General features: G+C 54.7%; 222 protein-coding genes, 3 pseudogenes and 2 riboswitches (2 of these 227 only partly in view). Of the genes and pseudogenes, 88 read left to right on the forward strand and 137 right to left on the reverse strand.

From position 1 onward, the window contains the following. Positions 1–1,112, forward strand: the 3' portion of a protein-coding gene (locus AC2CGP_RS01380; RefSeq protein WP_164513129.1) for a YbfB/YjiJ family MFS transporter. 55 nt of this gene lie to the left of the window's left edge; only the last 1,112 of its 1,167 coding nucleotides appear in the window; its start codon lies off the left edge, out of view; the stop codon is at positions 1,110–1,112. Here the strand turns inward: AC2CGP_RS01380 and AC2CGP_RS01385 are convergent. Then, positions 1,044–1,931 (reverse strand): LysR family transcriptional regulator, encoded by an 888-nt coding sequence (locus tag AC2CGP_RS01385; RefSeq protein WP_484502230.1) that lies wholly within the window; start codon positions 1,929–1,931, stop codon positions 1,044–1,046. The two genes, AC2CGP_RS01380 and AC2CGP_RS01385, sit on opposite strands and share 69 nt — an antisense overlap. A 91-nt stretch (positions 1,932–2,022) precedes the next feature. Here AC2CGP_RS01385 and AC2CGP_RS01390 point away from each other — a divergent pair, with 91 nt between their 5' ends. Then, positions 2,023–3,069 carry an NAD(P)H-dependent flavin oxidoreductase gene (locus AC2CGP_RS01390; RefSeq protein WP_484502231.1) on the forward strand — a complete coding sequence of 349 codons (1,047 nt, stop codon included), beginning with the start codon at positions 2,023–2,025 and terminating at the stop codon, positions 3,067–3,069. 18 nt (positions 3,070–3,087) lie between these two features. Here AC2CGP_RS01390 and AC2CGP_RS01395 read toward each other — a convergent pair whose 3' ends face one another. From AC2CGP_RS01395 to AC2CGP_RS01410, 4 genes are read right to left on the reverse strand one after another with little or no spacing between them, the layout of a single operon-like run. Then, positions 3,088–3,747, reverse strand: a complete 660-nt coding sequence (locus tag AC2CGP_RS01395) for a methionine ABC transporter permease (protein WP_161798788.1) — start codon at positions 3,745–3,747, stop codon at positions 3,088–3,090. Then, positions 3,744–4,535 carry a methionine ABC transporter ATP-binding protein gene (locus AC2CGP_RS01400; RefSeq protein ID WP_074163056.1) on the reverse strand — a complete coding sequence of 264 codons (792 nt, stop codon included), beginning with the start codon at positions 4,533–4,535 and terminating at the stop codon, positions 3,744–3,746. The genes AC2CGP_RS01395 and AC2CGP_RS01400 overlap by 4 nt, the downstream gene beginning before the upstream one ends. Then, a complete protein-coding gene (locus AC2CGP_RS01405; RefSeq protein WP_015366692.1) occupies positions 4,532–5,338 on the reverse strand; it encodes a MetQ/NlpA family ABC transporter substrate-binding protein in 807 nt (268 codons plus the stop codon). The genes AC2CGP_RS01400 and AC2CGP_RS01405 overlap by 4 nt, the downstream gene beginning before the upstream one ends. Positions 5,339–5,356: 18 nt before the next feature. After that, a complete protein-coding gene (locus AC2CGP_RS01410) occupies positions 5,357–6,385 on the reverse strand; it encodes an isopenicillin N synthase family dioxygenase (protein ID WP_015705347.1) in 1,029 nt (342 codons plus the stop codon). A gap of 296 nt (positions 6,386–6,681) precedes the next feature. On the opposite strand from AC2CGP_RS01410, the gene AC2CGP_RS01415 reads away from it, so the two are divergent. Next, complete coding sequence (locus AC2CGP_RS01415; protein ID WP_015366689.1) at positions 6,682–6,948, forward strand: VF530 family protein; 267 nt, start codon at positions 6,682–6,684, stop codon at positions 6,946–6,948. Between the two features lie 6 nt (positions 6,949–6,954). Here the strand turns inward: AC2CGP_RS01415 and AC2CGP_RS01420 are convergent, their stop codons facing one another. Further along, entirely contained in the window at positions 6,955–7,914 is a 960-nt protein-coding gene (locus AC2CGP_RS01420; RefSeq protein WP_015366688.1) for an AraC family transcriptional regulator, read from the reverse strand. Positions 7,915–8,018: 104 nt separating this feature from the next. On the opposite strand from AC2CGP_RS01420, the gene AC2CGP_RS01425 reads away from it, so the two are divergent. Next, entirely contained in the window at positions 8,019–9,218 is a 1,200-nt protein-coding gene (locus tag AC2CGP_RS01425) for an MFS transporter (protein WP_015705349.1), read from the forward strand. A 194-nt stretch (positions 9,219–9,412) separates the two neighbouring features. On the opposite strand, the gene AC2CGP_RS01430 is transcribed toward AC2CGP_RS01425, so the two are convergent. Together AC2CGP_RS01430 and AC2CGP_RS01435 are read right to left on the reverse strand one after the other, a co-directional pair. Then, entirely contained in the window at positions 9,413–9,661 is a 249-nt protein-coding gene (locus AC2CGP_RS01430) for a hypothetical protein (protein ID WP_015366686.1), read from the reverse strand. A gap of 276 nt (positions 9,662–9,937) precedes the next feature. Beyond that, entirely contained in the window at positions 9,938–10,921 is a 984-nt protein-coding gene (locus AC2CGP_RS01435) for a zinc-binding dehydrogenase (RefSeq protein WP_052765797.1), read from the reverse strand. 174 nt (positions 10,922–11,095) lie between these two features. On the opposite strand from AC2CGP_RS01435, the gene AC2CGP_RS01440 reads away from it, so the two are divergent. Further along, the gene (locus AC2CGP_RS01440) at positions 11,096–12,010 is read left to right on the forward strand and encodes a TIGR03571 family LLM class oxidoreductase (protein WP_047080486.1); all 915 of its coding nucleotides are present in this window, start codon (positions 11,096–11,098) and stop codon (positions 12,008–12,010) included. On the opposite strand, the gene AC2CGP_RS01445 is transcribed toward AC2CGP_RS01440, so the two are convergent. Continuing rightward, positions 12,007–12,891 carry an SDR family oxidoreductase gene (locus AC2CGP_RS01445; protein WP_015366683.1) on the reverse strand — a complete coding sequence of 295 codons (885 nt, stop codon included), beginning with the start codon at positions 12,889–12,891 and terminating at the stop codon, positions 12,007–12,009. The genes AC2CGP_RS01440 and AC2CGP_RS01445 overlap by 4 nt on opposite strands. 458 nt (positions 12,892–13,349) lie before the next feature. On the opposite strand from AC2CGP_RS01445, the gene AC2CGP_RS01450 reads away from it, so the two are divergent. The 8 genes from AC2CGP_RS01450 (at position 13,350) to AC2CGP_RS01485 (ending at position 19,364) form a co-directional block, all read left to right on the forward strand. Beyond that, a complete protein-coding gene (locus AC2CGP_RS01450) occupies positions 13,350–13,535 on the forward strand; it encodes a con-10 family general stress protein (protein WP_004143718.1) in 186 nt (61 codons plus the stop codon). Between the two features lie 88 nt (positions 13,536–13,623). After that, the gene (locus AC2CGP_RS01455) at positions 13,624–14,124 is read left to right on the forward strand and encodes a YciE/YciF ferroxidase family protein (protein ID WP_015366681.1); all 501 of its coding nucleotides are present in this window, start codon (positions 13,624–13,626) and stop codon (positions 14,122–14,124) included. A 26-nt stretch (positions 14,125–14,150) separates the two neighbouring features. Continuing rightward, positions 14,151–14,366 carry a hypothetical protein gene (locus AC2CGP_RS01460; protein ID WP_032705768.1) on the forward strand — a complete coding sequence of 72 codons (216 nt, stop codon included), beginning with the start codon at positions 14,151–14,153 and terminating at the stop codon, positions 14,364–14,366. Positions 14,367–14,390: 24 nt separating this feature from the next. Next, entirely contained in the window at positions 14,391–14,897 is a 507-nt protein-coding gene (locus AC2CGP_RS01465; RefSeq protein ID WP_015366679.1) for a ferritin-like domain-containing protein, read from the forward strand. Positions 14,898–15,184: 287 nt separating this feature from the next. Then, a complete protein-coding gene (locus tag AC2CGP_RS01470) occupies positions 15,185–16,588 on the forward strand; it encodes a cytochrome ubiquinol oxidase subunit I (RefSeq protein WP_045413899.1) in 1,404 nt (467 codons plus the stop codon). Continuing rightward, entirely contained in the window at positions 16,588–17,598 is a 1,011-nt protein-coding gene (gene cydB / locus AC2CGP_RS01475) for a cytochrome d ubiquinol oxidase subunit II (protein ID WP_045413903.1), read from the forward strand. The genes AC2CGP_RS01470 and cydB (AC2CGP_RS01475) overlap by 1 nt, the downstream gene beginning before the upstream one ends. After that, positions 17,598–17,723: a DUF2474 family protein gene (locus AC2CGP_RS01480; RefSeq protein WP_015366675.1), complete on the forward strand. Its 126-nt coding sequence runs from the start codon at positions 17,598–17,600 to the stop codon at positions 17,721–17,723. Before cydB (AC2CGP_RS01475) ends, AC2CGP_RS01480 begins: the two co-directional genes overlap by 1 nt. 15 nt (positions 17,724–17,738) lie before the next feature. Next, on the forward strand, positions 17,739–19,364 hold the full coding sequence (locus AC2CGP_RS01485) for an alpha-amylase family protein (RefSeq protein WP_154105097.1): 1,626 nt from the start codon (positions 17,739–17,741) through the stop codon (positions 19,362–19,364). Here the strand turns inward: AC2CGP_RS01485 and AC2CGP_RS01490 are convergent. The 3 genes from AC2CGP_RS01490 to AC2CGP_RS01500 all read right to left on the reverse strand — a co-directional run bounded on the left by AC2CGP_RS01490 (position 19,361) and on the right by AC2CGP_RS01500 (position 21,621). After that, a complete protein-coding gene (locus AC2CGP_RS01490; protein WP_227542167.1) occupies positions 19,361–20,380 on the reverse strand; it encodes an SDR family oxidoreductase in 1,020 nt (339 codons plus the stop codon). The two genes, AC2CGP_RS01485 and AC2CGP_RS01490, sit on opposite strands and share 4 nt — an antisense overlap. A 279-nt stretch (positions 20,381–20,659) precedes the next feature. Continuing rightward, complete coding sequence (locus AC2CGP_RS01495; RefSeq protein ID WP_015366672.1) at positions 20,660–21,106, reverse strand: DUF421 domain-containing protein; 447 nt, start codon at positions 21,104–21,106, stop codon at positions 20,660–20,662. Between the two features lie 11 nt (positions 21,107–21,117). Further along, positions 21,118–21,621 (reverse strand): hypothetical protein, encoded by a 504-nt coding sequence (locus AC2CGP_RS01500; RefSeq protein ID WP_032714460.1) that lies wholly within the window; start codon positions 21,619–21,621, stop codon positions 21,118–21,120. Positions 21,622–21,765: 144 nt separating this feature from the next. On the opposite strand from AC2CGP_RS01500, the gene AC2CGP_RS01505 reads away from it, so the two are divergent. Together AC2CGP_RS01505 and AC2CGP_RS01510 are read left to right on the forward strand one after the other, a co-directional pair. Next, positions 21,766–22,170 carry a YdeI family stress tolerance OB fold protein gene (locus AC2CGP_RS01505; RefSeq protein ID WP_015366670.1) on the forward strand — a complete coding sequence of 135 codons (405 nt, stop codon included), beginning with the start codon at positions 21,766–21,768 and terminating at the stop codon, positions 22,168–22,170. A gap of 15 nt (positions 22,171–22,185) precedes the next feature. Then, complete coding sequence (locus AC2CGP_RS01510) at positions 22,186–22,350, forward strand: hypothetical protein (RefSeq protein WP_015705356.1); 165 nt, start codon at positions 22,186–22,188, stop codon at positions 22,348–22,350. Between the two features lie 37 nt (positions 22,351–22,387). Here the strand turns inward: AC2CGP_RS01510 and AC2CGP_RS01515 are convergent, their stop codons facing one another. Then, the gene (locus AC2CGP_RS01515; protein ID WP_126026472.1) at positions 22,388–23,533 is read right to left on the reverse strand and encodes a trans-sulfuration enzyme family protein; all 1,146 of its coding nucleotides are present in this window, start codon (positions 23,531–23,533) and stop codon (positions 22,388–22,390) included. A 9-nt stretch (positions 23,534–23,542) separates the two neighbouring features. Further along, positions 23,543–24,919, reverse strand: coding sequence for a pyridoxal-phosphate dependent enzyme (locus AC2CGP_RS01520; protein ID WP_162184312.1), 1,377 nt, complete (start codon positions 24,917–24,919; stop codon positions 23,543–23,545). A gap of 95 nt (positions 24,920–25,014) precedes the next feature. Between AC2CGP_RS01520 and AC2CGP_RS01525 the strand changes: the two genes are divergently transcribed. Continuing rightward, on the forward strand, positions 25,015–25,188 hold the full coding sequence (locus AC2CGP_RS01525; RefSeq protein ID WP_020078890.1) for a hypothetical protein: 174 nt from the start codon (positions 25,015–25,017) through the stop codon (positions 25,186–25,188). 83 nt (positions 25,189–25,271) lie between these two features. After that, entirely contained in the window at positions 25,272–25,757 is a 486-nt protein-coding gene (locus tag AC2CGP_RS01530) for a lipoprotein (RefSeq protein WP_015366666.1), read from the forward strand. Positions 25,758–25,806: 49 nt separating this feature from the next. Here the strand turns inward: AC2CGP_RS01530 and AC2CGP_RS01535 are convergent, their stop codons facing one another. Both AC2CGP_RS01535 and uxuA read right to left on the reverse strand, forming a co-directional pair. Beyond that, the gene (locus AC2CGP_RS01535; RefSeq protein ID WP_032708012.1) at positions 25,807–27,141 is read right to left on the reverse strand and encodes a gluconate:H+ symporter; all 1,335 of its coding nucleotides are present in this window, start codon (positions 27,139–27,141) and stop codon (positions 25,807–25,809) included. 69 nt (positions 27,142–27,210) lie between these two features. Then, complete coding sequence (uxuA, locus tag AC2CGP_RS01540; RefSeq protein ID WP_045365882.1) at positions 27,211–28,281, reverse strand: mannonate dehydratase; 1,071 nt, start codon at positions 28,279–28,281, stop codon at positions 27,211–27,213. A gap of 260 nt (positions 28,282–28,541) precedes the next feature. Here uxuA and AC2CGP_RS01545 point away from each other — a divergent pair, with 260 nt between their 5' ends. Next, complete coding sequence (locus AC2CGP_RS01545) at positions 28,542–28,700, forward strand: YqaE/Pmp3 family membrane protein (protein ID WP_002903230.1); 159 nt, start codon at positions 28,542–28,544, stop codon at positions 28,698–28,700. Between the two features lie 56 nt (positions 28,701–28,756). Here AC2CGP_RS01545 and AC2CGP_RS01550 read toward each other — a convergent pair whose 3' ends face one another. The 4 genes from AC2CGP_RS01550 to AC2CGP_RS01565 form a co-directional block, all read right to left on the reverse strand. Then, positions 28,757–29,857 (reverse strand): NADH:flavin oxidoreductase/NADH oxidase, encoded by a 1,101-nt coding sequence (locus AC2CGP_RS01550; protein ID WP_045365887.1) that lies wholly within the window; start codon positions 29,855–29,857, stop codon positions 28,757–28,759. Positions 29,858–29,975: 118 nt separating this feature from the next. Next, positions 29,976–31,592, reverse strand: coding sequence for an FAD-NAD(P)-binding protein (locus AC2CGP_RS01555; protein ID WP_484502232.1), 1,617 nt, complete (start codon positions 31,590–31,592; stop codon positions 29,976–29,978). 71 nt (positions 31,593–31,663) lie between these two features. Then, entirely contained in the window at positions 31,664–32,149 is a 486-nt protein-coding gene (locus AC2CGP_RS01560) for a GNAT family N-acetyltransferase (protein WP_026612320.1), read from the reverse strand. Continuing rightward, complete coding sequence (locus AC2CGP_RS01565) at positions 32,137–32,403, reverse strand: type II toxin-antitoxin system TacA family antitoxin (RefSeq protein ID WP_015705366.1); 267 nt, start codon at positions 32,401–32,403, stop codon at positions 32,137–32,139. Before AC2CGP_RS01565 ends, AC2CGP_RS01560 begins: the two co-directional genes overlap by 13 nt. Positions 32,404–32,675: 272 nt before the next feature. Here AC2CGP_RS01565 and AC2CGP_RS01570 point away from each other — a divergent pair, with 272 nt between their 5' ends. After that, entirely contained in the window at positions 32,676–33,911 is a 1,236-nt protein-coding gene (locus tag AC2CGP_RS01570; protein ID WP_020078885.1) for an MFS transporter, read from the forward strand. Between the two features lie 43 nt (positions 33,912–33,954). Here the strand turns inward: AC2CGP_RS01570 and AC2CGP_RS01575 are convergent, their stop codons facing one another. The 5 genes from AC2CGP_RS01575 to surE form a co-directional block, all read right to left on the reverse strand. Then, entirely contained in the window at positions 33,955–34,452 is a 498-nt protein-coding gene (locus AC2CGP_RS01575; protein WP_015705368.1) for a GlcG/HbpS family heme-binding protein, read from the reverse strand. A 95-nt stretch (positions 34,453–34,547) separates the two neighbouring features. Further along, complete coding sequence (locus tag AC2CGP_RS01580; RefSeq protein WP_045360840.1) at positions 34,548–35,165, reverse strand: response regulator transcription factor; 618 nt, start codon at positions 35,163–35,165, stop codon at positions 34,548–34,550. Beyond that, positions 35,165–36,484, reverse strand: coding sequence for a sensor histidine kinase (locus AC2CGP_RS01585; RefSeq protein ID WP_086631049.1), 1,320 nt, complete (start codon positions 36,482–36,484; stop codon positions 35,165–35,167). The genes AC2CGP_RS01580 and AC2CGP_RS01585 overlap by 1 nt, the downstream gene beginning before the upstream one ends. Continuing rightward, entirely contained in the window at positions 36,481–37,068 is a 588-nt protein-coding gene (locus AC2CGP_RS01590) for a hypothetical protein (RefSeq protein ID WP_045365901.1), read from the reverse strand. Before AC2CGP_RS01590 ends, AC2CGP_RS01585 begins: the two co-directional genes overlap by 4 nt. Before the next feature lie 175 nt (positions 37,069–37,243). Continuing rightward, a complete protein-coding gene (surE, locus tag AC2CGP_RS01595) occupies positions 37,244–38,113 on the reverse strand; it encodes a 5'/3'-nucleotidase SurE (protein WP_020078881.1) in 870 nt (289 codons plus the stop codon). A 360-nt stretch (positions 38,114–38,473) separates the two neighbouring features. Between surE and AC2CGP_RS01600 the strand changes: the two genes are divergently transcribed. The 3 genes from AC2CGP_RS01600 to AC2CGP_RS01610 all read left to right on the forward strand — a co-directional run bounded on the left by AC2CGP_RS01600 (position 38,474) and on the right by AC2CGP_RS01610 (position 41,664). Further along, the gene (locus AC2CGP_RS01600; RefSeq protein ID WP_015366653.1) at positions 38,474–39,271 is read left to right on the forward strand and encodes a histidine phosphatase family protein; all 798 of its coding nucleotides are present in this window, start codon (positions 38,474–38,476) and stop codon (positions 39,269–39,271) included. Between the two features lie 61 nt (positions 39,272–39,332). Continuing rightward, positions 39,333–40,640, forward strand: a complete 1,308-nt coding sequence (locus tag AC2CGP_RS01605; protein WP_020078880.1) for an OprD family outer membrane porin — start codon at positions 39,333–39,335, stop codon at positions 40,638–40,640. 571 nt (positions 40,641–41,211) lie between these two features. Continuing rightward, positions 41,212–41,664: a nuclear transport factor 2 family protein gene (locus tag AC2CGP_RS01610; protein ID WP_047056813.1), complete on the forward strand. Its 453-nt coding sequence runs from the start codon at positions 41,212–41,214 to the stop codon at positions 41,662–41,664. 119 nt (positions 41,665–41,783) lie between these two features. Here AC2CGP_RS01610 and AC2CGP_RS01615 read toward each other — a convergent pair whose 3' ends face one another. Together AC2CGP_RS01615 and AC2CGP_RS01620 are read right to left on the reverse strand one after the other, a co-directional pair. Beyond that, on the reverse strand, positions 41,784–42,260 hold the full coding sequence (locus AC2CGP_RS01615; protein ID WP_047038576.1) for a hypothetical protein: 477 nt from the start codon (positions 42,258–42,260) through the stop codon (positions 41,784–41,786). Beyond that, positions 42,257–43,012 (reverse strand): winged helix-turn-helix domain-containing protein, encoded by a 756-nt coding sequence (locus AC2CGP_RS01620; protein WP_046884062.1) that lies wholly within the window; start codon positions 43,010–43,012, stop codon positions 42,257–42,259. The genes AC2CGP_RS01615 and AC2CGP_RS01620 overlap by 4 nt, the downstream gene beginning before the upstream one ends. Before the next feature lie 306 nt (positions 43,013–43,318). Between AC2CGP_RS01620 and AC2CGP_RS01625 the strand changes: the two genes are divergently transcribed. The 5 genes from AC2CGP_RS01625 to AC2CGP_RS01645 all read left to right on the forward strand — a co-directional run bounded on the left by AC2CGP_RS01625 (position 43,319) and on the right by AC2CGP_RS01645 (position 49,158). Further along, positions 43,319–44,062, forward strand: coding sequence for a fimbrial protein (locus AC2CGP_RS01625; protein ID WP_445468318.1), 744 nt, complete (start codon positions 43,319–43,321; stop codon positions 44,060–44,062). A 76-nt stretch (positions 44,063–44,138) separates the two neighbouring features. Then, a complete protein-coding gene (locus AC2CGP_RS01630) occupies positions 44,139–44,645 on the forward strand; it encodes a CS1 type fimbrial major subunit (RefSeq protein ID WP_015366620.1) in 507 nt (168 codons plus the stop codon). Positions 44,646–44,719: 74 nt separating this feature from the next. Further along, on the forward strand, positions 44,720–47,437 hold the full coding sequence (locus AC2CGP_RS01635) for a TcfC E-set like domain-containing protein (protein WP_484502233.1): 2,718 nt from the start codon (positions 44,720–44,722) through the stop codon (positions 47,435–47,437). A gap of 1 nt (position 47,438) precedes the next feature. Next, positions 47,439–48,596, forward strand: a complete 1,158-nt coding sequence (locus tag AC2CGP_RS01640; protein WP_213759270.1) for a CfaE/CblD family pilus tip adhesin — start codon at positions 47,439–47,441, stop codon at positions 48,594–48,596. A 10-nt stretch (positions 48,597–48,606) separates the two neighbouring features. Further along, complete coding sequence (locus AC2CGP_RS01645) at positions 48,607–49,158, forward strand: LuxR C-terminal-related transcriptional regulator (protein WP_045413941.1); 552 nt, start codon at positions 48,607–48,609, stop codon at positions 49,156–49,158. Here AC2CGP_RS01645 and AC2CGP_RS01650 read toward each other — a convergent pair. Beyond that, complete coding sequence (locus AC2CGP_RS01650; RefSeq protein WP_032714485.1) at positions 49,141–50,064, reverse strand: LysR family transcriptional regulator; 924 nt, start codon at positions 50,062–50,064, stop codon at positions 49,141–49,143. The two genes, AC2CGP_RS01645 and AC2CGP_RS01650, sit on opposite strands and share 18 nt — an antisense overlap. Positions 50,065–50,194: 130 nt before the next feature. On the opposite strand from AC2CGP_RS01650, the gene AC2CGP_RS01655 reads away from it, so the two are divergent. Further along, positions 50,195–51,583: an MFS transporter gene (locus AC2CGP_RS01655; RefSeq protein ID WP_015366615.1), complete on the forward strand. Its 1,389-nt coding sequence runs from the start codon at positions 50,195–50,197 to the stop codon at positions 51,581–51,583. Positions 51,584–51,626: 43 nt separating this feature from the next. Here the strand turns inward: AC2CGP_RS01655 and hpxK are convergent, their stop codons facing one another. The 7 genes from hpxK to hpxU all read right to left on the reverse strand — a co-directional run bounded on the left by hpxK (position 51,627) and on the right by hpxU (position 57,992). After that, the gene (gene hpxK, locus AC2CGP_RS01660; RefSeq protein WP_142962072.1) at positions 51,627–52,853 is read right to left on the reverse strand and encodes an allantoate amidohydrolase; all 1,227 of its coding nucleotides are present in this window, start codon (positions 52,851–52,853) and stop codon (positions 51,627–51,629) included. After that, positions 52,850–54,091 (reverse strand): pyridoxal-phosphate-dependent aminotransferase family protein, encoded by a 1,242-nt coding sequence (locus AC2CGP_RS01665; RefSeq protein ID WP_213759271.1) that lies wholly within the window; start codon positions 54,089–54,091, stop codon positions 52,850–52,852. Before AC2CGP_RS01665 ends, hpxK begins: the two co-directional genes overlap by 4 nt. Before the next feature lie 14 nt (positions 54,092–54,105). Next, positions 54,106–54,843, reverse strand: coding sequence for an amino acid ABC transporter ATP-binding protein (locus tag AC2CGP_RS01670; RefSeq protein ID WP_047042679.1), 738 nt, complete (start codon positions 54,841–54,843; stop codon positions 54,106–54,108). Further along, positions 54,824–55,480, reverse strand: coding sequence for an amino acid ABC transporter permease (locus AC2CGP_RS01675; protein ID WP_032715563.1), 657 nt, complete (start codon positions 55,478–55,480; stop codon positions 54,824–54,826). Before AC2CGP_RS01675 ends, AC2CGP_RS01670 begins: the two co-directional genes overlap by 20 nt. Then, positions 55,480–56,145: an amino acid ABC transporter permease gene (locus tag AC2CGP_RS01680; protein ID WP_045387878.1), complete on the reverse strand. Its 666-nt coding sequence runs from the start codon at positions 56,143–56,145 to the stop codon at positions 55,480–55,482. Before AC2CGP_RS01680 ends, AC2CGP_RS01675 begins: the two co-directional genes overlap by 1 nt. A 9-nt stretch (positions 56,146–56,154) precedes the next feature. After that, on the reverse strand, positions 56,155–56,940 hold the full coding sequence (locus tag AC2CGP_RS01685; protein ID WP_026612306.1) for a transporter substrate-binding domain-containing protein: 786 nt from the start codon (positions 56,938–56,940) through the stop codon (positions 56,155–56,157). 212 nt (positions 56,941–57,152) lie between these two features. Next, positions 57,153–57,992 (reverse strand): MurR/RpiR family transcriptional regulator HpxU, encoded by an 840-nt coding sequence (gene hpxU / locus AC2CGP_RS01690; protein WP_475702328.1) that lies wholly within the window; start codon positions 57,990–57,992, stop codon positions 57,153–57,155. A 178-nt stretch (positions 57,993–58,170) separates the two neighbouring features. Here hpxU and hpxW point away from each other — a divergent pair, with 178 nt between their 5' ends. Genes hpxW through hpxZ form a run of 4 tightly spaced genes read left to right on the forward strand, consistent with a single transcriptional unit; the run spans position 58,171 to position 61,733 of the window. Continuing rightward, on the forward strand, positions 58,171–59,754 hold the full coding sequence (hpxW, locus tag AC2CGP_RS01695) for an oxamate amidohydrolase (protein ID WP_126337935.1): 1,584 nt from the start codon (positions 58,171–58,173) through the stop codon (positions 59,752–59,754). Between the two features lie 10 nt (positions 59,755–59,764). Continuing rightward, a complete protein-coding gene (hpxX, locus tag AC2CGP_RS01700; protein ID WP_032708053.1) occupies positions 59,765–59,953 on the forward strand; it encodes an oxalurate catabolism protein HpxX in 189 nt (62 codons plus the stop codon). After that, complete coding sequence (locus tag AC2CGP_RS01705) at positions 59,950–61,347, forward strand: AtzE family amidohydrolase (protein WP_484502234.1); 1,398 nt, start codon at positions 59,950–59,952, stop codon at positions 61,345–61,347. Before hpxX ends, AC2CGP_RS01705 begins: the two co-directional genes overlap by 4 nt. Then, positions 61,344–61,733: an oxalurate catabolism protein HpxZ gene (hpxZ, locus tag AC2CGP_RS01710; protein WP_015705418.1), complete on the forward strand. Its 390-nt coding sequence runs from the start codon at positions 61,344–61,346 to the stop codon at positions 61,731–61,733. Before AC2CGP_RS01705 ends, hpxZ begins: the two co-directional genes overlap by 4 nt. A gap of 319 nt (positions 61,734–62,052) precedes the next feature. On the opposite strand, the gene puuE is transcribed toward hpxZ, so the two are convergent. Genes puuE through AC2CGP_RS01725 form a run of 3 tightly spaced genes read right to left on the reverse strand, consistent with a single transcriptional unit; the run spans position 62,053 to position 64,457 of the window. Further along, the gene (puuE, locus tag AC2CGP_RS01715) at positions 62,053–62,985 is read right to left on the reverse strand and encodes an allantoinase PuuE (RefSeq protein WP_032711639.1); all 933 of its coding nucleotides are present in this window, start codon (positions 62,983–62,985) and stop codon (positions 62,053–62,055) included. Positions 62,986–63,000: 15 nt separating this feature from the next. Continuing rightward, a complete protein-coding gene (hpxA, locus tag AC2CGP_RS01720) occupies positions 63,001–63,741 on the reverse strand; it encodes an allantoin racemase (protein WP_015705420.1) in 741 nt (246 codons plus the stop codon). Beyond that, positions 63,741–64,457 (reverse strand): GntR family transcriptional regulator, encoded by a 717-nt coding sequence (locus AC2CGP_RS01725; RefSeq protein WP_015705421.1) that lies wholly within the window; start codon positions 64,455–64,457, stop codon positions 63,741–63,743. Before AC2CGP_RS01725 ends, hpxA begins: the two co-directional genes overlap by 1 nt. A gap of 143 nt (positions 64,458–64,600) precedes the next feature. Between AC2CGP_RS01725 and AC2CGP_RS01730 the strand changes: the two genes are divergently transcribed. Together AC2CGP_RS01730 and guaD are read left to right on the forward strand one after the other, a co-directional pair. Next, on the forward strand, positions 64,601–66,097 hold the full coding sequence (locus AC2CGP_RS01730) for an NCS1 family nucleobase:cation symporter-1 (protein WP_015366599.1): 1,497 nt from the start codon (positions 64,601–64,603) through the stop codon (positions 66,095–66,097). Between the two features lie 94 nt (positions 66,098–66,191). Next, positions 66,192–67,505 (forward strand): guanine deaminase, encoded by a 1,314-nt coding sequence (guaD, locus tag AC2CGP_RS01735; protein ID WP_213759274.1) that lies wholly within the window; start codon positions 66,192–66,194, stop codon positions 67,503–67,505. A 43-nt stretch (positions 67,506–67,548) separates the two neighbouring features. On the opposite strand, the gene uraH is transcribed toward guaD, so the two are convergent. Genes uraH through AC2CGP_RS01750 form a run of 3 tightly spaced genes read right to left on the reverse strand, consistent with a single transcriptional unit; the run spans position 67,549 to position 69,732 of the window. Beyond that, the gene (uraH, locus tag AC2CGP_RS01740) at positions 67,549–67,875 is read right to left on the reverse strand and encodes a hydroxyisourate hydrolase (protein WP_042897437.1); all 327 of its coding nucleotides are present in this window, start codon (positions 67,873–67,875) and stop codon (positions 67,549–67,551) included. After that, entirely contained in the window at positions 67,872–68,372 is a 501-nt protein-coding gene (gene uraD, locus AC2CGP_RS01745) for a 2-oxo-4-hydroxy-4-carboxy-5-ureidoimidazoline decarboxylase (RefSeq protein WP_042897434.1), read from the reverse strand. Before uraD ends, uraH begins: the two co-directional genes overlap by 4 nt. Continuing rightward, positions 68,350–69,732, reverse strand: a complete 1,383-nt coding sequence (locus tag AC2CGP_RS01750; protein WP_020078777.1) for a nucleobase:cation symporter-2 family protein — start codon at positions 69,730–69,732, stop codon at positions 68,350–68,352. The genes uraD and AC2CGP_RS01750 overlap by 23 nt, the downstream gene beginning before the upstream one ends. 359 nt (positions 69,733–70,091) lie before the next feature. Here AC2CGP_RS01750 and hpxO point away from each other — a divergent pair, with 359 nt between their 5' ends. Further along, complete coding sequence (gene hpxO, locus AC2CGP_RS01755; protein WP_209162708.1) at positions 70,092–71,246, forward strand: FAD-dependent urate hydroxylase HpxO; 1,155 nt, start codon at positions 70,092–70,094, stop codon at positions 71,244–71,246. Here the strand turns inward: hpxO and hpxR are convergent. Continuing rightward, entirely contained in the window at positions 71,225–72,160 is a 936-nt protein-coding gene (hpxR, locus tag AC2CGP_RS01760; RefSeq protein WP_047038539.1) for a LysR family hpxDE operon transcriptional regulator HpxR, read from the reverse strand. The genes hpxO and hpxR overlap by 22 nt on opposite strands. Before the next feature lie 125 nt (positions 72,161–72,285). On the opposite strand from hpxR, the gene hpxD reads away from it, so the two are divergent. Beyond that, complete coding sequence (gene hpxD, locus AC2CGP_RS01765) at positions 72,286–73,323, forward strand: molybdenum cofactor-independent xanthine hydroxylase subunit HpxD (protein ID WP_032714508.1); 1,038 nt, start codon at positions 72,286–72,288, stop codon at positions 73,321–73,323. A 15-nt stretch (positions 73,324–73,338) separates the two neighbouring features. Further along, positions 73,339–74,307, forward strand: coding sequence for a PDR/VanB family oxidoreductase (locus AC2CGP_RS01770; protein WP_209162710.1), 969 nt, complete (start codon positions 73,339–73,341; stop codon positions 74,305–74,307). Between the two features lie 39 nt (positions 74,308–74,346). On the opposite strand, the gene AC2CGP_RS01775 is transcribed toward AC2CGP_RS01770, so the two are convergent. From AC2CGP_RS01775 to AC2CGP_RS01790, 4 genes are all read right to left on the reverse strand, one after another. Next, positions 74,347–74,949: a hypothetical protein gene (locus AC2CGP_RS01775; RefSeq protein WP_225623195.1), complete on the reverse strand. Its 603-nt coding sequence runs from the start codon at positions 74,947–74,949 to the stop codon at positions 74,347–74,349. An 8-nt stretch (positions 74,950–74,957) separates the two neighbouring features. Further along, entirely contained in the window at positions 74,958–75,932 is a 975-nt protein-coding gene (gene ssp4 / locus AC2CGP_RS01780) for an Ssp4 family T6SS effector (protein WP_015705429.1), read from the reverse strand. A gap of 103 nt (positions 75,933–76,035) precedes the next feature. Next, the gene (locus AC2CGP_RS01785) at positions 76,036–76,875 is read right to left on the reverse strand and encodes a GNAT family N-acetyltransferase (RefSeq protein WP_213759275.1); all 840 of its coding nucleotides are present in this window, start codon (positions 76,873–76,875) and stop codon (positions 76,036–76,038) included. A 7-nt stretch (positions 76,876–76,882) separates the two neighbouring features. Beyond that, on the reverse strand, positions 76,883–78,139 hold the full coding sequence (locus tag AC2CGP_RS01790) for a mechanosensitive ion channel family protein (RefSeq protein WP_015366587.1): 1,257 nt from the start codon (positions 78,137–78,139) through the stop codon (positions 76,883–76,885). A 224-nt stretch (positions 78,140–78,363) separates the two neighbouring features. Here AC2CGP_RS01790 and ivy point away from each other — a divergent pair, with 224 nt between their 5' ends. Next, positions 78,364–78,813 (forward strand): Ivy family C-type lysozyme inhibitor, encoded by a 450-nt coding sequence (ivy, locus tag AC2CGP_RS01795; RefSeq protein ID WP_047038528.1) that lies wholly within the window; start codon positions 78,364–78,366, stop codon positions 78,811–78,813. 57 nt (positions 78,814–78,870) lie between these two features. On the opposite strand, the gene AC2CGP_RS01800 is transcribed toward ivy, so the two are convergent. The 41 genes and pseudogenes from AC2CGP_RS01800 to AC2CGP_RS02000 all read right to left on the reverse strand — a co-directional run bounded on the left by AC2CGP_RS01800 (position 78,871) and on the right by AC2CGP_RS02000 (position 118,660). Further along, complete coding sequence (locus AC2CGP_RS01800; protein WP_047080796.1) at positions 78,871–79,458, reverse strand: hypothetical protein; 588 nt, start codon at positions 79,456–79,458, stop codon at positions 78,871–78,873. A 14-nt stretch (positions 79,459–79,472) separates the two neighbouring features. Continuing rightward, positions 79,473–79,865 carry a DUF4150 domain-containing protein gene (locus tag AC2CGP_RS01805; protein WP_015366584.1) on the reverse strand — a complete coding sequence of 131 codons (393 nt, stop codon included), beginning with the start codon at positions 79,863–79,865 and terminating at the stop codon, positions 79,473–79,475. Between the two features lie 10 nt (positions 79,866–79,875). Continuing rightward, positions 79,876–80,481, reverse strand: coding sequence for a DUF3540 domain-containing protein (locus AC2CGP_RS01810; protein WP_047038520.1), 606 nt, complete (start codon positions 80,479–80,481; stop codon positions 79,876–79,878). A gap of 11 nt (positions 80,482–80,492) precedes the next feature. After that, positions 80,493–81,563, reverse strand: coding sequence for a pentapeptide repeat-containing protein (locus tag AC2CGP_RS01815; RefSeq protein ID WP_475702537.1), 1,071 nt, complete (start codon positions 81,561–81,563; stop codon positions 80,493–80,495). Further along, positions 81,560–84,100, reverse strand: a complete 2,541-nt coding sequence (locus AC2CGP_RS01820) for a DUF2169 family type VI secretion system accessory protein (RefSeq protein WP_213759277.1) — start codon at positions 84,098–84,100, stop codon at positions 81,560–81,562. The genes AC2CGP_RS01815 and AC2CGP_RS01820 overlap by 4 nt, the downstream gene beginning before the upstream one ends. A 45-nt stretch (positions 84,101–84,145) precedes the next feature. Then, positions 84,146–84,517 (reverse strand): hypothetical protein, encoded by a 372-nt coding sequence (locus AC2CGP_RS01825; protein ID WP_484502235.1) that lies wholly within the window; start codon positions 84,515–84,517, stop codon positions 84,146–84,148. A 19-nt stretch (positions 84,518–84,536) separates the two neighbouring features. Beyond that, positions 84,537–84,917: a DUF3592 domain-containing protein gene (locus AC2CGP_RS01830; protein WP_032711652.1), complete on the reverse strand. Its 381-nt coding sequence runs from the start codon at positions 84,915–84,917 to the stop codon at positions 84,537–84,539. A 6-nt stretch (positions 84,918–84,923) separates the two neighbouring features. Beyond that, the gene (locus tag AC2CGP_RS01835; protein WP_228304105.1) at positions 84,924–85,106 is read right to left on the reverse strand and encodes a hypothetical protein; all 183 of its coding nucleotides are present in this window, start codon (positions 85,104–85,106) and stop codon (positions 84,924–84,926) included. A 1-nt stretch (position 85,107) separates the two neighbouring features. Further along, entirely contained in the window at positions 85,108–85,455 is a 348-nt protein-coding gene (locus AC2CGP_RS01840) for a DUF3592 domain-containing protein (RefSeq protein WP_015705439.1), read from the reverse strand. Between the two features lie 105 nt (positions 85,456–85,560). Then, entirely contained in the window at positions 85,561–85,950 is a 390-nt protein-coding gene (locus tag AC2CGP_RS01845; RefSeq protein WP_015705440.1) for a hypothetical protein, read from the reverse strand. Between the two features lie 40 nt (positions 85,951–85,990). Further along, the gene (locus tag AC2CGP_RS01850) at positions 85,991–86,278 is read right to left on the reverse strand and encodes a DUF3592 domain-containing protein (protein WP_228304107.1); all 288 of its coding nucleotides are present in this window, start codon (positions 86,276–86,278) and stop codon (positions 85,991–85,993) included. Positions 86,279–86,445: 167 nt separating this feature from the next. Next, positions 86,446–86,823: a hypothetical protein gene (locus AC2CGP_RS01855; RefSeq protein ID WP_213759278.1), complete on the reverse strand. Its 378-nt coding sequence runs from the start codon at positions 86,821–86,823 to the stop codon at positions 86,446–86,448. Between the two features lie 42 nt (positions 86,824–86,865). Then, entirely contained in the window at positions 86,866–87,213 is a 348-nt protein-coding gene (locus tag AC2CGP_RS01860) for a glycogen/starch/alpha-glucan phosphorylase (protein ID WP_228304108.1), read from the reverse strand. A 200-nt stretch (positions 87,214–87,413) separates the two neighbouring features. Further along, positions 87,414–87,788: a hypothetical protein gene (locus AC2CGP_RS01865; RefSeq protein WP_021469585.1), complete on the reverse strand. Its 375-nt coding sequence runs from the start codon at positions 87,786–87,788 to the stop codon at positions 87,414–87,416. A 32-nt stretch (positions 87,789–87,820) separates the two neighbouring features. Then, on the reverse strand, positions 87,821–88,219 hold the full coding sequence (locus AC2CGP_RS01870) for a hypothetical protein (protein WP_045360889.1): 399 nt from the start codon (positions 88,217–88,219) through the stop codon (positions 87,821–87,823). 12 nt (positions 88,220–88,231) lie between these two features. Continuing rightward, positions 88,232–90,490, reverse strand: a complete 2,259-nt coding sequence (locus AC2CGP_RS01875) for a type VI secretion system Vgr family protein (protein ID WP_064736558.1) — start codon at positions 90,488–90,490, stop codon at positions 88,232–88,234. 38 nt (positions 90,491–90,528) lie between these two features. After that, positions 90,529–90,903, reverse strand: coding sequence for a DUF3592 domain-containing protein (locus AC2CGP_RS01880; RefSeq protein WP_015366576.1), 375 nt, complete (start codon positions 90,901–90,903; stop codon positions 90,529–90,531). After that, positions 90,900–91,289 carry a hypothetical protein gene (locus AC2CGP_RS01885; RefSeq protein WP_015366575.1) on the reverse strand — a complete coding sequence of 130 codons (390 nt, stop codon included), beginning with the start codon at positions 91,287–91,289 and terminating at the stop codon, positions 90,900–90,902. The genes AC2CGP_RS01880 and AC2CGP_RS01885 overlap by 4 nt, the downstream gene beginning before the upstream one ends. Positions 91,290–91,382: 93 nt before the next feature. Continuing rightward, the gene (locus AC2CGP_RS01890) at positions 91,383–92,792 is read right to left on the reverse strand and encodes a serine/threonine protein kinase (protein WP_213759279.1); all 1,410 of its coding nucleotides are present in this window, start codon (positions 92,790–92,792) and stop codon (positions 91,383–91,385) included. 24 nt (positions 92,793–92,816) lie between these two features. Next, a complete protein-coding gene (tssH, locus tag AC2CGP_RS01895) occupies positions 92,817–95,429 on the reverse strand; it encodes a type VI secretion system ATPase TssH (protein ID WP_213759280.1) in 2,613 nt (870 codons plus the stop codon). A 49-nt stretch (positions 95,430–95,478) separates the two neighbouring features. After that, positions 95,479–96,522: a type VI secretion system baseplate subunit TssG gene (tssG, locus tag AC2CGP_RS01900; RefSeq protein WP_015705450.1), complete on the reverse strand. Its 1,044-nt coding sequence runs from the start codon at positions 96,520–96,522 to the stop codon at positions 95,479–95,481. Further along, positions 96,519–98,390: a type VI secretion system baseplate subunit TssF gene (gene tssF, locus AC2CGP_RS01905; protein WP_015705451.1), complete on the reverse strand. Its 1,872-nt coding sequence runs from the start codon at positions 98,388–98,390 to the stop codon at positions 96,519–96,521. Before tssF ends, tssG begins: the two co-directional genes overlap by 4 nt. A 2-nt stretch (positions 98,391–98,392) precedes the next feature. After that, entirely contained in the window at positions 98,393–98,956 is a 564-nt protein-coding gene (tssE, locus tag AC2CGP_RS01910; protein ID WP_015705452.1) for a type VI secretion system baseplate subunit TssE, read from the reverse strand. Beyond that, positions 98,953–99,747 (reverse strand): type VI secretion system accessory protein TagJ, encoded by a 795-nt coding sequence (locus tag AC2CGP_RS01915; RefSeq protein ID WP_049053508.1) that lies wholly within the window; start codon positions 99,745–99,747, stop codon positions 98,953–98,955. The genes tssE and AC2CGP_RS01915 overlap by 4 nt, the downstream gene beginning before the upstream one ends. Before the next feature lie 9 nt (positions 99,748–99,756). Then, a complete protein-coding gene (locus tag AC2CGP_RS01920) occupies positions 99,757–100,740 on the reverse strand; it encodes a hypothetical protein (RefSeq protein ID WP_032708086.1) in 984 nt (327 codons plus the stop codon). Between the two features lie 21 nt (positions 100,741–100,761). Next, a complete protein-coding gene (locus tag AC2CGP_RS01925) occupies positions 100,762–101,556 on the reverse strand; it encodes a PP2C family protein-serine/threonine phosphatase (RefSeq protein WP_213759281.1) in 795 nt (264 codons plus the stop codon). Continuing rightward, a complete protein-coding gene (gene tagH, locus AC2CGP_RS01930; RefSeq protein ID WP_020078755.1) occupies positions 101,556–103,283 on the reverse strand; it encodes a type VI secretion system-associated FHA domain protein TagH in 1,728 nt (575 codons plus the stop codon). The genes AC2CGP_RS01925 and tagH overlap by 1 nt, the downstream gene beginning before the upstream one ends. Positions 103,284–103,400: 117 nt before the next feature. Further along, positions 103,401–103,799, reverse strand: a complete 399-nt coding sequence (locus AC2CGP_RS01935) for a hypothetical protein (RefSeq protein WP_223683732.1) — start codon at positions 103,797–103,799, stop codon at positions 103,401–103,403. A 5-nt stretch (positions 103,800–103,804) separates the two neighbouring features. Further along, a complete protein-coding gene (locus AC2CGP_RS01940) occupies positions 103,805–104,209 on the reverse strand; it encodes a hypothetical protein (protein ID WP_020078753.1) in 405 nt (134 codons plus the stop codon). A gap of 551 nt (positions 104,210–104,760) precedes the next feature. Further along, a pseudogene (locus AC2CGP_RS01945) lies at positions 104,761–105,602 on the reverse strand (hypothetical protein). Positions 105,603–105,666: 64 nt separating this feature from the next. After that, on the reverse strand, positions 105,667–106,149 hold the full coding sequence (locus AC2CGP_RS01950) for an Hcp family type VI secretion system effector (protein ID WP_015366565.1): 483 nt from the start codon (positions 106,147–106,149) through the stop codon (positions 105,667–105,669). Positions 106,150–106,598: 449 nt separating this feature from the next. Further along, positions 106,599–108,098, reverse strand: a complete 1,500-nt coding sequence (tssC, locus tag AC2CGP_RS01955; protein WP_015705459.1) for a type VI secretion system contractile sheath large subunit — start codon at positions 108,096–108,098, stop codon at positions 106,599–106,601. Positions 108,099–108,101: 3 nt separating this feature from the next. Next, positions 108,102–108,626, reverse strand: a complete 525-nt coding sequence (gene tssB, locus AC2CGP_RS01960) for a type VI secretion system contractile sheath small subunit (protein ID WP_015366559.1) — start codon at positions 108,624–108,626, stop codon at positions 108,102–108,104. A 75-nt stretch (positions 108,627–108,701) separates the two neighbouring features. Further along, a complete protein-coding gene (tssA, locus tag AC2CGP_RS01965; protein ID WP_032711670.1) occupies positions 108,702–109,712 on the reverse strand; it encodes a type VI secretion system protein TssA in 1,011 nt (336 codons plus the stop codon). A gap of 11 nt (positions 109,713–109,723) precedes the next feature. Further along, on the reverse strand, positions 109,724–110,431 hold the full coding sequence (gene tagF, locus AC2CGP_RS01970; RefSeq protein ID WP_213193416.1) for a type VI secretion system-associated protein TagF: 708 nt from the start codon (positions 110,429–110,431) through the stop codon (positions 109,724–109,726). Positions 110,432–110,447: 16 nt separating this feature from the next. Continuing rightward, positions 110,448–114,059, reverse strand: coding sequence for a type VI secretion system membrane subunit TssM (tssM, locus tag AC2CGP_RS01975; protein WP_213759283.1), 3,612 nt, complete (start codon positions 114,057–114,059; stop codon positions 110,448–110,450). A 2-nt stretch (positions 114,060–114,061) separates the two neighbouring features. Then, positions 114,062–115,291, reverse strand: coding sequence for a DotU family type VI secretion system protein (locus tag AC2CGP_RS01980; protein ID WP_213759284.1), 1,230 nt, complete (start codon positions 115,289–115,291; stop codon positions 114,062–114,064). Between the two features lie 14 nt (positions 115,292–115,305). Next, positions 115,306–116,649 carry a type VI secretion system baseplate subunit TssK gene (tssK, locus tag AC2CGP_RS01985; RefSeq protein ID WP_015366554.1) on the reverse strand — a complete coding sequence of 448 codons (1,344 nt, stop codon included), beginning with the start codon at positions 116,647–116,649 and terminating at the stop codon, positions 115,306–115,308. A gap of 24 nt (positions 116,650–116,673) precedes the next feature. Next, a complete protein-coding gene (tssJ, locus tag AC2CGP_RS01990; protein ID WP_015366553.1) occupies positions 116,674–117,180 on the reverse strand; it encodes a type VI secretion system lipoprotein TssJ in 507 nt (168 codons plus the stop codon). Between the two features lie 24 nt (positions 117,181–117,204). After that, positions 117,205–117,699, reverse strand: coding sequence for a hypothetical protein (locus AC2CGP_RS01995; RefSeq protein WP_015366552.1), 495 nt, complete (start codon positions 117,697–117,699; stop codon positions 117,205–117,207). 646 nt (positions 117,700–118,345) lie between these two features. Next, a complete protein-coding gene (locus AC2CGP_RS02000) occupies positions 118,346–118,660 on the reverse strand; it encodes a DUF2502 domain-containing protein (protein WP_015705463.1) in 315 nt (104 codons plus the stop codon). Between the two features lie 280 nt (positions 118,661–118,940). Here AC2CGP_RS02000 and AC2CGP_RS02005 point away from each other — a divergent pair, with 280 nt between their 5' ends. Continuing rightward, the gene (locus AC2CGP_RS02005) at positions 118,941–120,224 is read left to right on the forward strand and encodes a glycoside hydrolase family 10-like protein (RefSeq protein WP_032712626.1); all 1,284 of its coding nucleotides are present in this window, start codon (positions 118,941–118,943) and stop codon (positions 120,222–120,224) included. A gap of 73 nt (positions 120,225–120,297) precedes the next feature. Here AC2CGP_RS02005 and AC2CGP_RS02010 read toward each other — a convergent pair whose 3' ends face one another. Further along, positions 120,298–121,275: an NAD(P)H-dependent flavin oxidoreductase gene (locus tag AC2CGP_RS02010; RefSeq protein WP_015705465.1), complete on the reverse strand. Its 978-nt coding sequence runs from the start codon at positions 121,273–121,275 to the stop codon at positions 120,298–120,300. Between the two features lie 162 nt (positions 121,276–121,437). On the opposite strand from AC2CGP_RS02010, the gene AC2CGP_RS02015 reads away from it, so the two are divergent. Continuing rightward, a complete protein-coding gene (locus AC2CGP_RS02015) occupies positions 121,438–122,322 on the forward strand; it encodes a LysR family transcriptional regulator (protein ID WP_015366548.1) in 885 nt (294 codons plus the stop codon). Positions 122,323–122,369: 47 nt separating this feature from the next. Here the strand turns inward: AC2CGP_RS02015 and AC2CGP_RS02020 are convergent, their stop codons facing one another. From AC2CGP_RS02020 to AC2CGP_RS02045, 6 genes are all read right to left on the reverse strand, one after another. Further along, positions 122,370–122,918 (reverse strand): RNA polymerase sigma factor, encoded by a 549-nt coding sequence (locus AC2CGP_RS02020; protein WP_015366547.1) that lies wholly within the window; start codon positions 122,916–122,918, stop codon positions 122,370–122,372. A 17-nt stretch (positions 122,919–122,935) separates the two neighbouring features. Next, positions 122,936–123,358 carry a hypothetical protein gene (locus AC2CGP_RS02025; RefSeq protein WP_026612304.1) on the reverse strand — a complete coding sequence of 141 codons (423 nt, stop codon included), beginning with the start codon at positions 123,356–123,358 and terminating at the stop codon, positions 122,936–122,938. A gap of 108 nt (positions 123,359–123,466) precedes the next feature. Then, on the reverse strand, positions 123,467–124,420 hold the full coding sequence (locus AC2CGP_RS02030) for a hypothetical protein (RefSeq protein WP_015705468.1): 954 nt from the start codon (positions 124,418–124,420) through the stop codon (positions 123,467–123,469). Between the two features lie 72 nt (positions 124,421–124,492). Further along, positions 124,493–125,599 (reverse strand): DUF4056 domain-containing protein, encoded by a 1,107-nt coding sequence (locus AC2CGP_RS02035; RefSeq protein ID WP_484502236.1) that lies wholly within the window; start codon positions 125,597–125,599, stop codon positions 124,493–124,495. Between the two features lie 66 nt (positions 125,600–125,665). After that, positions 125,666–126,619, reverse strand: coding sequence for a hypothetical protein (locus AC2CGP_RS02040; RefSeq protein ID WP_026612303.1), 954 nt, complete (start codon positions 126,617–126,619; stop codon positions 125,666–125,668). A 14-nt stretch (positions 126,620–126,633) separates the two neighbouring features. Beyond that, complete coding sequence (locus AC2CGP_RS02045; protein ID WP_032711675.1) at positions 126,634–127,758, reverse strand: BamA/TamA family outer membrane protein; 1,125 nt, start codon at positions 127,756–127,758, stop codon at positions 126,634–126,636. A gap of 257 nt (positions 127,759–128,015) precedes the next feature. Beyond that, a riboswitch (TPP riboswitch) is annotated at positions 128,016–128,119 on the forward strand. Positions 128,120–128,185: 66 nt separating this feature from the next. Between AC2CGP_RS02045 and tenA the strand changes: the two genes are divergently transcribed. The 6 genes from tenA (at position 128,186) to AC2CGP_RS02075 (ending at position 134,482) form a co-directional block, all read left to right on the forward strand. Next, positions 128,186–128,881, forward strand: a complete 696-nt coding sequence (gene tenA / locus AC2CGP_RS02050) for a thiaminase II (RefSeq protein WP_032708097.1) — start codon at positions 128,186–128,188, stop codon at positions 128,879–128,881. Continuing rightward, positions 128,878–129,603 (forward strand): ABC transporter ATP-binding protein, encoded by a 726-nt coding sequence (locus AC2CGP_RS02055; RefSeq protein ID WP_484502237.1) that lies wholly within the window; start codon positions 128,878–128,880, stop codon positions 129,601–129,603. The genes tenA and AC2CGP_RS02055 overlap by 4 nt, the downstream gene beginning before the upstream one ends. Then, positions 129,600–130,340: an ABC transporter permease gene (locus tag AC2CGP_RS02060; protein ID WP_032705808.1), complete on the forward strand. Its 741-nt coding sequence runs from the start codon at positions 129,600–129,602 to the stop codon at positions 130,338–130,340. The genes AC2CGP_RS02055 and AC2CGP_RS02060 overlap by 4 nt, the downstream gene beginning before the upstream one ends. Positions 130,341–130,368: 28 nt before the next feature. Further along, entirely contained in the window at positions 130,369–131,298 is a 930-nt protein-coding gene (locus AC2CGP_RS02065; RefSeq protein ID WP_484502238.1) for an ABC transporter substrate-binding protein, read from the forward strand. Positions 131,299–131,605: 307 nt separating this feature from the next. Next, the gene (locus tag AC2CGP_RS02070; protein ID WP_015366536.1) at positions 131,606–132,991 is read left to right on the forward strand and encodes a diaminobutyrate--2-oxoglutarate transaminase; all 1,386 of its coding nucleotides are present in this window, start codon (positions 131,606–131,608) and stop codon (positions 132,989–132,991) included. Between the two features lie 9 nt (positions 132,992–133,000). Beyond that, complete coding sequence (locus tag AC2CGP_RS02075) at positions 133,001–134,482, forward strand: pyridoxal phosphate-dependent decarboxylase family protein (protein ID WP_161798787.1); 1,482 nt, start codon at positions 133,001–133,003, stop codon at positions 134,480–134,482. A 67-nt stretch (positions 134,483–134,549) separates the two neighbouring features. Here the strand turns inward: AC2CGP_RS02075 and AC2CGP_RS02080 are convergent, their stop codons facing one another. The 4 genes from AC2CGP_RS02080 to AC2CGP_RS02095 form a co-directional block, all read right to left on the reverse strand. Beyond that, positions 134,550–135,740, reverse strand: coding sequence for a cytochrome c biogenesis protein DipZ (locus AC2CGP_RS02080; protein WP_047058731.1), 1,191 nt, complete (start codon positions 135,738–135,740; stop codon positions 134,550–134,552). Positions 135,741–135,828: 88 nt separating this feature from the next. Continuing rightward, complete coding sequence (locus AC2CGP_RS02085; protein WP_047058730.1) at positions 135,829–137,181, reverse strand: ATP-binding protein; 1,353 nt, start codon at positions 137,179–137,181, stop codon at positions 135,829–135,831. Then, a complete protein-coding gene (locus AC2CGP_RS02090; protein WP_045360924.1) occupies positions 137,181–137,918 on the reverse strand; it encodes a response regulator in 738 nt (245 codons plus the stop codon). The genes AC2CGP_RS02085 and AC2CGP_RS02090 overlap by 1 nt, the downstream gene beginning before the upstream one ends. 86 nt (positions 137,919–138,004) lie before the next feature. Next, entirely contained in the window at positions 138,005–138,997 is a 993-nt protein-coding gene (locus tag AC2CGP_RS02095) for an alpha/beta fold hydrolase (protein ID WP_045414028.1), read from the reverse strand. 247 nt (positions 138,998–139,244) lie between these two features. On the opposite strand from AC2CGP_RS02095, the gene AC2CGP_RS02100 reads away from it, so the two are divergent. The 7 genes from AC2CGP_RS02100 (at position 139,245) to pqqF (ending at position 145,911) form a co-directional block, all read left to right on the forward strand. Then, positions 139,245–140,264: a dipeptidase gene (locus AC2CGP_RS02100; RefSeq protein ID WP_047077559.1), complete on the forward strand. Its 1,020-nt coding sequence runs from the start codon at positions 139,245–139,247 to the stop codon at positions 140,262–140,264. Positions 140,265–140,402: 138 nt separating this feature from the next. Beyond that, positions 140,403–140,474, forward strand: a complete 72-nt coding sequence (gene pqqA, locus AC2CGP_RS02105) for a pyrroloquinoline quinone precursor peptide PqqA (protein ID WP_002905689.1) — start codon at positions 140,403–140,405, stop codon at positions 140,472–140,474. A 54-nt stretch (positions 140,475–140,528) separates the two neighbouring features. Further along, positions 140,529–141,446 carry a pyrroloquinoline quinone biosynthesis protein PqqB gene (gene pqqB, locus AC2CGP_RS02110; protein ID WP_042897361.1) on the forward strand — a complete coding sequence of 306 codons (918 nt, stop codon included), beginning with the start codon at positions 140,529–140,531 and terminating at the stop codon, positions 141,444–141,446. Between the two features lie 2 nt (positions 141,447–141,448). Next, positions 141,449–142,204 (forward strand): pyrroloquinoline-quinone synthase PqqC, encoded by a 756-nt coding sequence (pqqC, locus tag AC2CGP_RS02115; RefSeq protein WP_020078733.1) that lies wholly within the window; start codon positions 141,449–141,451, stop codon positions 142,202–142,204. A 2-nt stretch (positions 142,205–142,206) separates the two neighbouring features. Then, positions 142,207–142,485: a pyrroloquinoline quinone biosynthesis peptide chaperone PqqD gene (gene pqqD / locus AC2CGP_RS02120; protein ID WP_015366526.1), complete on the forward strand. Its 279-nt coding sequence runs from the start codon at positions 142,207–142,209 to the stop codon at positions 142,483–142,485. Next, positions 142,472–143,614 (forward strand): pyrroloquinoline quinone biosynthesis protein PqqE, encoded by a 1,143-nt coding sequence (gene pqqE / locus AC2CGP_RS02125; protein ID WP_020078732.1) that lies wholly within the window; start codon positions 142,472–142,474, stop codon positions 143,612–143,614. The genes pqqD and pqqE overlap by 14 nt, the downstream gene beginning before the upstream one ends. Next, positions 143,614–145,911: a pyrroloquinoline quinone biosynthesis protein PqqF gene (gene pqqF, locus AC2CGP_RS02130; RefSeq protein WP_484502239.1), complete on the forward strand. Its 2,298-nt coding sequence runs from the start codon at positions 143,614–143,616 to the stop codon at positions 145,909–145,911. The genes pqqE and pqqF overlap by 1 nt, the downstream gene beginning before the upstream one ends. A 5-nt stretch (positions 145,912–145,916) precedes the next feature. Here the strand turns inward: pqqF and mrdA are convergent, their stop codons facing one another. The 4 genes from mrdA to AC2CGP_RS02150 all read right to left on the reverse strand — a co-directional run bounded on the left by mrdA (position 145,917) and on the right by AC2CGP_RS02150 (position 149,709). Beyond that, the gene (gene mrdA, locus AC2CGP_RS02135) at positions 145,917–147,836 is read right to left on the reverse strand and encodes a penicillin-binding protein 2 (protein ID WP_484502240.1); all 1,920 of its coding nucleotides are present in this window, start codon (positions 147,834–147,836) and stop codon (positions 145,917–145,919) included. 186 nt (positions 147,837–148,022) lie between these two features. Continuing rightward, positions 148,023–148,655, reverse strand: coding sequence for a LysE family translocator (locus AC2CGP_RS02140; protein ID WP_015366522.1), 633 nt, complete (start codon positions 148,653–148,655; stop codon positions 148,023–148,025). Between the two features lie 17 nt (positions 148,656–148,672). Further along, a riboswitch (ZMP/ZTP riboswitch) is annotated at positions 148,673–148,752 on the reverse strand. 9 nt (positions 148,753–148,761) lie between these two features. Next, entirely contained in the window at positions 148,762–149,265 is a 504-nt protein-coding gene (locus tag AC2CGP_RS02145; protein WP_045366090.1) for a DMT family transporter, read from the reverse strand. A gap of 9 nt (positions 149,266–149,274) precedes the next feature. Then, complete coding sequence (locus AC2CGP_RS02150) at positions 149,275–149,709, reverse strand: DMT family transporter (RefSeq protein WP_015705485.1); 435 nt, start codon at positions 149,707–149,709, stop codon at positions 149,275–149,277. Positions 149,710–149,809: 100 nt separating this feature from the next. Here AC2CGP_RS02150 and AC2CGP_RS02155 point away from each other — a divergent pair, with 100 nt between their 5' ends. Both AC2CGP_RS02155 and katG read left to right on the forward strand, forming a co-directional pair. After that, positions 149,810–150,742, forward strand: a complete 933-nt coding sequence (locus AC2CGP_RS02155) for a LysR family transcriptional regulator (protein ID WP_015705486.1) — start codon at positions 149,810–149,812, stop codon at positions 150,740–150,742. A gap of 264 nt (positions 150,743–151,006) precedes the next feature. After that, positions 151,007–153,184 carry a catalase/peroxidase HPI gene (katG, locus tag AC2CGP_RS02160; RefSeq protein WP_015366518.1) on the forward strand — a complete coding sequence of 726 codons (2,178 nt, stop codon included), beginning with the start codon at positions 151,007–151,009 and terminating at the stop codon, positions 153,182–153,184. 75 nt (positions 153,185–153,259) lie between these two features. On the opposite strand, the gene zapE is transcribed toward katG, so the two are convergent. Beyond that, on the reverse strand, positions 153,260–154,282 hold the full coding sequence (gene zapE, locus AC2CGP_RS02165; protein ID WP_046883835.1) for a cell division protein ZapE: 1,023 nt from the start codon (positions 154,280–154,282) through the stop codon (positions 153,260–153,262). Further along, a complete protein-coding gene (locus AC2CGP_RS02170) occupies positions 154,266–154,874 on the reverse strand; it encodes a TetR/AcrR family transcriptional regulator (protein WP_015366516.1) in 609 nt (202 codons plus the stop codon). The genes zapE and AC2CGP_RS02170 overlap by 17 nt, the downstream gene beginning before the upstream one ends. A 169-nt stretch (positions 154,875–155,043) precedes the next feature. Between AC2CGP_RS02170 and AC2CGP_RS02175 the strand changes: the two genes are divergently transcribed. Next, a complete protein-coding gene (locus tag AC2CGP_RS02175; protein WP_015705488.1) occupies positions 155,044–155,913 on the forward strand; it encodes an arginase family protein in 870 nt (289 codons plus the stop codon). Positions 155,914–156,008: 95 nt separating this feature from the next. On the opposite strand, the gene mgtU is transcribed toward AC2CGP_RS02175, so the two are convergent. The 4 genes from mgtU to AC2CGP_RS02195 form a co-directional block, all read right to left on the reverse strand. Then, on the reverse strand, positions 156,009–156,095 hold the full coding sequence (gene mgtU / locus AC2CGP_RS02180; protein ID WP_251009860.1) for a magnesium transporter protection protein MgtU: 87 nt from the start codon (positions 156,093–156,095) through the stop codon (positions 156,009–156,011). 10 nt (positions 156,096–156,105) lie between these two features. After that, entirely contained in the window at positions 156,106–156,198 is a 93-nt protein-coding gene (gene mgtR, locus AC2CGP_RS02185; protein ID WP_020078726.1) for a protein MgtR, read from the reverse strand. Between the two features lie 20 nt (positions 156,199–156,218). Further along, complete coding sequence (mgtA, locus tag AC2CGP_RS02190) at positions 156,219–158,951, reverse strand: magnesium-translocating P-type ATPase (protein WP_484502241.1); 2,733 nt, start codon at positions 158,949–158,951, stop codon at positions 156,219–156,221. 494 nt (positions 158,952–159,445) lie between these two features. Beyond that, positions 159,446–159,934, reverse strand: coding sequence for an anti-virulence regulator CigR family protein (locus AC2CGP_RS02195; RefSeq protein WP_045414051.1), 489 nt, complete (start codon positions 159,932–159,934; stop codon positions 159,446–159,448). Between the two features lie 272 nt (positions 159,935–160,206). On the opposite strand from AC2CGP_RS02195, the gene AC2CGP_RS02200 reads away from it, so the two are divergent. After that, the gene (locus tag AC2CGP_RS02200) at positions 160,207–161,613 is read left to right on the forward strand and encodes an MFS transporter (RefSeq protein ID WP_325910700.1); all 1,407 of its coding nucleotides are present in this window, start codon (positions 160,207–160,209) and stop codon (positions 161,611–161,613) included. Here the strand turns inward: AC2CGP_RS02200 and AC2CGP_RS02205 are convergent. Then, complete coding sequence (locus tag AC2CGP_RS02205; RefSeq protein ID WP_484502242.1) at positions 161,610–162,800, reverse strand: MFS transporter; 1,191 nt, start codon at positions 162,798–162,800, stop codon at positions 161,610–161,612. The genes AC2CGP_RS02200 and AC2CGP_RS02205 overlap by 4 nt on opposite strands. A gap of 104 nt (positions 162,801–162,904) precedes the next feature. On the opposite strand from AC2CGP_RS02205, the gene AC2CGP_RS02210 reads away from it, so the two are divergent. Continuing rightward, the gene (locus AC2CGP_RS02210; RefSeq protein WP_308953328.1) at positions 162,905–163,807 is read left to right on the forward strand and encodes a LysR family transcriptional regulator; all 903 of its coding nucleotides are present in this window, start codon (positions 162,905–162,907) and stop codon (positions 163,805–163,807) included. Here AC2CGP_RS02210 and AC2CGP_RS02215 read toward each other — a convergent pair. Both AC2CGP_RS02215 and AC2CGP_RS02220 read right to left on the reverse strand, forming a co-directional pair. Beyond that, positions 163,804–164,700, reverse strand: a complete 897-nt coding sequence (locus tag AC2CGP_RS02215) for a LysR family transcriptional regulator (protein ID WP_045414061.1) — start codon at positions 164,698–164,700, stop codon at positions 163,804–163,806. The genes AC2CGP_RS02210 and AC2CGP_RS02215 overlap by 4 nt on opposite strands. 161 nt (positions 164,701–164,861) lie before the next feature. Continuing rightward, positions 164,862–167,162 carry an FdhF/YdeP family oxidoreductase gene (locus tag AC2CGP_RS02220; protein ID WP_047049135.1) on the reverse strand — a complete coding sequence of 767 codons (2,301 nt, stop codon included), beginning with the start codon at positions 167,160–167,162 and terminating at the stop codon, positions 164,862–164,864. A 453-nt stretch (positions 167,163–167,615) separates the two neighbouring features. On the opposite strand from AC2CGP_RS02220, the gene AC2CGP_RS02225 reads away from it, so the two are divergent. The 3 genes from AC2CGP_RS02225 to AC2CGP_RS02235 are packed head-to-tail and all read left to right on the forward strand — an operon-like array spanning position 167,616 to position 170,198. After that, entirely contained in the window at positions 167,616–169,025 is a 1,410-nt protein-coding gene (locus AC2CGP_RS02225; protein ID WP_015366505.1) for a cytochrome ubiquinol oxidase subunit I, read from the forward strand. Position 169,026: 1 nt separating this feature from the next. Next, positions 169,027–170,037 (forward strand): cytochrome d ubiquinol oxidase subunit II, encoded by a 1,011-nt coding sequence (gene cydB / locus AC2CGP_RS02230; protein WP_020078720.1) that lies wholly within the window; start codon positions 169,027–169,029, stop codon positions 170,035–170,037. Beyond that, positions 170,037–170,198, forward strand: a complete 162-nt coding sequence (locus tag AC2CGP_RS02235; protein ID WP_015366503.1) for a DUF2474 domain-containing protein — start codon at positions 170,037–170,039, stop codon at positions 170,196–170,198. Before cydB (AC2CGP_RS02230) ends, AC2CGP_RS02235 begins: the two co-directional genes overlap by 1 nt. 38 nt (positions 170,199–170,236) lie before the next feature. On the opposite strand, the gene AC2CGP_RS02240 is transcribed toward AC2CGP_RS02235, so the two are convergent. From AC2CGP_RS02240 to AC2CGP_RS02265, 6 genes are all read right to left on the reverse strand, one after another. Further along, on the reverse strand, positions 170,237–171,154 hold the full coding sequence (locus AC2CGP_RS02240) for a bestrophin family protein (RefSeq protein WP_015366502.1): 918 nt from the start codon (positions 171,152–171,154) through the stop codon (positions 170,237–170,239). A gap of 457 nt (positions 171,155–171,611) precedes the next feature. Continuing rightward, entirely contained in the window at positions 171,612–172,556 is a 945-nt protein-coding gene (locus AC2CGP_RS02245) for a Dyp-type peroxidase (RefSeq protein WP_015366501.1), read from the reverse strand. 69 nt (positions 172,557–172,625) lie between these two features. Continuing rightward, entirely contained in the window at positions 172,626–173,552 is a 927-nt protein-coding gene (locus tag AC2CGP_RS02250) for a cation diffusion facilitator family transporter (RefSeq protein WP_032712628.1), read from the reverse strand. 169 nt (positions 173,553–173,721) lie between these two features. Continuing rightward, positions 173,722–174,591 carry an oxygenase MpaB family protein gene (locus tag AC2CGP_RS02255; RefSeq protein ID WP_032708124.1) on the reverse strand — a complete coding sequence of 290 codons (870 nt, stop codon included), beginning with the start codon at positions 174,589–174,591 and terminating at the stop codon, positions 173,722–173,724. A gap of 117 nt (positions 174,592–174,708) precedes the next feature. Then, a complete protein-coding gene (locus tag AC2CGP_RS02260) occupies positions 174,709–175,140 on the reverse strand; it encodes an OsmC family protein (RefSeq protein ID WP_015366497.1) in 432 nt (143 codons plus the stop codon). 44 nt (positions 175,141–175,184) lie between these two features. Further along, a complete protein-coding gene (locus tag AC2CGP_RS02265; RefSeq protein WP_032711695.1) occupies positions 175,185–176,069 on the reverse strand; it encodes a LysR family transcriptional regulator in 885 nt (294 codons plus the stop codon). Positions 176,070–176,181: 112 nt separating this feature from the next. Between AC2CGP_RS02265 and AC2CGP_RS02270 the strand changes: the two genes are divergently transcribed. The 8 genes from AC2CGP_RS02270 (at position 176,182) to AC2CGP_RS02305 (ending at position 185,248) form a co-directional block, all read left to right on the forward strand. Then, positions 176,182–177,033, forward strand: coding sequence for a Vmh family MBL fold metallo-hydrolase (locus tag AC2CGP_RS02270; protein ID WP_087867692.1), 852 nt, complete (start codon positions 176,182–176,184; stop codon positions 177,031–177,033). 174 nt (positions 177,034–177,207) lie between these two features. Continuing rightward, positions 177,208–177,348 carry a stationary-phase-induced ribosome-associated protein gene (gene sra / locus AC2CGP_RS02275; protein WP_015366494.1) on the forward strand — a complete coding sequence of 47 codons (141 nt, stop codon included), beginning with the start codon at positions 177,208–177,210 and terminating at the stop codon, positions 177,346–177,348. A 185-nt stretch (positions 177,349–177,533) separates the two neighbouring features. Continuing rightward, positions 177,534–179,231 (forward strand): NAD-dependent malic enzyme, encoded by a 1,698-nt coding sequence (locus tag AC2CGP_RS02280; protein ID WP_015366493.1) that lies wholly within the window; start codon positions 177,534–177,536, stop codon positions 179,229–179,231. Between the two features lie 239 nt (positions 179,232–179,470). After that, positions 179,471–180,517 (forward strand): LacI family DNA-binding transcriptional regulator, encoded by a 1,047-nt coding sequence (locus AC2CGP_RS02285; protein ID WP_047077605.1) that lies wholly within the window; start codon positions 179,471–179,473, stop codon positions 180,515–180,517. Between the two features lie 144 nt (positions 180,518–180,661). After that, on the forward strand, positions 180,662–181,969 hold the full coding sequence (locus AC2CGP_RS02290) for an MFS transporter (protein WP_045366126.1): 1,308 nt from the start codon (positions 180,662–180,664) through the stop codon (positions 181,967–181,969). A 17-nt stretch (positions 181,970–181,986) separates the two neighbouring features. After that, positions 181,987–182,751, forward strand: a complete 765-nt coding sequence (locus AC2CGP_RS02295; RefSeq protein ID WP_015705502.1) for an SDR family NAD(P)-dependent oxidoreductase — start codon at positions 181,987–181,989, stop codon at positions 182,749–182,751. A gap of 45 nt (positions 182,752–182,796) precedes the next feature. Further along, the gene (locus AC2CGP_RS02300) at positions 182,797–183,210 is read left to right on the forward strand and encodes an RbsD/FucU domain-containing protein (RefSeq protein ID WP_407248884.1); all 414 of its coding nucleotides are present in this window, start codon (positions 182,797–182,799) and stop codon (positions 183,208–183,210) included. Positions 183,211–183,532: 322 nt separating this feature from the next. Further along, positions 183,533–185,248 (forward strand): ABC-F family ATP-binding cassette domain-containing protein, encoded by a 1,716-nt coding sequence (locus AC2CGP_RS02305; RefSeq protein WP_407248883.1) that lies wholly within the window; start codon positions 183,533–183,535, stop codon positions 185,246–185,248. A gap of 45 nt (positions 185,249–185,293) precedes the next feature. Here AC2CGP_RS02305 and AC2CGP_RS02310 read toward each other — a convergent pair whose 3' ends face one another. Then, on the reverse strand, positions 185,294–186,235 hold the full coding sequence (locus tag AC2CGP_RS02310; protein ID WP_026612297.1) for a bifunctional helix-turn-helix transcriptional regulator/GNAT family N-acetyltransferase: 942 nt from the start codon (positions 186,233–186,235) through the stop codon (positions 185,294–185,296). A 250-nt stretch (positions 186,236–186,485) separates the two neighbouring features. On the opposite strand from AC2CGP_RS02310, the gene adhP reads away from it, so the two are divergent. The 7 genes from adhP to AC2CGP_RS02345 all read left to right on the forward strand — a co-directional run bounded on the left by adhP (position 186,486) and on the right by AC2CGP_RS02345 (position 194,764). Next, entirely contained in the window at positions 186,486–187,496 is a 1,011-nt protein-coding gene (gene adhP / locus AC2CGP_RS02315; RefSeq protein ID WP_015366486.1) for an alcohol dehydrogenase AdhP, read from the forward strand. 158 nt (positions 187,497–187,654) lie between these two features. Continuing rightward, the gene (locus tag AC2CGP_RS02320; protein ID WP_086557377.1) at positions 187,655–189,277 is read left to right on the forward strand and encodes a TIGR04028 family ABC transporter substrate-binding protein; all 1,623 of its coding nucleotides are present in this window, start codon (positions 187,655–187,657) and stop codon (positions 189,275–189,277) included. A 9-nt stretch (positions 189,278–189,286) separates the two neighbouring features. After that, positions 189,287–190,231 carry an ABC transporter permease gene (locus AC2CGP_RS02325; RefSeq protein ID WP_032711700.1) on the forward strand — a complete coding sequence of 315 codons (945 nt, stop codon included), beginning with the start codon at positions 189,287–189,289 and terminating at the stop codon, positions 190,229–190,231. Further along, positions 190,228–191,079 (forward strand): ABC transporter permease, encoded by an 852-nt coding sequence (locus AC2CGP_RS02330; protein WP_015366483.1) that lies wholly within the window; start codon positions 190,228–190,230, stop codon positions 191,077–191,079. The genes AC2CGP_RS02325 and AC2CGP_RS02330 overlap by 4 nt, the downstream gene beginning before the upstream one ends. Continuing rightward, positions 191,076–192,677: a dipeptide ABC transporter ATP-binding protein gene (locus AC2CGP_RS02335; protein WP_058674235.1), complete on the forward strand. Its 1,602-nt coding sequence runs from the start codon at positions 191,076–191,078 to the stop codon at positions 192,675–192,677. The genes AC2CGP_RS02330 and AC2CGP_RS02335 overlap by 4 nt, the downstream gene beginning before the upstream one ends. Further along, positions 192,674–193,663: a putative FMN-dependent luciferase-like monooxygenase gene (locus AC2CGP_RS02340; protein ID WP_213706558.1), complete on the forward strand. Its 990-nt coding sequence runs from the start codon at positions 192,674–192,676 to the stop codon at positions 193,661–193,663. Before AC2CGP_RS02335 ends, AC2CGP_RS02340 begins: the two co-directional genes overlap by 4 nt. Before the next feature lie 9 nt (positions 193,664–193,672). After that, positions 193,673–194,764, forward strand: coding sequence for an alkylhydroperoxidase domain protein (locus AC2CGP_RS02345; RefSeq protein WP_484502243.1), 1,092 nt, complete (start codon positions 193,673–193,675; stop codon positions 194,762–194,764). Here AC2CGP_RS02345 and araJ read toward each other — a convergent pair whose 3' ends face one another. The 7 genes from araJ to AC2CGP_RS02380 form a co-directional block, all read right to left on the reverse strand. Then, a complete protein-coding gene (araJ, locus tag AC2CGP_RS02350; RefSeq protein WP_484502244.1) occupies positions 194,765–195,946 on the reverse strand; it encodes an MFS transporter AraJ in 1,182 nt (393 codons plus the stop codon). Positions 195,947–196,030: 84 nt separating this feature from the next. Then, entirely contained in the window at positions 196,031–196,747 is a 717-nt protein-coding gene (locus AC2CGP_RS02355; protein ID WP_213759303.1) for an ABC transporter ATP-binding protein, read from the reverse strand. Further along, positions 196,747–197,619, reverse strand: a complete 873-nt coding sequence (locus AC2CGP_RS02360; RefSeq protein ID WP_213759304.1) for an ABC transporter ATP-binding protein — start codon at positions 197,617–197,619, stop codon at positions 196,747–196,749. The genes AC2CGP_RS02355 and AC2CGP_RS02360 overlap by 1 nt, the downstream gene beginning before the upstream one ends. Beyond that, entirely contained in the window at positions 197,616–198,902 is a 1,287-nt protein-coding gene (gene livM, locus AC2CGP_RS02365) for a high-affinity branched-chain amino acid ABC transporter permease LivM (RefSeq protein WP_484502245.1), read from the reverse strand. The genes AC2CGP_RS02360 and livM overlap by 4 nt, the downstream gene beginning before the upstream one ends. A gap of 9 nt (positions 198,903–198,911) precedes the next feature. Continuing rightward, positions 198,912–199,826, reverse strand: coding sequence for an ABC transporter permease subunit (locus tag AC2CGP_RS02370; protein WP_015705514.1), 915 nt, complete (start codon positions 199,824–199,826; stop codon positions 198,912–198,914). A 111-nt stretch (positions 199,827–199,937) separates the two neighbouring features. Continuing rightward, positions 199,938–201,053, reverse strand: coding sequence for a branched-chain amino acid ABC transporter substrate-binding protein (locus AC2CGP_RS02375; protein WP_015366474.1), 1,116 nt, complete (start codon positions 201,051–201,053; stop codon positions 199,938–199,940). A gap of 153 nt (positions 201,054–201,206) precedes the next feature. Further along, a complete protein-coding gene (locus tag AC2CGP_RS02380) occupies positions 201,207–201,338 on the reverse strand; it encodes a hypothetical protein (protein WP_015366472.1) in 132 nt (43 codons plus the stop codon). A 276-nt stretch (positions 201,339–201,614) separates the two neighbouring features. Here AC2CGP_RS02380 and AC2CGP_RS02385 point away from each other — a divergent pair, with 276 nt between their 5' ends. Both AC2CGP_RS02385 and AC2CGP_RS02390 read left to right on the forward strand, forming a co-directional pair. Then, complete coding sequence (locus AC2CGP_RS02385) at positions 201,615–201,893, forward strand: hypothetical protein (protein ID WP_015705515.1); 279 nt, start codon at positions 201,615–201,617, stop codon at positions 201,891–201,893. A 53-nt stretch (positions 201,894–201,946) separates the two neighbouring features. Continuing rightward, positions 201,947–202,132 (forward strand): hypothetical protein, encoded by a 186-nt coding sequence (locus AC2CGP_RS02390; protein WP_015366470.1) that lies wholly within the window; start codon positions 201,947–201,949, stop codon positions 202,130–202,132. 13 nt (positions 202,133–202,145) lie between these two features. Here the strand turns inward: AC2CGP_RS02390 and AC2CGP_RS02395 are convergent, their stop codons facing one another. After that, positions 202,146–202,454 carry a monooxygenase gene (locus AC2CGP_RS02395; RefSeq protein ID WP_032708139.1) on the reverse strand — a complete coding sequence of 103 codons (309 nt, stop codon included), beginning with the start codon at positions 202,452–202,454 and terminating at the stop codon, positions 202,146–202,148. 194 nt (positions 202,455–202,648) lie between these two features. On the opposite strand from AC2CGP_RS02395, the gene ppk2 reads away from it, so the two are divergent. The 3 genes and pseudogenes from ppk2 to AC2CGP_RS02410 all read left to right on the forward strand — a co-directional run bounded on the left by ppk2 (position 202,649) and on the right by AC2CGP_RS02410 (position 204,163). Beyond that, positions 202,649–203,467: a polyphosphate kinase 2 gene (gene ppk2, locus AC2CGP_RS02400; protein WP_032711710.1), complete on the forward strand. Its 819-nt coding sequence runs from the start codon at positions 202,649–202,651 to the stop codon at positions 203,465–203,467. Between the two features lie 187 nt (positions 203,468–203,654). Beyond that, complete coding sequence (locus AC2CGP_RS02405) at positions 203,655–203,840, forward strand: hypothetical protein (RefSeq protein WP_015705518.1); 186 nt, start codon at positions 203,655–203,657, stop codon at positions 203,838–203,840. After that, a pseudogene (locus AC2CGP_RS02410) lies at positions 203,837–204,163 on the forward strand (CcdB family protein). The gene AC2CGP_RS02405 and the pseudogene AC2CGP_RS02410 overlap by 4 nt, the downstream one beginning before the upstream one ends. 51 nt (positions 204,164–204,214) lie before the next feature. On the opposite strand, the gene fdnI reads toward AC2CGP_RS02410, so the two are convergent. Genes fdnI through fdnG form a run of 3 tightly spaced genes read right to left on the reverse strand, consistent with a single transcriptional unit; the run spans position 204,215 to position 208,807 of the window. Next, on the reverse strand, positions 204,215–204,871 hold the full coding sequence (gene fdnI / locus AC2CGP_RS02415; RefSeq protein WP_015366464.1) for a formate dehydrogenase-N subunit gamma: 657 nt from the start codon (positions 204,869–204,871) through the stop codon (positions 204,215–204,217). Next, entirely contained in the window at positions 204,864–205,748 is an 885-nt protein-coding gene (gene fdxH / locus AC2CGP_RS02420) for a formate dehydrogenase subunit beta (RefSeq protein ID WP_063444924.1), read from the reverse strand. Before fdxH ends, fdnI begins: the two co-directional genes overlap by 8 nt. A gap of 11 nt (positions 205,749–205,759) precedes the next feature. Continuing rightward, positions 205,760–208,807 carry a formate dehydrogenase-N subunit alpha gene (gene fdnG, locus AC2CGP_RS02425; RefSeq protein ID WP_125995154.1) on the reverse strand — a complete coding sequence of 1,016 codons (3,048 nt, stop codon included), beginning with the start codon at positions 208,805–208,807 and terminating at the stop codon, positions 205,760–205,762. A 224-nt stretch (positions 208,808–209,031) separates the two neighbouring features. Here fdnG and yddG point away from each other — a divergent pair, with 224 nt between their 5' ends. Continuing rightward, positions 209,032–209,910 carry an aromatic amino acid DMT transporter YddG gene (gene yddG, locus AC2CGP_RS02430; RefSeq protein WP_015705524.1) on the forward strand — a complete coding sequence of 293 codons (879 nt, stop codon included), beginning with the start codon at positions 209,032–209,034 and terminating at the stop codon, positions 209,908–209,910. Here yddG and AC2CGP_RS02435 read toward each other — a convergent pair. The 7 genes and pseudogenes from AC2CGP_RS02435 to AC2CGP_RS02465 form a co-directional block, all read right to left on the reverse strand. After that, positions 209,907–210,680 carry a 1,6-dihydroxycyclohexa-2,4-diene-1-carboxylate dehydrogenase gene (locus AC2CGP_RS02435; RefSeq protein WP_047049186.1) on the reverse strand — a complete coding sequence of 258 codons (774 nt, stop codon included), beginning with the start codon at positions 210,678–210,680 and terminating at the stop codon, positions 209,907–209,909. The genes yddG and AC2CGP_RS02435 overlap by 4 nt on opposite strands. A gap of 9 nt (positions 210,681–210,689) precedes the next feature. Then, positions 210,690–211,706, reverse strand: coding sequence for a benzoate 1,2-dioxygenase electron transfer component BenC (benC, locus tag AC2CGP_RS02440; protein ID WP_349158895.1), 1,017 nt, complete (start codon positions 211,704–211,706; stop codon positions 210,690–210,692). A gap of 9 nt (positions 211,707–211,715) precedes the next feature. Further along, positions 211,716–212,201: a benzoate 1,2-dioxygenase small subunit gene (benB, locus tag AC2CGP_RS02445; RefSeq protein WP_020078694.1), complete on the reverse strand. Its 486-nt coding sequence runs from the start codon at positions 212,199–212,201 to the stop codon at positions 211,716–211,718. Beyond that, on the reverse strand, positions 212,201–213,583 hold the full coding sequence (locus AC2CGP_RS02450; protein WP_213759305.1) for a Rieske 2Fe-2S domain-containing protein: 1,383 nt from the start codon (positions 213,581–213,583) through the stop codon (positions 212,201–212,203). Before AC2CGP_RS02450 ends, benB begins: the two co-directional genes overlap by 1 nt. 111 nt (positions 213,584–213,694) lie before the next feature. Continuing rightward, the gene (catA, locus tag AC2CGP_RS02455; RefSeq protein WP_213759306.1) at positions 213,695–214,621 is read right to left on the reverse strand and encodes a catechol 1,2-dioxygenase; all 927 of its coding nucleotides are present in this window, start codon (positions 214,619–214,621) and stop codon (positions 213,695–213,697) included. Positions 214,622–214,689: 68 nt separating this feature from the next. Next, positions 214,690–214,980, reverse strand: coding sequence for a muconolactone Delta-isomerase (gene catC, locus AC2CGP_RS02460; protein WP_015366454.1), 291 nt, complete (start codon positions 214,978–214,980; stop codon positions 214,690–214,692). Between the two features lie 12 nt (positions 214,981–214,992). Then, positions 214,993–216,155: pseudogene (locus tag AC2CGP_RS02465) on the reverse strand (muconate cycloisomerase family protein). A 209-nt stretch (positions 216,156–216,364) separates the two neighbouring features. On the opposite strand from AC2CGP_RS02465, the gene AC2CGP_RS02470 reads away from it, so the two are divergent. Further along, the gene (locus AC2CGP_RS02470) at positions 216,365–217,162 is read left to right on the forward strand and encodes an IclR family transcriptional regulator domain-containing protein (protein WP_015705530.1); all 798 of its coding nucleotides are present in this window, start codon (positions 216,365–216,367) and stop codon (positions 217,160–217,162) included. A 2-nt stretch (positions 217,163–217,164) separates the two neighbouring features. Here the strand turns inward: AC2CGP_RS02470 and AC2CGP_RS02475 are convergent, their stop codons facing one another. Next, positions 217,165–218,655: an MFS transporter gene (locus tag AC2CGP_RS02475; RefSeq protein ID WP_213759308.1), complete on the reverse strand. Its 1,491-nt coding sequence runs from the start codon at positions 218,653–218,655 to the stop codon at positions 217,165–217,167. A gap of 121 nt (positions 218,656–218,776) precedes the next feature. Here AC2CGP_RS02475 and AC2CGP_RS02480 point away from each other — a divergent pair, with 121 nt between their 5' ends. From AC2CGP_RS02480 to narW, 5 genes are all read left to right on the forward strand, one after another. After that, positions 218,777–219,358 carry a TetR family transcriptional regulator gene (locus AC2CGP_RS02480; RefSeq protein WP_213759309.1) on the forward strand — a complete coding sequence of 194 codons (582 nt, stop codon included), beginning with the start codon at positions 218,777–218,779 and terminating at the stop codon, positions 219,356–219,358. A gap of 180 nt (positions 219,359–219,538) precedes the next feature. After that, positions 219,539–220,927, forward strand: a complete 1,389-nt coding sequence (locus AC2CGP_RS02485; RefSeq protein ID WP_015366449.1) for a NarK family nitrate/nitrite MFS transporter — start codon at positions 219,539–219,541, stop codon at positions 220,925–220,927. 55 nt (positions 220,928–220,982) lie between these two features. Then, the gene (locus AC2CGP_RS02490; protein ID WP_213759310.1) at positions 220,983–224,723 is read left to right on the forward strand and encodes a nitrate reductase subunit alpha; all 3,741 of its coding nucleotides are present in this window, start codon (positions 220,983–220,985) and stop codon (positions 224,721–224,723) included. After that, positions 224,720–226,264, forward strand: coding sequence for a nitrate reductase subunit beta (gene narH, locus AC2CGP_RS02495; protein ID WP_015366447.1), 1,545 nt, complete (start codon positions 224,720–224,722; stop codon positions 226,262–226,264). Before AC2CGP_RS02490 ends, narH begins: the two co-directional genes overlap by 4 nt. Continuing rightward, a protein-coding gene (gene narW / locus AC2CGP_RS02500; RefSeq protein ID WP_213759311.1) for a nitrate reductase molybdenum cofactor assembly chaperone crosses the window boundary here: on the forward strand, positions 226,264–226,617 show its 5' portion. The gene runs 342 nt beyond the window's last position; the window shows 354 of its 696 coding nt (coding positions 1–354); its start codon is at positions 226,264–226,266; its stop codon lies beyond the right edge, outside the window. Before narH ends, narW begins: the two co-directional genes overlap by 1 nt.

Consider the following 226,617-nt stretch of genomic DNA (forward strand, 5'->3'; position numbering starts at 1 on the left):
CGGTATTAATGATTGGTATGGGTTACGGCCGCTTCGCCTTCACCGGGATCCTGCCGGTGATGTTAAGCGATCAGATCCTGACGCTGCGTCAGGGGAATCTGGCCGCCTCCGCTAATTATGCCGGATACCTGCTGGGGGCATTGTTACTGGCGAAGGCAAAGCCGGAGCAGGCGACCAGAATGAATATTGTCTCGATCATTCTGACGCTAATTTGTCTGGCGCTACTGGCCTGGCTGCGTTCGCCGCTGGCTATCATCATCTTGCGCGGGTTGGCCGGGGTACTCAGCGCGGTAACGCTTATCTCCGCCTCGTTATGGCTACTGCAACATATGAAACATCATAACGGCGCGCCAGTGCTGTTTGCCGGGGTCGGAATGGGGATCTTTTTGTCGGCGGAGTTTATTGCCGCCGGTAAAGCGCTGGCGTTTAGCAGTCAGCAAATCTGGCTACTGTGCGCCATCACGGCGACGATACTGTTTTTATGCGCCTTGCGCGGATTATTAAGCCCGGCGGATTCGCTGCTGGCGTTAAACAGCGGGCCCGCAACAACGATGCCGAGCGACAATGGGCGCACGAGCGATGCGGTAAAATTGCTGCTGATTTATGGCCTCGCGGGCTTCGGCTACATCATCACCGCGACCTATTTGCCGCTGTTTTTGCACGGCGCGCTATCGGGTATCGACCCGGTGCACCTGTGGGCGGTATTTGGTCTCGCGGCGGTACCTTCCTGTTTTATCTGGCACCAACTCGTGCTGAAAATTGGCTATCCGCGGGCATTTTGTAGCAATCTCGTTATTCAAGCCTTCGGCGTGGCCTTACCGGCGTGGAGCCACTCATTCACCTTTTGTTTGTTGAGCGCGCTGCTGGTTGGAGCGACCTTCCTTGGGACGGTAACCATCGCCTTGTCAGAGGGCAAGCGGCTAAATCAGGCGGTAAAATTTAATATGATCGCCGCGCTAACGGCGACTTACGGCGTCGGACAGATAATCGGGCCGCTGGTCGCCGATGGGTTATACAGCCTGACGGGATCGTTTAACCCTTCACTATTGACGGCCAGCGGCGTGTTGCTGGGAGCCGCCGGGCTGGTTGCCTGCGGCCGGCGCCAGCAATAACTGGCGCAGGACGTCGAGAATCGGCGATACATACCCGCGGCGCCAGATAAGCTGGGTGGCGGCCTGGGTGACATAATGCGTCTGGCAGCCTGCGGGTAGCGTGAGCAGGGCCAGAACGCTTTCCGGGAGCAAACAGGCGTAGCGACCGGTGGCGACGTTGGCCATCATCGCGTGATAGGAGCTGACATCGACGATGTCCACGTGTGCTCCCGTCTGCTGCAGATACTCGATGCCTCGCTGGCGGTAGGAACATCCTGCCGGGAAGGCGGCAAAACGGTAGTTTCGCCCCTCGGCAGGGGCGATAAGGACCAGTTGTTCGATAAAAAGCGGGAGATATTCAAGCGTCTGTGGGCATTGAAGGCTGCCGTCCGGACCGGCCGGCAGTGAAACCAGCGCGCAGTCCAACGTGGAGTTTTCAACCAGTTCAGTCAGCTGACGGGTGGGCATGGTACGCAATGTCAGGTCGGCGTCCGGGCAGCGTTGCTGAAACAAAGGCAATACGGCAGGCAGACGGCTGGCGGCACAGGCTTCCATCGCGCCGAGCTTTAACGTTCCCGCGGGGCGCGCCGGGTGCAGCGCCAGTTTGGCTTCTTCGGCAAGGCTTAAAATTCGCCGCGCGTAGCTGAGGAAGTTTTGCCCGGCGGGAGAAAGCAGCATCTTCTTGTTTCCGCGTACGAAAAGCTCGGCTTCCAGCTCCTCTTCAAGCTGCTGAATGCGCGTGGTGATATTGGACTGCGCGCGACCAAGTTGTTTCGCCGCCTGAGTGACGCTTTGGGTTTCGGCCACCAGCTTAAAGATCAGTAATGTGGTGTGGTTCATATTTTTCTTCTCAATATGACAATATGGTTGATCTTAACATCTTAAAAAGAGATGGTTAATGCCTCACATCGCAAATTGCACAGGATCGCCAATGAATCAGCATTTACCGCGATTACTTAATATTCGTTACCCGATTATTCAGGCGCCGATGGCAGGGGTGTCGACACCGTCCCTGGCTGCAGCGGTAAGCAACGCCGGAGGATTGGGTTCGCTGGGGCTCGGCGCGTCGACGGTTACGCAGGCGCAGGCGCTTATTGAACAAACCCGGCAGCTCACCGATCGTCCCTTTAACGTCAACCTTTTCTGTCATACGCCGTCGCGCCGCGATGCCGTTCAGGAAGCGCAGTGGCTGGCGCGGTTGGCTCCGGCGTTTGCCCGTTATCACGGCACGCCGCCGAAACAGCTTAACGAGATTTATCAGACCTTCCATCAACATCAATCCATGCTCGATATGCTTCTTGAACAGAAGCCGGCGGTGGTGAGTTTTCATTTTGGCGTGCCGTCGTCAGAGGTCATTCGCCGCTTCCAGCAACAGGGAATGGTGACGATGGCGTCCGCCACCTGCGTCGACGAAGCGCGATTAATTGCGCAAGCGGGTATTGATGTCGTTATTGCGCAAGGGTATGAGGCCGGTGGTCATCGGGGGATTTTTGACCCACACGGCGACGATCGTCAAATGAGCACCTTCACTCTGCTTCAGGCTCTAAAGCAGGCTGTCGATTTACCCATTGTCGCCGCCGGCGGCATTATGCATGGGGCGGCGATAGCCAGCCTGATGCAGCTCGGCGCGTCGGGCGTTCAGCTGGGAACCGCATTTTTATTGTGCCCGGAAGCGGGTATAGATAGTGGATATCGACAGGCGCTCACGCAAAATAGTGACATTGTCACATTTTTGACAGCGGCTATTTCGGGTCGGCCAGCACGCTGCGTTAAAAATAGCTGGCACGAAATCGGCGAAGGAGAAATTCCCGCCTATCCGCTCGCTTATGACGCCGGAAAAGCGCTGGCGACGGCGGCAAAAGCGCAGGGCGATCATGGTTTCGGCGCGCACTGGGCGGGACAAGGGGTGGCGATGATCCGCGAAATGCCGGCGGCAGAGCTGGTCAGGGTTCTCGTGGAGGAAGGCGGCCTGCAGTAGCCGCCTGCGAATGAGAGCTTAGCGGCGATGGGCAAGCTGTCGTACCAACCTGTCGCCGATCATTTGTACGCCCTGGACCATCACCACCAGAATCAGCACCGTACCGACCATCACCTGATCGTTAAAACGCTGATAACCATAGCGAATCGCCAGGTCCCCAAGACCGCCGCCGCCAATGACGCCCGCCATCGATGAAAAGCCAATCAGCATCACGATAGTCAGGGTGATCCCGGCAAGCAGGGTCGGTAGCGCCTCCGGCAGCAGCGATTTAAAGATAACGTGCCACAGATTACCCCCCATCGACAGAATGGCTTCAATGCGTCCGTAATCCACTTCGTCGAGCGCGTTTTCGGTCAGTCGCGCGAAGAACGGAAAAGCGCCGATGGTAATCGGCACGACGGCGGCGGTGCTGCCTAAGGTGGTGCCGATAATCAAACGCGTGAAGGGGATCAGCGCAATGAGCAGTACAATAAACGGCAGCGAGCGGCCAAAATTAATAATCGCCCCCAGCAACGCATTCAGTTTCGGCATCGGCGCCAGGCCGTTGCGACGGGAGACAAACAGTAACACGCCGACCGGCAGGCCGATTAAAATGGTAAACAGCGCCGCCAGACCTACCATATAGAGGGTTTCCAGGCTGCCTTCCCACAATAAGGGCCATAAATCTTCCCAACTCATGCGACTACGCATAAAGGCCTCCCGTGAAAGCCGTGACGGGCAAGGAAATCCTGCTCCGCCTGCGGATTATGCAGTAACGACTGACGTAATCTGGACCACGGTGCCACCAGCAGGTCGGCGATTTTCCCGCTCTCGATGACTTCTCCATGCTCCAGCAACGCCGCGTGATCGCACAGCGTTTTGACGACTTCCAGCTCATGGGTAATAAGCACGATAGTCAGATTGAGCCGCTGATTGATATCGGCCAGTAACGCCAGCACCGAGGTGGTGGTTTCCGGATCGAGGGCGCTGGTTGCTTCATCGCATAGCAGCACATCCGGGCCGGCCGCCAGCGCGCGGGCGATGCCGACGCGCTGCTTTTGACCGCCGGAAAGCTGGGATGGAAAGGCGGTTGCTTTATCCGCCAGTCCCACTAACTCCAGCAACTCGAGCACGCGTTCGCGGCGCGCACGTTTGTCGACACCGGCGATTTCCAGCGGAACCGCGACGTTGTCAGCCACGTTGCGGGCATGCAGCAGGTTGAAGTGCTGGAAGATCATTCCGGTGCGCAGACGGTGCTGACGTAAACCGGCTTTGTCTAACTGAGTGATATCATGCCCGTTCACCACAATTCGGCCCGCAGAGGGCCGTTCGAGTAAATTGAGACAGCGGATCAGCGTGCTTTTTCCTGCGCCGCTGCGCCCGAGAATGCCATAAATCGCGCCTTTCGGGATCTGCAGCGACACGCCGTTTAACGCCGGTCGGCCTGTTCCGGCATAGGTTTTACTCAGCCCGACGACCTCAATCATGATTGCGGCGCAACCGGGATAACCGAGCCGTTATAGTTTTTGCGAATAAACTCGGCAACCTGCGGCGAGGTGAGATCTTTGGCCAGCGCTTTAATGCGTGGGTCATTAGCCAACTGCGGCGTCGTTACCAGGATATTGGCGTAAGGGTTGTTGTTCGCGCTCTCCAGTCCTAACGCATCTTTCGCCGGTACCAGTCCCGCCTCCAGCGCGTAGTTGCCGTTAATGACCGCTAAATCGACATCGTCTAAGGAACGCGGGATCTGCGGCGATTCAATTTCGAGGATCTTCAGATGTTTGGGATTTTCCACGATATCTTTCGGGGTGGCTAACGTGGTCGCCGGGTTGGTGAATTTAGCGCCGAGTTTGATTAATCCCTGGCTTTGTAGCAGGAACAAGGCGCGACTGAGATTGGTGGTGTTGTTCGGCACCGCGACGGTCCCGTTTTCCGGGACGGAATTAAAGTCTTTGTGCTTACGGGAATAAATACCCAGCGGTTCAATATGCACCGTAGCGGCGACGGCAAAGGTCTTACCCAGCGCTTTTTCCTGATCCTTCAGATACGGAACGTGCTGGAAGTAGTTGGCATCAACGTCGCCATTCGCCAGCAGCTCGTTGGCGTTAACGCCGCTGGTGAGTTCGACCACTTTGATATCGAGGCTGGGATCGATTTTTTTGATGTAATTGAGGATCTCAGCGTGTGGTACCGGGTCAGCGGCAACGCGCAGCGCGGCAGCCTGGGCGGATGTCCATGCCAGAGAAAGAGATAAAGCGACCCCTGCCAGTTTGAATGCGGCATATTTCATCTTGTTATCCTTATTAAATTAAACGATCAGTTGCTCAGTACGTTCGCGAAAAACATCCTGGTAATAACGTTCGGCGACATCCGGGTGGGAACGCAGCCGCCCTTTGAGGTAATTCCAGCCAACATCCCGCAGCAGCGGATTTTGCGGATCGCTATCCGGGCCGAGCGCTTCCTGCGCCAGATGGGCGGGCAGGCGGTACACCGGCACCACGGCATCGAGCTGCGCGCCAAGAAAGAAGGCGATTGAGAGGCGTTCCTGTTCTGCCGGCGGCGAGACCACGCGATGAACGGTGGCGCGCAGGTAACCGTTAGTCGCCAGCTCAAGTAGCTCACCGATATTCACCACAAAGCTGCCCGCCAGCGGCGTGGCGTCGATCCAGTGCTCCGGCGCGACTTCCACCTGCAGTCCTTTTTGCTCGTCCTGTAACAGGAAGCTTAAGAATCCAGAATCTTTATGCGCCCCAACGCCTTGTGCGCTTTTGGTTTCACGCTGACCGGGGTAGCGAATCAGTTTGATATGTTCATTCGGCTTCTCGCCATACAGCGCGTCAAAGGCGTCGGCAGGTAACTGTAGCGCTTCGGCAAACGCGCGCAGCAAGGTGATCCCAACGCCGGTCATCGCCTGCTGCCAGCCCAGTAGGGTCGGTTTCAGCGACGGTAGCGCGGCGGGCCATAAGTTCGGTCCCTGCAGACGCTGCCAGCGTGGCGCGTTTTCGGCGAGAGTTAAAGCCGGGCGTTCGGCGCCGATGTCAAACTGTTCGCGCCAGTCTGGCTGGCCGCGAGTGAGCTCGGAAGCCGCGCGGTTATAGCCGCGAAAGTGCGGGGAATGAATCATCGCCACCTGCTGCTTTTCGCTATCATCAAGAGCAAAAAAGCGTCGCGCCTGGCGTTGAACTTCGGTTTGCAATCCGGCGTCCACGCCGTGATTAATAAGATAAAAGAAACCAATATCGCGAGCGGCATGGCGGAGGTCGGCAAGAAAACCGCTCTTTTCAGCAGGGTTGGTATAGCGGGCCAGATCGAGAATCGGCAAAGTCGTGGCGTTCATTGTGTTCTCCGAGAACGGGGTACGGGTCATTGGCTATGAAGTGATTCTGGGTTCGGCAACAACAACGGCGCATGATGATTTCCTCTGTCGGGTAGATGCGCTCAGCTTGCCTTAGCGCAATTTTTTCGACCAATAACGTTCTTTTCTAATTTATGACCGCGGTGGGTTCAGTGCTTTTGCGAAAAACAGATAAGGAGTGGGGAAACCGCGTGGGTGTGATGTAAAAAAGTGGCGGGATGTTGCATGATGCCGCCGCGGTCCGTATGGTGGGCGAAATTTTTCATGCAGGAAAAACAATGCACACGTCAAAAGATCCGCTTCACGGCGTGACGCTCGAAGCGTTACTCACTGACCTTGTGGCCAGATATGGCTGGGATGAACTGGCCCGACATATCAAAATCAACTGTTTCAAAAGCGATCCGAGCATTAAGTCGAGCCTGAAATTTCTGCGCCGCACGCCGTGGGCGCGTAAAGAAGTCGAAAACTTTTATCTCGATTCTCTGGAAGGGCTCATCGACAAACCCGCCGACGCTGGCCCGTGGGCCAACTGGCAGAAGAAATAACGCTTATCAGGTTACCGCTTGTTCATTGACCCCATTGCGTAGCGCTCCCGGCGCTTTGCCGGTAATGCGTTTAAAGGCGCGGCTAAAGGCGGCGAGCGAGTTGTAGCCGAGGCGGAAGGCGACTTTTTCCAGCGCTTCGCCTTCATGGCTGATGTATTGTACCGCCAGGCGCATGCGTAATTCTGTCAGGTAGCGGGCCGGCGTGGTACCGGTGGCGGTGAGAAAACGTTCGGCGAACACCGAACGCGACAGGCCGGATTCGCGGGCCAAGTCTTCTACCTTCCAGTTGACGCCGGGCTGCTGATGCATAGCATATATCGCGCGCGATAGCTTCGGGTCGCGCAGTACCTGTACCCAGCCGGTAGCGTTACCGCAGCCGCATTCCACCCAGGCGCGGACGATCAGCGCCGCGACGACGTCGGCGAGACGTGCCAGAATGCCGGCATAGCCCACCTGACGCGTCAGGGATTCACGCTCCATTGCCGCCAGCAGCGGCTGGATTTCCGGGCGGGCGCTTAACAGGCTACTCACCAGCATTACCTCCGGCATGGCCCGAACCAGCGGCTGCATTCCGCCTAATTCAAAATCCATACAGGCGCTGAAGATAACCGCATTCTCTTCGGTATTAACGCAGCCCGCGTTTTTGATGCAGGAAACCGTCCCGCAGACCGGTTTGCTGTCGAGCTCCATCACATTCACCCGCGCGGCTTTGCTATCTGAGAGCAGGGCGTGCGCATCGCTATTGGGAATAAACACCGCATCGCCGCTCTCAAGCGAGAACTGTTTACCGTTGCTCATTTGTAGCAGCAGCGGGCCGCGGCTGACAAAATGAAACTGCGCTTTGCCAGGAACCGAATTAAACTCCACGCCGAAAGGACGCGAGGTTTCAATCCGTCGGTATTTCACTCCCGACAGTCGCATGCCCTGTAACAGCTCGCTGGTCAGATCTAAGGTTTGCTGGCTCATCGTTTTTCCGGACGAATAATCAATAATTGCAGAGTATGTATCATATATCGTCTTAACGGAAGCCACTAAGCTTGGCGAATGTTAATGATTCTGGAGAGATGTATATGAGTTCTTGCATTGTCGCTGAAGAGAGCGCGATTAACGCCCGCCCGGCGTGGCGCGCCGTGTATGCGCTGGCGTTGGGGGTCTTTGGCCTGATCGTCGCTGAATTTCTACCGGCCAGTTTACTGACGCCGATGGCCAGCAGCCTGGGCGTAAGTGAGGGGATGGCCGGACAGGCGGTGACCGCCACGGCGTTAATCGCTCTGGTGACGGGGTTATTGATTACCTCTGCTACCCGCAATATCGACCGTCGCTGGGTGCTGATGTTCTTTTCCGTATTGCAAATCATCTCCAGTCTGATCGTGGCCTTTGCCGGTTCACTGGAGTTCCTGCTGCTGGGACGCTTGCTGCTTGGTATCGCTATCGGCGGCTTCTGGGCGATGTCGACGGCGACGGCGATGCGGCTGGTTCCGGCGGCGATGGTGCCGAAAGCGCTGGCGATTATCTTCTCGGCGGTGTCGATTGCCACCGTAGTGGCGGCACCGCTGGGTAGCTATCTTGGCGCGCTCATTGGCTGGCGTAACGTCTTTATCATCTGCGCCGTACCGAGCCTGGTTGCGCTACTGTGGCAGCTATGGGTACTGCCGTCGATGCGCCCGGAGAGTGCTGGCAGCTTTAGTACGCTCTTTAAGGTACTGCGGCGGCCGGGAATGGTTGGCGGCCTGCTGGCTTCGATTTTGATTTTTGGCGGACACTTCGCTTTCTTTACCTATCTGCGGCCGTTTCTCGAAACCGTGGCGCTGGCAAGTGTAGAAGGGGTGTCGTTGATTTTGCTGGGGTTCGGCGTGGCCAACTTTATTGGCACCTCGCTTGCCGGGCATCTGCTGGCGCGCAGTTTGCGTTTGACGCTGGCGCTGGTGCCACTGGCGATGAGCTTGCTGGCGCTGATGATGGTGCTGTATGGTCATATTGCGCTACTGGATGGCCTGTTGGTCGCCCTGTGGGGATTTGCATTCGGCCTGGTGCCGGTGGCCTGGTCAACCTGGCTTGCCACTACGGTACCGGATGAAGCGGAAAGCGCAGGGGGATTATTAGTCGCGGCGATCCAGCTGGCCATTAGCGCCGGGGCTGCCGGCGGTGGGGCAATATTTGATATCAGCGGCGCCAGCGGCGTATTTACCGGCAGCGGGCTGTTATTATTAAGCGCCATGCTGATTGTCTTTATTGGCGTCAGGGTGACGCCGCCGGTCAGAAACAATTAATGATTAAACGCGCCGACTGGCGCGTTTATTTTTCTTAAGGCGCAGCGAGTACTCATTTTATTATTATAAAACGAGCGACTAATTGATGAGTTGAAAAACTTCTTACGCTTTCCCGCGTGAATGCGGTTGCTGGCCTCAGCGTTTTGTCAGGTGGTTTCCATCACAGATTGGGCGCTATGTTATTAATTATTCTATTAAATAGCGTCTGTCAGTTGGTCAACGATAACTTTACCGCTGTTATCAAATTGGGTAATACGAAAATTAACGTTCCACGAGCGGCGAGTATTAAATTTATCAAACAGGGAGACGCGGCCTTTTTTCTTACCCTCTTTATTGAGGATCACCCACTCAGTCACTTCGGTATACTGCTGGCTAGGTTGATGACCGCTTTGTTGTTCAACTAATTGGTCTTCAGAATCCAGTTTTAAATAATCGCGTAACATTTTGCACCTCTTTGTTAATGTTTTTTTAACGTTACTCCTTTTTTTGATTCTTTCAATCTGAGTTTTTAATCGATGTGTGTGACTATTAGTTGGCGATCTAGCTGTTATATTTTTGCTAATCACTCTGCTGAATCCCAGGCTATTGTAACCATTCAGCACTAGACCGACCTACGGAAGCGAAGCGATGAATGCCTCATCCAGCGGAAAGAGGCCCGTTGGATGTGGCATTGATTACCCGGTTTTTGGGATTGAGGTTATTCATCGTGCTGATGAATATTACAGCACCGCTACGTACTTAATACCGTTATTGTTCTGTTTTAGCCTTTCCAGCGCCTGTGGGATCTCGTCGAAACTGACGCTTTCTATCGGCGGCATCATCAGTTCGCCGCGGCCAATTTGCTGCAGCATGTTTTCCCCGGCCTGACGTAATCGACTCCACTGCCTCTGGGTACCGTAAGGATGGATTGCCGCCAGCGCGACCTCATGCAATGAGATACTGGTAGTAAACGCCGGTAGCGGCGCGTGCTCGAGCCGGTCTTGTATACAGACCAGATGGCCGTAGTAGCCGAGCAACCCGGCAAGCGAAAGGGCATTTTGCTGATTTACGGTATCGAAAGCGGCATACAGCGATTTACCCGCCAGCGCGCGTTTTAGCTCCTGCGGCCAGGAAGTATGGTGATAATCAAAGGCCTGAATCACCCCACGAGCCAGTAGTTTCGGGTGATGCGTGGCGCTGGCCGTGACGTAGACGTTAGCGCCGCTCTCAATCAGTAATTGGCTTAGCAGACTGCCGGCAGCGCCGCCGGCGCCGCTGACCAACACATTCTCGCCAGCCGGAAGGGGGATCTTTTGCGCTGCCTGCCACGCTGTCAGACCAGGGCACGGCAGCGCCGCAGCGGTAAGGTCGCTAATGTGGTCGGGAACCGCAATCACCGCCTGGGCGCTGACTAACGTATGGCGGGCAAAGCTACCGTCAAAACGCAGGTCGGTGTGATACATCACACGCGTGCCGGGACGAAGGTGGCGGGCGTTGCGGCCAACGGCGGTAATCACCCCCATACCGTCGACGCCGGGGATCTGATCCTCCTGCCAGGCGTCGGAGAGACCGGCCATCAGCTTCCAGTCGACCGGATTAAGGCCAATGGCGCGGTTCTCGATCAGCACCTGATCGTCAGCGGGCGTGACTAATGTTTTCTCATGGCGTTCAAGCAGAAGCGGGGAGGCGTGCTTTTTCCACAGCCAGGCGTCGGTTTTTATCATTGTTTCTTCCTCTGGTGTTGGTGAGCTATCCATTTAAACAAAATCAGAACTCAAGATAATTCCATAAATAGCAATTATCTATTGCGATTAGTGCTGTTTATCGCAATAGCATTCCATGAAACACTTTGCTCATATTTTCAACGTGATACCGCACGGCGGTTGACGGAGTGACCCATGAGCATCGAAAAATTAACCCAGCAGCCGCTAACGATTGGCGTGGAACTGCCGCTGGACAATGACTGGTCGACAAGCGGACAGCTAAAACGGCAGCGCGACGGGCGACCGTTTGGCGTGCCGGATATGAGCGAGCACGCGGAGCGCATTAAACTGGCGGAAACGCTCGGTTTTCGCGCCGCCTGGATCCGCGATGTTCCGCTGTACGATCCGCAGTTTGGCGATGCGGCTAACGTCTTTGAAGCCTTTACCTACCTCGGTTATTTATCGAGTCTGACGCAAAATATTTTGCTGGGCACGGCGGCGGTTGTGCTGCCGCTACGTCAGCCATGGCTGGTACGTAAAGCCGCCGCCACGGTGCAGGCGCTCAGCGGCGACCGGCTGCTATTGGGCATCGCCAGCGGCGACAGGCCGGTCGAATACCCGCTATTTGGTGAAGACTACGCCAGCCGCGGCGAGCGTTTCCGTCACGGCGTGAGCGTGCTGAAGGGCGAGACCGATCGTCAGCTGGAGCCGGGCCTGGAGTTGCTGCCAGCCAAACCGACCCCGCCGCTGCTGGTTGCTGGTTTGGCGCAACAAACGGCGCAATGGGTAGGCAGTAATATGGATGGCTGGCTTGCCTATCCTGGCCAGCCTGACGAGCACGTTAGCCGCGTCAAGCTGTGGCGTCGGGTAGCGGGCGAGAAACCCTATATCAGCTTTATCCATCTGGATCTGCAAGATGACGCCAATGCGCCGATTCAGCGCCATCGTTTCGGCATCAGCAGCGGCCGCCATGGTCTCATTCAGGAATTAAATGCGATGCGCGATGCCGGCGTGAACCATATCGGCCTACATTTTCGTCGCAACCAGCGTCCGTTGGCCGAGACGATGCAGGAGATTGGCGAACTGGTGCTGCCGGCATTCCATTATTAAAGTACGCCGTCACCGCCGTCTGAACACCAGACCTGGCCGGAGGCATACGAGCAGGCATCAGAGGCGAGAGTCACATACAGCGGGGCGATCTCAACGGGTTGCCCTGGCCGCCCCAGCGGCGTATCGCCGCCAAAGTTTTGCACTTTTTCCGCCGGCTGTCCGCCGCTTGACTGTAGTACCGTCCAGTACGGGCCGGGAGCGACCGCATTGACCCGGATCCCACGCGGCCCTAACTGCTTGGCCAGCGATTTGGTGAAGGCCACCAGGCAGGCTTTGGTCTGGGCATAATCCAGCAAAATAGGGCTCGGTTTAAAAGCCTGTACCGAAGAGGTGTTGATAATCACGCTTTGGGCTTTGAGGTGCGGCAGCGCGGCTTTGGTTATCCAGAACGGCGCATAAACGTTGGTTTTGAAGGTAGCATCGAAATCGGCGGTGGTAAGTTGCTCAATTTTTTCGCAGTATTGCTGACGACCTGCATTGTTCACAACAATATCCAAACCGCCAAGACCGCTTACCGCTTTTTCCACCAGCGTTTCACAGAAGGATTCCACGCGAATATCGCCCGGTATCGCCACCGCTGTACGGCCTTCCGCTTTGATAAGCGCGATGACGGCGTCCGCATCGCTCTGTTCTTCCGGAAGATAGTTAATGGCAACATCCGCGCCTTCGCGGGCAAAGGCGATAGCCACGGCGCGACCAATACCGGAGTCTCCGCCGGTAATCAGCGCTTTCTTACCCTGTAGCCGTCCTGACCCGCTGTAGCTGACTTCACCATGATCCGGTGTGGGTTCCATTTCGGCGGCCAGGCCGGGAGGCGTTTGCGGTTGATCGGGGAAAGGGGGTTGTGGCCAATGGTTGGTACGCAGTTTGTCATTATCCATAGCAATCTCCTTCACAGAAAAGAGTAATGATAGAAGGTATGCGGACGCTACGATAAATGTAAATCCCTGCCCAATGGACATATTCCCGCTTTTCCTTAGCCAACTTACTGATATAAGGCGATTTATATATAATCTTTCGCTGGGTTATTTTTCAGATTATTCAACTAAATATTTTAAAATAGAATATTTAATCTTATTTACAGTTCTATTTTCTCATGCTCAATTCGTGGTGATTTTTGGTCTCGCCGTCGCGTTTATTTCTTCTGGTTAATATGATCTTAGCGATGGTCTGGTTATTTTTACCGCTCCGCTATTTATTTTTTAATTAATTTCATAGCAACTGTTAATATATTTTATTTAATTTGCATTTTTCACTTATTGCTCCAGACTTAATTCTCGACGGCGATGATTTAGAGCGTTAAATCATCTTTTACTAACCAAGCTAAAAGGTAAACGTTATGGCAGAACACAGAGGTGGTTCAGGTAATTTTGCAGAAGACCGGGAAAAAGCATCTGAAGCCGGACGTAAAGGCGGACAGCACAGCGGCGGGAATTTTAAAAATGACCCGGAACGTGCATCCGAAGCCGGTAAAAAAGGCGGTAAAAACAGCCATGGCGGCGGCCGTAAATCCGGTGATAGCTAGCTTGTGAATATAAGTGATTTGATCTGGTAACTGCTGTTAAAAATACCCTGCGGGTCATCCGACCCGCAGTTTTTAAAAGGTGTGACTTATGAAAATACAAACCATTGAAGATATTTTTATTCATTTATTATCGGATACCTACAGCGCGGAAAAACAGTTAACCCGCGCGCTGGCTAAACTATCCCGCGCCAGCGCATGTGAAGAGCTACAAACGGCATTCAGCGCTCACCTTGAGGAAACACAGGGCCATATAGAACGTATTGATAAGCTCCTTGAACAAAATGATCAAATTCGCCTGAAACGGATGAAGTGTGTGGCGATGGAAGGGCTTATCGAAGAGGCCAACGAAGTGATCGAAGCGACGGAAAAGAACGAGATCCGCGATGCTGCGCTGATAGCCGCCGCGCAGAAAGTTGAACACTATGAAATTGCGGCCTACGGTACGCTGTGTACGCTGGCAGAGCAGCTCGGCTATAAAGCCGCGGTGAAATTGCTGGCGGAAACGCTGGAAGAAGAAAAAGACGCTGATATGAAATTAACGGACATCGCCGTTGGACACGTCAATCAGGATGCCCAACAGTCCGCTTAATCCTATCTAAGGCATCAGGCAAAAAAATGAGTCTTAGTCCGGTTGTAATAAAAAGGTGTCATCTCGTCGCGGCGATAATGTGGTTTGTACTGGCTATACCGTCGGTAATATGGTGGAAAGACAGTGTCCTGTGGGTCATCATTATTAGTATTTATGCAAATATTGTCGGCCACTTATCAGGGTATAGCGCAGCACGAGCCGACCAGGCCGCAGAAGAAAATGAAGATAAGGCTGAAGAGTAATTATCTTTTTATAAAGAGGTTGTTATGACTGATATTGAAAACTATCACGATTGGTTGCGTGACGCGCACGCTATGGAAAAGCAGGCCGAATCGATGCTTGAATCGATGGTCAAACGCATCGACAGCTACCCGGAATTATGCACCCGCCTTGAGCAGCATCTTTTTGAAACCCGTCGGCAAATTACCGTACTGGATGATATTATTGCGCGCAATAATATTTCCCGCTCGGTTCTTAAAGACTCAATGAGTAAAATCGCCGCGATGGGACAATCTATTGGTGGAATGTTTCCACAAGATGAAGTAGTCAAAGGTGTGATCAGCGGTTACGTTTTCGAGCAGTTTGAGGTCGCCTGTTATACCTCCTTATTAACCGCCGCGCAAAAGGTCAACGATCATGATTCGATTGCGGATTTAGAAAGTATTTTGGCGGAAGAGAGAGGTATGGCCGAATGGTTGCTGCAACATATTCCGGATATTACGGAGCAATATATTATCCGCTCTGAAACGCCGGGTTTTGATGCTAAGCGTTAGCGGTAAAAGGTCTGTAAATGATTCGTCTCCTTGCTATCTTGTCGCGTATTAACGATAGCGCGCCGCCGCTAACGGCAGCAGGGCGGAATATTACGTTAGAGATAAATTTTGACGCGCACTGTCAGTGTCCGTCGTTGACCCCGAGGCAGCAAATTCTGGTAGATAAACTGGCCAGACGCAGTACGCCTGCACGGGATAAAAGTCATCCGTCAAAGAAAGGGTAGCCGCTGGCGGTTACCCTTTCTTTGGTCAATCAGTCTGACTATCTTGTCAATAAGGGGAACCTGATGGCTGAGTTTGATGCATTTCATCTCGCGAGGATCCAGTTCGCCTTCACTATCTCTTTTCATATTATTTTTCCGGCATTAACCATTGGCCTTGCCAGCTATCTGGTGGTACTGGAAGGCATGTGGTTAAAAACACGGCGCCTGCTCTGGCGCCAGCTTTATCATTTCTGGCTAAATATTTTTGCGATTAATTTTGGTATGGGGGTGGTATCCGGCCTGGTCATGGCCTACCAATTTGGCACTAACTGGAGCGGTTTTTCCCAGTTTGCAGGCAGCATTACCGGGCCTTTACTGACATATGAAGTTTTAACCGCTTTTTTCCTCGAAGCGGGATTTCTTGGCGTGATGCTATTTGGCTGGAACCGGGTCGGGCCGGGATTACATTTCTTTTCCACCTGTATGGTGGCCATGGGAACCCTGGCCTCAACGTTCTGGATCCTGGCTTCCAATAGCTGGATGCAGACGCCTCAGGGCTTTCATATTGAACAAGGGCAGGTGATACCAGATAGTTGGTTGGCGATAATCTTCAATCCCTCGTTTCCCTGGCGCTTACTTCATATGACTATCGCCGCCTTTCTGAGTACCGCGCTGTTCGTTGGCGCTTCGGCGGCCTGGCACTTATTACGTGATAACGATACGCCAGCCATTCGAACAATGTTCTCAATGGCATTGTGGATGGCGTTAATTGTCGCCCCCATTCAGGCCGTAGTCGGCGATATGCATGGGCTGAACACGCTCAAGCACCAGCCGGCAAAAATTGCCGCTATCGAAGGTCATTGGGAAAATAAACCCGGCGAAGCTACGCCGCTGCTGCTGTTCGGTCTGCCGGATATGGCAGAAGAGCGCACACGATATCCGCTGGCTATCCCCGCCCTGGGCAGTTTGATCCTCACCCATAGCCGTAGCGCCCAGGTTCCAGCACTGAAGGATTTTCCCGCCAACGAACGGCCTAATTCGACGATTGTTTTCTGGTCGTTTCGTTTTATGGTCGGAGCCGGTTTTTTGATGATCGCGCTTGGCGTCATTGGCTGGTATTTACGTCGCCATAAACGTTTATGCGACTCGCGACCTTTTTTGTGGTTTGCGTTAGCGATGGGACCTGTCGGTTTACTGACCATTCTGGCCGGCTGGATCACGACGGAAGTCGGACGCCAGCCCTGGGTGGTGTACGGTCTGTTGCGCACGCGGGACGCCGTCTCAGCGCATAGTACGCTGCAGATGAGCGTCAGCCTGACCGCCTTTGTGGTGGTCTATTTTGCGGTGTTTGGCGTGGGATATCTCTATCTTATTCGTCTACTCAAACTGGGGCCTCAGCCTGAATCGGAATTAGCGCTTAATTCCTCCGGAACGCCAGCGCGTCCTTTATCGGCGCCGGATAAATTACCGAGTGAGGAGAAATTCTGATGGGAGTGGATCTGGCAGTCATCTGGTTTGCGATAATCATCTTCGCCACGCTGATGTATATCGTTATGGATGGTTTCGATCTCGGCATCGGCGCGCTATTTTTATTTACCCGCGATAAGGCGCACCGCGACACCATGGTCAATAGCGTGGCGCCCGTGTGGGATGGAAATGAGACCTGGTTGGTATTAGGCGGCGCCGGGTTATTTGGCGCTTTTCCGCTGGCCTACGCGGTGATCGTTGACGCCCTGACCATCCCGCTTACCGCGATGCTTATTGGCCTGATATTCCGCGGCGTGGCGTTTGAATTTCGTTTTAAAGCCGCGGAATCCCATCGCCGGTTTTGGGATAGCGCGTTTATGTGGGGGTCATTATTAGCCATCTTCAGCCAGGGGATCATCGTCGGCGCCATTCTGCATGGTTTTCCGTTGCATGGGCGGCAATTCGCTGGTTCGCCGCTTGACTGGTTGACGCCATTTAATTTGTTCTGTGGATTAGCGTTAATTGCCACTTATGCCTTACTGGGGGCGACCTGGCTTATTTTAAAAAGTGACGGGGCGTTGTTACGCTTGATGCGTCGGTTAACACGCACACTGCTGCTGCTTTTTCTAATTGCCATGGCTGTCATTAGTTTATGGACGCCGCTTACCCTCGAACGAATTGCTGAACGCTGGTTTTCGCTCCCCAATGTCTTCTATTTTCTACCGGTGCCGCTACTGGTCCTTACCCTCAGCCTCTGGTTATGGCGGCTGAGTCAACGCGCCGACAGCCACGCCGCGCCTTTTATTCTTACGCTTGGGTTGCTGTTCCTTGGTTTTAGCGGTTTGGGGATAAGTATCTGGCCCTGGATCATCCCACCGAATGTGACGCTCTGGCAGGCAGCGGCGCCAGTGGCCAGCCAGTTGTTCATGTTGGTCGGCACGCTGCTGATTGTTCCGGTTATCCTGGCCTATACCGCCTGGAGTTACTGGGTCTTTCGCGGCAAGGTGCGGGCAGATGAGGGCTATCACTAATGTGCAAGCGTATCGCCAAAAGGCTGGGCTGGCTGCTGTTGATCTGGTGCTGCGGCGTTCTGGTGGTGTTAATCATCAGTACGCTGGTGCGCGGTTTTATGACGCTGGCGGGGCTGCATGTCTAAAACGAGGGGACGAAGATGGCAGAGCAACCGTGGTTTCAAAACGCTGTAATTTATCAGGTTGATACCTCGCTGTTTTATGATGCCAATGGTGATGGCTGTGGCGATCTGGCCGGAATAAGGCAAAAACTCTATTACTTACGTAGCTTTGGGGTGACGGTATTGTGGTTAACCCCCTTTTATCTGACGCCATTTCTCGATGACGGTTACGACGTGCAGGATCATCTGCAGCCCGATCCGCGTTTTGGGCAAATCCGTGACGTTATTCAACTGATTGATGACGCGCGGGAACTGGGGATACGCGTAATCATCGAGTTGGTTATCCAGCATACCTCTTCGCAACACCCCTGGTTTCTGGAGGCGCGTAAAAACAGACATTCTCCTTTCCGGCCATATTATCTCTGGGCCGATTCGCCGCCCGAAAAGGACGATCCGCCAATGTTTCCCGGTGTCGAAAAGAGCGTCTGGCGCTGGGATCAACAGGCGGGACAGTATTATCGTCACATGTTCTATCGCCACGAGCCGGATCTCAATCTGGTGCACCCTCCGGTGATAGACGAAATTGACAATATTGTGCGTTTTTGGCTACGCGTTGGGGTGAGCGGTTTTCGGCTAGACGCCGCCTCGCACCTGGTTAAACAAGCCGGAAATGGAGACGAAGAGCAGGGGTACTGGATATTGGCCCATCTTCGGCAACTGGTTGAACAGACAAATCCTGAAGCCATTCTGCTCGGTGAAGTTGACGTGGCAGTGAACGATTACCGTCACTATTTCGGCCACAGCGATCGCCTGCAACTGGTGCTTAATTTCTGGCTGAACAAATTTTTTTACGTCAGCCTCGCCCGGCAGAGTGCGAAGCCGCTCGTTAGCGCGCTGCAAGCGATGATTAAGCCGCCGCCCGGTTGCTGTTTTGCTAACTGGCTACGTAATCACGATGAGCTCGACCTGGAGGGTATTGAGGACGCAGACCGGCAGTTTGTGCTGCGCTGTTTCGCCCCCAAGAAGTCGATGTCAGTCTATCAACGTGGCATTCGCCGCCGCCTGGCGCCGATGCTGGAGGGCAATATCCGTCGGCTGGCGCTTAGCCATGCGGTGTTACTGTCGCTGCCTGGCGTGCCTGTGATGCGCTATGGCGATGAAATCGGTATGGGCGAGGATCTGTCGCTGAAAGAGCGTTATGCCGTGAGGACGCCCATGCAGTGGTCAGCCGGGGTGAATGGGGGCTTTTCCACCGCCGCGGCGGAAAAATTACTCGTCAGGCCGGTTGCCAGCGGTCCCTGGCGATATCAGCAGGTCAACGTCGAACTGGCGTTGCGTCAACGCCACTCGTTGCTGCAGCGAGTGCGGCAGATGGTTCAACTGCGCGCCGAATATCATGAGCCTGGCACCACCCCCTTTGAGCTAGTATCCGGCTTGCCGCCATCGGTGTTAGCGCTGCGCTACCGCAGTCAATCTCGCGATCTGCTGATGTTGGCGAACTTCAGCGAACGCCCGGTAGAGGTACGATTGCCGCGTCAGGAGACAGGTTACTGGTCCTGCGTGCTGGAGGACCGCCGTTATCGCGATAGCCTTACCGGCGGCAAGGTCTGCCGGTTACAGCTTGCCGATTATGGTTATCGCTGGTTTAGCCGCCAGCACGATTAACGGCGCTTGCGCGGGCGGCGTAGTAGTCCGCGTAATATCATCAGTCCAAATGCGATCCCAACGCCGGAGGCGACTTTACCAGGCAAATCGGCGCTGACGTTAAATGAGCGCTGGCGAGCGCCAGCGCTAAATGTCCCGCGGGTGCTGTGCTCGCCCCGCACGGCAGAATAGAGATCGTCTGGCTTTTCGCTACGTTTCGCTTGCGCTGTCAGCTGACCTTCCCAGGCTTTGTTAACCATCAGGCGGTCAAGTAGTGAAGGGAAGAAAAATTGGCCAACGATGGATTGAATGGTGCTTTTACCCACCCACAATTCACGAACGGGGCGCTGAACGACGCTGAAAATCGCCTCTGCCGCCACCTCCGGCTGATAAACCGGGGGGACGGGCTGCATCTCTTTATCCATTTTATTTCTTGCCCAACCAAACTGCGTCGTATTCATTCCCGGCAGTTGGACCATGGTTAATTGGATCCGGCTGCGTTGATGCATCAGTTCGGTTCGCACAGCATCGGTAAATCCGCGAATCGCCGCCTTCGCGCCGCAATACGCCGATTGCAACGGGATGGAACGCCAGGCAAGCGCGGAGCCCACCTGGATTATTATCCCGCGGTTTCTGGGGCTCATCACTTCCAACGCGGCGCGTGTGCCGTTGACATAACCTAAATAGGTCACCTCCGTCACGCGGCGAAATTCCTCATCACTCATCAAATGGAAGGGCGCTAACACCGTGGTCATGGCATTATTGATCCACACTTCAATGGCGCCGAGCTGGGTTTCGATTTCCGCCGCGGCCTGCCGCAGCGAACGGGCATCAGCGACGTCAGCGCTGATAACCTGCGTCCGGACGCCGTACTGTCGACATGCGTTTTCGGCCTCCTGTAGCCCACTTTCATCGCGCGCAATAATCGCCACATCATAGCCTGCCTTAGCAAAACATAGCGCCGTCGCTTTACCGGCGCCCGCACTGCCGCCGGTGATAACCATTACCGCCATAGTCGCCTCAATTGGTCTGAACATGGCATTTCGCCATGGTGTATTGGTCACTGAGTACTTGAGTATTATTGATTCATTGCTGGCCGGTGGTCGGAAATATCCGAGAGTACTTATTATGGCTAACAGACGACATTATTTATTATGGCAATGGCCAAATTTCATGATAACGCTACAATTTATAATTCAATGCCGCAAAGTTGGAGGTGGTATGTATATTAATCATGTTACTGAAAAAGAAGAGGACGACCCGACACGGGCTCCTGAGTCAGGCGATAAACAACCGGAACGCGATAAGTAACGTCTCTACGCTTCGGTCGGAATAATTGAAATCTGGCCATTACGTTCGAGGATCGCAAATTTAATCTTCTCAAGTTGATATATACCATGGTGCTGTCGCGCGGCGAGCAATATGTCATCCACAGAGATATTGACCATTTTCATTTTATCGTCAGCGACAACACCATTTTCTACGACGATCGTCGGCGAACCATCAAGATAATTCTCAGCCTGCGAAAAGCGCTTCTTTATATAGCCAAATAAAATATCCACGCTGACCAGCGTGACAATAGTCAGCATTGAACCGGTAACAGAATAGTCGGTGCTGAGCATGGCCTGCTGGGTGGCCTCACTGATAATCAACAGTAAAATCAGATCAAAACTGGTGAGTTGCATAAGCGTTCTTCTACCAGCAACTTTAAATATAATCAATAAGATAAGATAGATTGCGACGGCTCTGAGCACCATTTCCATCGTTGTGACTCCTAAGGAAAGACAAATTGGCTAAAGGTGACGGCAGGTTGCCGGTACGCCTGTAGTGTCGTGGAAAGTTTGCCAAATGTTTTTGGCGTGATAGATAACCACAGCGAAAGCGGCGCGCCACTGCTATTTTCATTGTAAACCAGTATCAGATGACCGTTAGCGCTGTACATTTTATCGGGCTGTGGTCGAATATCACCAATTTGGTAATGGCTTAATAACGTGGGTGAAAAATCCACTGAGGTATGAGCGAGGCCACTGTTTTTTATCTGAACATTGACTTCGGTTTCGCTCATTAGCCTGGCAAAACGGTCATAGTCTACCGTTAACGATGAAGCGGAATTCTCATGATGGGCGGAGCTCAGGAAGCCAGATGAAAATAAACCGCATAATGCAGCAATGATAATAATGGCGAGAAAAACCACCCCATAGCGCCGGAAGTTATACTCGAAGCGTAACGCCTGTAGATTCTCGTTTATCTCTGGCGGATCCTGTTGATTATTGTCCATCTTTCGGCTCCAGCATGATGTTTATATTTAACGATACGATAGCGACGTTGTTATTTTAGCTGATATCAGAATTATTGACGTTGTTAAAATCGCTATCCGCGGCCAGACTTTAATAACAGTCATGCTGACATGAAAGGTGAAATAATGAGGAAAAAGCTAATCGCGACACTCTGTTTGTTACTCACCGCTGGCGTCTGGGCTGAAGAAAAGGGCGGTTTTAAAAACGATGCCGCGCCGCCGCCGCCGCACCAGCTGGACGACGGCTATCGCGGTATGGAGGATGGCCGGATTATGACCATTGAGCAGGCGAAAACCATGCACGACGGCGCGACTATTTCCCTGCGCGGCAATGTGATTAAGCATGAAGGCGACGACCGTTATCTGTTCCGTGATAAAACTGGCACCATTGCGGCCATTATTCCGGCAGCCGTTTTTGATGGTCAGGACATCAAGCCAGACAAACTGGTGAGCATCAACGGAAGCCTGGATAGTAAAATGACGCCGCCGCTGGTGCGGGTTGATAAGCTGCGCAAACAAGCGCCCAATTAACCGGAGAGCCTGAGTATGAGCAGAGCGCATCACCATGAACTCGATAAACGCGGTAAACACCCGGCGCGAGAAGAGCCGGGTAAACACGGTGAGATCCCGCGGAAACGGGATGATAGCGACGATCACCGAAGCGATCCCTATCATCCGACGGAAAACGCCAAAGCGGTATGTTTCTGCTGAGGGTAATGAAACCCCGCGCCGCGCGCGGGGTTAGCGTTTACTCACGTAGCGCGTTTCGCCAGTCAGCGATCAGGTCTTGCGGATCTTCAATACCTACCGAGAGTCGAATCAACTGCGGCGTTATGCCATTCGCCAGCCGCTGTTCCAGCGGAATGGAGGCGTGCGTCATGCTGAATGGCTGGCTCACCAGGCTTTCCACACCCCCCAGGCTTTCCGCCAGGGTAAATAACCGTAGTTTTTTGATGATGCGCCCGGCGTAGTCATCATCTCCTTTGACCACAACGGAAATCATACCGCCTGGCAGGGCCATCTGTCGGCGAGCCAGATCGTGATGAGGATGGCTGGCGAGCCAGGGGAACCACACTTTCTCGACCTGCGGTTGCTGCTCCAGCCATTCCGCCAGCAGCAGAGCGTTGCTGCTATGACGTTCCACCCGTAGAGCCAGGGTGCGAATGCCGCGCAGCGTCAGGAAGCTGCTGAATGGGTCAAGTACGCCGCCGACGGCGTTTTGCAGATAGCCCAACTTCTCGGCCAGCGTCGGATTGTCGCCAACCACCGCCAACCCGGCGACGACATCCGAATGACCGTTGAGATATTTGGTCGCTGAATGCACCACGATATCAAAGCCCAGTTCGATAGGGCGATGGATGATCGGTGAGGCAAAGGTATTATCGGTGACGCTGATAATGTTATGTCGACGGGCAATCTCGGCAATGGCCGCAAGATCCGCCAGCTTGAGTAACGGATTGGTCGGCGTTTCCACCCAAATCATCCGCGTATCAGGGCGGATCTCGGCTTCGATGCCTGCCAGATCGTCAGGTTTGACCCAGGTCACTTGCAGACCGGCGCTACGACGGCGAACATTTTCAATCAGCCGGTATGTGCCGCCATAGACATCATCTACCGCCACCAGATGGCTATCCTTATCCAGCAGTTCCAGTACCGTGGAAATGGCCGCGAGGCCTGAAGCAAAAGCAAAACCCCGGCTACCGCTTTCCAGCTCTGCAATGGCCGTTTCCAGCGCGTGGCGGGTCGGATTGCCGCTACGCGAATATTCATAGCCGGTATGCTGGCCCGGCGCGGGCTGGGCAAAGGTAGAGGTGGCGTAAATTGGTGGCATCACCGCGCCATGCTGGTCGTTAAAAATGCCGCTATGGACGCTGAGCGTCTGTAAATTTTTCATGTTCGTTCCTTATTGTTCCAGTCGGTTACGCCAGGTGGTCAGGACGTCGCTACGGGTAATCAGGCCGATAAACCGATCGTTATCGGTAACGACCACGACATGTCCACGGTCGAAGATATCTTTAAGCGCGCTTTCCGGGGCGTGCTTATCCAGGGTTTCGACATGGCGGGTCATCGCCTCTCTGACCGGTAGCGCGAAACGCCGGCTGTCGCCCTGGACGTGGCTTATCAGATCCCATTCATCGACGATGCCAACCACGCGGCCGTTTTCCAGCACCGGCAGCTGGGAGAAATCGTACAGGCGCATACGAGCAAGGACGGCAGCCAGCGTATCGTCGGGCGCGGCGGTGACGGTTGCGCCTTCATCATGACGCAGGGCGATAAAATCGCTAAGATCGCCGCGCGTCGGGCGGCTTAGCAGACCTTGCTGGCGCATCCAGTCGTCGTTGAACATTTTCGACAGGTACTTGTTACCGCTATCGCAGGCGAAGGTTACCACCCGCTTAGCGGTGGACTGCGACCGGCAGTAGCGCAGAGCTGCTGTCAGCAGGGTGCCCGTTGACGAGCCGGCGAGGATACCTTCCACTTGCAGCAGCTGCCGGGCGGTGGCGAACGCTTCACGATCGGTCACGCGCCACGCTTTGCGCACCTTCTCCAGATGGGCGAGCGGGGGAATAAAATCTTCGCCGATCCCCTCCACCAGCCAGGAGCCGGTTTCGCCGTATTGCCCGGTCTCTACCTGATCCGCCAGAATCGAGCCCGCAGGATCGGCAAGAATAAATTCGGTTTTCGGCGAGTGTTGCGCAAACCATGCCTGCAAACCGCCCAGGGTACCGCCTGAGCCGACACCAACCACCACGGCGTCAATGTCGCCATCGAGTTGCTCAAACAGCTCCGGCGCGGTAGTGGTGGCATGAGCCAACGGGTTGGCTTCATTATTGAACTGGTCAATATAAAACGCGCCCGGCGTTTCATCCGCCAGACGGCGGGCGTAGTCCTGATAATAGGCGGGATGACCTTTGTTGACGTCCGAGCGGGTTAACTGCACGGTGGCGCCCAGCGCACGCAGATGGAAAATTTTCTCGCGGCTCATTTTGTCCGGCACCACCAGGATCAGTTTGTAGCCTTTCTGCGCGGCAATCAGCGCCAGCCCCAACCCGGTATTACCGGCGGTGGCTTCAATGATGGTGCCGCCGGGGCGCAGTTTTCCCTGGCGCTCGGCTTCATTAATCATCGACAACGCCACGCGATCCTTTATCGAACCGCCGGGGTTTTGGTTTTCCAGTTTCAGGAACAGGCTGCACGGGCCGGTATCCAGTTTATGCAGCTGTAACAGTGGGGTATGACCAATCAGGTCGCTTACAGAGTGAAAGAGTGACATAACCATTTACCCATTCGTATCGAGATAGCTGAATGGTAGAACTGTAAAAACGGCATTTTAAAGAACATAAATCTGCCTTTTAGCGCAAAATGGAATATAAGATGCTTTTTAGCCATCCAGAAGGAAAGCAGGTTATCCGCCCGGGCGTATCGATTGCTGGAATAACGGTTTTTTGTCTTGTTTTTAAGCAAATTAGCCGCTGGCGTTGGCTGGTCTATGCATTTTCCGGCAAAGCATTACTGAAAATTATCGATAGCTTGACTCTCCAGGCATAGCGATTATAAATAAATTGACTCTGCCGATACGGCAAGGCTATGACCGTCACTGGCTTACCACCTGGACCGATAAGGGAATACTGATGAAACTGTGGAATAAAACGCTGATTACCTCTGCATTATGCCTGGCGTTGTTTGGCTGCGATGACTCATCGAAAGTCGACAATAAACTGGATCAGGCCAAAGATAACGCGGAACAAATTAAAGATGCGGCTGCCGATAAAGCGCGGGCCATTAAGCAAGAAGCGGATAAGCAGATCGACGACATCAAAACGCAGGCCAATAATGAAGCGGATAGCCTGAAAACCCAGGCCAGCAGTATTAAATCTGAAGCCGACAAGAAGGCCGACGCGATTGCCCAGGATGCGAAAAATAAAGCGGATGCGGTAAAACAGGATGCGCAGCAAAAAAGCGATGCGATCATGAAAGAGGCGGGAAAAATTAAAGATAACGCTATCGTTGAAGCCAACCAGCTTTCCGCCGATGCCGCCAATAAAACCAAAGAAATAAAAGAGAGTATCGCGCCGGAGCAAGCGCCAGCACAGCAGGCGCCGGCCGGCCAACAGTAAATATTTGAGTGCTTACCGCGGCGGTATTGTCGCCGCCGCGATGCGTTTCTCAGGAAATAAACAGACTCAGTAATAACACCATCAACAGACCCACCACCGAGTTGATGAGCTCCAGTAAGCCCCAGGTCTTAAAGGTATCGCGCATCGAGATACCAAACGTTTCCTTAAAGAGTAAAAAGCCGCCGTCATACATCAAAGTAATGGTATTACTACCACAGGCCACCGCCAGGCACATCAGCGCTGGATTAAGATGAAATGCGGTAACCATTGGCGAAACAATCCCGGCTGAAGTAATTGCCGCAACGGCGCCCTGGCCGGTAAGAATACGAATAATAGCGGTAATCAGCCAGGCGATAATAAACGGCGACAGCGGGACGTGGCTCATCATCGTAACGATATGGTCGCCGACGCCGGAATCGATAATAACCTGTTTGAGAATGCCGCCGGCGCTGATGACGAACAGGACGTTGGCAATTCTGGCGACCGAGTCCGTGACGCAGTGGTTAACCTGAACGGCGTTCATACCGCGGCGGCAGCCGAGCAGCCAGATTGCGGCGCCGGTCGCCAACAGCATGCTAATTTCCGCGCTACCGAGGAACTGGAAGAATTTTGCCGCAGAAGAGGCCGCGCCAAACAGCGACTGAATCAGCGAAGACGCAATCATTAATATCGCGGGGATCAGCGGAATGGCAATGCTGACCGCAAACGACGGCAGCGCCTCGGCAGGTTTCTCCTCCTGCGGTTTAATCATGGCATTCAGCTTCATCTCGCGGATACCTGGAAGCCAGGCGGGTAACAGGATCCCCGCACAGAACAGCGCCGGGATGATCACGATAATGCCATACAGATAAACCTGAACAATATCCGCCTGGAAGGCGCTGACTAATGCAACCGGCCCCGGTTGTGGCGGAAATAAACTATGGCCCATGGTGGCGCCGACGACCGTCGGTATAACCAGTTTCATCCACGGGATATTGGCTTTGCTGGCGATGTTGAGAACCAGCGGCATGGCAATCAAAAACGCCACTTCATAAAACATGGCGATGCCGAAGATAACGCCGATAAACATCAAGCCGACCGCCAGATAACGGGTACCGCAACGCCTGATGACCGTATCGGCGATCTGCTGGCTGGCGCCGGATTCGGTCATAAATTTGCCGATGATAGCGCCGAATATAATGATCAGCGCCAGGTGTCCCATTATTCCGCCCAGTCCTTGCTGAACCATCGAGACGATTTTATCGAGGGGCACGCCCTCCATAATGGCGACAAACAGACCGGCAATTAACAAGGCGAAAATATTGTGGACTTTGTATTTCAGATTCATGATGACCAGTAGCGCAATACCGACCACCACCCATAGCAGAGCCAGGGCTGGAGACATGGCATCCTCCCAACAGAGATTTTATTATTTTCAGTGCCGGAGAACTCCGGCACCTGAGTGAAGAGCGGATCAGGCGTGCTGGTTTTCCAGCGCTTCCCATAATCCCAGCAGGTAAGTGGCGCCGAGCGCGCGATCGTACAGGCCGTATCCCGGGCGGCCGGTTTCTCCCCAGATAAAACGGCCATGATCGGGGCGAATATAGCCGTCGAAGCCGTTGTCGTGCAGCGCCTGCATCACCCGGTACATATCGAGCGAGCCGTAGCGGGTAGGGTGCGCCGATTCGTAGAAATCTTTGTCTTTTATGATTTTAATATTTCTGACATGAGCGAAATGAATGCGCCCGCGCTGGCTGAATTCCGCGAGGATTTGATAAACATTATTTTGCGGCTCCTCGGCAATAGAGCCGGTACATAAGGTAATCCCGTTTGCCGGTGAATCCACCGCGCGACACAACCAGTCGAGATCGTCGCGGTTTTTAATAATGCGCGGCAGACCAAAAATAGAGTACGGCGGATCGTCAGGATGAATGGCCATTTTCACGCCGACCTCTTCGCAGACCGGGATAATTTTCTCCAGGAAATAGACCAGATTTTCTCGCAGTTTGTCATCATCGACCGCTTTATAGCTGTCGAATAACGTCTGTACCTGCGCTAAACGTTCGGGCTCCCAGCCCGGCAGGGCATAGCCGTTGGCGTTGCTGAGCACTTCCGCAACGACCTGTTCCAGCGTTTTATCGATGCCGGCTTTTTCAAAAGCCATCGTTAGCGAACCGTCCGCCAGCCGGTAGTTCATGTCGGTTTTCATCCAGTCGAAAACCGGCATAAAGTTGTAGCAGATGACCTTAACGCCAAAGGCGGCGAGGTTACGGATAGTTTGCTGATAGTTGGCGATATAGCGATCGCGCTCCGGTAGCCCGATTTTAATCGCGTCGTGAATATTCACGCTTTCGATAACTTCCATCGTCAGACCGTTAGCGTGGGCCTGCTCGACTAACGCCTTAATTTTCTCCCGTGGCCAGACTTCGCCAACCGGTACGTCGTACAGCGCGCCGACCACACCTTCCACTCCAGGAACCTGACGGATCTGCTCAAGAGTGACTTTATCTTCGTCTGGCCCAAACCAGCGCATCGTCATTTGCATGAAAACTTTTCCTTACCGCGTTGTTTATAGTCTACTACCATACAAGTTAGATTAAGGATAACGACAATGCGGAGAGGGGGACATGATCGAACTCACAAAACCATACATCGGATGAATTGCACACGCTGACGTAATGCTCATTACAAGATGCGTAAAATCGGGTAAAGGGGGCGGTTAACGTGGCGGCATCAGGTAGAATTACTATGCTTAGAGACGAAGTCTCTTTTTTAAGTCGTTAATTTTGTTTGTATGGAGAGTGTATGGGTTTCTGGAGAATCGTATTTACTATCATCCTGCCGCCGCTGGGCGTACTGCTGGGTAAGGGCTTCGGCTGGGCATTCATTCTGAATATAATTCTGACCTTGCTGGGCTATATTCCTGGCCTTATTCACGCCTTCTGGGTACAAACCCGCGATTAATTACTGTCAATAATTTAGCGGCGCATTCGCGCCGCTATCGTTCATAGCGTGAAGCTTCAGCGATTAGATTTTAGCGTGCCTTTCAGCCCATGCGGTTCTGAACGCAGGTATTGCGGCGGTACGCTAACCTGGGCCCCCAGAGCCGCCGCAGCCTGCCACGGCCAGTGTGGGTTGTAGAGCGCTGCGCGGGCGATGGCAATCAGATCGGCGTCGCCGTTTTGCAGTGCATCTTCAGCCTGCTGCGGTTCGGTAATTAACCCTACGCCAATGACCGGAACGTTGATCTGCTGGCGGATTTCATGGGCGAACGGTAACTGATAGCCAGGACCGACCTGAATCGCCTGCTGCGGCGACAACCCGCCGCTGGAGACGTGAATATAGTCGCAACCCAGCGCTTCAAGCTGCTGGCTAAAGACGATGGATTGCGCCGTATCCCAACAGCCTTCTACCCAGTCTGTCGCCGAAAGCCGAACGCCGACGGCGATATTTTCGCTGACCGCCTCCCGTATTGCCTGGAAAACCTCCAGCGGGAAACGTAAGCGGTTTTCCAGCGAACCGCCATATTCATCTGTTCGCTGGTTGCTCAGCGGCGAGAGGAATTGGTGCAACAGATAGCCGTGCGCGGCATGCAGCTCTATCAGTTCAATTCCCAGGCGTTCAGCGCGCCGCGCGCTATCAACAAAGGCTTGTTTAAGCCGCGCCAGATCGTCATGGCTCAGCGCTTTCGGCGCCCGGTCGCCGTCATGAAATGCCAGCGCGGATGGAGCGACGGTTTGCCAGCCGCCGTTATCCAGCGCCAACTGACCGCCGCCAAGCCAGGGGGCAGCGACGGAGGCTTTGCGCCCGGCATGCCCCAGTTGGATACCGATGCGGGTTGTTGAATAGGCGCGAACATCTTCCAGTACCCGGTACAGGGCGGCTTCGGTTTCATCATCCCACAGGCCGACGTCCGCCGGGGAGATGCGACCCGCGGGCTCAACGGCGCTGGCTTCAATAATCACCAAACCGGCGCCGGAAAAAGCCAGCTGTCCAAGATGAATGCGGTGCCAGGCGGTTGCCTTGCCGTTTTCGGCGGAGTACTGACACATCGGGGCGATGACAATCCGGTTTTCCAGCGCCAGTTTACCAATTCGCGCAGGGCTAAATAGTTGACTCATATGTACCTCGTAAGCGTTGTGCTACCTGATAACCTGTAGTTGTAACATGCCTGGATGGCGGTCTCTTTTCCGTTGTTGCGCTTAAGACGCGGTTAGTCGTTATTCGCATGCTGATGGATCACCACTCTTCATGACTGAACCACAGCTTGCGCCGGCGGCCGCTGGCCTGCTGTGAAACCGATCTCGCCATCGCGGCGCCGATTTCCGCGCTGGCGACGAGGCCCTGAACGAAAGGGCGGTCATGCATCAACCACGGCAGCGCGCCGAAGGCAATGCGGCCGCGAGCGCACGCCGGCGCCTGCAGGGTGTAATCATCACCGATATCCGGGATCTCATCACCGCAGGAGAGAAGTTGCTGGCGCAGCGTCGGGAAAGGGATGTCTTTACTCTTCAGCGCCTTTTGGCCTCTGGCGTCAATAAAGACGTCAAATTCGCTGCGTTGGTTGTGATGGTGAATGACCGTCCGTTGTGGTTGAACTTCCAGTTGATAATCGGCCCCGAGCGGCAAAATACTAATCACCCCGGCCTCACGCAGCGCCAGCAGGCGGCGAATCGATTCCGATGGAATGGCCGCGTAATTATCGATAAATACCCGGGCGAGCCCTGTGTTAAAGCGTTCGTGGTCGCGTTCGTTAAGATGCGGCGTAATCATCTCAATCACTTCATGCAATCGCAGAATGGTATACCGCCACGGCACGGTATGCTGTTGCTGTTTGTTGCGTTCCACTTCCTGCAAATTGGCTTGCGCCCAGGCAAAGGGATCGTGTCGTTTTCTGTCGATAAACCAGGCGTCGCTGAACGTATCCGCGGTGAGCTGGCGTAAGCTTATCTGCTTACACCAGTGCGGCGCGGCGAGTTCCAGCTCCCTGACGATAAGTTTGAATACGCGATCCAGCAATCCCTCACTACCCTCAGCGATGGCCGTTTCCAGCCTCTGATGGGTGACAATTTCCAGCGGTTCATAGGGGATGGGACAGTAGAAATCGGCCTCGGGCAGGATGCCGTTACGTGACATCAGGGTGATATGGAGTTTATGACTCGCGTCATTAAGCCGAAAATGGACGCTCTCATCGGCGTCAGTCGTAAAATGGCCATGCTGAATGACGACCGCGACGGCAGCATCAATGCCGCTGAGTGAAGTCCCCATGATACCGACCCGGCAGGGGGCTATCTGCGCCTGCATCAAACCGCTCCAGGGGCTGGGATAATATTCGCGGGGGGAATCATCGTCCTGCGGCCAGAGATGTCCGGTGGCGATAACGGCAAAATCCGCGCGTTCCGCTGTGGGCGCATGATTAACCCACAGTTTGACGCCATCCTGTTCCGCCTTGAGATCGGTAACCTCGCAGGATTCGCGCACGCTAACTTTGAAACCCGCTAACCTGGCTTTCTCCAACACCGCCAGGAACCGATCGCGATAATAGTCGCCGAGGATCACGCGTGGTAAAAATTGCCGCTCATGTAAGGCCTCACGCTCAATGCCATGCCGGCTGAGCCAGTCTTCGCTCTGATTTTGTAGCCACGTCAGATAGGTAATATAGATGGGGGGGATTTCGATACTGGCGATATTCGCCAGCATTTGCGCTGAGTTATGCTCATCGTTATAAGGCATGCCGACGCCAGCTTCTTCACCCTGCTCGTAGAGCACTATCTCCAGCGGCTCACCCCGTTCAACCAGGGAATGAAAAGTATAGATCCCGGTCGGCCCGACGCCGACAATCGCCACTTTCTTCATCGTTATCCTTCCTTTGGTGTGGTTCCCGAACTGAAAGATAAGTGTGGTAGAGAAAATGACGAAAGGTGGAGTTATTTAGGCAACGCGAGGAAAAGTGTGCGTTCCTGGGTGGTGGAGGCTTTGAATCCGTGGTGTAAATAGAATCGCTTCGCGCTATCGGTCAGGGCATGGACCATCAGGGCACGTACGCCAACATTTTCGGCAACGCGATAACTGCGTAAGAGCGCATCATGGAGTAAATCAGCTCCCAGCCCCTGTCCGTGAAACGCGCAGTCGATCGCCAGGCGGGCGAGAATGATGACCGGGATAGGATCGGGCATATTGCGCCGCAGGCCGCCAGTGGCTTCCGTGTGATTAACGCTGCCGGTTGCTAACGAATAAAATCCCACCACCTGATGGCTATCTTCCTTGCAGACCACAAAGGTTCTCGCGGCACCCTGAGCCTGGTTTTTCATTCCTCGTTGTTTTAGCCATTGATCGAGAACCGTTTCTCCACAACAAAACTCCGCAATCTGATGGTGTGAAGATAGCGGTGCAGGCGCACTTATTTTTCCCATTGCGGTTTTCTCGCCAGCAATTTATCGAGAGCGGGGTTAGCTTCAACCGGCGCATCCAGCATGTCGATAAATTCGGCGTATTGCTCATCGCTTAAGTTAAACACCCGCCGGTCGAGAATGACGTTTTCTGCCGCCTGGCAGGCCATCTCAAGAATAAAGTCGGTCCGTGATTTGTGCAGAATTTCGGCAGCCGCATCAATCAGCGCCCGCTGGGACTCCTTCGCCCGGATGTTGAGTTGGATATCTGATTTCATCTTCTTTTCCCGTATAGCAATTGGTATACAGCTCATTGTAGAACAGGTGTATAGCAAATGCTATACATTCTGTCTGCACGGTCTATCAGGGGACATATACTTAATTTGAAACAAATTAGCATGCTAATTAACTTGCAGCCATACGATTATTGGGTGTATTTAACATATGGGTAACTTAAGAAACTTTACATTTACATATGCAGTTGGCCCTGCATGTTCTTTCGGCTAGCTGCTACATCTCCAGGCCGCTGTGCCAGGATAGGGATAACACGATGTTAGGCTGGACTTCACTACAGCGCAATGCCGCCATTGCCAGCTTCTTAAGCTGGACACTTGATGCCTTCGATTTTTTCCTCCTCGTCTTCTTACTGAGTGACATTGCCCAGACGTTTCATGTTGGGCTGGAAAAGGTCACGCTGGCGATACTACTGACGCTTGCCGTACGGCCTATCGGCGCGCTCATTTTTGGCCGGCTCGCCGAGAAATATGGCCGTAAGCCGATCCTGATGTTGAATATCATCTTCTTTTCGATTTTCGAGTTGCTGTCTGCTGCGGCGCCGTCATTAACGATTTTTCTGGTCTTAAGAGTGCTATATGGCGTGGCGATGGGCGGTATTTGGGGCGTGGCGTCGTCGCTGTCAATGGAAACCATTCCGGACCGTTCCCGTGGACTAATGTCGGGAATTTTCCAGGCCGGTTATCCGTTTGGCTATCTGATTGCCGCTGTCGCTTATGGGCTGCTATTTGAATTACTCGGCTGGCGCGGGATGTTTGTCATCGGCGCTGCGCCTATTTTGCTGCTGCCGTTTATCTGGTTCTGCGTGCAGGAGTCACCGGTATGGCTGGCGTCACGAGAGAGAAAGGAAAGCACGGCGCTGCTGCCGGTACTGAAAACGCACTGGAAACTATGCTGCTATCTGGTGGTACTGATGGCGGCGTTTAACTTCTTCTCCCACGGCACCCAGGACCTGTATCCGGTATTTTTAAAAGTGCAGCACGGCTTTGATCCGAAAACGATCAGTATTATCGCTGTCACTTACAATATTGCGTCGATCATCGGCGGGGTGCTGTTCGGTTCGCTTTCCGAGAAGATTGGTCGTAAAAAGGCCATTATAACCGCCTCGCTGCTGGCGCTACCGGTTATCCCGCTGTGGGCATTCGCTAGCGGTTCACTGATGTTGGGAATCGGCGCATTCCTGATGCAGTTCATGGTTCAGGGCGCCTGGGGCGTGGTCCCGACCTATCTGAATGAACTGGTTCCAGCGAATACCCGGGCGGTGCTGCCGGGCTTTGTGTATCAACTGGGTAATCTTATTGCTTCGGTTAATGCGACGTTACAGGCCACGATCGCGGAACATCATGGTCAGAACTATGGGCTGGCCATGGCAATCGTTGCCGGTACGGTGGCGATCATTATCGCGATCCTGACCTTCTTTGGTCAAGAAAGTCGGGCGAAGAAGATAAGCGGGGCGGTTGAGCAAAACGCCATGCAGCATGTGAGTCGGTAACCCGTTATGACGATGCGGGTAGCAATAGTCTACCCGCGTTGGATTAGCCCTGGTTAAGCTCGCCTTCGATAGATTGCAACCCGGCAATCGCACAGGCTTCGTCAAAATTTCCCCCCGGCGCGCCGCCGACGCCAACCGCGCCAATGACCTGATTGCCCATCTTAACCGGCACTCCGCCAGCTAATAGCAGAAAACCGGGTATATCGCGCAGGTTCGCGGCTCCGGCGTTGGACTGAGAACCTTTCATGACATTGCTGGTGGCATTTTTAGTGGTTAGCGCGGTGAATGCTTTCATGCGGCTGGCTTCGACGGTGTGTGGGCCAGCATTATCCATTCTCTTCATTAATAGCGGCGTACCGGAACGGTCGACCAGCGTGACGGCGACGTTATAGCCGTCTTTGGCGCAGGCCTGTAGCGTACTTTGCGCGATTTTATCCGCGAGCTCCACTGACAAATTTTTCTGGCTGAGAACGCCCGTTGCGGCGCTGGCGGTCGTGACCAGGCTGCCGAGCAGGATGGCGCTAAGAAGGATACGTTTCATGGTGATGCTCCGTCGTATTGAGTGGCGATAGGCCAATACTAGGGGGTAGGGAGCATGGCGACTATTGCCGCGAATACCGAACGTACCAGGTATTTTTACTTAGAACCACTGGCGATATCAGCATAAACCTTCAACAATTTGGGCAGCGAGTTAACTTCAAGTTTGCTAAAAATATTGGCGCGATGCGCTTCGACGGTACGCGGCGATAGCGAGCATAAACGGGCGATTTCCTTACTGGAGTAGCCCTGGAGCAGCTGCTGGAGCATTTCATGCTCACGGGCGGTAAGGGTGGCGAGTTTTTCCTGCAGCGGCAGTAATATTTGTTGTCGTTCAAGATGCGCTTTTTGCTGCGCCATCGCTTCGCCGACCACTTCGAATAACAGGTCGGCATCAATGGGTTTGGTTAAAAATTCAAAGGCGCCATTTTTGAAGGCGCGACGACATAAATCAATATTACCGTGCCCGGTCATAATAATAACCGGCAAGGTTAGACCTAGCTGGCGCCACTCATCGAGCAGCGTCAGCCCGGTTTTCCCCGGCATGCGGATATCCAGCAGCATACAGCCGGTTAATTCGGCTAGATTCCCTGCCTGATGTTGAAAAGCGTGTGCGCTATCAAACGCCTGCGTCTGCCAGCCAACGGTTGAGAGCAGCAGACTTAATGAATCGCGTATTGCCGCATCGTCATCAATTAACCAGATGTACTGCTCCATTACTTCTCCTCATTGCGCAGCGGAAACCATAACCGGAAGCAAGCGCCTTGTCCGGTGATATTGCTCGCTTCTATCTTGCCATTAAGACGCTGAACAAGGGTATCCGCAAGGGCCATGCCGAGTCCCACACCATCAGTACGGGTGGTATAAAACGGTATAAAAACCTGCTCCAGCGCTTCAGATGATAACCCTGGTCCGCCATCAGTAAGAGTTAAAGCGATACCGTTATTTACCCGCACGGCTTGCAGATGAATCCACGCGCTACCTGGAGCATTTGTGCTTTGTGCCTGAATGGCATTGCTAACGATATTATGCAGTATTTGCTCTACCCACAGCGGCGGCGCAGGAAGCGCGGGTAGGTCCGGCGGAAAATGGCTGGAGATACGAACTTTACCGGCGCGGATCTCATTATCCAGTAATTCGCACACGCGTAGCCACAGCGACGGAAGGTCCACCGGCTGATATTCGGCGCGCTTGCTGGTTAGCTTGAGACGAAACTGGCTGAGCAGGGCGTCAATGCGTTTTATCTGCAACACTGAGGCCTCAAGCAGTTCGGGGATCTTTACGGGATCGTTTTTTTTAATCAGGCGCACTGCCGCCTGGTTATAGCTCATAATGGCGGTTAAAGGTTGATTAAGCTCATGCACGATACCAGCGGCCAGCTCGCCCATGGTGTTAAGGCGAGTCAGTTCGCCATAGCGGGTGCGTAGATCGGCGATATCCCGTCGGCGTTTATTGGTTCGATACTGATTAACAAGATAGATAATCACCGCCCAGAACAGTGCCGGTGAAAGTATCAGCCACCACGGCAGTTGATGCCATTGCGGGTTATCACCTGCGCTAATGAGCAGAGGTTGTGTTGGGCTGGCGACAGTTTTCTCCCAGCGCCACCAGGTGTTGGCAGATGCGGCACCGTCCTCAAACAACGTGGTACCGTCCCAACGAATGGCAAGATGTTTGAATGTCTTTTTCTCATTGAGACTGTTAAGTAGGGTGTTCAAATCAATCAGCAGGGAGATGCCCGGAAGATTCAGCCAGTAGCGTGCGGGGCTTTGCGCGACGATGGGGCGTCGCGGCTCCAGGGAATCATAGCGCCGCCATTGCACGATCTGCGGCAGGATCTGCTGGACTTCGGCGGCATTTTGACCGGACGGAAGCAGGGGGATGATGGCATCGTGCTGCGACACCTTTACCGTGATTTCGCGATACAGGATGCGGAAGTCGGCGGAGCGCGCGTCATATTGCTGTTGAAGAAACCAGGCGCCAAGCCCCGTTGCGCTTAGCAGTGTGAGTATGAGCCAGCAGAGGATTTTTATCATACTGTATTTTTTACATGATGTTTTAATTGCCAGCGCCAAATTCGATTATGCAAATAAAATGCTGAGGTTTTTACAAACATAGCACTGTTAACGAGTTTGATGCTGCCAGCGCTAAATAATACACCAACTAAAGCGCCTATAAGCAAACCGGTATGCTCGCTAAATATGAATACCGAAGTGAATGCGTAAATAAGATTTCCCGCGGCTAGCGCGGCGGTCAGGAAAATTAGACCCAGATAAAACTTAAGCGCAGCCAGAAAACCTCGAGAGAACAGCGTCATCGACGGGAAGATCAGCAGACAGTAGAGTAAACCTGTGGGGATGATACCAGCAAAAACAGCATGCGCGGGCCAGGAAAACCATTGAAAGATGGCCCCCCAAAGCGTTAGCTGCGGCATAGCGAAACTTACCACGCTTAACAACGCGCTTGAGATAAAAGGCACACCTGCGGTATGCAAACCGACAGACGTTCCCATACACTCCATCAAGTCCATTTTCGCGGACTCTAGCTGCTTAAGATCCCGCTCCTTTATTCTTTGCTCAACGATGGTACCCAGTTTGAGGCTGTCATTAATATATTTCATTACGCCGTGCATTAGCGTCCTAATGGTTTATCTGATACGCATAGTACAACTTAGAGGTAGGCTTTAACAATATTATTGTGTGGCGATAAAAATGAAAACGTCGCCTGCCAGCGATTAAGTGTGACGCTGGCAGGCATGAAGATGATAGTGCAAGGTTGTGAGTTAGTCTGGCGAATTATTTACTCAACAGTTCTTCATATTGCGCCTGGAATTGCGGGGCGTTCATTGCCCCATCAAAGAGGCTATAGGTGATATAACCTTTATTAAGCCAGCCGGAATCGGTATCGTTCTCTACTGTCTTTAACGATTCCGGATTGATGGTTTGTTTAGCGCGTCCATCAGGCAAAATATCATAACCAATCTGTGGGGTAGGGAACATCTCATTTTCAACATAGTGCACACCTTTAATTTTTGATTTTGGCAGCGGCGGATAGTTAATGCTTAAGCCCGACCCTTTAGGCAATAAAGGTGTTCCAGAAACCTGTTTATGATTCAGCGTTTCAACAACATCAACCACATAATCCACCGCATCAGGCCAATATTTATGTGTACTTGGCCATTTATTCTTCATTTCATCTTCGGTAAAGATATACCCAATGCTGGCCGCAATCGCCGGGAAACCATAACGTACAGCCCTGGCTGCCGCACTTACCGTCCCTGAATTGACCTGAGCCATTCCGGTATTCGGGCCATCGTTGACGCCAGAGATAACCAGATCCGGCGGATTATTAATGAGTATTCCCCGTAAGCCAAAATCAACCGCATCGGCGGGTGTTCCCGGGAAGCAGTAGCGTTTATCAGCAGCCTTCTTTACATCAAAGATTTTACCCGTTTTGAAGGTAATGGCTGAACCGATGCCGCTCTGATTGGTGGCTGGAGCAACCATCCACACATCAAAACCTTTTTGCGTGAGTTTTTCCTGAAGCGAAATACTGCCCGTGGATTCGCAACCATCGTCGTTGACAATCAAAATTTTTAGCGGTGCGGCGCTTGCGGTAAAAGCGAATGCAGAGATCAGCGCAGCGGCAATACATGACTTGTTCATCGTAACTCCTGTTATTCATGAGGGTAACTAAAATGCAAAAAAAAACCTAAGGCCGCTCCTGCAACGAGTACAGAAACGGCCTTAGGTTTTGCCTGAAACAGTAACAATCCCAAGAGAGTTTAAAATACGTACTGCAGATATTAACGTCCAGATGGGAATACGGTTGATATGAGGAGGATCACAATTACATAAATCATCTCTATAGATTAGGTGCAATTCAAAAACATTAGTGATAGGGTCGACAGTAGCTGGATTGTTACTGTTTCAACAGGCAAAACCTACGTTTTCTTCTCCACCTCAATACCAGGGGGCTGAAGAGTACGTAGGTTTTTTTTTGGCTATGAAAAAGGATTCTTTAAAATGAAAAAATTATTTCTGGGTGTCTTAATGGCAGTTACTGCCATTACCAGTCCACTGCTGATGGCGAACACGAATGATAAAAATGACCAGCAGGAGGTCATCAATATTTATTTTGCGCGCCATGGGAAAACGCTGCTTAATTCGTTTGATCGCGTGCAAGGTTGGATTGATTCCCCATTGACGAAGGATGGGGTTCAGGTTGCTCAATATTTAGGTGAGGGACTCAAAGGGATAAAATTTGATCGTTTTTATTCCAGTGATGCGGGACGGCAGCGCGAAACCATGGCAGTGATTCTTAAACAGGCTGGCGTAACGGATTATCATTTAACAGAAATGACAGGCCTGCGAGAGGCGTTTTTTGGTGGTTTTGAAGGCGGTTATAATGTCGATATGGCCAATGCAGGCGCACACGCACTAGGAATGACGGACAGTAAAGCCCTTTTTAAAGCGATGAAAGCAGGCACGCTCTCGGTAAAGGAAAGCCAGAACGCGCTGGCCAAGTCCGATCCAAAACAGCTAGCTGAAGACTATGAGCAGGTAAAAGTGCGGACACAAGCTGCGCTGGCAACTATTGTAGAAAATGCTCAAAAAGAGGGTGATAACAATATTCTGGCCATTTCTTCAGGCACGGCGATTCAGATAATGATTTCCGATCTGACGGATGACCCGGCCAAAAATTTGCCATTATCGAATGCTGCAGTGGTGAAAATCACGTATCACGATGGTAAATACAGCGTGCCAGAAATTGGCACCATGAAATACGTTGAAGCAGGCAAGAATTCATTAAATCACAAATAATATTACAGTTTAATTTTCCGCCATAAATAAGCTATGGCGGATCTTTTCTCAGGAAATAAAAATGTTTAAGAACATAACTTCCGCGTTAATAGCGTGCGGGCTGGTTACGCCTGTATGGGCCGCTACAGACGCTATTTTTGATGATCCTTTTTTTACTGACTCACAGCTCACTGTCTCTGCAAAGAATTACTGGAAATATCTTAAGGAGGAAAATGCCAATCCTAAACATGTACACAACGCCTGGGGGCAGGGATTTTCAGCAGAATACCAGTCTGGTTATTTTGCAGATATTATCGGCTTCGATGTGTCGTATTATAGTGCGATAAAGTTGGGCGCCAGCGACTATTTCAACTCCCGCGGCGTGCTTTATAATAATGGTACAGGTAACAAAAAAAGCAACGCCGAAGGGTATTCCAAGTTCGGCCAACGTAACGTGAAGCTTAACTATACGCTTTCTGGGGCTCAGTTAAACGCGCGCTGGGGATGGCAGATGCTGAAAAATTATGGCGTTATTTCAACGTCAAACCGGCTTTCTCCAACAACATATTCCGGCGTAAGCAGTGCTGTAAGCTACGGCCCATTTACCATAAGAGGGGCGTGGCTTGAAAATTCCATGGACAGAAACTCACCAGATAAAAAGCAATTTCAAACCAATACCGGTAAATATATTAGCCACCTGGCAAGCGGAGAAGTTCTCTGGCGGGGAGAGAAATTTGATGCACAGTATGCTTATGGTGAGAGTAAAAACTACCTGCAACGGCACCTGCTGTTTACTCAGTTTCGGGCGGATTCGCAGATAACGATTGGAACGCAAGTCTACGGCACCCACGCGATGGAAAGTTACCGCGCAATGCCTGCGAGCAAACGGGATTTTGACAATAACGCCTGGCATTTTGCGCTGGACGCGACCTGGAAAGGTGAACGCTGGAATAGCAAAATGGGCATTGGCTACACCAATGCTAAAAAAGCAGGTGAAGTCGGGTTTTATCCACGCCACATGAGTAAAAATTCCCGTGGAACGTTTATTTCTATGGCCTACGCTGGCGATGATTACATGCGGGATGGGGAACTGGTGCTGGCGAACATCACCGAATATCGATTAACGCCAGAATTAGCCGTTGGCCTGGCGGGAAACATCGGGCAATTTAACTATAAAGGAAATCATGTCCGTACCGGAGAAATCAACGCCTTTAGCCGTTGGGTTCCAACGCAGTCCATGTTTAAAAACTTCACCTTTTGGGCGATGTTCGGGCCGGGATGGTCATATAAGACGCAAGGTAAAACGCCAGTCCTTACGGACGGTCATTATACACGTACAAACACGCTGTCGTCGGAAGTGATCATGGAATATCGATTTAAGGTGTTCTGATCGAGATGACATGCCGCTCGAAAGCGATGGCGAACGATGAGCGGTTAAGCCACCATGTTGATAACGATGTTTTAAGCGCGGGCAGCAAAAGTTGTTGTCCGCGATTAATCTGACAACTGGAGATTACCGTTGGCCAGTAGCCATGGGAAAAAGCGACATGTCAGAGTGAGGATATCATGAGTCTGGAAGTCATTCGAAACAGGAAGAACGACGATAGATGACTGTCAGTACGAGATTGGAATCAGCGTAGGCCAGCAATAACCAAAGCAAATCCACACGGCAAACGCCGTTATCGGACACAATCCACATTGGTGCGCATAATGTATATTATGTTAAATTCATCCAATCACACGTACCGATGTCCTCATCAGCCAATGACCTAACGATTTGAACCACCCCTTCTTAATTGAACAAGCAACTTGATCAAAACGAGTCGATGCAACAAATTCAAGATACTATTTGGTTCAGAGAGAATCACCTCAATCAACCGCCATCCCAACTGGCTGTTAAGTTCATTGGGAGTCACCTGACAGAGCTGGTAACTGACATCAAAACCATCTCAGGAGGATGTATGTTTAAAAAATCTATCGGTGCCCTTTCATTGTTTTTCGTTCTGACCCCCGCCGTTTTTGCGGGCAATAGTGAAAGCGAACTGTTGAATAAAAAGAATGTCATTGATTTTTATAATAAAGCTTTGAACGATAAAGACTTCTCCGCCGCCAGGCCATATCTCGGGGATCGCTATGTACAGCATAACCCGATGGCAAAAGATGGCGTGGAAGGCTTCGAGCAGTTTATCGCTTTTCTGAAGAGTAAATATCCCGACTCGCATAGTGAAATTAAGCAGGCGTTTGTCGACGGAAATAATGTGATTCTCCACGTTGAAGTGACCGGTCGTGAGCCTGGCGTTACGCGGGCTATCGTGGATATCTTCCGCCTCAACGAACAGCACAAAATCGTTGAACATTGGGATGTTACCCAAAACGTCCCGCCAAAAACCGCCAGCGGTAACGGCATGTTTTAAAATCCGGGCGGGATCCTTCTGCTAACGCTCTCGCTTTCCCTTATTCTCGCCCTTCCCTTGTAGGCAGATTCTCTAAGCGTAAAAGGAGAATACCGTCGGTATTCTCCTTCGCTTATGCGTTAATCACCCCGACATATATAGGTGGGATAATGTCGGTCCTGGATCAGCCACACCGATGGCGAAACCTCGGAGATGGTCAGATAGTAACGGGCGGTTGGATTGGCGAAGCTTCCCCATTGCTCATCGGGCGTGTTGTCATTGTGCCTGCGCCAGGTTTTGGTGTAGCTCAATACCACCACTTTATCATCCTCACGCCGCGACCAGATAAAATCGACGTCTCTGTCGACGATCATGCTCTGGCCATTTGCCCAGGCGGCCCCTTTATAGGCTGTCAGACCAGTGCCGTCGCGGTGAAAATAGAACTGAGCAACGGTATTAACCCGCACTTCACTGGCCTTACCTTCGTTGCGTATAAAATTAAATATGGTACTGCAGGCTAGTACATCCCGTTTACCAACCCCGTCAGAGCAATAATAAAATACCATTGCGCCACCTAATAGAAAAAGGCTGAGGCCGCCGATAAGTTTAATTTTCATTTTTCAGCCCCACTTTTATAGCGAATGGTTTTACACAAGCTGTCTTTATTGACCGGGCATGCGCCGATAAACACTTCATCCGCCGCGACAAGGGAAAAACGAGCGCTGAAATAATAGACACTGTACGCCTCTCGCTGGCACGCCACGCCGTTTTTATCCAGCAGCTCGGCTAATTTCGATAACACCAGCGGTCGCCCATGATCGTTAATAAGCCAGACGCTACATTTAGCTATTTTTTGCTCAATCGGCTTTAGCCTTACCGGCGTTGTTATATTCTGCTGTTGGCGAATAATTATGCCAATACCGAATACCGACGCTAATAATGCCGTGAATATCAGCCACCATTTCAGACGTGGTGGTTGCTTCCTCTTTTCAGCTTTTTGAAGCTGGGGTTGAGGTGCGCTGGTGTCAATGTTTTGCGCAGGTTGAAAAATAACATCCGCATCAAACCGAAAACCATATCGCGGTATGGTTACAATCAACTCATGATGTTCTCCCAACGCCTGGAAACTTTTGCGTAACTCACTTATCGCTTTGTTGAGATTATTTCCCGAAGGCGTAAAACCAAATTCCTGCCATACGCGGGTAATCAACTCCTCACGGCTAAGTTCGCTTCCTTTATGACGAATAAATTCCTGTAACAAACGCACGGCCGGTGCCGAAAGCGTTAATACGGATTCAGGTTGTCCAACAACACTAACTGTGTGAGCTTCAGGATCAAATAACAACGAATTGTTGCATATAAAAAACATATTTCACTCTCATCTGTTGCCGCTTGCTTTTAATCCTTGTAACAGCAGGCAAGAAAGCCCTTCTGAATTAGCTTATTTTTTCATCAGTGGGAATTTTCTTAAGCCCCTTAGGATTTGGCATTTTCTTTTAACTATACAACTTTAAAGCCTGGAATGCAGGATAAAGAACTGTATTTTTTGAGTTAACTAATACAAATTTTCACAACCCGCTGTTCCGGTTAAAGTTTCCCTGTCCTGAAGCGATACGAAAGCAGACGGTGTCGTGGTGTTAAAGTCGTACATGAACTCAGAGCAGGCAGAATGAATGTGAAAGTAAAAAACAGAGCAAACAAGTCCACTGCGCTTTATCTCGCTGCCCTGTCGATGTCATTTTTCGCAGAAATGACACAGGCCAATATGAGCGTTTACCCGATGGAACTTAACGTCGACAGTTCCGGGACGGCCCAAATCAGAGTGGCCTCTAAAAGCGATGATATTCAGTTCATTCGGGTGAGGCAAAAGAAAATTCTTAATCCGGGTACGCCACAGGAAAAAGAAGTTGAGATGGCAGCGTGGAAAGACGGAGGCGTGGTCGTTACCCCTGAAAAATTCGCTTTAGCGGCAGGCGCTTTACGTATTGTAAGGCTCGTTTCTCTGACGCCGCCAGAAAAAGAGAGTACCTGGCGCGTTTATTTTGAAGGTGTAAAACAGCCGGATAGCATTCTGCCAGTACAATCTTCGGGGACGCCGGCGTCGGCTAAACTCGGTGTTAACGTTATCTGGGGAGCATTGGTTCATTTGGCGCCGGAAAAGCCGGTGGTTTCTCTGCGAATAAATCCCGCGTCAGGAACTTTAAAAAATGATGGCACGTTGCGAGTACCGCTGAAAGAAATTGGCGTATGCGATACAAGCGATAAATGCCGATGGATTAGAGAAGATGCAACTATTTATCCGGATACTGAGCGAAAATTAAAATCACTCACTCAGAATCACGGCCAGAAATATAAATTCCGCTATTTCAACTGGATTAATAAAACAGCTGAAGAAGCAGACTTGCCCGTCGTGCAATAACACGACATCACTGTCAAAACCACATGTGGTTTGTTTAAAGAGCTAATGGAGCTCGTTTATAAATATGGAGATATCAATGAAGAAGTATATTAAACCTCTGATGATCGTTGCTGCGATGTCTACTGCGTTCAGCGCAATGGCTATTCAGAAGGATATTACGGTTAATGCCAACGTCGATTCCCAGTTGGATATGACCCAGGCCGATAATACGCCGTTACCTGCCAGCATCGATATGCAATATCTGCCGGGTCGTGGGCTGGAAAGCTACCGTCTCAATACCAAAATCTGGTCGAACTCAGCCACCAGCAACGTCAAAGTCCGTCTGGTTAGCGCAGCGAATCTGACCAATGAAGATGGCGCCGAGACGGTACCGATGACCGTAAAACTGGGCGATAAAACCCTGAACACTACCGATGCAGAATTTACCGGCAGCGAGCTGTTCCCGGGCAGCGTTGAAAACGGTTCTGCGGTCCTGCCGCTGACCATCTCTCAGACCACAAAAGGCATTCTGAAAACCGGTCAGTACAGCGGCGTGGTGAGTCTGATGCTGACTCAGGCGACCACCGCGGAAGGCGGCGCGTAACCCCACAATACGTATAAGGAAGTACATCAGAGGGCGCCTGCCCTCTGATGTCAGGATGACGTCGAGGCTCGTTCATGGCTTTTCACAGAAATGCTCTTCTTTTTGTCGTTTTGTTACCTGCTTCCGTTCAATTAGCCAGCGCCACTATCGTCGTACCTGCGGGTTTTGAAGATCTGGCGAAAACGCAGCGCCTGTGGACAGAAGTCAGTCTGTATGGCGCGTCGCTTGGCCTGTTTGAAGCCGATATCACGCTTGAAACGGTAACCTTTGTGGCGCCGGAAACGCTCATCGCGGCAATTAAGCGTCAGTTCAACGATGATCCTGCCTTGATCGCCTCTGTGACCGCCGCCCTTTCCTCTCCGCTTGCGCGTAACGGCAATCTCGCCTGCAGCAGCAATGGTTCCGCGGCGGGTTGCGATTTTATCGACACCAAAAGCGTGGCCCTGATTTATGACGAGAATAACGCCCGTATTAACCTGTTTTTCGACAGGCGGTATCTACCGAAACAAACGGCGGAAAATCAGTGGTATCAGCCTACGCGCAATACTGAGAACGCGCTGATCCACCAGCAAAATATCAACTTCGTGGCCGATGAAGACTATCAGTCGATGACCGTGCAGGGAAACGGCGCGCTGGCCATGACTGAGAATGGGTATTTTAACCTCGACTGGACCTGGCTTGGGCAGCGCTCTCGCCATCAACAGCAGCAGGAGATCACGGTCAATAATGCCTGGTTCCGTCAGGATCTGTGGCATGAATATTACGTTCAGTTAGGTGAAATGGATACGCGCGATCTCTTCAGCGCGGCCGGCGGCAATATCAACCTCAGCCAGCTACCGCTTGGAAAAATTCGCGGTCTGCGTACCGGCTCGACGCGAGCGTGGATCAACCCAGTTCAGCAGTCCAGTGGAACGCCCATTACCGTGCTGCTTTCCCATGACGCGCGTATCGATGCGCGCCGAGGCAATCAGCTGCTGGCCAGTTTTTATCTTAATGCCGGGGCGCACACCCTGGATACCCGTTCGTTTCCGGACGGGAGCTATACCGTGACGCTGGCGATTTATGAAAACAACCGCCTGACCCGTACCGAGCAGGTTCCGTTTACCCGCACCGGCATCACGCCATTCGACCGCGTCGAGTGGTTTATGCAGGCCGGTGAAACCGATAACGACGATATGAGCGACGCACGCAGCGCCGTGGCGCAAGCGGGCATTCGCCTGCCTGTAACTTCTACGCTGGCGATCACCAGCGGCGCAACGGTGAAAAAGAACCAGCGTTTTGTGGAGAGCGCGGTCGACTGGAGTCGCGGTTTCAATACCGGCCCCATTGATGGGGTACTCAGCACACGCTTTAGCTACCTTTATGGCAGCCAGGGCCAACGCGGCAATATCCAGCAAATCAGCTATAACGATGGCTTTTCACTGAGCTTCTATCGTAACGCCTTATCGGCTGATAACTGTGATTCCAGCAGTACAGGCTTTGACGCGGTGAATGGTTGCTACAGAAGTCTCTCGGTGATGTTCTCCGTTCCGGTCGGCTCGTGGTATGCCAACCTCGGTTATTCCGATAACCGCAATGAAGGCCGTTATGTCTCGCGGCGTGAATTACCAAATAGTGACGATCGGCACGACAATGGTTTGCCCTGGGAATCGGTGTACATGACCCGCTCCCGTTCGCAGGCGTGGCAGGCCGGACTGAGCAACGCGTTCAGCACCCGCGGGTTGAATATCAACAGCAGCATAAACCTGTTTATGCGTAACGATCATTCTGGAGATGGCAAGGATAAAGGCGGCTTCCTCAGCGTAAGCCTCTCGCTGGCTCATAACCGTCAGGGCGATGCCGCCAGCTACACCTCCGTGGGGGCCACGTGGCAACAGCAGAAGCATGAAAAAAATCAGCTCAACTATAACCTCGCGCATAACTGGTACACCGATGCGCGCGGTGAAAACGAATATGGTCTTAACGCATCCGGGATTAATAGCGACTCGCTAAATACTTCGGCCTATACCCGTCAGGGCGGCCGATTTGGTAATGGAAGTTTGACCGTCAGCGATTCGTGGGATCGCCAGGATCATCGCCACCGGTTCAGCAGCAGCGGTAACTACAGTTCTACGCTGGCGCTATCTCGTTCTGGCCTGTGGTTTGGCCGCTGGGGTGACGGACGCCCGGCGTCAGCCATTGCGGTCAACGTCGCAACGCCGGAAGCGTCACCTGATTCCCGCATTGCCGTTTCGCTTGATAACAGCGGTAGCGCCGATATCCCGGCAAACGCCCGCGCGTTGTTCGCCCTGCCCGGCTATCAGCAAACCACGCTGACTATTAATGAGTCGACGGACATTTCCCACGGCGCCAACAGTGAAATTACGCAGGGGTCGGGAAGCAGAACGGTATTTATGGTGCCTGGAAAAATGCTGCACAGAGAGGTGCAAACCACCACGCGCTACACCTGGCTTGGCCAGTTGACCGATGAACAACATACGCCGTTTATCGGCGGCATGCCGCTTAACGTCAGCGGCTGGAGCGATTTAGGTAATGGCGGCTTTAGTGCGGAAAGCGACAGCCTGATCCAGTCGCTCTACCTGGTGAAACAACAGCAGTTTTACCAGTGCGCGCTGAAGGTGAGGACCATGCGAGACGTCGTGCGCTATGTCGGCACGGTGACCTGCGAAGAACTGACTTATTCCGCGTTACCGGAAACCGTGCAGCAGCAGGCGCAACTGTTGCTGGCTGGCCGTACGCCGGCGGTCAGCCCAACGGCGATGAATAACTCTACTCTCTCTACAGGAAAATGATGTGATAACGCGTCTTTTGATTTTACTGCTTGCCTGCATCTGTTTTACCGAGGCTCAGGCCGCTAGTCCTGCCGGCAGAAATACCAGCGTGACGTTCGCCTTCGATCGCCAGTCTCCCCCTGCCCGCCTGGATATCTGGCTACACGAGTCCGGCGGTTATGATACGAGCGATCCGCAAAAATGGGGACGAAATACCCTGACCTGCAAATCGCGTACCGATACAACCTATGGCGCCTGCATGACCGCACCGGTATGGTTTTCGGCGAACCCGGCCGCGCCCTATCCGATAAACCTGCGTTTTACCCACGCAATAACCAACAAAACGGTGGACGTAAAAGTCTATGGCGAACACCGTATGTTTATCAATAACAAAACCTTTGTTTTCGCTAGCTACGTGAGTGGAGGGACAGAAAATCTGCCCGCATGGAACAGTGCGCCCTATTTTGATTTTTACATCGTCCGTAGCGAATTAAACAAACTCGATCAGGCCGGGATCTGGACGGCAACGCTGAGACAGGATTTGCGCGAATGGGGCACCGCCAACTGCGGCGGCGACTTTAATAACGTCAATATTGGCTGCCCAGGCTACCTCACCATCGCTAACTGGCAGGCTAACCTGCGTATTGAGGTGGTTGACCCGGGCAACCAGCAGATTTATTTACCGGCATTTCCGCACTCCACGCCGGTGGTGAACCTCAACCTCACCAATTTCCCGGGCAGACCCGGCGGCAGTAAAATTAAGGGCGAAAACTCGCTGGATATGTGCCTCTATGATGGCAATAACAGCACCAGTACGCGGGCATTTCTACGCTTTGAAGACGATGGGCTTGACGCGACCGGGCGTGCCGAAGGGGCGTTTTCTATCCGGCGACGGGGAGGCAGCCAGACGGACCCAAGAGATCGTCTCGATTATCAGGTGCTGGTGACCAACCCGACCACCGGCGCAACTGAAGTTGCCGCTAACGGCAAAACGTTGACCTGGGAGGGTACCAACAATCGCCGCTATTTGCGTCAGGTTGTACTGCCGGGCGGCCGCGAAAGCGTGTTATGCATCCCGGCCCCCATTACCCTGAAAACGCCCGCCTTTGCCGCCAGCAGCAAAAACGCGGGTGACTATACCGGTACGTTACGCGTTATCTATACCCCCAGTACGTTATAAAGAGGCCACTGTGAGTTACGTTGTTCTTGATAATAATCGCTTTTATGCGGAGGGGCTGCGCTACGCCCTTCTCCGTCGTGACGTTATGATGGAAGTGCATAGCGGCACGGTGCAGTGGCAGCCCTTACTGTTAGAGAGCACGACGCTGGTTATTCGCTGCCGTTTCTCTATCACCGGCACGCATCAGTCGCTGGTTGATATTTTGCTTTCCCTGGAAGCCCATTGCTGGCGAGGAACGGGCTATCTGGTGTGTAATGAAAAAAGCTGGGGGCTGGCCACCTATCTACGCAAGCGTTTTGAAACCTTAACGTTGCATATCATCGATGACCGGATTTCCGTGGCGGATGCCGCCTGGCTGTTATCTAAAGAGCCAAGGCGGATCCGCACCCTGCGCTGCTGCCTGACCGAGATGGAATTTAACGTCCTCGACAGGCTGGTTAAGGGGCAGTCGGTAAGATATGTCGCGCACATGACGAAGATGAGTGAAAAACAGGTCTCGACCTATAAATGTAACGCCCTGAAGAAACTCAATGCCAATAATCTTCTACAGCTTCTGGTGTAACGACTTGTCCACGCGGCATATCGCCACAATTTTCTCTCTGAGCCAGCGGTGAGCGGGATCGCGTTCCATTCTCGGATGCCACATTTGCGAGACGGTAATCCGCCGGCTTTTAAACGGCAGCTCAAAAAGATGTACCTGCTCCATGAACTGATGATTAACTAAATAGAGAGCGGGGATCATGGCGATAAGATCCGATTGCAGCGCCACGGACAGGGCGGTCGGAAATCCGGGGACGACGCTGGCGATTTTGCGTTTCATGCCGAGCTCGGCCAGCACATCATCGACGGACCCGTGCAGCGTACCTTCTGGTGAGGCCACCACATGACCCCAGGCGACATAATCCGCCACGGTTATCTCTCTCAGTGCGGCCAGTGGGTGCCCCTTACGCACCACCCCCACAAACCGATCTTCAAAGAGCCGTTGCAGTCGTATTTCAGGCCCCATATTGCTCTGGACGCCAATCTCCAGATCGACCAGCCCTTCCCGTAGATAGCGTGACGTTTTTTCGGGCTTAGGCGCAAAGCGTAGACAGACATTGGGCGCGGCTTCGGCTACTGCCGCAATGAGCGAAGGGCCAAACGCCACCACAAAACCATCGTTTGCCCTGATGGTGAAAAGACGCTCCAGATTTTGTACGTTGAGCGCTTCGGCCGCTGGCTGCAGCACCGCCTTCGCCTCGAAGACCGCGCGACGGGCACGATCGCGGGTCGCCTCCGCCCACGGCGTCAGCACCATGTTACGCCCGGCGCGAACCAATATCTGATCCCCGGTGACGTCGCGTAACCGGCTTAGCGTGCGGCTCATGGCTGACGTACTGAGATTCAAACGACGTGCCGCGCCCGCCACGCTGGCTTCGTTCAGTAATACATCGAGTGCAATCAATAAATTAAAATCGGGGTCTGACATGACCACAACTCCTGGAACATTCAGATAAGGCGTTTCATGCAACTATAGAATGTAAATGGTGCGCCTTCCGCCCGGTAAAAGCCATCTTTATAGTTTCGTCATCCAGATATCCTCTGCAGGAGACAACACGATGACACTTTTTTCCAGCCAACCTGGTGACGACGGGCTGCCAGGCCCGGCGCGAGCGCGGGTTATGGCCGCGGTAATGACCACCACCTTAATGGGCGTCTTTGATGGCACCATGGTAAACATTGCCCTGCCATCGATGGCGCAGGAACTACAGGCCTCAGACAGTACCGCCGTCTGGTTCGCCAACGGGTATCTGCTGGCGGCGGCGATGACGCTGGCGATATTCGCCGCTCTGGCTGCGCGCTTCGGCTACCGCCCGGTGTTTCTGGCCGGACTGACGGCATTTATTCTGGCATCAGCAGGTTGCGCGCTGGCGACGACGCCTGAGCTGCTCATCGGCATGCGGGTGCTGCAGGGGATCGGCGGTGCGGCAACGCTCAGTATCGCACCCGCCATATTGCGCTCCGTTTTTCCGGCGCGACTGCTGGGGCGTATTCTCGGGATACACGCTCTGCTTATCGCTTCAAGCTCCGCCATCGGGCCGGTACTGGGCGGCACGATCCTGCATACTTTGAGCTGGCAATGGCTGTTTGCAATAAACGTGCTCCCCGGTACCGTCGCCTTAGTACTGGCGGTCAGAGCGCTCCCGCGACCGACAGTTGACAGGCAAGCCGCTTTCGATACTCCCGGAGCGATATTGTCGGCGCTGCTATTGGGTTCAACGATCATGGCGGCGAATAGCATGCAGAGCGCTTCGCAGCATATCGATAGTCTGTACTGGACGTTGCTCGCAGCGATAAGCGGCACCGCCTTTATCTGGCGCATCCGGCAGACGGACAACCCGCTGCTGCCGCCTGCGATGTTTAAAAATGAACGCTTTACCCTTTCGGCCTTTACGTCGCTGATCGCCTTCGTAAGCCAGGGGATCACTTTTATTGCCCTGCCGTTCCTGTTCCAGAACGAGTATGGCTATAGTCCGGTGCTCTCGGCGCTGCTGTTTACTCCGTGGCCATTAGGGATAGTGCTGATCGCGCCGCACGCCGGCCGCTGGGCGGACTCAATCTCCGCTCCGCTCATCTCGACGCTGGGACTGATGATTTTTGTCGCGGGTTTAATCCTTCTGGCGATGCTGCCCGCTACGCCCGCCGCGTGGGATATCTGCCTGCGGAGCCTGGTATGCGGTATTGGCTTTGGCTGCTTCCAGAGCCCGAATAACCGGGAAATGCTGTCAAACGTGAGTCGCGAACAGGCGAGCTATGCCTCGGGCGTTTTATCCATCATGCGCACGTTCGGGCAGTGTCTGGGAGCCGCCGTGATGGGCGTACTGTTGGCAAAAGACGAAAGCGCCGTTCATCTTGCGCTGTGGATCGCCGCCGCGGCCTCGGCGTTGTCGGTGGCCGTTAGCGCCAGCCGACTGCGGAGAATAGCTTTTCCTGCGGGAGCGGAATAAGTTTGCGGCGCATCCCCGAAAAGAGGATGCGCCCGTTAGTGATTTACCCGGCAAGTTTTATCACCGCCCGGCTGAAGGCATCAATTGCCAGTTCGACATCGGCTTTGCTGACCGATTCCGCCGGATGGTGACTAATTCCCCCTTTGCAGCGCACAAACAGCATCCCCACCGGCCAGCGCTCCGCGATAGCAATCGCGTCATGTCCGGCGCCGCTTGGCAGCGTCAACGCCGTGCCCTGTACCTCGCATAGCGCTTCGGCAATCACCGACTGTAATCGCGGATCGCAGGCGGTTGCCGCAATGCGGTAGAACTCCTCAGCGGCAAACTGCAGGCCGCGACGCCCGGCAATCTCTGCGGCTGCCGCCAGCAATGAACCCAGTAATGCATCCAGCGGCTGATCCTGCGGACCGCGGATATCCAGAGTCAACGCGACTTCGCCGGGGATCACATTGACCGCTGCCGGCGAGCAGCGCAATGTCCCGACGGTGGCGACCAGGTTGCCTCCCTGCTGGCGCGTCGTGCTCTCAATATACAGCATCCACTCCGCGGCGGCGGCAAGCGCGTCCCGGCGCTGGTCCATCGGCACCGTGCCGGCATGACCCGCCTCGCCGGTAAAACAGCAATTGAGGCGCCGCGCGCCGTTGATCGCCTCGACCACGCCGAGTGCCGAACCGGCCTGTTCCAGCCTCGGCCCCTGCTCGATATGCAGTTCGAGATAGGCGGTAAAATCTTCCGCCGGGCGCGAGGCTGAATGGACGCGTGATGGATCCAATCCGGCGTTGACCATCGCCTGCGCCAGGCTAATGCCTTCGGCATCGCGCTGGGCCAGCCAGGTTTGCGGCCAGCTTCCCGTCAGCCCCTTGCTGCCCAATAGCGTGATACCAAAGCGTGTTCCTTCTTCATCGCAGAAGCCGACGATTTCGATGGCCTGCGCCAGGCGGCGCGCCTGATTATGTAAGCTCTGCACCACTTCGATGGCGGCTAACACCCCCAACATGCCATCATATCGCCCGGCGTTGCGTACCGTATCGAGATGCGATCCGAGCAAAATCGCCGGCGCCCCTTCTTCACGGCCTTCATAACGCCCGCAAATATTACCGACGCTGTCCTGCCAGACAATCATGCCTGCCTGGCGCATCCAGTGGGCAACCTGCTGATTAGCGTCGAGATGCTGTGGCGAAAGGTAAACCCGCGTCAGGCCTTCCGGCGTTTCGCTTATCGCCGCTAATCTCTCAGCCCGCGCCATCACTCGCGCTGCGGCCAGGTTCATAGCGGTTTCTCGCTGCGATAATGATCCCACGCCGCCTGCATGGCTGCCCCCTGCGTGGTGGGGAATTTCAGGTAATTGAGTACCGACTCCAGCGCGCTGAGGGTGGTCATGACGCAATCTTTGCGTGCGTTGTAACCCATCGTGCCTATACGCCACACTTTGCCGTGCAGCGGGCCGAATGAGGTGCCAATCTCAATGGCGAAATCTTGCAGCATCAGTTGGCGTACCTGGTCGCCATTAATGCCCTGTGGGATGATCACGCCCAGTACGTTATTCATTTTGTGTTGCAGGTCGCCAAAGATTTCCAGACCCATCGCCTGAATACCTTTCACCAGCGCGTCGCCGTGCAGTTTGTGGCGGGCAATACCGTTATCAAGCCCTTCCTCAAGAATCAGACGCGCGCATTCGCGGGCGGCGAACAGCGCGGATGTCGCTTCCGTATGATGGTTAAGCCGTTCTGGCCCCCAGTAATCCATCACCATCCCGAGATCGAAATAGTTGGAGTAAACCATCTCATCGACGCCATCAAGGTGTTCGGCGGTACGGATCCCCTGCTCAACGCATTTACGTCGACGGATAGCCTCTTCCATCCGCGGGCTCAGGGTAATGGGCGAGGTGCCGGAGGGGCCGCCGAGGCACTTTTGCATCCCCGCCGATACCGCATCCAGCCCCCAGGCATCGGTCTCCAGCGCATTGCCGCCCAATGAGGCGGTGGCGTCGGTATAAAACAGCACATCATAACGACGGCAGATCTCGCCCAGCTCCGCCAGCGGCTGCAGCATGGTGGTCGAGGTGTCTCCCTGCACCGTCAGCAGCATACGTGGACGCACCCGTCTGATCGCATCTTCAATCTGCTCGGGAGAGAACACTTCACCCCACGGCACCTCAATGGTATGCACTTCCGCCCGGCAGCGGCGGGCGATTTCACATAACAGATGGCCAAAGCGGCCAAATACCGGCACCAGCACTTTGTCGCCGGGGCGGATCGCGGAGATCAGAATGGCTTCAATCCCCGCCCGTGAGGTGCCATCCACCAGCATGGTCCAGCGGTTGCTGGTGCGGAATACCCCGCGGTATAACGCCATGACTTCGTTCATATAGTGCGTCATAGCCGGATCGTATTGGCCGATAAGCTGGCTGGACATGGCGCGCAGGACGCGCGGGTCGGCGTTGATCGGCCCCGGCCCCATCAGCAGGCGATGCGGAGGATTGATTGGTGAAAATTGAGCGATATCCATCGTAGATTCCTTTATTAATTCAGTCCGCGCACGGAGGAGATAAATTGTTTGAGTTCATTGGTTTGCGGCTGGCTGAACAGCGTTTTGCTGTCGCCCTGCTCCCAGACTCGACCCTGGTGCATAAACACCACCCGGTCGCCGACTTCACGGGCAAAATTCATTTCATGGGTAACCAGAATCAGCGTCATTCCTTCCGCGGCCAGCTGTTCCAGCACTTTGAGCACCTCGCCCACCAGTTCCGGATCCAGCGCGGAGGTGATTTCGTCACAGAGTAAAACTTTTGGCGACATCGCCAGCGCGCGGGCGATAGCGACCCGCTGCTGTTGACCGCCGGAAAGGCTGGAGGGATAGAAATCCAGCCGATCGCCAAGCCCGACTTTAACCAGCATTTGCTGCGCCAGTTCGCGGCACTCGGCGGGCTTTTTTTTCAATACCCGCCGCGGCGCCAGCATCACGTTTTCCAGCGCCGTCATATGCGGGAATAAATTGAAGTTCTGGAATACCATGCCAACGGAGCGGCTAATCTCCCGCGCCTGCGAATCGCTGTCGGTAATGGTCATGCCGCCGAGCTTAATACTGCCTTCCTGGTACCCCTCCAGCCCGTTAATGCAGCGCAATAAGGTGCTTTTCCCCGAGCCGCTTCGGCCGATGATGGAAATCACTTCGCCCATATTGATATCGAGATCGACCCCCTTCAGCACGTGGTTCTCGCCGTAGAATTTCTGCACCTGATTAATGGTGATGAGCGGCATTGAATTTATTCTCCAGATAGCGGCTGTAACGGGACAGCGGATAACACAAGATGAAGTAGCCCAACGCGACCAGCGCGAAAACCTTAAACGGCTGATACGTCACGTTGGTGAGCATGGTGCCAGCCTTGGTGAGCTCGACGAAACCGATAATCGACGCCAGCGCGGTGCCCTTTATTACCTGTACGGCGAAACCCACGGTGGGAGCGATGGCGATACGCACCGCCTGCGGCGCCACCACGCGACATAACGTCTGGGTGAAATTTAATCCCAGGCAACGCGATGCCTCCCACTGTCCTTTCGGCAAGGCCCGAATACTGCCGTACCAGATATCCAGCAAAAAGGCGCTAGTATAGAGGGTCAGCGCCAGCGCGGCGGCGGTCCATGGCGACACATCGATCCCGAATAACGCCACGCCGAAAAAGGCGAGAAACAGCTGCATCAGCAATGGCGTCCCCTGAAATAGCTCGATATAGCCGCGAATGAGGCGCTGCACCCACAATTTACCCCGCAGGCGCAGCAGCAACAGCGGTAATGTCACCAGCGCGCCGCCAATAAAGGCCGTCAGCGATAGCAGCACGGTCCAGCGTCCGGCCAGCAGCAGGTTGCGTACGATGTCCCAGTCGGTAAAGGTTGTTATCATGCCTGTACCCTCAGCCATCTACGTCCAGCCGCCATTAGCAGCTGGCGCATCGCTATCGATAACGCTAAATAGAGACCGGTCGTCACCAGATACACCTCGAAGCTCAAAAACGTTCGCGACTGAATTAAGTTGGCGGCAAAGGTCAGCTCTTCATAAGAGACCTGCGATACCACCGACGATCCGAGCATTACGATAATGCACTGGCTCACCAGCGCCGGGTAAATACGCTGCAACGCCGGCGGTAAAACTACCTGAATAAAGGTCTGACTCCGGCTGAGCCCCAGTACCCGGCCGGCCTCCCACTGCCCTTTTGGCGTCACCTGGATCCCGGCGCGGACGATCTCCGTACTGTAAGCGCCCAGGTTGACGATCATCGCCAGCAGAGCCGCTTCGCCCGCCGTCATCTTCAACCCCAGATTCGGCAGGCCAAACACAATAAAGAACAGTTGAACCACGAACGGCGTATTGCGGATAACCTCAACGTAAGCCCCCCATATCCGACTCAGCCAGCTTGCACGCCCGCTACGCAGAGCCGCGCCGAGAATCCCGATGGCCAGGCCGCCGAGTGTGGCGAGTACAGTGAGTTGGATAGTGACCCAGAGTCCCGCCACGAGCTCCGGCCAATAAGGCCAGAGCGCGGAAAAATGTAATTGCTCCGTCATCGCCGTACCTTAAGCGGCAAAGTCGCTGGGCAACGGCGCTTTCAGCCACTGCTGTGATAACGTATTGAGGGTGCCGTCCTTAATGCCCTGCGCGATTAAGGCGTTCACCTTTTCCTTCAGCGCCGGTTCATTTTTTTTCAGGCCAATCACGCACGGTGAATCCTTAAGCATAAAGTTGGCGACCGGGGCTTTCGCCGGGTTTTGCCGTGAGATAGCCGCCACCACCAGATTACCCGTCGCCACGTATTGCACCTGACCAGAAAGCCAGGCCGACAGCGTGGTGTTGTTATCTTCGTAACGCTTAATCTGCGCCGCTTTCGGCGCAATGCTGGTCAGCACCATATCTTCCACCGCGCCGCGGGTCACGCCGATGCTCTTACCGCTCAGTTCGGCGGCGTCTTTCAGGGCAGCGCCCTGTGGGCCGAAGACGCCAAGGAAAAACGGCGCGTAGGGTTGGCTGAAATCAATGACCTTTTCACGCTCGGCGTTCTTACCCAGGCTTGAGATCACCAGATCCACTTTATCGGTCTGCAGATACGGTACCCGGTTGGCGCTGCTCACCGGAACCAGCTGCAGTTTTAGCTTCATCTGCTTTGCCAGATAGCGTGCCATATCAATGTCATACCCCTGTGGCTGGAGATCGGTGCCGACAGAACCAAACGGCGGGAAATCCTGGGGAACGGCGACGCGGATCACGCCGCGTTTTTCAATATCCTGGAGTTGGTCCGCGTGTGCGGCGGTGATTTGTGTCAACAGACAAGCGGCCCCGGTCAGCGCAATCAGCAGTTTTTTCATCATCATTACCCGTTACGTTAGTATGAAACAAAAGATTCTTTAAATAAACTTCTGCAACTAATGTGCCAGATACGGACAAAAGAAATTTGCGCTGCCTAATCGGCTTCTAGCGAGAAATGACGCGAATATTAACCATGGCGGTAAGAAGAGTCGCCCTTCTCCTTACCGTACTTTGGCACCAAAAAGGTGCAAAGCACCAGACTGGCTCCCCATTATCGTTGTTCAAGCTCATCCAACTGCTGGTATAACGTGGCGATGTCATGAATGCGCGGGCGACCGCTATCGAGAATTTCATGTAGCAAGGCGTTAGCCAGCAGGTTGATAAGACTATTGGCCGACGCGTAGCTGTCGAAAGCCGAAACGCTATCCAGCGGAGCGCTGAGCCGCCAGCACGCCAGCGGAAACAGGCTATGCGCCTGCGGCTCGCAAATTAGCAGCTGCGGAACTCCCCGCTGTTGCAGTTGCTGCATCAGGGGACGAATAATCCGCGGCCGACGGCGAAACGCCATCACCACCACGATATCTTCTTCGCACAAATCGACCAGCTCTTCACTTAGGCTTTGCCCCGGTTGCGGCAGCACCACCACTTGCCCACGCGCCTGAAGCAACTGCTGGCGCAAATGCAGCGCCAGCGGCCAGGAGTTTCGCATGCCAATAATGACGACGCGCCTGGCCTTGACCAGCGCGTTAATGGCTTCGGCAAACTGCCGGGCATCCAGCGCGTTTACCCACTGCGTCAGGTTTGCCATCTCCTGTTTATAATGCCGCGCCAGCAGCGTATTACCCTGCACCGCCTCGCGATGATCGGTCAACGGCATCCCGCTCTGGCGTAACGTGCGCAGCTCATCACGCATATCGCGATACTTTTCATATCCCAGCCGTTTAAACAGACGGCTTACTGTCGCTTTTGATACCCCGCTCAGTTGGGCCAGCTCGGCGCTGTTGTAGCTAATCAGGTCATTAAAGTGGTCGACAATGAAATCCGCCACCCGCTGCTCCTGGGGTGACAACGACGCATATTGCGCCTTCAGCCGTTCATCGAGTTGTTCCATAGCGCCTCTGTAACTTTTGTTTCACTGAACTATACCGCTAACACCCTTCACAATGCATGCCACAATGAGAAAAGACAAACGGCCGCCGCATCATTGAAACTTTCTTTTCAAAGTGGAACAGCTTTTGCACGGACAGTATTTGCAGCAGTGGCTGTACGATTCGTTACGAGGATAAGTTATGCAGAGTCATTTCTCGACCCAGGGGATGGCGGTCGCCCCCCATCATCTGGCTAGCCAAAGCGCGCTGTCCGTGCTGCGCGAAGGCGGAAGCGCAATAGAAGCGATGGTCGCCGCTGCCGCGACCATCGCGGTGGTCTATCCGCATATGAATGGTATTGGCGGCGATGGGTTCTGGCTGATCGTGCCGCCGCAGGGCGATCCGATCGCCATTGACGCCAGCGGCGCCGCTGGTTCACTGGCGACACCGGAAGCCTATGCCGGGCTAACGCACATCCCGCATCGCGGCCCGCGATCCGCCCTGACCGTCGCCGGCACCGTCAGCGGCTGGGATGAGGCGCTGCAAGTTTCATACTCGCTGACCGGTAAATCACTACCGCTTTCGCGCCTGTTACAGGACGCGATTGGCTATGCCGATAACGGTATTCCGGTGACCGCCTCGCAAGCCAGCGCCACCGCTGGAAAGTTAGATGAACTTCAGCGCCAGCCGGGCTTCGCTGAGACCTTTCTGGTCAATGGCCGCCCTCCGCAAAGCGGCAGCCGCTTTTGTCAGCCTGCGCTGGCCTCCACGCTAAAACGGCTGGTTGCGGAAGGGCTTGATAGTTTCTATCGCGGCTCTCTCGCGGAACAACTGGCGGCTGGCATGGCCCGTTACGGCCTGCCTATTACGCTTGACGATCTGCGCCAGCATCGTGCGCGTCGCCCGCAACCACTGCGGTTACAGCATCAACACGGTGAGTTATGGAACCTGGCGCCGCCGACGCAGGGGCTGGTATCGCTGGCCATTCTCGGCATCACTGACCGGCTGGCGATGGAGCAGGCCGACGATGCGCAGACCATCCACCGTATCGTGGAAGCGACAAAACTGGCCTTCAGCCTGCGAGATAAACATATTACCGACCCGCTGCACCTGGATGTGGATATTCAAAGTTTGCTGTCCCCGCAGGCGTTACAACCGCTGGCGGAGAAGATCGACGACCAGCGCGCCGCGCCATGGGGCGCAGGCAAAGGCCCCGGCGATACCGTCTGGATGGGCGTGATGGACAGTAGCGGGCTGGCGGTCTCCTTTATCCAGAGTCTCTACCATGAGTTTGGCAGCGGTGTGGTGCTTCCGGACAGCGGTATTGTCTGGCAAAACCGCGGCGCGTCGTTCAGCCTCGACCCGGCGCATTTGCTGGCGCTGGCGCCGGGCAAGCAACCCTTCCATACCCTTAATCCCGCCGCCGCACGCCTGAACGATGGGCGGGTGATGGTTTATGGATCAATGGGCGGCGACGGCCAGCCGCAAACCCAGGCGGCGCTGTTCACCCGTTATATCCTGCAGAACGTCCCGCTTCAGGAGAGTATTTCTCGTCCGCGTTGGCTGCTTGGGCGCACCTGGGGACAGACTTCGGACTCACTAAAAGTAGAAGGCCGCTTTGCGCCGCAAACCCTCGCCCGGCTCAGGGAACTGGGGCATGAGGTTGAGGTACTGGCCGACTTCAGCGAGGCCATGGGACATGCCGGCGCCATTGTCCGCCATCCTGACGGCCTGTTTGAAGGCGCGTCTGACCCGCGCAGTAACGGCGCCGCCGCTGGCTATTAGGGGGAGAAGCATGAAACAAACCGAAAAAGAGTGGCGCGACTGGCTTCGACAGATGGAGCAGATCCTTGCCCTGGAACTGGATGAATCGCGCCGCGCTGAGCTGCTGGCGCAATTTCGCCGCATTGCCGATATGGCTGAACCGCTGATGGCCTATCCGCTCGATCAGCGCCTGGAAATCGCCGGAGTGTATAAAGCATGAAGCTACATCAGATGACCATTGCCGGGATCCAGCAGTCGCTGAGTCGCGGTGAATTTAGCGCCAAAGAGCTGGCTCGCCAGACGCTTGATGATATTGCGCAAAGTAACCCACTGCTCAATGCCTGGACGACTGTCACCGGGAAACGGATGCTCGACGAAGCGGACGCCATTGATGCCCTACGGCGCACGAATCAGCCGCTGCCTGCGCTGGCAGGCATTCCCTACGCGGTCAAAAATCTGTTTGATGTCGCGGGAGAAACCACCCTCGCCGGCGCCCAACTGTTCAGCAATAACCCGCCTGCCCGCGTCGATAGCTGGGCGGTAAGTCAAATCCAAAGCGCAGGCGGCCTGCTCAGCGGGATGCTGAATATGGACGCCTATGCTTACGGTTTTACCACGGAAAACAGCCACTATGGCGCGACGCGTAATCCGCACGATCTTAACCGCATTGCTGGCGGATCCTCCGGCGGCTCAGCGGCGGCGGTCGCCGCCGGGCTGGTTACTTTCTCGCTCGGTAGCGACACCAATGGTTCAATCCGCGTTCCGGCATCCCTGAGCGGGATTTTTGGTCTCAAGCCAACTTTCGGCCGTCTGTCGCGTACCGGCAGCCACCCTTTTGTTCCCAGCCTCGATCATATTGGTCCGTTTGCCCGAACGGTAGAGGATCTAGCCACAGTCTACGATGTTCTGCAGGGGCGAGACGTCAACGACGGGTTTCAGGCCGAACGCGGCGTCGCCCCCGCCACGCCGCATGTGCGATATGGCCTCCAGGGGCTGCGTTGCGCGGTTTTAGGCGGCTATTTCAGCCGCTGGTGCGATGACGATGCCCGCGCGGCGGTGGCTCGGGTCGCCCGCTATCTCGAAGCCTCTGAAGAGTTTCTCTTCCCCGAGGCGGAGCTGGCGCGCGCTTCTGCTTTTATCATTAGCGCTTCTGAAGGCGGAAACCAGTACCTGCCAGCCTTACGGCGTGAGCCGGAGCGCTTTGAACCGCACTCGCGCGAACGTCTGCTGGCGGGAGCGATGATCCCTTCAGCCTGGTACCTGCAGGCGCAGCGCTTTCGTCGCCACGCTCAGCAGCAAGTCGCGTCGCTATTCACCCATGCCGACGTGCTCATCGCCCCGGCAACACCGTGCAGCGCCACGCTTATTGGCGAGCAGACGATGGAGATCAACGGCGAGTCTTTACCGATACGCGCCAGCATGGGCATGCTTACTCAACCAATCTCCTTTATCGGTCTGCCGGTGGTGACCGTCCCGCTACGTACCGCGACGGGGCTGCCTGTCGGGGTGCAGTTAATTGCCGCGCCGTTTAATGAACAGGCTTGTCTGCGCGCCGCCTATGCGCTGGAAGCGATGGGAATGACCGATTCCCGCCCGGTGGAGGTAGCCGCATGATCGCGTCGCAAGAAATCAACCTTCCGCAAGTGGTCGCCGAAGTTACGGCGGCCTTTTATCGCTATGAACAGGCGCTGGTGAGTAACGATATCGCAGTGCTGGATGCGTTGTTCTGGCACGATACGCGCACGGTTCGCCTCGGCGCAGGGGAGAATCTTTATGGTATTGATGAGATACGCGCCTTCCGCGCCGCGCGCCCCGCCGCAGGGCTTGCACGGGAATTACGCCATACGGTGATCACCACCTATGGGGAGGATTATGCGGTATGCAGTACCGAGTTCACCCGTGAAGGCAGCGAACGTATCGGCCGTCAGCAACAAACCTGGGTTCGGTTTGCCTGTGGCTGGCGTATCGTTGCCGCACAGGTTAGTTTGATGGGACATTGATGCCGTTGTTTGTCGTCCCCTGCTTGCGCTGCGCTTAGCAGGGCTACCAACTCACAACGGCACGGACCGTAGATACTGTTATCGATTTGCAACTTTTTTAAGAGGTTTTCCCGGACGCGGCGCGTTGCGCCTTCTCCGGGCTACCAAATCGCATTGTGCTGTAGCCCCGGTAAGCGGCAGCGCCACCGGGGATTTTGAGATCGCTAGCACCAGTAGTGTCAGTCATCATGGTGAATAAATTAAAGGCAGGCCGCACGGACCGTAGGTCGGGTAAGGCGTTAGCCGCCACCCGACAAATAACGGCGCAATGGACCTGCCGCTATGGCTGGTACGGATGCACCTGCCGCCAGTGGTCGGCAATCTGCTGGCGTGTACAAATCCACACGCGCTCATGCTGCTGCACGTAATCAAGAAAACGTTGCAGAGCGCGAAAGCGTCCAGGGCGGCCCAGCAACCGGCAGTGCATGCCGATAGACATCATTTTCGGCGACGTTTCACCTTCCGCGTACAGCACATCAAAGCTGTCTTTCAGATAGGTATAAAACTGTTCAGCGGTATTAAACCCCTGAGCGGTGGCAAAGCGCATATCGTTAGCATCGAGCGTGTAAGGCACGATGAGATGCGGTTTACGCTGCCCGTCGGCGCAAGGCACTTCCGTCCAGAACGGCAAATCATCGCCATAATAGTCACTGTCGTAATCAAACCCGCCATGTTCCACCACCAGTTGCCGGGTGTTAGGGCTATCGCGCCCGGTATACCAGCCGGTGGGCGGTTTGCCAAACAGGTCGGTCAGCACCTGCACCGCTTTATGCAGATGGTCACGCTCCTGTTCAATCGCCATATGCTGATAGTGGATCCAACGCCACCCGTGGCTGACCACATCGTAGTTGGCCGCTTTGATCGCCGCGACGATATCCGGATGACGCGCCAACGCCATCGCCACGCCAAATACCGTCAGCGGTAACCCCCGCTCCTGAAAGGCATGATGGATACGCCAGAAACCCGCGCGGCTGCCATATTCATACAATGAGTCCATCGACATATGACGATCGGGATAGCTGGCAGCGCCAATGATATCGGAGAGAAACTGTTCGGAACCCGCATCGCCGTGCAGGACGTGATTCTCGGCGCCTTCTTCGTAATTAAGCACAAACTGCACCGCGATACGCGCCTGGTCTGGCCACTGCGCGTGCGGCGGTTTTCCCGCGTAGCCGCGCAAATCGCGCGGATATAATTCTGCTGCAGGTATCATCTCCCACCCCTTCATTTAATCATTAAACACGGCAAATTTACCGCTAAGCGTTTTACGTTCCGGATAAGCTAAATCGCCGTGCTTGCTGGTTGTCAGGCCTAGCGACACCAGAGATTCGACCATCTTCACCGCCGCGCTGACGCCATCAATAACGGGTACCTGAAGTTCCCGGGTCAGTTGCTGCGCCAGGGTCGCCATGCCGCCGCAGCCCAGCACGATAGCGCCGCAGCCATCCTCCTGTAGCGCCTGAATACAGCGGGCGCGTACTTTTTCCTGCGCCACGCCGCTGCCATCTTCCAGCGCCAACACCGGTAGATCGATCGCATGCAGACCGGCGCAATGCTCATGGAAACCATACTGATGTAGCAGATGGCGAGCGATAATCAGCGTGCGCGGCAAGGTAGTGACCACCGAGAAGCGGGTAGCGACCAGCGTCGCCATATGCATCGCCGCTTCAGCAATACCAATAACCGGCCCCTGGGCCAGTTCACGGGCGGCAAGTAACCCCGGATCGCCAAAACAGGCGATAACGTGCCCGGAAACGCCCTGCTGCCGCCCGGCTTTTATTTGCTCCAGCACGCCGACGGCGGCGATGGCTTCGTCAAAATGCCCTTCAATCGACGGCACGCCGTCTGGTGGACAGACCGCGACAATATCGGTTCCTGGCGACGCCGCGGCGCGGGCCGCCTCGGCGATAGTTTGCGTCATACCGGGATCGGTATTGGGATTGATGACTTGTATACAGATGGTGGACATTACCGCTCCTTATAGCCGGCAAACAGCCGGGCGAAATCGGGGACTGACTCCCCCGTGCGGGAAAAGCATAAACTGGCGACGATGTGTTCAAAGTGATGGTTGAGCGCCTCGGTCAGCGCGGTCAGCGCTTTTTCGCGTAACAGGCCGACAAGGCGCTCGTGGTCATCGCAGCGGCACCCTTGCCGCCACGGCGCGCCCCAGGCGGCAATCACCAGCGATGAGCGTTGACTGAGCCGGGTGACCATCTCCGTTAGCACCTGGTTGCCGGAAATGGCCTGTAACTGAATATGAAAATTAGCGGAATGGCGGATAGCGGCCGGGCCATCATAGGCCTCATGCGCCAGTTGCTCCTGCTGAATAATGGCTTCCAGCGCCGCAAGATGCGGAGGCTGGCAGCGTTGAAGTACATCCGGCAGATTCGCTACTTCCAGTAGCGCACGGGTGCGGAATATTTCCCGTGCCTCGTCAACCGTCGGACTGGCGACCTGTGCACCACGTTTGGGCGTTAATGTCACCATTTGCACAGCGGCGAGTCGTTGCAGCGCTTTACGTACCCCCGTGCGGCTGACGCCAAACACCTCCGCCAGTGCCTCTTCCGGCAATTTGCTGCCAGGCAGTAGCTGTTGCTCGACAATCGCGGTCAGCAAGGCCTCGTAGATAGACTCATCCTTGTCATGCAGTCCGGCTGCGGCCTGCAGCGGATTTTCATTGCCCATTGGTCTACTCCACTTCCCATTTTGATATCAAATCGTATACATAAAATAAATATTTTGTATACAAGATTAACCATTCTGGCCTGAATCCTGCAACGCCTTCCGCTATCAACGGCACAACGTTTGTCTTCAGAGGAGCAGGATCCATGCCAAATACACAAAACACGCATCAGCTCAACGCCGGAGACCCGGCATCAGGCTACAGCCCGCGTCTTTGCAACGAGGATCTGGCGCCGACGCGCGAGCAAAACTGGAACTGGTACAACATTTTTTCTTTCTGGATGTCGGACGTGCATAGCATGGGCGGCTATGTGGTGGCGGCGAGTTTCTTTACGCTGGGTCTGGCGAGCTGGCAGGTACTTATCTGCCTGTTAGCCGGAATTGTTATCGTCCAGCTTTGCGCCAATCTGGTGGCCAAACCCAGCCAGATTGCCGGCGTGCCCTATGCGGTCATCTGCCGTCAGGCGTTCGGCGTCTTCGGCGCCAATATTCCAGCGGTGATACGCGGGCTGATTGCTTTCGCCTGGTACGGGATCCAAACTTATCTGGCTGCGAACGCCTTAATGCTGGTGCTGCTGAAGTTCTGGCCCTCGCTGGCGGCAATGACGCAAACGTCATTGCTGGGTCTTTCATCGCTTGGCTGGATCTGTTTCGCCACCATGTGGCTGTTGCAGGCGATGGTGTTCTGGCACGGCATGAGCGCGATTAAGCGCTTTATTGATATCGCCGGCCCGGCGGTATATGTGGTGATGCTGGCGCTGGCGGGCTGGATTGTATACAAGACAGGCCTCGACGGTATCTCCTTTACCCTCGCCAGTAAGACGCTGACCGCCGGTGAGCAAAGCTGGCAGATGATCACCGCCACCGCGCTGGTGGTCTCCTACTTCTCCGGTCCGCTGCTTAATTTTGGCGATTTCTCCCGTTATGCCAGAAGCATGGGCGAAATTCGCCGCGGCAACCGCTGGGGGCTGCCGTTTAACTTCCTGCTGTTCTCGGTAGTGACCGTAGTAATCGTCTCCGGGACGCAATCTTTATTTGGCCGGATGATCACCGACCCGATTGAAACGGTGAGCCATGTGGGTAACGATCTGGCGGTGGCCATCGGCCTGCTGACCATGATCACCGCCACTATCGGCATCAATATTGTCGCCAACTTCGTCTCGCCGGCATTTGATTTTTCCAACTGCGCGCCGCAAAAAATCAGCTTCCGCACCGGCGGGATGATTGCCGCCGTCGGCTCGATACTGCTCACCCCGTGGAATCTGTTTAACTCCCCAGAACTTATCCACTACACCCTGGATGTATTGGGAGCGTTTATCGGGCCGTTGTTCGGCATTCTGCTGGTTGATTTCTATTTGATTAAACGCGGACAGGTATCGATCGACGATCTTTTCGATGATACCCCTAAAGGCAAATACTGGTACCGCAACGGCTTTAACCCGAAGGCCATCGCCGCGCTGCTGCCCTCGGTGGCGGTCGGCCTGATTATCAGCTTTATTCCCGCTCTGCATGAGGTGGCCAATTTTAGCTGGTTCATCGGCGTGCTACTTAGCGGCAGCCTGTATCGCTGGATTGCCCGCGACGAGCGGCAGGCCGCTTCCTCCGCCCGCTTTACCCCCGGCGCGCTGGCGCAGAAAGAATAATCCCGCCCGGCCGCGGAGCCTTCCGCGGCCTCCTGGCATTAAATTTGCACATATTTGCGCAATAGCTATCACCCTACTTATATAAGGCGGCAACATGCTGGAATACCACACCGCGTTACGCGGTGCGTTTTTTGATATTAGCCAACCCGCCGCCAGCGCTGACGATATCGCCCGCTACGCGCGATATATTGATGATGGCGTGCTGTTTATTTACGCCGGGAAGATTCAGGCGCTACTGCCATGGCAGGAAGCCGAAGCATTACTCGATCCACATAAAGGCTATCGCGATCTGCGGGGTAAACTGCTGCTGCCGGGGTTTGTCGACGCCCATATTCATTATCCTCAAACCGAAATGATCGGCGCCTTTGGCGAACAGCTGCTGGAATGGCTGACCACTTATACCTTCCCGGTGGAAAGCCAGTTTGCCGATGAACGGTACGCGGCAGATATCGCCCGTTTTTTTGTCAACCAGTTGCTCAGCCATGGCACCACCACCGCGCTGGTGTTTTGTACGCTTCATCCGGCGTCCGTGGAGGCCTTGTTTACCGAGGCGTTGCGCCTGAACATGCGCCTGCTGGCCGGTAAGGTGATGATGGATCGCCATACGCCGGAGTATTTAACCGAAACCGCCGAACAAAGCTATCGCCAGACCCGCGAACTGATCCAGCGCTGGCACCAGCGCGGCCGTCTGGGCTACGCTATTACGCCGCGTTTCGCCCCCACCTCCACACCGGAGCTGCTACAAGCTGTTCAGCGGCTGCGGGAGGAGTTTCCTGATACCTGGCTGCATACCCATCTGAGTGAAAACCTTAATGAAGTCTCGTGGGTAAAGCAGTTATGGCCGGAGCATCAGCACTATCTTGATGTTTATCATCACTATCAATTGACCGGAGCGCGCAGCGTCTTCGCCCACGGGATACATCTGGCGGAGAAAGAGTGGCGGTGTCTGCATGAGACCGGTTCGGCAATCGCCTTTTGTCCTACGTCAAACCTGTTTTTAGGTAGCGGGCTATTTCGCCTGCCCGCCAGCTGGCAACATCAGGTCCGGATCGGCATCGGCAGCGATGTGGGCGCCGGGACCACCTTCAGCCTGCTGCGCACCCTCGGCGAGGCCTATAAAGTGGCGCAGCTACAGAGCTATCGCCTGCGCGCCAGCGAAGCGTTTTATCATGCGACGTTGGGCGGCGCGCACGCGTTACGCCTGGATGACAAAATTGGTAATTTCCAGTCGGGAAAAGAGGCCGATTTGGTGGTTATCGACCCGGCGGTGACGCCGCTACAAAAGCTGCGCGGCGCACGCTGTCATGATGTCTATGAGCAGCTGTTCGTATTGATGACCTTAGGCGATGAACGAAACATTAGTGAGACCTGGGTCAATGGCCAACAGGTATGGTGTAACGAAGGCTGAACCGCTGCCCGGCACTTTATTCTGACCGGGCAGCGGACTCAACTTAACTTCCGCGATAGGTCGACCAGCCGCCGGGGGCAATTAAAAACGGCAGATGAAAATGGTCTTTGTCCTCGGCGGTGATCATAAAATCGATCTGCGCCTGCCGGTACAGGGTCTGACGACCATCGCGCGCAAACCACGATTGCAGTTCGGCCACCAGCTGATAGTTGCCGGGACGCAGTTGTCCCGTCGCCAGCTCGCCCAGGCGGCCATGGCTGTCCGTCACGCCTGACGCCAGGCTGCGCCCTTCGCATAACAGGGTGACCGCCACGCCTTGTGCAGGCTTGCCGGTAGAAATATCAAGAATATGGGTGCTCAGGGTGATCATTCGCTAATAACTCCCGCCAGTCTGAGTAAGGTGATTTCACGTAATTGTTCCAGTGCCGCTTCAATTTCCTGCGCGTCATTATTCGTCAGCCGTTGGGTCAGCGCCTGCAGGATCTCGGCGGCGCTGCGTCCTTTGGCGCGGATCAGAAACACGCGGTCAAAGCGGGCTTCGTAACGGGCGTTCCCTTCTTTCAGCGCCCGGGCGATATCGGCATCGTCGGCATTAACCTCCGCCTGCTCCTGGCGAGACAGCGCGGCATGCGCTTCCCCGCCCGTCGGCTTTTCCCCGATCCGCGGGTGGGCGCAGAGCGCCCGCGCCAGATCTGCCTCTCCCCAGTGCTGCATCAGTTGTTGTGCGCGATCCGTTAAGGCCGTCAGTGTGGCATAGGGCCGCTCCAGCGCCAGCGCTTCGCGCCAGGCGGGGAGCGCCACGCAGGGTTCAAGCTGGCGAATGGCTTCCGCCTGCGGCAACTGATTAAAGTGGTTGAGTGTTATCATCATTGCTCCTTGCCGCTGCCGTCATGGCGGCTTTCTCTTGCGGAATAATCAGATTCAGTACAATCGCCACCAGCCCGCCGCTGGTGGCCGCAGATCCAAACAGGTTACCGATGATGGGCGGGAAATGGGCAAGGAATGCGGGAACCGCCTCGATGCCGAGGCCAAAACCAAATGCCAGGCCAACAATCAGCATATCGCGGCGCGTTAGCGGGTTCTGGGTGATAATGCGGATCCCGGCCGCCACGACACAGCCAAACATGACCATCGTCGCGCCGCCTAACACCGGCGTGGGGATCTGGCGTAGGATCTCGCCGAATGGTGGAAACAGCCCAAGCAGAATCAGCAATACGCCAATATAACGCCCGACATAGCGGCTGGCGACGCCGGTCATCTGGATGACGCCGTTATTCTGTGCGAAGGTGGTATTGGGAAACGCGCAGATCGCCGCGGCGATCAGGCAGCTAATGCCATCCGCGAGGATCCCGCCTTTCAGGCGCGAACGAAACGCGCCGTCATCGATGGCCTGTTTTGAGATCAGGCAGTTGGCGGTTAAATCGCCGACGGCTTCAAGAATGCAAACCAGCGATACCAGCGCGACCGGTAAAAATATGGCGCTATTAAACTGAAAGCCAAAAGGAAATATCGCCGGCAGACGAAACCAGCTATCGCCGATCGGCGCCAGATGAAATTTTCCGCTTAGCGCGGCAGCGATACAGCCCACCGCCATACCGATGACCACCGACGATAAACGCAGCCAGCGGTTTTTCGCGCAGCTCAGCACCACGATAATCCCTAACGTTATGCCGCCCAATGCGATATTGCCCGGGCTGGCGAAATCCTTCGCGTGCTCGCCGCCGCTCCAGTTAATAATACTGACCTTTATCAGGCTAATGCCGATCAGCGCAATGACGCTGCCGGTAATAATCGGGGTAAAAAGTTTTTTCAGCGGTTCGATAAAGCGGCTGACGACGACCGGTACCAGCGCGGCAACAACGTTGACGCCAAACAGCATGGCCATAATGTCCTGCGGGCCGCCTCCCTGCGCTTTCACCCACATGCCGCCGGCAATCGCTACGCCGAGAAAGGCGAAGCTGGTGCCCTGCATACAGATCATCCCCGCACCGATCCCCCAGACGCGGTTAGCCTGCAGAAAGGTGCCAATCCCGGAAGCCATTAGCGACATACTAATTAAATATGGCAGCCATTCGCCAAGCCCCAGCGCGGCGCCAATAATCAGCGGCGGCGTAATAATGCCGACCAGCCCTGCCAGCACGTGCTGTAAGGCGCTAAAAAAAGCCGGCAGCGGCGGGATGCGCTGCTCCAGGCCATAAAGCAGGTTGCTGTTCTTTTCATCAGACATGGGGTCACCGTCTCGTCGTGGATAAGCGTTCACGATGTAGTGCACAAAGCAGGCCACATTGCTTATTCCCTCTATCTTTATCCACGTAACAATCACTTTATCTTTTATTTTTCAGCGAAATAGCTAAATTAAAGAGCGGGTATTCTGTAACGATCGTTGGCGCGGGGCGCTGAAACTTTTGATTCCTTAATTCATCAAAAGAAATCTTTGATTCATAAAAAGGCAACATAATCGCAACTTTGCCCTCCTTTGGTGCATCTCCCCGCCATCACCCGTCCGTTTTCCGCTGATTTCGCAGGTTCTGCTACCTGGTATGCAAATTGCTGAACCCCTTAAACAACACACCTAAGGGGAAGACAATGAAAGCAATCGTGATTGGCGCGGGAATCGGCGGGTTGAGCGCCGCGGTGGCGCTACGTAATGCAGGCATCGCTTGCGAAGTGTTCGAAGCGGTAAAAGAGATTAAGCCGGTTGGCGCCGCGATCTCTATCTGGCCCAACGGCGTCAAGTGTATGAACCGCCTGGGGATGGGCGAGATCATCGACGCTTATGGCGGCCCGATGCATTATCTGGCGTATAAGGGGTATCAACACGGGGAAACGCTCACACGGTTCAGTCTCGCGCCGCTGGTTGAACGTACGCAGGGACGCCCTTCGCCAGTGTCGCGAACGGAACTTCAGCGTGAGATGCTTGATTTCTGGGGGCGTGAGCAGGTGCAGTTCGGCAAGCGGGTCACCCGCGTGGAAGAGCATACCGACGGCGTCACCGTCTGGTTTACCGATGGTAGCGAGGCGCACGGCGATATGGTCATCGCCGCCGACGGCAGCCATTCGGCACTGCGGCCATATGTGCTCGGCTATACGCCGGAACGCAGCTATGCTGGTTACGTCAACTGGAATGGTCTGGTCGACATTGATGAGTCCATTGCCCCCGCCGATCAGTGGACGACGTTTGTCGGCGAAGGCAAACGCGTGTCGCTGATGCCGGTGGCGGGCGGACGCTTCTACTTCTTCTTCGATGTGCCGTTACCGGCCGGGTTAGCGGAAGATCGCCTCACCCTGCGCGACGATTTAACCCGCTACTTCGCCGGCTGGGCGCCGCCGGTGCAAAAGCTTATCGCCGTACTCGACCCGCAGACTACCAACCGGATAGAAATTCACGATATTGAACCTTTTGATAAGCTGGTGCGTGGCAAGGTGGCGCTACTGGGCGATGCCGGGCATAGCACCACGCCGGATATCGGCCAGGGCGGCTGCGCGGCGATGGAGGACGCGGTCGTGCTGGGTAATGTACTGCGCGACAATAGCGATATTGTCACCGCGCTGCGCCAGTACGAAGCATTGCGTTGTGAACGGGTGCGTGACCTGGTGCTCAAAGCGCGTAAACGCTGTGATATCACCCACGGTAAGGATATGGCGTTAACCAAAGCCTGGTATCAGGAACTGAAAACGGAAACCGGCGAGCGTATTATCAACGGCTTGTGCGAAACCATTCAGGGCGGGCCATTAGGCTGAGAGTGAGCGGCGCTACGCATCTCCTCCATCACCAGCGTTAGTTTTTGAATCGCCATTTGCGCCGGACGAGATAGCTGGCGCGATGGCGCGGTGCATAGCGCCAGAGTCAAAGGTCGTAGCAGCTTATTACGTAGCGGCACAAACGCCAGCGAACCGTTGTTTACCTCGTCCTGCACGTCCAGCAGGCTCAGGACCGTCACCCCGCCGCCTTTAAGCACCAGCGATTTAATCAGACGAATATCATTGCAGCTAACGGTGTTGGGCGGCGAAAAATCATAATGGCGATAGAGCATTGCCACCCGGTCATGCACTATTAACGGCGCGCCGGGAATAATATGCCGTTCATCGCTAAGTTCCCCCAGCGAGATCGCGGGCGCGGCGGCAAAAGGATGGTGCGGATGCAGTACCACCCCGACTTCCATTTCAATAAACGCCAGTACGTTGAGACCCGCCTGACCTTCAGGATCGAGGATCAGACCAAAATCGACATCGGACTGACGCACTCTATCGCTGATGCTCTGGCTATCGGCGACCTGCAACATCAGTTCCAGCCACTCGCACTGGTTGATAATCTCTGCCAGCGCCGCGGCAAAACTCCCTTCGGCCAGCGCCTGCACCATACCGACATTCACCGTTCCGCGTTTTAGCCCCTGCAGTTCATCAAATTTCTGTTGGGTCACGCGAAACTCTTTTTGCCAGCGCAGCAGATTGTCATACAACAGCTCTCCTGCGGTGGTCATCCGCAAACCTTCCGGCAGCCGTTCAAACAGCGGCGTGCCGAAGGACGCTTCAGCCTGCAGTATCTGGCGGTTAATCGCCGAAGCCGAAATATGCAGTTTTTCCGCCGCCCGGCGCAGGCTGCCGCTGCGGGCCACTTCCATAAAATAATGCGCAAAGCGCGAGAAAGGACTCATCGGTTACCTGTACTGATTTTTGCAACGGATAGCTGAATTAATGCTGATGGATGTCAACACCCTACTATGGCAACAATAAACTCACAACAATTAAACAATCAACTTAGCCATCAGGAAGCAAGACGATGAACAGACAACCGCTCACGCCCCCCGCGCATTGCACCTTTGAACCCCAGGACTGGCTGCGGCTGGCAAAATGCTGGCATCCGGTGGCGCGCAGCGCTGATATCGGCCCGCAACCGGTGAAAGCCACCCTGCTGGATGAAAAACTGGTTATCTATCGCCTGCACGAACGAGTCGTAGTCGCCCGCGATGTCTGTCCCCACCGCGGGGTACCATTGACGTTAGGTTTTCATGACGCAGAAGGCATTATTTGCCCTTATCACGGCTTGCGCTTTGGGGAAGATGGCCGCTGTAACCGAATCCCCTCCAGCCCAAATCAGCCGATACCGGCGAAATTAAATCTGACCTGCTACGCGGCGGAAGAACACTATGGTCTGGTGTGGGTGTGTCTCGATTATGATGCTGACAATCCCCCGCGGTTACCGACCATGCCGCACTGGGCAGACGACGGATTCCAGCAACTGACCTGCCCGGCGTTTGAGGTCAATGGCTTTGCAGGCCGTCAGGTTGAAGGGTTTCTTGATGTGGCGCATTTTGCGTGGATCCATACCGACACCTTCGCCGATGCGGAGAATCAACAGGTTCCTGACTACCTGCCTGAGGAAACGGAAAACGGGTTTGTCGTCGACTACTGGAGCACGGTCGGCAATTATCCGGCAAGCGCCGGCTACCGCGCTCCGGAGGGATTTCAATGGCTGCGTCGCTTTGAGATGCATTTGCCCTTTACCGCCACCCTGACGATTCATTTTCCCGGTGAGGCCCGACTGGTTATTATGAATGCCGCCTCGCCCGTCTCATCACGGGTCACGCGGATGTTTGCTCCAATCGCCCGCAATTTCGATCTGCATGTGCCGGTGGAGGAGGTCTACGCCTTCAACCTTCGCGTTTTTGAAGAAGACCGGCTGATGGTCGAGAACCAGCGCCCGGAGACGCTACCTCTGGATCTTACCCTGGAAGCACATATTCCAGCCGACCGTAGCTCAATTGCCTACCGTCGCGGCTTGAAGCGGCTGGGTTTCGGTGAGTTTTTCCTGGTCTGAGCAAGGAGTTATACGATGAGTACTCTAATTGAGGTGGTTGTCGATGGTCTCTGGCGTGAAGGAGAACATAATCTGGCGGTCAGGCTGGTGACGCCCGACGGCGACCCATTACCCGCATGGCAGCCCGGCGCCCATATCGATCTGCACCTGGCGAACGGCGTGACCCGTCAGTACTCACTCACCGGGAGCCATCGCAGGCTGGAACGTTATCTGATTTGCGTGGCGAGAGCGGCAGAATCGCGCGGCGGTTCGCGCTACATCCATGAGACGCTGCGACCGGGTCAGAGGCTGATGATTTCGCTACCACGAAACCAGTTTGCCCTGCAGACGGCGCGACACGTCACCCTGCTGGCCGCCGGGATTGGCATTACGCCGCTGTATAGCATGGCGCGGGCGTTAGCGGCGCAAGGAAAGCCATTTACCTTACAGTATTACCTCAACCGACGAGAAAACGGCGCCCTGGTAGCCGCGATTGCCCGCAAGCTGGCACCTGAAAACGTGAGGATTTATAGCTCAGCTGAAGGCGAGAGTCCGCGAGAAAATCTGGCTGGCAGATTGCGCGTTCCTCACCGTGAGGATCGGCTTTACCTGTGTGGTCCGGCGGGATTTATGGCCGCCGCGCGCCAGGCGGCGGCCCTACAAGGCTGGCAGGCCGAGCAGATCCATGAGGAGGCGTTTCAGGCGTCAATGCCCGCCAACGACATTCGGCAGGAAGAGACGTTTACGGTGACGCTCGCCTCTTCTGGCCAGTGCTGGCCTGTCGCCGCCAATCAAACCATCGCGCAGGTATTGCAGGAAAATGGTGTGGCAGTGCCGCTCTCCTGTGAGATGGGGATTTGCGGCGCCTGTCTGACCAGGGTGGTTGAGGGAGAGGTGGATCATCGTGATACGGTGCAGTCAGCAGCAGAAAAATGCGCCATCGTGCAGCATGTCGCGCTGTGCTGCTCCCGCAGCCGCAGCACGAATCTGCTTATTGATTTATAAAATAAGGCCAGGCTAAAACTGGCCTGTTGCCGCCCTTTTCTAACGTGAAGCGCGGCGCAGCGTCTGGCGCTGAATATTAAGCTGTTTTCGCCAGACCCTGTTATGTAGATAAAGGGCGTTTGCACGGTAAAAAGTCTGGCTATTAATGCATCGGATACCGCCTAAAATGAATACTAGCCCCAGCACGGCGCTAATGAGAAATCCTGGTTTTAGTCCGGCGCCGAATAATGCCCCCAGGCAAACAGAAAGAAAATAAACAATCGCAACCAGACCGCTAAAAGCCATCAAAGCCAGTGATAATTTAAGCGCCAGAAAATTGCCTCTGGCAACGAAGTACATCGTCAGTACCATTATCAGACTATAAATTAGCGATACAGGCACACTCGCCGCCATCACGGCATACTGCGGCAGCCCAAATAGCTCGAACACCGCCAACCAGAGATAAGGTTGAGCCAGGGCAAAAGCGAACATGCTCAGAATCATAGCCCCTACCAGCGGTATTCCTGACATATGCCAGCCGACCGGTATACCCATCCGGTCTTTTAATCTGTCTTTAAGCTTTTCAAGCTGCTGCGGATCGTTAGTGTCCATTTTTCGAGAAACAACGGCACTTAAAATAAGGTTTCTGGTAATATATTTCATGATTATTATTAATGAGTTCCCAACAAGGAGAATGACTGAATAAGGCCAATGGCATATTGTGTTGAGGCCCTCATATTTTGCGGATTACGGATTGTTCCAGTCATGGCGCTACCCGCAAATGCGGAGGTATTCACTACCGCCGTGGTTAATTCACGTTGTAAGCTTCTCTGTAAGGCATCAGAAGGAAAGCGTTTGGGATAAAACCCTGCACGCATAGCGGCTTTAATTCCTGTATTCGATATTCCAGGGTTTTGCGCACGAATAATTTCTTCCGTAATTCGGCGACGTTCCGCACGGTTTAGCCCTTTAAGCCAGGTTATCACATTCGTTGAAGTGCTAGCTTTCATCATCTTATATGTTTCTATCGTGCTTCTCAGCCCAGCTCCGGCACCCGCAAGCGAAACAATATCTAATGCGGTACTTGTTGCCACATACCATGATTCGCTGTCGAGCCATGTGACTACATCATCATGATCTGTTGCAATCAGGGTAATACGACCTAAACCAATAAAACATTGCGCGACTGTAGCTACCGTTCCCGCAGTAATAATCGCAGCAACAACACCGGATGCCCCTGCGGTTATTGGAACGGCGGCACCTGCGCCGACAGCCAAAACTCCCGTTACGACAGCCGCACCGCATGAAATAGCCGTTGAGGTGATCTCGTTTGCCAGGGATGGCGTCTGAATCGTATGATTTAGTGCTTTGGTGGCATTATATGCCGAAGGTTGAGCATTGATTCGGGTAACGATAACGTGGGTGACGGTGCTTTTATTTTCCTGAGCAATATTTCTGGACGGTCTAACAAGCCACTGCTGGCTACCGTCAGAATAAATAATACCTGCATGGTTAAAATCTCGGGAACAATCCAATTGATTGGCCAGAGCCTTAAAATCAAAATCATTGCCTGAGGTCAGTCCCAGACTCCTTGCAAATCCATAATCGGGTAAATTGTTTTTTGCAAACTCTCCAGGCATTGTCATTGATTCTCTCCATGCATATGGGCATCTATTTTATGCCCTAAAGGTTAATTGCTATAGAAATATAAAAATTCAGGATTATTCCGAATGGCCGTTGTTACTCCACTTACCCCATCGCCTGGGACATCAGGCTAAAAAGACGTACATCATAGCTGTGGCGGCAAATATCCCCCTTCACCATTGCCAACGGCCGATCCGCCAGCGTGAACCCGTTTTGCCCAAGCCAGTGGGTAAACGATTCATGTTGGCCTTCCGGGCAATCGAGGCGCACAAACTCGCCGGCAAGCGTCGTCAGAAAACTAGCGCATAACGCCTGCGCATGATCGCTTCGGCTGGCCACCACCGGCCCGATTACATAGCCTCGGCCCATGCGGCGACAGGCGGCCCAGGCGCAAATCTGCTCCTGGCTATTGCGGACAACGGCAAGGTGCGCGTTGGCCAGCAGCCAGCGGATAAGACGCTCCCGTTGGGCGCCCCAGGCCTTGCCATCCAACAGAGCTAGCTGTGATATATCGGCGACCGTCGCGGCAGAGATGCCGATGCCCGAAGAAGCAACGGCAGGTAATGCGTGGGCGTGCCATTGCTGGAGAAATCCTGCCGGACGGAAACCAAACTTACGATATAACGGTTCTCCGGCAGGCGTGGCGTGCAGTTGGATAGTGCGGCTGCCCAGCCTCTCTAATTGAGCGGCAAAGAGCTTCTTGCCAAGCCCTTTACCCTGCAGCTGTTTAGCCACCAGCACCAGGCCGATAGTGGCGTGATGTTGACCCCAGCGCCAGCATAGCGTCGTGCCACAGAGTTCGCCTTCTACTTCCGCCACAATACCCTCACCTAGCGTGAAGGCGCACAGCCAGTCTTCACGACGATGCGGCCAACCCATCTGCTGGCTAAGCATCAGGCCACCGCTAATATCGGAGGCCCGCATTTTTCTCAACACGATTGCCATCTCCCGGTCACCCCTCAGTTGGCGGCGGTGAACTGGCGCGGCTGGCGTTTTCCTGCGATAAGCGCCAGAAATCATGCCCGGCGGGATACTGGTAAAGACGCAGTGAAAACTGCCCGGCCACGGCGGTAATGTATTCAAAAATAGCAGACTGGGTGTTCTCGTAATCCATCCACAGCGTCGAGGAGGTAAAGCAGTAGATTTCCAGCGGCAGCCCGGACGGCGACGGTTTTAACGTTCGCGCCACAATGTACATATCTTTAATGATATCCGGCCGTTCGGCGAGATAGCTCATCAGGTAATGGCGAAACAGCGTCAGGTTAGTCAACCCGTTATCAATAAACCAGCGATCCGCGACGCCGCCCGGATCCCGGCCATCCAGTAATTTACTGAGCGGCTCACTCACCCCACGGATTGCCAGCATCGGGGTTAACATCTCCTGATTCAGGAAGGTTACCGAGTGCTGATCGATATTAATACTGCGCATGATCCTTCGTGCGCCGGACGAGAACATCGCCTGCCAGTTGGTATACGTTTCTGTAAGGAAATTCTTGGTCGGAATACGCGAAATGGTGTTGTCCCAGTTACGGATAGTAATGGTATGCAGCGCGATATCCGTCACTTCCCCGCTCAGGTTCTTGTCTGGCATTTCGATCCAGTCGCCCAGTTGCAGGACATCGTTGGACGATAGCTGGACGTTGGCCACCAGCGACAGCAAGGTATGTTGAAACACTAACATCAGCACCGCCGCGACGGCGCCGAGGCTGGAAATGATAATCACCGGTGATTTATTCGACATCACGGCGAGGATCATAATCGCGGCCAGAATGTGAACTAAGATTTTGCCTATCTGGATATAGCCTTTGATGGAGTGGTTTTTGCGCTTGGTCTTACGCAGATAAGAGCTATTGACGATATCCAGCATTTCGTTGAAGAAGATCGACAGAAAAATAAAAAACAAAATTCCGCAGATGGTATTAATCGCCGTTACCAGCGATGCCGGCATATTGGGCATAAACTGCAGAACATAGTAGACGATAATAACCGGAATGAAGTTTGACAGTTTCTCGGCGATACGGCGGTCTTTTTCCAGCGGTACGTCCTGTTTATGGCTGGCGAAGAACACCTTGCGTATCACTTTAATCAGCAAAAACTTGCACAAAAGATGGGCAAAGATGCCGGAGACGACCAGCAGAATAAGGTTAAAGCCGATCGCTAATGCCGGATTACTTTCAATAAACGTCAACAGATGATTCAAATACGCCATGCGTTATCGCCTGAATAAATATGCCCTTTTGTATTAGCCCTTCACTCTCGGCTATTAATACAAAAATTTAACCAATGTGCATCATGACATGTCAAAGCCGGATAAGTCCACGCTTTGCGCGGGTGATCACATTCATTGTATAAATATGTTCATTTGCATTAATGATGCTCTGCGCCCACTATTAAGGGGCCCGAAATGAGGACATATCAACTCCAGGAGGAAACATGTTCAAAGCACTTGCCGCCATCGTCGCACTCACTGCATCCGCCAGCGTTATGGCGCAAAGCGATGTTACGCTGACTTCACTTGCCAAAGATAATGCGACCAAAGCGTCGTTCAGCCAGATGGTAAAAGACCATAAGCTCCCGGCTTGGGTTAACAGCGGTGGTACCGGATCCCCGGCACAAACCGTGAAACTGGGATCTGAATCCTGGCAGGTATTAAGCGCCTGTAAACCACACGATTGTGGAAGCGAACGTATCGCCGTGATCTGGTCTGAAAAATCCAAACAGATGGCGGGCGTCTTCTCAGTGGTTGATGAGAAAACATCGCAAGAAAAACTGACCTGGCTTAACGTCAGCGATGCGCTGTCGATTGATGGTAAAACCGTGTTGTTTGCCGCGCTGAGCGGCAGCCTTGAAAACCATCCTGACGCGTTTAATTACCCGCAATAAACAAAATCCCTGGCTATCCGTTGATAGTCAGGGGTTGCTCACCGCCTTTACCACTCCCTATTTGCGCTGCCGGCGTAGTTTGCCCGCGAGAAGAGCCAACCGCTGGCTACGACAATAAATCGTGAACAGCACGAATCCCTGGCGGTTAAATATTAGCCGGCAACATAGTAATGCCAGCGCGGCGAACGCCAGCGGCCAGAGACTTTCACCTGCGCTGACCATCGCTCTCAACGCTTGCGCCGCCGTTGACGCTGAGAGGAGAAGAAATAGCGCCAGAAATCCCTTCAGCCCGAGGGTATAACCGCGAGCCAGCAACACGCCGCTGGTCAACAGAAAAATAACCACCACTAGCGCTGGTACAAAGAAACTCGCTACCCGTATCGGCGCAGAGAATGGCGGGAGCGTCTGCAAAAATGGTAGCAGATTGAATGCAAAAGCCACTAAGAACAGTGGGAATAGCGCGGCGACCGGAAATGGGTTTTGCCGGGGACGTTCGCCAGGTGGACGCGAAAAGTAGCGTTCAAGTTCTGGCGTGGAGTGATTCAGTGAGGTGCCGTCCCGGCGCGCAATAGCGCGGTCTATCTCCCGGCCATGCTGCAGGAGATCGTAAAAAGGCTTCCCGAGAATGATGTTCAGGTATGGCATCTGGAACGTGTTTCCTACGGCGCCAGCATCAATACCTTGAACTGGCTGGGGACGATGCGCATACCGACCGCATTTGTCGAATTTTGCAGGCTAACGCTGGTTAGACGCGTCGCCGGCGTGCCTTTTAGCAGCACGGTAAATGCGCCGGTCAGATGACGCGACGGCCCCATCACCGTACCTGACGCTACACCGGTCGCCACGCCGGGGTTATCGCCGTTGGTGAGCGGCGTCACCGTCGCCATATTGTGCGCGGGCATGCCCATAAACAGAATATTGAGCGCGTTAGGGATCGCCGTCGGTCCCAGCGCGATGTCCGGATAGGGAATCGGCGTCGGCGCCGGCATCGGGGTCAGACAGACGTCGGGGAAGGCTAAATCGACACCGAATAGCTGGCAGTTAGCAAACATGATTAGCTCCTTAACCCATGTGGATCTGTTCTGAATCGACTTTGGTGATCGCTTTTGAGGTGATAACCGTATTGTGCGCATGCAGGCGGGCGTAATCTTCCGCTTTCATATCCAGCTGCCCGGCGCGCACCTGCTCGGTCTGCCGGGTAGTGCGCAGCAGATTGTGGCTAATTTGCGTCACCGTTTGCCAGACCGATTCGGCGCGCTTGCCGACGATACGTGACAGTGTCACCCATGCCGAGAACTTATCGCCGCTGTAGTTCATCTCGCTGATATGGCAGTCCCCCTGCGCGGCATTGACGCACAGGCGCTGACCGCTGAGGCTGAGTTCTCCCTGACTTTGAATATGCAGGTCACCCGGTACGCTGAGTTCCGCCTGGCGGCTTTCATCACGCTCCAGCACCGCTAACAGCCAGATCTGGCTGTCCACGCTGCTGATGAGTACGCGATCCCCAGCCTGCGGCGCGATCAGACAGCTGACCGCTCGCCGACAGTGCCAGCCGCGCCCTTCGCTCTCGACGGTCACGCTACCGTCGGCAAAGCAATGGGTCACCGTGCCGGAAGCCTGCGCCGGCGGCATCACCGCCTGGGCCAGTTTGTGATTAATGGTTGTCATCTGTTGTCTCCTTAACAACGGCTGTGGCGCTGGGCGCTCCACGCCTCAGCGGCTAATAACTCTTCATCGTATTCCAGGATCCCCTGGCGGCCGGTAAACAGCGCTTCGTCCTGGCGGGCGCGATGCAGTCGGGTGCGGGAAAAGGTCGCACCGCGCAGATCCGCCTGGCGCAGGTCGGCGGCGGAAAAATCGCTCCACGTCAGATCGCAGAGCGCGAATCGCGCCCCGGCGGCCTGAACCCGCTGTAAAACGCTCTGGAACAACCTGCTCTGGCTAAAGTCGGCCTGCTCCAGTATCGCGCCGACAAATATCGCCTGGTCGAACAGGCTGCCGCGACACTGGGCGCCGCGCAGATCGGCCTCCATAAACAGCGCCTGGCTGGCGTTCACCTGATTGAGTTCTGCTTCACGCAATGACGCGCCTTTGAAATTGCACTGGGTTAGCTGGGCGCCGTTAAACTTCGCGCCGTCCAGCGGACAATCGGTGAACTGGCAACCGGTAAAACCCTGCCTTGAATAGTCTTTGCCGCGCTGATCGCACTGGAAAAACACCAGCCGGTCGCACTGGATTCCGTCAAGCGCGGTGTCCCGCAAATCGATATGGTAAAAGGTGGTCAACAGACCGCGGCTTTGCGCAAAGCTGGCGTGAGTCAGGTCAGCCTCATAAAACACGCTACGTTCCAGCGTTGAACCGCTAAAACGGCTCCTGCTCATCTGGCAACGCATAAACTGGCTGCTTTGCAGCGCCGTCGCCGAGAAATCGCTCTCTTGCAGGTCGCACTGATTAAACACGCAACTATCAAGCGCGGTTTCGGCGGCCTGAAGATGGGCCATTTCACACTGATTGAAGGTCGTCTGCTTAAGTTGGGCGCCTTGCAGCTGCAGGTTCTGCAGCTGGCACTCGGTAAACAGGGCTTCATGCAGATTGGCATTTTGCAGATTAGCGCCGCGTAGCGACACCTCCTGAAACAGACCGCCGGAGAGATCGCAGCCCTGCAGGTTGATACCATCCAGCGATATTTCATTGAGTGGCTCGCCGTTTTTGATGCGCTGAACGAGCTCCTCCGGGCTCAGTATCGTCATATCACTTCTCCATCGCGCTTCGGCAGGGTTTTAATGCGTTTGGTCCATGCGCCATCCAGCCGCGTGGTTTTACTGGTAAAGGATTGTGAAAGATCGGCGCGGAACAGATTGGCGCCTTCGAAATTGGCCCCGGCCAGTTGGCTTTTTTGCAGCAGCGCGCCCATCAGGTTGGCGTCGGTAAAATCGGCCTCGCGAAAATCGGTGCGAACAAACAGACTGCCGACCAGATTCGCGCGCACAAAGCTGGCATCACGGCAATCGGCCTCACTCAGATCGCTGTTTTCGATTTTTGCCAGCGCAAAGCGCGCGCCCTGTAATGGCGTCTGGCGCAAATTGCTCTGCTGCAGCGTAGCGTGGCTGAAGTCGGCGCCAATAAGTGAACTTTCCGACACTGCAGCGCTGGCTAGCCATGTTGCAGCGCTAAAATCAGCGCGCTCCGCTATGGTCTGCACCAGCGAACAGCTTTCCAGCGTCGCCTGATGGAAAATGGCATGCTCCAGTTCAGATTGTAAAAACGAGCATTTGTGCAGCCGCGCGTGGCTGAAATCAGGTTGTGCCAGCGTCAGTTCCATAAAGACGCAGCCATCCAACTCGGCGCGATGAAAACGGCAGTCAATCAGGCTGATTTCCCGAAAGATCAGCGTTTTTAGCGTCGTATTATCGAAAATACATTGCGCAAACAGCGCGTTCTGTAGCTGACTATCTTCAAAGCGAGCGCCGGTGAAGTCGCTTTGATGGCACTCCGCCAGTACCAGGCTGGCGCCGCTAAAATCACAGTTACGCAGCGACGAATGCTGTAGCTCCGTTCTGGCCAGCACGGCCCCCTGAAAAGAGGCGTTATCCAGCTGACAGTGGCTGAGGTCCGCGCATTCCAGTAACGCCTTTTCAAAATTGGCGCCGCGAAAATCCATGCCGGAAAAATCAACGCCGGTCAGATCCATCCCGCTAAAATTGCCGCCCTGCGCCATGGTACGCTCGGCGCGTTGGCGCAGGATCATCGCCAGATCGCCCTTCAGCCGGACCGCCGGCGGCTGATGCTGCACCGCGGCCAGGTACATCTGGTGTAGCGCCTCGCGCGTTTGCGCGCGCTTTTTCTCGCTCAGTTCGTCCTGGTGCTGATGCAGCATCTCCTGCATTCGGTGCATGGATTCGGGGCCGCGCGGTTGGTTTTCATCGTTATTCAACTGCGGATAGTGCGCCTCCATCTCACGCTTGCGCTGTTGTGCATCATTCTCCATTTCCTGCGCCTGACGCTCCATGTCGGCGATAAACTCCGGCAGGTCTTCAAGCTTAGGCAACGTGGGTTCGTCGATATCCGCCAACAGGCTATCGATATCACCGCCGCTGGCTTCAATGGCGGCGCGGTGCTGTTCACGCAGCAGACGAGCGCGGTTTTTCATATTCTCCTGCTGCGGACTCGGCGACTGTTCAATTTCATTGTCGATCCACGGACCGATGGTCTCTTCCGGTATGAGATCCTTTTCGCGGAAGGAGAAGAGCGCGCCCTTCTCTTTATCCATTCGCTGGGCCAGTACCTTGCGATAGTGATTAAGCGAACGGGCGGCACCCTCTTTTTCCAGCGCCGGGATCAGCTGCAGGACGTCGGCGGCATCGTCTTCATTGATACGAATGAGCCCCTGCCAGATAAGCATCATCTGTTCCCGATGGGGAAAGAACCATACCGTGGTGGCGCGTAAGGCAATTTCTTCAAATAGCGTTTCATCCGCGCGCTGGCGATGAATAAAACAGCGAGCCTGCCACGGCGGCAACTGGCCCTCCTGCATTGGTTTCTCAGGATGCATATTCCAGATCCGCCATTTCGCCCCTGGCGGCAAGGTATCCCGATCCTCCCACCATTGGTCCGGACTGGCGGCGTTAAAGACTTTCCAGTCAATATCGCGGGCAAAACCGGGAAACTCCTGTTGTAGCCAACTGGCATCATATTTTTTGCCCATTCGGCTAAACCGCCGCGGCCACTGAATATCCAACGGGCCAAAACTTGCCGGCTGCGGTTTCTGCTGCGGCGAGCTTACTCTTCCCTCCAGCGGTTCAATATTCGGCAGAGGATGACGCTCGCGCCCCTGCTGTTTTACCGGCGCGATACCAAGACCGTGCGGGTTGTCGGCATAATCACCGCCGCCAAAGGCGCGGCTCCAGTCCAGGCGCATTTCGCTAAACGGCTGCGGTCGGGTCATACGTTGCCCCGTCCACTCGCGATCGCCGAACACCACCAACGACTTACTCAGTTTGTCGATATCGATGCGCGCCACGCAGGCGCTTTTTTCCTGCTGATGATGGGTATAGGCAAAACCGGTGGCAAGAAATTCGGCGCGGACTTTAGGGATGGCCATATCCACCACGCCGCCGCTGGTTTGCAGTTCGTCGGCGGCAAGCTGCCACAGTTCCATCTCGGGGCGCAGCTGCGGGTTTGGCCCCATATCCGCCAACGCCAGCACCGAAACGCCAAGATAATTTTTGCCCTGCCAGCGGAATGGCCGGTTCAGTACGCTCAGGCGTAAGGGTTTAATGATTTTCATATAGCCCTAATGCGATAGGTTCTTAAGGGGAATTGATGCTTAGCATCAGACATTACGATAATCGAGGTAGTAGAAATGTTGTGGGTCGTCATGGTGAACGCGAATATTGATTAATTGATTCACCTGAACCTCAGATTGGTCTTGCGCGGGGAATATAACGCCGCGGATGCCCTGCAGTTCTTGCTCATGCCAATGATAACGAAGGGTCAAAATGGCTAAGTAGTGATTATTAATTCGCTGGTCGCGATCGTATTTGATCTGCAGGATGGTGGCCTTAACATTGACACCATTCATTTTCGTTTTTTTATCTTGTCGCGCAGAGCGTATATTCTGCATCGCAACCCAGGCCACAAAGAGCAATACTACCAGCGGAATGGCCCATGCCATGGTTAGCATTATGGTAGAGACGATTTCCATGTTATCTCCTGATTAGTTGTCACAAAAAAAGCGGCCTGTCGTATAGCGCAATTCTCTGCGGGTTCGCCGGATCGTATTTAATCGTTGTGCCATTACCCGGCTTAAAACGCTCAATGTCGCTGAAATTCAGGGTGTAATTCAGGCTAGCTTGAACTTCAACCTGCTCGCGGGTCTTAAACTTAAAGGTGATACGATAGATCGGTTTACTTCCGCTCCAGGCGCTGGTCTGGTGTGCGGCAATGATATCTGCGTTGACCGCAATCCCGGATTGCAGGACCTCACTGTGGGTGAAACTATCCTTTAAATACGGGTAAACATCCTGATAAATAAAACGGGCCATGGGATAGATACCAAACACCAGTGCAATCAACCCCATGACGACAAAAAAGAGTATATCCATAGTGAATTAACCCACATCACCGATTTGCATAATAGCAATCTTATTGCCGCGTCCTTTCTTAACGACAATGGACAGCCCTTTACGTAATAGATGTATTTGTGCTGGTGCAATCAGCGCCTTGGCGCAAAATAATTGAGGCATTTCATCGATGCGAAAATATATATCGAAAAATAGATTATTACCGAGCATTTCACTCCATCTCCCAGGGTGTTGGTAATAACTCTTTGGGATTATCAGGCATGTAGTAGATGTAAATAGTATTGTTTCTCATGATTTTTACCATATTTTGCGGGGAAATATACTGTTTAGCCGTTGCCGTCACCAGACCTGAGTCAGTATTGAAAGATAATTCCATTTTAAGTTTAGTGCTCCCTCCGCCACTCGCGCCAATTTTTTCCATGCTTAATATTTTAGCCTCGGTACGAATGCCATTTGCCTTAAACTTATCATAATTGGAGCCTGAACGATAACAATATAAGAACAAACCAAACAAAATTAAAACGGCTAATATTAATGTTCCCCACATAGAGTCAAACATAATGATCCATTAATGATGAAGTTCACCACATATTAGAAATTCTGTGAGTGTTTTTAAGTGGCCACCTAAATGGCCACGAGCATAGAAGTCTAATGGATACCCTGTTTATTCATAATCCACATCCATAACAGCCATTCGTTTTGGCGGAACGCCCTCATGCTTTATAGTTAATTGAAGCCCCGGTTTTAATTTTGGGATTTCTGAAGCACGTACCACGGCGGCAGCATTATACTGTTTTGTCGTACCCTCAATGTTCGCCTCAAAGGTAAATACAAAATAATAATCGAAATTATTGGTCGCGTTAGTTTGACGCCAACTTACCAGAGATGCGTTTTTTATCTCACCGGGCCAGCGCTCACGGCTTAGCCAGTTTTTTATTTCAGTAAGGTCCCCGCCCTGTCCTTTGAGACTTCGCAGCGAACCGAACAATAGAAAAAAGCTAAATGCAACCGATGCAATAACAATTAACAAAGAGTGTTGATAAATAAAGTTCATTGTTAGCTCTTTTAGGTTTTAAATATAAATAATTGTCACATTATAAAAATAATGGTCTGTCATAAATTGCGATTCGTTTAGGATTTTTAGCGTCGTATTTTATTGTTGTCCCATTGCCGGGTTTAAATCTCTCAATTTCTTCAAAGCTTAGCCCCATATCAACACTCGCTTCGGTTTCAACACCTTCAAGAGTTTTAAATTTTAAGGTCAAATGGTATATTGGCTTATTTCCACCCCACATACTAGTTTGATGAGATGCAATAATATCGACATTTACTGCGATTCCTGTTTTAAGAACAGCGCTTTCAATAAACCCAGCCTTGATCATAGGGATAACGGAACTACGAAAATTCCGCCCAATAATATAGAGTGCTATAAGGCATGCCACAAGCAGAATATAAAACCATTTTGTATTTAGAAAATCTATTTAATCAATTCCAGGTCGTGATTTTATAGGTAGAATGAAATATCAAATATTACTGCACCATTACACATTTAATAATTAACGGAAGTAACCGCTATCTTTAGAGGCGTGTTATTACTGTACTTTACTGATAATAACATTCCTTTCTTTAATTTATGAATATCATCGGGTCTTACAATGCCTTTCGCAATGTATTTTTTTACAGAACCGTTTATATTTGCATTAAAATAGAAATCATAAATATAATCATTGCCGTACTTTGTTTCTGTCTGACGCCATGATTCTACCGGAACCTGGATTGTTTTACCGGACCACTTATCTCTCGATAACCAGTTTTTAATTGCTGAGACTTCAGATTTATTCGGTTTGAAGGCAGCGAATGATATACCTATTGCTATGATTGTCACCACAATGCCAAAGATAAAAGATGATTCCGTGATGACATTCATAGGGTTGCATCCGTGCTATTAACAAAAACCATCATCGATTGCTTACTCCATATCCCCAGGAACAAGGTAGACTTTTTCAGAGGTACCTGGGAGGTAATATAAACAAACTGTATTTTTCCTACCAATTTTAACCATTTCTTCCGGAGTTATAAAACGACGAGCATGTGTGACGACAACTCCATCGGGAGTCATAAATTCCAATTCAAAATCAAATTTCATATTCCCGGTGCCAGAGGTACTTATATGTTGCTTACTAATAATTTTAGCTTCAACTTTAAGGCCTTCCTTACGAAACTTCTCATCATTATTTCCTGACTTCATTATACTGTATAAGAACCACCCCAAAACTAAAATGGTTATAAAGATAGACCACATTGTTGAATTTGACATCGTAAAATCTTACATTAAGTGAACCATTGATGGCTGTCTTATTTTAAATGCAAAAAATTGAGAAATCGTTAGGTTCTGGATTGATTATTTATTACCAGCTAAAACCAATGGAAAGGAAACGCAGCATTTGGAGGCCGTTTCTATGCCATGTTCCCTATCAAAGGGTAAAGCAGCAATTATATGTCGTGCATCGACTAGTATTAGCCTACGCTCATGACTGCTGTTTTTTTTGGGGGTACTCCCTGGTATTTGAACATTACAGGCATATCCTTTTTTAATTTAATGACTTCAGAGGTCTTTAACACAGTTGCTGCTTTATATGTTTGAGCTTCACCACTCAAATTAGACTCGATAGTAAAAATATAGAAATGGTCAAAATTATTGGTAGTTGATGTTTGTTTCCATTCTTTTAATTTCCCTGTTGCTAATTCGCCGTTCCAGTTGTCTCTTGCAACCCAATTTCTTATTTCACTAAAATCTTCCTTCTGTCCCTTTAATCCTCTGAGACAGATGAAGATGAATATCAACATTACACCTAACGCAATAGGGCCTGAGTGTTCAGAAAGAAAATTCATACCTGCACCTGGCATGTTAAAACGCGTCGTTTCTAACGAGGCACATTAGAAATTGCCAAAGGTTTCCCATTGGAAGGGTCTGTAACAAAAACAATGGATTTAGTTTTACTATCTAGTTTAGCTCTATAAATAGAACCAACCTGGTAAGCATCAAGAGCTATTAATTGTATGGTTTCATCATGTTTTTCGAGTAGCCATGTTTTGTTATCAGCAGCATTTGCCACCCTCAAGTCCATTGTTACTACAGGATTGTTGTTTATGAAAACTCCGCTTTGCTTCATTGATAAAATTGTAACATAAACATCATCTCCCTGTTCCATTATACTGTGCTCTCTCTGTTGTGAATTTTTCACTATTCTATTTGCGAAATAAAAACACACAAAAATAATTAAAAACGTCAATACTGCATTTATAACCCAAGAGATAGACATATAATCCTCTGACTACATTAACATATGAAGTGCAAATAATGCGGTTCTTAGACTGCCGCTGTCAACCCGAGCCCCTTCGACTCGTTGAGCATTGATAACGGTACGACCAAATGTCATTCCTTGATGTGAAATATTTATTCCTGTTGCTGCATAGCTAACACCCTTAAAGGCGACACTTCCTGTTGAAATTGTAACATATTGGCCGATGAAATCCATTGCATTTTGGGCAAAGCTTTTCTTTTCTACATCGTTATGTTCAAAAACGGGAGAGTCAATAAAAACTTTTGTTTTGCTTTTTATTACTATTTCTTCTGGTGATTCAATCTTCACTTTTCCTGTAACGGTTTGCATCCAGGCGCCATCTATATCTACATTAACTTTCCCCTGAATATTTTGTTTTTGCCCTCCAGATTTTATAGTGAATACATCTCCGTTACCAATTGTCGTTTCTTTTTTCCCATTGATATGAATGGTTTCATTGGCGAGAACTTCCTCATTGTTATTCCCATCCAGAGTTAGCTCGCGATCACCTTTAATTTTTCGGATGTCACCTCCATTTTGTATATCTGTTTTTCGACCGTTTTTAATTATAGTTTCTTCACCATTATTATATTCTTGCAGCTCTAGATCTTCTACCTTAGTTGTTCTTTTCTTCTGATAATGAAAGGATGAATCACCAACGACAGTATCACTTTGCTCTTTTCCTATTGTGGTAGTACGGCAACCATCAATAGTTACATGTTTATCATTCTCTACCGAGATCTTCATATCTTTCTCTGAATGCATCTCGACGGATTCATTGCCCGGATTATCTTCGAAGAACAAGAAACTGCTGTTATCAATATTCCCATCCTTACTCCGCGTCATAAAGCCCATCCGGGTGGCGTCGCCGGGGAGATCCCATGGCGGCATGCTGGCTTCATTATACACACGTCCGGTGACGATCGGGCGGTCAGGATCGCCGTTGATAAAATCAATGACCACTTCATCGCCGACGCGGGGAATTTGCACGCCGCCAAAGCCCTGGCCTGCCCAGGCGCTCGACACGCGAACCCAGCAGGAGCTGGTGTCATCGCCTTTGGCGTGGCGGTCCCAGTGAAACTTCACTTTGATGCGGCCATACCTGTCGGTCCAGATGCTTTCCCCTTCAGGCCCGACAACTTTCGCCGTCTGCGGGCCATAGGTGCGCGGCCAGTCGGTTACCTGCGCCGGGCGATAGACTACCGAAGAGGGGATCACTCTAAAATGGATTTGGTGCGAGATATCGCTATTGCCGCCGCTGGCGTAGCTGTTCTCTTCAAACAAGTAATCTGCGGCGGTCGTCAAATATTCGCCGTTATCGCTAAAGAATGGCGCATTAGTTAGAGTAAACGTTGCGCCGGGAGCGATGCCTACCGCGGTGGCGGACGCCTGGATCTGCTGATGTTCAACCTGCCAGCGCTCCTGGCGGATACGCGCGTAGAATTCACCGTGTCCGTGATCGACAAATCGCCCCGGCCAGTCGTACACGTCGATACTGCCCGGCGAGGGCGATGCCGGGTTCTGCCGCGCCTGAAACAGCCAGGCGTTAGGTTTACGGAAATCATAGTCATCGAGGCTGTAAATCCCCGGCGTCACGCTATCTTCCAGCGCCCACTGGCCGATCCCCTCTTCAGTGGTAATACCGCCCGATGCCGTCTGGTGGTAGGGAATGGTTTCATAGCCGCTTACCGGTTGATGCTGGGTGGCTGAATCGGTCAGCACCATCGTATGTTTACCCGCCTCGTGGCGGAAATGGTAGGCAATCCCCTCCAGCTCCATCAGGCGGCTGATAAAGGCGAAACTACTTTCCTGATACTGGACGCAGTAATCCCAGACGCGGTAACTGCCGTTCAGCTTATCCTCAACGTTGACCTGGTATTCACTCAGCAACGTATTGATGATCTGCGGTACCGTCTGCCCCTGGAATATACGCAGGTTGCGGTCGCGTTTCATCGGCCATAAGTCGGGTTCAACGATCAGTTGGTAAGCGGCGTAGCGGATACCGCTCAGTTCAACGGCGCTCACCGCCACGCGGGTAATTTTACCGTTGAAATAACGCGAACTCAGCGCGTTTTGCGTCGGAATGGTCACGGTGACCGGCTGGCCAAGCAGCTTGCTGCGATCCAGACGCGCATCGCTGCCAAGCAGCGTTAAGCTGAGCTCAAACATTTCCGACATGGCTTCATGTCCGCTGAGTTTCCAGAAAAGCAGCCCCTCAACGGGGAGCTGAACGGTGATCCTGTTAGACATAATATTATTCCATTCAGGGGGATACAGTTTGTGCAGCGCTAGCTGCGCGTTAACAGTGGGTTCGGCAGATCGACCAGCACCTGTTGCGGGTCAAGGCGCAAGTAGCGTAACGGAATCGGCTTTCCCGGTTGAAAGTTTTGGATACGCGTAATATCAATAACGATATCCCGCTGACCGGTCAGCAATTCACCTTTTTCGTTAACGTAATTAAAATCGACGCTAATATTAATAAACCCGGAATTACCGCCCGAGCGGCTTCTCACATTTGTGATGGTGCCAGATACCGCAACGCCATCATTGTGGATAGCCGCTTTGAGTTTTTTATTTTTCGCATCGCGAATCAGTAATGACGCAAAAATATAAATAAACAGTAGGACCACGGCCAGAACGATTACGTTAGTAAAAACACTCATTTTCCACTCGTCAGTTTTGGCTTATCGTTAATATCTCTTACAAACACAATGGCGTTATCTTTTGGATCTAGTTTTGCCTCATAAGTCACTCCGACCTGCCAGGCATCGAGGGTAATGAGCAAAACCGTTTCCTGGTGCTTTTCCACAAGCCACGTTTTTCCATTATTTAAATCCTGTACCCGCAGATCCATATCAATGACAGGATTGTTGTTGATAAATAATCCGGTTTGCCGCATTGCGAGTATCGTAACCTGGATATCGTTCCCGTTTTCGATAATCCGCTGCTCCCGCCGTTGCGAGTTTTTTACTATGCGGTTGGCAAGGTAAAAGCTGATGAAAATAATAACCAGCGTCAATACTGCGTTGATAATCCAGCCTGGCGTCATTAAACACTCCTTGTTGACCAGTGATATCTTGCTAAATGATTAGCCCCCCGCCGTGCATTGCCGGCGGAGGGATTTCGCTCTCAATTGCGCCATCTAGCTTGATGGATTAATAAGCCAGGTTCCCGGTTTGGCGATATCCAGCGTCTGCTCGCGGGTTTGTCCATTACCCTGTAGGGTAATTTCATAATGTCCCGGCGCCAGTTTCAGCGAGGCGAAGCCGTTTGTGGCCGGTTGCGTATTATGTGGTTCGCCATTGAGTTTGAGCTTTTCCCCTTCCCTCATGCGCACGTAAACCTGAGCAACAGGCGCCGCCGCGGCGGCAGGTTTGCTCTCTTTAACGGCAACGGGCGGAGCGGTCTGCGTTGTTACCGGCGGCGTAACCGCCGCTGGCGGCTGGGTGCTGGCGCTCTGTGCTGGTTGCGCCTCGCTGCCGCCGCCGCTGAACAGCATACCGCCGGCAATAATGCCGACCAGTACGCCTGCGGCGACCATCCCCGGAACCTTATAGCGCCGCCAGTCTGTCGCGGCCGGCGCCTGTTCTTCCTCTTCGACCAGCGCCAGCATGGTGCCGGTTTTTTTGACCGACAAGACGTCATCGATACTGGACACCGGCATTTCAATCAGCTCGGCAAACGCGTCGATTGACTGGGGACGGTCTTCCACCCGCAGCGCCAGAGCTTTATCGACCGCCTGTAGCAGCGGCAGCGAGTAACCCGCCGGCTTCAGTTCCGCCAGCGGCTGATAGTTGTCCTGAATACTCCGCACCACGCTCACCGGCGGCGGTGAGCCCACGATCAGCGTATGCAGCACCGCGCCGACGGCATAAATATCGGTCCAGGCGCCCTGTTCGCTGTCATTATCGTCGGTATACTGCTCGATAGGCGCATAACCCGGGCGCAGCATAGTTTCGGTTTCGTCGGAGAGATTACCGATGGTCCGGCGCGCCGAACCGAAATCGAGTAGCACCGGCAGGCCGTTATCCTGGATCTGGATATTTTCCGGTGAGATATCACGGTGCAAATAGCCGGCGTCGTGAATGGTTTTAATGGCGCCGAATAGCATCGGCAGCATCCGACGGATCCATGCCTCATCGATGAGGTTTGGCTGCTGCTCGCGCAGGCGGCTCAAGGTGGTGCCGCTATAAAACAGCGTGCCCATATAGGCGGTGTCGTTCTGAACCCAAAAGCGCAGCACGTGCAGCAAGTTGGGATGATTAAAGCGCGCCAGCAGCCGCGCCTCCTGGATAAAGCTGTTTAATCCGGCGGAGAACGCTTTGCTGAAGCGCTCGCTACGCAGTACCAGGGTCATATCTTCGTTACGTACCGCCAGCGACGAAGGCATAAACTCTTTTATCGCGATGGTACGTTCCAGCTGATGGTCCCAGGCGCGATACACAATGCCGAAACCGCCGCCGCCAATCACTTCCTTTATTTCAAATTCGTTAAAACGATACCCGACCGGCAGCGCGTTCAGGACAGTCCGATTGTTTTCGTGATCCGTCATCTTAAGACTCACTTTCTGATGGTGTTACGCGGCAAACTGACAATGAAACTCGCCTTGCGCATAGCTGATGCGCAGTTGCGTAAACTGCTCATCGTTACGGTTGGCGGTTAACAGAATTTGGCTCATCTGCGGCAGCAGCGTGTTGGTCAGAATCGCATCGACCATACGCCCGCCGGATTCCACTTCGGTACAACGCTGAACCACCTGCTCGACGACGCTGTCGTCAATCTCACAGACAATGTTGTGATTGTCCTGCAGACGGCGCTGAATACGCGCCAGCTGCAGACGCACGATTTGCCCCAGCATCGCATCGCTCAGCGGGTAGTACGGCACCACCAACAGGCGGCCAAGCAGCGCTGGCGGGAAGACCTGTAACAGCGGCTGACGCAGCGCGCCGCTCAGCGCTTCCGGCTCGGGCATCAGATCCGGATCGGCGCACATTGCGCTAATCAGCTCGGTACCGACGTTAGACGTTAAGATAATGATTGTGTTGCGGAAATCGATATGGCGGCCTTCACCGTCTTCCATCCAGCCTTTATCAAACACCTGGAAGAAAATTTCGTGCACGTCCGGATGCGCCTTCTCGATTTCATCCAGCAGCACCACGCTATACGGGCGGCGGCGTACCGCTTCAGTCAGCACCCCGCCTTCGCCGTAACCCACGTAACCCGGCGGCGCGCCCTTCAGGGTCGAGACGGTATGCGCCTCCTGGAACTCACTCATGTTGATGGTGATAACGTTCTGTTCGCCGCCGTACAGCGCTTCTGCCAGCGCCAGCGCGGTTTCGGTCTTACCTACGCCGGATGGCCCGCAAAGCATAAAGACCCCGACCGGCTTATTGGGATCGTCGAGCCGCGCGCGTGAAGTGCGCACACGTTTGGCGATCAGATCCAGCCCGTGGCGTTGGCCAATCACTCGCTGGTTGAGCGTGTCGGCCAGGCTCAGTACGGCGTCAATTTCATTTTTGACCATCCGCCCCAGCGGAATGCCGGTCCAGTCAGCGACCACCGCCGCCACTACGTTCTCATCTACCGCCGCGAACAGCAGCGGCATCTCACACTGCAGGGTTTTTAGCGCCAGCTGTTTTTCATTAAGCGTCTGGCGCAGCGCCGGCTCGGCGTCGTCATCAGCCTCCTGCAATTGCGCGCGCAACGCGATGACTTCATCAACCAACGCGCGTTCCTGCTCCCAGCGACGACTCAAGGTATCGCGTTCGGTTTCCTGCTGCTGACGCGCCTGCTTGAGTTGCTCAATGCGCTGAGCATCGCCAATCGCCACCCGGTTCTCGCGTTGGGCAATCTCCAGTTCCACATCCAGGGCGGCAATGCGCTGCAGGCAATCTTCCAACTGCGGCGGCGGCGCGCTTTGGCTGACGGCGACGCGGGCGCAGGCGGTATCCAGCAACGCGACCGCTTTATCCGGCAACTGCCGCGCGGGAATATAACGATGCGACAGCTTCACCGCCGCGTTAACCGCTTCATCAAGCAGCAGCACCCGATGGTGTTTCTCCAGCGGCGATACAGTACTGCGCAGCATCAGCAACGCTTTCTCTTCATCCGGCTCGTGGATTTGTACCGTCTGGAAACGGCGGGTCAGCGCCGGATCTTTTTCAATATATTTTTTGTACTCCGCCCAGGTGGTCGCGCCGATGGTGCGTAACTGTCCGCGCGCCAGCGCCGGTTTCAGCAGGTTCGCCGCATCGCCGGTGCCCTGCTGGCCGCCTGCGCCAATCAGGGTGTGGATCTCGTCGATAAACAGCACGATCGGCGTCGGGCTGGATTGCACTTCGTTAATTAACGCCTGAAGACGGGCTTCAAATTCGCCTTTCATGCCCGCACCGGCCTGCAGCATGCCGATGTCCAGCAGCCACAGCTCAATATTACGCAACGGCTGCGGGACATCGCCTGCGGCGATCCGCCGCGCCAGCCCTTCCACCACCGCGGTTTTGCCGACGCCGGCTTCCCCAGTCAGCAGCGGGTTGTTCTGCCTGCGCCGCATCAGGATATCCACCATCTGGCGGATCTCTTCATCGCGGCCAACCACCGGATCGATTTTGCCCTCCTGCGCCCGCAGCGTCAGGTTCTGTCCGTACTGGGCCAGTGTACCCTGCGCCGTCGGCGTCGCGCCAGTGTTGGCCGTCTCCACCACAGCCTGCTGGCTCTCTTTACTGGCGGCCAGCAACGTCTCAAAGCTCTCGCTCAAGGCATCGACATTGATTTTGCTAAACTGCGGCGAAATGCCTTTCAGAACGTTAGCCAGATTCCAGGTTTTCAGCAGCCCTATTAACAAATGGCCGCCGCGGATGCGGTTGACGCCATATTTCAGCGAGCCATAAACCCACGCGCGTTCGACGGCGCTATCGATATGCTCAGAAAGGTCGGAGACCGAGCTGGCGCCGCGCGGCAGCGCATCCAGGGCCGCGATGATATCGCGGGTCAGCGCCTGCTCATCAAGGGCGAAATGGCGGATAATGTGTTGCAGATCGCCGTCCTGCTGCTGCATCAGTTGATGCAGCCAGTGCACCAGCTCAACGTAAGGGTTGCCGCGCAGTTTACAAAAGGCGGTTGCGCTTTCCAGCGAGGTAAACAACAGCGTATCCAGTTTGCCGAAGAGTACGGCACGGCTGATTTCTGACATGTTCGGTTCCATTGATAACATTAATAAAGGTGTCAGAGAGCAGACGACATCAAGCGTCGCTCTGCTCCACGCTAAACACTAAATCGCCACGCGGCGCGGGGGCTGGCTGGTGGCCAAGCCAGGTGCTGTAACCCAGTTTGCCGTCGCCGCTGAGGACCGTACCGGGTATTTCATCGCCGCGGATAAGCACCCTGACATCCCATGCATATTCGATCCCAAGATACTGGCGGATCCAGTCGCGTAATTCGTTTACCGCATTTTCGCCCGGCAGAAAACGGGCGTATTCGGCGGCGCTAAGCGGGCCGATTTCAAGGCGGAATTTATGCTGAACATCGCGTACCGCGACGCCGAGAAACGCCGAGACGCCCAGGCGAGGTAAACGCCTTCCCGCCCCCAGTTGCGCTTGTTCTCGCGAGGTCAGCGGCATCCATTGCGGCACGTTGCTGATAATGTTGACCGGGACTTTGAAGTAATTTCGCAGGATCTTCTCCAGCCCTTCCGGATCCCGACCATGGCGGCTGAGATGGCCTGCGTGGGTGAAACGCGCATGCGGGCTCAGGTCGCCCTTCTCCAGTTGCCCCGGCTGACCCATGCCGATGAGTGAGGCGAGATAGCGCTCAAAGCGGCGGTTGTCCGCACGGTCTAACGATACCGTTGGCTGCGCGTCGGCCCAGGCGCGGTAGAACAGTAGCGTCAGGCGGTGATGAAAGAGATCGGCAAAAGCGCTCAGGCTGTCATCCTGATGATGATGAATACGCTCACGGGCGTATTCGGTCATATGAACCGGCAGCGGGCCATTGGGGCCGAACAGACCGAAGCTGAGAATCGATATCTCATGCACCGCGCTATTTGCCCGTTTTTGCGCGCTGGCTAGCGTTGCTGGCGCAAACCCCATTGATGGCGTTTGCCCGATGCGCAGCGATTCAAATTTCGGCAGCGGCGCGCGCCCAAGCGGATAACGTTCGCCCCCTTGTGCGTCAATGCGGCGCAGCAGATGAAAAAGATCGTAGCGCCAGGGCGCGGCGGTAACCTCGCGCCAGAAAACGTCCGCCAGCGGCGTCAGGCGATGAATGGTAGCCAACGTGTCACTCATATCAGCGCCCTTTTACCCATTCGCGGCGCCCAGTAACCGATTTCGCCGCGCTGCTGGCTACATAAGGTGAATTCGGTAAAGCTGTTGAGCGACACCAGCCGGGCAAAGACCCGTTCCAGTACGCTGCCAAACAGCCACGGGCTGGCGCCGGAAAAAGCGCGCTCGTCAACGGTCAAGGTAATGCCGATACCGCGGGCGAAGACGATCGGCCCCGGCTCCGGCACCCGGCGATGAACCGGCTCCAGCACGCAGTGGCGTACCCCTTCGATTTGGCGGGCCACGGCGGTCTCCGCCAGCCCGGCATACAGCCCAAGCAACTGGCGCAGCGCTGCTGCGCCTTCGCCATTTTCACCGTCCATCAGGCTGAGATAGTTCATCTGCAGCTGGCTTATCAGCCGCCAGGTGCTGAGCCCTTCCGCCAGCGCCGGTCGCGGCGGCGTCGGGCCGCTACGCATTTTCAATGTTTTTACCGGTAGCGAATCCGCCAGCACGAATTGCCCCAGCTCCTGTTGTAGCATCAACGGTAGGTCGCGGCTGGTGCACAGCACCTCGGCGGTGATGTAACGCAGATCTTCCTGCCACGGCGCATGCTGCTCATCGACCAGTGAGACAAAGGTCTCAGAGCCGGTATAGCCGGTACGCGTGCCATAGCGCAGCGCGTGTTCGGAAAGCACCCGCTGTTCGCGGCGCAGTGAAAAATAAGCGCCGTAATCTCCGGCATCCTTGCTCCATGAACTCCAGAATGGACGGAACTCGCGATCGTCGCGGTGGCCATCAGCGCTGCCGTGAATTTTACTCACCGAATAGATTTCGTAGTCCAGCGGGCGGATGTTATCGACCACCAGATGGTATTCATGTTGGCTGTCGCTCAACGACTGGCGGGCGGCGATTTTCGGAAACAGGTTAATCACCGGCGTGCAGTGCAACGCGAAGTGGTTAGCTTCCACCACTTGTTCCAGCCGGTCGTCGGTTTTATCCAGCAGAATAATGATATCGAAGGATTTTTCTTCCTTGCACTGGCCGATTAACTTGCTGAGGCCGTTAATACTGATAAAGCGGAAGCGCGCCGGGAAGGCAAAGTATTCGTGCAGCAACCGGTAGCCGTCAAAATTGCGAAGATCTTCCGGTAGCAGCGCCTGATTGGCGGCGAAACCCTCTTGTTGGATAGCCTCTTCGCTCAGCGAAAAACGCAGCGGATCGCGCCCGGTGGTCTGGCACACCACGCCGACCTGGTGGGCAAGAATCAGCTCCAGCAGGCGCAGCGCCTCAATATCCGGGCCGCTTAAGAAAAACGCCAGCCGGTCAAAGGTCAGATGGCCAAGATGTTGAGCCCCTTCACAGCTTATACGCAGGCGCAAAGCGCTGACGGCGCCGCGCTGGCTGAGCCCAAGCGCGGCCAGCGGCACATCGGCGGGGATCCCGCCAAGTTCGGCTTTCTCAATACGCAGCGGCAACAGCGTGACATCGTGCGCGGTAGTGTAACTACAGGTGACGCCATTTTTCTTCAATACCTGGCTGTCCATCATCGTACCGCGCGGCACCACGAAACCTTTACTCAGATCGCCTTTATTGATGTCCGGCTGCAGTTCGGCTATCGCCATCGACGGCGTAGGCGCCAGATAATTGGGCGCGATCATCTCCAGCAGACGTTGTGAAAAGCGCGGGAATTCGGCGTCCATTTTTAGCTGCACGCGGGAAGTCAGAAAGGCGAACCCCTCCATCATCCGCTCAACGTAAGGATCGGCGACCTCAATACCGCGCATGCCCAACCTGCCGGCAACCTTCGGATAGCGTTCGGCGAATTCAGCGCCCATCTCACGCAGATAGGCCAGCTCGCGGTTGTAATATTCAAGCAGTTTGCCTTCCATTGTTACCCCGCGTCTTTCAATTCAAAGTGGCCATTTTCGAGATCCACATCGGTACGGAACAGAAACTCTAATGGATACGGTACGCACCACAGCCGCCCTTTGATTTCAATCGACAGGACGTTATGTAAATCCAGTGACTGGGTATCAGAAATACAGCGGACCTGCAGCCCCTGCGGCAGAATGCGCGGCTCGAAGCTGATAATCGCCTCGGTAAGTTTGCGCTGAATATCCTGCCACTCAATATCCGACATCCGTTTCCCGGCCAGCGGCGCGACGCCGAAATTAACCACCGAACGGCGCACGTGCGCCAGCGCGGCCAACGCCTGCGGATCGTCATGATTGATGGTATTAAACAGCCACTGCAGATCGCGCAGCACGTGACGGCGCAGCGTACTGTGGGTGATCAGGTTGCTGTTAAGCGGCTCTGATTTTTTCTGCGGCTGATTATCGGTCAGGCGGTCGAGCAGCGACGGCTGCATCTTATCGCGGGCTCCAATGGTCTCTTGTTTGCTACGCGCCTGCCAGCCGCTGCGCAGCGCGTCACCGTCGCGTACCGGTTTGTTCATGCAAAACTCACCACGTCGAGAGAGAGAATCGGGAATTCATCGCTATCGTTAAGCCACACTTTCTGTCCGTGGCCCTGATAGAGCGATCCTTCGTCGTCCAGCGGCTGCCACTCGGTGGCGCGGCCCAACTGGAAGCGGGTTTCCGCCTGCGGCGTGACAGGGTAACGCGCGGGGATCTGACACACCTGCTCGCTTCCATCGGTCAGGCGCACCAGAGCGTGGCGCCACACCAGATCGGTGACGCTCGCCGGGGCCTGAAAACGAATTTCGGCGATAGCGGCGAACGGCAGCCAGCAATACCGGCCATTGACGATAAGTTCGCAAACCGGGCCCAGACGCGCGTCGCCGTCCATCAACCAGTGAAAAGCGACCGCGGGGGTATCCGTCTGATTGAGATTACCAGGATTAAGGGGCGCCTGTTCAAAGGCGGCCAGCCGCTGTCGCTGGGCGGTTTCTGAATCGGAACAAAGCGCGGAGGTAAGCACAGACAGCCACGGCCACTGGCTGTCCGGCATCTGCGGGCGGGCGCTGCCGGCAAATACCGCATCGCGCTGCTGCTCGCCCTGAATGCTCTGTTCCAGCAGGGTGACCGTTGGCTGGGCCTGCGGCTTCAGCGCCAGCCAGCTTTTTAGCTGCGCCAACGCGCGCGTCCAGTTACCGCTCAGACATAGAAACTGGACGAACGCCGCACGTAAATCGGCATCGGCGGGACGGCTTTTGATCTCGCTTTCCAGGCGCTGCAGCGCCGCGCCGACGCTTTCGCCAGCCAGCTGTTGATATAGCGTGTTCATCGTCGCTCCTTAGTTTGCCGCGCGCCATGCGCCGGCCGCCGGGTTACGCAGCAGCGGGTGCAGGCCATCGATAAGCACAACGTTGAGTTTAATATCCGGCGCCAGCCACGGCGTCCAGACGCTACGCGCCGCCTCTATCCGCGCCTGTAGACGCGACGGATCGTTGGCCAGTTCCTGGGACATTTCGATAGCCAGCGTGCCGGTCATCTGCCAACCGTTTTGCCCGGCGACATAGGGCAGGATCATCCAGCTTTGTTGAGCGTTTTCATTGCTGACTACCATGCGTTGATTATTGACCGCGGTGATCAGAAGTTTATTGGGGTCAGCGGCGGCATTGAGACCCAGGACCGGGAAACCATGTACGAAGGTCACGGTGCTCTGCTTTTCTTTACCGTTAACGGATTGAGTGATGACGGTGCGACCGCTCAGCCAGCCGCCCTTTTCGCAACTACCGGATTCAACGGCGGGGATGAATAAGGCGGCGGCGTTTTCCTGCCAGAAGGTGCGCAGTCGACAGCCGCCCTGCAATGTGAACTCCTGCCACGGCGTGCGGTCGGCGGCGGGAGACAGTTTTTCCGCCTTCTCTTCCGGCGGCAGCCAGGCTGGCGCGACGGGTTTTTCCGCCGCCGCGGCGGTCTCGGCGGGCGCGACTTTTACCGCCCATTTTTTGTTTTTCGCCGCGCTCCCCTGGGCGATATGCCCATTGTTAGCGTCAACCAGCGTCCAGTTCAGCTGCTGCAAACGCGAACACTGATGCTCCATTAATGCGCCGACGCGCGGCAGGAAGTTATCCAGTATCTTAACGTTCTTGTTACCGTTGGCGACGATGCGTAGCGCCACTTCATTAGCGCACCAGCTCTGCGCGGTATTGCCCTTGATGTTATCGATCCAGACATCCAGTTTTTGCGAAGGCGATTGCACGATACGGTAGTTTTCCGCCTGCGCGACGCCGGTGGCGGCAAATAGTGCCGCACCCAATATCCAATGTTTCATAAAAATCCTTCTTAGCCTGTCTCAATCCCGCAGGGGGAAAAATTGCGCGGCGTCGGCCAGCGAGTGCAGCAGCGTCGCCTCTTCCGGACTGCCCATCCATACCGCGACGGCGCTGTAGTTGTCCTGCGAGGCCTGGTCGCCGTCATTGTTTCTCTGAAGATACTGATTCATCAGGGTTAACCACTCCTGCGGGGTGTTGACCATCTGCAGGGAGGATTTCATCTGCTCTTCGCCGACGCCGTGCCAGAAACCGTCGGTACAGAGCAAAAAGGCATCGCCATCTTCTACCGGCACCACATCGCTATAGCTGGCTTCCGCACCGTCGCTGGCCATGCCTAACGCCCGGTACAGCAGGTTGCTGTTAATATCGTCGGTCTGATGTCCGGCATCTTTCATCTGTTGGACCAGACTGTGGTCAGTGGTGACGTGGTACAGCCAGCCGCGGCGAAACAGGTATAACCGGCTATCACCGGCGTGGGCCCAATAGGCCAGCTTATAATCGCGATCGATAAACAGGCTCACCAGCGTGGTGCCCATTCGCCGATAATCCGGCGTCGCCTGCTGTTGCTGGAGAATGGCGCCGTTGGCCTGCTGTACATACTGGCGAATGTTCTGGGCGTTCAGATGATTATCGCCGTCAAACCGATCCAGAATCGCGTTGCGCGCCAGTTCCGCCGCCACCTCGCCGCCGGGCAACCCGGCAATGCCGTCGCAGACCACAAAGCAGGCGGAGCGCTCACCCACGCATTCGCCGGTCTGATCCTGATTGCTGGCGCGCGTTCCCTGGCGGGAAAGAGAAGCCGTGGTAATGTCCATTATTCTTCCGATCCGCTCTGTGAGTCTTTGTACTGATTCACTTCCATGTCATAGGCATAGAGGAACGCTTCGCCAAACAGGGTGTGGAAATCGTCTTCAATTTCCCCGGCGGTTTCGCCGTAGGTACGGACAAAATAGTCCCATAACGCCGCTTTGCGGCTGGCCGGAAGCGCCAGGCGCGAAGTATGGCCATCGCGCTTAGCCTCTTCTTCCAGCTGCTCGGGATTAAAGGACTGCAGCATCGCGGCAATAATGGCGCGGATCCCCGAGATCATCCCTAACTGATGGGCCTGCAGGTCAATCAACGCATCGCGTACCGATTTTTTCGGTGGCATAAAGCCCGGCATCCGCGCGCCGAACATCTGCATCAGCACGGTTTTCCCGGAAGGCAACAGCTTGAACGGGTTATTGGCGTCGTCCAGTACCATGGTCATATCGGCTTTGACGCCGCGTTTGAGGATCGAACGCGAAGAGAGCAGCGCGACGGTTCCCTGCGAGAACATGCTCAGCATTTGACCAAGCTGCCGCATATTCTCTTTGTCGAACTGCGGCACCGGCTGCATATCGCCGAGCCCCATGCCTTCCAGTAAGGCTTCCAGTAGCTCTCCCTGCAGCACTTCGCCGTTACCCGGCTGCGGCGTGCTGGTCGCCTGATGTTCATGACGTACGGGATCGATACGCAAGCGCCCTTTTGGCGTTTGGGCGGCTTGCCGCGCCACGGCCTGCGGCGTCGGTAAGGTTATTTCCGGCGCTTCTTCACGCGCTGCAGCGGGCGGCTCCTGCGGCGGCTGGGCCATCAATAATGGCGAATCAAAAGCGGCATCAGGCTCGTCGGCAACCGTTTTAGCAGGCTCTTCGTTGCTGAAGGCATCTACCGATGTCAGCGGCGCGCCGCCCATTAGCCCCAGCGGATCGTCATGACGCGCGGTTTTGGCGCTGGCGTCGCCGCCAAAGAGCGCCAGCGGATCCAATTCTGCCTGCGGCTCATCGGCGACAGGCTGAGCCGGTTTTTCAACTGGCGGCACCAGCGTCGTTGGCGTAACGTCGGCAAAAATACTGTCGCGATCAAATGGGGTGTCATCGGCAAACAGGTCGTCCGTCGCCACCGGCGGGCGCTCAAACAGAGGTTCACTATCAGCGAACATCGCCAGCGGATCTTCCGGATTACGTTCAGCAGGCTTCGGCTCAGCGAAGGGATTCGGCGCATTATCGGCCTGCGGCTTAGCCCGGCTGCTGGAGATGCTGTCGGCAATCGAGAATTCCTGCATCAGGCTATCCCAGATTTCTGACGGTACCGCGGTTGGCGCGGCTTCCGCCACGGTGGGCGCTGCGGATGGCGCTGGTGTCGACGGTTTCGTAGTGACAGGCGGCTGACCGCTCGCCGCCATTCGGCTTATCGGTTGGCTATCCTGCAGCAGATCGCTGACTTCGATGCGATAGTCGTCAATGGCGAGGATATCGCCATCCTGGAGTTCAACCTGACGCCCCCGCTCCAGCGGGATCTCGTTGAGTACCACCCGCGTCACGTTGCCGCGATTGGTAATTTTGCACTCGCCGTCTGCCGCCACGTGAACGATGGCCTGTAGGCGAGAAATGGCGCGGTCGTCATCCGGCAGCACCAGGTTATTGTCCGTGCCGCGCCCAATGGTACCGCCCGGCGCGTAAAAGTCACAGCTGCCCTGTGGGGGCTGATGACCGGCTTTGGTCGAAATAATCGTGAATCGCATAGCCTATTCCTGCTGATATGATTGGCGCACAAACGCTGCCGCTCTCGAAATAAGAACGGCGGCGTTTGCGGGCGAGTTATTGAGTCATTTAGAAAAAAGAGAAGTAAATTTAGTGAACTAATTATCGCCCAGCAAGGCCAGGACGAACATCACCGCAAATAAAAATAACATTAACCAAGTCAGGCGCTGAAAATTCTGTAGCCAGGAAATGTCATAGTATTCTCTGACTAGCTGACTCGCCCCAGGCTTAAGCCAACCGCCCCCTTTTCTTTTTATCTTTTTCTCCTTAAGAATTGCGGCCATTAATGATGCTCGAAAACCGAAACCGGGTAACCCCAGCTTTTCATATAAATAATAATCCTGGTAATCAAGAAAACCGTTCCGCCGTAATAATTCGAAAGCGCCAGCTAACTCCTGATCGTGTTTTTTATAATAACCATGATAGATAATCAACGTTACAAATACTGCAACAAACAAAACTGAAGAAATGATGAGGTGATAACTAACAATAGACATTTTAGTTAACGCATAAGCGTCCATACCAGAAGCACTAAGAACTCAATAGCCATTATAGTAACGCATTTATAATAATTACGAATCCAGTCGAGTTCGAAGTTTGCGATGCAACGCTGACCTTCCCTGGCATCCAATATTTTGGCATTACTCAATTTAACTGGCTTGCCATTATGAATTCGTGAAACCATTGCCACGCGAAAACTAAACCCCCAGAATCCTAACCGCTGCCAAAACTCATAATCCTGAGCACTAAGCACTCCCGCTTTCGCGAGTAATAGGCACATTGCTTCCACTTGCTTCGTGTGGCGGCGATAAAATAAAAAAGAAAAAATAATAGAGATAAAAAACACAAACAAGAAGAGTATGTAAATCATATCCATAATATAGCTTAGGGCTTTATCTGTAAACATATACCCACACTATGTGAAGCTTTGTATTTCAGTATGTGAAATTAACACTCATCAAGTGGAAATGACTAACCCGACACTAAAGCGAATTGAGAAAAACTATTCAATATAACTTATAAAAATTAGACCAATCACAATCCATAAAGTGAAAACACATGCCTGAATTATATAATACCGATGTAATTTCAACATCCAGTCAAACTCGCCATCTGGCAAATTTCGTATATATTCATAAGCTTCACTTTGCACATAACGCACATTGGTGAATTTCATTTTTACGCCTTTACGAAGACGAATAAACCAAATTATTTTTTGATAGTTTGCGAATGAACCAAAAAATGATGCGTAATTTGTCACGAGGTCAAGGTCGTATCTTTTTCGTCGATATTCAGAAAGAAGATGATTGTAATCATTCTCATGTTTTTTAAAAAACCGTGAGCTAAGTAGATCCATTACCACAACAATGAGAAATAATATTACAACAAGAGTTAACAATAATAGTTCTAAATTCACAGTAATTTATCCATGATATATTCGGTAGCCCCATCAGTAATTTAACCACCAATATAACCACCTGCTGCGGCCCCAGCAATAGAGCATGCGAGTAACCCGAGACCACCAGTAGCAATGCCGAAGGTCACACATACACCAGCTCCAGCCAATGCTCCATATTTACCTCCATAAATGCCACCAGCAAGACTTGCACTAAATTGGCTATATTTTTTTACAGCTATTTTAGAGCAGCTTTTGCAGCATTATTAACATATGTCGAATAACCACGAATAGAACCAACCCCTACCGTACTCCATTCATGGACAATGGCTTTACTTGATAAACCAAGTGCATGTCTTAGATCATTGTATGGCTTTATTTTTAGCGTTAACCTGGATAACTTGTTTAATAGTATGTTTAGCTCTGAGAAAAGTCTATATCGTTCAATGAAAAATTGCTGTCCGATTAAAACCCCTTGGGTTCTATATTGCCTTTGATAAGCCAGTTCTATTTCTTTTAATTTTCTCTCTATTTCCGTGAAATACCTTTCACCAGCATCAGAAACAATTCCAGGAGATTTATCCATAACATTAGTTAATGCCGCTATAGTACCAAAGTGCTGATTCAAAAAACTCGCTTCATCTGAGTTCAACCCAGCCATAACACCATTAACATTACACTTTGCAAGTTTTAAAGCCTGTAATTGCAATGCATTTTGATTACTCGGGTCATTAATGACCATTATTTACCCAGGCTTTAACCACTGCGTATCACTATTAAGCTGCATAAAGTAACGGGCGGATTCACAATTAATATTATTGAATAATAAGCGAGCTTGAAAATCCAATGTTCCCGGCTGCTGTACAATACAGTAACCTGGTAATAAGTTTGATTGTCCCTTCATTTTCTTAGTCCCTGGTGAATTAAACCGAACCAGAGAGTCCCCCGGTTCGGTTAAAGCAATATAATTATGCTTCTTTATTTTCTTTGATATTCCAGCCGGCGCTGCTTTCTGCCCCTTTACCGCCAGCGGAAGTCTGCTCCCAGTACTGCTGTTTCACTTTCGCCGCCTGGAAGGCATAGGTTACGCCAACGGTGTCGCCGTTATCGGCGCCGGTGTACTGCACAGAAGTCACCAGTACATCTTCGAGGGTGATTCGCGCATATTCAACCTGCTGACCACCGGCTTTGCAGACCGAAAGTTCAACTTTGGTCAGGTGCTTGCCGCTGGAGCAGTGCTTCAGAATCGCGGTGGTGGATTTGTCGATCAGCGCATTTACGTGCAGGTCGTTGAAATTCACTTTACCCGCACCGCCACCGCCGCCCACGCTCATATTACCCGGCTGGGATGCGCCCCAGGAAAAAGAGGTAATATCAGTCCAACCGGTGTGATTAGAATCTTTTGATTCACCGGTTACACCCTCGACCTTCAGAAACATATCAATAGCCATAATATCTACTCTTCGTTAATGAAAATTATTGCTTTCGAAAAAGCACTTATACCCTAAATAATTCGAGTTGCAGGAAGGCGGCGACACAGCGAATCCCCAGGAGCTTACTCCAGTAAGTGACTGGGGTGAGCGAGGAAAGCCAACGCACATGCAACTTGAAGTATGACGGGTATATATGGCAAACAGAAAAGCATGGGGCTGAATAAAACCATCCATATTTTACCTCTGCCTCAGAGCAACAGGCTTAAGCCCATTGCTGGTCTTAACACTCATGCTGTGAAATAGCAGGAATGCAAAGTTGAAATTAATGCGGGTTATCCTGACTCCAGGTTTTATTAGGATCACCGATGATTATCTGGGAAGTTAATTTCCCAAAACCATATTTCTTTGCAGTCGGTGTAGTTCCATGGCGTTGTACCTGCCGGGAGTCGCCTCCCGGCGTCATCATATTACGCTTCCTTGGTTTTCAGCGACGGCAGCTTGGAAACCAGACGCAGCGACACGGTAAGCCCTTCCAGCTGGTAGTGCGGACGCAGGAAGAACTTCGCGGTGTAGTAACCCGGGTTGTCTTCGATCTCCGCAACCTGCACTTCAGCGGCCGCCAGCGGTTTGCGCGCTTTGGTCTCCTGCGACGAGTTAGCCGGATCGCCATCGACATAGTTCATCACCCAGTCGTTCAGCCAGCGTTCCATGTCATCGCGCTCGCGGAAGGAGCCGATTTTGTCGCGCACAATGCACTTCAGGTAGTGAGCAAAACGGCAGCAGGCGAACAAGTACGGCAGACGCGCAGCCAGACGGGCGTTAGCCGTGGCGTCGGCATCATGATATTCCGCCGGTTTCTGCAACGACTGCGCGCCGATAAAGGCGGCAAAGTCGGAGTTTTTGCGATGGATCAGCGGCATAAAGCCGTTTTTCGCCAGCTCCGCTTCGCGGCGATCGCTGATGGCGATCTCGGTCGGGCACTTCATGTCCACGCCGCCATCGTCGCTCGGGAAGGTGTGGCAAGGCAGATTTTCCACCGCGCCGCCGGATTCCACGCCGCGAATGGAGGTGCACCAGCCAAACTCTTTGAACGAGCGGTTAATGTTCGCCGCCATCGCATACGCCGAGTTGGCCCACGCGTAATTGTTGTGATCCGCGCCGTCGGTCTGCTCTTCAAAATCAAAACTGTCCACCGGGTTGGTTCGAATCCCGTAAGGCAGGCGCGACAGGAAGCGCGGCATCACCAGCCCCAGATAACGCGCGTCTTCCGACTCGCGCAGCGAACGCCAGGCGGCGTATTCGGTATTCTGGAAGATTTTGGTGAGGTCGCGCGGGTTCGCCAGCTCCTGCCAGGACTCCATCTGCATCACTTCCGGTGCGGTACCGGTAATAAACGGACAATGCGCAGCCGATCCGATTCGCGCCATTTCGCCCAGTAATTCCACATCCTGCGGACTATGGTCGAAATAGTAATCGCCAACGATGCAGCCGAATGGCTCGCCGCCAAACTGGCCGTACTCCTGTTCATAAATTTTCTTAAAGATCGGGCTCTGGTCCCAGCCCACCCCTTTGTAACGTTTCAGAGTGCGCCCCAGCTCCTGCTTGGAGATGCTCATAAAGCGGATTTTCAGCATCTCGTCGGTTTCGCTGTTGTTGACCAGGTAGCTCAGGCCGCGCCATGCGCTTTCCAGTTTCTGGAATTCGTCATGATGCAGGATCTGATTCACCTGGCGCGACAGCTGTTCATCGATACCGGCAATCAGGTTCTGGATGGTGCGATAGGTGTCGTTGGAAAACGTGACGGTATTTTCCAGCGCCTGCTGCGCGAGGGTTTTTACCGCGCTCTCAACGGCGGAACGCGCCTGGTCGGTTTTCGGGCGAAACTCTTTGTTCAGCAGCGCGCTGAATTCATCCTGGCTAAAGGCCTGGCTGGACTGCTGCTCATGTTGTTGAGTCGGGTTGCTCATCGATTACTCCTCGCTACCTTTCGCACTGTCATCTTGTTTCGGCATCTGGCTCAACGATTTGAGCAGCGTCGGATCCTGCAAAATTTTGGCAATAAGCTCTTCCGCGCCGTTTTTGCCGTCCATATAGGTGAGCAGATTCGAAAGCTGGGTACGGGCTTCCAGCAGTTTGTTCAGCGGCTCCACTTTGCGGGCCACGGCATCCGGCAGGAAGTCGTCCATGCTGTCGAAGGTTAAGTCGACGTTCAGTTTGCCTTCGTTGGTCAGCGTATTGTCGACCTGGAAAGCGACGCGCGGTTTCAGCGCTTTCATACGTTCGTCGAAGTTATCAATGTCGATATCGAGGAACTTACGTTCATCGACCGCGGGTTGGTTGTCGACCGGTTTACCCACCAGATCCGCCATTACCCCCATTACAAACGGAAGCTGGATTTTGCGTTCCGCACCATAAATCTCTACGTCGTACTCGATCTGTACGCGGGGCGCACGGTTGCGTGCGATAAATTTCTGCCCACTTTTACTTATTGCCATGATGTTCTCCATCGAAGATGCGCGGTAAAGGTTGAGCGCCAGACCTTATGCCTGTCGCCATAATGTCCGGACGCGTCAGTCGCGACGTCCAAAAATGTTTTCCAGTTGATGAACGCCGTCCGGCGCTAAATCGCGGATGATGTCCATAAAATCCAGCTCAATCAGCCGCTGTACCCGTTCAATCATCAGCGGCGCGGGGTGACTCGGTTCGTGCTGGGCGAAGTACTGTTTTACTTTTTCCAGCATTTGCTGCGCCTCGGCGCGGCTGCTGATTTGCGCGCTGCGCCAGTCAACGGCAGACGGCGCAAGCGCGTCGGGAATCGCTTGATGTTCACTCACGGCACTCTCCTCGCGGGACGCGTGAAAGGACGAAATATCGGTGATCTGGCAGGCGCCGGCGACAATACCGACGGTCTTCTGCAGTTGTTCCATTTCCGGCACGCCGCTTTCACCCAGACAATCGCTTAATATTTCGCGGATGGTCTGCAAGCGCTGGTGAATGGCGAGGATGGCGTCTATCCCCGGCTGTCCGCCGCGGGCCAGTTCATCAATCAATCGCGAACGGCCGCCGGGATAATCCGCGCATTCGGTTTTACTGCCATCGAGCAGCGCCTGCGCATCGCGCAATAGCAGTTCATCGCCATTACTGCGTAACAGCACGGCATTGCGTAACGCGCTGGTCAGTGCTGATTTATCGCTTAGCCCCGCGAGCGCATTGATGCGGTAAAACGGATCAGTTTCGCCATACTCTTCCAGCAGCGGATAGATAGGCTGCCAGTAAAGCGACAGCGCCTGTTGCACCAGCAGCAGGCCATCCGCGTAACCACTCAGGCCGCGGCGTTTTGTCCACGCCTGAGTCAGCGCCAGCATGACGCGCAAATCTTTGGTGCGGCTAAGTAGCCCAGCCGCCAGCTTTTCTACCGTCGTCCAGTCAGCGGGTTCCGCCGGGATAATGGTGTCGCCAAACTGCTGCTCGGCTTTACCCTGCATCGCTTGTTCCATTGCCTGGAAATCGGCGTCATATTCGAGGTTTTCACCGCAGGGCTGCTCCGCGCTAACCGGAGCAAGGAATTCATCAATATTCATGGCCTACCTGCTTATTCAAACATCGGCGGATACAGACCGTGACGGCCCGGTCTCGCGCCCCCGGCGGGATCAAACAGCAGCGTGAACAGCTGGCCGGTCAAATTACCGCTATGCACGTGGGTATAGAGCGGATAACCATCGGCGCGGTTGGTCCACCAAAAACTGGTCTGACGCTGCGGATCAAAACAGTCCGCCGCCTGCTGCCAACCAAGGGAGCTTTGCCCATCTTGCTGATAGCCAATCACGTCGAGTATTTCCGAACGCTTTTCCGCCTCTACCAGCTTTGGCGCCGGAATGGCGAGTAGCGCCTGGTCAAGTTGTTCAGCGGAAAAGCCATTACGTACCGCATGCAGCAGCGTTCTGCCCACCTGCTGATACCACTCTCCGGCTTGAGTGAAGATTGAAGGTGACCACTCCAGCGGGTTGAAGGCCATTTGCGCGCAGATGGGATACTGGCGGCCTACCCGATCGCGTCCGGGGATCAGACACCCCATCTGTACCATCTGGCCGCTCAACATCGGCGGGACGATAAAATTCCACACCGGCGCGTTGCTGAACTGGCGTTCGCCGCTACGCTGTTGCTCCTGTTGCCAGGCCAACAGCCCCACCTGAAACCATTGCGACCACTGGCGAACCAGCATGTCCGGAAATCGACGTTGTAAAAAATCGCCGGTACTGGGGAGTTTCCCGTACCAGCTCATCGCAGGGGCGTGAGTCATTCGGCTTTCCTTGCGGTTATGGACATGAGAAACGGGGAAGCTGGAACGGATTGCGAATACTGTTCGGCGCAAACTCCAGCGTGACCTGATAACCATCGACGTTAAACGTTGCCTGACGGCTCAAACTGCTGCTGCCGGGGGCGGTGCGCGCTTTATCAAAGAAGCGGTTCAGCGCCCATGAGCCGCTGGTCACCAGCGTCGAGGTGGTACCATCGGCCAGACCGAGTTGCATACGCACCTGATTGGTGCCGCCCGGCCCTGGCCAGCTCATCATTTGCACCGCCTGCGGACCGTGGCTGTAGCGCAACTGCTGGCCATCAACATCCAGCGTCAGGTTGAGGATCCGGTTGTCCATGCTGATGGTGCGCACCGTCACTTTAAATGACGGCGTGGTCGCGCCATTGGCAAAGAACGCGTCGCGGATCGATTGCGCCTGCTGGAAAGGCCTTAATAACCCTTCACTACCCGGCAACGTTTTGCCATCGATGCCGGGCATAAAACGCCAGCTTGATTGCGTGGTATCGACTTTATTGGTCAGGTTGTCACGGAAGAAGGTATCCATCATGCCGGTACCCGGCGCGAACATACGCGCCAGATCGTCCGGCGTGACTTCGCTTCTGGCGCTGCGAACCAGCGGATAGCGCCCGGCGATAGCCTGGCGGCAGAATCCGCCGACTTCCACGTTAATCCGTTTACGTACGTTATCGAGATCGCGGCGCTGGGTATCACTGCTGGCGCCGACCGCCATTTTGCTGAACATGGTTTGCAGGCCGCCCGGTAAGCGCCCGGCGCTGGCCTGCAGACGGCTAATCGCATCGCCGCCCGGCGGTTGCATACCGCTGTTGGCGGCATCCTGTACCGCGGTCAAGTAGCGATAAAGTTCGTCGATCTGTTTGAGGAAGTCGTCAAACACAATCGTTTTGCCGCCCTTTTCCAACGGCTGCGCCAGCTCGATCAGCGGCGCGTAGTGTTCGGTTACCAGCTGTTCCGGCGTCTGGCTAAGCGCCGCGCCCTGGGTTGCGCCGCCCTCATCATGGCGAAAAAGCGCTTCCAGCGTTCGGGTCGCACGGTTGCCCTGCTCGGCTGAACTTTCGCTTTTAACCGTATCCGGCTCAGCGCGCGCCAGGTTCAGCACCTGGCTCAGGCTGATAACCAGCCGGCGCAGCGGCGAGTTACTGGCGGAAAGCAGGCGCGCGGTGTTGATCCGCGATGACAGATCGGCGCTATTGTTGAGCTGAATATCGGCGAGGAAGCGATCCCAGTTGGCGATAAAATCACGCATATAGAGCTGGCGGACGGCGTTATCGGTTTGCTGCTTATCTTCCGACGCGCTGGCGGCGCCCAGCACCCAAATATCATCTTCATGCAGCGCGCTGGTCACGTTATCGATCTGTTTATTGAACACCTGCCAGTAGCCATCTGGCGTGTACAGCCCTGGCACGCCTTCTGCGATCGGTGTACCGCTTTTACGCGAGAACACCAGTTCGCTCTGCGGCCCGCCAAGCGTCGCCAGCGAGACCGCTTTCAGATTGTCGTCATGCTCAAGCAGACGTTTCAGCCGACCATACACTCTTGAGGAGAGCGGTTGCTGGTTAATCAACGCCCGTTCGCGGGCGATCAGCGCATCGTCTTTGGCATACGGCGAGGACTGGATTTGCGGTTCCAGTAGCTGGACCAGATGCCCTTCCAGCTGTCGTAGCTGCGCCTGCGTCACGTTTTGCGGCAGGTTACGCTGCAGGTTAAGCATCACCCAGGAGAGTAAAAACTTGCCGTCATACTGCTTGGGCTGATAGAGCATTTGATAGGCTTTCAACGCCTCGTAGCTATATTCGGCGTCACTGCCGTTGTCGTTGCGTAACCAGGTAGTGATACGCATGGCGACATCCGGTAGCAGCATTTGCTGCAGCGCTTTTTGATACAGCGTCTGCGAGGCGTCGCTGACATCATTTCCGCGGTAGAGCCCCATCCGGCGGCTGACCGGCGGGTTGTTGACGTCAAAATCGGCGCTCTTCGGCAATTCCAGCAGGCCGTTGAGTAGCGGCAGCATGGCGAACAGATCGCGCTGCTCGGGGTTTTGCAGCGCTTTGCTCTGCTGCTCAACCTGCGGCACCTTCGCCGAGACTTCTTGCAGGTAGGCCTTGTTTTTGCCGTAGCTGGTCAGCCACAGTACGCATGAAATGATTAACAGCGCCGCGAGCGCCGCATAGCCTGACCAGATCGCCGCGCGGTTACGCAGTTCCCACCAGCGGTTCTGCCCGGCGATGCCGGCTTCCTGGAAAATCACGTTTTGCAGCAGGTTTTTAATGAAATAACTCTGGCCCTTGGCGCCGGGGATCGGCGCTTCTTTACTGACCGAGTCCCAGTTGTCGTTTTCATTTCCCTGCGGCAAAGACAGCGCGCGATTGAGTTCGCCCATCACGCGGTCGAACGGTAACCCTTCCTGGGTGCCGCTGGCGAAATAAATGCCGCGCGGTGAAAACTCGGTTTCAAAGTTAGAGCGGGCAAAAACGGTACTAAGATAGTCCGCTAACAGCGGTCGCAACGCCGCAAACTCTTGCGGGAACAGCCAGGCTTCGGCGCGGGTTTTGGCATCATGCTCTTGCAGCATCGTATCCGGCAGCCCGGCTTCAAGCCGTTGTTGCAGCAGCGCAAACTCCTGGGTAAAACGGCCCATCAGATCGAAGTCGGCAAGGCTTGCCTGCTCCCACGGGAAAGTGAAGCCCCAAATTTGATCGCGCTGCGCCTTGTCGTAACCGGCAAACCAGGCGCGGAAGCCTTTAAGCAGATCGGCCTTCGTCACCAGTACGTATACCGGGAAACGAATACCCAATTGTTCATGTAGTTCAGAGAGACGCTGGCGCAGATTAACCGCCTGCTGCCGCGAGGCCTCCGTCGATTGCGTTAACAGATCGGAGATACTTACCGTGACGATAACGCCGTTAATCGGCTGGCGGCGGCGGTATTTCCGCAATAACCCCATAAACTTCAGCCACTCGCTGGCGTCCTGCGCCTGCTCGCTCTCCTGGGTGGTATAGCGCCCGGCGGTGTCCAGCAGCACGGCTTCGTTGGTAAACCACCAGTCACAGTTGCGCGTGCCGCCGATACCGCGTAACGCCGTTTTACCGAAGCGGTCGGCTAGCGGAAACTGCAGCCCGGAGTTGGCTAAAGCGGTGGTTTTACCGGAGCCAGATGCGCCAATAATCACATACCACGGCAGCTGATACAGATAGTGGGTGCTAAAGCGCTGGGTCCACTGACCATTACCGGTTTTACTGAAGTGCGCTTTTTTCAACATTTGCGCGGCTTCATCAAAGCGATCGGCGAGGATCTGGTCTTCGCTATTGAGGCGCTGCTGCGGATCGTTGCCCTTCGGCGTGTCTTCCTTCAGGTTATCCATCAGCTTGCGGTTGAGCCAGGCGTTGTACAGGCGCGGCAGAATGTGGCTTTGCGCCCAGATGAGGTAGACCAGCGCAATAGATATAACGCGGTTTTGTTCCGATTCCAGCGGCCGGGTATCGACAATCGACAATAGCGGGCCAATCATCCAGATGACGGCCGCCACCGCCGTAGCGCCGAGAAAACCCCACAGCAGCCGGTTGGTCAGTATGGAAAGCAGAAGTGTCAGCATCCTTAATTTCCTTGGGGCAATCCGTTCAGCTCAGCCCGTGTATTATCGGGCGACACCAGCAGAGTAATTTCCACACGGCGGTTACGGGCACGGTTCTCAGGAGTGGTATTCGGCGCGATGGGGTTCATTTCCCCTCGCCCTTCGGCTTTTACGCGTTCGGGCTGCGTCAGATGATTTTGCAGTTGTTTTTGTACCGAACGCGCGCGTTCCAGGGACAGCTCGTAGTTCGAGGCAAAGCGCGCGCTGCGGATAGGCACGTTATCGCTATAGCCGACCACCAGAATGCGGCCACTGACGTTGTTCATCGCTTGCGCAATACGGTCAATGACCGGGTCGTAGCGATCGCGCACCACCGTTGAGGCCGAAGCAAAGAGCCCGTCGCCTTTGAGGATCACCACGCTGCGGTCCGCTTCGTCACGGACCGCAACCAGCCCTTCGGCAATTTCCGGGCGCAGAAAACCTCGCAGGTTAAGTACCGCCGGCAATTTTTCCGCCGGCTGAGCAATCGACGCTTCCGGCAACGGCGTCTGGTAAATTTTCGCCAACACCGGGTTGGTGGCATCGCCAAGCCGCCAGTTAAGAATGATATAGAACAGACAGGCGGCGAACCCCGCCAGCGCGACGCAGGCCCACAGCGGCACCACCGGACGCCACAGTTTACGCAGCACCGGGCGATCCTCGCCGTGAACCGATAACGGCGGCGCGTAGCCGCCGCGTACGCCGCAAATCATCTGCCACAGGCGCTGTTTGATAGTTTCCAACTGCGTGCGGCCGTTATCCATTACCCGGTAACGCCCTTCAAAGCCGAGCAATAAGCAGTAGTTGATCAGTTCCAACAGATTGATATGTTCGCGCGGATTCTGCGACAGGCGTGCAAGCAGCTGGAAAAACTTCTCCCCGCCCCAGGTTTCATTGTGAAAGGTCACTAAAAGACCGCTGCCCGACCAGACGCCGCTACTCCCCCATGGCGTCAAGGCCGCAGCCTCGTCCAGTGCGGTACACAGGCAGTAACGGGCGCCGACTATTACTTCGTAGGGTAACCCCGCCTGCTGACCGCGCACTTCAAAACGGCGGATTTCATCAATCAAACGCTGGCGCAAACCGGCCTGGTCATCGTGCGATACCGAATGACGGAGCTGGGGAATCGCATTAAGTAATGGGTTGGCGGCCGTCACCAGGGGATTATTGCCGCTCACGCCATGGTTGGCATCGGCCTGTTGTTCCTGCATCATCAACGCTCGCTTTCTTATTCCGACGGGCTACGGATAGCCCAAAATTCCATATCCAGGCCGGGGAACTCGCCTGCCAGATGCAGGGCGAAGGCGCCAGATTTCTCCATGTCGTTCCACAGCTCGCCGCCCTTCTCGACTGCAAAGTAGTTGTAACCGGCATGCCACGGAATTTGCGGCGGCGCGGCGGGCATAGCGCGCAGAATTAAACCCGGAAGCTGTAGTTGCACCAGATCGCGAATTTTGCTCACCGGCGCGACTTTCATCTGCGCCGGGAAGTGCGTTTGCAGAACATCACCTGGTACGCTGGCTTTAACTGCCAATACGAATCCGAAATCACGCACCATGCTGCTCTCGGGTACCGTTGCGATGTTCAACCCATGCGATCGTTCTATCAGCGGCAGTTGGATGGCATTGTCTTCCATTACCTGTGATAACCCCTGACGCAGCAACAGCATCAGTTTGCCGAAGCAGCTCGCGAGATCGTCATGGTCATAAATCGGCAACGCAGCATCCGGACCGCGCTGCGCCATCCAGGTCGTCAGCTCGGCGGCGAACGGCAGCCAGCTATTCCACAATGACTCGGGATGAACTAACGGCAGCGTTTTGAGATGTGAGAGATGGCCGAGATGGCGATTGACCAACGCAAGTAGAGTGAACTCAATTAATTCGGAAGTATTAAAACGCCCCGGCTGTCGGAGCCGGCTGCCGATTTGCTGGCTACGCTGCGCCAGCAGACCATGCAAGTCGTTGATCATCGCGTAAATCAAAGGATGATTGATGCCGTTAAGCATCGGCGGGATATAGCCATTATCGAGTTTTACGGCGTTATCGTTGCGCTTTTCGGCGATGAACGCCACGCCGATGGCCGTCCACTCGGCGGTTAAATCCTTTTCCAGCATCAGGGTGAGCCGCGGGCGGGCAAACTGCACGGTGGCATCGCCAACCGACAGCGCATTGTCATCTTCCACATCCTGTTCAAACGCGGTAAATCGCGCCAGCGAGTCTTTTTCCTCGCTGAAGATAACCTCTTCCCGACCGCCGCGGCGTACCGGCAAGGCCAATACGACTTTTTCGCCCGTGACGTTATCCGGGATTTGCAACGGCGCCGGGCCCTGACGAGCATCGCGAAACTGGAAGAACGTCCCATCCGGCAGCAGGCCGCTGGCATAGCTCAGGGCAATGCACCCCTGACGCAGCATCGCATCATCAAGTTCAATCTCAAGAAAACCCCACAGCCAGGAGCGCTGTAATCCGCCCCATTCGCGAATTTGCGTTTGCAGGTAGCTTTCTGCCCGCTGAAAGTGATGCGGACGCAAAAACATGCCTTCGGTCCAGACCACCTTTTCTGCTTTATTCATACAAATTTCCTGTTAGGGCTCGCGCTATTGCTGCACGACGCGGATCCCGTTAACGTCAAGATATAAATTGGCTTGCAGTTGATCTGCCGACAGTTTCCAGAACTGCCAGAAAGGGGTTTCGCCAGGCGTTGGCAGAGGAAGAGAAATGCGCCACTTTTTACCATCCAGAGATTGGTATTCCGCCATCACTCCGATATAACGCGCCTCCGGCGAGCTTTGCCCGCTGAGTTTTTTTGCCAGTTGCCCCGGCATCAGGAAAAATTCATCGCTGTTCAGCAAGTTGCCGGCGAGAACTTTTTGCGCGTTATTTTGTAAGGAGTAGAAATCGGCGGACATGAATTCCGCATCGGATTTCAGCACTAACACTCTGACCTTTAATGGCGCAGAACGGTTAATTTGCGGGTGGGCCTGGAACTGAAGATTGTATCGGGCAGGGTCGCTGTGTGAAGACGAACCACATCCACTAACCAACGTAAAAAGAAACAAATAAAACGCCAGCATGACCTGGCGTAAAAGAGAGTTATTATTCATACGGTGTCGCTCGTAAAGGCGGGATTAATCCAGAATCCAGGTACCGTTATTGCCGTTTTTGCAGGCTTTGGTATTTCCGTCGACGCTCACGCAGGTCGCTTTCTTACGCGCCTTCGGGCGCTTCGACTGTTCGCGAACCGTTTTATCATACAGCTCACTTTTGACAACGGCATTGGCCGGAGCATAGCCAATTAAATTTTCCTGACCTTCATTGGCTAACGCTATCCAGCCGTCCTGGGCCTGTCCCAATGCAATATAATTAGCACCTGGAACTAATTGCACAATCACTTTGCCGCCATACCCGGCCTGGCTCATTACCGCGGCGGAATACAGCGCGCGATATTCTGCGTTAATCGGGGTAAATTCCGTTGGAGGAACAACAATATGGCGATGGGTCAAATTGACGCCGTTAACCTGCGTGGTTTCAATGGTGTCATCGGTAATTTGCGGCTTCGGCGGCGCTTCGCACCCTGCCAGTGAAACCGCAATCATAGCGGCTAAAAACACTCGCGTTTTCATATGCTTTTCCATTGCAATGCTATTATTTTCTTAAGGGTTATCCCTGCTTGAATAACAAGTCTGAATATCCTTAATCACTGTGCGTAAAAGGGTTCCAGCTGTGATATGGCCATAGCTACCGCACGAATCTTCACCGCAGTGGATCCCTTTATTACATTTCATTAACTATCACCACACAATTTTACAGATCGATCGAGTCAATTCAACACGCAATTTCGCCTCGTAGTTATGGGTGGTTAGCGTATTTAAATTTTTAGGATTAATCTCACTCACGCATTTAGCGCTGAAAGACGAACAATCGCCAAAAAAGTGTAATCCCAAAAACCATACAAAATAAAGTGTAATTTAACCATGTGATTTAAAAGATATATTTAATTATTTTGCAAATCGGATTTTTCATTCGCTGTGAATATGGAATAGTCTTAAAAAATATTTGGCGGCAGAATTGCCCACCAATCTTGGTAGGCTATTTTTATTGTCATCAGGTAATGCTTACACTGTAAAAACTCAAAGCGATATTTGACATTATTGCGGTGGGCTTCTAAAGGCAGATTACGCGAAGCAACTACAACAGCGAATAATGAGTTGAATCTTAGGAGGATGAAATGCAGGAACTAAAACGGAGCCTGATGGCCCCGTTGTTGTTTTAGTGATGATGATTCTTGTGGTGTTTATAGTATTCTTTCTCACGCTTCTTCGCGTCTTTACGACCGTCGTGATAGCCCTTCTCGTAGGCTTTACGCTGTTTTTTCTCTAGCTTTCGCCAGTGCTTGTCACGATATTCATAATGACGATGCCAGTAGTCTTTGTCACGCCAACGGCCGCCATCCCAGTAATGACCGTAGGAATCCCGGTCGCCTATCTGCAGTTTAATAGCCGGTAAAAGCGTAATCTCCTCGGCCTGGGTGACGATCGGTGCGGATGCCAGCAAAACTGCGGCCAGCAATAATATTTTTCGCATCGGATTCTCCTTAGCTGTGCGTCTCGTAATATGTTGTAACACAACTGACCAGCTAATTATCCAGGTTAATTCTGCTTTTTCAGCTACCTGCTGAGAAAGGTTGTCGTTAGTTCTGCACGTTACGCGTACGGATAATAGATAAAATGCGTTTTATTTTTCTTTGCATCGGAGCGCGGCTTGCCCTGGTGGGGGAATCATAAGACAATGTGATTTTTCAAGCGTCTACATGCCTACGGGAGTAATGATTATCGCTTCTCGTCGCCTCCTCTCCGTCACCTGCATGACCCGGCTCGGCGCAGTTGCTGCCGCCGTATTGCTGCTCGTGACTTGCACCAGTAAAGCGCCAAAATCGCTGGTGACCGCCAGCAATCCGCCCGTTACGCAAAAATCGGCAAAAAATCAGCAGCCAGTACGCGGCGTTTGGATCACCACGGTCTCCCGTCTCGACTGGCCCCCGGTGGGTTCAATTATCGCCAGTAGCCCGGAAAGCCGCATCAGCCAGCAGAAGCTGGCGCTGATCGCCAAACTCGACAATCTGCAACGCCTGGGCATCAATACCATCTTCTTCCAGGTCAAACCGGACGGCACCGCGCTGTGGGATTCCCACATCTTGCCGTGGTCAGACATGCTGACCGGCAAAATTGGCGAAAATCCCGGCTACGATCCGCTGCAGTTTATGCTCGATGAAGCGCATAAACGCGGGATGAAAGTTCACGCGTGGTTCAACCCGTATCGGGTATCGGTTAATACCAAACCCGCTACCATCGCCGAGCTTAACCACACCCTGACTCAGGTCCCCGCCAGCGTATTTGTCCTCCACCGCAACTGGATACGCACCGCCAGCGATCGCTTTGTGCTCGACCCTGGGATCCCGGAAGTCCGTGACTGGATCACCAGTATCGTGGCGGAGGTGGTGCAAAACTATCCCATCGACGGCGTGCAGTTTGATGACTATTTCTATACTGAGACGCCGGGATCGACGCTGAACGATAATCAAACCTATCAGCGATATGGCCAGGGTTATGCCTCGAAAGCCGACTGGCGGCGTCACAACACCCAACAGTTGATAGCGCAGGTCTCACAGACCATCAAGAAACTCAATCCGCAGGTTGAGTTTGGTGTCAGCCCGGCGGGGGTATGGCGCAACCGCTCCCACGATCCGGCCGGTTCTGACACCCGCGGCGCGGCGGCCTATGACGAGTCCTATGCCGATACCCGCAGTTGGGTACAACAAGGGCTGTTGGATTATATCGCGCCGCAGTTGTACTGGCCGTTCGCCCGCGACGCCGCGCGCTATGATGTGCTGGCTAAGTGGTGGGCCGATGTCGTGAAACCCACTCACACCCGGCTCTATATCGGCGTGGCGCTGTATAAAGTCGGCGAACCGTCAAAAAATGAACCAGACTGGATGGTCGACGGCGGCGTGCCGGAGCTGAAAAAACAGATCGACCTCAATGAAACCACACCGGGTATTCAGGGGACGATTCTGTTTCGTGAAAACAACCTTAACCAGCCGCAAACCCAGCAGGCGGTTCAGTATCTGCAGCAGCGCTGGGGTAGCTAATTCCGGCTAATCACCCTCCCCGTTGTCGCAACGGGGAGTTTCTGTTTTCCGCATGAGAACGCGGGAAGGCAGATTAAACCGTCAGTTCCTCCACCACTTCCGCTACGCTCTTGATCCGCTGAATACTGCCGATGCCGGTTCCCAGTGAAATGTAGCCTTCGTCAGTGTTGCCCTCCAGCATACCAATTCGCAGGCCGCGTAAACCGCCCATTTCCGCGGCTATGGTTTCATTACTGGCGCCGGATTTATCTAACGCCACCAGCCTGGCGGCTAATTTACCCGGCAGCGAACGATAGTAATCTGGCAATGTGCGAAATAGCTGCAAATCCAGACCGTTAGCTTGCACGATCATCTCTTTCACCGATGGCGGCACGCGGCTCTCGGTGGTGCTGATAAACACGGAGCCGGCAAATACCCCCTGCGCGCCCAGCGCGTGGGCGGCCCTGGCGGTGCGCCGGTCGGTAATCCCGCCAGCCGCCAGCACCGGCACACGCTTCACCGCATCAACAATCAATGGCACGATGGAAAACGTCCCTAGCGCCGTTCCCGGAAGCGTTCCGCCTTCGTCGAAGCCGGTGGCGACAATAACATCAGCGCCCATCTCCTCGGCCTCGCGGCTGTTTTCCGGCGTCGGGTTAATATCACGATAAATAATGCTGATCCCGGCCTGCTTAAGCGTGGCAAACAGCGAGGGAATGATAGCTCCTTGACCATAGCCGGTATAAACCACCGCTTTAACCCCCTCTTCCTTGACTACCTCTACAATCGGCGGCGTCCAGATATCGTTTTCAACCGTCGGAATGAGATTTACAGCGAAAGGTTTCTCGGTGAGTCGTTTCGTTTTACGGATCTCTTCACGCATCTTTTCTGCCGTTTCCTGCGGCGTCGAGACAGCGGTTTGTGCGGTTAAACCTGCGTTCGGCCCTAATACGCCCAGCCCGCCGGCATTACTGACTGCGGCGACTAACCGGGCGTCGGTTAGCCAGGATAGCGGCCCCTGAATGACAGGTTTTTCAATACCGAGAATATGGCTAACAGAATGGTTTTGCATGATGCGGCTTCCTTAGTGTGTTTTCTGGCGCTTAGCGCTGGGATGACGCCACTGTAGGCCGCTTTATTGTTGGGAAAAATAGTAAAAGTTATCCTTCACTGTTATTAAATAAGTAATAATCAAAGTGAAATACGATGTTGTCATCGGAGCACATTGGTACAAATGAACTTAAATTTGTTTGAATCTATTAAGATTTTTATCGAGATTATCGAGTCTGGCAGCTTTACGCGCGCCGCCGAGAATCTACAGATCCATCGCCCGGCGGTCACGAAAGCGCTACAGCAGCTTGAGCAGCACTGCGGCGTTCGGCTTCTGCAGCGAACCACCCGACAGATCCACCTCACCCCTGATGGCGAGGCGTTTTATCGTCGTAGTAAACCCCTGCTGGCGCAGGCCGATGATCTTATGGAATCTTTCGCCCCGCAGCGTCCGCTACGTGGTCAACTGCGCATAGATATGCCTATCTCCCTGGCGAAGTTAGTGGTCGTGCCGAATCTCCCCGCCTTTTATCAGCAACATCCGGAGATTGAAATTGTGCTGAGCAGCTCCGACCGGCGGCGGGATATGCTTCGCGAGGGCCTCGATTGCGTCCTGCGCATTGGCGAACTTGAAGACGGTGACTATATCGCACGTCATCTCGGTACCGTCGGTATGAAAACCTGCGCCAGCCCGGCCTATCTGGCGAAATACGGCGTTCCCGCAACCCTTGACGACCTGCGGCATCATCAGGCGATCAACTGGCTGAATAACAGTAATCATCAGACCATGCGCTGGGTGTTTCAAACTGACGCCGGGCAGCAGAACATTTCGCTAGCGGGTAAACTGGTGGTGGATAATTCAGAGACTTACATCGCCGCTGGCCTTGCTGGACTCGGCATTATGCAGGGTCTGGATCTTTTCCTTCACCCCTGGTTGAAAAGCGGCGAGCTGGTTGAAGTCCTGCCGAATAATCCGGTTCCCTCCAGGAAGTTATCGCTTATTTATCCCCATCGTCATGTTTCGCGCAAGGTGCGCGTCTTCGCCGAGTGGCTGGCGACAATGTTATAGAAATACAGATAAAATAAAGCCCGGCGCTATCTGCCGCCGGGCATGAATTAAGGTGCGGTAAGTTCATCGTAGAGCGTTCGCAAACGGCTGCGAAGAAACAGCACCGCTTTGTGTTTACGCGACAGCCACGCCTGCTCGCTAGCGCCGCTCTCTGCCGCCAGCTCCCTGTAGCTATAGCCCTGCAGCTCGGTTTTCTCGAAGGCTTCACGCTGCAGCGGCGGCAGCTCCGCCAGCGCCTCGGTTAAAGCCTCCCACAGCAGTTCTTTAAGATAGGCTTCCTCCGGCGTCTGCGCGACGCCAAACAGCGTTTCCGCCAGCTCATCCTCGGCAAAGCCGCCATCGCCATCTTCATCAGTATCGAATGTTAATGGCAACTCGCGCTTCTTACGCGACCGGTCGGTCATTTCATTACGCGCCGCCCGGAATAACCATGCCGCCACGTTCTCCACCGGTTGCTCGACCTTCATCAGTTGCAGGGTGACTTCCTGCAGGATGTCATCGGCATCGTCACGTACGGCGGTTCTACCGCGAATAAACGCGCTTAAACGCGCACGACAGGCGGCAAGCGCAGACAGCAGCCGTGATTCCCCCGCCATCGCATTGTTTACCTCGTTCACTCGGCATCCGGCGCTTTCGCCGATGGGTTATCGTCAGTCGGTTGCCCACCGCGACGTTCATGCCAGCCGCAACGGCCGCGATGTCCGTGGCGGCCGAAACGTTGGGCAAACTCCTCTCGCTGCTCCGGGGTCATGGTCATCCAGCGTTCATGCATGCGTCGACGCGCCTGCGCCATACCAAACATACCGCGATGAAAACCTAAACCGCCAAACAAGATACGGCACAGCGCCAGTAATCCCAAAGCCTGCCAGAAACCGATGCTTTTCACCCCGAAGATAGCTGGCAGCAATGCGTTCCATAGCGACATCACGACCAGACTCAGCACCACAACAATCACCGCGCCGATAATCAGCGGCCGCGCCATTCTGTGACGTCCAAAACCCTGGTGATGATGCCCGTGTCGTTCAAAATCTCTCATCGTCAATTACCTCATAAAAATGTATGTATCGAGGTAGACGAATCAGCGAAGAAAATATTGCCAATAAAAATGAAAAAAATAGCGCAATCATGAAAACGGGTAAATGACTCAGAAACTCATCGCTAAACCGAGGCCATACCCTTCGGTGTTATTACCGAACATATAGCGGGCCACCAGTCGGGTACGGGTGATAAATACCGGATACTGGCTGCTGTCGAGTTCCAGACCAATGCCGAGCGAACTCAGGCTATCAAAGCCGAGTTCACCGCGCTGGTCGCCAAGATAGATAGTATGAGCGCCTTCCAGCACGTAGCGCACCGGGCTTTTCAGCAGCGTCCAGTCGGCTATCGGCGCGCGTCGACGAAGGTAGATACCCAGATTTTCGGCGCTGGCCTGCCCCTGGACCGCTTCTGATGTGCTACCGAAGGTTTGCAAATTCATCGCGGAATAGCGCGCTTCTATGTCAATATCCTGCGTTTTGGAAAACAGTTCATAATCAAGCATTAACGAACCGCCCAACCCATAAGCGTTCAGTCGCCCACCATCGAGGAAGCGAATATCAACCTCCGTTTTACGTTCGAGCGCCCAGCGACCGAGGCGTGCATCGCTGGCCATGGTGCCCAGCATCATATTGAAGATAGGCCGTAGCACCAGTTTTCCGCCCCATCGGTCCTGATACAATGGAAAGTCCCAGCCGACGCCGCCGGTAGCGGTCAGACTGTTCCATTTGGTGGGAATGGTACGGCTCTGGGCACCATCGCTGACCACAAATTGCGGATCGTAGCGACTGTAACCGAGGGTGCCTTCCAGATAGAGCGGAAAATCCTCACTCAAGGTGGCGCCGCCGCCAAATTGCGTGAGGGTTAGTTCGTTTTTCTCATTCGCGCCGGAGCCAATATTCAGATCGCTGGCGGTAACGTCAGGTACCACGGTGTAACTCATTAAGGTGAGCACCGCGTCCGCGCGCTGCTTTAGCCGACTGCCGTCCAGGGCATAGCTTTCCTGACTAACTAAAAGCACCGTCAGTAGCAGCCAGCACGCACGCGGAACACCAAATACCATAGCCTGATGCTACCTCATCAATAACGGGGGAATTCGTTTGATTGAGTATAGCCAGCAGCGTCCAAACGTTAGTTATTTTTCAATACGCTGCAGCTGAATGGCATCCGCCTGCTGCGCTTTATCAGCGAGCTCCTGGAACTGCTGCGGAGAATAAAAATTATGCGGCGCTGGCAGCGACTGCATATCCTGCCCCGGATGGATTTGCAGTTGACCCAGTTCCGCGAGCGTAAACCCGGCAACTTCCTTTGGCATCGTCAGGCGATACGGCGGCGTGCGTTCAAAAGGAACCGGCGTTGGCAGGCGATTTTCGCTGAGATCGTAATTCCGCTTCAGCACCAGAAATTTATCCGGCACTCGCCGTTTACTGTTCCACCAGTCGCCGTCGACTTCACGGAACATCCTCTCGGTCTCACTTTGCGGCGCGACCAACAGTTTGACCAGCGCCTGTTTTAACGCCGCTTCCATCGCCCGGTTATAAGCATCGACTGAACCCGCTTGCCCTTGCAAAATAACGTTAATCGCCAGACGCGCGCCAAGCAGATTGGAATAGAGGTCCTCCGGCGAAAAGGCGGAAATTTCTTCTGAAAAACCCGGAACCGACTGGAAACCATACCATTGGGCGATCTCATGCCATTGCGCAATTTCGAAGGCCAGATGGCCGGCAAGCCAGGCGGCAATCGTATATCGCTGCGGCATTGAAGCCGGCGGCGTAAAGGCATTTAACTGGACGCGGCGTACGCCCAGTTCCTCGCTATAAAAGATGCGTCCTGGCTGCCCTAGCGTCGGGTAAATTCGGCTGAATAAATAAAAGGTGTAATCAGCGGTATCACGAACATGGGCGATATCAATAAAACCGCCGCGGCGGGTATAAATAAGGCCCTTGTGCTCATCGCTTAAGCCAACCAGATTTTTGACCGCGCCGAGCGCGCTATCGTTGTAATGATGTTCACCTAAGGTATCGAGCGTCAGCACATTACCAATCTGATAAACCGGGATTGGCACGCCAATGGCGCGCACCCGCAGATCGAAACCGAAGGCGCAGCATGGGCGCAGCGATTCCGGCGGCGATAGTTCACCCACTACCGGGCTGACATGGTTAATGGGAATCGTCGGTAATACCGGGTCCTGGGCAAATACCGAAAAAGCAGCCGCCAATAACCACCACAAACTCTTACGCATCAAAAGCGTTCTCCATGACACAAAAACAGCGCGCATCATACTCGCCGATGGCTACACGCCGTTAAGTCAAAAACGGTATTCACCGGCGACAAAGAAACTATTGCGATCGTTAAAGCCAAATTCGGTCAGAACGTTGAAGTTACGCGTGATTTCGTACTGGGCGCCGATCAGCATATTCCATGGTGAAGTGAGTTTCTGTTTGACATCAAACTTGCCGTCGCCGTCTTTATTGACCGCGGCAATCAATGGCTGCAGCTGTGGCGGCATATGCAAATCGGCCAGGTTGCCTTTAAATTCCTGCTGCACATCCTGATACATACTGCCGACCCACACGCTGAGATGCGATGGGCCGGAAATCCCCTGAAGGTTGAAGCGATAGCCAACACGAGGTGACACTGTCACGGCAGAAATACTGCCGTCGAGAATATCGAAATCGGTGCGGGTGTAGTTTGTATCGACGAGGGCAAACCAGTTCTCATAGCCGCCAGCCAGCGTGAACCCGCCTCCCCAGGTGGTACCTTTAAAATCGAGAACAAAATCGATATTTTGCAACTCGCCACTTTGATTAAGGTTATGCACTGCGCCGGCGATGATGCGATCCAGACCGCGGTATTGCGTTGGGTCGGCATCGACCGACACATTCGACACCGACGAACCGCGGGTGTGGCCTAAAATCCCGTAGACATTAAGGAAGGGAAACACCCACATATCGAGACGAAGATTCTCGGTTTTGCTCTTCTCCCGCGTGTGCCCGGCATCGATGGCGAACATGTCGCTGGGGATCGGATGGTTACCCAGCTTCAGTCCGGAAAAGGTGATGCTGTCGACCATAATATCCTGGCGCATATTCATATAGCTGAGATTGACGCCAAACGGCAGCGGGATGGAATAACCGCGGGCGCGGGCTTCGTCTCCCCAGATGGGAAAGTAGCTATCACTGTCGTCACTTTCCGCCGCACAGGCATTCCACACGGCGCCAGAGGTCAACAGCAGCGTCATGACGGTTATTTTCCATCTCATTTTTATTCGTACCTTTACAGTCCGGAACCCACGTTAAAATAGACCGCCTGTTCGTGTTCGCTAAATGCGACATCGACGCCGGTAAATAAACCATACTGACGGGCGACCAGATAACGAAACCCGGAGCCCCACGCCACTTCGGTTTGCTGCCACAGCGACCCCGCCTCATCGCTCGCGCTGCCGATACCGACAAAACCTTGCAGGATCCAGCGCGGCGCAAATTGCCAGGCCAGTTGCGTCTGGGCGACAGCGACATAATCGCCCTGATAGCGAAAACGCGAGATGCCGCGCAGTTCGATGTAAGGCCGGGCCATTGGCGTTAGATGCTTGTCATGATGAGTCAGCGACTGATAATTTGCCGCCAGCGCCAGGGTTAAGGTCGGCGCCAGCGGTAGAAAGTATTTACCATCCAGCGACAACTGATTGTAATGATAGTCGCCGCCGAGAAGAGCGCGGTAAAAACGGTACTCGCCCTGCAGTGATAACCCTTTCTTAGGGTAGAAAAAATTATCAGTGGTGTCATATTCCGCCACCACGCCCAAGGCCGAAGAGGTGCTGTTTTCCCCCAGCACCCGCTGCCACACCTTGTTAATCAGCTGATTGTCCGCGGTTACATCGGTGTGCGCATAGAATTGCGAGGCGCCGAGAAAAACCGGTGAGTCCCCCACGCGGAACAACAGCTTTTGCAGACCGCCAAAGCCTTTGGTATGGGTTTGCACCGCCACATTTTTGTTAAACCCGGCAATGTCACCCGAATAGATATCGAGATTGACATTGGCGTAGCCCGCGCCAACCAGATAACGAATACTGTCATGATTCCAGGTATGACGATGCGCGGCGCCGATGAACCATGTACCATTTTGCGTCCCACCACCGCCGAACCCGGTCAGCGCCGGTGGAATAAAACGATCGCCCTCGCGGGAGCCTTTACCATGCAGAAATAAACCAAACAGACCGCCGCCGTAGCCAATAGCCGGTTCGGTAATCATCACCGGCACCGGCAAAAAACCGTACGGGTTATCCTGCAAATACTGGCTCATATCGAGCATGCCATCTTCAGGGTCGAACAATTGGGCGGCACGAGACGCGCCAGGCGCGAGAGCAAGCATCAGTAAAAGAGTAAGGCCTGCCAGCTTCATGCGGTCTCCAGCACTGACGCATTCATAAGGGAATATTGAGGGAATGAGCTAAAAATATATCGTAAGTCCTTGTTCTTCGCCAACTTACCCTCGCCTTACTTTGCTTATTTTTGGATAAAAAAGCGTGGTTAATCACACAAATTGATAAATGTTATTTATCGTTCTGACGCATGACCATTAGTAAGTGACAGTGTCACCATGTGCGATGGTTTTTAGTTCGCCGCCGTTGTAATCAAAAAGTGAATGACGTATAACATGTCGCAACCGAGGGGTGTCCCGTGAGGGCTGAGATGGCGTAAAAGCCGAACCCTTTGAACCTGATCTGGGTCATGCCAGCGAAGGGACGGGTCGGCATGTTCGCCAGTTTTCAGTTTTGCCTGTTCACACTTCTGCACGCCCGGATCTCCCCCTATTTTCAGGAGGTCCCATGATGATTCCCGCTTTTACCCAAGGTCTTTACGGTCGACTGCGCGAGCAGGCCGGTGGCGAATGGCAACGCTACGTGTCGCACCCTTTCCTCCAGCAATTAGCCGCGGGTACGCTGCCGCAGGCAGCCTTTCGTCATTATTTAACCCAGGATTATCTGTTCCTAATCCATTTCGCCCGCAGCTATGCCCTGCTGGTCAGCAAACTTCGCACGTTGCCGGAGATGCGCGCCGCCGCCGCCTCGATGAATGCCATCCTTGCTGAGCTACCGCTACATGTAGGCTATTGCGAGCAATGGGGGTTGAGTGAAGACGCTATGGCCCTGCAAAGCGAAGCGATGGAAACCATCAACTACACCCGCTACGTACTGGATATCGGCCACTCCGGCGACGCGTTGGATCTACTGGCGGCGCTGCTGCCCTGCGTCGCGGGCTATGCGGAGATCGGGCTTGGTCTGCTGCACAACCCACAAACCAACTTGCACGATAACCCCTACGCGCCGTGGATCCGCAATTACGGCGACGAGAGCTATCTTCACGGCGTCAACGCGGCGATCGACCTGCTGGAAACGCTCTGGCAACAGCGCGGCGCGGAATCCCGGTTAGCCGGACTGAGCGACATATTCACTACCGCTACCCGGCTGGAAGGTAATTTCTGGCAGATGGGACTGAACGCCGCCGGGCAGGACCAGGGGTGATGGCGCCAGGTATTCACATTCGCGATTTATGTCTGCGCTTTGGCACCCGGACCCTCTTTCGCGATCTCTCCTTTGATATTGCCGCCGGGCAATGGGTATCGCTGCTGGGGGCCAGCGGCGCGGGCAAAACCAGCCTGTTGCGTACTATCGCCGGGCTGGCGGCGCCAACCCGCGGAACCGTCGTCGCCAGCGATGGCCTTCCTGTTACCACGCGATTGGCGTGGATGGGGCAAAAAGATCTGCTCTATCCGTGGCTTAACGTGCGGGAAAATGTCGCCCTCGGCGCCAGGCTGCGCGGTGAAAAGGCCGATAACGCGCGGGTAAACGAGCTTCTTGAGCTGGTCGGGCTCGCCTCCTGCGCTGATGAACGCCCGGCCGCGCTGTCCGGTGGGATGCGCCAGCGCGCGGCGTTGGCACGCACCCTCTATGAGGATCGCCCCATTGTGCTGATGGATGAACCGTTTTCCGCCCTCGATACGCTTACCCGAACGCGGATACAGACCCTTGCCGCGCGCTTGCTCACCGGGCGTACCGTAGTGCTCATTACCCACGACCCGATGGAAGCCTGCCGCCTCAGCCATCGGCTGCTGGTGCTTTCGCCGACGGGCAGGATTGATGATAGTCATCATTTAAGCGGAATCCCGCCTCGCGCCCCGGATGATCCCGCGCTGCTGGCAAGCCAGGCGCAGCTGCTGCAGCAATTGATGAGGGCGAACGGATGAGGGGCAAGTTACTGCGCGGGTGCAGCGTATTTTGTGGCCTACTGTTGCTCTGGCAGCTGGCGAGCTACAGCGGCATTCCCACTTTTTTGTTGCCTTCTCCTGCGGCGGTCGCTGAAGCGCTGTGGAATAACCGTAGCTATCTGGCCAGCCATACCCTTGTCACCCTGAGCGAAATTCTCAGCGGAATGGCGCTCGGCGTCGCGCTCGGTATGGTGCTGGCGCTTTGTATGACCATGTCGCCGCGATTACAGCGGTGGGTAATGCCGCTGGTACTGACCAGCCAGGCCATTCCGGTCTTCGCCCTCGCGCCGCTACTGGTGCTGTGGTTTGGTTTTGGTATGAGCGCCAAGGTTATGATGGCGGTGCTGGTTATCTTCTTCCCCGTTACCTCGGCTTTCTTTGACGGTCTGCAACGGGTCAATCGCGACTATCTCGATCTGGCTCGTACCATGGGCGCCTCCTTTGGTGCTCAATTGCGCCATGTCCGACTCATGGCGGCGCTACCCGCGCTCGGTTCCGGCCTGCGGATGGCCGCCGCCGTCGCCCCCATTGGCGCGATTATTGGCGAATGGGTCGGCTCCGCCGAGGGGCTTGGCTACGTAATGCTGAATGCCAATGCTCGCCTGCAAACCGATATCTGCTTCGCCGCATTGTTTATTTTAGTGCTGCTGACCATCGCGCTGTGGTTGGCGGTAGACGCCTTTTTGCACCGGCTGATCAATTGGTCGCCGGAATAACTTATCAAGAGACAAATAAGGAAGAGATATGCGTATACCTCTGTTGGCCAGCCTCACTCTGCTGGTCTGCGGCCAGGCATCGGCAAATGAAAAGTTGACCCTGGTGCTGGACTGGTACATCAACCCGGATCATGCGCCCATTATGGTGGCGGAACAGATTGGCGCCTTTCGGGATGCCGGACTGGATGTCAATATCATTCCCCCTTCCGATCCGGCGCTCCCTCCGCGTCTGGTTGCCGCACGCCAGGCGGATTTAGCGATCACCTATCAACCACAGGTCCACTTCTTCGCCGATGAAGGGCTGCCGCTGGTTCGCGTCGGTACTTTGATCCACTCACCGTTGAATACCGTGATTGCGCTGGATCCGCGCATCAAATCTCCGGCCGATCTACAAGGGAAAAAAGTGGGATATTCGGTGAGCGGTATTGAACAGGCGACGCTGGCCACCATGGCGCAGCACGCCAACATCGCCCCTGACAGCATCAAACTAATCAACGTTAATTTCCAGCTTACCAGCGCACTGCTGGCCGGTCAGGTCGATGCCGTTATCGGCGGTTATCGCAATATCGAAGCGCTGGAACTCAAACTGCAGGGCAAAAAACCGGTGGTCATGAATGTGGAAGACTATGGCGTGCCCGCTTACGACGAACTGGTGATCGTGGCAAACAAAGCCGAGGTCAACGCCCCTAAAATCAAAAAATTCCTCGACGCATTACAGCAGGGAGTGAGCTATTTGCGTGCGCATCCGCAGCAAACCTGGCAGCGGTTTGCCAAAGAGCATCCGGAACTCAATACCGAACTAAACCAGCAGGCGTGGTTACAGAGCGTGCCGCTGTTCGCCACCGATCCGGCAGCGTTAGATAAGCCGCGTTATGACGCGTATGAACAATTTTTATATAACAATAAGTTGGTGAAAAAAGTAACACCTTTAGCAAATTATGCGATCGAACTGCGTTAAGTAACCATAAAACTGACGGAAGTATTTCCGTCAGTCATTCAGCGAAGCGGTAATAAAAATATATAGACTTTCTCACTAATAATTACACTTTCCATGGTTTTAAAAACAATCGAAATTTAGTTTTAAAATCAGCCAATTATATTGACATTCCTGTATGTAATAATCGCGTCAAAATAGCGCCTTAAATTAAAGATTGAATGCGGATTTAAAAAGCCATATATTGTGCGCGCTTTATGAATGCCGATTCAATTTTCTAAACCTTTTTATTCAACCAGAGTTCAAACGTAACGCTGGTTGTGGGAGTGATATGATGACGGATAAAGTCCGTATTGATACTTTAAGTGCAGATTTATTGGACGCGAACAACGAAACCTTTTTGGCTCGTCAGGCTGAGTTCGAATCGAATGTCAGGAGTTACCCTCGCAAGTTACCGCTCGCTATCACCAAAGCCGAAGGCGTTTGGCTGACCGATGCGGATAACAAACAGTACCTGGACTGCCTCGCCGGCGCCGGGACCCTCGCTCTGGGCCATAACCATCCTGAAGTACTGCAGAGCATCCAAAGTGTCATTACCAGCGGCTTGCCGTTACATACCCTCGATCTGACAACACCGTTAAAAGATCGCTTCTCTGAATACCTGCTCTCTTGCCTGCCGGGCGAAGGGAAAGAGTATTGCCTGCAATTCACCGGTCCTTCCGGCGCTGACGCCGTTGAAGCCGCGCTGAAACTGGCGAAAAAATACACTGGCCGTACGGCGGTGATCAGCTTCTCCGGCGGTTATCACGGGATGACCCACGGCGCGCTGTCCGTGACCGGCAATCTGTCGCCAAAAGCGGCGGTCAACGGCATGATGCCGGAAGTCCAGTTTATGCCTTATCCGCACCTTTACCGTTGCCCGCTGGGTATCGGCGGCGAAGCGGGCGTCAAGGCATTGACCTACTACTTCGAAAATCTGATCAACGACGTGGAAAGCGGCGTTCGCAAACCTGCAGCGGTTATCCTTGAAGCCGTACAGGGCGAAGGCGGCGTGAACCCGGCGCCGGTTGAGTGGCTGCAGCGCATCCGCAAAGTCACCAAAGAGCACGGCATTCTGCTGATCATCGATGAAGTTCAGGCAGGCTTTGCTCGTACCGGTAAATTCTTCGCCTTCGAACATGCCGGCATCGAGCCGGACATCATCGTGATGTCGAAAGCCGTTGGCGGCGGTCTGCCAATGGCGGTTCTGGGCATTAAGAAAGAGTTCGATGCCTGGGAACCTGGCCATCATACCGGTACTTTCCGCGGCAACCAGCTGGCGATGGCCACCGGTCTGACCACCCTGCGCCATCTGCGTGATAACAAGATTGCCGACAAAGTCGCCGCCCAGGGCGAATGGCTGAAAGGCAAACTGGCGGAAATGCAAAAACGCTATCCGGTTATCGGTCACGTACGCGGTCTCGGTCTGATGATCGGTATCGAAATCGTGAAGCCGAACGAGGCGCAGGATCATATGGGCTGCTACCCGGCTGACGGCGAACTCTCCGCACTGCTGCAGAAGAAATGCTTCGAAGCTGGCCTGATCCTGGAACGCGGTGGCCGTCACGGTTGCGTACTGCGTCTGCTGCCGTCCCTGCTGATTAGCGACGCGGAGCTGGAAGTGTTCCTCGATAAGTTTGAACAGGCCCTGCTGGCCGCCGGCGTAAAACCGGTCTGAGTGGAGTAAGTGACCGCAATGTCCAAATTGAATCCGATTCTGGCTGGGTCCGCGGCAAGCATTGACGCTTACCAGCAGGTCATTTCCCAGGCCAGCCAGGCGGTTGCGCAGTGGCTGCAACAACCTGAAATGTATCAGGGGAAAAGCGTTGATGAACTCCGTGAGCGCATCACCCTTGATTTTAACGAACAGGGTCTGGGCAACCAGGCGGCGATTGAACGTGCGATCGAGTACTTCCTGAAAGACAGCCTGTCGGTGCACCATCCGCAGTGCGTGGCGCACCTGCACTGCCCAAGCCTGGTTATCAGCCAGGCGGCGGAAGTGCTGATCAACGCCACCAACCAGAGCATGGACTCCTGGGATCAGAGCCCTTCAGCCACCATCATTGAGATGAAGCTGATCGAGTGGTTACGTGCGCAGGTCGGTTATCCGGCTGGCGATGCCGGCGTCTTCACCAGCGGCGGCACCCAGAGCAATCTGATGGGCCTGATGCTGGCACGCGACGCCTTCTTCGCTCGTCAGGGGCATTCCATCCAACAGGATGGTATTCCGGGCGACATTCGTCAGTACAAAGTGCTGTGCTCGGAAAACGCCCACTTCTCGGTGCAGAAGAACATGGCGCTGATGGGGCTTGGCTACCGCTCGGTCACGCTGGTGAAAACCGATGAATTCGCCCGTATGGACGTCACCGACCTGAAGGCCAAGATTGCGCAAGCGCAGGCCAACGGCGAGCAGATCATGGCCATCGTCGCCACCGCTGGTACCACCGACGCGGGCGCGATTGACCCGCTGCGTGATATCGCCGGTATCGCGGCGGAGCACCAGATCTGGCTGCACGTTGATGCCGCGTGGGGCGGCGCGCTGCTGCTCTCCGAGCAGTATCGCGATTACCTCGATGGCCTGGAGTTAGTGGATTCCGTTACCCTGGACTTCCATAAGCAGTTCTTCCAGACCATTAGCTGCGGCGCCTTCCTGCTGAAAGATGCTCGCCACTACGAGCTGATGCGCTATCAGGCGGCCTATCTGAACTCCGAGTTTGATGAAGAACACGGCGTTCCGAACCTGGTCTCCAAATCGCTGCAGACCACCCGCCGCTTCGACGCGCTGAAGCTGTGGATGGGGCTTGAGGCACTGGGCAAGAAACAATACGCTTCAATCATCGATCATGGCGTGACGATGGCGAAAAACGTCGCGGAATTTGTGAAATCTCAGCCAACGCTGGAGCTGGTCATGCAGCCGCAGCTGGCAAGCGTGCTGTTCCGCTCACGTCCGGCGCAAATGGCTGGTAGTGATAGCGCCGCGATCGCCCTGCTCAACCAGCGCGTGGGCGACGCCCTGCTGGAATCCGGCCGCGCCAACGTCGGCGTGACCGAGCATAACGGCGTAACCTGCCTGAAGCTGACGCTGCTCAACCCGGTGGTGACGCTGGACGATGTGAAGGTCTTGCTGAGCCTCGTTGAACGCACCGCCCAGGAACTGCTGGCGAAATAAGACACTGCCGATTAGCAAGTGTCCTGCAAAGCCGATAACTGCTGTTATCGGCTTTTTTATTTCCCTCTCACGTCCGCGCTTCGCGCAGCAGTTGTTGGATCACCTGCTCCTGACGGGCATAATCGCCTTCGCCAAAGGCGGTATAACGCAGTTGCCCCCGCGCGTCGAAGAAATAATGCGCCGGCCAGTACTGATTACCAAACGCATTCCAGATGGCGTAGTTGTTATCTGCGACAACCGGATAGTTTAGCTGCCGCTGGCTGACCGCTTCACGAAGCTGCGGCAACGACCGTTCCCACGGATATTCCGGCGTATGTACGCCAATCACCACCAGCCCCGCATCGCGATACTTATTGGCCCACGTCCGTACATAAGGCAGCGTATGCTGACAGTTGATGCAATCGCGGGTCCAAAAATCAATCAGCACCACCTTGCCCTTTAACGCCGCATTGGTAAGGGGCGGGCTATTAATCCATGCGGTACCGCCTTGCAATTCCGGCATAGCGCTGGTTGGCCGCGGCGCAACGATCGGCTCCAGACGAACTCGTTGTTGATCCTGGGGCATAAACGCGCTGAGCCGCTGCTCCAGACGATGGGTTAAACCGCTGGCGCCCTGCAGATAACGATCGCTACCGCTGGCGATTAATGCCACTGCGGCCAACATTGCCACGCCAGCCAGTTGGCGTAACCGCCCACTTATCACCTGACCACCGCGCAAACGGGAAATCAGCCGCGCGCCGAACCACCCCAATAGCAGCAACATCAGCGCGCATCCGCTGGCATAGGAAAGCAGCAAGATGCCGGTAGTCACTGAATTTCCTTGCAACAACGCCAGGCTAAATATCGCCCCCAGCACCGGTCCCGCGCACGGCGCCCAAAGTAGTCCAATCGCCAGTCCGGCGAATACTGAAGCGAGCCCACTGCCATAACGATAGCTCTGTTGGTTAAGTTGATTACCCAACGCAACCGCTGGCGATCCGAGCCAGCCTGCAACGCGTGTTGACAGCAAACTGATAGCCACAACGACCAAAAAGCCCAGCGCCAGCCAACGCCCGACGATAGTCAGATTGACTAACCATCCCCCTGCCGCCGTGGCCAGCAACGATACAGCGGTAAACATCAACCCCATACCGAACAACAACAGGATGAGTTGTCCCTTACGCCCGCTTACGCTGGCAAACACCAGCGGGATCACCGGTAAGGTGCAGGGGCTGAGCAGTGTCAACATACCGGCCAAAAATGCAATCACAACAGCCATGATCATTCTCCTTTGCAACGTTGCCGAAGTGGCAACGTCAGCATTACAACAGGCGACTGTATGGCGGATATGTCCGTGAAACGGCGGTTTAGTATATGGATTTATCTGCAGTTGGAATGGATACAGAAGGATACAAAACGGCGGCATTGAGACGTACCCGCGCCTCAAGACCGCCCTGTTGCAGATTGTGCAGGGTCAAACTTCCCTGCATCTGCCCGGCGAGCTGGGCGGCGATTGCCAGCCCCAAACCGGTACCGCCGGTATCGCGATTACGTGACAGCTCGAGGCGATAGAACGGCTGCAGTACGGCGGTGAGCTCTCCTTCCGGGATGCCGGGGCCGTCATCAACAACGTGAATGATAACATCGCCATTCGGCGGGTAACTCAGGCTGATTTCCACCTTTTCGGCGTATTTCAGCCCATTATCGATTAAGTTACTCATGATCCGCCGCAGCGCCTGCGGCTGAAGCGTCATGACGTCCGCCCCTTTACCGCCACGAAAACTGACCGCTTTACCGATATCGGCATAATCACAGGCGATGCTATCCAGTAACGCATTGAGACTCATCCGCTGCGGCGCTTCTGCCAGCGGTTCGGCCGATCGTGCCAGCGCGATGCCTTCGCGAACCAGTCGGGTCATGCTATCGAGATCCTGTAACAGCTTATCGCGGAGTGCCGGTTGGTCGGCCATCTCTACTCTTAGCTTCATACGGGTAATCGGCGTCTGCAAATCGTGGGAGATCGCCGCCAGGATCCGCGCGCGCTCCTGCAAATGGTCCTGTATTCGCTTTTGCATCGCGTTGAAGGCGCGCGCCGCGCGCTGCACCTCTTGTGGTCCCTTCTCGGCCAGCGGCCCTGCAGCCGGAGTAGCCGGTTGCAGCGTATCAATGGCGCGGGTAAAGCGGGTCATCGGCGCGACCACCTGGCGGACGGCGTACCAGGCGCAAAATAGCAGTAACAGAAACTGCGCGACCAGCACCAGCGGTAGCCAACGTGCGATGGCCGGCAGCTTTGGCCACAGGTCAATGCTTAACGGCGCGCCGTCGCGCAGGGTCACGTGGGCCTGAATATGTTCGCGCGGTCCAGGGACGGCGATAATACTCACAGGATAGCGACCGCTCAGGGCTTCCTGTAACGAGCGTACCGCATCACGGGTACGCCAGCTGGTGGGATAATCGCCAGTTTGTCCGGCAGAAAGCTGATAGCGGTAGTTACCGCGCGCCAGACGCGCCAACCAATGCGGCCGTTCTTGCGCAGGAAGACGATCAAGGATAGCCACGCTGGTGGCGACATCGTATTCAAGGTTGCCCAGCATGACGCTACGGGCACTGCTCATGCGCTCGTAGAGCAGAAGCGATAGCGTCAGGGCATTAGCGAGCAGCAGAGCGAGAAAAATCATTATCATTAAGCGCGACTGCAATGACGCCGGCCACACTTTCATTATCGCGCCTCGCGGATCGACACCGGCACTGACAGCACATAACCCTCGCTGCGCACGGTTTTGATATAGGCGGGCTCACGCGCGTCCTCCCGCAGGCGCTGACGCAGGCGGCTCACCAACAGATCGATAGACCGTTCAAACAGTTCGGCATCACGCCCCTGGGTAAGATTCAATAACTGATCGCGGTTGAGCACCCGTTGAGGATGATCAAGAAACACCCGCAGCAGGCGATATTCCGCCCCGCTTAGCGCCACAATTGCGCCACTCTTGTCCATCAAATGCCGCGCCGAGGTATCGAGCAGCCAGTCGCCAAAGGCGATAAGCCTGCCGGCTTCGCTGATTTTTAAATTGGGGGGAAGCGCGCGGGCGCGGCGTAAGATGGCTTTGATCCGCGCCAGTAGCTCACGCGCTACGAACGGTTTCACCAGATAATCGTCGGCCCCCATTTCGAGACCAAGTATACGGTCGCTATCTTCGCTACGCGCGGTCAGCATCAACACCGGGATATCCTGTTGGCCATCATTGCGCAACTGGCGACAAAGGGTTAAACCATCATCGCCGGGCAGCATGATATCGAGGACAATCAAATCGATTTGATGGTTTTTAAGTACAGACCACATCGCTTTGCCATTAGCTGCGCCGCTGGCGCGATAGCCTGATTTCTCCAGATACCCAACGATCAGTTCGCGGATATCGCGATCGTCATCGACAACCAGGATGTGGTCAATACGTTCCAAAGGCGGCTCCTGCGGAAAAATAAGCTCATGAAAAGCATATGCGGCTTTTCCGCAAGCGCAACTCTGCGCTTGCGGCGTGGTGAGGCTTATAAGCGATCGGCATCAATAACCGCCTGAACAAATTCCGCTGGCGCCTCCTGCGGCGGGTTATGTCCCACTGCGCCTTTGAAATCCCGATGCTCATATTTACCGGTGAATTTCGCCCGATAGCTATCCGGCGCTGGATGCGGCGCGCCATTGTTTTCCCCCTCGATGGTAATCGTGGGTACGCTAATCGCCGGCAGTTTCGCGAGTCGCTGTTCGTAGGCCGCATATTTCGCTTCGCCCTGCTCCAACCCCAGGCGCCAGCGGTAGTTGCTGATGGTGACGGCAACGTGATCCGGGTTATCCAGCGCTTTCGCGCTATTAGCGAACGTGGCATCCGTGAATGTCCACCGCGGCGAAGCCTGATGCCAGATAAATTTGGCAAAGTCATGGGTATTTTGCCGGTAGCCCGCCTCGCCGCGCGGGGTGGCAAAGTAGAATTGATACCACCACGACAGTTCCGCCTGCGGCGGTAACGGCTTCTCGCCAATTTGCTGGCTGCTAATCAGATATCCGCTCACCGATACCAGCGACTTAACCCGCTGCGGCCAGAGCGCCGCGACGATATCCGCTGTACGCGCGCCCCAGTCAAAGCCGGCGAAATCCGCTTGCTTAATATTTAGCGCATCCATTAGATGCACAATATCCGCCGCCATCGCCGATGGCTGACCGTTACGCGGCGTTTTAGCCGACAGGAAACGGGTGGAGCCGTAGCCGCGCAGATACGGCACGATGACCCGGTAACCCTTCTGCGCCAACGCCGGGGCCACCTGCGCGTAGCTTTGAATATCATACGGCCAGCCGTGCAGCAAAATTACCGCCTGGCCATCGCGTGGCCCCATATCGACATAACCGATATTCAAATCGCCGGCGTTGATTTGTTGCACCTTGTCGAAAGCGCCTGCGTCTTCAGCAGCGCACACGCTGGCGGACCACAGCGTGGAGAGACACAGCGCCGCCGCGCTGACATGACGGATTGCGGATAATCTGTTCATCCTCATTTCACCTTTTATCTGGAAGCGTTAAGCAAGTACGTGAACAGTTAATCAGGCCTGTGTATCCAGCATGTGTGGGATTTATCGTGTTTTTGCATCGCCATGTATGAGGTTTGCCGATTGATACAGTGTGATACAAACGCCAGATTTGGCGATTGTTGCTAAGTTGTGAATTTCCACTTGCCGCCGCGAACAAATCAGTTACCGTGTCAGGCATTTCCAGTACAACCACCAGATGGAGCGCGCTATGGCGATTTTTGATGGTCACAATGACCTGCTGCTCAATTTATGGCTTCACCATCGCGATGATCCTTCAACCGCTTTCTTTGCCGGGATTGAGAACGGTCATCTCGACTATCCGCGCATGCTGCAAGGCGGATTTGCCGGCGGGCTATTCGCGCTATTCGTGCCACCGCAGGAATATATTGCCCGTATGGCGCCGCAATACGCCAGCCAACGATGGGATCCGATCGATATCCTCTGGCAGCAACTGGCCATCCTGAAGCAACTTGTCGCGCACTCCGCTGGACGCTTGCGATTATGTCTGAGCGCGGCGGATATCGAACGCTGCCGCCAGGATAAGGTACTGGCGATGGTGGCGCATATTGAGGGCGCCGGAGGTTTTGATGGCGAGGGCCGCGACCTGCAGGCCTTTTATGCCGCCGGGGTCCGCAGCATTGGTCCGTTCTGGAACATTGCGAACCGCTTCGGCAGCGGCGTTAACGGTTCCTTTCCCGGTAGCCCGGACACTGGGCCTGGACTGACAGCGGCAGGTATCGATCTGATTAAGCAGGCCAATGCCTTGAAGATGCAGATTGACGTGTCTCATATGAATGAAAAAGCGTTCTGGGATACCGCCCAACACTCGACGTCACCGCTGGCCGCCACCCACTCTAATGCCCACGCGCTATGCCCGCAGCCGCGTAATCTCACCGATGAACAACTGCGGGCGATTCGCGACAGCGGCGGCGTGGTCGGCGTCAATTTCGGCAACGCTTTCCTGCGCGCCGACGGCAAACGCGACAGCGACACCCCATTAGCTACCATCGTTCACCATATCGACTATCTTATTAACATTATGGGCGACGATCACGTGGCGCTGGGGTCCGATTTTGACGGCATCACCCTGCCGGACGAATTGGGCGACGTGAGCGGTTTACCACGGCTAATCAACGCGTTGCGCCATAGCGGTTATGAACAATTGGTGCTGGATAAACTGCTTTGGGGCAACTGGCAAAAGGTATTAAAAAATGTTTGGCAACAATAGGTTATATTGTAAACATAAGGTTAAATGCTTACATGTTGCCGGTTGACCTTTGTCTCCCTGAGGGGCAATATTTGATGGCCATCACAAAACCGACACAACCGAAGACGTTGATGTCGCATTTTTATAGAGGAAAAAACGATGTGGAAGAAACCTGCTTTTATTGATTTACGTCTGGGTCTGGAAGTGACGCTGTACATTTCCAACCGCTAATCGCTCCGCCCGCCGTCCGTGCGGGCATTTTGTTTTTTTATCTGGTCCGTCTTCATGTTTATAAAAGTCCTCGGTTCCGCCGCTGGCGGAGGTTTTCCGCAGTGGAATTGTAACTGCGCCAACTGTCAGGGGCTGCGCAATGGCACAATTCAGGCCACCGCCCGCACCCAGTCTTCCATTATCGTTAGCGATAACGGCAAAGAGTGGGTGCTGTGTAACGCCTCTCCGGATATCAGCCAGCAAATTGCCCACACGCCAGAGTTAAACAAACAAGGCGTGCTGCGCGGCACGCATATTGGCGGCATTATCCTTACCGATAGCCAGATTGACCATACAACCGGGCTGCTGAGCCTGCGCGAAGGGTGTCCCCATCAGGTCTGGTGCACGCCGGAGGTACATGAGGATCTCAGCACGGGTTTTCCCATTTTTACTATGTTACGGCACTGGAACGGCGGCCTGATTCACCATCCTGTCACCCCGCTGGATAGTTTTACCGTTGACGCCTGTCCCGACCTGCAGTTTACCGCCGTCCCCATCGCCAGCAATGCGCCGCCCTACTCGCCGTTTCGCGATCGCCCGCTGCCGGGCCATAACGTGGCGCTGTTTATCGAAAACCGCCGTAACGGCCAGACGCTGTTCTATGCGCCAGGGCTTGGCGAACCGGATGAAGCGCTCCTGCCGTGGCTGAAAAAAGCGGACTGCCTGCTAATTGACGGTACCGTCTGGCAGGATGATGAACTACAGGCTGCCGGCGTCGGGCGCAATACCGGTCGTGATATGGGCCACCTGGCGCTTGGCGATGAACACGGCATGATGGCGTTGCTGGCCTCACTCCCGGCAAAGCGCAAAATTCTGATTCATATCAATAACACGAATCCTATCCTTAACGAGCAATCGCCGCAGCGCAAGGCCCTGACGCAACAGGGAATTGAAGTGAGCTGGGACGGGATGCCTATCACGCTTCAGGACTAACTATGCAGATACGCGAAACCCTATCGCCACAAGCGTTTGAACAAGCGCTACGGGAAAAAGGCGCCTACTACCATATCCATCATCCGTACCATATTGCGATGCATAACGGCGAGGCCAGCCGCGAACAAATCCAGGGCTGGGTGGCGAACCGTTTTTACTACCAGACCAATATCCCACTAAAAGACGCGGCGATTATGGCAAACTGCCCCGATCCACACACCCGACGCAAATGGGTGCAGCGGATCCTCGACCACGATGGCAGTAACGGCCAGGAAGGCGGTATTGAAGCCTGGCTGCAGTTGGGTGAAGCCGTGGGGCTAAGCCGTGATGAGTTACTCAGCGAGCGCCACGTGCTGCCCGGGGTGCGTTTTGCCGTCGACGCCTACGTCAATTTTGCCCGCAGGGCCAACTGGCAGGAAGCGGCGTGCAGTTCGCTGACCGAACTGTTTGCCCCGCAAATTCATCAGTCGCGCCTCGACAGCTGGCCGCAGCACTATCCATGGATCAAAGAAGAAGGCTATTTCTACTTCCGCAGCCGCTTAAGCCAGGCCAATCGCGACGTCGAACATGGGCTGGAGCTGGCGAAGATCTACTGCGATAGCGCGGAAAAGCAGAACCGGATGCTGGAGATCCTGCAGTTTAAGCTCGACATTCTGTGGTCGATGCTGGATGCCATGACCATGGCCTACGCGTTGCAGCGCCCGCCCTATCATACGGTCACCGACAAGGCGGCCTGGCACACGACCCGACTGGTATAACTATGCAAAAAAGCGCAATCATCGCCTTTCGTCGCGGCTACCGCCTGCAGTGGGAAGCTGCTCAGGATAGCCACGTGATCCTCTATCCGGAAGGAATGGCGAAACTGAATGAGACCGCCGCCGCGATCCTCGAACTGGTCGATGGTCAACGCGACGCGGCAAAAATAATCGCCGAACTCAACGCCCGTTTCCCGGAAGCCGGCGGCGTCGATGACGACGTCATCGAATTCCTGCAGATAGCTTACCAACAGAAGTGGATTATCTTCCGTGAGCCAGAATAAACCCGCCGTTAATCCGCCGCTGTGGCTACTGGCGGAGCTGACCTATCGCTGTCCGTTGCAGTGCCCCTACTGCTCTAACCCGCTGGACTTTGCTCAGCAGGAGAAAGAACTCACCACCGAACAGTGGATTGAGGTCTTTCGCCAGGCGCGGGCCATGGGTAGCGTGCAGATGGGTTTCTCCGGCGGCGAACCGCTGACGCGCAAAGATCTGCCGGAGCTTATCCGCGCCGCGCGCGACCTCGGTTTTTACACCAATCTGATTACGTCAGGCATTGGGCTCACCGAGAGCAAACTCGACGCCTTCAGCGAGGCCGGGCTGGATCATATCCAGATTAGCTTCCAGGCCAGCGATGAAGTGCTTAACGCGGCGCTGGCGGGCAACAAAAAAGCGTTCCAGCAGAAGCTGGCGATGGCGAAAGCGGTAAAAGCACGCGACTACCCGATGGTGCTGAACTTTGTCCTCCATCGCCACAATATCGACCAGATCGATAAAATCATTGAGCTGTGTATCGAGCTGGAAGCGGATGATGTTGAGCTCGCCACCTGCCAGTTTTACGGCTGGGCGTTCCTCAATCGTCAGGGGTTACTGCCGACCCGCGAACAGATCGCCCGAGCTGAACAGGTCGTTGCTGATTACCGCCATAAAATGGCGGCTAACGGTAATCTGACCAATCTGCTCTTTGTCACCCCGGACTACTACGAAGAACGCCCTAAAGGCTGTATGGGCGGCTGGGGCTCAATATTCCTCAGCGTGACCCCGGAAGGCACCGCGCTGCCGTGTCACAGCGCGCGCCAGTTACCGGTCGAGTTCCCGTCGGTGCTGGAGCAGAGCCTGGAATCGATCTGGTATGACTCGTTTGGCTTCAACCGCTACCGCGGCTTCGACTGGATGCCGGAGCCGTGCCGTTCCTGTGATGAAAAAGAGAAAGATTTCGGCGGCTGCCGCTGTCAGGCCTTTATGCTGACCGGCAATGCCGATAACGCTGACCCGGTGTGCAGCAAATCGCCGCACCACCATAAAATCCTTGAAGCGCGGCGCGAAGCGGCCTGTAGCGACATCAAAATCAGCCAGCTGCAGTTCCGTAACCGCACCCGTTCACAGCTGATTTATAAAACCCGGGAATTGTGATGACCACCGCCACCCGCATCGTGGAACTGGCAGGCGGGATTCGCGCAACGCTGGTTCATCAGCCGCAGGCGACGCGTGCTGCGGCGTTGGTTAAGGTGGGTGCCGGAAGCCATCACGAAACCGATGCCCTGCCGGGGCTGGCCCATTTACTGGAACATTTGCTGTTTCGCGGCAGCCAGCGCTATCACGCAGACGAGCGATTAATGGCGTGGATCCAACGCCAGGGCGGCAGCGTCAACGCCACCACCCTTGCCCGCCACAGCGCCTATTTCTTCGAGGTCGCCGCCAGTAGTCTGGCCGAGGGCATCACTCGTCTACGGGATACGCTCCAGGCGCCGCTGCTGTCGCCTGAAGATATCCGTCAGGAACTGGCGGTCATCGATGCGGAAAACCGGCTTATCCAGCAGCACGATCCCTCCCGCCGTGAAGCCGCAGCCCGTCACGCGATAGCGGCGCCCGCGGCTTTTCGCCGTTTTCAGGTCGGCAGCATGGATTCGCTGGGCGGAAACTTGCCTGCGCTGCAGGTTGCGCTCGGCGAGTTTCATCAGCGCTATTATGTCGCCAGCCATCTGCAGCTATGGCTTCAGGGGCCGCTGTCGCTTGATGAATTAGCCGCATTGGCCCATTTTTTTGCCGCGGGATTCCCTGGCGGCCTGCCGCCGGAAAGCCCGCCGTCTGCGTATTTTAGCAACAATGTGGATCTTCAACTGGCCGTTGAAGACCAACCGGCGGTATGGCGTTGTCCGCTCATTGCAGTAAGTGACAACGTCACTACTTTTCGTGAATTCTTACTGGATGAAGCGCCCGGCAGCCTGCTGGCCGGGCTACGTGAATGCGGGCTCGCGGACGATGTCGCGCTGAACTGGCTTTACCAGGATGAACGTGTCGGCTGGCTGGCGCTGGTATTCAGCAGCGACCATCCCGACGCCATCCAGCAGCATCTCGAGCGATGGCTGCAGGCATTGCGCCACACCTCGCCTGAACAGCAGTTGCACTATTACAGGCTGGCGCAGCGGCGTTTTAACGCACTCACCCCGCTCGAACAGTTACGTCAGCGGGCATTGGGTTTTGCGCCCGATTCCCCGCCCATCGACTTTGCCCGTTTCTGCGCCAGCTTGCTGACGGCGCCAGCCTCTTCGCTGGTGTGCCGCAAAATAGCGGCTGGCGATGGCGTGGCAACCCAGGGCTTTACCTTGCCGCTCGGCCGCAGGCAGCCACGGACAGTCGTGATTGATCCGCTGGCATTTAGCTTCTATCCGCAGGCGGCGACCGCGGCAGCGCCTGACCTGCCGCCAACGACCAGCCCGCTGCTGCATGTCATTGCAGATAATCAAACGCCAACGCTGATCGTTCGCAAGCCATTCTATAGCGTGCTTAGTCAGGCGCAGGGGATGGCGATAAGCCAGCAGCTCCGTCCCTTGCTCGCGCAACTTCGCCATGCTGGCGGCAGCGGCGAGTGGCAAACGGTGGACGGCAACTGGCAGCTTACCCTACAGCTACCGGAATCCGGCGGCGTAGCGGAGCGCGTCGTCACCGCACTTATGCGCCGATTAGCCCAACCCGCTCCGGGGACGACGTTCGCGTCTGAAACCATTGCGATTCGCCAGCTTCTGCAACAATTACCTGAACATCTGACTATCGCCCCGGCGCAAGAGGGTTGGCTGGCGGCGATGGTGGGCGGCAGCGGTAATCTGGCGCAGCAGGTTGCCCGTCAATTGACGCTGCTCAATACCCCGGTCAACGCCGAACTTCACTCTTCGGTGGGCTGTCGCCGCGGTATTCAGCGTATTCCTCACGCCAGCTCGGATAACGCGCTACTGGTTTTTATTCCATTGCCTGAAGGCGCGTCGCTGGCCGCGCTGCAACTGCTGGCGCTACTTTGCGAGCCGCAATTCTTCCAGCGTCTGCGGGTCGAACAGCAGATTGGCTACGTGGTGAGCTGCCGTTATCAGCGGATCGCCGATCGCAATGGCCTGCTGCTGGCGCTGCAATCGCCAGATCGTTCCATCAGTAACCTGCTACGCTGCTGTAAAACCTTTCTCCGCCAGTTAACGCTGTGTGGGCAAGCTGAGTTCAGCCAGTTACAACAACAGTTGGCTGAGCAGAACGGTCAGGCGCAGGACGCCAGCGCCACCGCACTCTCCGCCCTGCGCCAGCGCTATCATCTACCGGTAGCCACGCCGCAGAACGTTAACGACCTACAGCTGGACGAGGTCATCGCGCTATGGCGTGAGATAACTCGCCGTCGCCGCAGCTGGCGAATCCTGTATAGCGCGCCGACGACGTCCGCCACTTAAAGTGGTTACTGCGCATCGGCGCTTTCGACCTGCGGAACGTTACTTTGCGCGCTATCCGCAGCCGGCGCATTCGCCGGGTCGAAGATATGGTCGAGAATCGCTCGCGCCGTCGGGCCGGCGACAACGCCATCGCCGCCGCCATTTTCGAGAATGAGCGCCATCGCCACTTTCGGATGCTGATACGGCGCAAACAGGGTATAAAAAATGTGGTCGCGCAGACGTACCGGGATCATTTTGGCATTGTAGGTCTGGTTCTCCTTCAGGCTAAACACCTGCGAGGTGCCGGACTTCGCCGCAATCTGGTACGGCGCGGTATGAAACAGCTTATATCCCGTACCGTTCGGCAGGTTCGCCATGCCATACATACCATTGCGAACAACCCCCCAGTATGGCGATTTCGGATCGCCGACCTGCGGTAAATTGGCTGGCTGCTGGTACCGTACGACCTTATTCCCCTGCTTCATTGAGTACAAAAGATGGGGGTTTTGTACTTTGCCGTTGTTGATTAAAGTGGTCAGCGCTTTCACCATCTGGATTGGCGTCGCGATCCAGTACCCCTGGCCGATACCGACGGAAATCGTATCGCCCTGATACCACGGTTTTTTATGTACCCGCTGTTTCCATTCGCGGCTCGGCAAAACCCCGGCGTATTCTTCATTGAGATCGATGCCGGTCGATTGTCCGTAACCAAACTTGCTCAACCACTCGTGTATACGGTCGATGCCCATCTCAAAAGCGACCTGGTAGAAGAAGGTATCCGCCGACTCTTCAATCGCTTTGGTCACATTCAACATACCATGTCCCGTTTTTAACCAGTCGCGATAGCGGCGCTGAGTACCGGGTAGCGTCCAGGTCGGCGCGCCGAAGAAGGTGGTATTTGGCGTAATCACCCCGGCGGAAAGGGCTGAGAGCGCCATATACGGCTTGACCGTGGAAGCCGGGGGATACAAGCCCTGAGTGACGCGGTTAATCAGCGGGCGATCCTGGTTATCGAGCAGCGATTTGTAAGCCTGGTAGCCAATCCCCTTAACGAAGGGGTTGGGGTCATAGCTGGGGCTGGAGACCATTGCCAGTACGCCGCCGTCGCGCGGGTCGACGGCCACGACCGCGGCGCGCTGGCCCTTCAGGACCGACTCGATGTACTGCTGCAAATGCAGGTCTAGCGTCAGATAGATATTTTTGCCGGCGACCGGCGGGACTTCTTTCAACAGGCGAACGACGCGACCGTGGTTGTCTACCTCGACTTCCTGATAACCGGTGGTGCCATGCAGCTCTTTCTCGTAATAGCCTTCAATCCCCTGTTTACCGATATTGCGATCGGCCGCGTAGTTTTCTGCTTCGCCGTTTTTCGCCAGCCGTTGTAAATCGTTATCGTTAATTTTCGAAACGTAACCGACAACGTGCGCCAGTTCCGCGCCATAGGGATAACTTCGCTGCTGGTAGCTCTCGACGGTGACGCCGGGAAAACGGAATTCGTTGACCGCGAATCGCGCCACTTCCACATCGGTAAGATCGGATTTCAGCGTCACTTCTTTATAGCGGCTATTGTGGTGCATATCGTCGCGGAAACTGGCGATATCATCCGCCGTCAGGTCGACAATCGGGCTTAACGCCTGCAGCAGCGCCGACATATCGGCAATCTTGCTGGGGATCACCTGCAGGCGATACAGGGTGATATTTTGTACCAGCGGAATACCGTTGCGGTCGAAAATCAGCCCCCGGCTTGGCGCGATCGGCAACATTTTAATGTCGTTTTGATTGGAGCGGGTCTGATAAAAGTCGTGCTGCTCTACCTGGAGATGGTAGAGATTGAAAATCAACACCCCAAAGCAGACCACCACCAACAGGAAAGCAATAACGGCGCGGCGGATAAACAGCATCTCTTCTGCCGAGTGGTCGCGGATCTCATCTCTCAATAGGGTCATTGGCGGCAATTTACCTGCGTCACTGGAAAGCACAAAAACTAAAGGCGGGGAAGAATAGCTTTATTGACGCATTAGCCCTACTGAAAGGTTGCTAATGAACTGGCAGAAATGTATCAGTATGTTAGAACGTGAGTTGCCTTTCTCAACGAGAGAAAGGCATAAGAACGCGTTGTCAGGCGGTAACGATTATTTTCTGGCCTCAAAAGCGATCTTTACCGCCATTCCGGCAAGTACCGTCGCCATCAGCCAACGCTGAAAGTGTTGCCAGCCCGGTCGCCGCCCAAGAAACAGCGCCACCTGCCCGGCCAGCATAATAATAAGCCCGTTAACCGCCACGCTTATTAGCGCCTGGGTACAGCCTAGTATTAGGGACTGACTCAGCACGCTACCGAGTCCGGGGGTGATAAACTGCGGCAGCAAAGACAAATACAAGATAGCCACTTTAGGATTCGCCAGGCTGGTAAGAAAGCCCATCAGAAACAGCTTACGCCCGCTATCAGCCGGTAAGTCGCGCACCGCGAAAATCGGCCGCCCACCGGGTTTAATCGCCTGCCACGCTAAATAGAGTAAATAAGCCACTCCGCAAATTCGCAACGCATCGTAGGCATAGGGTACGGCGAAAACCAGCGCGGTTATGCCAAAAGCCGCACACAGCATATAAAAGAAAAACCCCACCGCAACGCCAGCAAGGGATATAAAGCCGGCGCGTTTTCCCTGGCAAATCGACCGTGAAGTGAGGTACATCATGTTGGGGCCAGGCGTTAACACCAACCCCAACGCCACCGCGGCAAAAGCCGATAATGAAGCTAATTCAGGCATAACTTATCTCCAGATAGGGGTAATGCCCAGGCGCGCGGCGTACTTGACCATGCTCCCCAACAGTATTCTGTCTTTAGCGCCAGTCACATGGTGTCTAAGTATTAGCTTATTCCCGTTCGGTCGACAACCATTTCGCCTTTCCCGGCCGTTTAGGAGGTGCAACTGCTCCTGATACGCCAGAGGCGTATATAAAGTACAGTGCTAACGCCAAACACAGCACCGCTGCCAGGCGTTGTGGCGAAAAGGCAATAGCGCTATTTCCCAACCACCCGAAATTATCAATCAGCAAGCTCATCGCGAGTTGACCAAATATTACCGCCACCGTCGCCGTTGCCGTGCCGATTCGCTGTACTGCCAGCACCATGATGACAATATAGGGTACCCCGCAGAACGCCCCAAGCAGTTGCCACTTTGGCACATCCAGCAGCGTCATCGACTGCTGCGGAGCAAAGAAAACGATGAATAAACCGGTCACCAACGCGCCAATGGAAAAGGTCAAAAAGGCGCTACGCAATATTCCGACTTGCGCGCCAAGACGGCCATTCACCGCAGCCTGTACGCTTAGCAATGCACCGCCAATCAGCGACAAAATAATCATCAGCATATTCATATCAGCACCTCAATCAACGGCAATCAGCACTAATGCCGCCACAATGAACAACAGAGCAATAACTCGGCGGCGATCTATTTTTCGCCGCGGGCTACCAAACCAGCCAAAATGATCGATTAACAGACTCTTACATACTTGACCGGCGAGAACACCGGTAATCGTCATTGCGATACCGATCGTCGGAGTAACAATCGTTAATATCAGCACATAACCTGGCCCCAATAGACCACCGGTTAATTGCCAACCGGGGAGCGAAAAAAAAGAGGGACTTTGTCGCGGGCTAAAAAAAAGCATCAGTAAAAACGTTAATGCCGCGCCAATGGCGAAAATACTCATTGTTGCCCATAAATCACCGACCTGACCCGCCAGCGGCCCCAATAGACCTGCCTCTACGGACAGCCCCATTCCGCCGGCAATCACTAAAAAAATCAGCACACGCTGCATGTTAAATACTCTTCAGTTGTTAAGAGCGGAAGAGAATAGAACGGCGCGCTAATGCAAAAAATAGTATAGTTTTGCAAACACCTTTGCAGGATTTGCATTAATGGCCGACGTAGGTAACATCAATCTCCGCGCCCTCCAGCTGTTTATCGCCGTGTATGACAGCCATAGTTTTTCCGTTGTCGCGCGCCGTGAAGGCGTGTCCCCTTCTCTTATCTCACGGGTCATCCAGCAACTTGAGGATGCGCTAGGCCAGCAGCTGTTCTACCGCAATACCCGTGCGGTCGTTCCAACGGAGGCCGGAAACCTGTTTGCTGACTATGCCCGCGGGATGACCGAGCAATTCGCTCACGCGCAACGCGAATTACAGGATCGCGCCCAACAACCTGGCGGACTCGTGCGCATCAACGCCCCGGTCTACTTTGGCCAACGGCATATCGCGCCATGGTTAGCGGGACTGGCCGATCGTTATCCCGAGCTGGAGTACGAATTAATCCTGACCGATGACTTTGTCGATCCTCATCGCCAGGCGACTGATATCATTTTTCGTATCAGCGCCCTGCCTGACGCCAGCTATCACGCAAAGGTTTTTGGCGCCCAGCGCTATTACCTCGCCGCAGCGCCTGGTTACCTTTCCCGTTTCGGCGCGCCGCAATCGCCTTCTGAGCTTAATCAACACCGCACGCTGGTGTATCGCGGTTCACAGGGCGCTAACCGTTGGCTTTTTCGCCAGAGGGAAGAAGAGTGGACCCATTACCCGCAAACACCGCGGCTAATCTCAAACAACGCCGATGCCCTTCTCACTTCAGCGATTGGCGGAATGGGCATTGTTTTGTTTCCGGACTGGATGGTGAGCGACGCGCTGGCGCAGGGAACATTAGTAGCGCTGATGAATGACTACAGCGTTGGCATTAACCATTTGCCCTCTTACATTGCCGCGATTTATCCGCATGCTCGTCATCCGTCGCTCAATGTACGCACCGTTATTGATTATTTTACCGACGTTTTCGGCACGCCGCTTTACTGGCAACGCTAATCCTTTCATCGCAGTAAAATTGTCATATCTCAAACAATTAGCGATCCGTTGCGGGTAACGCATCATAACGTTTCCTTTACCGCTGCGTTACGACTATGTTTAAAGGTGTGGTTTTGAATTTCGCCGAGTAAACACACTAACACACTGGTTTTAATTATGTTTGTTGAACGGTAAAAGCTATTAAATCCGTAGACTCATTCAAATATCGCTTATTGGTAGCAGTGTATATCGTAATGGCATTCACAAAAGCAAACGGAGCCTGATATGAGCACGTCAAATGATCCCACTAACAACCCATCCGCAGGGAAATGCCCTTTCCACGCCGGGACGCCGAAGCAAAGCGCCGGCAGCGGTACCGCCAACCGTGACTGGTGGCCCAACCAACTTCGTGTTGACCTGCTGAATCAGCACTCCAATCGTTCTAACCCATTGGGTGAAAACTTCAACTATCGGGAAGAGTTCAAAAAGCTCGACTACTCCGCATTGAAAGCCGACCTTCGCGCGCTGCTGACCGACTCTCAGGAGTGGTGGCCTGCCGATTGGGGCAGCTACATTGGCCTGTTTATTCGTATGGCGTGGCACGGCGCGGGGACTTACCGTACCGTCGATGGCCGCGGCGGCGCCGGTCGCGGGCAGCAGCGCTTCGCCCCGCTTAACTCCTGGCCGGATAACGTCAGCCTTGATAAAGCCCGTCGTCTGCTGTGGCCGGTGAAACAAAAATATGGTCAGAAAATCTCCTGGGCAGACCTGTATATGCTGGCGGGTAACGTGGCATTAGAAAACGCCGGCTTCCGTACCTTCGGTTTCGGCGCAGGGCGTGAAGACGTGTGGGAACCGGACCTCGATGTTGACTGGGGCGATGAAAAAGAGTGGCTGAAACATCGCCACCCGGAAAGCCTGGAAAAACAGGCGCTGGGCGCCACAGAAATGGGTCTCATCTATGTCAACCCGGAAGGCCCTAACGCCAGCGGCGATCCGCTTTCCGCCGCGGCAGCCATTCGTGCGACCTTCGGCAATATGGCGATGGACGATGAAGAAATCGTCGCGCTGATCGCCGGCGGCCATACGCTGGGTAAAACGCACGGCGCCGCACCGGCAAGCCACGTTGGCCCGGAACCGGAAGCCGCCCCGCTGGAATCTCAGGGTCTTGGCTGGAGCAGTACTTACGGCAGCGGTGTAGGCGCGGACGCCATCACCTCGGGTCTGGAAGTCGTATGGACGCAAACCCCGACCCAATGGAGCAACTACTTCTTCGAGAACCTGTTCAAATACGAATGGGTACAGACGCGCAGCCCGGCGGGCGCTATTCAGTTTGAAGCGAAAGATGCGCCGGAGATTATTCCCGACCCGTTTGATCCGAATAAAAAACGCAAGCCGACCATGCTGGTAACGGACCTGACGCTGCGCTTCGACCCGGAATTCGGCAAAATCTCGCGCCGTTTCCTGAACGATCCGCAGGCCTTTAACGAAGCCTTCGCCCGCGCCTGGTTTAAACTGATTCACCGCGATATGGGGCCAAAATCCCGTTATCTCGGTCCGGAAGTGCCAAAAGAAGATCTGATTTGGCAGGATCCATTACCGGCTCCGACGCATAACCCGACCGCCTCCGACATCGCTACGCTGAAAACGGCCATTGCGGATTCAGGCCTGTCGGTCAGCGAACTGGTCTCCGTTGCCTGGGCTTCCGCCTCAACCTTCCGCGGCGGTGATAAGCGCGGCGGCGCTAACGGCGCGCGTCTGGCCCTGCTGCCACAGAGAGAATGGCCGGTCAACGCCATTGCCAGCAAAGTGCTGCCAACGCTACAGGCCATCCAGAAAGCATCGGGTAAAGCGTCGCTGGCGGATATCATTGTTCTGGCAGGCGTCGTGGGGGTTGAGCAGGCCGCAGCGGCTGCCGGCGTTCAAGTAAACGTGCCGTTTGCGCCGGGTCGCGTTGATGCGCGCCAGGATCAGACCGATGTTGAAGCAATGGATCTGCTACAGCCGCTGGCCGACGGTTTCCGTAATTACCGTCGCATCGAAGGCGGCGTGTCAACGGAAACCCTGCTTATCGATAAAGCGCAGCAGCTAACCCTGACGGCGCCGGAAATGACGGCACTGGTCGGCGGCCTGCGCGTGCTGGGCGCTAACTTCGATGGCAGCCAACATGGCGTCTTCACCGATCGCGTCGGCGTCCTCAGCACTGACTTCTTCGTCAACCTGCTGGATATGGGCACCGTATGGAAAGCCGCGGATGAACAGGCTGAGCTGTTTACCGGTCACGACCGTAAGAGCGGCGAAGAGAAATATACCGCCACTCGCGTCGATCTGGTGTTCGGTTCTAACTCGGTCCTGCGCGCGCTGGCCGAAGTCTATGCCTGTGCCGATGCGCAACAGAAATTCGTTACTGATTTCGTTGCCGCATGGACCAAGGTAATGAATCTGGATCGTTTCGATCTGTAATTCCCCTGCCCGCCGGTGAATAACCGGCGGCAGGTTACTCTGTTAAAGCGCCGCTCATTATCGAGTGGCGCTTTTTTATGCTTCCCGAGCGAGCTGCTGTAACCGACTGTAGGTGCGTTGAATATCATCCAGCTCCACATCCGCCACCAGTGTTTCCAGCCCGCAATCGGTAATTAAAATTAAGCGGCACTGTTTTTCATACAAAATATCCACCACGTTGATAAAGCGCTGCTGTGCCGCAGGGCTAACTCGCGCCAACGGTGGAACCTTCTCGACGAGCCAGTTCTGGTGTTGCTCACATAGCGTCAGGTAATCCATAACCGAGGTAGGCGCAAGGCAGAGCTGGTCGAAAGTGAAATGCAGAAAAGCACCTTGCCGAGATGCCGTCTGCAGGGTGCGATAACCTACTTGCAGAGCCTGCGCCTGCAGGGCAATATCCGGCAAACCGAGCGTCGCGCGAGTACTGGGGGTTGGCTGCACCAACAGTTTTCCCTGGCAGAAATCATTCTCCAGCGAGGCATGTCGCTCGCGGTAATCCTGTTCGCCGTTGAGCGCCGTTACCGTCATATGATGTTTAATGAGGTTAATGGAAGGCAAAAAACGTTCGTGATAGAGCGGATTCGCCAGCAAACGGTCGGGGGGATAATTGGAGGTCGCTAATAAGACGATATTTCGCGCGAACAAATGCTCCAGTAGCACCTTTATCAACATCGCATCAGCCGGGTCATGAAGATGAAACTCATCAAAACAGAGCAGACGACAGTTGTCGGTCATGTGCGCGACGACCTCTTGCAACCGCGGCGCCGAAGGGGCGTTCAGCCGCTGATGGAGCTCGCGGAAAAAGTGATGAAAATGCACCCGCCGCTTTTCACGCAGCGGCAAGCTGGAAAAGAAGCTATCGAGAATAAAGCTCTTCCCGCGCCCGGTTCGCCCCCAGACGTACAATCCTTGTATTGCCGTTTGCTGCCGGAATAACTGCTGGCTCAGCATTTGCAAGTTGGCGACCAACGCGAGCTGGTCGGCATCAAGGGTGAGATTTTCTTTTGCCGCCCGTTGAGCCATCACGGCGCTAAAACAGAAATCAGCGTACTGTTGCATGGGATTCACTAGCGCTATTTTTATTGAGAATGGTCGCCATGACGTTGTCAAAATGCGGCAGATCCTTAGCCACGGTAAATGCGGGATTCATCGCTTTACGGCCAATCAGACCATCGATGAATGCAAAGATGGTGAGCGTTGCTTCTTCGACGTTAACGTGTGGGCTGAGCTCGCCAGCGGCAATTCCTTGAGCAATAATCTGTGCCATTCCGTCGCGCATGATCCTGTCGCTATTGACGAAAATCTGCCGCAGCGCCGGCTTTCTTGCCGATTCCGCAATAATTTCCACCCACAGCTGGTGCGAAGAGGGATACCCCACTTCTTCTATACAGGAAACGGCTAAGGCGCAAATCTGCGCAAAATGGGAACCTTCGAAGCGCTCCTGATGCTTAGCTAATGCCGATTTTTGCTCTTCAAGGATAATCGCCTCAATGAGTTCATCTTTGCCTTTAAAGTAGGTGTACATCGCGCCGAGGCTAATACCTGCGCGCAGTGCAATTTCGCGCACGCTGGTTCCATTAAATCCTTTTTCGGCAAAGCACGCCGCCGCGGCGACAATCAGCTTATGGTACGTTTCTGAATTATTTAACATTTCAACTACCTCCGGCGATGGGCAATTCTACCTGCTTCAAGCGCTTTTTGGCTAGCAGCCTAATGTTAGGGTAAATAACCCGTTTTTACTTGCCATCACCGACAGTGCGCCTCATTATTAATGAATGAACGTTCGTTCATTTGTGATGATAAATATGAGGAGAACCATGATGCCAAATACCCAATCCAGTCTGCGTTTGCTTTTTCCGCAATGGCAAGGCGGCAACAATCCGCCCTACTTCTTCGGCTCCCGGATGCTGTCCTGGCTGGCGCCGCCTGCGCAAGGCGTTGTCGAGGAGGTCTGTGTCCCCGAACCAGGACACGCTCAACTGGCAAATGAAGATGGAATTGTCGGCCGCCGGGCGATCGTTGAACAGTTGCTTGATGCACAAGACAAAATCACTCGAAATCAGCCAGAGACCATTGTCACCTTAGGGGGCGATTGCCTGGTCTCCCTGGCTCCTTTCGCCTGGCTTGTGGAAAAATATGGCGATAAATTGGGGGTATTATGGATTGATTCTCACCCGGACGTTATGACGCCAGAGCAGTTCCCACATGCCCATGCCCACGTTCTTGGGGCGTTAATGGGCAATGGCGACGCGGAATTAACCCAGGTGGTCAGAAAGCCATTATCACCAGGCAAAGCGCTCATTGCCGGGATCCATAGCCCGCTCGATGTCGAAAAACAGTTTATTAGTGAACGCGGCATCGCCACCTTAAGCCCATCAGAGCTGCGTCAGAATCCACAGGCGATTGACGAGTGGATAGCGCGTGAACGTATTGAGTACCTGGCCATCCATCTCGATCTTGATGTCCTCGACCCGGCCCTGTTTCGAGCAGTGCTATTTGCTCGTCCGGGGCGCGGCGTACACGATTTTGGCGATGTCGCCGAAGGGAAACTGACGATTGCCGAAGTGGTTAATCTTATCAATCAAGCCGCCGCTCAGGCCAAACCGGTCGGACTCACCGTCGCCGAACACCTGCCCTGGGATACCTTAAACCTGAAGAATATGCTCGAAGCTCTACCATTATTGAGTTAATCGACGTGTTCCCCGTGGTGGAAAGTACCATTTGCCATGTTGCAGGAATACCGCAGGGACTTTAGGCCCGAAGCGATAACGCCCCGGGCCTTAAACTACCTAATCCAGACGGTGAGTAAGACTATCACCACCATCATCAACACGGCCTGGAGAAAGATTGGGTCTAACGACGTTTTGCGCATAGTCCCCCCGCTATTCAAAGATTTGCCGTATCGCCAGCGCCAGGACCAGCAAACCGGCCAGTAAAAACATCCAGGCGATGAGATCCTCCGGTGAACGATTCATCGTCATCCTCCTTTTTGTCATCAGAACCACTGGCCAAAGCGCTTGATATAGAAACGTTTCATACCCTGCGCCACCAGGCAGTAGCTCAGCAACGTGGCAACGAGCCACGGGAAATAACTCAGCGGCAGCGGCTCAAGCCCCACCATGGCGCCAAGCGGCGAGAACGGGATATAGATGCCGATGGCCATAATGGCGGCGGTGGTGAGCAAAACCGGCAGCGTCGCGCGGCTCTGGATGAACGGAATTTTCTGCGTTCTCAACATATGTACCACCAACGTCTGCGACAGCAGCCCTTCGATAAACCAGCCGGACTGGAACAAGGCCTGCGCTTCCACATGATTGGCGGCGAAGACGTACCACATCAGAGCAAAGGTGGTGATATCGAATATCGACGACGTGGGGCCAATCCACAGCATAAAGCGGCCAATGTTCTTCGCATCCCACTTGCGCGGCTTACGCAAAAACTCCTTATCCATTTTGTCCCACGGCAGCGACAGCTGTGAGATGTCGTACATCAGATTCTGAATCAACAGATGAATCGCCAGCATCGGCAGGAACGGGATAAAGGCGCTGGCGACCAGCACCGAAAACACGTTGCCGAAGTTGGAGCTGGCGGTCATGTTCAGATACTTAATAATGTTGCCAAAGGTCTCGCGTCCTTTAATAACCCCCTCTTCCAGCACCATCAGGTCTTTTTCCAGCAGAATAATATCCGAGGACTCCTTCGCGATATCCGCCGCGCTATCGACAGAAATACCCACATCGGCATCGCGCAGCGCCGGGGCGTCGTTAATGCCATCGCCCAGAAAACCAACGGTATGGCCATTTTTCTGTAGCATCTGCAGAATGCGCGACTTCTGCAGCGGCGTCAGTTTGGCGAACACCGCGCGTTTCTCGACCTCCTGCTGAAGCTGGCGGTCAGTCATTGACTCAACCTGTTGGCCGGTGAGTATGTCGTGCGCATCAATGCCCACTTCAAGACAAATCCGCGCCGTTACAACCGGGTTATCACCGGTAAGTACCTTGACCGCAACACCGTTATCACGCAGTGCGGTAATGGCTTTGCCCGCGCTTTCCTTCGGCGGGTCGAGGAACGTCAACATGCCCTCAACGGTGAGCCCCTGTTCATCAGCGGCGGTGAGCGGCACATTTAGCGCGGTATCATCCAGCTTGCGGGTAGCGACCAGCAATACCCGAAAACCCTGAGCGTTATAATCTTCGGTTTTCGTCAGCAATAGTTCCCGGCGCAGCTCGTCCAGTTCAACGATCTTGTCGCCCTCACGAATATGGGTCGCGGCTTCGAGCATCTCTTCAACCGCCCCTTTACAAATCAGGCTTTTATCGCCATAGCGGCTGTCTTCCACCGAGACCGATACGCGGCGGCGTACAAAATCGAACGGCAATTCATCGAGCTTCACGAAACGCTCTTTTTCCGCCGGCGCCAGCCGCCCTTCCCCATAGCGCAACACGGCTCTGTCCATCAGATTACGCGCTCCGCTTTGGCTGCTGCTATTCAGCCACGCCAGCATTAATACTCGATTGCTTTCCGCGCCGCCAACGTCGAGATGATGCTCAAGGATGATATTGTCCTGGGTCAGGGTGCCTGTTTTATCCGTACACAGCACATCCATTGCGCCAAAGTTTTGAATGGCATTGAGACGCTTAACGATCACCTTACGCCGCGACATGGCAATCGCGCCCTTCGCGAGGTTCGAACTGACGATCATGGGTAACATCTCCGGCGTTAAACCGACCGCCACCGCCAGGGCGAAAAGCGAGGCTTCTACCCAATCGCCTTTACTGAAACCGTTAATCAACAACACGATCGGTACCATGATCAGCATGAAGCGGATTAACAACCAGCTCACGCTATTCACCCCGCGATCGAAGGCGGTTTGCGTGCGGGTGCCGACGATCGATTTTGCCAGCGAGCCAAACCAGGTCCGGTCGCCGGTCGCCACCACCACCGCCCGCGCCCTGCCGCTGGTGACGTTCGTCCCCATCAGACAGATATTGCCCATCTCTAACAGACTTTTATTTTTATCCGGCGTCGGTAGACGGTCGCTGCATTTTCCCGACACGCTGGCCATCAGATCATATTTTTCTACCGGTAGTGATTCACCGCTAAGAATGGACTGACTGACAAAGAGGTCCCGTGATTCCAGCAGACGAACATCTGCCGGCACCAGATCGCCTGCGGCAAGGAAAATAATATCGCCCGGCACCAGCTCTTCAATGGGTATTTCCTCCTGGCAGGAGCCAATATTGCCCGGCCCGCGGCGCAGTACCGTTGCGGTGGTACGGACCATGGATTTCAGCGCCTGCGCGGCTTTATTGGTCCTGAACTCCTGCCAGAAGCGTAATAGACCACTCAGGCTCACCATCGTCAGGATAATAATAACGCCGGTGAGGTCTGTCTCTTCACCGTTTCGCAGCGGTAGCCAGTAATCGGTAATAAAACTGACTGCCGCCAGCGCCATCAGTACGTAAATAAACGGGTTATTAAATGCCTGCAGTAATTGAATATAAAACGGCGGCACACTTTCGCGTGCCACTTCGTTGCGACCATAGTCGTCCAGCCGTTCCAGTGCATCGGCGGTCGTTAGTCCCTGCCGACTGCTATTTAAACGTGCCAACGTATGGTCCGGACTATTAAAGGCCTCCGTTTCAATCGCAAAGCTCTTTTTATGCTGCTTATCATTTTCTGACGCAGACCGGTTGGTATTCCGGTTTTCTACTTTCATGTCAGTCATGATTCATCCCCAAATTTAGATGTGGTAATCCCTGCATAAATAAATCATGCATAGTTAGATGTTATTTTTTTACACTCACAAATTGCGCGTAGTAGATATTCCTGCGTAGATTGCTTAACCGCAGTGAGATAGCTTTAATGGCCTGTGTGAGCGTGTGTTACCGCGTAAAAGGCGGAGGGAACAGGGCGTAGAAAAATAATAACATGATGAATTACCTCGCAAAAAAGCGAATTCCAGTTATCAGGAGGCAATCAGGATTGGGAAAGGATTGCTGCCTGCCGGTTGGCAAACAGCGCAGAATAGATAGCGTCAGTTTGCCTTGATGTTTAAATAAGGGTGACTGTCCAACATATCTCTCCTGTATAAAGTTGTGCTTAGTATAGCCCGCCAATAATAGCTGTAAAGTTTAAAACTCTCCCCGGTGAGGATTGGTTTAAGAAAGAGATCAAATGTTATTAGAAAAGCAAAGCCCCGTTTATCACGGGGCCTCTATGTTAATCAAAGACGCTATTAATGATCGCGGTGACCACGGCGGTACTGAGCGCAATCAGTACCAGATCGTTGCCAACGACCCGCCACTCATAGCCAGGATAATAAGGTAATTGGTTGAGCATCGAGGCAGGCACCGTTTTTTTGGCAATGCCCGGAGGTAATGGTTTTCCACGCGCGAGATTTTTCGCAATCCCCGGAGGCAGCGCTTTATAGCCGGTCAAGCCGTAGTTTACTGCCAGCGCGCGAGCGGTGGTATAGCTGATATCCCTATCGACGTGATCCGGTTTGCCGTAATTCTTACGCTGTCCCTTGCCAGCGGCGTTATCGCTATGGCCATGATTACCTTTATTGCCATGATAGATGTTTTTACCGCTATTGCCATGTTCACCATTGCCATTACCGTTCCCGGGATTAGCAAGCGCCGGTGCCGCGGCCATCGTTACCGACATCACCATTGCCAACGCCGTTTTTATTGCCTGACGCTTTAACATATTCTTTTCCCTGGTAGACATAGATACACACTGCAAATGTAGGTGATTTTCACCGAAGTCACCATTTCTCTTAGTCTGATTGATCGCTGCTGGTCGTTTACTTCAATTCTGCCGTCTGTGCTGACAAAAAAGCAGCATATTTATCATCTATCAGCGTATTAAACATGATTTCCGACTGTTAAATCGCCACACCGCTCACAATTAAAAATTTAAAACCATTAACAACCAATTAACATTAGCAGGCAAACATTTCTCCTGAGGAAAATAATAATATGTCTACTACCCAGGTTCTCGGCGACGCCTCCTTTAGCCCGCCAGGACAACATCCCGATAGCTTAACCGCGCGTATCGACGCTCTGCCCTCCTCCCCCGGTCTTTGGTCCTTTATCACCCTACTGGCATTAGGCGGCTTTTTCGAACTCTACGACCTGTTCCAGACCGGTTATATCAGCACCGGCCTGCTCGCCGAGGGTATTTTCCATACCGGGAAAGATGGGGTATTTGGTATTGCCGATCAGGCAGCCTTCGCTTCCTCGACCTTTATGGGGCTGTTTATCGGCGCCAGTCTGCTCGCGCCGCTGGCGGACAGACTTGGACGCCGCCTGACCTTTATGTTCGCGCTGGCGTGGTATGGCATCTTTTCGCTGATTATGGCGCTGCAAAATAGCGCTGAAGGGGTTATTTTCTTTCGTTTCCTGGTGGGGATCGGCCTGGGAATTGAACTGGTGACTATCGATACTTATCTCAGTGAATGGATGCCGACGCATTTACGTAATAAAGCCTTCGCTTACGCCTTCTTTATTCAGTTTCTCTCGGTACCGACGGTGGCGCTGATGTCCTGGCTACTGGTGCCAATGACCATTCTCGGCCTGAGCGGCTGGCGTTGGGTGATTATTCTCGGCGCACTGTGTTCACTGGTCATTTGGGTTATCCGCAAAAAACTGCCGGAATCCGCCCGCTGGCTGGAAAGCAAAGGTCGCCACGATGACGCGCACCGGGTTATGGGTGAAATGGAACAACGCTGCGGTTTATCGCCTTCCCGGCGCCATGCCAGTCCGGCGGTAGCGGTGCCGCAACGCAGCAATTTTAAAGAGATTTGGGCGCCGCAGTACCGTCAACGCACCCTCATGTTAATGGTGATGAATTTTTTCCAGGCTATCGGCTTCTTTGGTTTCGGTAACTGGCTGCCCGCGCTGCTCTCCGGCCAGGGCGCCAGTATTACCCATAGCCTGCTGTACGCCTTCTTTATCACCCTTGCCTACCCGCTTGGCTGCCTGTTCTGTACTCGCTTTGTCCATCGTTTTGAAAACAAATGGCAAATTGTTCTGTCAGCGCTGATGACGGTGATCTTCGGCACACTGTTCTCTTTACAAAATAGTCCGGTACTGCTGGTTATCTGCGGCTTTATGATCACCTGGTCCAATGCCTGGCTCACCATCAGCTATCACGCCTATCAGGCGGAGGTGTTCCCTACACACATCCGCGCCCGGGCGGTGGGCTTCTGTTACTCCTTTAGCCGTCTGTCCACCGCGGTTACCAGCATTATGATTGGCGTGATCCTGCAATATGCCGGAACGCCGGGCGTGATTAGCTTTATCGTCGCCAGTATGCTGATGGTCATGCTGTCGGTAGGCATATTTGGGCCAAGAACCCGGGGTATTCGTCTGGAGAATATTTAAAGCTCACCAACGCCGCCGGTTGCCCGTTCGGCGGCGTTGCGTACGAGTATTTTTTCTTGATAGCGCAGTAAACATGGCAGCAGCAAGGCGCTAGCGCCGCTAAATGCAATCAACCCAGTAGACGCCTGCTGACTCATCTCGCCGTCGGCCAGCCACAGTGAGCAGAGCATAAAAGCGAGTGCCGTACTGAATGACATGACACCGCCTTGCAGAGTGGTAAATCCCGCGCGCCAGTTATCGTCCGGGAAACGAATCGCCACCGCCGAGGAGGCAACCAGCCGGCTATAAGATGCCCCAAGGAAGGTAATCATAAACAACCAACTCGAGCCGTCCAGCCACAGCACCATCAGCAAACTGATGATAAAAACTGCGGTTGCCGCCAGGCTCAGCCGATAGCCGCCAAAGCGTTGACACAGGCTGCCGCTCAACTTTGTCGCCGCGAATCCCGCCATACCGCCGAGAAAGAATAACCACGGTAGCGCCTCGCTGCTTGCCCGCATATTGCCCAGCAGCAAAGGCACCAGGATCGGCAGTAATAGCATCGGGCTAAACTGGGTTAACGCATTGCCGCTGGCAAATAACAGCATCGTTGGCGTGATGCGTATCTTTGTACCAGAGCCAGCGCCGCCGGAAGCCTTCGGCAGACCAACAAAGATCATGATGAGCGCCAGCAGGCAGAGAACGCCAATCAATGCCGGCGCCGTCTGCCAGCCGAAACGTTCGCAGAGAAACAACATGGCAGGCATGCCGATAATACTGACCAGCGAAAAGGCAGAGATGACCGTGGCCAACAATCGCGCGCGATGTTTCTGGTCCGCCGCGTTGATCAGTAAACTGCTGGCCACCCCCATCGTCATTCCGCCGAGGAGCCCGGCCAAAAAACGCAGTATCAGCAACAATATAAAGTGCTGGGTAGCCAGAACCATCAGCGTTAATGCTCCCAGTAAGGCCATATTAACCAGTAGAAACTTACGCGGATTTAGCTTTCCCACCAGGCGCCACGCGCCGATTCCAGAAATGACCGACGCGAGCGTGTAAATACCGCTGACATAACCTGCCCAGCTCACCGGCACCTGAAAAGTTGGCGCCATATAGACAAATAACGGATTAAAAATCATATATTCGAGCGCGTTGGTAAATTGGATAAAAGCGATGATCGCGCCCATTCGCCGTAGATTTATGGTCATTACACTTCCTCTCATCAGGGGGAGCATCAGTTTATTGGCTAGTAAAAAAACGCATAAGTCGGTAAAAATGGGCGTGTTAATTATCAAAAATGGGATAATCAGCGGTGAGTAAACTGGATTTGAATGCACTACGCGTGTTTGTGAATGTCGTGGAAAACGGCAGCTTCAGCGGGGCGGCGCGGGCATTACGTATGCCTTCGTCAAATGTCAGTCGCCAGATTTCTCAACTGGAAGAAAAACTGCAATTGCGCCTTATCCAGCGCAGCACCAGACACATGCATCTCACCGATGCCGGGCAGGCTTTTTTTATTAGTATGCGCCCCCTGCTTGATCAGCTCGCGGCAACCGAAGCGGCCTTAACTCAACAGCAGGCCGATCCTGAGGGGCTGTTGCGCTTATGTCTTCCCAACGAGATTGGACCGACGCTTTTTGGCCCCATGCTGGCGCAGTTCGCCATGCGTTATCCCAAAATCGAAGTAAGCTGTGTGGTCAGCCTTGCCGGAGCCGACGCGCTTAAAGAAGATATCGACATTGCCGTCGCCATCGTCCGAGGCAAAATGGAGGATGCCAGCTATATCGCCAGGCCGTTGGCGACATTTCCCTGTTGTGTTGTCGCGGCGCCTTCGCTGCTGGAAAAATGCGGACAGCCAGTACGTTGCGAGCAGCTTACCTCGCTTCCCTGCATCACCACCGTCAGCGCGCTGAAGGGGCAAGCCTGGCAATTTATCACCGCACGAAACGCGTTTAAAAAAGTGAACGTCCAGGCTCATTTTCGGGTGAATAGCGGAGAGATCGCCCTTCATGCCGCCGTCGCCGGCGTAGGTTTCGCCATCCTCGCTGAACAGGCTTGCCGCCCGTTTATCGCCTCAGGTCAGTTAAAGGTGGTTGAACTGGAGCTACCGCCGGCACCGCTACATTTAGTGGCGCTGTATCGCGAACGCCACTTTTTACCTGCCCGATCTCGCGTCTGGCTCGATTTCATGCAGCAGCATTTGGCCGCCAATTAAATTTGCGGCGCTTCGCCAAAAATCATCTGCGCATCGGCGAAACATTTTTCCGCCAACGACGACACCGGCTCCTGGTTGCGCATGATAAGCGCAAGCGTGGAATCAACCTCGGTTTCCCCGATAGGCATAATCGCCAGATTGTCGCTCAGCGCCTCCAGGCCGTTATTGAGCGGCATGATGGCGCAACAGATCCCGGCCTGTACCGCCTGGATTATCTGAAATGTCGAATCGCTTTCAAAGACATATTTTGGCGTTAACCCTTTGGCTTTAAAGCTCATTTCAATCGATTCACGATAATACATTCCCTTGGTAAGGAAACCTAGCGGCAGCCCCGCTAATGTCTCCCACTCAGGTATGCCTGCGTCAAACTGGAAATGGCGACTGTCGTGCAGCAGGCCCATTCGCGTTTCCGGCAGCCAGGTGACGTTAAATAATGCGCTATCGACGTGGTGTAAATAGCAGATGCCCAGATCGAGCTGATTACGGCTGACGCCGTCAATAATTTGCTCAGAGGTCATCGACAGCAGACTGAACTGTAGTTCAGGGTATTTTTCCGCCAGCGGTTTGATCAGCTGCATCGGGTTCAGGCTGGCTAACGGCACCATGCCTACACGTAACTGGCCCACCATCTGGCCGCGACAAATAGCCGCTTCAGCCGCCAGGCCGTCGTGCGCCGCCAGCAGCGCCCGCGCCCAGGCCAGAATGCGTTCCCCTTCCGGGGTGAAGCCTTCGAAGCGTTGGCCGCGCTGAATCAGCGTGAGATTAAGTTCGTCTTCCAGGTTGCGAATGCGCATTGAAAGCGTCGGTTGGGTGATATGGCAGGCCGCCGCGGCCTGGCCGAAATGGCGCGTCTGATCGAGCGCGATCAGATATTTCAGCTGTTTAATGTCCATCTTAACTTCCAGAATAGTGACGTCCGCGGGTCAGTGGTGGACGCGATGCAGAACACAGCTGCGATAAGATATGTTATTTAAATGTTACTTGCGGTAGGGGCTGATTTCAAGATGCCATTTGCCAGTGGCCCGATCGCAGGCCACTGGCAATATTCAGCAAATTAACGCAAACCGGGGACGGCGCGCACCTCTTTCGAACGCAGCGTCAGGCGGATAGGAACTGATTTGTACGACGGCGTGCCGCTCTCTTCATCGATGTAATCCAGCGGCACCAGCACGTTGGCTTCCGGGTAATAGGCGCCAACGGTGCCCGGCGCAATGCTGTAAGCAACCACGGTGATATCCTCAAGGCGCAGGTCGCTATCCGGCAGCGCGGTGAAAATATCGACGCGGTCGCCATGCTCCAGCCCCTGCTCGGCCATATCCTGCTCATTCATAAACAGCACATCGCGGCGGCCAAACACTCCGCGATAGCGATCGTCCATCGCGTAAATCGTGGTGTTGTACTGATCGTGACTGCGCAGCGTAACCAGGCGCATCACGTCGTCGCCGTCAACGCGGAAGTTCTCATGGACGCCTTTGAACACCGAGAACATCGCTTTGCCGGTCGGCGTCGGCCAGATCCGCTCGGTTGGCGGCAGCGGCATACGGAAACCGCCCGGATGACGAATACGTTCGTTATAATCCTCGAACCCGGGGATAGTCTGCTCGATGAGATCGCGGATGCGGTCGTAATCAGCCACCAGCGATAACCAGTCGATCTTACTGTTCGGCAGCGTCGCCGCCGCCATCCCGGCGACGATAGCCGGTTCCGAGCGCAGCCGGTCAGAGGCCGGTTTCAGTTTGCCGGATGAGGCGTGGACCATCGACATCGAGTCTTCCACGGTAATCGACTGGCGTCCGCTCTCCTGCATATCGAGTTCGGTACGGCCCAGACAAGGCAGAATAAAAGTCTCTTTCGCCACCAGCAGATGCGAACGATTCAGTTTGGTGCCGATGTGCACACTAAGATCCAGCCCGCGCATCGCCGGGAACGCCCGTTCATGATCCGGCATCGCCACCGCGAAATTACCGCCAAGACAGATCAGCGCTTTCGCGTCGCCGGCAACCATTGCCTGCAGCGCTTTCACCGCATCGTGACCATGTCCGCGTGGAGCGACAAAACCGAACACGCTTTCGAGGTTATTCAGAAACTCCGCACTCGGTTTTTCGGTAATGCCGACAGTACGGTTGCCCTGCACGTTAGAGTGACCGCGCAGCGGGCAGATCCCAGCCCCCGGTTTGCCGATATTGCCGCGCATCAGCAGAAGGTCGGCAATCAACCGGACGTTAGAGGTGCCTTTGTTATGCTGGGTGATCCCCATGCCATAGGTCACGATAGTGGCGTTGGATTTGGCGTAGGCAACGGCAACGCGCTGCAGATCGTCGCGGGTTAATCCGGACTCACGCTCAATTTCCGGCCAGTTGGTCTGACGTAAATCTTCGGCAAAAGCCTCGAAGCCGAGGGTGTGCTCGTTAATAAACGCCTGGTCCAGCACCTGGCCCTGGTTCGCTTCGATCTCCAGTAATGCTTTAGCGATCCCTTTCAGCGCCGCGGCATCGCCGCCCGCTTTCACCTGGAAATAGGTTGAGGCGATATTCGTCGAGCTGTAGGTTGCCATTTCAATAACGTTCTGCGGGTCGGCAAAACGTTCCAGCGCCCTTTCACGCAGCGGGTTAAAGACGATAATCGGCACACCGCGGCGGGACAGTTCATGCAACGTACCCATCATGCGCGGATGGTTGGTTCCGGGGTTGTGACCGATGGAAATAACCAGTTCGGTTTTATCAAAGTCGTCCAAAGACACCGTGCCTTTGCCGATGCCGATCGATTGCGGCAGACCGACGCTGGTTGCCTCGTGGCACATATTAGAGCAGTCCGGGAAGTTATTGGTGCCGAACTCGCGGGCGTAAAGCTGGAACAGATATGCCGCTTCGTTAGAGGCGCGCCCGGAGGTATAGAACTCAACTTCATCGGGCTGCATGCCCTGTAATACTTCGCCAATGCGGGCAAACGCGCTTTCCCAGGAGACCGGGCGCAGCGTGTCGCTTTCGCGATCGTAAGACAAGGGATGGGTAATACGTCCGTAACCTTCCAGTTCAAAGTCGCTTTTCGCCAGTAGCGAGGTCACGGTATTGGCGGCGAGGAACTCCGGCGTCACGCGTTTGCTGGTAGCTTCCCAGGTGACCGCTTTCGCGCCGTTCTCACAAAACTGGAAGGTTGATTTATGTTCTTTATCCGGCCAGGCGCAGCCGGGGCAGTCAAAACCGTCAGGCTGGTTGGTACGCAGCAGCGTGACCGGGGCGTCAAGCGCGTCCATTTGCGTACGCACGGCGATGGCGGTCGCTTTTAACGCCCCCCATCCACCCGCTGGGCCATCATAGGGATGAACACCGGGGACAGCGCGTTTTTTCTTATTCATATGAACTCCTGAATACTCTCTTCAGCTAACGGATGTTATTAACAACATTGGTCACGGTTTTTTGCGGCGATGTTAAATAACCACATTAATTAAGCGGGAAATACCGCATTTCATTTTGCAATGAATAGCAAATGACAGGGTTAACTCGTTGTTTTTAATCTTTAACTAAATGTCTGGTTAAAATGAAATGAGCAACTTTACTCGTTAACTAAATAATAACATCTCATTTCGTGTTGTATAATAGATGTTATCTATCGGGTGTTAAATTTAACCTATTTGATAATTAAAGAATTATTTTTAAACTTTATTATCAAGGGCATTAACATATTTCAATGCCCGTCAACGCCGTAATTTAATTGTCATCAACAGGAGGCTTTACGCAGGTAAAGCCGTATCCGCTATGCAGAAAATATTCCATAAATACAATGAAGTAATGTCGTACAGGGGTGAGCCATGTTCGGATTAGATGCCTTTTATTTAGCCAGGATACAGTTTGCATTTACTGTATCTTTCCACATCATTTTCCCCGCTATTACCATTGGTCTCGCCAGCTACCTTGCGGTACTGGAAGGGCTGTGGTTAAAAACAAAAGAGGATACCTACCGCCAGCTCTACCATTTCTGGTCAAAAATATTTGCCGTTAATTTTGGTATGGGCGTCGTTTCCGGGCTGGTGATGGCCTATCAGTTTGGCACTAACTGGAGCGGGTTCTCGCAGTTCGCCGGTAGTATTACCGGGCCGCTGTTGACCTATGAAGTCCTGACCGCCTTCTTCCTCGAAGCTGGCTTTCTTGGCGTCATGCTGTTTGGCTGGCATCGCGTCGGCCGCGGCCTGCACTTCTTCGCGACCTGTATGGTGGCGCTGGGCACGCTGTTTTCCACCTTCTGGATCCTCGCGTCCAATAGCTGGATGCACACGCCCCAGGGCTACATTATCGAGAATGGCATCGTGGTGCCGGTAGACTGGCTGAAGGTCGTTTTTAACCCTTCATTCCCGTATCGCCTGCTGCACATGTCTACCGCCGCCTTCCTTGCCAGCGCCTTTTTCGTCGGCGCTTCGGCAGCCTGGCATCTGCTGAAAGGCAATGATACACCGGCAATCCGCAAGATGTTCTCGATGGCGCTGTGGATGGCGCTGATCGTCGCCCCCATTCAGGCGATGATTGGCGATGCGCACGGCCTGAATACGCTCGAACATCAACCGGCAAAAATTGCCGCGATTGAAGGGCACTGGGAGAATAAACCGGGTGAAGCCACGCCATTAGTGCTGTTTGGTCTGCCGGATATGGATGAGGAGCGCACCAAATATAAAATTGAGGTTCCCTATCTTGGTAGCATCATCCTGACCCATAGCCTCGATAAACAGGTTCCGGCCTTAAAAAGTTTCCCGAAAGAAGATCGCCCAAATTCCACCATTATTTTCTGGTCGTTCAGGGTGATGGCCGGGCTCGGTATGTTAATGGTACTGCTCGGCGTGGTCAGCGCCTGGCTGCGTTGGCGTGGCCGGCTCTACACCTCAAAACCGTTCCTGCGTTTTGCCCTGTTGATGGGCCCTTCCGGGCTGGTCGCGCTACTGGCAGGCTGGTTTACCACTGAAATTGGCCGTCAGCCGTGGGTAGTCTATGGCGTTCAGCGCACCCGGGATGCGGTCTCCGCCCATGGCGATCTACATATGTCCCTCAGCCTGCTGGCCTTTATCGTGGTTTACGCCTCGGTGTTTGGCGTCGGCTACGTGTATCTGATTCGCCTGATAAAAAAAGGGCCGGAAAGTGCGCACACGCCGGAGGACCCGACTCAGAACCAAACCCCTGCCCGCCCGCTGTCTGCGGTGCGCGAACCTATGAATACTTCCGGGAGAAAATAATATGGGTATCGACCTGTCAATTATCTGGTTCACGATCATCGTTTTTGCCACCCTGATGTATATCGTGATGGACGGTTTCGATCTCGGGATCGGCATTCTATTCCCGTTTAATAAAAATGAAACCGACCGCGATATGATGATGAATAGCGTGGCGCCGGTGTGGGACGGCAACGAAACCTGGATGGTGCTGGGCGGCGCGGCGCTGTATGGCGCGTTTCCGCTGGCCTACGCGGTGATTATCGATGCGCTCAGCATCCCGTTAACCGCCATGTTACTGGGGCTGATTTTTCGCGGCGTAGCGTTTGAGTTTCGCTTTAAGGCGACGCCGGAACATCGTCCGTTGTGGGATAAGGCGTTTATCGGCGGCTCGCTACTGGCGACGTTTAGTCAGGGGATCGCCGTAGGTACCCTGCTCAACGGCCTCAGCGTCACGGGTCGCGAATTTAGCGGCTCAACCCTCGACTGGCTGGCGCCCTTCCCGCTGTTTTGCGGCATCGGGCTGGTGATTGCCTACGCCTTACTGGGCTGCACCTGGCTGATAATGAAAACCGAAGGCGCTCTGCATCGCAAAATGTCTGAGCTGGCGATCCCACTGACGCTTGCTTTGCTGGCAGTGGTCGCCATTATCAGCATCTGGACGCCGCTGACTCACCCGGAAATTGCTCACCGCTGGTTTACCTTCCCCAATATCATCTGGTTTATGCCGGTGCCGTTGCTGGTGCTGGTTTGCTGCTGGGGGATTGTCCGTAGCGCCTATAATCGTCAGGCCAGCTATGGGCCGTTTTTACTCACCCTGGCGCTGGTGTTCCTCGGGTTCAGCGGCCTTGGGATCAGCATCTGGCCGAATATTATTCCACCGGCAATCTCTATCTGGCAGGCCGCTTCGCCGCCGCAGAGCCAGGGCTTTATGCTGGTCGGCGGATTGCTGATCATTCCGGTTATTTTGATGTACACCTGCTGGAGCTACTACGTGTTCCGCGGCAAAATCAAACCCGATGAGGGGTATCATTGATGGCGACTCAATCTGATAAAACGTTAACGACGCATCATCGTCCGTTCTGGCGCAAACTGATGTGGCTGGTGATTATCTGGGGGGCCAGCGTGCTGGCGCTCGGCGTGGTCGCCACCTTCTTTAAGCTATTGATGACGGCGGCAGGAATGCGCACTCACTAATACTCAACGCCGGACGGGCTGACCCGCCCGGTGTTTTTTTATGTGAGGTTGTAATAACGGTCGGGCTGCATTTTTTCCGGTAACGGATGTTGCCCGGTCATATCCATCAAATTACGTTCAATGGTATTGCACATTGCATTCAGCGGCAGGTCGTTGGCCGAGGTGCCAAACGGATCTTCCAGCTCTTCCGCCAGGGAATCCCATGACAGGAAGGTGTAGGAGATAAACACCGAAACAAACGGCGTCATGTAATGCAAATCACCCACCAGCGCGAAGGGCAATAACGCGCAGAAAAGATAAACGGTACGCTGCAAAATCAAGGTGTAGGCAAACGGCACCGGCGTGCTCGCCAGACGCTCGCAGCCCCCCAGGACATGGGCTAACTCATCGAGTTTATTATCCATCAAGCCGTAGGTAATATCGCTGAGCTTACCCTGCTCGCGCAGCTTACCTAACTCATTACCAATCAATAATAATATTCGGTTAGTCGGCATTGAGCTGGCGAGAATTTCCGCCACTTTTTCTTTCGGCAACAAGCGATAGAGGTCAACCGCCGGGTCGGTTTTACGCAGCTGATGCTTAAGGCTCCAGCTGAACGCCACCAGATAACTGACTAACGTTTTATGCGTTTCCTCCTCAGCGGGAAGGATATTTTTCAATTGCCTGACCAGGGTTCGTTCGGCAATCAGCACGGTTCCCCATAAATTACGCGCCTCAACGAAACGGCTGTAGCTCGCGCTATTACGAAAGCCGAGAAAAATCGCAATCGCGATCCCCAACAGGCTAAATGGCGCAACGGTTAAGTGAATGCCAAGTTGTTCATACCATTGATAGCTGATGATGGCGATGACCGACATCAGAACGTTCAATAACAGACGGAAAACAATTTTTGACAGCACGGAACCGTGCCAGTCAAACAGACGAAAAAACCAGTGTTGTTCTGGCCGGATGATCATTGTATTACTTCCTGAAGACCCAATGATGCTCAGTACATACCCTAATGAAAAATGATGGGTATATACCCGTCATACTTCAAGTTGCATGTGCGTTGGCAATAACTCGGCCCATCCCTGGGCCTCGCCCTTACGGGCGCAGTGAACTGCGTTCAAATTCGTTCCTGACGAATTTGTCCTCGCTCACCCCAGTCACTTACTGGAGTAAGCTCCTGGGGATTCCCTGCGTCGCCGCCTTCCTGCAACTCGAATTATTTAGGGTATAGATATTATCTATTAAGCCATTGGTTAATTTTATTGTACACAAACACGACATCGCGTTGATAACCGCCATTAATTAGCGATGAATTAATGGTGGTTTAATTATGGGCTCTTTTTATTTTCCACGCAATATACGGCCTGCAAGCAGGCCGGAGAAATAAACTATCAGTAACGGCTTAATGGCCGATATTATGCAGGGTTATTCAGCCTGGCGGCTGGATAATTCTTCAAGTAGCGTCGCGGAAGGTACAAAGAACAAACTGCCGGTAACCGGGCGGCTATAATCGAGCAGTCGATCGTAATTACCGGCCGGGCGACCGACGAACATGTTTTCCAGCATCTGTTCGATGGGCGCCGGGCTGCGCGCATAACCGATAAAATAGGTACCAAACTCGCCCATACCGGGCTTGCCGAACGGCATGTTGTCGCGCAGGATTTTAATCTCCTCGCCGTTCTCTTCAAGGGTGGTCAGCGAACTGTGCGAACAGCTGGGTTTGACGTCGGCATCCAGTTCGATGTTGGTCATTTTTTTACGCCCGATAATACGCTCCTGCTGTTCGACGGTTAGCGCATTCCAGCCCGCCATATCGTGCAGATATTTCTGCACAATCACGTAGCTACCACCGGCGAAATCCGGGTCTTCGTCACCGATAATGGTGAAATCCGCCGCCGCGCGCCCCTGCGGGTTTTCGCTACCGTCAACGAAACCGATCATCGCCCGACGGTCGAAATAGCGGAAGCCGTGAACTTCATCGACGACCGTTACGGCATCCCCCAACTTATCCATCAACTGCGTCGCCAGCTCGAAGCTAAGCCCCATATCATCGGAACGGATATGCAGCAGCAGATCGCCCGGCGTAGAGACCGCCACGCGCTCTCCGCTGCCCACGCGGCGGAAAGGATGCAGCTGCTGCGGGGTGGGCTGGCCAAACAACTGCGGCCAGATTTCAGCGCCAAATCCGCAGATGCAGGAAATCCCCGCCTCCGGCATGCGGGTACCAACGGAACGCACCACCGCGGCAAAATCATCGCACCAGTCGCGCACGCGGCTCAGGCTCTCAGCGCTGCGCGCTACGGTCGCGACGATGAATATCGCCGTTCGCGGCAGCGGTAAAGTAATCGCCTGAGGTTCGTTAATTTTCATATCATCCTCTGTTATTGCCAATTAACGGCAAGGTAGCGTTGGCTCCTGCAGGCAGGAGTCGCAAGTTGTTTACGCGTGAGCCAGTTCGACGCCGGGCGCTTCGTAGGGATCAATGTGAATCATCACCTGTAGCACCTCGTGGCGCGCAAGCACATTTTCCCGCACCGCCAGCGCGATAGCATGGCCTGCACGAACCGACAGCTCGCCCGGAACTTCAATATGGACATCGACGAGGATCAGGTCGCCCGCCTTACGAGTTTTTAGATCGTGCAACCCCACAACGCCGCCGGTTGCGGCAATGGTGTCGCGTATCGCATTCTGGGTTTGCGTGTCGACCGAGCGATCCATTAAATCATGCAAGGCATCGCCGGCAAAAGTGTAACCCATTCGTGTAATCAATACCCCTACTAACAATGCCGCCACGGGATCCAACCAGACAATACCGGCGAGGTTACCCACGATCCCCACCGCCACCACTACCGACGACGCCGCATCCGAGCGCGCATGCCACGCGTTGGCAATTAATAATGACGACTGAATGCGCTTTGCTACCGCCAGCATATAACGGAACAGCGTCTCTTTTGCGATCAGCGCTGCAAGGGCCACCCATAATGCCGTTACATGCACGGATTGAATGGTTTCCGGATGGAGTAGTTTATCCACCGCCGACCACAACATGCCGACACCGACAACCATTAAAATCGCGCCCAATATCAGCGACGCGCCATTTTCATAGCGCCAGTGGCCATAATGATGATCGCTGTCGGAAGGTTTACGGCTTTTCTTATTGGCAATCAGAACCACAAAATCAGCAATTAAATCGGAAAGAGAGTGGATGCCATCGGCAATAAGCCCTTGCGACCCTGAAAACAGGCCGGCGATAATTTGCCCGGTCGATAAAAACAGATTAACCACGACGCTGACCAGGGTGCTTTTACGCGCAGCCTGTGAACGCTGATGATATTTATTATCATTCTGTAGATTTTTATTTGCCATCATCCCTCCCGAATAAAGTATGGATGATAGCCTGATATGAATCAGCGATATTCAATATTAATAGCTCGTTGATAATAAATTTAAAATAAATAGCCTGAGTTATAATATATAAATGCGAATGATTACGCTTTAAAAATAATAGCCGACATCGAACGGCTATTTTTTACTTTTATGATGTTGCCATTCGGCGCATAGCGCAGTGATAAGCGCCATTGCGCACCGAAGCGCGAAGTACCCGCGCCACGCCATTGACCGCCACTCTGGCGGTTCGCCGCTGCAGCGGATTGATGGGGATCGCCAGCATCTGCTGCGCCCAATCGGGAAGCAGATCGATACCCGCAACCATCATCCAGCGCCCTACCGGCTGGCTTAGCCGGCCCGGCAGACGGGTGGTGAGCAGCACCTGCGCCACTTCCTGCGTTCGTTCATCACAACGTAACTGGGGGCGCATATCCTGCAAATACTCCGCCACCTGACGTGGCGTTTCGGGGATGTCTTCGGCGCCAAGTCGCCGGGCGACCTCCGCCGCTTCGCGGTAGTATTGCTCCTGACGCGCGGCAGTGACGATGGTGCGCTTATAACGCAGATGAGAGGCCATAAAGCTGCTGCACTCGGCCACATGAACCCAGGTTAAGAGCGCCGGATCGCTGGCGCGATAAGGCGTACCGTCCGGCGCAACGCCGCTGATGCGCTGGTGGATCCCCTGCACTTTAGCGATTAATCTTTCGGCATCGTCGGTAGTGCCAAACGTGGTGGCTGAGATAAATTGACTGGTGCGGCGCAGACGGCCAAAGATATCCTCACGAAAACGCGAATGATCCCACACACCGGCCAGCGCCAGCGGATGCAGCATCTGTAACAGTAGCGCGCTAATGCCGCCGCAGAGCATTGAGGTAAAGTCGCCGTGTACCTGCCAGATAGCCGACCGCGGGCCAAATAAGCCCGGCTCGCCCTTCGGGTTTTCAAAATCAATCTCTTTTAACGCCATCCCGGTTAAACCCAGGACCTGTGATTCAATCATGCCGCGTATGCTGTTCATTGCGTTGCCCGTCGCTATCCGTAACGCCACCAACATAACACCATTCGCGGCGGCAGGCATTTGCCGACGGTGACTTTAAACGCCAACGCGCCCGCGTTCCCGCGGGCGCGCCACGGTTCAAGCGTTGAGCTGATAATCGAGGGAGATGTCGGCTTTCAGTACCTGCGAAACCGGGCAGCCAGCTTTGGCTTTCTGGATAATCGGATCAAAGGCCGCTTTATCGATACCCGGCAGGACAATATTGCTCTGCAGCGCGATCTTGGTGATGGCGAAGCCGCCGCCGCTCTTATCCAGCGTGACCACCGCAACGGTATCGATAGAGGTCGCCGTATAGCCCTCTTCGCTAAGCATTAATGATAGCGCCATTGAGAAACAGGCGGCATGGGCCGCGCCGATAAGCTCTTCCGGGTTAGTCCCTTTAACGCCTTCAAAGCGGGTATTAAAACCATAAGGTTGTTGGTTAAGCGCGCCGCTTTCCGTCGAGACGGTGCCTTTACCGCTTTTCAGATCCCCTTCCCAATGCGCCTGACCTTTCTTATGAATTGCCATCGTTTCACTCCTTTTTGACGTTAAAGGAGTAAGTATAGACAGCTCTAGCTGACCTGGGACAACTGTTGCTGAATGGCCTCCAGAAACAGCGGCAGCGCGCTGGGCTGATAATCTCGTGACAGATAGATGCCATAGACGGCCAGGGATTTTGGCGTATAGCCAGGCAGCACCTGTTTTAGCGCGCCGCTGTTTAGCGCGCGCCGGGCTTCCAGTTCCGGCAGCATGGCGATGCCGCACCCCGCCACCGCCGCTTCCATCAGCAGAGAGGAGATCCCAGCGCTCAGGTTGCCGGAGACGGCCACCGACACGGGTTCGCCCTGCGGATCGGTAAACTGCCATGTTGGGGTGGCGAAATGGCTATAGTGGAGACAGTTATGTTGACTAAGCTCCTCCGGCGAATTTATCTGGCCATGCTGCTGTAGCCACCGCGGCGAGACGCAGAGCACCGAGCGGCAAATGCCGAGCCGCCGCGCTATCGCCCCCGGCTCCGGATTATCGGTGATCCGGATGGCGACATCGATACGCTCGCCAATCAGGCTTACCGGATGGTTGTTGATATCCAGTTCGAGGCGCAGTTGGGGGTAACGGGCCAAAAACTCCGGTAGCAGCGGTGAGAGCAACTGCATGGCGGTAAAGTGCGCGCAGGCGACCCGCAACGTGCCGCTCGGCACCGCGCGTTCCGTCTGCCCCGCTATCTCATCCGCCAATTGCGTGAGGCTACGCGTTTTCTGCAATACCTTTTCGCCTGCGCTGGTTAAGGTCAGTTTGCGCGTCGAACGATGAATGAGCCGGGTACCGGCCCAGTGTTCCATCTGCTCCAGATAGCGACTCACCATCGGTCGCGACATACCAAGCGCCCTGGCCGCCGCGCTCAAACTGCCCAGCTCGCATATGCGCATATATACCTGGGCGGCGATAACTCGATCCATATCCGTATCCATCTGCACGTTTTATGAAACTCAGCATCTCTTTTTTCAGGAATTTTCGCAAATCAAAAATGACGTAAAATAAACCTATTCACCTGAAAGAGAGAAAACCAACATGAAAGTATCTGCCCTGGCTATCGCCACCGCCCTGTTCAGTACCACCGCTTTTGCCGCGCCGTTGACCCTGCAAACCTACAACCCGCAGGAGAACGCGATCTTCGCGGTGAACTCCACGCTGGCCTCCGGCCCGCACGAAGCGGTGCTGTTTGACGCCCAGTTCAGCGTTAAAGATGGCGAAAAGCTGGTTGAGATGATCAACAAAAGCGGTAAGAAGCTCACGCACATTGTGATCACCTCTGGCGATCCGGATTTCTATTTTGGCCTCGAGCCGCTGGTGAAAGCCTTCCCGCAGGCCAAAGTGGTGGCAACCGAGCAAGTGGTTAAGCATATTGAAGAGACCAAAGCGGCGAAGCTGGCATACTGGGGCCCACAGATGAAAGACGGCGCGCCGAAGCAGGTCTATGTTCCACAGGTATTAGCCGCAGATAGCTTCACCATTGACGGCGAGAAAGTGGAAATTCGTCAGCCGCAGAACTACGCCGCGTTCGTCTGGATCCCGGCGAATAAAGCGATTCTTGGCGGCACCGGCGTCGCCTGGGGCATGCACGTCTGGACCGCCGATACCCAAAGCGCGGCGAGCCGTCAGCAGTGGCGCCAGACCCTTAGCGATATGGCCGCGCTGCATCCGCAACAGGTGATCCCGGGCCACTATCTCGGCACGCCGCCGGCGGGCGACAAGGCTATCGTCTTTACCCGCGACTATCTGGAGAAATTCGAGCAGGCGCTGAAAGCGCATAAAGATTCCGCCAGCGTCATCAAAGCCATGAAGGCGCAATATGCGGGTCTCGCTGAAGAAAGCTCGCTGGAGCTGAGCGCGAAAGTGAACACCGGCGAAATGAAGTGGTAATCGGCCACGCCTGAATCGAGAACGCTCTTAATCTGCCGACGCAAGGTTGCTATTCGCAAAAAAATGGACCACGATAATCCCGTCGCGTTAAAAAGCGCGGCGTACTTAGGGTTACGTTTCGTCCGGCTTGCGTCGGGCTTGTCCTTGAAACCAGAACAGGATTAAGGAGTAAGAATGAAATCGAACCATCAGGCACGTCATCTTCTCGGTCTGAACTACAAGCTTTCCCGCCAGAAAAAAGTGGTGCTCGAAGGCGACGAAGAAACTACCGTTAACCATATCCATGCTACGGGCCGCAAACGCCGCGGTGGTTAATTTTTCAGCTGAGTGATGATAAAAACACCATCCGCCAAACGGGATGGTGTTTTTTTAAGACAATCCCACGCTTCGCATCCTTCTTTTGTTACCATCTGCTTTATACTCTGCCCGCTGCATTTCCTGCCAGACCGATCGCTTATCGCCGCGCCCGGGTCTGAAGTGAACATCAAGGAGTTAGTGCGATGCAATTCATCTATAAAAAAAACCGCTCTCTTTATATCCCCTACGCTGGCCCGGTTCTGCTTGAGTTTCCGTTACTCAACAAAGGAAGCGCCTTCAGCATGGAAGAGCGTAGCAGCTTCAACCTGCTGGGCCTGCTGCCGGAAGTGGTCGAAACCATCGAAGAACAAGCTGAACGCGCGTGGATCCAGTATCAGGGATTTAAAACCGAGATCGATAAGCACATTTATCTGCGCAACATCCAGGACACCAACGAAACCCTGTTTTATCGCCTGATTGGCAATCATCTCGATGAGATGATGCCGGTTATCTATACCCCCACCGTCGGCGCCGCCTGTGAGCGTTTCTCGGAAATCTACCGTCGCGCGCGCGGCGTGTTCATCTCCTACCAGAATCGGCACAACCTCGACGATATCCTGCAAAACGTACCGAACCATAACGTCAAAGTGATCGTGGTGACCGACGGCGAGCGTATTCTCGGTCTCGGCGACCAGGGTATCGGCGGTATGGGCATCCCTATCGGTAAGCTGTCGCTCTATACTACCTGCGGCGGTATCAGCCCGGCCTACACCCTGCCTATCGTGCTGGATGTCGGCACCAACAACCAGCAACTGCTCGACGACCCGCTGTATATGGGCTGGCGTCATCCGCGCGTGACCGACGACGAGTATTATCAATTCGTTGATGACGTTATCCAGGCCATCAAAAACCGTTGGCCGGACGTGCTGCTGCAGTTTGAAGACTTCGCGCAGAAAAACGCCATGCCGCTGCTTAACCGCTATCGTAACGAGATTTGCTCGTTTAACGATGATATTCAGGGCACCGCGGCGGTCACCGTCGGCACATTAATCGCCGCCAGCCGTGGCGCGGGCAGCCAGCTCAGCGAGCAAAAAATTGTCTTCCTCGGCGCGGGCTCCGCCGGTTGCGGTATTGCTGAACAGATCATCGCGCAAATCATGCGCGAAGGGTTAAGCGAAGAAGAAGCCCGCCAGCGCGTATTTATGGTGGACCGCTTCGGCCTGTTGACCGACGGTATGCCGAATCTGCTGTCGTTCCAGAGCAAGCTGGTGCAGAAACGCGAAAACCTGCAAGGTTGGGATACGACCAACGAAGCGCTCTCGCTGCTCGACGTGGTGCGTAACGTTAAGCCGAATATCCTGATTGGCGTCTCCGGCCAGCCGGGGCTGTTCACGGAAGAAATTATTCGTGAAATGCACAAGCACTGCCCGCGGCCGATCGTCATGCCGCTGTCGAATCCGACCTCCCGCGTTGAAGCCACGCCGCAGAACATCCTGACCTGGACCGACGGCGAAGCACTGGTGGCCACCGGCAGCCCGTTCACCCCGGTGACGGTTAAGGGCAAGCAGTACGCCATCGCGCAGTGTAACAACTCCTATATCTTCCCGGGCATCGGCCTTGGCGTGATCGCTGCGGGGGCATCACGCGTCACCGACGAAATGCTGATGGCGGCAAGCGAAACCTTAGCTAACCACTCGCCGCTGGTGAATAACGGCGAAGGCCCGGTACTGCCGGAACTGAAAGATATTCAGGCCGTGTCGCGCGCTATCGCGTTTGCGGTCGGTAAAGTGGCTCAGGAACAGGGCGTGGCGGTGAAAACATCGGCCGAAGCGCTGCTGCAGGCCATTAGCGATAATTTCTGGCAGCCGGAATATCGCAACTATCGCCGAACCTCAATTTAACGCTTTATTTCAACGGGCCCGGAGATCGGGCCCGTTTTTTTATCCCCGCCCTTTGCCGTTATTTATTCCCCTTTGTTTACTAAACACCTGCCGATCCTTACGAGGCGCTTCACAGATGCTTTATTTCACTCGCTTGCCGGGAGGTAAAAACCTTGCCCGCCTGTTCGCTCACCGATAAATTAGCAAACAGATACCGCGGCGCTGAAATAAGCGCGCAGCAGAAAACAGAAGGTTTAAGTATGGCGAATATTCGTGATGTCGCCCGGCGGGCTGGAGTTTCAATTAGTAGCGTGTCCAACGTACTTAATAATCGCACGCAACAGATGCGCGAAGAGACCCGACAGCGGATAGTCAAAACGATGGCTGAGCTAAATTACCGCCCTGCGCGTTGCGCTCCGCCGGTCGCCGATTCAGCAACCAAAATGCTCGGCCTGATGGTACCGTCTATCGTCAATCCCAGCTTTTCAGCGCTGGCGCATGAACTGGATACTGCGGCACGCGCGTTTCGCCACCGGCTGTTATTAGGCATTTGCTGCCGCGATGCCGACGAGGAGTCAGCCTTTATCGCGGATATGTTCTCCCACGGCGTGCGCGGGTTGATAGTTGCCGCCAGCGACGTACGCAAAACCCACTTTGTACGCGCAGCGGAACAAGGCATGACCATTATTAGCTATGACAACCGGCTGGCCGAAAGCGTCCCGCCTCGGGCGCGCTACTTCGATAGTGTCTCAATGGACAACGTTGAAGCAGGACGTCTGGCGGCGCAACATCTGCTGGACAACGGTTGCCGTAATATCGTCTTTGCCACCGAAAGCGGGTTAACGCTGGGACGCAGCCATAAAATCCTCGGCTTTCAGTCCGCGCTTTGCCAAAGCGCTACAGCGGCCAGAGGCGTGGTGATAGAAGGCAAAGGCAATCGGGAATTCGGCGACGCCGAGATGTTCGAACTGGGCGTAAGCCTGGCGCAAAAAATTAGCGCCTTAACGCCGCGAGTGGATGGCGTGGTAGCGATTAACGATGCTTTAGCCATCGGCCTGATGGTTGGGCTACGCGCGCAGGGCCTGAAAATAGCGGAAGATATTTCGGTGATTGGCATCGATAACATCTCCCTGTCGGCGTTATCGTCACCGGGCCTCACCTCGGTAATGGCCCCGCTTTCGGCAATGGCGTCGATGATGGTTGAGCGGCTTGTCCAGAGAATTGCTGAGCCGGGATTACAAACCGACGAATTTATCTTTGCACCGGAAGTGATACAGCGTCAGTCGGTAAAAATAAAGCAACCCTAGTTGTTTTTATAAATAAATAGCATGGTGCAGATAATAGTTATTATCTGCAGGGAGACCTATACCCTATTACATTCAAAACGAATATTAATGTCGGGATTTCCATCCCATTCTTTTGTACTTTAACGAGTATAACCGGAAATAATGATGAACCTACAATCTGCGCAATATATAGAAAAGAGCGCCATTAAGAAATTGACATGGCATATTGTCCCATTAATGATATTGCTTTATTTTCTGGCTTTTCTTGACCGTAATAATATGGCCTACGCCGCAATGGCGCTGGAAGATAGCCTTGGCCTGACGGCCACCGCCTTTGGCTTTGCTTCGGGAATATTTTTCATCGGTTATTTTATGTTTGAAATTCCCAGCAACGCCGGCACGATTAAGTTCGGTCCGCGGCTGTGGTTCGCGCGTATTCTGATCACCTGGGGAATATTTGCCACTTTGATGGGGTTCGTCAGAACGCCGACCGAACTCTATATCTGTCGTTTTATGCTTGGCGTGTGCGAAGCCGGTTTCTTCCCTTCAGTGGTGTACTACTTCACGATCTTTTTTCCGCCAGCCTGGCGGACCAAAATTCTCGGCATGTTCATTATTGTCCAGCCGCTATCCAACGCCGTGGGTTCACCGATTTCAGGCTTAATTCTGCATATCGATAACGGCTGGTTTGGCCTTGAATCCTGGCAGTGGTTATTTATCCTCGAAGGTATTCCGCCGATCGTTATCGGCCTGTTCATCCCTTTTATTATTAAGAATTCACCGCAAGAAGTCGGCTATCTCAACGCTGAAGAAAAGGCGTGGTTAATGAGTAGTACGAACCGTTCAAAATCAGGGAGTAAAGTCTCGCTGGCTGAGTTCGCCAGCGGTATTAAAAATCCCAAATACCTGCTTTATGCGCTGCTGAATTTCGGGATGGTTTGTGGGATTTACGGCTTCGGGATGTGGCTACCGTCGATTATTACCGCTATTTCCGGCGATGATATTCTTCGCGTAAGCCTGATTGCCCTTATCCCCTACGGCCTGGCGGCGCTACTGGTTTATCCATGGAGTATGCTGGCCAGTAAAACACGCAAAATCGCCGTTTTTGCCGGTATCAGTATGGTCGTCGCCGCATTAGGGCTCGCCGGCGCGGTGGTGTTCTTTAAGTTCAACGTCGCGATTTCACTCTCATTCCTGACCATTGCCGCCATTGGTATCTATACCGCGGTACCGTGTTTCTTATCGATGCCTGCCAACGTCTCGGCAGGCGCAGCGACGGCCGCGGGTCTCGCCGTGGTGAGCTGCATCGGCAACCTGGGCGGCTTCGTCGCCCCTTACGTGGTCGGCCTCCTTAACGACTTCAGCCACAGCAGCACGCCGGGCCTGATATTCCTCGCCATGTGCCTGCTGATCACCGGCCTGATTTGCATTTTCTACTGCGCCAGACAGCGCGAAGGCGTCATTCAATCCTGAAAATTTAAGGAAACATCATGGGAACTCTTATTGGAAAAAAAGCATTTATCACCGGCTCTGAACAAGGTATCGGCTGGGCTACGGCGGAAAAACTGATTCTGGCGGGATGCGATGTCTTTTTGCACTACCACAGCGGTGAAGAAGGCCCGCAAAAGTTGGCGGCTATCGCCAGCGCGCGAGGGCAAAAAGCGGCCTGGCGCTATGCGGACTTGATTGACACTGAGGACGCGACCGCCTGCGTGCAGGCCGCCGCGGAATTCCTCGGCGGTATCGATATCCTGGTGAATAACGTCGGCGGTATCGTCGGGCGTAAGTGGCTTGGCGAAATTGACCGTCAGTTCTGGCAAACGGTGTTAGACGTCAATATGACCACCATGCTTAACGTCACCCAGGCGGCGCTTCCCTGGCTTAAATCGGCAACGGATGGCGCCAGCATCATTAACCTCGCCTCGCTGGCTGGGCGCTCCGGGGGGCATGCCGGTTCTCTCGCCTATTCAACCACAAAAGGGGCCATCCTGACCTGGACACGCTCGCTGGCGGCTGAACTGGGCGAGCACGGCGTGCGCGTCAATGCGGTTGCGCCGGGGCTTATTCTCGGCACCCGTTTTCATAACCGCCACACCACACAGGCTTCGGCTGACGAAACCATCCGGCAAATTCCGCTTCAGCGCGCGGGAACGCCCGATGACGTCGCCCGCGCCATCACTTTCCTTGCCGGCGAGTATGACGGATTTATCTCCGGCGCCACTATCGATATTAACGGCGGAATTTATCGCATGTAATGCAAACCGGGCGGCCAGAAATCGCCGCCCGCCAGGGAGTACCTGATGATCAAATTCGAAATTATCCATCCGCAACTGCTGGCTGCTCTGGCGTGCTGCGGCCATAAATCACAAATTCTCATCGCGGATAGCAATTTTGCCTGTCGCGTTAATGCCAATGCCGAAGCCACGTTGATTCAGCTCAACCTGGCTCCGGGCATGGTACCGGCAACTTATATCGTCGAAAAACTGCTTACCTGCGTTAATGTCGAACACGCGACGCTGATGGCATCACCAGCGGAATTCACTAACACCATCGCCAGTGAATACCGGGAGCTTCTACCGACAAACTGCCCGCTTGAATATGTCGAACGCGAAGCTTTCTACGCAAAGTCCCGGCTGCCATTGACCCAACTGGTCATCGCTTCCGGCGAACAGCGTCGTTTTGCCAACCTACTACTCACCGTGGCTCCGGCCTAATCGTCATACCCGCCGCCGATAAGACCGGCGGCGCGATCCTCAATGCTGGTATCTGGTCAAAAGACAATTTAGCCACTACACTCCCTGCATCCATCAACCTACTGAAAAAATAAGGAGGATCCCCATGCTGTACTGTGAACTGTTTAATGTTTCACATACATTTGGCGATCGCATCAGCTCAAGCGTTATCGGTATCGTGCTGCGATAACTTTAGCTTGAGCGAAGAAGCCAACGACTAAATCCCTTCCTCGGGCTTACCGGGTTATCGTCAGCGATGTTTGACGAGGCATTCTCATGCCTGTAACTCTTGAGTAAGTTCACAATGAGCACACTTTTAAGCGCACAATCTCTCCACGTTGATACGGCCTTTGGCCCACTTTTCAACGACCTCTCCTTTACCCTGAAAAAAGGCGATCGCATTGGCCTGATTGGCTATAACGGTTGCGGGAAAAGCACGCTATTGCAGGTGCTGGACGGCACTCTCACGCCGAATTCTGGCAGCGTATCGCGGGCTAATCACTGCCTGCTGGCGCGCGTAGAACAACATCTGCCTGACGCCCTACTCAGCCAACCGCTATTGCAGGTGGTACTGGAAAAACTGGCGCCTGGCGAACGGGATTCGCTGCGCTGGCAAGCGGAGCGACTGCTCGCTGAAATGGGTTTTACCATTCAACAGACCCAACAGCAAGCCGCCACCCTGAGCGGCGGACAACATACTCGTCTGTTGCTCGCCCGCGCGTTGATCCAACAACCCGATTTGCTGTTGCTGGATGAGCCAGGCAACCATCTCGATCTGCCGACCCTGCTGTGGCTGGAAAGCTTCTTGCAAACCTGGCAGGGGAGCTTCGTGGTGGTGTCGCACGATAACCTTTTACTGGATGCTGTAACTAATACCAGTTGGATTTTACGTGATAACACGCTGCACGCTTTCTCACTACCCTGCAGCGCCGCCCGTCAGGCGCTGCAGGAGCAAGATGCAAGCGATGCTCTGCGCCACAAAGCGGAACAAAAGGAGATCGACCGCGTCGCTGCCAGCGCCAAACGGCTGGCCATCTGGGGTCGGGTTTACGACAACGAAGATCTGGCGCGTAAAGCCAAGCAGATGGAAAAGCAGGTTTCACGCCTGAAGGATAGCCAGACGGAACTCACCGCCGGCACGCCGTGGCGTCTTGAGGTGCATGGCGACGCCGTTCGCGCCGACCGTCTGCTGGAGATGGAAAATCTCCCCGTGCCGCCGGCGCCCGGTCTCCCCGCCCTGTTCACCACCGGTCTGGCGCGGCTGCAAAGCGGCGACCGGGTAGCGATAATGGGGCGCAACGGCGGTGGGAAATCGTCGCTGCTGCGCCTGTTATGGCGGCAAATGCAGCAACCGGCTAGCGAAGCCGGGCTGCGTTTACATCCTCGACTACATTCGGGTTATTACGATCAAACCCTGCATCAACTGGCGGATGAGGCCAGCCTGCTGGAGGCGCTGGAGCCCTTTGAGCCTTCGCCGGAAACGCGCAAGCGGGCGCTGATTTCCGCCGGCTTCGGCTGGGCGCGACACGGGCAGAAAGTCAGCACCCTCAGCGGCGGCGAACGTTCACGGCTGCTGTTTGTCGGCCTGTCGCTAGCGAGCTATAGCCTGCTGCTGCTCGATGAACCCACCAACCATCTGGATATGGAGGGAAAAGAGGCGCTGGCAGCGACGTTGCGGGAGTATCCCGGGGGCCTGCTGCTGGTTAGCCACGATCGACAGCTCATCAGCCAGAGCTGTAACCGCTTCTGGTTAATTGATGAAAACGGGTTAAGCGAGTGGCACGACGTCGACGAGGTGTACGCCCGTCTGCGCGGCAACGAGCGCCTTCAGAGCCCGGCGACGCAAACGCCGCCGCAGTCGCCGCCCGTCGACGACCTGCAAGAGGATTTGCTGGAACGTCTGGTGATGCTGGAACAGCTATTGGCGGACGATCTGCAGCGTAAGCCGAAGCATCAGAAGCCGCAGCTACAGGCGCTGTGGCGTCAGGAGATTGAGGAGATAAATACCCATCTGAGTTAAATGCCTATGCCACCGGAGCGTCAGCGCCCCGGTGGCATAACAGCTTTAGCGGCGGGTAAACTGCTGCTCAAGCATGGTCTTCCCCCATTGATCGCCCTGCCACTCTTTACTCAGCGTAAACCCAAAGGATTCATATAATTTACGCGCCGCCTGCAAGCCGCTAAACGTCCATAGCTGAACCGCATCGAAGCGCTGATTATCACAAAAGTTGATAGCTTCAGTCAGCAAGCGGCGCCCCACGCCGCTGCCCCGACAGCCATCGCCGAGAATAAACCAACGTAGATGCGCTTCATTATTCCCGAGGTCTTCGCCATCAATGGCGACAGAGCCGACGATGACGCCATTTTTGACCGCCAGCCAAATCTGGTTACGTTGATTGTTCAGCCTGCCAGAAAATTCAGCCAGACCGCTGGCGACTTTACCTTCAAAAAAATGCCCGAAGCCGTAATGACGGGCGTAATACTCACCGTGCATTTGCGCAATGCGGCCAATCATTCCCGGCTGATAGCCGGTAACTATCGTGATGTCGTTTGGTCTGCTCGTGACCGGCTGCTGACGACAGCGCTCAAGCGCCCACGAATAGGCCGTCAACCCCTCGGCAACGATCTGCTGCTGTGCGCTATCCAAATGCGCCAGCGCCTCAATCACCCGCATGGCGCCGTACTCATGAATGCGGGCGACCGTCGCCTGCCCTTTGGTTGTCAATGAGAGTTGTTTAAAACGCCCGTCATCACCACAACCATTTTCCTCTATCTCGTTAGCGGTCTGCAGGCGCGATAACATTCGGCTGACGCTCGATTTGTCCAGCCCCAATACCTGCACCAGTTGCGCGGCGGTCATCGCGCCATGAGTAGAAATCTCCAGCAGCGCATGCACCGCTGAAGGTGAATAGTCGGTCGCCGCCAGCGTGCTGTTCATAAAGCCGAGCTCGCGCACCATCAATCGTGATGCGGAACGAATTTGATTGATAAGTAAAGTGTCAGGCATGGTAATATCCGCGAAAGGTAGTTGCACAATACAACCATTATCAACACGCTCTGTCAATGGCCCTGGCATACTCCGCTCCTTTCGGGTTGCGCCCCCTAAAATTGGTATAAACGGATGAATATTGTGCCAAATATGCGGCAAATCCCCCCATTCCCAACCATACCGCTTGTAATTAGCGACATAAGATCTAATCCTTAATGAGTATTATTTTCGCTGTTAGCACCTTCGTATCATTAACAAGGAGAAACGCATGAAAGCTGCTGTAGTCACCCACGACCACCAGATTGATGTAACCGATAAAAAGTTACGCCCGCTGGAGCATGGCGAAGCGCTGCTGAAAATGGAATGCTGCGGGGTCTGCCACACTGACCTGCACGTGAAAAACGGCGATTTCGGCGATAAAACCGGCGTCATTCTCGGCCATGAGGGCATCGGCATCGTGGAAAAAGTCGGCCCTGGCGTGACGTCGCTGAAGCCGGGCGATCGCGCCAGCGTGGCGTGGTTCTTTGAAGGTTGCGGCCACTGCGAATACTGTAACAGCGGCAACGAAACCCTGTGCCGCTCGGTGAAAAATGCCGGTTATACCGTCGATGGCGGAATGGCCGAAGAGTGCATCGTCACCGCTGATTACGCGGTCAAAGTGCCGGATGGACTGGATTCCGCCGCCGCCAGCAGCATCACCTGCGCCGGCGTCACCACCTATAAAGCGGTGAAGGTCTCACACATCAAGCCCGGCCAGTGGATTGCCATTTATGGCCTCGGCGGCCTGGGTAACCTGGCGCTGCAATATGCCAAAAACGTCTTTAATGCCAAAGTGATCGCCGTTGACGTCAACGACGGGCAGTTGGAGCTTGCCGCCTCGATGGGCGCCGACCTGACGGTAAATTCCCGCAACGAAGACGCCGCCAAAATCATTCAGGAGAAAACCGGCGGCGCCCACGCGGCCGTGGTTACCGCGGTTGCTAAAGCGGCATTTAACTCTGCCGTGGATGCGGTTCGCGCCGGCGGCCGCGTCGTCGCCGTTGGCCTACCGCCGGAAGCGATGAGCCTCGATATTCCGCGTCTGGTGCTGGACGGGATTGAAGTAGTAGGTTCGCTGGTAGGTACCCGTCAGGATCTGATTGAAGCCTTCCAGTTTGCCGCCGAAGGCAAAGTGGTGCCGAAAGTCACTCTGCGCCCGCTCGGCGATATCAACGCCATCTTTAAGGAGATGGAACAGGGTCAAATCCGCGGCCGTATGGTTATCGATTTCCGCCGTTAATTCTGTCTGACTATGCCAGACGAAAGAGCCTAACCTGCTGACTATTCCCGCATGATGGGAATAGTCAGATTTCGCAAATGCTTAGCGCAAATCGTTGGTTCCTTTGTATTCCGTCGCGCCCGATGATGGCAAGACAATAGATAACAAAGGAATTCACCATGCAAAATCGCTTTCGCCTGCCTACGCTTGCCGCCCTTTTTATTGCAGGCGCGTTTTCGGTTTCGGCGGCGCAAACGCCGATCAAAGGCGGCACCTTAATTTATCTGGAACAACAGCCGCATACTAATCTCTATCCGCCGGCCGGCGGTTTTTACCCTAACGGCGGGATCCTCAATCAGATAACCGACAAGCTAACCTGGCAAAACCCGGAAACGCTAGCTATCGAGCCGTGGATCGCCGAAAGCTGGAGTAGCAACGACGAGAAGACCGAATATACCTTTAAGCTGCGGCCTGGCGTCACCTTCTCTGACGGTACCCCACTCGATGCCAATGCGGTCGCAAAGAACTTTGATACCTACGGTTTGGGCAATAAAGCACTGCGTCTGCCGGTTTCCGAAGTGATCAACAATTACGATCGTAGTGAAGTCATCGATCCGTTGACCGTCAAATTCTACTTCAAAAAGCCCTCCCCGGGATTCCTGCAAGGTACCGCGACAATTGGCTCCGGGCTGGTTTCCCTCAGCACTCTGGCGCGGAGCTTTGAGGCGCTGGGCGATGCCCGCAATATCATCGGTTCCGGCCCCTTTACGGTAAAAGATGAAAAACCCGGACGCGAATTAACGCTGGTGGCGCGGAAAGATTATCAATGGGGGCCGAAAAATCTTGCTCAGCAAGGCCCGGCGAACCTCGACGGCATTACCTATATCGTAACGCCGGAAGATAGCGTACGTATTGGCGCGCTACTGGCGGGACAGGCCGGGTTTATTCGCCAGGTGCAGGCCTATGATGAAAAACAGGCAACCGACCAGGGCTTTAATATTTACGCCGCGCCGACGCGCGGCGTTAACGATAGCCTGAGCTTCCGTCCGGATAACCCGCTGGTTGCCGACCAGCGGGTACGCCAGGCGCTACTGCATGCTACCAACGCCAAACAGGTTGTTGAGACCCTTTTCTCGCCAAACTATCCGCAGGCAAGTTCCGTTATCGCCCGCACCGCGGCGGGATACGTCGATTTAAGCGACAAACTGGCCTTCGATCAGCAGAAAGCCAAACAGCTGCTGGATGAGGCGGGCTGGACCCCAGGCGCGGATGGTATCCGGCAAAAAGCGGGACAGCGGCTGGCGCTCACGGTCTATGAATCCCTGCCGCAGCCGCAGAACAAAGAGGTGCTACAGCTGGTTGCGCAGCAGTGGCGTCAGGTTGGCGTGGCCTTAAGCGTGAAAGCCGGCGACGCCGGCAGCCGGGTACTGGATAATCTCGACCCGCTGAAAACGCCATTAACCGTCTCTGAAGTCGGCCGCGCCGACCCGGATGTGGTGAAGAGTATGTTCTTCCCCGCCAACCGTGATGCCCTACTGCAACAGGGCGGTTCGAGCGACAAAGTTAAAACCTTCCGTGACGATAAGCTCAACGCCCTGCTAACCGCAATCTCTGCCGAAGTGGATGCGCAAAAGCGTCTGCAGTTAACTGGCGATGCGCAGCGTTATCTGCTGGACAACGCCTATGTCATTCCCATCTTTGAAGAACCGCAGGTCTTTGCCGGCGCGCCATGGGTAAAAGGCGTACGTTTTGAAGCCGTGGGACGTCCGTCGTTTTACGGCGCATGGCTGGATAAACAATAAGGGGGCGCCATGAGCCACTATCTTTGGCGACGGTTGGCACAAGGCGTGCTGGTACTGTGGGCGGCCTTCACCCTGACCTTTTTTCTGCTGCAGGTACTGCCCGGCGACGCGATTTTGATTAAGTTTCAGAACCCCGATCTGGGGCTGAGCCCGCAACAGATCGCCGAAATGCGTGTGGTCTACGGTGCTGACAGCCCGCTGTGGCAGCAATATTTCCACACCTTGTTAGCCATGCTGCAGGGGGATTTCGGCTATTCACTGCAGGCTGGACTGCCTGTTAGTTCCCTGATTGCCAGCAATTTACCCGACACGCTGGCGCTGGCGCTGCCGGCCTTCGCGCTGGCGCTTCTGCTGGCCTTTGCGATCGCTATCGCTTCGCGTTTGCCGGGGCTACGCGGTATCAGTAATCTGCTACAGTCGCTGCCGGTGCTGTTTATTTCACTGCCGACCTTCTGGCTCGGCATCGCCTTAATCCAGATCTTTTCATTCCAATTGCACTGGGTCCCGGTTATCAATCCCGGACCTCTGCAAGGCCTGGTGCTGCCGGTTATCGCGGTGGCGATACCGATTTCCGCGCCGCTGGCGCAAATTCTGTTACGCACCATGGATCACATCGCCGCACAACCCTTCGTCGCCGTTGCTCGCGCCAAGGGTATGAGCGAAACACGGGTGTTATGGCGGCATGTCACCGGCAATGCTCTGTTGCCGACATTAAACATTGCCGGCCTGCTGTTGGGAGAGCTGATCGCCGGGGCCTTAATTACCGAAACCGTTTTTGGCCGCAGTGGGCTCGGTCAACTGACGCAGCAGGCGGTGAATAATCAGGATATTGCCATTCTTCAGGCCGTGGTGATGATTTCAGCGCTGGGCTTCGTCGTCATCAATCTGCTGGTCGATCTGCTGATGCCGATGCTCGACCCGCGCTTAAAACCCCTGCGCGGAGGTGCGCTATGAGTCTGGTCGATTACGCTTCGGCGGTGCGACGCCGTCCGGTCAACTGGCGCCGTTTTTCCTTGCAGCCGGGGCTGTGGCTGGCATGGTTGGTAATGACGGTTGCGGTGCTAATGGCTTTCGCGCCGCAATGGTTCACCGAGTTTAATCCACTCGACGGCATCGCTGGCGCCCAACGTCTGGCGCCGCAGGCGGGACACTGGTTAGGTACCGACCAACTCGGTCGCGATGTGTGGAGCCGCATCGTCTACGGCGCAGGACATTCGCTTTCCGCGGCCCTGGCCGCCGTCGCCATGGGCCTGGTTTTCGGCACGGCGTTGGGCACCGTTGCCGGCGCGCTGGGCGGGCGGGTCGAAGCGGTCGTCATGCGGATTGTCGATATTCTGCTGGCGATTCCTTCGCTCCTGCTTTCGCTAACGGTAATCATACTGCTTGGTTTTGGCACTCTGAACGCCGCCATGGCGGTCGGCGTTGCCGCGATCGCCAGTTTCGCCCGACTGTCGCGCGCCGAAGTCGTGCGCATTCGTCACAGCGACTATGTCGAAGCAGCCTACGGTAGCGGGGGAACCTTTTTGGCCGTGTTCTGGCGGCATATTCTGCCTAACGCGCTTTCGCCGGTGCTGGCTTTCGCCACCCTTCAATTTGGCCAGGCTATTCTCGCCCTCTCAACCCTGAGTTTTCTCGGCTACGGCACCCCGCCGCCGGTGCCGGAATGGGGATTACTTATCGCCGAGGGGCGTAACTATCTTTCCACCGCCTGGTGGCTCACCACCTTCCCCGGAATCGCGGTTATTGCCGTGGTACTGGCAGCCAATCGTATCAGCCAACAACTCAACAGGGAGCGCCGATGAACGTGCTTAGCGTAGAAAACCTCACCATCAGCTACCGCTCTGGCGGGTTGTGGCGCGAAGTGGTTCACCGGGTCAGTTTTACGATTAAACGCGGCGAGATGCTGGCGTTCGTCGGCGAATCCGGTTCGGGAAAAACCACCACCGCCCAGGCGATTATCGGTCTGCTGGCGGAAAACGCCCGCCTCGATGCCGGGACGGTTCGTCTCAACGGTGAAGAGATTAGCCGCTGGTCAGGCAAACGGCTGGATAACCTGCGCGGGGCCAGAATCAGCCTGGTGCCGCAGGATCCCGGCAACTCGCTGAACCCGGTGCAAACCATCGGCGCGCAGGTCAGCGAAATACTCCGCCTGCATCAAAAAAGCAGTAAAACCGAGCGTCGACAGCAGGTTATCGCCCTGCTGGAAAAAGTCGGCTTAAGCCATCCAGAGCAGCGTTTCGACCAGTATCCGCACCAGCTCTCTGGTGGTATGAAGCAGCGGGTGCTGATCGCCATTGCCATCGCCCTGAAGCCGGATTTGATTATTGCCGATGAGCCGACCAGCGCGCTCGACGTGACGGTACAAAAAAGAATCCTCAATCTGCTCGATCATTTGCGCCGTGAATCCGGCACCGCGGTGCTATTTGTCACCCATGACCTCGCGCTGGCGGCGCAGCGTGCCGACCGGCTGGTGGTTTTTCGTCACGGTGAAATTCAGGAACAGGGCAATACGGGTGATGTTATTCGCACCCCGCAGCACGGCTATACCCGCCAGTTGCTGTGCGATCTGCAGGGACAGAACCTGCACTTAACCACCACGATTCGCCCGTTTGTTACGCCGGCAATTCGGGTTGAAGGCGTGAGCAAACGCTTTGCGTTAGGGGGCAGCCATCTCCAGGCGCTGGATAACGTAAGCTTTATTTTACCGCGTGGCAGTACCCATGCGCTGGTCGGCGAATCGGGTTCAGGAAAAACCACCCTCGCCCGTATCTTGCTGGGTTTTGAGCAGGCCGATAGCGGACAGGTGACCATCGACGGTATTGCCAGCGGACAATTGAGCCGCGAGGCCCAGCGGCAGCTGCGGCGCAAAATTCAGTTTGTTTATCAAAACCCTTTCGCCTCACTCGACCCTCGCCAAACCCTGTTCGACATTATCGAAGAGCCGCTGAAGAATTTTCAGCGCCTGTCCAAAGAAGCTCGGCGTCAACGGGTAGAGTCCGTCGCCGCCCGTGTCGCGCTGGCGCCGGAGCTACTCTACCGAACCGCTCGTGAGCTCTCCGGCGGCCAGCGACAGCGGATCGCTATCGCCAGGGCATTGATCCTCGACCCCACGATTCTGGTGCTCGATGAGGCCACCTCAGCGCTGGATGTCACGGTGCAGGCGCAAATTCTCGCCCTGTTGCTGCAATTACAGCAACAGCTCGGGTTGAGCTATCTGTTTATCACCCACGATCTGGCGACAGTACGCCGCATCGCCCATAGCGTGACGGTGCTACGCACCGGGCAAGTCATCGAACAGGGCGAGGTTAAGCAGTTGTTCGCCGCGCCGCAGCACGACTATACCCGCGAGCTGCTCGCCGCCATTCCTCATTATCACGCACCGAGCACGGAGGTTGCATGACGCCTAAACGCCTGGGGTTTTTTACCCGCTTACTCGACCACGCCACGCCGCAAGAGCGCTATCAACTGGCGACGGAGCAGATCCGCCACGCGGAACGGCTGGGCTTTGATAGCGCCTGGGTGGCGCAACACCATTTTCATGAAAATGAAGGCGGTTTACCGTCGCCGCTGGTGTTTCTTGCCTACGCGGCGGCGCATACGCAACGGATCCGACTCGGCACCGCCATCATTACGCTGCCGATGGAGAACCCGCTGCGTGTCGCAGAAGATGCGGCAGTACTGGATTTACTCGCAGAGGGTCGCCTGGAAGTGGGTTTTGGTTCAGGCGGGACGCCAACCTCTTTTCTCCCCTTTGGCCTGGCCTGCGAACAACGCGGCGCGGTCTTCGCCGATCATCTGCATTTGATTGAAAGCGCCTGGCGCGGCGATACGTTGGCTCATCCGGACAACCATCTTTATCCGCCCGCGCCGCAGCTGGCAAAACGGATTTGGATCGCCACCTTTTCGATTGAAGGCGCTATTCGGGCCGCGAAATCCGGCCACGGGTTGATGCTATCGCGCACACAGCCGCGTCCGCCAGGTCAAAGCGAACTGCCGCTGGATGCGATTCAGAACCCGATTATCGACGCCTACCTCGCCGCGCTGCCAGCCGGCGTGGCGCCGCGAATTCTGGCTTCCCGCACCGCGTTTATTGCCGACAGTCAGGGGTACGCGCTACAGGCCGCAGAGCCGGGATTAAGTAAACAGGCGGCAGCCCATCGCGCCGCCGGCCACGAGATTATTGGTGACACTGTCACGGATTACGCTCGCCAGCTTGATGCCCACATTGGCGATGCGCCGCATGTGCTTGCATCGCTGGCTAAAGACAGCGTGCTAGCCCGGGTGACTGACATTTCGTTTCAGGTTCATTCGGTGGAGCCATCACATCAGGACACGCTGCGTTCTATCGAACTCATCGCTAAACACATTGCCCCGCAATTCAGATAAGGAGTCGCTATGAGCTTAAGTCAGGATATTTTGGCTGAACTGGCGGAGATCGCCGCCGATTCACCGCTGGGCAAGGCCCGCGCTTTGCGCGAGGCTGCGACCCGCCACGCCCAGGGAAGTTACGAGGTGCTATTTAGCCAACAGGATGAGGATTTTCCGCTCGAGGAACGGTTCGCCATCGCCGCAAAAGTGGCCAGACTTCATCAGGCAGACGCGCTGGCGGCGCATTACGCCGGTTTCGGCATTGCCGACCCGACAACCCCACGGCTTGCCGCCGCGCTGGGGTTTGCCCGCCTGCTGACCTTTACTCCGGTGGAAGCGACGCCCGCGGCGTTACAAACGCTTAGCGACGCGGGCTGGAGCCTGCGCGGTATCGTAACGCTGGCGCAGCTTATTGCGTTTGTCAGTTTTCAAAGCCGATTGCTGAGCGGCTTGCGTTTGTTAAATGACAAACCAACCTCCGCGGCCGAGACCCCGGTGGTTGCCGGCTACTGGCACACTCATCCCCGGACGGCTAGCGGTAAACCTGCGCCGGTGGCGTTTACTCGTGATGAATTACACTGGGAACCGTGGATTGCCGATAAGCCTCTCGCTGAATTTAACGCCGCCGAGCAGGCGCTGCTGGCGCAGTTCGGCCACAGTGATTCCCCCTACTTTCGCTTACTGGCGCGCAATCAGCCGGTGCTTGAACAGCGCACGCTAACCGATAAAGGTATTTTCTATACGCCGGGCGGCCTGCCGCGCGCCGAACGTGAACTGGCGGCAACGGTGGCCAGTAAAATCAACGGCTGCATCTACTGCGCGTCGGTACACGCGCGCAAGGCGGCGCAGTTGGCAAAAGATGAGCGAGCGGTGGAGACCCTGCTGGCGGTGACGCCTGGGGAGAATCTCAGCGATGGTCAAGGGCCGCGCTGGCAGGCGGAGATTGACGCCGCCGCCGCGCTTTCCGTTACCCCGTCTGCGATAACCTCAGCGCATCTCAGCGCGCTGGAACAGCAGGGTCTGGATATCGTCGAACAGTTGGATCTGCTGCAATCGGCGGCATTCTTCGCCTGGGCTAACCGCCTGATGCTAACCCTTGGCGAACCGTGGCGGGATTAATCAGGCCTGCTCTGCCTGGGTAACGCGATGACGCGTTACCCGCCGCTGATATCGCGCATACAGCAGCAACGAGCTCATCGCCAGGAACGACAGCGCTGCCGCCGGCAGCGCCACCGAACGCCAATCTGCGCCAAAGGTAATCATCATTCCGCCGCAGTAGGCGCCTATCGCGCTGCCGAGGTTAAACGCTATTTGCCCGCCCGCCGCCCCGAGCATTTCTCCGCCTCTGGCATTTTGTAACAGTAGTATTTGCAGCGGCGCGGCGAGTGCGAAGAGCCCGGCGCAGCAGATAAACGCCAGCGCCAGCGAAGCCAGAGGCTGTATGCCGAAGGCAAAGATGAGCAGTAACGCCGCGACAATGACGCCGTTGGTCATCGCCGCAATACGCAGCGGACTGTAGCGTCCTGAGATCCTGCCGCTAAAGAGATTACCTAAAACCATCCCCAATCCCACCAGCATCATAATGAACATCATCGCCGACTCGCTAAAGCCGGAGACATTTATCATGAAGGGCTTGATATAGCTAAACCAGGCAAAAACGCCGGCATTGCCGAACATCGTGGCGGCGAAAATAAACCATGGCGCCGGGGATTTAAGGAAATGGAATTGTTCGCTGAGCCGGGTGGTGGATTTGTCATACAGCGTTGGCACCCAGCGCAGTATCGCCAAAAGCACCAGCACATCAAATAGCGCGATGGCCGTGAAGGTATAACGCCAGTTGAACTGATGGCCAAGCCAGGTGCCCGCCGGTACGCCAAGCAGGTTTGCCACCGTCATACCCGCTATCATCCCGGCGACCGCCGCGGTAACCCTGCCCGGCGAGGCGATTTTCGACAAGATAATCGCTCCGACGCCAAAATAAGCGCCGTGAGGAAAACCGGAAATAAAGCGCCCGAGCGCCAGCATGGGATAACTTGAGGAGAAGGTAAACAACGCGTTGCCTGCCACACACAGCGCCACCAAAAACAGCATCACCGATTTCAGCGAAAAACGGCTGGAAAACAACGCCATGACAGGCGCGCCAAACACCACGCCAAAGGCGTACCACGAGATCATGTTGCCGGCCGCGGGGATGGTAATGCCGACATCATGGGCGATTTCCGGCAATACACCCATGATGCCGAACTCCGCCATTCCGAGGCCAAAGGTTCCCAGCGCTAAGGAAAAAATCGTTTTCTTCATCTATTCGGTCACTTTAATGTGCGTTCACGACGCTAGTGTAACCGATTTCACACCCTGTTTTCTCCCCTTACGACCGACGACAACTTAACCCATCCCCAGATAAGCATTTCTGACTTCCGGGTTATCCAGCAACTCTGCGCCGCTACCGCTCAGACGAATTTCGCCGTTGACCAGCACATAAGCGCGGTTAGCCAGTTTCAGCGCGTGGTGCGCATTTTGTTCCACCAGCAGCAGCGTCATGCCCTGGGCGGTCAACTCGCGCAAAACGCTGAAGATCTGCTTCACCACCAGCGGCGCCAGACCCAGGCTCGGTTCGTCTAATAGCAATAGCTTTGGCCGGCTCATCAGCGCGCGGGCGATTGCCAGCATTTGCTGCTCGCCGCCGGAGAGCGTCATCGCCCGCTGCGCGCGACGCTCTTCCAGCCGTGGAAACAGCTGATACATCCGCGCCTTATCTTCATTCTGATAACGATTACCTATGGGAATAGTGCCCATCAGCAGGTTTTCTTCCACCGTCATATCGGCAAAAATACGCCGTCCTTCCGGCGCCTGAGCAATACCGTTGGTGGCGATATAGTGCGTCGACTGGCAGCTGATATCATGTCCGCGATAGATAATACTGCCATCGGTAATCCGCGGCTGGCCGAAAATCGACATCAGCAGGGTGGATTTTCCGGCGCCGTTAGCGCCGATTAACGCCACCGTTTCGCCTTCATTGACCGTTAGCGATACCGACTTCAGCGCCTGGATTTGCCCGTAATAGACGTTCACCTCGCGAAATTCCAGCAACGGTTGGCTCATCAGGCGATCTCCTGTCCATCGGTACCCAGGTATGCGGCGATCACGCTCAGGTTGGCCTGGATCTCGGCCGGGGTGCCATGAGCAATAACATCGCCGTGGTCGAGCACGATCACGCGATCGGAGATTTCCATCACCATGCTCATATCGTGTTCTATCAACAGTACGCTGACGCCATGATGTTCACGCAGAAAACGAATAATCCGGCTCAGGGCACGCGTTTCCGCCGGGTTGAGCCCGGCCGCGGGTTCGTCAAGACACAGTATTTCCGGCCCGGTACACATCGCGCGGGCGATCTCCAGCCGCCGCTGCTGGCCATAAGAGAGCGTTCCCGCCAGTCGATTGGCGCAGTCAACCATCTCCACCACTTCCAGCCAGTAAAAGGCCCGCTCTACTGCGCGGTTCTCCGCCTGGCGATAGCCGCGGGTATTCAGGATCCCGGCGATCAGATGGCGGTTAACCTGCATATGCTGGGCCACCATCAGATTTTCAATTACCGTCATTTCGCGAAACAGGCGGATATTCTGGAAGGTACGCGCCAGCCCGGCGCGGTTGACCAGATGCGCGCCGCCGAACATTTTGTAGTACATCCGCCGTCCCAGACGCGCGGGATGGAAAAAATCATCGGCATGCAGTTTCTGCCCGAGAACCTGAATCACATCGGTCATTCGTTGCCGGGCATTAAGCCGAATGGCGCCGCCGCTGGCGCGGTAAAACCCGGTCAGGCAATTGAACACCGTGGTCTTCCCCGCGCCGTTGGGGCCAATCAGGGCGGTAATCGATCCGCGTTCAACCTCAAGGTTGACATCATTCAGCGCTTTAATCCCGCCAAAATGCATCATCAGATGCTCGACCTGCAATATTGCATCGCTCATGGCGCGACTCCTTTGCGGATTTCCACCCCGGTACGCCCGGTACGCACCAGCCCGCGCGGCCGCCAGATCATCATCAGGACCATCAGCACGCCAAAGAGCAGAACCCGATATTCGTCAAAGCCGCGCAGCAGCTCCGGCGTGACAGTCAGCACGAAAGCCGCCAGCACCACACCTAATGTCGAGCCCATGCCGCCTAATACCACGATAGCGAGAATCAGCGCCGACTCGAAAAAGGTAAACGACGTCGGGTTCACGAAGCCCTGATAAGTGGCGAAAAAGACACCGGCGATGCCGGCCGTCGAGGCGCCGAGCATAAACGCGGACAGCTTAACCAGTACGTGATTCAGCCCCATCGCCCGGCAGGCGATTTCATCTTCCCGCAGCGCCTCCCAGGCCCGGCCAATCGGCATTCGGGTCAGGCGGTGCTTTATCAGCAGCACCATCATTACCACGATAAATAACACGGCATAGATAAAAATAAATTTAAGGTTGGGGTTGTAGGCGATATGCAGAAATTCATGAATCGGGGTGCCGCCCTCTTTGGCTCGCCGGGCAAACTCGAGGCCGAAGAGCGTTGGCGACGGCACCGAAACGCCGTTGGGGCCGCCGGTGAAACTTACCCAGTTGTTGAGCACCAGACGGATGATCTCGCCGAATCCGAGGGTAACAATAGCCAGGTAGTCGCCATGCATTCGTAATACCGGAAAACCCAATAATGCTCCTGCCAGCGCCGCCATCACCGCCCCCAGCGGCAGCATTGCCCAGAAACCTAAGCCAAGGTATTGATAGCCAAGCGCCAGGCCATAGGCGCCAATGGCGTAAAAGGCGACGTACCCCAAATCAAGTAACCCTGCGAGACCCACCACGATGTTTAATCCCAGCCCCAGCAGGACGTAGATAAGCCCGAGGATCGCCACGGTGAGCAGATACTTACTGGCCATTAACGGGAAAGCGATAGCCACGATCGCCAGCAGCGGCAGAACAAAACGCAGCCGACTACGATAGCCGGGGGGACGGACAAATACCCCCTGCTCATTGCCTTCAAAACGTCCGACAAACCGCTTCCCGCCGGGGGTTTGCAAAAGCAGGCTGAGCAACAGCCGCCCCGCCATCACCACCGCCACCAGCACGAAGACGCGCTGCGGGGAAAGCGTAAAACTGTACCCCTTCAGCACGATCCCCACGATCGGGCCAAAGACTATCAGCGCGCATAAACCGGCCAATACGCTATCGATAACGCTGCGCTTGACGTCGATGCCGTCTAAACGGGAAATATCGGTCATATATCCCCCTTAGACCTTAGCCACCACAGGACGGCCCAGAAGCCCCTGCGGACGAAAAATCAGAATCGCCACCAGCAATGCGAACGAGAAGACATCCTTATAATCCGAGTTCACTAACCCGGCGAACTGCGCCTCGGCGACGCCCAGCAGCAGGCCGCCAAGCATCGCCCCCGGTAGCGAACCGATCCCGCCCAGTACCGCTGCGGTGAAGGCCTTAATGCCGATAATAAAGCCGATATAAAAATCAAACGTGCCGTAATTCATGGTCACCAGCACCCCGGCGAGGCCCGCCATGGCGGCACCAATCATAAATACCAGCGAGATCACCCGATCGGTGTTAATGCCGAGAATGGCCGCCATCCGCCGATCCTGCTGGGTCGCGCGGCAAACCCGACCTAACTGCGTGTGGTTGATTATCCAGCTCAGTACCACCATGCCGACGAAGGCGGCGAGCAGGATGAAGATTTTGGTCCAGGTGATTTGCACCACGCCATCTCCTACCGTAAGCCGCAGTACGCCGTGCATCAACGTCGGGATCCCCTGTTGATTTGGGCCCTGACTCAATTGGACGTAGTTTTGTAAAATCAGCGACATGCCAATAGCCGAAATCAGCGGCGCCAGACGCGTTGAGTTACGTAGCGGCCGATAAGCAATGCGTTCGATGGCCCAGCCGTACACCCCGGTGACGATAATCGTAAACACCAGCGTGCCGAAAATAAGCAGCGGGAAAGAGTGAATACCGAAGTAGGCCAGCAGCGCCAGCCCGATAGCGCACAGGTAGGCTGAGACCATATATACCTCGCCGTGGGCGAAGTTAATCATACCGATGATGCCATAAACCATGGTGTAGCCAATGGCGATAAGCCCATATACCGCGCCAAGCGTTAAGCCATTGATCAGTTGTTGCAGAAAGAATGCCGCCATAGGAACCATCCTGCCAGTCAAGGTGCAGCAGACGCCGAGCCCTTAACGTCTGCTGCTTACGGTGGTACGACGCCCCTCTGATGAGGGCGTTATGCGCACTACAATCCCGGGTTACAGCTGATGATATTTGCCTTTATCATCCCATTGATAAACCACGTAATCCGATACTTTCAGGTCGCCTTTGCCATCCCAGGCCTTTTTCCCCATCACGGTATCGACGCTGTGGTTTTTCAGCCATTCGCTGGCTTTGGCATTATCGGTACCGGCGGCGTTATAGGCGGCGGCGATAGCCTGAATGGAAGCATAGGCGTAAAGGGTATAGCCCTCCGGTTCAAAACCGCTGGCGCGGAATTTGTCGATCACCGCTTTACCTTCAGGAATGGTGCGCGGATCCTTACCGAAGGTCATTAACACACCATTAGTAAACTGCGGCCCGCCCGCGGCGGTAACCAACTCTTCGGTCACCACGCAGTCGCCGGAGAAGAACTTAGCCTGGACGCCCTGCTCGCGCATCTGGCGCACCAGCGGGCCGGCTTCCGGATGGCAGCCGCCAAAATAAACCACATCCGGTTTCAGGGCGCCGATTTTGGTTACCAGGGCATTAAAATCTTTTTCCCCGCGGGATAAGCCTTCATACAACACCTCTTTCGTCCCGCGTTTCGCGAGCGCCGCGCGCGTCGCATCGGCTAAGCCCTGACCGTAGGTATCTTTATCGTGAATGACGGCGATCTTCTTCGCCTTCAGCACATCCAGCATGTAGTTGGCAGCAATCACCCCTTGCTGGTCATCGCGCCCGCACATGCGGAACATATCTTTCATTCCGCGTTCGGTGATCTGCGGATTGGTGGAGCCCGGCGTGATGGTCAGGATCCCGGCTTCGTCATAGACCTCGGAAGCGGGCATCGTCGAGGAAGAGCAGAAATGGCCCACCACCGCCGAGACGCCGGAATCATCAACCAGGCGGTTAGCCACCGCCACTGCCTGCTTGGGTTCACAGGCATCATCGCCCTGCACCAGCACAATTTTTTCGCCTTTAATTCCCCCGGCGGCATTAATATCCGCCGCCGCCTGCGATGCCCCTTTCCAGTATTGGGCGCCATAGGTCGCATTCGGCCCGGTAAATGGGCCGGCCACGCCAATCTTCACATCCGCCTGTGCATAAAATGCCGCGCTCAAACAACCTGCTATTGCAAAATGCAGAGTCAACTTTTTAAGTTTTAAAGACATTCGGATAATCCTCAGCGATATCGAACAGACGCCATAAACTGGCGCAGTAAAAACCACTTACAGCGTAACGTGCCAATGCTGGAATAAGCCGTAGCGGCTTCGGTAGATAAAGCAAAAAACCCGCCAGGAAGAGAGGTATCGCCAGATCGATTACTAATAGTCGCGTAGCGTGACCGCAATCGGTACCACCCCGGCGATGCGCCAGTCTTTACAGGTCAGGAGGTCTGTTGCCGTCACGTGGCCTGCCGGGAACGCTGGTGTCCATACCGACAGTGAGCTAAACATAGAACGTCTTTAGCAACCTTGCGCACCGGGCTGGTGCAAAAGTGCGGAGATGATCAAAACTAGTGAAAATTTTGCTGCATTAATGTGAAATCAATGACAAGTGATGGGGAATGCTCGGTATTACAGGCAGCTACCATAAAGAATTATCGAGGAGTAGCAATTTTATGCGACCAGACGGCGTTTACGCTTTGAAACATTAACTTCTTTTACGTATTATCTTAAGCCTTGCTCTTTTTACCTGCCGCCGTGGCGGGTTTTGCCTCATGGATGAAAATCATGACTTTAAAAAAATTAATTATTATTGCCTTCAGCGCGCTTTCTATTAACGCCTGCGCCTTCGCGGCGGGGAGTCTCGCCGACCAGTTACACTATACGCCGCCGGAACCGGCAGACCTTGCCGCTAATCCACCTACAGAATCGCCTGAATCGAAAACGGAACAACCAAAATTAACGATGACCCCCGACGTTAACGCCTACACCTATTACAACGAAAAGGTGAACCCCGTTACCAATGATATTGACCGTATTGAACAAGGCGGCGTCGTCGAATTCTGATTTATACCGGCGCATTGTTCGCGCCGATAAACGTTGACCATGGAGTATTCGCCATGATGAAGGATTATCTGATCATCGCCTGGATTACTATTGTCGCCTGCTGGCCCATTACGTTACCGGTGTTAGCCGTGGTCGCGGGAATACTTTTCTATTCCCGCCATCGCGTGGCGGGTGTTGTGGTATCCGGGCTGTTTATCCTCGAAGCCGTGGCGGCATGGCAGTTTGAGCGCTATATGTAACCACGGTCTCATATTAATTGAGCGGCCCGTGGTTAATCTGGCTGAGTGGTAAATTGACGTCGAAAATCTTGTAGAACATCTCCTGCACGCCAAATTGCCGCAGGCGTGCGGCGTGTTTTTTCGCATAAGCCTGCGCGCTCTGTTCATCTTCGAACAGATATATGCCGCCGGCTTCCTGCGTGGCGCGATTCTCCGTCCAGATCTTCCAGATAAAACCGGGCTCCAGGTTAATAGATTGCGCGAGTTCGGCTAATTGCGTCGACATTTCATCGCCAAACGGTCCGCTAAAAGCAAAGTGCACTTGCAGAAGTTTATTCGACATACTCTCTCCCTGAATGATTTTAGTAAATTGACGAGACTATCCTACCCGATTCCTCATTAATCAACAGTGAGTTGATGCGCTTAATGGCTATCTTGCGCCCTCCACTGGATGAGAAGTTTTCCGCCGCTTTGCCTGGCTCTGATTACACTTTAAACAGCGACCTGCCTTTCAGGCCACCACGCATGAGGACAGTCATGGGAAACAAGAAGAAAGCCGTTGCGCCCATCATACCCGCCAAAACGGAGCCGTTAAGCGAGAAGGAATATCAGCAGGCATTGCGTAAACTGCACGTCGAGTTGGTCAAGCTACAGCGGTGGGTCGTGCATAAAGGGCTTAAGATATGCATCGTCTTCGAGGGTCGCGATGGCGCCGGCAAAGGCGGCACCATCAAAGCGATAACCGAACGCGTCAGCCCGCGGGTTTTCCGCGTCGTCGCCCTGCCCGCGCCAACCGAGCGCGAACGCAGCCAGCTCTATTTTCAGCGCTATATCAAGCATCTTCCCGCCGCCGGCGAAATAGTGATTTTCGATCGCAGCTGGTACAACCGGGCCGGCGTTGAGCGGGTGATGGGATTTTGTACCGAGGAGGAGGTGCAAAAATTCCTCGACGGCGCGCCAATGGTGGAGAGAGGGATGGTTGATTCCGGCATTATTTTACTGAAATACTGGCTGGAGGTGACGCCGCAGGAGCAAGAACGGCGCCTGCGCGACCGTATCGATGATGGGCGCAAAATCTGGAAGCTATCGCCGATGGATATAAAATCCTTCAACCGCTGGGATGACTACACCACAGCGCGCGATGCGATGTTTGCCGCCACCGATACCGCCTGGGCACCGTGGTTTGTCGCCCGTTCGGAAGATAAAAAACGCGTACGTCTGAATATTATTACCCATTTGCTTTCGCAGATCCCCTACGAGTCTCTGCCAACGGAACACATTACCTTACCGAAACGTAAAATTGGCAAAGTGAAACCGCCCCATTTTCCTTTCCGGTTTATTCCTGAGAAATTTTGAATGAATAGCTTTATCACCTTTGCGCAGTATTACCCCTGCGCAAAGGATTATTACAACTAACGTTAATATTTCATCTGTTGCATTGCGCTGGAATCCGCCTCGCAAAATAAATATTAAAATTACTGCTGAGGTTTATTTTTAAGTGAGTAAAGAGAATAATCACTGAACCACCAGCAAGGAGCCTACGATGAAAAGTAATACGCTACGTAAAAGATGTACTGACGTGCCAACCCGGAAGGAGTCAGCGCAGGCAGGAAAGGATTTACGAGAAGCCGATAAGCAGCGACAGCATAAGGAATTCATTGCCGCAATGAATGAATTTATTGCAAAAAAAGGTACTCTCACAGATGATGAATTTTTCAGGGTACTATGATGCTTGAACAATTCAATGTCTATCGAAATTGTTCTGCGCAAACAAATAACACCCTGCCGTATTATATGATAGTGTAGAATGATTACTATGCTGACCTGGCCACTAGAGTCATTATTCCTTTAATACGGGCGCGACAGTTACCTCGTTGGCATCAGCATGTCGCCCCAAGGATAAATATAGAGTTTGACAGCTTTTTACTTTGTACGCCGATGATCAGTAATTTAAATAATAAACGAATCCAGCCCCAGGATTTCGTCTGTAATCTGAGTTGTGCGCGTCAGGGGGTCATTGATTCAATCGATACACTTATCACTAACTGCTGAATGCCGGGAGCCCGCCCCAATATCTTCGGAGCGGGTTTCCCCCGTAAAGGCTTACTTCATTCCCTCACGGCTCTCTTTTTGCGCTTCCAGGCGTTCGACATCGCGATACCAACGCGGGTGATGTTTCTTCGCCCAACGGCGGCTCACCTTGCCTTCGATCATGCCCTTAATCGACCCTTTGACCCAGAATGCCATATACATATGGATGAGGATCGCGTGGATCAGGATAATCGCCGAAGTGGCGTGTATCAGCAGGCTGTAACGAATAACCGGTATCGGGAAATATCCCGCAAAATATGGGCGCCAGATAATCACCCCGGTCACCAGCAGCACAAAAATCATGCTCATAATGGTCCAGAACATCATCTTCTGCCCGGCATTATATTTACCGACGCGCGCGACCTTATGTTCGTTGCCTTTCAGAACCTCCACGATGCCTTTCAGCCAGGGAATATCCTGTTTATCAGGGATATTGTGGTGGACAAAACGCACAAACATAAACATCAGCGCGACAAAAATCAGCACCCCGAAAAACGGGTGCAGGATACGCCCCATCTGCGGTGTGCCGAAGGTTTCCGTCAACCACTGCAGGGTCGGGAAGAAAAACGAAATCCCCGACAGCGCCACCAGGAAGAAACAGATAACCACCGTCCAGTGACAGGCGCGGTCGATAAATTTGGTGCGCACTATCATTTTCGATTTATTCATCATGCTCCTCCTCATCGTCATCAACTTCCTTGTTCGGCCCGATACCGATGTAGTGGTAAATCAGCCCGGCAAAGGTGGCAATAAAGCCCGCCGCCGACAGCGGTTTCAGCGCCCCCTTCCACAGATTGATACTGGTATCGATCTGCGGCGCTTTCGGCAGCTTGTGATACAGCTCCGGCTGGTCGGCATGATGCAGTACGTACATCACGTGGGTGCCGCCTACGCCCTGCGGGTTGTAGATCCCGGCGTTGGTATAACCGCGTTTTTTAAGCTTATCCACCCGCTCCTGCGCCACTTCCAGCATCTCTTTTTTCGTGCCGAAGTGGATTGCGCCGGTAGGACAGGTTTTCACGCAGGCCGGTTCCTGACCGACGCTGACCCTATCCACACACAGCGTGCATTTATAAACCCGGTTATCCTCTTTATTGAGGCGCGGAATATTAAACGGACACCCGGCAATGCAGTAGCCGCAACCAATGCAGTTTTCCTGCTGGAAATCGACGATGCCGTTGGCGTACTGAATAATCGCCCCGGCGGACGGGCAGGCTTTCAGGCAACCCGGCTCCTCGCAGTGCATACAGCCATCCTTGCGGATAAGCCACTCCAGCTTGCCGTTCTGTTCGGTCTCGCTAAAGCGCATTACCGTCCAGGATTTAGCGCTAAGATTCGCCGGGTTGTCATACACGCCGACGCAGTGCCCCACTTCATCGCGAATGTCATTCCACTCGGAACAGGCCACCTGGCAGGCTTTACAACCCACACAGGAGGAGACATCGATAAGCTTGGCGACTTCGGCCTTATAGTCCCGCGCGCGTGGCGCGGGAGTTATCGGGTTGGTCGCGGAGCGTTTAATAATGTCTTGTGTTTCCATCGCCATTTAATCGCTCCTTACGCTTTCTCGATGTTGACCAGAAACGCCTTATACTCCGGCGTTTGCGAGTTGGAATCGCCGACGTTAGGCGTCAGGGTGTTGGCGATATAGCCTTTACGCGCCACACCTTCAAAGCCCCAGTGCAGCGGGATACCGACGGTTTCTACCTGCTGGCCGTTGACGTTCAGCGTGCGCAGTCGACGGGTCACTACGGCAACCGCGCGAATAAAGCCGCGCTTGCTGCTGACTTTCACCCAGTCACCATTAGCGATACCTTTGCTTTTCGCCAGCCCTTCGCTGATTTCGACAAACTGTTCCGGCTGCGCAATCGCATTGAGCAGCGCGTGCTTGGTCCAGGTATGGAAGTGTTCAGTCAGACGATAGGTAGTACCGACATACGGGAACTTATCCTTCTTACCTAAGCGAATGGCGTCATCTTCGTATAAACGCACCACCGGGCTGGAGACCACATTGGGGTGCAGCGGGTTGGTGCCAAGCGGCGTTTCCATCGGCTCGTAGTGTTCCGGGAACGGCCCTTCCGCCAGTTTATCGAGCGCAAACAGGCGCCCAAGCCCCTCTTGCTGCATGATAAACGGCCCGGTGCTGCTCCCCGGCGGTGCGGTATTGAAGTCCGGAATATCATTACCGACCCACTTACTGCCGTTCCACTGGATCAGCATCCGCTTCGCATCCCACGGCTTGCCATTAATGTCGGCTGATGCGCGGTTATACAGCACGCGGCGGTTGAGCGGCCAGGCCCAGGCCCATCCCAGCGTATTGCCAAGTCCCGAAGGATCGGCGTTATCGCGATTCGCCATCTGGTTACCCTGCTCGGTCCAGCAGCCGGTGTAGATCCAGCAGGACGATGCGGTGCTGCCGTCATCGCGCAGCAGCGCGAAGCTATTCAGCAACTCTCCTTTTTTCGCCAGCAGCACCCCATTACCATCGTAGAGATCCGCCAGCGCATAGCCGTTGTTCTCTTTTGCTACTTCTTCCGATTCCGGATGATCTGGCTGCTTATAGCTCCAGCTCATTTTCAGCAGCGGTTCCGCGCCCTTACCGCCTTCGCGACGGTACAGCTCACGTAGACGGTGATAGATCCCGGCAAGAATTTCGCCATCGTTGCGCGCTTCGCCCGGCGCGTCCTGGCCTTTCCAGTGCCACTGCAGCCAGCGCCCGGAGTTGGCGATCGAGCCATCCTCTTCGGCAAAGCAGGTCGACGGCAGACGGAAGACTTCGGTCTGAATCGCCGACGGGTCGACATCATTAGACTCGCCGTGGTTCTGCCAGAAGGTGGAGGTTTCGGTCACCAGAGGGTCGATAACCACCATATATTTCAGCTTACTGAGGCTACGCACCACTTTGTTTTTGTCCGGGAAGGACGCTACCGGATTGAAACCCTGGCAGATATAGCCGGTGACGTTGCCGTTATCCATCATATTGAAGTACTTGATAACGTCGTAGGCCTGATCCCATTTCGGCAACCAGTTGAAGCCCCAGTCATTCTCTTTCTGCGCCGCATCGCCGTAGAACGATTTCATCAGGCTGACGAAGAATTTCGGGTAGTTGCTCCAGTAGTTCACCTGGTCGGCCAGCGTCGCTTTTGGCGTGTTGGCGCTAAGATAACTTTGCAGATCGCTCTGTTTATCTGACGGCAGCGTCAAATAACCCGGCAGACTGGTCGACAACAGGCCCAAATCGGTCAGACCCTGAATATTGGAGTGTCCGCGCAAAGCGTTGACGCCGCCGCCTGCCATGCCCATGTTGCCGAGCAGCAGCTGGATCATCGCCATGGTGCGGATGTTCTGCGCGCCGACGGTGTGCTGCGTCCAGCCCAGCGCATACAGGAAGGTGGTGGTGCGATCAGCGACGCTGGTTGAAGCCAGCACCTCGCACACTTTGAGGAAGTCTTCTTTCGGCGTACCGCAGATGTTTTCGACCACTTCCGGCGTGTAGCGGGAAACGTGCTGCTTGAGCAGATTCCACACGCAGCGCGGATGGCTGAGCGTTTCATCGCGTTTCGCGTAGCCATTTTCATCGAACTGGTAGTTCCAGGACGATTTATCATACTGGCGCTTTTCCGCATCGTAGCCGCTGAACAGGCCATCTTCGAAGGTAAAATCATCCCGCACCAGCAGGCTGGCGTTGGTGTAATGCTTAACGTACTCGGCATTGATCTTATTATTTTCGATAAGGTACAACAGCACGCCCGACAGGAACGTAATGTCGGTACCGGAACGAATCGGCGCATAGATATCGGCCACTGACGCTGTACGCGTAAAGCGTGGGTCGACGACGATAAGCGTAGCATCGTTATTGTTCTTCGCTTCCATCGCCCAGCGGAATCCCACCGGATGCGCTTCCGCGGCGTTGCCGCCCATCACCATTACGACGTTTGCGTTTTTGATATCAACCCAGTGGTTGGTCATCGCACCGCGACCAAATGTTGGAGCAAGACTTGCTACCGTTGGTCCGTGTCAGACGCGCGCCTGGTTGTCTACCGCCAGCATGCCGAGCGAGCGCACAAATTTTTGCGTCAGCATGCCGGTCTCATTACTCGCCGCCGAGGCGCACAGCATCCCGGTGGAAAGCCAGCGGTTAACCGTCACGCCCTGCTCGTTCTTTTCAATAAAGTTGGCGTCGCGGTCGGCTTTCATCAATTTGGCGATGCGGTTAAAAGCTTCATCCCAGGAGATGCGCTGCCATTTATCCGAGCCCGGAGCACGGTATTGCGGATACCGCAGGCGGTTTTCGCTGTGGACGTAGTCCAGCAGACCGGCGCCTTTCGGGCACAGGGCGCCGCGGCTTACCGGATGATCCGGATCCCCTTCGATATGATAAATCGCTTCTTTGGCGTTTTTCGCGCCGTCGCCCAGGCTATACATTAATAGCCCGCAGCCCACGGAGCAGTAAGTGCAGGTGTTGCGGATCTCTTTTGCGCGCAGCAATTTGAAATTGCGTGCCTGAGCCAGCGCCATTTTCGGGGCAAAGCCCAGTGCAGCAGCTGTTGTTCCGGCCATACCGCCTGCGCAGATTTTAAAAAACTTTCTGCGGCTGACGTCCATTGATTCCTCCATGCAGGATGTTTGTTCATCGCGCGGAGGAAACTAACAGCAATATCCCTTTTTTTATTGCGTCAAATCAAGGTCGCCAACGCTCGCCCCCTTAAGAGTCAGCGGCGACGAGTTTGACTAACCCCAAAGAGTTATGCGAAGCGGAAAAGATCGACCGCCGGGAGGCAAAAGATGTTATAAATTCCGGCTGCGTTTGAGTCATTTTCGGGTTAAACATGGAAAAAAAGAGAGCGACGTCAATCGGCTTCGCCGCCATTATCTTATGGAGCACGATGGTCGGTTTGATCCGCGGCGTCAGCGAAGGGCTTGGCCCTGTCGGCGGCGCGGCGATGATTTATAGCCTCAGCGGCTTGCTGCTCATTTTCACCGTCGGCTTTCCCAACCTGCGCCAGATCCCGCGCCGCTATCTGTTGGCCGGCAGCGTGCTGTTTGTCAGCTACGAGATCTGCCTCGCCCTGTCGCTGGGTTTCGCCGCCACCCGCCAGCAGGCTATCGAAGTGGGGATGGTCAATTATCTGTGGCCCAGCCTGACCATTTTGTTCGCCATTCTTTTTAACGGTCAGAAAAGTAGCTGGCTGGTGATCCCCGGCTTATTGCTGGCGCTGTTCGGCGTGAGCTGGGTGCTCGGCGGCGAGCATGGACTCAACCTTGATGAAATTATCAATAACGTCATCTCCAGTCCGCTGAGCTACTTTCTGGCATTTATCGGCGCGTTTATCTGGGCGGCCTACTGCACGGTGACCGCGAAATATGCCAAAGGCAAAAATGGCATTACCCTCTTCGTCTTATTAACGGCGCTCACCCTGTGGCTGAAATTTTTTGCTAGCGCGCAGCCGCCGATGCTGTTCAGCTGGCCGGTAGTCATTAAGCTGATTACGGTCTCCGTGGCGCTGGGGCTAGCCTACGCGGCATGGAACGTTGGCATCCTGCACGGCAACGTCAGCCTGCTGGCGGCGGCGTCGTACTTCACGCCTGTACTCTCTTCCGCGCTGGCGGCGGTGCTGCTCAGCGCCGCGCTCTCATGGTCATTCTGGCAGGGGGCCGGGATGGTGTGTCTCGGCTCCCTGCTCTGCTGGTATGCCACTCGCCGCTAGCCGAGATCGCCGCCAGCCACCGGTATCATTACGCCGGTGATATAGCTGGCCTCATCGCTGGCGAGAAACAGGATCGCATTCGCCTGTTCCGCCAGCGTGCCGTAACGGCGCATCAGGCTGCTCGCCACCGTCTGATCGACAACCTGCTGATACCACGCCTTTTCCTGCTCGCTCGGCAGCTCTTCGTTGCGCGGCGTCAGGCGCGGCGGCGCCTCCGTACCGCCCGGCGCGACGGCGTTAATCCGAATGCCGCTGCCACTGTACTCCATAGCGATAGACCGGGTCAGCGCGTTAACGCCGCCTTTCGCCGCCGAGTAAGGCACCCGGTTCACCCCTGCCGTCGCCACCGACGAGATATTGACGATGCTGCCTTTTCCCTGCTTCAGCATCCAGGGGAGCGCCGCGCGGCAGCCCCACAAGGTGGGGAACAGCGAGCGGCGGATCTCTTTCTCAATTTGTTCTGGCTGATACTCAGCGAAAGGTCGCGCCCAGATGGTACCGCCGACATTGTTGATTAGCACGTCGAGGCGGCCAAAATGAGCGACCCCGGCGGCAAACGCCTGTTCAGTACTCTGCCATTGCTCAAGGTCAGCCTCCAGCGCCAGTACCTGACTTCCGGCCTGGGCTAAAACGGCAGCCAGTTCGTGCACGTAAGGCGAGCGGTCAATCAGCAACAGGGCGGCGCCTTCAGTTGCCGCCTGCTCCGCGGTCTGCCTGCCAATCCCCTGCGCCGCGCCGGTGATAGCGACGACTTTATCGGTAAAACGCATCATGCCTCCTTATGCCGCCGCGCTCTGGCTGGCGATAAATTTCTCATACCAGAACCCTGCCGGGGAAATTCCCCTTTCGCGCAGCGCCGTGGCGACCGCATTTACCATCGGCGGCGGTCCGCAAAGATAGATGTCAACGTCGCCGTTATTCAGCATCGCGTCATCCAGATGTTCGGTGACAAAGCCGCGCTGTGGGCAGGAACTGCTTTCATCCGCCACCACCGGCAGCCAGCGATACCCCGTAAGCTGTTGAGCAAAGGTGTCCAGCGCGTCGGTTTTCACCAGATCGCCGTCACGGGTCACCCCGTACAGTAGCGTTACCGGACGCTGACTACCCTGTGTCTGCAGGGTGTGTAACATAGACAGCAGCGGCGCCAGCCCGGTACCGCCCGCCAGCATGAGCAGCGGGCGTTCGCCGCTGCGCAAATAGAAGCTGCCCATGGGGCCGCTGAGGGTCAGGCGGTCGCCGGGCCGCGCCTGCTGGGTTAACCACTGGCTCATCATGCCGCCAGGCACGTTACGAATCAGAAAACGCCCTTCGAGAGAACCCGGCAGCGAGCTGAATGAGTAGGCGCGCACATGAGTCGTGCCCGGCACCTGAATATTGATATATTGCCCCGGCAGAAAAGCCAGCGGCTCATCCAGCGCGATCACCAGTTCGATGGCGGTATCGGACAGTAAATTCACCTGTCGCACCTGCGCCCCGGTGTTGGTCAGCGCGGTTTTACACTGCGCGGCGGCCACCGGCACATCGATCACACAATCGCTAGTCGGGACCATCTGGCAGGTCAGCACCTGGCGAGCCTGCGCCTCGTCGTCGCTTAACGCCTCGTCGAGATAATCTTCACCCAGGTCGTATTCACCGCTGGCGCAATGGCATTTGCAGGTGCCGCAAACGCCGTCCGAACAGTCCATCGGCAGGTTAACCTTCTGACGATAGGCCGCATCCAGCACCTTCTCCCCGGCATGGCATTGAATAAAGCGGGTAATGCCGTCCTCAAAATTAAGAGCAATATTAAAAGTCATAAGCGCCTCTTAAATGTGGTAAACGTCGATAACCTGACGGATATAGTCGTTATTCAGGCGTACCGTTTTACGAACGATCTGCGGCCTGCCGTCCTGCTCAATTAGCGTGCAGCAGGTAGAGCCAAAATAGGCATCCGTGTGTTGATAGCGATGGCTCCACGTAACCCAGTTGTAGCGCACCGCAAGCCCCTCCTCGCTTTCGCCCATCAGCTCGACATTGCTGATAATGTGCGTGGTGCGCGGTTCCGGCGTGCTGGCGCCGGAACGCTCGGTTTTAATGCGATAAACACGATCCTCCAGTCCTTCCCGGTTGGGGTAGTAGATAAGGGAAATCTCTTTTTGCGGGTCGCGCGTCAGCTGATCATCGTCGCCCCATGCCGGCATCCAGTAGACCACCTGCGGGCTGTAACAGCTCAGCCACTCATCCCACTGACGGTCATCTAACAGACGGGCTTCGTAATAGAGAAACTGGCGAACTTGTTCGAGATTCAACATCAGGCCACCTCCACGCGCTGGGTAATGGACTGGTCGTAACGCTGTTGTTCCTGTTCCAGCGCCGCCAGCATGACCGTTTGCCAATGGTGATGATGGGCGATATACAGCGCTTCATCTTCCGATTTCACCCCGCTTAGCCGCGGCGTAAAGCCCGCATGCCTGGCGTGTTCATCCGGGCCGTCGACCCAACGTAGCGCGCCGCGGCTGAGGTCGCTCCATGCCAGATTTTCGCCAAGATAGCCGCGCTGACAGGCGCTGAACTCTTCCAGATCGTCCGGCGTCCCCATTCCGCTGACGTTAAAGAAATCCTCGTACTGGCGGATGCGTAGCGCCCGCGCCTGGTCGGATTCGCCTTTTGGCGCAAAGCACCAGATGGTGACTTCGGTTTTATCGACCGCAATCGGGCGGATCACGCGGATCTGGGTAGAAAACTGATCCATCAGATAGACGTTGGGGTACAGGCACAGGTTGCGGGTTTCATTGACCATCTGGTCGGCGCGCAGTTCGCCGAATTCCGCCTGCAGACGCTCGCGGTGGGCATAGACCGGGCGCACTTCCGGGTTCAGCGCCCGGGTCCACAGCAACATGTGGCCATTGTCAAAGCCGTAGCCGCCGCCGACGCTCTTTGACCAACCGTTGGCGTCAACCGCATGCGTCCCTTCCGCTTCATAGTTGCGGCGTGACATGGTTGAGGCATAGTTCCAGTGCACCACGCTGACGTGATAACCATCGGCGCCGTTCTCTGCGCCCAGCTTCCAGTTGCCTTCGTAAACGTAGCTCGACGAGCCCTTCAGCACTTCCAGCCCTTCCGGCGCCTGATCGACGATCAGATCGATGATTTTACTGGTTTCGCCGAGATACGCCTCCAGCGGCTGCACGTCGCCATTGAGGCTACCGAATAAGAAACCGCGGTAAGACTGAAAACGCGGCAGTTTTTGCAGATCGTGAGACCCTTCATGTTTGAAGGTGTCAGGATAGGCGCCGGTGCTCTCATCTTTGGCTTTTAATAATTTGCCGTTATTGTTGAAGGTCCAGCCGTGGAACGGACAGGTAAACGAATTTTTATTCCCGGTTTTGCGTCGGCATAACATGGCGCCGCGGTGGGCGCAGCTATTAATTAATGCATGCAATTCATTCTTTTTATCACGGGTAATAATAACCGGCTGCCGTCCCAGCGTCAGGGTATAATAATCTCCCGGCTCGGCAATCTGGCTTTCATGGGCAAGAAAAACCCAATTTCCTTCGAAGATATGTTTCATTTCAAAATCAAACAACTGCTGGTCGGTAAATATAGAGCGGTGGCAACGGTAAATATGATTTTCACGGTCGACAATTAACGCGTTGTTAATTTTGTCTTTAAGCGCTGATAGCGTTTTTTGCATGAGTTAACTCCTCCTGCAGGATTCAGGATTAAAGATATTTGGCGAATGTGGTGACTATCGGGTGTAGAGCGCGGCCCGGGCCAGCAGCGTGACCGGGGCCGCTAAAGCAGATTACTCTTTGGCGCGCAGACGGGCGCCTCGATGCTCTTCGTCGGGGCTCAGCGCTTTACAGAGGGTGAAATCAAAGCGCACTTCGGTATGCTCGCCGTCCAGTTCACGCTGTGCAATCGTCTCGCGGTCGCACACTTTCACCGGGTCGGCGATCAGACCATCGCGGGTGGCAAAGGCAAAATCATCCCACAGGTATTTGTCGCCGCTGAGGTTGATCTGGCTGGTCAGATGTTTATGGCCCGGCGCGGAGACGAAGAAGTGAATGTGCGCCGGACGGTTACCGTGGCGGCCTAACTGGTCCAGCAACTTCTGAGTTGGACCATCCGGCGGGCAGCCGTAGCCGGATGGCATGATGCTGCGCACGCTATAGCGGCCATCGGCGCCGGTGCGAATACGGCGACGCAGGTTGTAGTCGCTCTGGCTTTTATCGAAGAACGAGTAGTTACCCAGGGTATTGGCGTGCCAGATATCAACGATGGCATTAGCAATCGGCTGGCCCTGATTATCTTTAACCTGACCGTGTAGCCACATCACTTCGCCGGCATCGGTGCCATCATCCATGCGGGCATGGCTGTCGGCCAGCGGGGCATTGGCTACATACAGCGGCCCTTCGATGGTGCGCGGGGTACCGGTTTCACGATGCGCCGCCGCGTCGATAGCGTCCTGACGCAGGTCGAGGAAGTGCTCAAGACCAAGACCCGCCGCCAGCAGCGCCGCTTCCTGGCACCCACCCAGCTCATGCAAATAGTTTACCGCGTGCCAGAACTCTTCTTCTGTGACGTTATAGTCATCGATCAGCGTGCAGATATTTTCCAGTAAACGGTGGACAATGGCTTTAAAGCGTTCATTACCGCCAGGGACATTTAAACCCGCGCCTTCACGTAATAATTTCTGCACGGCTTCTTGTTGTACGAAAGCATTACTCATAATTATTCTCTCTTATCATTGTAGGATATTTGCCGGGTGCCCCCGGCATGAGGTCGACGTTATTATTATTAGCTATCGTCTTCACGAATCGACGAGGGATGACGGCACAGCGCCTCTACGCGAATATCCATAAATGGATACAGCGGCAATCCCATTAAAATTTGATGCAGCTCTTCGGCATCTTTTACATCGAAAATGCTGACATTGGCGTAAAGACCGGCGACGCGCCAGATATGTCGCCATTTGCCTTCACGTTGTAATTGTTGCGAATAAGCTTTTTCGCGTTGTTTAATTTCATCCGCTTCGGCGGCAGGAAAACCGATCGGAATATTAACGGTCATATCAACTTTAAATAGCATTATTTTCTCCTGTTATGCTTTACGGGAATAGAAGCGCAGCTTGTCTTCATCCAGCTCCACCCCGAGCCCTGGCGTTTGCGGCAACACCACCTGACCGTCGGCAAAGGTCAGCGGAACGCTGACAATATCGTCTTTGAGTAGCAGCGGGCCGAACATCTCGGTTCCCCACTGCAGCGGCAATGTCGACCAGGCATGCAGAGAAGCAACGGTACCCACGGTCCCTTCCAGCATCGTGCCGCCATACAGGCCAACCCCCGCCGCCTGCGCGACGCGGGCCAGCGCCAGCACGCTATTCGGCCCGCCCGCTTTGGCGATCTTCAGCGCGTAAGCGCCGGTAAAGCCCTGCTGCGCCAGTTGATAACCATCGTATGCGGTCGCGACCGCTTCATCCGCCAGAATCGCGGTCTCGATTTGCTGGCTCAGGCGCACCAGCGCTGCATTGTCCTGCGCGCTCACCGGCTGTTCGATGAGATCGACACCCATCGCCGCTAGCTCTCGGCAGCCTTTCGCGCCGGTGGCGGCATCCCAGGCCTGGTTAACGTCAACGCGAATGCTGGCGCGATCGCCTAAAGCTTCGACAATGGCGCGAGTATGGCGGAGATCGGTGGCTAATTCCCGCGCGCCAATTTTCAACTTGAATGCCTGATGGCGGCGCTCGGCTAACAGCTTTTCCCCTTCGGCAATATCTTTTGCGGTGTCGCCGCTGGCTAACGTCCACAGCACCGGCAACGACGTTTGCAGCGCGCCGCCGAGTAGCGCCGATACCGGTAAGCCTAAGGCTTTCCCCTGGGCGTCCAGCAGCGCGGTTTCAATGGCAGACTTTGCGAGAGTATTGCCTTTAATGGCGCTGTTCATACGCGCCGTCAGCGCATTCAGATTATCGGCCGGCTGCCCTTTCAGCAGCGGCGTCAAATAGTGGGTCAAGGCCGATGCGATAGCCTCCGGGCTCTCGACGCCGTAGCTCAGCCCGCCGATGGTCGTCGCTTCACCGATACCGCATACGCCATCGGAACGGGTAATGCGCACGATGACCAGCGTCTGGCAGCCCATGGTGGTCATCGATAATTTATGTGGCCGGATAGTCGGTACATCCACTAACCAGCTCTCAATGCGTTCTACGGTCGCAGTCATTTTTTGTTCCTGAAAGATGCATAACTTTTTGTACCCACATCCATAACGGGGATGTCTGTGCTTTGACAATAGGGTCCAGCCTGGCGGATGGTCAACGGCGATAATCGAAATGTTGTGCGATTATCGGCACGCTTGTTAAATTGCAGTTAATAATGTGATCGAAGTGGTAAAACAGGCACAATTCGGCGCGCCCTGGTTTGCGCGCGGTATAGTGATTCCCCGTGAGCTTTACGTTGCAACGGAGAAAGATGCAATGAGCGACAATACCCACACTACGCTGAGCGCCAGGCAGGCCGAGCACGACCCCAATTTTATGCTGTCTCTCGCCCGCGGGCTGGAAGTGCTCAATGCTTTTACTCCGCAGCGCCAGCGGCTGACCATTTCGCAGTTAAGTCAAAAAACGCAAATTTCCCGCGCGGCGGTGCGCCGCTGCCTGTATACCCTGGCGGCGCTGGGGATGGTGCACAGCCCGGACGGCCGCAGCTATGAACTACTACCGCGCGTACTGGCCGTGGGCCACGCCTATCTGGCGGGAACCCCGCTGGCGAAAGTGGCGCAAACGGCGCTGGATAATCTTGGTAAGACGTTAGGAGAAAGCTGCTCCGCCGCCACGCTTGATGGCGACAACGTGCTGTACATTGCCCGCGCGGCGGTCAATAACTTACTGAGCGTCGATCTGGGACGCGGCAGTCGCCTCCCGGCATGGACGACTTCAATGGGACGGGTATTGCTGAGCGCGCTGCCAGAAGAACAACTTGAAGTGACACTGTCACGCGCACATCTTATGCGCTACACCCCGCATACCCTGTGCGACCCCACGGCATTACGCGCGGAAATAGCTAAAGTTCGCATGCAGGGCTATGCGCTGGCGGACAGGCAAATTGAAGTTGGATTATGCTCGCTTGCGGTACCGCTGCTGTCGCGCAGCGGCCAGGTGGTGGCGGCCCTCAACGTTGGCGTCCCCGCCTCTTCGATGAGCGCCGCGGCGCTGAAGGAGAAAGCCCTCGCGCCGCTGCGTCGCGCGGCGATGGAGCTGTCTCTTCAGCTATGACATTACCGTGGCGCCGGCGTATTGGCCAGCCCGCGCCAGATCCCCAGCGCCAGCAACAACAGCAGAACGCCAGCCGTCGCCAGCGAAATGCTGTGAGCGCTGATGAATGCGGTTTTCGCCGCCGCAATCAGTGAATCTGCAGGTATCGCGGGTAGCGATTGCACCACCTTCATCGCCTCGCCGATGGACGATGAGGCCTGTACCGCTGCTTCACCGCCAATCCCGGCAGGCAGCTCAATCGCCGAACTGTAGCTACGGGTAAGGATCAGGCCGAACAGCGCAATACCAAGCCCCGCGCCCAGTTCATAGGCCATGGTTTCAATCGCTCCTGCCGCCGACGCCTTCTCTTTCGGCGCTGCCGCCATGATCGCCGACGTTGACGCCAGCAGCGCGCTGGCGGCGCTAAAGCCCAGCAGCGTCATTAACCCCCACGCCTGCCACTGTTGGGTGCTGAAGTCGGTCATCGACAGCCCCAGGAAACTCAACGCGCTCAGCAACATACCGCCGGTCGCCACCTGCCGCAGCCCCAGTTTAGATACCAGCATTCCGGCAATCGGCCCGCTAAAGCCGCTGGCGACCATCACCGGTAGCATAAACAGCCCGGCCTCGAACGGTGTTTTCTGATGCACAAACTGCAGCTCCTGCGCCATCAGCAATTCAAAACCGACCAGCGTAATGAGCGCGGTCATCGCCATCATCACCCCGCTCAAAATAATGCGGTGGGTGAAGAGACGCATATCCACCATCGGCGTCGGCATCGACAGCTGCTTGCGGACAAACCAGGTCAACATGGCCGCGCCGCCGATAGCCACCAGCACAATCAGCCACAGCGCCAACTGCCCCTTTAACGCTGACTTAGCGCTAAATACCAGCATCAGAATGGCCGCAATCAGGATCAGCGCCTGCGGCAGATTCAGCGGCTGCTCGCGGCGTGCGGGCTGACGGGGCACGACCTTAGCGTTGATGGCGATGACCAGCAGCACGATTGGCACGTTGATCAGGAACACCGATCCCCAATAGAAGTGTTCCAGCAGCATGCCGCCCACCAGCGGGCCAAATGCCGCACCGCCGGAGCCCACGGCGGCCCATAATCCCAGCGCCATGTTACGTTGGCTGGCTTCGGCGAAAGTGCCGCGGATCCCGGCAAGCGTCGCCGGCACGATCATCGCCGCGCCAACCGCCAGCAGCGCCCGGGAGATAATCAGCGTTATCGCCGACGGCGACAGCGCGGCGCACAACGAAGCGATGCCAAAAATGGCGCTACCGAGCAGCAACAGGCGCTTAAAGCCGATTTTATCGCCTAATGCGCCCATCGGCAGCACCATACCGGCCATCACCAACGAATAGATATCAATGATCCACAGTAGCTCATTGCCGCTGGTGCCAAGCGCGACGCTGAGCGTCGGGGCGGCCACATGCAGCACCGTTGCGTCAATCGCCACCGGGATATAAACCAGCAAAATCGCCATCAGCGTTAACCATTGCCGAGACATACTTCTTTTCCTCAATTTATCAAATTGGACACGCGTCCAGGATTGCGATCCTGCCGGATTGTTGAACGCCTGTCCAACTTTTTGTTACCATCATCCCATCACCTCTTGGTTACAGGTCGCTATGCACTATTTAAATCGGGAAGCGCGTCGGGAAGTTATCATGCAGGCCGCCATGCGAGTGGCGCTAAATGGCGGCTTCAGCACCATGACCGTGCGCCAGATAGCCAGCGACGCCGGCGTCGCAGCAGGTCAGTTACATCATCATTTTGCCTCGACCGGCGAGCTAAAAGCGCAGGCCTTTATCCGCTTGATCCGCGAAATGCTCGATATTCAGCTGCTGACCGATGACGCCTCCTGGAGCGAACGCCTGTTTTCATTACTTGGCAGCGAAGATGGCCGTCTCGAACCCTATATCCGCCTGTGGCGGGAAGCGCAGATTTTGTCCGGTAGCGATGAGGAAATTAAGGCCGCATATCTGCTTACCATGAGCATGTGGCATGATGAAACGGTCACGGCGATTAATCGCGGCGCCGAAGCCGGTGAATTTCAGCCGCAGGATACGGCTGATAATATCGCCTGGCGTCTGATTGCTCTGGTTTGCGGGCTGGATGGCATTTACGCGCTGGGGATGCAAGCGATTGACGACGCGGCATTTATCCGTTACTTAAAACATTATATCGCGCTGGAACTCCCTCAGGTTTAAGTTACATTTAGTAACAATTGACCGCCCTTCATTGTCGGCGTGAATTCTTTCACGCCTCGATTCTTATCTATCCTCAAACAATACAATTATTAAAAACAGCTGAAGCTTAATTCCAGCCGGCATAGTTTTAGCTGTTTTTTTATTTATCCTTTTGATCTCGTACGCTTAAGTGAGGGTGTTATGTCGATAGAAGGTGATAAAAAGAATCATTATCTTTTAAAAGATTGGCGACCAGAAAATGAAGCCTTCTGGGAAAATAAAGGAAAAGCGATTGCGCGCAGGAACTTATGGATTTCCGTATTTTGTCTGTTACTCGCCTTCTGCGTCTGGATGTTATTTAGCGCAGTTGCGGTCAATCTCAATAAAGTGGGTTTTAATTTCACTACCGACCAACTTTTTTTATTAACGGCGCTACCTTCACTTTCCGGCGCAATATTACGCGTACCCTACTCCTTTATGGTACCTATAATGGGTGGGCGCTACTGGACGGTTATTAGCACGGTTATTCTGGTGATTCCCTGTTTATGGCTGGGTTTGGCAGTACAAAATCCAACTACCCCGTACTGGGTATTTATCGCAATTTCGTTACTCTGCGGTTTTGCCGGCGCCAACTTCGCCTCCAGTATGGGCAACATCAGCTTCTTCTTCCCCAAGGCCAAACAAGGCAGCGCATTAGGGATTAACGGCGGGCTCGGCAATCTCGGGGTCAGCGTGATGCAACTGGTCTCTCCCATTTTTGTCTTCCTGCCGATTTTTACCTTTCTGGGCGTTCGCGGCGTAGAGCAACCTGGCGGCGCCATGCTGTGGCTTGGCAACTCACCGCTGCTGTGGGTGCCGTTACTGGTTATCGCCACCGTTTTCGCGTGGTTCGGCATGAACGATATTGCCAGTTCCAAAGCTTCGATTCGCGATCAGCTACCGGTGTTGAAACGCCCGCATATGTGGCTGCTAAGTCTGTTGTATCTGGCCACCTTCGGCTCGTTTATTGGCTTCTCCGCCGGCTTCGCGATGCTGGCGAAAACCCAGTTTCCGGATGTCGATATCCTGAAACTGGCCTTCTTCGGCCCGTTTATCGGCGCGCTGGCGCGCTCCTTCGGCGGTATCATTTCCGACCGTCTGGGCGGCGTACGGGTGACGCTGGTCAACTTCATTCTGATGGCGGTGTTTACCGGGCTGCTTTTCCTCACCCTGCCGGGCTCCGGTTCCGGCAGCTTCTTCGCCTTCTACGTGGTGTTTATGGGCCTGTTCTTAACCGCCGGGCTTGGCAGCGGTTCCACCTTCCAGATGATCGCCGTGATCTTCCGCCAGCTCACCATTGATAGCGTGAAAAAGCGCGGCGGCAGCGACGAACAGGCCCAGCATGAAGCGGTGACCGATACCGCCGCCGCGCTCGGTTTCATCGCTGCAATTGGCGCCATCGGCGGCTTCTTTATTCCAAAAGCCTTCGGTACCTCTCTGGCCATGACCGGCTCGCCGGTAGGCGCGATGAAAGTCTTTTTTGTCTTCTATGTGGTTTGCGTGCTGGTGACCTGGCTGGTCTACGGCCGCCGTAAACCAGCACAACCATAACGACCTATTTACCGGATGGCACGATGCCGGACATTAGCGGAGCAGGAGAAATGTCATGAGTAAATTACTGGATCGCTTTCGCTACTTTAAGCAGAAACGCGAAACCTTCGCCAACGGCCACGGTCAGGTCTACGACAATAACCGTGACTGGGAAGATAGCTACCGGCAACGCTGGCAATTCGACAAAATTGTCCGCTCCACGCACGGTGTGAACTGTACCGGCTCCTGTAGCTGGAAAATTTATGTCAAAAACGGCCTGGTCACCTGGGAAACCCAGCAGACCGATTATCCGCGCACCCGACCGGACCTGCCAAATCACGAACCGCGCGGCTGTCCGCGCGGCGCCAGCTACTCCTGGTATCTCTACAGCGCCAACCGCCTGAAGTACCCGCTGGCGCGCAAACGGCTGATTGAGCTGTGGCACGAAGCCCTGGCACAACATCCCGACCCGGTACAGGCCTGGGATAGCATCATGCAGGACCCGCTGAAAACCCGCAGCTACAAACAAATCCGCGGTAAAGGCGGCTTTGTTCGCTCCAGTTGGAAAGAGTTAAATCAACTGATCGCCGCAGCCAACGTCTGGACCATCAAAAACTACGGTCCGGATCGCGTCGCAGGATTTTCGCCGATCCCGGCGATGTCGATGGTTTCCTACGCCGCGGGTACCCGCTATTTATCGTTGATCGGCGGCACCTGCCTGAGCTTTTATGACTGGTACTGCGATTTACCCCCCGCCTCGCCGATGACCTGGGGCGAACAGACCGACGTGCCGGAATCCGCCGACTGGTACAACTCCAGCTACATTATTGCCTGGGGTTCAAACGTCCCGCAGACCCGAACCCCGGACGCCCACTTCTTCACCGAAGTGCGCTACAAGGGCACCAAAACCATCGCCATTACTCCGGATTATTCGGAAGTCGCCAAGCTCTGCGACCAGTGGCTGGCGCCGAAGCAAGGTACCGACAGCGCGCTGGCGATGGCGATGGGCCACGTGATCCTCAAAACCTTCCACCTCGATAACCCAAGCGATTACTTTCTCAACTACTGCCGTACCTATACCGATATGCCGATGCTGGTAATGCTCGACCGTCGTGACGACGGCAGCTATGCGCCTGGTCGTATGCTGCGCGCCGCCGACCTGCTTGACGGGCTGGGAGAAAGTAATAACCCGGAATGGAAAACCGTCGCCTATAACGCCGAAGGCGAGCTGGTCGCGCCGAACGGCTCCATCGGCTTTCGTTGGGGCGAAAAAGGCAAATGGAATCTCGAACAACAGGCTAACGGCCGGGACGTCGAATTAAAATTGTCGCTGCTGGATATGCACGATAGCGTGGTGTCGGTCGGTTTCCCCTACTTCGGCGGCAACGAAAACCCGCATTTCCGCAGCGTGAAGCAGGAGCCGGTAACGCTTCATCAGCTGCCAGCTAAACAGCTACCGCTGGCCAATGGTGAGAGCGCTTTGGTGGTGAGCGTGTATGACCTGGTGCTGGCTAACTACGGTCTGGATCGCGGTCTTGGCGATGCCAATGCCGCGCGCGACTTCGCGGATGTCAAAGCCTATACCCCGGCATGGGCCGAGCAGATCACCGGCGTGCCGCGTCAACATATCGAACAAATCGCCCGCGAGTTTGCCGATACGGCGCATAAAACCCATGGCCGTTCGATGATTATCCTCGGCGCCGGTGTGAACCACTGGTACCACATGGATATGAACTACCGCGGGATGATCAACATGCTGGTGTTCTGCGGCTGCGTCGGTCAGAGCGGCGGCGGCTGGTCGCACTATGTCGGCCAGGAGAAACTGCGCCCGCAGACCGGCTGGCTGCCGCTGGCGTTCGCGCTGGACTGGACTCGTCCGCCGCGGCAGATGAACAGTACCTCTTATTTCTACAACCATGCCAGCCAGTGGCGCTACGAAAAACTGACCGCTCAGGAGTTGCTCTCACCGCTGGCCGACGCCAGCAAATTCAGCGGCCATATGATCGACTTTAACGTTCGCGCCGAGCGCATGGGCTGGCTGCCCTCCGCGCCGCAGCTTAACGTTAACCCGCTGAGCATCAAGCGGCAGGCCGACGCCGCCGGGCTGTCCCCCGCAGAGTTCACCGTCCAGTCGTTAAAAGCAGGCGATATTCGCTTTGCCGCCGAGCAGCCGGATAGCGGCAACAACCACCCACGCAACCTGTTTATCTGGCGTTCTAACCTGCTGGGATCGTCCGGTAAGGGCCATGAGTACATGCTCAAGTACCTGCTCGGTACCGATAACGGTATTCAGGGCGAGGAGTTTGGCTCCACCACTGACGTGAAGCCGGAGGAAGTCGAGTGGCAGACTGCGGCGATTGAGGGCAAACTTGATCTACTGGTGACCCTCGATTTCCGCATGTCCAGTACCTGCCTGTTCTCCGATATCGTCCTGCCGACCGCCACCTGGTATGAAAAAGACGATATGAACACCTCAGACATGCACCCGTTTATCCACCCCCTTTCCGCCGCCGTCGACCCGGCCTGGGAGGCGAAAAGCGACTGGGAAATCTACAAGGACATCGCCAAAAGTTTCTCTGACGTGTGCGTCGGCCACCTTGATAAAGAGACCGATGTGGTACTGGTACCGCTGCAGCATGACTCTCCGGCGGAGCTGTCACAGCCGTTCGATGTCCTCGACTGGCGCAAGGGCGAATGCGATCTCATTCCAGGCAAAACCGCGCCGTCAATTGCGCTGGTTGAACGTGACTACCCGGCCACCTGGGAACGCTTCACCTCGCTGGGGCCGTTACTCGATAAGCTCGGCAACGGCGGTAAAGGCATTTCGTGGAATACGCAAAGCGAGGTCGACTTCCTCGGCAAACTTAACTACGTCAAGCCAGACGGTCCGGCCAAAGGCCGTCCGCGTATCGACAGCGCTATCGACGCCAGTGAAGTCATCTTAAGCCTGGCGCCGGAAACCAACGGCCAGGTGGCGGTGAAAGCCTGGCAAGCGCTGGGAGAATTTACCGGCCGCGACCACACTCATCTGGCGCTGAATAAAGAGGATGAGAAAATCCGCTTCCGCGATATTCAGGCGCAGCCGCGCAAGATCATCTCCAGCCCAACGTGGTCTGGTCTGGAAAGCGAACATGTCTCCTATAATGCCGGTTATACCAACGTTCACGAACTGATCCCGTGGCGTACCCTCTCCGGGCGGCAACAGCTGTATCAGGATCATCCCTGGATGCGCGCTTTCGGCGAGAGTCTGGTGGCCTATCGCCCACCGATCGATACGCGCAGCGTCAGCCAGATGAAGGACGTGCCGCCAAACGGCTTCCCGGAAAAAGCGCTGAACTTCCTGACCCCGCATCAGAAATGGGGTATCCACTCGACCTATAGCGAAAACCTGCTGATGCTGACGTTGTCGCGCGGCGGACCCATCGTCTGGCTAAGCGAAACCGACGCAAAAGAACTGGGGATTGAAGATAACGACTGGATCGAAGCCTTCAACGCCAATGGCGCCCTCACCGCGCGTGCGGTGGTGAGCCAGCGCGTGCCGCCGGGCATGACCATGATGTATCACGCTCAGGAACGCATTATGAACATTCCTGGTTCGGAGGTGACCGGTCGCCGGGGCGGCATCCACAACTCCGTGACCCGCGTCTGTCCTAAACCCACGCATATGATTGGCGGCTATGCCCAACTGGCTTACGGCTTTAACTACTACGGCACCGTCGGCTCCAACCGCGACGAGTTCATTATGATCCGCAAAATGAAAAATATTGACTGGCTGGATGGCGAAGGTCGTGACCAGGTACAGGAGGCGAAGAAATGAAAATACGTTCACAAGTCGGAATGGTGCTGAATCTGGATAAATGCATCGGATGCCATACCTGCTCCGTCACCTGTAAAAACGTCTGGAGCAGCCGCGAAGGGATGGAATATGCATGGTTCAACAACGTGGAAACCAAGCCAGGTATTGGTTACCCCAAAAACTGGGAAGATCAGGACGAGTGGCAAGGCGGCTGGATCCGCGGTATCAGCGGCAAGCTCACTCCGCGCCTGGGCAACCGCGTCAGCGTGTTGTCAAAGATTTTCGCCAACCCGGTGCTGCCGCAGATTGACGATTATTACGAACCCTTTACCTACGATTATCAGCACCTGCACAACGCGCCGGAGGGCAAATACTTGCCTACCGCCCGCCCGCGTTCGCTGATTAGCGGCGAACGGATGGATAAGATCACCTGGGGGCCAAACTGGGAGGAGTTACTCGGCGGCGAGTTTGAAAAACGCGCCAAAGACCGCAATTTCGAAGCGATGCAAAAAGAGATGTACGGCCAGTTTGAAAACACCTTCATGATGTATCTGCCGCGTCTTTGCGAACATTGCCTCAATCCGAGCTGCGTGGCGACCTGCCCAAGCGGCGCCATCTACAAGCGCGAAGAAGACGGTATCGTGCTGATCGACCAGGATAAATGCCGCGGCTGGCGGATGTGCATCAGCGGTTGTCCGTACAAAAAAATCTACTTTAACTGGAAGAGCGGCAAATCGGAAAAATGCATCTTCTGCTATCCGCGTATTGAGTCCGGGCAACCGACAGTCTGTTCAGAAACCTGCGTTGGCCGCATCCGCTACCTTGGCGTGCTGCTGTACGACGCGGACCGTATCGAAGAAGCGGCCAGCACTGAACATGAAACCGACCTCTACGAGCGCCAGTGTGATGTGTTCCTCAACCCCAACGATCCGGCGGTCATCGAAGAGGCGTTGAAACAGGGTATTCCACATAACGTGATCGACGCCGCGCAGAAATCACCGGTGTATAAACTGGCGATGGACTGGAAGCTGGCGCTGCCGCTGCATCCGGAATACCGCACCTTACCGATGGTCTGGTACGTGCCGCCGCTGTCGCCGATTCAGTCGGTCGCCGACGCTGGCGGCCTGCCGAGTAACGGTAACATTCTGCCGGCGGTAGAAAGCCTGCGTATACCGGTACAGTATCTGGCGAACCTGCTGAGCGCCGGTGATACCGGCCCGGTCTTGCGCGCGTTAAAACGCATGATGGCGATGCGCCATTACAAACGTTCGCAAACCGTCGAAGGCGTGACCGATACCCGTGCGATTGAAGAAGTGGGCCTCAGCGTCGAACAGGTGGAAGAGATGTATCGCTACCTGGCGATCGCCAATTATGAAGACCGCTTCGTGATCCCCACCAGCCACCGCGAATTGGCGGAGGACGCCTTCCCGGAACGCAACGGCTGCGGTTTTACCTTCGGCGATGGTTGCCATGGTTCTGATACTAAATTCAACCTGTTCAACAGTCGTCGCATCGACGCTATTGACGTCGGGGACGTTCGTCGACATGGGGAGGGAGAGTAATGCGGATCCTCAAAGTCATTGCTCTGTTGCTGGAGTATCCCGACGACGCGCTGTGGGATAACCGCGAGGAGGCGCTGGCGCTGGTCAGCGCCGATGTGCCTGTCCTGACGCCGTTTGTTAGGCGATTACTGGCGGCGCCGCTGCTCGACCGCCAGGCCGAATGGTGTGAGGTGTTCGAACGCGGTCGCGCCACCTCGCTGCTGCTGTTTGAACACGTACACGCCGAATCGCGTGACCGCGGCCAGGCGATGGTCGATCTGATGAACCAGTATGAACAGGCGGGCCTGCAGATCGATTGTCGCGAACTACCGGACCACCTACCTTTATATCTTGAATACCTCAGCATTCTCCCA

Source organism: Klebsiella sp. SYXHC3 (assembly GCF_057196925.1).

What these genes read in the sequence shown, in the direction of transcription:
- AC2CGP_RS01385 (WP_484502230.1), bottom strand. Translation starts at nt 1,931, where the DNA reads ATGAACCACACCACATTACTGATCTTTAAGCTGGTGGCCGAAACCCAA.
- AC2CGP_RS01390 (WP_484502231.1), top strand. Translation starts at nt 2,023, where the DNA reads ATGAATCAGCATTTACCGCGATTACTTAATATTCGTTACCCGATTATT.
- AC2CGP_RS01395 (WP_161798788.1), bottom strand. Translation starts at nt 3,747, where the DNA reads ATGAGTTGGGAAGATTTATGGCCCTTATTGTGGGAAGGCAGCCTGGAA.
- AC2CGP_RS01400 (WP_074163056.1), bottom strand. Translation starts at nt 4,535, where the DNA reads ATGATTGAGGTCGTCGGGCTGAGTAAAACCTATGCCGGAACAGGCCGA.
- AC2CGP_RS01405 (WP_015366692.1), bottom strand. Translation starts at nt 5,338, where the DNA reads ATGAAATATGCCGCATTCAAACTGGCAGGGGTCGCTTTATCTCTTTCT.
- AC2CGP_RS01410 (WP_015705347.1), bottom strand. Translation starts at nt 6,385, where the DNA reads ATGAACGCCACGACTTTGCCGATTCTCGATCTGGCCCGCTATACCAAC.
- AC2CGP_RS01415 (WP_015366689.1), top strand. Translation starts at nt 6,682, where the DNA reads ATGCACACGTCAAAAGATCCGCTTCACGGCGTGACGCTCGAAGCGTTA.
- AC2CGP_RS01420 (WP_015366688.1), bottom strand. Translation starts at nt 7,914, where the DNA reads ATGAGCCAGCAAACCTTAGATCTGACCAGCGAGCTGTTACAGGGCATG.
- AC2CGP_RS01425 (WP_015705349.1), top strand. Translation starts at nt 8,019, where the DNA reads ATGAGTTCTTGCATTGTCGCTGAAGAGAGCGCGATTAACGCCCGCCCG.
- AC2CGP_RS01430 (WP_015366686.1), bottom strand. Translation starts at nt 9,661, where the DNA reads ATGTTACGCGATTATTTAAAACTGGATTCTGAAGACCAATTAGTTGAA.
- AC2CGP_RS01435 (WP_052765797.1), bottom strand. Translation starts at nt 10,921, where the DNA reads ATGATAAAAACCGACGCCTGGCTGTGGAAAAAGCACGCCTCCCCGCTT.
- AC2CGP_RS01440 (WP_047080486.1), top strand. Translation starts at nt 11,096, where the DNA reads ATGAGCATCGAAAAATTAACCCAGCAGCCGCTAACGATTGGCGTGGAA.
- AC2CGP_RS01445 (WP_015366683.1), bottom strand. Translation starts at nt 12,891, where the DNA reads ATGGATAATGACAAACTGCGTACCAACCATTGGCCACAACCCCCTTTC.
- AC2CGP_RS01450 (WP_004143718.1), top strand. Translation starts at nt 13,350, where the DNA reads ATGGCAGAACACAGAGGTGGTTCAGGTAATTTTGCAGAAGACCGGGAA.
- AC2CGP_RS01455 (WP_015366681.1), top strand. Translation starts at nt 13,624, where the DNA reads ATGAAAATACAAACCATTGAAGATATTTTTATTCATTTATTATCGGAT.
- AC2CGP_RS01460 (WP_032705768.1), top strand. Translation starts at nt 14,151, where the DNA reads ATGAGTCTTAGTCCGGTTGTAATAAAAAGGTGTCATCTCGTCGCGGCG.
- AC2CGP_RS01465 (WP_015366679.1), top strand. Translation starts at nt 14,391, where the DNA reads ATGACTGATATTGAAAACTATCACGATTGGTTGCGTGACGCGCACGCT.
- AC2CGP_RS01470 (WP_045413899.1), top strand. Translation starts at nt 15,185, where the DNA reads ATGGCTGAGTTTGATGCATTTCATCTCGCGAGGATCCAGTTCGCCTTC.
- cydB (WP_045413903.1), top strand. Translation starts at nt 16,588, where the DNA reads ATGGGAGTGGATCTGGCAGTCATCTGGTTTGCGATAATCATCTTCGCC.
- AC2CGP_RS01480 (WP_015366675.1), top strand. Translation starts at nt 17,598, where the DNA reads ATGTGCAAGCGTATCGCCAAAAGGCTGGGCTGGCTGCTGTTGATCTGG.
- AC2CGP_RS01485 (WP_154105097.1), top strand. Translation starts at nt 17,739, where the DNA reads ATGGCAGAGCAACCGTGGTTTCAAAACGCTGTAATTTATCAGGTTGAT.
- AC2CGP_RS01490 (WP_227542167.1), bottom strand. Translation starts at nt 20,380, where the DNA reads ATGTTCAGACCAATTGAGGCGACTATGGCGGTAATGGTTATCACCGGC.
- AC2CGP_RS01495 (WP_015366672.1), bottom strand. Translation starts at nt 21,106, where the DNA reads ATGGAAATGGTGCTCAGAGCCGTCGCAATCTATCTTATCTTATTGATT.
- AC2CGP_RS01500 (WP_032714460.1), bottom strand. Translation starts at nt 21,621, where the DNA reads ATGGACAATAATCAACAGGATCCGCCAGAGATAAACGAGAATCTACAG.
- AC2CGP_RS01505 (WP_015366670.1), top strand. Translation starts at nt 21,766, where the DNA reads ATGAGGAAAAAGCTAATCGCGACACTCTGTTTGTTACTCACCGCTGGC.
- AC2CGP_RS01510 (WP_015705356.1), top strand. Translation starts at nt 22,186, where the DNA reads ATGAGCAGAGCGCATCACCATGAACTCGATAAACGCGGTAAACACCCG.
- AC2CGP_RS01515 (WP_126026472.1), bottom strand. Translation starts at nt 23,533, where the DNA reads ATGAAAAATTTACAGACGCTCAGCGTCCATAGCGGCATTTTTAACGAC.
- AC2CGP_RS01520 (WP_162184312.1), bottom strand. Translation starts at nt 24,919, where the DNA reads ATGGTTATGTCACTCTTTCACTCTGTAAGCGACCTGATTGGTCATACC.
- AC2CGP_RS01525 (WP_020078890.1), top strand. Translation starts at nt 25,015, where the DNA reads ATGCTTTTTAGCCATCCAGAAGGAAAGCAGGTTATCCGCCCGGGCGTA.
- AC2CGP_RS01530 (WP_015366666.1), top strand. Translation starts at nt 25,272, where the DNA reads ATGAAACTGTGGAATAAAACGCTGATTACCTCTGCATTATGCCTGGCG.
- AC2CGP_RS01535 (WP_032708012.1), bottom strand. Translation starts at nt 27,141, where the DNA reads ATGTCTCCAGCCCTGGCTCTGCTATGGGTGGTGGTCGGTATTGCGCTA.
- uxuA (WP_045365882.1), bottom strand. Translation starts at nt 28,281, where the DNA reads ATGCAAATGACGATGCGCTGGTTTGGGCCAGACGAAGATAAAGTCACT.
- AC2CGP_RS01545 (WP_002903230.1), top strand. Translation starts at nt 28,542, where the DNA reads ATGGGTTTCTGGAGAATCGTATTTACTATCATCCTGCCGCCGCTGGGC.
- AC2CGP_RS01550 (WP_045365887.1), bottom strand. Translation starts at nt 29,857, where the DNA reads ATGAGTCAACTATTTAGCCCTGCGCGAATTGGTAAACTGGCGCTGGAA.
- AC2CGP_RS01555 (WP_484502232.1), bottom strand. Translation starts at nt 31,592, where the DNA reads ATGAAGAAAGTGGCGATTGTCGGCGTCGGGCCGACCGGGATCTATACT.
- AC2CGP_RS01560 (WP_026612320.1), bottom strand. Translation starts at nt 32,149, where the DNA reads ATGGGAAAAATAAGTGCGCCTGCACCGCTATCTTCACACCATCAGATT.
- AC2CGP_RS01565 (WP_015705366.1), bottom strand. Translation starts at nt 32,403, where the DNA reads ATGAAATCAGATATCCAACTCAACATCCGGGCGAAGGAGTCCCAGCGG.
- AC2CGP_RS01570 (WP_020078885.1), top strand. Translation starts at nt 32,676, where the DNA reads ATGTTAGGCTGGACTTCACTACAGCGCAATGCCGCCATTGCCAGCTTC.
- AC2CGP_RS01575 (WP_015705368.1), bottom strand. Translation starts at nt 34,452, where the DNA reads ATGAAACGTATCCTTCTTAGCGCCATCCTGCTCGGCAGCCTGGTCACG.
- AC2CGP_RS01580 (WP_045360840.1), bottom strand. Translation starts at nt 35,165, where the DNA reads ATGGAGCAGTACATCTGGTTAATTGATGACGATGCGGCAATACGCGAT.
- AC2CGP_RS01585 (WP_086631049.1), bottom strand. Translation starts at nt 36,484, where the DNA reads ATGATAAAAATCCTCTGCTGGCTCATACTCACACTGCTAAGCGCAACG.
- AC2CGP_RS01590 (WP_045365901.1), bottom strand. Translation starts at nt 37,068, where the DNA reads ATGAAATATATTAATGACAGCCTCAAACTGGGTACCATCGTTGAGCAA.
- surE (WP_020078881.1), bottom strand. Translation starts at nt 38,113, where the DNA reads ATGAACAAGTCATGTATTGCCGCTGCGCTGATCTCTGCATTCGCTTTT.
- AC2CGP_RS01600 (WP_015366653.1), top strand. Translation starts at nt 38,474, where the DNA reads ATGAAAAAATTATTTCTGGGTGTCTTAATGGCAGTTACTGCCATTACC.
- AC2CGP_RS01605 (WP_020078880.1), top strand. Translation starts at nt 39,333, where the DNA reads ATGTTTAAGAACATAACTTCCGCGTTAATAGCGTGCGGGCTGGTTACG.
- AC2CGP_RS01610 (WP_047056813.1), top strand. Translation starts at nt 41,212, where the DNA reads ATGTTTAAAAAATCTATCGGTGCCCTTTCATTGTTTTTCGTTCTGACC.
- AC2CGP_RS01615 (WP_047038576.1), bottom strand. Translation starts at nt 42,260, where the DNA reads ATGAAAATTAAACTTATCGGCGGCCTCAGCCTTTTTCTATTAGGTGGC.
- AC2CGP_RS01620 (WP_046884062.1), bottom strand. Translation starts at nt 43,012, where the DNA reads ATGTTTTTTATATGCAACAATTCGTTGTTATTTGATCCTGAAGCTCAC.
- AC2CGP_RS01630 (WP_015366620.1), top strand. Translation starts at nt 44,139, where the DNA reads ATGAAGAAGTATATTAAACCTCTGATGATCGTTGCTGCGATGTCTACT.
- AC2CGP_RS01635 (WP_484502233.1), top strand. Translation starts at nt 44,720, where the DNA reads ATGGCTTTTCACAGAAATGCTCTTCTTTTTGTCGTTTTGTTACCTGCT.
- AC2CGP_RS01650 (WP_032714485.1), bottom strand. Translation starts at nt 50,064, where the DNA reads ATGTCAGACCCCGATTTTAATTTATTGATTGCACTCGATGTATTACTG.
- AC2CGP_RS01655 (WP_015366615.1), top strand. Translation starts at nt 50,195, where the DNA reads ATGACACTTTTTTCCAGCCAACCTGGTGACGACGGGCTGCCAGGCCCG.
- hpxK (WP_142962072.1), bottom strand. Translation starts at nt 52,853, where the DNA reads ATGAACCTGGCCGCAGCGCGAGTGATGGCGCGGGCTGAGAGATTAGCG.
- AC2CGP_RS01665 (WP_213759271.1), bottom strand. Translation starts at nt 54,091, where the DNA reads ATGGATATCGCTCAATTTTCACCAATCAATCCTCCGCATCGCCTGCTG.
- AC2CGP_RS01670 (WP_047042679.1), bottom strand. Translation starts at nt 54,843, where the DNA reads ATGCCGCTCATCACCATTAATCAGGTGCAGAAATTCTACGGCGAGAAC.
- AC2CGP_RS01680 (WP_045387878.1), bottom strand. Translation starts at nt 56,145, where the DNA reads ATGACGGAGCAATTACATTTTTCCGCGCTCTGGCCTTATTGGCCGGAG.
- AC2CGP_RS01685 (WP_026612306.1), bottom strand. Translation starts at nt 56,940, where the DNA reads ATGAAAAAACTGCTGATTGCGCTGACCGGGGCCGCTTGTCTGTTGACA.
- hpxU (WP_475702328.1), bottom strand. Translation starts at nt 57,992, where the DNA reads ATGGAACAACTCGATGAACGGCTGAAGGCGCAATATGCGTCGTTGTCA.
- hpxW (WP_126337935.1), top strand. Translation starts at nt 58,171, where the DNA reads ATGCAGAGTCATTTCTCGACCCAGGGGATGGCGGTCGCCCCCCATCAT.
- hpxX (WP_032708053.1), top strand. Translation starts at nt 59,765, where the DNA reads ATGAAACAAACCGAAAAAGAGTGGCGCGACTGGCTTCGACAGATGGAG.
- AC2CGP_RS01705 (WP_484502234.1), top strand. Translation starts at nt 59,950, where the DNA reads ATGAAGCTACATCAGATGACCATTGCCGGGATCCAGCAGTCGCTGAGT.
- hpxZ (WP_015705418.1), top strand. Translation starts at nt 61,344, where the DNA reads ATGATCGCGTCGCAAGAAATCAACCTTCCGCAAGTGGTCGCCGAAGTT.
- puuE (WP_032711639.1), bottom strand. Translation starts at nt 62,985, where the DNA reads ATGATACCTGCAGCAGAATTATATCCGCGCGATTTGCGCGGCTACGCG.
- hpxA (WP_015705420.1), bottom strand. Translation starts at nt 63,741, where the DNA reads ATGTCCACCATCTGTATACAAGTCATCAATCCCAATACCGATCCCGGT.
- AC2CGP_RS01725 (WP_015705421.1), bottom strand. Translation starts at nt 64,457, where the DNA reads ATGGGCAATGAAAATCCGCTGCAGGCCGCAGCCGGACTGCATGACAAG.
- AC2CGP_RS01730 (WP_015366599.1), top strand. Translation starts at nt 64,601, where the DNA reads ATGCCAAATACACAAAACACGCATCAGCTCAACGCCGGAGACCCGGCA.
- guaD (WP_213759274.1), top strand. Translation starts at nt 66,192, where the DNA reads ATGCTGGAATACCACACCGCGTTACGCGGTGCGTTTTTTGATATTAGC.
- uraH (WP_042897437.1), bottom strand. Translation starts at nt 67,875, where the DNA reads ATGATCACCCTGAGCACCCATATTCTTGATATTTCTACCGGCAAGCCT.
- uraD (WP_042897434.1), bottom strand. Translation starts at nt 68,372, where the DNA reads ATGATAACACTCAACCACTTTAATCAGTTGCCGCAGGCGGAAGCCATT.
- AC2CGP_RS01750 (WP_020078777.1), bottom strand. Translation starts at nt 69,732, where the DNA reads ATGTCTGATGAAAAGAACAGCAACCTGCTTTATGGCCTGGAGCAGCGC.
- hpxO (WP_209162708.1), top strand. Translation starts at nt 70,092, where the DNA reads ATGAAAGCAATCGTGATTGGCGCGGGAATCGGCGGGTTGAGCGCCGCG.
- hpxR (WP_047038539.1), bottom strand. Translation starts at nt 72,160, where the DNA reads ATGAGTCCTTTCTCGCGCTTTGCGCATTATTTTATGGAAGTGGCCCGC.
- hpxD (WP_032714508.1), top strand. Translation starts at nt 72,286, where the DNA reads ATGAACAGACAACCGCTCACGCCCCCCGCGCATTGCACCTTTGAACCC.
- AC2CGP_RS01770 (WP_209162710.1), top strand. Translation starts at nt 73,339, where the DNA reads ATGAGTACTCTAATTGAGGTGGTTGTCGATGGTCTCTGGCGTGAAGGA.
- AC2CGP_RS01775 (WP_225623195.1), bottom strand. Translation starts at nt 74,949, where the DNA reads ATGAAATATATTACCAGAAACCTTATTTTAAGTGCCGTTGTTTCTCGA.
- ssp4 (WP_015705429.1), bottom strand. Translation starts at nt 75,932, where the DNA reads ATGACAATGCCTGGAGAGTTTGCAAAAAACAATTTACCCGATTATGGA.
- AC2CGP_RS01785 (WP_213759275.1), bottom strand. Translation starts at nt 76,875, where the DNA reads ATGGCAATCGTGTTGAGAAAAATGCGGGCCTCCGATATTAGCGGTGGC.
- AC2CGP_RS01790 (WP_015366587.1), bottom strand. Translation starts at nt 78,139, where the DNA reads ATGGCGTATTTGAATCATCTGTTGACGTTTATTGAAAGTAATCCGGCA.
- ivy (WP_047038528.1), top strand. Translation starts at nt 78,364, where the DNA reads ATGTTCAAAGCACTTGCCGCCATCGTCGCACTCACTGCATCCGCCAGC.
- AC2CGP_RS01800 (WP_047080796.1), bottom strand. Translation starts at nt 79,458, where the DNA reads ATGCCATACCTGAACATCATTCTCGGGAAGCCTTTTTACGATCTCCTG.
- AC2CGP_RS01805 (WP_015366584.1), bottom strand. Translation starts at nt 79,865, where the DNA reads ATGTTTGCTAACTGCCAGCTATTCGGTGTCGATTTAGCCTTCCCCGAC.
- AC2CGP_RS01810 (WP_047038520.1), bottom strand. Translation starts at nt 80,481, where the DNA reads ATGACAACCATTAATCACAAACTGGCCCAGGCGGTGATGCCGCCGGCG.
- AC2CGP_RS01815 (WP_475702537.1), bottom strand. Translation starts at nt 81,563, where the DNA reads ATGACGATACTGAGCCCGGAGGAGCTCGTTCAGCGCATCAAAAACGGC.
- AC2CGP_RS01820 (WP_213759277.1), bottom strand. Translation starts at nt 84,100, where the DNA reads ATGAAAATCATTAAACCCTTACGCCTGAGCGTACTGAACCGGCCATTC.
- AC2CGP_RS01825 (WP_484502235.1), bottom strand. Translation starts at nt 84,517, where the DNA reads ATGGAAATCGTCTCTACCATAATGCTAACCATGGCATGGGCCATTCCG.
- AC2CGP_RS01830 (WP_032711652.1), bottom strand. Translation starts at nt 84,917, where the DNA reads ATGGATATACTCTTTTTTGTCGTCATGGGGTTGATTGCACTGGTGTTT.
- AC2CGP_RS01835 (WP_228304105.1), bottom strand. Translation starts at nt 85,106, where the DNA reads ATGCTCGGTAATAATCTATTTTTCGATATATATTTTCGCATCGATGAA.
- AC2CGP_RS01840 (WP_015705439.1), bottom strand. Translation starts at nt 85,455, where the DNA reads ATGTTTGACTCTATGTGGGGAACATTAATATTAGCCGTTTTAATTTTG.
- AC2CGP_RS01845 (WP_015705440.1), bottom strand. Translation starts at nt 85,950, where the DNA reads ATGAACTTTATTTATCAACACTCTTTGTTAATTGTTATTGCATCGGTT.
- AC2CGP_RS01850 (WP_228304107.1), bottom strand. Translation starts at nt 86,278, where the DNA reads ATGATCAAGGCTGGGTTTATTGAAAGCGCTGTTCTTAAAACAGGAATC.
- AC2CGP_RS01855 (WP_213759278.1), bottom strand. Translation starts at nt 86,823, where the DNA reads ATGAATGTCATCACGGAATCATCTTTTATCTTTGGCATTGTGGTGACA.
- AC2CGP_RS01860 (WP_228304108.1), bottom strand. Translation starts at nt 87,213, where the DNA reads ATGTCAAATTCAACAATGTGGTCTATCTTTATAACCATTTTAGTTTTG.
- AC2CGP_RS01865 (WP_021469585.1), bottom strand. Translation starts at nt 87,788, where the DNA reads ATGAATTTTCTTTCTGAACACTCAGGCCCTATTGCGTTAGGTGTAATG.
- AC2CGP_RS01870 (WP_045360889.1), bottom strand. Translation starts at nt 88,219, where the DNA reads ATGTCTATCTCTTGGGTTATAAATGCAGTATTGACGTTTTTAATTATT.
- AC2CGP_RS01875 (WP_064736558.1), bottom strand. Translation starts at nt 90,490, where the DNA reads ATGTCTAACAGGATCACCGTTCAGCTCCCCGTTGAGGGGCTGCTTTTC.
- AC2CGP_RS01880 (WP_015366576.1), bottom strand. Translation starts at nt 90,903, where the DNA reads ATGAGTGTTTTTACTAACGTAATCGTTCTGGCCGTGGTCCTACTGTTT.
- AC2CGP_RS01885 (WP_015366575.1), bottom strand. Translation starts at nt 91,289, where the DNA reads ATGACGCCAGGCTGGATTATCAACGCAGTATTGACGCTGGTTATTATT.
- AC2CGP_RS01890 (WP_213759279.1), bottom strand. Translation starts at nt 92,792, where the DNA reads ATGACGGATCACGAAAACAATCGGACTGTCCTGAACGCGCTGCCGGTC.
- tssH (WP_213759280.1), bottom strand. Translation starts at nt 95,429, where the DNA reads ATGTCAGAAATCAGCCGTGCCGTACTCTTCGGCAAACTGGATACGCTG.
- tssG (WP_015705450.1), bottom strand. Translation starts at nt 96,522, where the DNA reads ATGAGTGACACGTTGGCTACCATTCATCGCCTGACGCCGCTGGCGGAC.
- tssF (WP_015705451.1), bottom strand. Translation starts at nt 98,390, where the DNA reads ATGGAAGGCAAACTGCTTGAATATTACAACCGCGAGCTGGCCTATCTG.
- tssE (WP_015705452.1), bottom strand. Translation starts at nt 98,956, where the DNA reads ATGAACAAACCGGTACGCGACGGTGACGCGCTGCGCAGCGGCTGGCAG.
- AC2CGP_RS01915 (WP_049053508.1), bottom strand. Translation starts at nt 99,747, where the DNA reads ATGAACACGCTATATCAACAGCTGGCTGGCGAAAGCGTCGGCGCGGCG.
- AC2CGP_RS01920 (WP_032708086.1), bottom strand. Translation starts at nt 100,740, where the DNA reads ATGAAACATTGGATATTGGGTGCGGCACTATTTGCCGCCACCGGCGTC.
- AC2CGP_RS01925 (WP_213759281.1), bottom strand. Translation starts at nt 101,556, where the DNA reads ATGGACATTACCACGGCTTCTCTTTCCCGCCAGGGAACGCGCGCCAGC.
- tagH (WP_020078755.1), bottom strand. Translation starts at nt 103,283, where the DNA reads ATGCGATTCACGATTATTTCGACCAAAGCCGGTCATCAGCCCCCACAG.
- AC2CGP_RS01935 (WP_223683732.1), bottom strand. Translation starts at nt 103,799, where the DNA reads ATGTCTATTGTTAGTTATCACCTCATCATTTCTTCAGTTTTGTTTGTT.
- AC2CGP_RS01940 (WP_020078753.1), bottom strand. Translation starts at nt 104,209, where the DNA reads ATGTTTACAGATAAAGCCCTAAGCTATATTATGGATATGATTTACATA.
- AC2CGP_RS01950 (WP_015366565.1), bottom strand. Translation starts at nt 106,149, where the DNA reads ATGGCTATTGATATGTTTCTGAAGGTCGAGGGTGTAACCGGTGAATCA.
- tssC (WP_015705459.1), bottom strand. Translation starts at nt 108,098, where the DNA reads ATGAGCAACCCGACTCAACAACATGAGCAGCAGTCCAGCCAGGCCTTT.
- tssB (WP_015366559.1), bottom strand. Translation starts at nt 108,626, where the DNA reads ATGGCAATAAGTAAAAGTGGGCAGAAATTTATCGCACGCAACCGTGCG.
- tssA (WP_032711670.1), bottom strand. Translation starts at nt 109,712, where the DNA reads ATGAATATTGATGAATTCCTTGCTCCGGTTAGCGCGGAGCAGCCCTGC.
- tagF (WP_213193416.1), bottom strand. Translation starts at nt 110,431, where the DNA reads ATGACTCACGCCCCTGCGATGAGCTGGTACGGGAAACTCCCCAGTACC.
- tssM (WP_213759283.1), bottom strand. Translation starts at nt 114,059, where the DNA reads ATGCTGACACTTCTGCTTTCCATACTGACCAACCGGCTGCTGTGGGGT.
- AC2CGP_RS01980 (WP_213759284.1), bottom strand. Translation starts at nt 115,291, where the DNA reads ATGATGCAGGAACAACAGGCCGATGCCAACCATGGCGTGAGCGGCAAT.
- tssK (WP_015366554.1), bottom strand. Translation starts at nt 116,649, where the DNA reads ATGAATAAAGCAGAAAAGGTGGTCTGGACCGAAGGCATGTTTTTGCGT.
- tssJ (WP_015366553.1), bottom strand. Translation starts at nt 117,180, where the DNA reads ATGAATAATAACTCTCTTTTACGCCAGGTCATGCTGGCGTTTTATTTG.
- AC2CGP_RS01995 (WP_015366552.1), bottom strand. Translation starts at nt 117,699, where the DNA reads ATGAAAACGCGAGTGTTTTTAGCCGCTATGATTGCGGTTTCACTGGCA.
- AC2CGP_RS02000 (WP_015705463.1), bottom strand. Translation starts at nt 118,660, where the DNA reads ATGCGAAAAATATTATTGCTGGCCGCAGTTTTGCTGGCATCCGCACCG.
- AC2CGP_RS02005 (WP_032712626.1), top strand. Translation starts at nt 118,941, where the DNA reads ATGACCCGGCTCGGCGCAGTTGCTGCCGCCGTATTGCTGCTCGTGACT.
- AC2CGP_RS02010 (WP_015705465.1), bottom strand. Translation starts at nt 121,275, where the DNA reads ATGCAAAACCATTCTGTTAGCCATATTCTCGGTATTGAAAAACCTGTC.
- AC2CGP_RS02015 (WP_015366548.1), top strand. Translation starts at nt 121,438, where the DNA reads ATGAACTTAAATTTGTTTGAATCTATTAAGATTTTTATCGAGATTATC.
- AC2CGP_RS02020 (WP_015366547.1), bottom strand. Translation starts at nt 122,918, where the DNA reads ATGGCGGGGGAATCACGGCTGCTGTCTGCGCTTGCCGCCTGTCGTGCG.
- AC2CGP_RS02025 (WP_026612304.1), bottom strand. Translation starts at nt 123,358, where the DNA reads ATGAGAGATTTTGAACGACACGGGCATCATCACCAGGGTTTTGGACGT.
- AC2CGP_RS02030 (WP_015705468.1), bottom strand. Translation starts at nt 124,420, where the DNA reads ATGGTATTTGGTGTTCCGCGTGCGTGCTGGCTGCTACTGACGGTGCTT.
- AC2CGP_RS02035 (WP_484502236.1), bottom strand. Translation starts at nt 125,599, where the DNA reads ATGCGTAAGAGTTTGTGGTGGTTATTGGCGGCTGCTTTTTCGGTATTT.
- AC2CGP_RS02040 (WP_026612303.1), bottom strand. Translation starts at nt 126,619, where the DNA reads ATGAGATGGAAAATAACCGTCATGACGCTGCTGTTGACCTCTGGCGCC.
- AC2CGP_RS02045 (WP_032711675.1), bottom strand. Translation starts at nt 127,758, where the DNA reads ATGAAGCTGGCAGGCCTTACTCTTTTACTGATGCTTGCTCTCGCGCCT.
- tenA (WP_032708097.1), top strand. Translation starts at nt 128,186, where the DNA reads ATGATGATTCCCGCTTTTACCCAAGGTCTTTACGGTCGACTGCGCGAG.
- AC2CGP_RS02060 (WP_032705808.1), top strand. Translation starts at nt 129,600, where the DNA reads ATGAGGGGCAAGTTACTGCGCGGGTGCAGCGTATTTTGTGGCCTACTG.
- AC2CGP_RS02065 (WP_484502238.1), top strand. Translation starts at nt 130,369, where the DNA reads ATGCGTATACCTCTGTTGGCCAGCCTCACTCTGCTGGTCTGCGGCCAG.
- AC2CGP_RS02070 (WP_015366536.1), top strand. Translation starts at nt 131,606, where the DNA reads ATGATGACGGATAAAGTCCGTATTGATACTTTAAGTGCAGATTTATTG.
- AC2CGP_RS02080 (WP_047058731.1), bottom strand. Translation starts at nt 135,740, where the DNA reads ATGGCTGTTGTGATTGCATTTTTGGCCGGTATGTTGACACTGCTCAGC.
- AC2CGP_RS02085 (WP_047058730.1), bottom strand. Translation starts at nt 137,181, where the DNA reads ATGAAAGTGTGGCCGGCGTCATTGCAGTCGCGCTTAATGATAATGATT.
- AC2CGP_RS02095 (WP_045414028.1), bottom strand. Translation starts at nt 138,997, where the DNA reads ATGAACAGATTATCCGCAATCCGTCATGTCAGCGCGGCGGCGCTGTGT.
- AC2CGP_RS02100 (WP_047077559.1), top strand. Translation starts at nt 139,245, where the DNA reads ATGGCGATTTTTGATGGTCACAATGACCTGCTGCTCAATTTATGGCTT.
- pqqB (WP_042897361.1), top strand. Translation starts at nt 140,529, where the DNA reads ATGTTTATAAAAGTCCTCGGTTCCGCCGCTGGCGGAGGTTTTCCGCAG.
- pqqC (WP_020078733.1), top strand. Translation starts at nt 141,449, where the DNA reads ATGCAGATACGCGAAACCCTATCGCCACAAGCGTTTGAACAAGCGCTA.
- pqqD (WP_015366526.1), top strand. Translation starts at nt 142,207, where the DNA reads ATGCAAAAAAGCGCAATCATCGCCTTTCGTCGCGGCTACCGCCTGCAG.
- pqqF (WP_484502239.1), top strand. Translation starts at nt 143,614, where the DNA reads ATGACCACCGCCACCCGCATCGTGGAACTGGCAGGCGGGATTCGCGCA.
- mrdA (WP_484502240.1), bottom strand. Translation starts at nt 147,836, where the DNA reads ATGACCCTATTGAGAGATGAGATCCGCGACCACTCGGCAGAAGAGATG.
- AC2CGP_RS02140 (WP_015366522.1), bottom strand. Translation starts at nt 148,655, where the DNA reads ATGCCTGAATTAGCTTCATTATCGGCTTTTGCCGCGGTGGCGTTGGGG.
- AC2CGP_RS02145 (WP_045366090.1), bottom strand. Translation starts at nt 149,265, where the DNA reads ATGAATATGCTGATGATTATTTTGTCGCTGATTGGCGGTGCATTGCTA.
- AC2CGP_RS02150 (WP_015705485.1), bottom strand. Translation starts at nt 149,709, where the DNA reads ATGCAGCGTGTGCTGATTTTTTTAGTGATTGCCGGCGGAATGGGGCTG.
- AC2CGP_RS02155 (WP_015705486.1), top strand. Translation starts at nt 149,810, where the DNA reads ATGGCCGACGTAGGTAACATCAATCTCCGCGCCCTCCAGCTGTTTATC.
- katG (WP_015366518.1), top strand. Translation starts at nt 151,007, where the DNA reads ATGAGCACGTCAAATGATCCCACTAACAACCCATCCGCAGGGAAATGC.
- zapE (WP_046883835.1), bottom strand. Translation starts at nt 154,282, where the DNA reads ATGCAACAGTACGCTGATTTCTGTTTTAGCGCCGTGATGGCTCAACGG.
- AC2CGP_RS02170 (WP_015366516.1), bottom strand. Translation starts at nt 154,874, where the DNA reads ATGTTAAATAATTCAGAAACGTACCATAAGCTGATTGTCGCCGCGGCG.
- AC2CGP_RS02175 (WP_015705488.1), top strand. Translation starts at nt 155,044, where the DNA reads ATGCCAAATACCCAATCCAGTCTGCGTTTGCTTTTTCCGCAATGGCAA.
- mgtU (WP_251009860.1), bottom strand. Translation starts at nt 156,095, where the DNA reads ATGCGCAAAACGTCGTTAGACCCAATCTTTCTCCAGGCCGTGTTGATG.
- mgtR (WP_020078726.1), bottom strand. Translation starts at nt 156,198, where the DNA reads ATGAATCGTTCACCGGAGGATCTCATCGCCTGGATGTTTTTACTGGCC.
- mgtA (WP_484502241.1), bottom strand. Translation starts at nt 158,951, where the DNA reads ATGACTGACATGAAAGTAGAAAACCGGAATACCAACCGGTCTGCGTCA.
- AC2CGP_RS02195 (WP_045414051.1), bottom strand. Translation starts at nt 159,934, where the DNA reads ATGTTAAAGCGTCAGGCAATAAAAACGGCGTTGGCAATGGTGATGTCG.
- AC2CGP_RS02200 (WP_325910700.1), top strand. Translation starts at nt 160,207, where the DNA reads ATGTCTACTACCCAGGTTCTCGGCGACGCCTCCTTTAGCCCGCCAGGA.
- AC2CGP_RS02205 (WP_484502242.1), bottom strand. Translation starts at nt 162,800, where the DNA reads ATGACCATAAATCTACGGCGAATGGGCGCGATCATCGCTTTTATCCAA.
- AC2CGP_RS02215 (WP_045414061.1), bottom strand. Translation starts at nt 164,700, where the DNA reads ATGGACATTAAACAGCTGAAATATCTGATCGCGCTCGATCAGACGCGC.
- AC2CGP_RS02220 (WP_047049135.1), bottom strand. Translation starts at nt 167,162, where the DNA reads ATGAATAAGAAAAAACGCGCTGTCCCCGGTGTTCATCCCTATGATGGC.
- AC2CGP_RS02225 (WP_015366505.1), top strand. Translation starts at nt 167,616, where the DNA reads ATGTTCGGATTAGATGCCTTTTATTTAGCCAGGATACAGTTTGCATTT.
- cydB (WP_020078720.1), top strand. Translation starts at nt 169,027, where the DNA reads ATGGGTATCGACCTGTCAATTATCTGGTTCACGATCATCGTTTTTGCC.
- AC2CGP_RS02235 (WP_015366503.1), top strand. Translation starts at nt 170,037, where the DNA reads ATGGCGACTCAATCTGATAAAACGTTAACGACGCATCATCGTCCGTTC.
- AC2CGP_RS02240 (WP_015366502.1), bottom strand. Translation starts at nt 171,154, where the DNA reads ATGATCATCCGGCCAGAACAACACTGGTTTTTTCGTCTGTTTGACTGG.
- AC2CGP_RS02245 (WP_015366501.1), bottom strand. Translation starts at nt 172,556, where the DNA reads ATGAAAATTAACGAACCTCAGGCGATTACTTTACCGCTGCCGCGAACG.
- AC2CGP_RS02250 (WP_032712628.1), bottom strand. Translation starts at nt 173,552, where the DNA reads ATGGCAAATAAAAATCTACAGAATGATAATAAATATCATCAGCGTTCA.
- AC2CGP_RS02255 (WP_032708124.1), bottom strand. Translation starts at nt 174,591, where the DNA reads ATGAACAGCATACGCGGCATGATTGAATCACAGGTCCTGGGTTTAACC.
- AC2CGP_RS02260 (WP_015366497.1), bottom strand. Translation starts at nt 175,140, where the DNA reads ATGGCAATTCATAAGAAAGGTCAGGCGCATTGGGAAGGGGATCTGAAA.
- AC2CGP_RS02265 (WP_032711695.1), bottom strand. Translation starts at nt 176,069, where the DNA reads ATGGATCGAGTTATCGCCGCCCAGGTATATATGCGCATATGCGAGCTG.
- AC2CGP_RS02270 (WP_087867692.1), top strand. Translation starts at nt 176,182, where the DNA reads ATGAAAGTATCTGCCCTGGCTATCGCCACCGCCCTGTTCAGTACCACC.
- sra (WP_015366494.1), top strand. Translation starts at nt 177,208, where the DNA reads ATGAAATCGAACCATCAGGCACGTCATCTTCTCGGTCTGAACTACAAG.
- AC2CGP_RS02280 (WP_015366493.1), top strand. Translation starts at nt 177,534, where the DNA reads ATGCAATTCATCTATAAAAAAAACCGCTCTCTTTATATCCCCTACGCT.
- AC2CGP_RS02285 (WP_047077605.1), top strand. Translation starts at nt 179,471, where the DNA reads ATGGCGAATATTCGTGATGTCGCCCGGCGGGCTGGAGTTTCAATTAGT.
- AC2CGP_RS02290 (WP_045366126.1), top strand. Translation starts at nt 180,662, where the DNA reads ATGAACCTACAATCTGCGCAATATATAGAAAAGAGCGCCATTAAGAAA.
- AC2CGP_RS02295 (WP_015705502.1), top strand. Translation starts at nt 181,987, where the DNA reads ATGGGAACTCTTATTGGAAAAAAAGCATTTATCACCGGCTCTGAACAA.
- AC2CGP_RS02300 (WP_407248884.1), top strand. Translation starts at nt 182,797, where the DNA reads ATGATCAAATTCGAAATTATCCATCCGCAACTGCTGGCTGCTCTGGCG.
- AC2CGP_RS02305 (WP_407248883.1), top strand. Translation starts at nt 183,533, where the DNA reads ATGAGCACACTTTTAAGCGCACAATCTCTCCACGTTGATACGGCCTTT.
- AC2CGP_RS02310 (WP_026612297.1), bottom strand. Translation starts at nt 186,235, where the DNA reads ATGCCTGACACTTTACTTATCAATCAAATTCGTTCCGCATCACGATTG.
- adhP (WP_015366486.1), top strand. Translation starts at nt 186,486, where the DNA reads ATGAAAGCTGCTGTAGTCACCCACGACCACCAGATTGATGTAACCGAT.
- AC2CGP_RS02320 (WP_086557377.1), top strand. Translation starts at nt 187,655, where the DNA reads ATGCAAAATCGCTTTCGCCTGCCTACGCTTGCCGCCCTTTTTATTGCA.
- AC2CGP_RS02325 (WP_032711700.1), top strand. Translation starts at nt 189,287, where the DNA reads ATGAGCCACTATCTTTGGCGACGGTTGGCACAAGGCGTGCTGGTACTG.
- AC2CGP_RS02330 (WP_015366483.1), top strand. Translation starts at nt 190,228, where the DNA reads ATGAGTCTGGTCGATTACGCTTCGGCGGTGCGACGCCGTCCGGTCAAC.
- AC2CGP_RS02335 (WP_058674235.1), top strand. Translation starts at nt 191,076, where the DNA reads ATGAACGTGCTTAGCGTAGAAAACCTCACCATCAGCTACCGCTCTGGC.
- AC2CGP_RS02340 (WP_213706558.1), top strand. Translation starts at nt 192,674, where the DNA reads ATGACGCCTAAACGCCTGGGGTTTTTTACCCGCTTACTCGACCACGCC.
- AC2CGP_RS02345 (WP_484502243.1), top strand. Translation starts at nt 193,673, where the DNA reads ATGAGCTTAAGTCAGGATATTTTGGCTGAACTGGCGGAGATCGCCGCC.
- araJ (WP_484502244.1), bottom strand. Translation starts at nt 195,946, where the DNA reads ATGAAGAAAACGATTTTTTCCTTAGCGCTGGGAACCTTTGGCCTCGGA.
- AC2CGP_RS02355 (WP_213759303.1), bottom strand. Translation starts at nt 196,747, where the DNA reads ATGAGCCAACCGTTGCTGGAATTTCGCGAGGTGAACGTCTATTACGGG.
- AC2CGP_RS02360 (WP_213759304.1), bottom strand. Translation starts at nt 197,619, where the DNA reads ATGAGCGATGCAATATTGCAGGTCGAGCATCTGATGATGCATTTTGGC.
- livM (WP_484502245.1), bottom strand. Translation starts at nt 198,902, where the DNA reads ATGACCGATATTTCCCGTTTAGACGGCATCGACGTCAAGCGCAGCGTT.
- AC2CGP_RS02370 (WP_015705514.1), bottom strand. Translation starts at nt 199,826, where the DNA reads ATGGCGGCATTCTTTCTGCAACAACTGATCAATGGCTTAACGCTTGGC.
- AC2CGP_RS02375 (WP_015366474.1), bottom strand. Translation starts at nt 201,053, where the DNA reads ATGTCTTTAAAACTTAAAAAGTTGACTCTGCATTTTGCAATAGCAGGT.
- AC2CGP_RS02380 (WP_015366472.1), bottom strand. Translation starts at nt 201,338, where the DNA reads ATGTTTAGCTCACTGTCGGTATGGACACCAGCGTTCCCGGCAGGCCAC.
- AC2CGP_RS02385 (WP_015705515.1), top strand. Translation starts at nt 201,615, where the DNA reads ATGACTTTAAAAAAATTAATTATTATTGCCTTCAGCGCGCTTTCTATT.
- AC2CGP_RS02390 (WP_015366470.1), top strand. Translation starts at nt 201,947, where the DNA reads ATGATGAAGGATTATCTGATCATCGCCTGGATTACTATTGTCGCCTGC.
- AC2CGP_RS02395 (WP_032708139.1), bottom strand. Translation starts at nt 202,454, where the DNA reads ATGTCGAATAAACTTCTGCAAGTGCACTTTGCTTTTAGCGGACCGTTT.
- ppk2 (WP_032711710.1), top strand. Translation starts at nt 202,649, where the DNA reads ATGGGAAACAAGAAGAAAGCCGTTGCGCCCATCATACCCGCCAAAACG.
- AC2CGP_RS02405 (WP_015705518.1), top strand. Translation starts at nt 203,655, where the DNA reads ATGAAAAGTAATACGCTACGTAAAAGATGTACTGACGTGCCAACCCGG.
- fdnI (WP_015366464.1), bottom strand. Translation starts at nt 204,871, where the DNA reads ATGAATAAATCGAAAATGATAGTGCGCACCAAATTTATCGACCGCGCC.
- fdxH (WP_063444924.1), bottom strand. Translation starts at nt 205,748, where the DNA reads ATGGCGATGGAAACACAAGACATTATTAAACGCTCCGCGACCAACCCG.
- yddG (WP_015705524.1), top strand. Translation starts at nt 209,032, where the DNA reads ATGGAAAAAAAGAGAGCGACGTCAATCGGCTTCGCCGCCATTATCTTA.
- AC2CGP_RS02435 (WP_047049186.1), bottom strand. Translation starts at nt 210,680, where the DNA reads ATGCGTTTTACCGATAAAGTCGTCGCTATCACCGGCGCGGCGCAGGGG.
- benC (WP_349158895.1), bottom strand. Translation starts at nt 211,706, where the DNA reads ATGACTTTTAATATTGCTCTTAATTTTGAGGACGGCATTACCCGCTTT.
- benB (WP_020078694.1), bottom strand. Translation starts at nt 212,201, where the DNA reads ATGTTGAATCTCGAACAAGTTCGCCAGTTTCTCTATTACGAAGCCCGT.
- AC2CGP_RS02450 (WP_213759305.1), bottom strand. Translation starts at nt 213,583, where the DNA reads ATGCAAAAAACGCTATCAGCGCTTAAAGACAAAATTAACAACGCGTTA.
- catA (WP_213759306.1), bottom strand. Translation starts at nt 214,621, where the DNA reads ATGAGTAATGCTTTCGTACAACAAGAAGCCGTGCAGAAATTATTACGT.
- catC (WP_015366454.1), bottom strand. Translation starts at nt 214,980, where the DNA reads ATGCTATTTAAAGTTGATATGACCGTTAATATTCCGATCGGTTTTCCT.
- AC2CGP_RS02470 (WP_015705530.1), top strand. Translation starts at nt 216,365, where the DNA reads ATGAGCGACAATACCCACACTACGCTGAGCGCCAGGCAGGCCGAGCAC.
- AC2CGP_RS02475 (WP_213759308.1), bottom strand. Translation starts at nt 218,655, where the DNA reads ATGTCTCGGCAATGGTTAACGCTGATGGCGATTTTGCTGGTTTATATC.
- AC2CGP_RS02480 (WP_213759309.1), top strand. Translation starts at nt 218,777, where the DNA reads ATGCACTATTTAAATCGGGAAGCGCGTCGGGAAGTTATCATGCAGGCC.
- AC2CGP_RS02485 (WP_015366449.1), top strand. Translation starts at nt 219,539, where the DNA reads ATGTCGATAGAAGGTGATAAAAAGAATCATTATCTTTTAAAAGATTGG.
- AC2CGP_RS02490 (WP_213759310.1), top strand. Translation starts at nt 220,983, where the DNA reads ATGAGTAAATTACTGGATCGCTTTCGCTACTTTAAGCAGAAACGCGAA.
- narH (WP_015366447.1), top strand. Translation starts at nt 224,720, where the DNA reads ATGAAAATACGTTCACAAGTCGGAATGGTGCTGAATCTGGATAAATGC.